Annotated in this window: 210 protein-coding genes, 5 tRNA genes and 3 rRNA genes (2 of these 218 running past the window's edge); 137 read left to right on the forward strand and 81 right to left on the reverse strand. The window is 62.7% G+C overall.

Going from position 1 to position 225,592, the window contains the following annotated elements; translation table 11 throughout:
- Positions 1–147: the beginning of an acetate kinase gene (locus OEG79_RS04270; RefSeq protein ID WP_264147587.1), read on the reverse strand. Its footprint begins 1,044 nt before the window's first position; 147 of the gene's 1,191 nt are visible here — the first part of the coding sequence; the start codon lies at positions 145–147; its stop codon lies off the left edge, out of view.
- Positions 148–432, reverse strand: coding sequence for a DUF3565 domain-containing protein (locus OEG79_RS04275; protein WP_264147588.1), 285 nt, complete (start codon positions 430–432; stop codon positions 148–150).
- A gap of 11 nt (positions 433–443) precedes the next feature.
- Between OEG79_RS04275 and OEG79_RS04280 the strand changes: the two genes are divergently transcribed.
- From OEG79_RS04280 to clpB, 4 genes are all read left to right on the forward strand, one after another.
- Positions 444–929 (forward strand): FKBP-type peptidyl-prolyl cis-trans isomerase, encoded by a 486-nt coding sequence (locus OEG79_RS04280; protein WP_264147589.1) that lies wholly within the window; start codon positions 444–446, stop codon positions 927–929.
- Positions 930–1,079: 150 nt separating this feature from the next.
- Entirely contained in the window at positions 1,080–1,565 is a 486-nt protein-coding gene (locus OEG79_RS04285) for a glutathione peroxidase (protein ID WP_004424465.1), read from the forward strand.
- A gap of 132 nt (positions 1,566–1,697) precedes the next feature.
- Entirely contained in the window at positions 1,698–2,435 is a 738-nt protein-coding gene (locus OEG79_RS04290) for a nitroreductase family protein (RefSeq protein WP_264147590.1), read from the forward strand.
- Positions 2,436–2,566: 131 nt separating this feature from the next.
- On the forward strand, positions 2,567–5,131 hold the full coding sequence (clpB, locus tag OEG79_RS04295; RefSeq protein ID WP_264147591.1) for an ATP-dependent chaperone ClpB: 2,565 nt from the start codon (positions 2,567–2,569) through the stop codon (positions 5,129–5,131).
- Between the two features lie 185 nt (positions 5,132–5,316).
- Here clpB and dld read toward each other — a convergent pair whose 3' ends face one another.
- From dld to OEG79_RS04310, 3 genes are all read right to left on the reverse strand, one after another.
- Positions 5,317–7,047, reverse strand: coding sequence for a D-lactate dehydrogenase (gene dld / locus OEG79_RS04300; RefSeq protein WP_264147592.1), 1,731 nt, complete (start codon positions 7,045–7,047; stop codon positions 5,317–5,319).
- A gap of 4 nt (positions 7,048–7,051) precedes the next feature.
- Positions 7,052–8,191 (reverse strand): FMN-dependent L-lactate dehydrogenase LldD, encoded by a 1,140-nt coding sequence (lldD, locus tag OEG79_RS04305; protein ID WP_264147593.1) that lies wholly within the window; start codon positions 8,189–8,191, stop codon positions 7,052–7,054.
- A gap of 86 nt (positions 8,192–8,277) precedes the next feature.
- Positions 8,278–9,969 carry an L-lactate permease gene (locus OEG79_RS04310; RefSeq protein WP_264147594.1) on the reverse strand — a complete coding sequence of 564 codons (1,692 nt, stop codon included), beginning with the start codon at positions 9,967–9,969 and terminating at the stop codon, positions 8,278–8,280.
- Positions 9,970–10,264: 295 nt separating this feature from the next.
- On the opposite strand from OEG79_RS04310, the gene OEG79_RS04315 reads away from it, so the two are divergent.
- Complete coding sequence (locus OEG79_RS04315) at positions 10,265–11,032, forward strand: FCD domain-containing protein (protein ID WP_264147595.1); 768 nt, start codon at positions 10,265–10,267, stop codon at positions 11,030–11,032.
- A 31-nt stretch (positions 11,033–11,063) separates the two neighbouring features.
- On the opposite strand, the gene smpB is transcribed toward OEG79_RS04315, so the two are convergent.
- Positions 11,064–11,546 (reverse strand): SsrA-binding protein SmpB, encoded by a 483-nt coding sequence (gene smpB / locus OEG79_RS04320; protein ID WP_264147596.1) that lies wholly within the window; start codon positions 11,544–11,546, stop codon positions 11,064–11,066.
- A gap of 127 nt (positions 11,547–11,673) precedes the next feature.
- On the opposite strand from smpB, the gene OEG79_RS04325 reads away from it, so the two are divergent.
- From OEG79_RS04325 to OEG79_RS04335, 3 genes are read left to right on the forward strand one after another with little or no spacing between them, the layout of a single operon-like run.
- Positions 11,674–13,077: a sodium-dependent transporter gene (locus tag OEG79_RS04325; protein ID WP_264147597.1), complete on the forward strand. Its 1,404-nt coding sequence runs from the start codon at positions 11,674–11,676 to the stop codon at positions 13,075–13,077.
- Positions 13,078–13,512 carry a type II toxin-antitoxin system RatA family toxin gene (locus OEG79_RS04330; protein ID WP_264147598.1) on the forward strand — a complete coding sequence of 145 codons (435 nt, stop codon included), beginning with the start codon at positions 13,078–13,080 and terminating at the stop codon, positions 13,510–13,512.
- Entirely contained in the window at positions 13,505–13,822 is a 318-nt protein-coding gene (locus tag OEG79_RS04335) for an RnfH family protein (protein ID WP_264147599.1), read from the forward strand. The genes OEG79_RS04330 and OEG79_RS04335 overlap by 8 nt, the downstream gene beginning before the upstream one ends.
- Positions 13,823–13,894: 72 nt before the next feature.
- On the opposite strand, the gene OEG79_RS04340 is transcribed toward OEG79_RS04335, so the two are convergent.
- Entirely contained in the window at positions 13,895–14,413 is a 519-nt protein-coding gene (locus tag OEG79_RS04340) for an outer membrane protein assembly factor BamE (protein WP_264147600.1), read from the reverse strand.
- A gap of 94 nt (positions 14,414–14,507) precedes the next feature.
- On the opposite strand from OEG79_RS04340, the gene fur reads away from it, so the two are divergent.
- Positions 14,508–14,912 (forward strand): ferric iron uptake transcriptional regulator, encoded by a 405-nt coding sequence (fur, locus tag OEG79_RS04345; protein WP_264147601.1) that lies wholly within the window; start codon positions 14,508–14,510, stop codon positions 14,910–14,912.
- Positions 14,913–15,012: 100 nt separating this feature from the next.
- On the opposite strand, the gene recN is transcribed toward fur, so the two are convergent.
- Positions 15,013–16,689, reverse strand: a complete 1,677-nt coding sequence (gene recN / locus OEG79_RS04350; RefSeq protein ID WP_264147602.1) for a DNA repair protein RecN — start codon at positions 16,687–16,689, stop codon at positions 15,013–15,015.
- A 158-nt stretch (positions 16,690–16,847) separates the two neighbouring features.
- Here recN and grpE point away from each other — a divergent pair, with 158 nt between their 5' ends.
- From grpE to OEG79_RS04390, 8 genes are all read left to right on the forward strand, one after another.
- Positions 16,848–17,417 (forward strand): nucleotide exchange factor GrpE, encoded by a 570-nt coding sequence (grpE, locus tag OEG79_RS04355; protein ID WP_264147603.1) that lies wholly within the window; start codon positions 16,848–16,850, stop codon positions 17,415–17,417.
- Between the two features lie 99 nt (positions 17,418–17,516).
- Positions 17,517–19,433 (forward strand): molecular chaperone DnaK, encoded by a 1,917-nt coding sequence (gene dnaK / locus OEG79_RS04360; RefSeq protein ID WP_264147604.1) that lies wholly within the window; start codon positions 17,517–17,519, stop codon positions 19,431–19,433.
- A 135-nt stretch (positions 19,434–19,568) separates the two neighbouring features.
- The gene (gene dnaJ / locus OEG79_RS04365) at positions 19,569–20,696 is read left to right on the forward strand and encodes a molecular chaperone DnaJ (RefSeq protein WP_264147605.1); all 1,128 of its coding nucleotides are present in this window, start codon (positions 19,569–19,571) and stop codon (positions 20,694–20,696) included.
- A gap of 46 nt (positions 20,697–20,742) precedes the next feature.
- Entirely contained in the window at positions 20,743–21,546 is an 804-nt protein-coding gene (dapB, locus tag OEG79_RS04370) for a 4-hydroxy-tetrahydrodipicolinate reductase (RefSeq protein WP_264147606.1), read from the forward strand.
- Between the two features lie 189 nt (positions 21,547–21,735).
- Positions 21,736–22,884: a glutamine-hydrolyzing carbamoyl-phosphate synthase small subunit gene (carA, locus tag OEG79_RS04375; RefSeq protein ID WP_264147607.1), complete on the forward strand. Its 1,149-nt coding sequence runs from the start codon at positions 21,736–21,738 to the stop codon at positions 22,882–22,884.
- 36 nt (positions 22,885–22,920) lie between these two features.
- A complete protein-coding gene (gene carB, locus OEG79_RS04380) occupies positions 22,921–26,142 on the forward strand; it encodes a carbamoyl-phosphate synthase large subunit (protein ID WP_264147608.1) in 3,222 nt (1,073 codons plus the stop codon).
- Positions 26,139–26,615, forward strand: a complete 477-nt coding sequence (greA, locus tag OEG79_RS04385; RefSeq protein WP_024309422.1) for a transcription elongation factor GreA — start codon at positions 26,139–26,141, stop codon at positions 26,613–26,615. Before carB ends, greA begins: the two co-directional genes overlap by 4 nt.
- Positions 26,593–27,033, forward strand: coding sequence for a DUF4149 domain-containing protein (locus tag OEG79_RS04390; RefSeq protein WP_264147609.1), 441 nt, complete (start codon positions 26,593–26,595; stop codon positions 27,031–27,033). The genes greA and OEG79_RS04390 overlap by 23 nt, the downstream gene beginning before the upstream one ends.
- A 30-nt stretch (positions 27,034–27,063) precedes the next feature.
- On the opposite strand, the gene yhbY is transcribed toward OEG79_RS04390, so the two are convergent.
- Positions 27,064–27,375 carry a ribosome assembly RNA-binding protein YhbY gene (gene yhbY / locus OEG79_RS04395; RefSeq protein ID WP_264147610.1) on the reverse strand — a complete coding sequence of 104 codons (312 nt, stop codon included), beginning with the start codon at positions 27,373–27,375 and terminating at the stop codon, positions 27,064–27,066.
- 90 nt (positions 27,376–27,465) lie between these two features.
- On the opposite strand from yhbY, the gene rlmE reads away from it, so the two are divergent.
- The 17 genes from rlmE to OEG79_RS04480 all read left to right on the forward strand — a co-directional run bounded on the left by rlmE (position 27,466) and on the right by OEG79_RS04480 (position 43,793).
- Complete coding sequence (gene rlmE, locus OEG79_RS04400; protein WP_264147611.1) at positions 27,466–28,089, forward strand: 23S rRNA (uridine(2552)-2'-O)-methyltransferase RlmE; 624 nt, start codon at positions 27,466–27,468, stop codon at positions 28,087–28,089.
- A 173-nt stretch (positions 28,090–28,262) separates the two neighbouring features.
- Positions 28,263–30,176, forward strand: coding sequence for an ATP-dependent zinc metalloprotease FtsH (gene ftsH / locus OEG79_RS04405; protein ID WP_264147612.1), 1,914 nt, complete (start codon positions 28,263–28,265; stop codon positions 30,174–30,176).
- 8 nt (positions 30,177–30,184) lie between these two features.
- Positions 30,185–31,036: a dihydropteroate synthase gene (folP, locus tag OEG79_RS04410; protein ID WP_264147613.1), complete on the forward strand. Its 852-nt coding sequence runs from the start codon at positions 30,185–30,187 to the stop codon at positions 31,034–31,036.
- Between the two features lie 13 nt (positions 31,037–31,049).
- Positions 31,050–32,387, forward strand: coding sequence for a phosphoglucosamine mutase (gene glmM, locus OEG79_RS04415; protein WP_264147614.1), 1,338 nt, complete (start codon positions 31,050–31,052; stop codon positions 32,385–32,387).
- A 65-nt stretch (positions 32,388–32,452) separates the two neighbouring features.
- Positions 32,453–33,208 (forward strand): triose-phosphate isomerase, encoded by a 756-nt coding sequence (gene tpiA, locus OEG79_RS04420; protein WP_264147615.1) that lies wholly within the window; start codon positions 32,453–32,455, stop codon positions 33,206–33,208.
- Positions 33,209–33,211: 3 nt separating this feature from the next.
- The gene (gene secG, locus OEG79_RS04425; RefSeq protein WP_264147616.1) at positions 33,212–33,589 is read left to right on the forward strand and encodes a preprotein translocase subunit SecG; all 378 of its coding nucleotides are present in this window, start codon (positions 33,212–33,214) and stop codon (positions 33,587–33,589) included.
- A gap of 7 nt (positions 33,590–33,596) precedes the next feature.
- Positions 33,597–33,682, forward strand: a tRNA-Leu gene (locus OEG79_RS04430).
- Between the two features lie 97 nt (positions 33,683–33,779).
- Positions 33,780–33,856, forward strand: a tRNA-Met gene (locus OEG79_RS04435).
- 129 nt (positions 33,857–33,985) lie between these two features.
- Positions 33,986–34,444, forward strand: coding sequence for a ribosome maturation factor RimP (gene rimP / locus OEG79_RS04440; RefSeq protein WP_264147617.1), 459 nt, complete (start codon positions 33,986–33,988; stop codon positions 34,442–34,444).
- Between the two features lie 160 nt (positions 34,445–34,604).
- Positions 34,605–36,086: a transcription termination factor NusA gene (gene nusA, locus OEG79_RS04445; protein ID WP_264147618.1), complete on the forward strand. Its 1,482-nt coding sequence runs from the start codon at positions 34,605–34,607 to the stop codon at positions 36,084–36,086.
- A 27-nt stretch (positions 36,087–36,113) separates the two neighbouring features.
- A complete protein-coding gene (gene infB / locus OEG79_RS04450; protein WP_264147619.1) occupies positions 36,114–38,600 on the forward strand; it encodes a translation initiation factor IF-2 in 2,487 nt (828 codons plus the stop codon).
- A 112-nt stretch (positions 38,601–38,712) separates the two neighbouring features.
- Positions 38,713–39,102 carry a 30S ribosome-binding factor RbfA gene (gene rbfA, locus OEG79_RS04455; protein WP_013716991.1) on the forward strand — a complete coding sequence of 130 codons (390 nt, stop codon included), beginning with the start codon at positions 38,713–38,715 and terminating at the stop codon, positions 39,100–39,102.
- A 2-nt stretch (positions 39,103–39,104) separates the two neighbouring features.
- Positions 39,105–40,025, forward strand: coding sequence for a tRNA pseudouridine(55) synthase TruB (gene truB, locus OEG79_RS04460; RefSeq protein ID WP_264147620.1), 921 nt, complete (start codon positions 39,105–39,107; stop codon positions 40,023–40,025).
- 220 nt (positions 40,026–40,245) lie between these two features.
- Positions 40,246–40,515, forward strand: a complete 270-nt coding sequence (gene rpsO, locus OEG79_RS04465) for a 30S ribosomal protein S15 (RefSeq protein ID WP_003240577.1) — start codon at positions 40,246–40,248, stop codon at positions 40,513–40,515.
- A 171-nt stretch (positions 40,516–40,686) separates the two neighbouring features.
- Positions 40,687–42,795: a polyribonucleotide nucleotidyltransferase gene (gene pnp, locus OEG79_RS04470; protein WP_264147621.1), complete on the forward strand. Its 2,109-nt coding sequence runs from the start codon at positions 40,687–40,689 to the stop codon at positions 42,793–42,795.
- Between the two features lie 390 nt (positions 42,796–43,185).
- Complete coding sequence (locus OEG79_RS04475; RefSeq protein WP_264147622.1) at positions 43,186–43,539, forward strand: BON domain-containing protein; 354 nt, start codon at positions 43,186–43,188, stop codon at positions 43,537–43,539.
- A gap of 56 nt (positions 43,540–43,595) precedes the next feature.
- Positions 43,596–43,793 carry a CsbD family protein gene (locus OEG79_RS04480; RefSeq protein ID WP_090433494.1) on the forward strand — a complete coding sequence of 66 codons (198 nt, stop codon included), beginning with the start codon at positions 43,596–43,598 and terminating at the stop codon, positions 43,791–43,793.
- Between the two features lie 180 nt (positions 43,794–43,973).
- On the opposite strand, the gene OEG79_RS04485 is transcribed toward OEG79_RS04480, so the two are convergent.
- The 17 genes from OEG79_RS04485 to dksA form a co-directional block, all read right to left on the reverse strand.
- Entirely contained in the window at positions 43,974–44,276 is a 303-nt protein-coding gene (locus OEG79_RS04485) for a DUF2845 domain-containing protein (protein WP_264147623.1), read from the reverse strand.
- A 13-nt stretch (positions 44,277–44,289) separates the two neighbouring features.
- A complete protein-coding gene (locus tag OEG79_RS04490) occupies positions 44,290–44,595 on the reverse strand; it encodes a DUF2845 domain-containing protein (protein WP_264147624.1) in 306 nt (101 codons plus the stop codon).
- Positions 44,592–47,474: a DUF748 domain-containing protein gene (locus OEG79_RS04495; protein ID WP_264147625.1), complete on the reverse strand. Its 2,883-nt coding sequence runs from the start codon at positions 47,472–47,474 to the stop codon at positions 44,592–44,594. Before OEG79_RS04495 ends, OEG79_RS04490 begins: the two co-directional genes overlap by 4 nt.
- A gap of 103 nt (positions 47,475–47,577) precedes the next feature.
- On the reverse strand, positions 47,578–48,594 hold the full coding sequence (locus OEG79_RS04500) for a class I SAM-dependent rRNA methyltransferase (RefSeq protein ID WP_264147626.1): 1,017 nt from the start codon (positions 48,592–48,594) through the stop codon (positions 47,578–47,580).
- Between the two features lie 212 nt (positions 48,595–48,806).
- The gene (locus OEG79_RS04505) at positions 48,807–49,985 is read right to left on the reverse strand and encodes an acetyl-CoA C-acetyltransferase (protein WP_264147627.1); all 1,179 of its coding nucleotides are present in this window, start codon (positions 49,983–49,985) and stop codon (positions 48,807–48,809) included.
- Between the two features lie 84 nt (positions 49,986–50,069).
- Entirely contained in the window at positions 50,070–50,936 is an 867-nt protein-coding gene (locus tag OEG79_RS04510; protein WP_264147628.1) for an oxygenase MpaB family protein, read from the reverse strand.
- Between the two features lie 69 nt (positions 50,937–51,005).
- The gene (gene acs / locus OEG79_RS04515; RefSeq protein ID WP_264147629.1) at positions 51,006–52,943 is read right to left on the reverse strand and encodes an acetate--CoA ligase; all 1,938 of its coding nucleotides are present in this window, start codon (positions 52,941–52,943) and stop codon (positions 51,006–51,008) included.
- A 257-nt stretch (positions 52,944–53,200) separates the two neighbouring features.
- Entirely contained in the window at positions 53,201–54,865 is a 1,665-nt protein-coding gene (gene pgi, locus OEG79_RS04520; protein ID WP_264147630.1) for a glucose-6-phosphate isomerase, read from the reverse strand.
- Between the two features lie 79 nt (positions 54,866–54,944).
- Positions 54,945–55,802, reverse strand: a complete 858-nt coding sequence (gene panC / locus OEG79_RS04525; protein WP_264147631.1) for a pantoate--beta-alanine ligase — start codon at positions 55,800–55,802, stop codon at positions 54,945–54,947.
- Complete coding sequence (gene panB / locus OEG79_RS04530) at positions 55,799–56,599, reverse strand: 3-methyl-2-oxobutanoate hydroxymethyltransferase (protein ID WP_264147632.1); 801 nt, start codon at positions 56,597–56,599, stop codon at positions 55,799–55,801. The genes panC and panB overlap by 4 nt, the downstream gene beginning before the upstream one ends.
- A 246-nt stretch (positions 56,600–56,845) precedes the next feature.
- On the reverse strand, positions 56,846–57,334 hold the full coding sequence (folK, locus tag OEG79_RS04535; protein ID WP_264147633.1) for a 2-amino-4-hydroxy-6-hydroxymethyldihydropteridine diphosphokinase: 489 nt from the start codon (positions 57,332–57,334) through the stop codon (positions 56,846–56,848).
- Positions 57,331–58,719: a polynucleotide adenylyltransferase PcnB gene (locus tag OEG79_RS04540; protein ID WP_264147634.1), complete on the reverse strand. Its 1,389-nt coding sequence runs from the start codon at positions 58,717–58,719 to the stop codon at positions 57,331–57,333. Before OEG79_RS04540 ends, folK begins: the two co-directional genes overlap by 4 nt.
- An 811-nt stretch (positions 58,720–59,530) precedes the next feature.
- Positions 59,531–60,964, reverse strand: a complete 1,434-nt coding sequence (locus tag OEG79_RS04545) for a sigma-54-dependent transcriptional regulator (RefSeq protein ID WP_264147635.1) — start codon at positions 60,962–60,964, stop codon at positions 59,531–59,533.
- Positions 60,965–61,017: 53 nt separating this feature from the next.
- The gene (locus tag OEG79_RS04550) at positions 61,018–63,972 is read right to left on the reverse strand and encodes a sensor histidine kinase (protein WP_264147636.1); all 2,955 of its coding nucleotides are present in this window, start codon (positions 63,970–63,972) and stop codon (positions 61,018–61,020) included.
- Entirely contained in the window at positions 63,956–64,132 is a 177-nt protein-coding gene (locus tag OEG79_RS04555; RefSeq protein ID WP_003244646.1) for a hypothetical protein, read from the reverse strand. The genes OEG79_RS04550 and OEG79_RS04555 overlap by 17 nt, the downstream gene beginning before the upstream one ends.
- 101 nt (positions 64,133–64,233) lie before the next feature.
- Positions 64,234–65,118, reverse strand: a complete 885-nt coding sequence (gene gluQRS / locus OEG79_RS04560; protein WP_264147637.1) for a tRNA glutamyl-Q(34) synthetase GluQRS — start codon at positions 65,116–65,118, stop codon at positions 64,234–64,236.
- 50 nt (positions 65,119–65,168) lie between these two features.
- The gene (dksA, locus tag OEG79_RS04565) at positions 65,169–65,615 is read right to left on the reverse strand and encodes an RNA polymerase-binding protein DksA (protein WP_264147638.1); all 447 of its coding nucleotides are present in this window, start codon (positions 65,613–65,615) and stop codon (positions 65,169–65,171) included.
- Positions 65,616–65,873: 258 nt separating this feature from the next.
- Between dksA and OEG79_RS04570 the strand changes: the two genes are divergently transcribed.
- Both OEG79_RS04570 and sfsA read left to right on the forward strand, forming a co-directional pair.
- Entirely contained in the window at positions 65,874–67,055 is a 1,182-nt protein-coding gene (locus tag OEG79_RS04570; RefSeq protein ID WP_264147639.1) for a pyridoxal phosphate-dependent aminotransferase, read from the forward strand.
- The gene (sfsA, locus tag OEG79_RS04575; protein WP_264147640.1) at positions 67,045–67,752 is read left to right on the forward strand and encodes a DNA/RNA nuclease SfsA; all 708 of its coding nucleotides are present in this window, start codon (positions 67,045–67,047) and stop codon (positions 67,750–67,752) included. The genes OEG79_RS04570 and sfsA overlap by 11 nt, the downstream gene beginning before the upstream one ends.
- 112 nt (positions 67,753–67,864) lie before the next feature.
- Here sfsA and OEG79_RS04580 read toward each other — a convergent pair whose 3' ends face one another.
- Both OEG79_RS04580 and OEG79_RS04585 read right to left on the reverse strand, forming a co-directional pair.
- Positions 67,865–68,194 (reverse strand): Rieske (2Fe-2S) protein, encoded by a 330-nt coding sequence (locus OEG79_RS04580; RefSeq protein ID WP_264147641.1) that lies wholly within the window; start codon positions 68,192–68,194, stop codon positions 67,865–67,867.
- 72 nt (positions 68,195–68,266) lie between these two features.
- Positions 68,267–70,474 carry a TonB-dependent hemoglobin/transferrin/lactoferrin family receptor gene (locus OEG79_RS04585; RefSeq protein WP_264147642.1) on the reverse strand — a complete coding sequence of 736 codons (2,208 nt, stop codon included), beginning with the start codon at positions 70,472–70,474 and terminating at the stop codon, positions 68,267–68,269.
- Positions 70,475–70,663: 189 nt separating this feature from the next.
- Here OEG79_RS04585 and OEG79_RS04590 point away from each other — a divergent pair, with 189 nt between their 5' ends.
- The 6 genes from OEG79_RS04590 to OEG79_RS04615 all read left to right on the forward strand — a co-directional run bounded on the left by OEG79_RS04590 (position 70,664) and on the right by OEG79_RS04615 (position 75,855).
- Positions 70,664–71,728 carry a hemin-degrading factor gene (locus OEG79_RS04590; protein WP_264147643.1) on the forward strand — a complete coding sequence of 355 codons (1,065 nt, stop codon included), beginning with the start codon at positions 70,664–70,666 and terminating at the stop codon, positions 71,726–71,728.
- Between the two features lie 54 nt (positions 71,729–71,782).
- Positions 71,783–72,682 (forward strand): heme/hemin ABC transporter substrate-binding protein, encoded by a 900-nt coding sequence (locus OEG79_RS04595; RefSeq protein ID WP_264147644.1) that lies wholly within the window; start codon positions 71,783–71,785, stop codon positions 72,680–72,682.
- 50 nt (positions 72,683–72,732) lie between these two features.
- On the forward strand, positions 72,733–73,719 hold the full coding sequence (locus OEG79_RS04600; RefSeq protein WP_264148670.1) for a FecCD family ABC transporter permease: 987 nt from the start codon (positions 72,733–72,735) through the stop codon (positions 73,717–73,719).
- A complete protein-coding gene (locus OEG79_RS04605) occupies positions 73,719–74,486 on the forward strand; it encodes a heme ABC transporter ATP-binding protein (protein ID WP_264147645.1) in 768 nt (255 codons plus the stop codon). The genes OEG79_RS04600 and OEG79_RS04605 overlap by 1 nt, the downstream gene beginning before the upstream one ends.
- A 15-nt stretch (positions 74,487–74,501) precedes the next feature.
- Positions 74,502–75,386, forward strand: a complete 885-nt coding sequence (locus OEG79_RS04610; protein WP_264147646.1) for a ChaN family lipoprotein — start codon at positions 74,502–74,504, stop codon at positions 75,384–75,386.
- 61 nt (positions 75,387–75,447) lie between these two features.
- Positions 75,448–75,855, forward strand: coding sequence for a nuclear transport factor 2 family protein (locus OEG79_RS04615; protein ID WP_264147647.1), 408 nt, complete (start codon positions 75,448–75,450; stop codon positions 75,853–75,855).
- A 280-nt stretch (positions 75,856–76,135) separates the two neighbouring features.
- Here the strand turns inward: OEG79_RS04615 and OEG79_RS04620 are convergent, their stop codons facing one another.
- From OEG79_RS04620 to OEG79_RS04635, 4 genes are all read right to left on the reverse strand, one after another.
- The gene (locus OEG79_RS04620; RefSeq protein ID WP_264147648.1) at positions 76,136–76,933 is read right to left on the reverse strand and encodes a cyclic nucleotide-binding domain-containing protein; all 798 of its coding nucleotides are present in this window, start codon (positions 76,931–76,933) and stop codon (positions 76,136–76,138) included.
- A gap of 105 nt (positions 76,934–77,038) precedes the next feature.
- Entirely contained in the window at positions 77,039–77,311 is a 273-nt protein-coding gene (locus OEG79_RS04625; protein WP_264147649.1) for a TfoX/Sxy family protein, read from the reverse strand.
- 96 nt (positions 77,312–77,407) lie between these two features.
- On the reverse strand, positions 77,408–77,752 hold the full coding sequence (locus tag OEG79_RS04630; protein ID WP_264147650.1) for a pentapeptide repeat-containing protein: 345 nt from the start codon (positions 77,750–77,752) through the stop codon (positions 77,408–77,410).
- 80 nt (positions 77,753–77,832) lie between these two features.
- On the reverse strand, positions 77,833–79,395 hold the full coding sequence (locus OEG79_RS04635) for a bifunctional aminoglycoside phosphotransferase/ATP-binding protein (protein ID WP_264147651.1): 1,563 nt from the start codon (positions 79,393–79,395) through the stop codon (positions 77,833–77,835).
- A gap of 115 nt (positions 79,396–79,510) precedes the next feature.
- On the opposite strand from OEG79_RS04635, the gene mrcB reads away from it, so the two are divergent.
- The 3 genes from mrcB to OEG79_RS04650 all read left to right on the forward strand — a co-directional run bounded on the left by mrcB (position 79,511) and on the right by OEG79_RS04650 (position 82,906).
- Complete coding sequence (gene mrcB, locus OEG79_RS04640; RefSeq protein ID WP_264147652.1) at positions 79,511–81,829, forward strand: penicillin-binding protein 1B; 2,319 nt, start codon at positions 79,511–79,513, stop codon at positions 81,827–81,829.
- Between the two features lie 67 nt (positions 81,830–81,896).
- Positions 81,897–82,577 (forward strand): bacterial transcriptional activator domain-containing protein, encoded by a 681-nt coding sequence (locus OEG79_RS04645; protein ID WP_318840868.1) that lies wholly within the window; start codon positions 81,897–81,899, stop codon positions 82,575–82,577.
- The gene (locus OEG79_RS04650) at positions 82,577–82,906 is read left to right on the forward strand and encodes a YqcC family protein (RefSeq protein WP_264147654.1); all 330 of its coding nucleotides are present in this window, start codon (positions 82,577–82,579) and stop codon (positions 82,904–82,906) included. Before OEG79_RS04645 ends, OEG79_RS04650 begins: the two co-directional genes overlap by 1 nt.
- Positions 82,907–82,924: 18 nt before the next feature.
- On the opposite strand, the gene OEG79_RS04655 is transcribed toward OEG79_RS04650, so the two are convergent.
- The gene (locus tag OEG79_RS04655) at positions 82,925–83,359 is read right to left on the reverse strand and encodes a DUF4124 domain-containing protein (protein WP_264147655.1); all 435 of its coding nucleotides are present in this window, start codon (positions 83,357–83,359) and stop codon (positions 82,925–82,927) included.
- 400 nt (positions 83,360–83,759) lie between these two features.
- Here OEG79_RS04655 and OEG79_RS04660 point away from each other — a divergent pair, with 400 nt between their 5' ends.
- Complete coding sequence (locus tag OEG79_RS04660; protein ID WP_264147656.1) at positions 83,760–85,484, forward strand: acetolactate synthase 3 large subunit; 1,725 nt, start codon at positions 83,760–83,762, stop codon at positions 85,482–85,484.
- Between the two features lies 1 nt (position 85,485).
- Positions 85,486–85,977 carry an acetolactate synthase small subunit gene (gene ilvN, locus OEG79_RS04665; protein ID WP_264147657.1) on the forward strand — a complete coding sequence of 164 codons (492 nt, stop codon included), beginning with the start codon at positions 85,486–85,488 and terminating at the stop codon, positions 85,975–85,977.
- Positions 85,978–86,031: 54 nt separating this feature from the next.
- Here ilvN and ilvY read toward each other — a convergent pair whose 3' ends face one another.
- A complete protein-coding gene (ilvY, locus tag OEG79_RS04670; protein WP_264147658.1) occupies positions 86,032–86,913 on the reverse strand; it encodes an HTH-type transcriptional activator IlvY in 882 nt (293 codons plus the stop codon).
- Positions 86,914–87,038: 125 nt separating this feature from the next.
- Here ilvY and ilvC point away from each other — a divergent pair, with 125 nt between their 5' ends.
- The 12 genes from ilvC to OEG79_RS04730 all read left to right on the forward strand — a co-directional run bounded on the left by ilvC (position 87,039) and on the right by OEG79_RS04730 (position 100,272).
- Positions 87,039–88,055 carry a ketol-acid reductoisomerase gene (ilvC, locus tag OEG79_RS04675; protein ID WP_090435310.1) on the forward strand — a complete coding sequence of 339 codons (1,017 nt, stop codon included), beginning with the start codon at positions 87,039–87,041 and terminating at the stop codon, positions 88,053–88,055.
- Between the two features lie 147 nt (positions 88,056–88,202).
- Complete coding sequence (gene pssA, locus OEG79_RS04680; protein WP_264147659.1) at positions 88,203–89,018, forward strand: CDP-diacylglycerol--serine O-phosphatidyltransferase; 816 nt, start codon at positions 88,203–88,205, stop codon at positions 89,016–89,018.
- A gap of 66 nt (positions 89,019–89,084) precedes the next feature.
- Complete coding sequence (gene msrP / locus OEG79_RS04685; protein WP_264147660.1) at positions 89,085–90,095, forward strand: protein-methionine-sulfoxide reductase catalytic subunit MsrP; 1,011 nt, start codon at positions 89,085–89,087, stop codon at positions 90,093–90,095.
- Positions 90,095–90,721: a protein-methionine-sulfoxide reductase heme-binding subunit MsrQ gene (gene msrQ, locus OEG79_RS04690; protein WP_264147661.1), complete on the forward strand. Its 627-nt coding sequence runs from the start codon at positions 90,095–90,097 to the stop codon at positions 90,719–90,721. Before msrP ends, msrQ begins: the two co-directional genes overlap by 1 nt.
- A gap of 547 nt (positions 90,722–91,268) precedes the next feature.
- Positions 91,269–92,804 (forward strand): 16S ribosomal RNA (locus OEG79_RS04695).
- Positions 92,805–92,892: 88 nt separating this feature from the next.
- Positions 92,893–92,969: transfer RNA gene (locus OEG79_RS04700), tRNA-Ile, on the forward strand.
- A 20-nt stretch (positions 92,970–92,989) separates the two neighbouring features.
- Positions 92,990–93,065 (forward strand) — tRNA-Ala (locus OEG79_RS04705).
- A 240-nt stretch (positions 93,066–93,305) separates the two neighbouring features.
- Positions 93,306–96,198 (forward strand): 23S ribosomal RNA (locus OEG79_RS04710).
- 137 nt (positions 96,199–96,335) lie between these two features.
- Positions 96,336–96,451, forward strand: a 5S ribosomal RNA gene (gene rrf / locus OEG79_RS04715).
- The 16S, 23S and 5S rRNA genes sit together here with 2 tRNA genes alongside, the layout of an rRNA operon.
- A gap of 261 nt (positions 96,452–96,712) precedes the next feature.
- Positions 96,713–97,372, forward strand: a complete 660-nt coding sequence (locus OEG79_RS04720) for a paraquat-inducible protein A (RefSeq protein WP_264147662.1) — start codon at positions 96,713–96,715, stop codon at positions 97,370–97,372.
- Positions 97,359–97,976, forward strand: a complete 618-nt coding sequence (locus OEG79_RS04725) for a paraquat-inducible protein A (RefSeq protein WP_264147663.1) — start codon at positions 97,359–97,361, stop codon at positions 97,974–97,976. Before OEG79_RS04720 ends, OEG79_RS04725 begins: the two co-directional genes overlap by 14 nt.
- Positions 97,969–100,272 (forward strand): PqiB family protein, encoded by a 2,304-nt coding sequence (locus OEG79_RS04730; RefSeq protein ID WP_264147664.1) that lies wholly within the window; start codon positions 97,969–97,971, stop codon positions 100,270–100,272. Before OEG79_RS04725 ends, OEG79_RS04730 begins: the two co-directional genes overlap by 8 nt.
- A 128-nt stretch (positions 100,273–100,400) precedes the next feature.
- On the opposite strand, the gene mksF is transcribed toward OEG79_RS04730, so the two are convergent.
- The 3 genes from mksF to mksB all read right to left on the reverse strand — a co-directional run bounded on the left by mksF (position 100,401) and on the right by mksB (position 105,311).
- Complete coding sequence (mksF, locus tag OEG79_RS04735) at positions 100,401–103,232, reverse strand: Mks condensin complex protein MksF (protein WP_264147665.1); 2,832 nt, start codon at positions 103,230–103,232, stop codon at positions 100,401–100,403.
- Positions 103,229–103,921, reverse strand: coding sequence for an Mks condensin complex protein MksE (mksE, locus tag OEG79_RS04740; protein ID WP_264147666.1), 693 nt, complete (start codon positions 103,919–103,921; stop codon positions 103,229–103,231). The genes mksF and mksE overlap by 4 nt, the downstream gene beginning before the upstream one ends.
- A gap of 154 nt (positions 103,922–104,075) precedes the next feature.
- Positions 104,076–105,311 (reverse strand): Mks condensin complex protein MksB, encoded by a 1,236-nt coding sequence (gene mksB, locus OEG79_RS04745; RefSeq protein ID WP_264147667.1) that lies wholly within the window; start codon positions 105,309–105,311, stop codon positions 104,076–104,078.
- Between the two features lie 337 nt (positions 105,312–105,648).
- Here mksB and OEG79_RS04750 point away from each other — a divergent pair, with 337 nt between their 5' ends.
- The 4 genes from OEG79_RS04750 (at position 105,649) to rimI (ending at position 109,543) form a co-directional block, all read left to right on the forward strand.
- A complete protein-coding gene (locus tag OEG79_RS04750; protein ID WP_264147668.1) occupies positions 105,649–106,746 on the forward strand; it encodes a carboxynorspermidine decarboxylase in 1,098 nt (365 codons plus the stop codon).
- A 96-nt stretch (positions 106,747–106,842) separates the two neighbouring features.
- Positions 106,843–108,087, forward strand: coding sequence for a saccharopine dehydrogenase family protein (locus OEG79_RS04755; protein WP_264147669.1), 1,245 nt, complete (start codon positions 106,843–106,845; stop codon positions 108,085–108,087).
- 172 nt (positions 108,088–108,259) lie between these two features.
- Positions 108,260–109,057, forward strand: coding sequence for an energy transducer TonB (locus OEG79_RS04760; RefSeq protein ID WP_264147670.1), 798 nt, complete (start codon positions 108,260–108,262; stop codon positions 109,055–109,057).
- Between the two features lie 33 nt (positions 109,058–109,090).
- Complete coding sequence (rimI, locus tag OEG79_RS04765; RefSeq protein WP_220805098.1) at positions 109,091–109,543, forward strand: ribosomal protein S18-alanine N-acetyltransferase; 453 nt, start codon at positions 109,091–109,093, stop codon at positions 109,541–109,543.
- A 100-nt stretch (positions 109,544–109,643) separates the two neighbouring features.
- Here rimI and OEG79_RS04770 read toward each other — a convergent pair whose 3' ends face one another.
- The 3 genes from OEG79_RS04770 to hmpA are packed head-to-tail and all read right to left on the reverse strand — an operon-like array spanning position 109,644 to position 112,257.
- The gene (locus OEG79_RS04770) at positions 109,644–110,819 is read right to left on the reverse strand and encodes an NnrS family protein (RefSeq protein ID WP_264147671.1); all 1,176 of its coding nucleotides are present in this window, start codon (positions 110,817–110,819) and stop codon (positions 109,644–109,646) included.
- Positions 110,806–111,057 (reverse strand): transmembrane sensor/regulator PpyR, encoded by a 252-nt coding sequence (locus OEG79_RS04775; RefSeq protein ID WP_220805100.1) that lies wholly within the window; start codon positions 111,055–111,057, stop codon positions 110,806–110,808. The genes OEG79_RS04770 and OEG79_RS04775 overlap by 14 nt, the downstream gene beginning before the upstream one ends.
- 18 nt (positions 111,058–111,075) lie before the next feature.
- On the reverse strand, positions 111,076–112,257 hold the full coding sequence (gene hmpA / locus OEG79_RS04780; protein WP_220805101.1) for an NO-inducible flavohemoprotein: 1,182 nt from the start codon (positions 112,255–112,257) through the stop codon (positions 111,076–111,078).
- A gap of 192 nt (positions 112,258–112,449) precedes the next feature.
- On the opposite strand from hmpA, the gene norR reads away from it, so the two are divergent.
- Positions 112,450–114,000: a nitric oxide reductase transcriptional regulator NorR gene (norR, locus tag OEG79_RS04785; protein WP_264147672.1), complete on the forward strand. Its 1,551-nt coding sequence runs from the start codon at positions 112,450–112,452 to the stop codon at positions 113,998–114,000.
- Between the two features lie 113 nt (positions 114,001–114,113).
- Here norR and OEG79_RS04790 read toward each other — a convergent pair whose 3' ends face one another.
- The 3 genes from OEG79_RS04790 to OEG79_RS04800 are packed head-to-tail and all read right to left on the reverse strand — an operon-like array spanning position 114,114 to position 115,810.
- The gene (locus tag OEG79_RS04790; RefSeq protein ID WP_220805103.1) at positions 114,114–115,049 is read right to left on the reverse strand and encodes a class I SAM-dependent methyltransferase; all 936 of its coding nucleotides are present in this window, start codon (positions 115,047–115,049) and stop codon (positions 114,114–114,116) included.
- Positions 115,042–115,380 carry an FKBP-type peptidyl-prolyl cis-trans isomerase gene (locus OEG79_RS04795; RefSeq protein WP_264147673.1) on the reverse strand — a complete coding sequence of 113 codons (339 nt, stop codon included), beginning with the start codon at positions 115,378–115,380 and terminating at the stop codon, positions 115,042–115,044. Before OEG79_RS04795 ends, OEG79_RS04790 begins: the two co-directional genes overlap by 8 nt.
- A 1-nt stretch (position 115,381) precedes the next feature.
- Positions 115,382–115,810, reverse strand: coding sequence for a group II truncated hemoglobin (locus OEG79_RS04800; protein ID WP_264147674.1), 429 nt, complete (start codon positions 115,808–115,810; stop codon positions 115,382–115,384).
- A gap of 211 nt (positions 115,811–116,021) precedes the next feature.
- Between OEG79_RS04800 and OEG79_RS04805 the strand changes: the two genes are divergently transcribed.
- Entirely contained in the window at positions 116,022–118,385 is a 2,364-nt protein-coding gene (locus tag OEG79_RS04805; RefSeq protein WP_264147675.1) for a DNA polymerase II, read from the forward strand.
- Positions 118,386–118,400: 15 nt separating this feature from the next.
- Here OEG79_RS04805 and OEG79_RS04810 read toward each other — a convergent pair whose 3' ends face one another.
- The 6 genes from OEG79_RS04810 to OEG79_RS04835 all read right to left on the reverse strand — a co-directional run bounded on the left by OEG79_RS04810 (position 118,401) and on the right by OEG79_RS04835 (position 125,497).
- On the reverse strand, positions 118,401–118,832 hold the full coding sequence (locus tag OEG79_RS04810; protein ID WP_264147676.1) for a hypothetical protein: 432 nt from the start codon (positions 118,830–118,832) through the stop codon (positions 118,401–118,403).
- 143 nt (positions 118,833–118,975) lie between these two features.
- Positions 118,976–120,424: an ATP-dependent RNA helicase RhlB gene (gene rhlB / locus OEG79_RS04815; protein WP_264147677.1), complete on the reverse strand. Its 1,449-nt coding sequence runs from the start codon at positions 120,422–120,424 to the stop codon at positions 118,976–118,978.
- 110 nt (positions 120,425–120,534) lie between these two features.
- Positions 120,535–121,698, reverse strand: coding sequence for a dipeptidase (locus tag OEG79_RS04820; RefSeq protein ID WP_264147678.1), 1,164 nt, complete (start codon positions 121,696–121,698; stop codon positions 120,535–120,537).
- A gap of 96 nt (positions 121,699–121,794) precedes the next feature.
- Positions 121,795–122,733 carry a GGDEF domain-containing protein gene (locus OEG79_RS04825; RefSeq protein WP_264147679.1) on the reverse strand — a complete coding sequence of 313 codons (939 nt, stop codon included), beginning with the start codon at positions 122,731–122,733 and terminating at the stop codon, positions 121,795–121,797.
- A gap of 179 nt (positions 122,734–122,912) precedes the next feature.
- Positions 122,913–124,814: an acyl-CoA synthetase gene (locus tag OEG79_RS04830; RefSeq protein ID WP_264147680.1), complete on the reverse strand. Its 1,902-nt coding sequence runs from the start codon at positions 124,812–124,814 to the stop codon at positions 122,913–122,915.
- Between the two features lie 23 nt (positions 124,815–124,837).
- Positions 124,838–125,497, reverse strand: coding sequence for an alpha/beta hydrolase (locus OEG79_RS04835; protein WP_264147681.1), 660 nt, complete (start codon positions 125,495–125,497; stop codon positions 124,838–124,840).
- 478 nt (positions 125,498–125,975) lie between these two features.
- On the opposite strand from OEG79_RS04835, the gene OEG79_RS04840 reads away from it, so the two are divergent.
- The 4 genes from OEG79_RS04840 to OEG79_RS04855 all read left to right on the forward strand — a co-directional run bounded on the left by OEG79_RS04840 (position 125,976) and on the right by OEG79_RS04855 (position 130,310).
- Positions 125,976–127,004, forward strand: coding sequence for an amino acid ABC transporter substrate-binding protein (locus OEG79_RS04840; RefSeq protein WP_264147682.1), 1,029 nt, complete (start codon positions 125,976–125,978; stop codon positions 127,002–127,004).
- A 97-nt stretch (positions 127,005–127,101) separates the two neighbouring features.
- Entirely contained in the window at positions 127,102–128,286 is a 1,185-nt protein-coding gene (locus OEG79_RS04845) for an amino acid ABC transporter permease (RefSeq protein ID WP_264147683.1), read from the forward strand.
- A gap of 9 nt (positions 128,287–128,295) precedes the next feature.
- Positions 128,296–129,393: an amino acid ABC transporter permease gene (locus tag OEG79_RS04850; protein ID WP_264147684.1), complete on the forward strand. Its 1,098-nt coding sequence runs from the start codon at positions 128,296–128,298 to the stop codon at positions 129,391–129,393.
- Between the two features lie 155 nt (positions 129,394–129,548).
- Positions 129,549–130,310, forward strand: a complete 762-nt coding sequence (locus OEG79_RS04855; RefSeq protein WP_264147685.1) for an amino acid ABC transporter ATP-binding protein — start codon at positions 129,549–129,551, stop codon at positions 130,308–130,310.
- Positions 130,311–130,356: 46 nt separating this feature from the next.
- Here the strand turns inward: OEG79_RS04855 and OEG79_RS04860 are convergent, their stop codons facing one another.
- The gene (locus OEG79_RS04860) at positions 130,357–131,316 is read right to left on the reverse strand and encodes a GlxA family transcriptional regulator (RefSeq protein ID WP_264147686.1); all 960 of its coding nucleotides are present in this window, start codon (positions 131,314–131,316) and stop codon (positions 130,357–130,359) included.
- A gap of 164 nt (positions 131,317–131,480) precedes the next feature.
- Between OEG79_RS04860 and OEG79_RS04865 the strand changes: the two genes are divergently transcribed.
- The 4 genes from OEG79_RS04865 to OEG79_RS04880 all read left to right on the forward strand — a co-directional run bounded on the left by OEG79_RS04865 (position 131,481) and on the right by OEG79_RS04880 (position 134,050).
- Positions 131,481–131,951, forward strand: a complete 471-nt coding sequence (locus OEG79_RS04865; protein ID WP_264147687.1) for a nuclear transport factor 2 family protein — start codon at positions 131,481–131,483, stop codon at positions 131,949–131,951.
- A gap of 101 nt (positions 131,952–132,052) precedes the next feature.
- Positions 132,053–132,772, forward strand: coding sequence for a phosphatidylcholine synthase (gene pcsA / locus OEG79_RS04870; protein ID WP_264147688.1), 720 nt, complete (start codon positions 132,053–132,055; stop codon positions 132,770–132,772).
- Entirely contained in the window at positions 132,769–133,050 is a 282-nt protein-coding gene (locus tag OEG79_RS04875; protein WP_264147689.1) for a GIY-YIG nuclease family protein, read from the forward strand. Before pcsA ends, OEG79_RS04875 begins: the two co-directional genes overlap by 4 nt.
- 64 nt (positions 133,051–133,114) lie before the next feature.
- Positions 133,115–134,050, forward strand: coding sequence for a glutathione S-transferase family protein (locus tag OEG79_RS04880; RefSeq protein WP_264147690.1), 936 nt, complete (start codon positions 133,115–133,117; stop codon positions 134,048–134,050).
- Positions 134,051–134,069: 19 nt separating this feature from the next.
- Here OEG79_RS04880 and OEG79_RS04885 read toward each other — a convergent pair whose 3' ends face one another.
- The 4 genes from OEG79_RS04885 to yjeH all read right to left on the reverse strand — a co-directional run bounded on the left by OEG79_RS04885 (position 134,070) and on the right by yjeH (position 138,361).
- On the reverse strand, positions 134,070–134,390 hold the full coding sequence (locus tag OEG79_RS04885; RefSeq protein ID WP_264147691.1) for a glutaredoxin family protein: 321 nt from the start codon (positions 134,388–134,390) through the stop codon (positions 134,070–134,072).
- A gap of 75 nt (positions 134,391–134,465) precedes the next feature.
- Positions 134,466–135,473, reverse strand: a complete 1,008-nt coding sequence (gene yejK, locus OEG79_RS04890) for a nucleoid-associated protein YejK (protein ID WP_264147692.1) — start codon at positions 135,471–135,473, stop codon at positions 134,466–134,468.
- Between the two features lie 163 nt (positions 135,474–135,636).
- A complete protein-coding gene (locus OEG79_RS04895) occupies positions 135,637–136,959 on the reverse strand; it encodes a TAXI family TRAP transporter solute-binding subunit (protein ID WP_264147693.1) in 1,323 nt (440 codons plus the stop codon).
- 148 nt (positions 136,960–137,107) lie between these two features.
- Positions 137,108–138,361 (reverse strand): L-methionine/branched-chain amino acid transporter, encoded by a 1,254-nt coding sequence (gene yjeH, locus OEG79_RS04900; protein ID WP_264147694.1) that lies wholly within the window; start codon positions 138,359–138,361, stop codon positions 137,108–137,110.
- A 117-nt stretch (positions 138,362–138,478) separates the two neighbouring features.
- Here yjeH and OEG79_RS04905 point away from each other — a divergent pair, with 117 nt between their 5' ends.
- The 7 genes from OEG79_RS04905 to OEG79_RS04935 all read left to right on the forward strand — a co-directional run bounded on the left by OEG79_RS04905 (position 138,479) and on the right by OEG79_RS04935 (position 146,925).
- The gene (locus OEG79_RS04905) at positions 138,479–138,898 is read left to right on the forward strand and encodes an Lrp/AsnC family transcriptional regulator (RefSeq protein WP_264147695.1); all 420 of its coding nucleotides are present in this window, start codon (positions 138,479–138,481) and stop codon (positions 138,896–138,898) included.
- Positions 138,899–138,976: 78 nt separating this feature from the next.
- Positions 138,977–140,197 carry an exonuclease subunit SbcD gene (gene sbcD, locus OEG79_RS04910; protein WP_264147696.1) on the forward strand — a complete coding sequence of 407 codons (1,221 nt, stop codon included), beginning with the start codon at positions 138,977–138,979 and terminating at the stop codon, positions 140,195–140,197.
- 63 nt (positions 140,198–140,260) lie between these two features.
- Positions 140,261–140,623 carry a hypothetical protein gene (locus tag OEG79_RS04915; protein WP_264147697.1) on the forward strand — a complete coding sequence of 121 codons (363 nt, stop codon included), beginning with the start codon at positions 140,261–140,263 and terminating at the stop codon, positions 140,621–140,623.
- 58 nt (positions 140,624–140,681) lie between these two features.
- Entirely contained in the window at positions 140,682–144,116 is a 3,435-nt protein-coding gene (locus OEG79_RS04920; RefSeq protein WP_264147698.1) for an AAA family ATPase, read from the forward strand.
- Positions 144,117–144,118: 2 nt separating this feature from the next.
- Positions 144,119–144,661 carry a hydrolase gene (locus OEG79_RS04925; RefSeq protein WP_264147699.1) on the forward strand — a complete coding sequence of 181 codons (543 nt, stop codon included), beginning with the start codon at positions 144,119–144,121 and terminating at the stop codon, positions 144,659–144,661.
- 151 nt (positions 144,662–144,812) lie between these two features.
- Complete coding sequence (locus tag OEG79_RS04930) at positions 144,813–145,592, forward strand: substrate-binding periplasmic protein (protein ID WP_413247525.1); 780 nt, start codon at positions 144,813–144,815, stop codon at positions 145,590–145,592.
- A gap of 88 nt (positions 145,593–145,680) precedes the next feature.
- Positions 145,681–146,925 carry an SLC13 family permease gene (locus tag OEG79_RS04935; RefSeq protein WP_264147700.1) on the forward strand — a complete coding sequence of 415 codons (1,245 nt, stop codon included), beginning with the start codon at positions 145,681–145,683 and terminating at the stop codon, positions 146,923–146,925.
- A 15-nt stretch (positions 146,926–146,940) separates the two neighbouring features.
- Here the strand turns inward: OEG79_RS04935 and rlmF are convergent, their stop codons facing one another.
- The 11 genes from rlmF to OEG79_RS04990 all read right to left on the reverse strand — a co-directional run bounded on the left by rlmF (position 146,941) and on the right by OEG79_RS04990 (position 159,076).
- Positions 146,941–147,942, reverse strand: a complete 1,002-nt coding sequence (rlmF, locus tag OEG79_RS04940) for a 23S rRNA (adenine(1618)-N(6))-methyltransferase RlmF (protein ID WP_264147701.1) — start codon at positions 147,940–147,942, stop codon at positions 146,941–146,943.
- A gap of 99 nt (positions 147,943–148,041) precedes the next feature.
- On the reverse strand, positions 148,042–149,871 hold the full coding sequence (locus OEG79_RS04945; protein ID WP_264147702.1) for an SLC13 family permease: 1,830 nt from the start codon (positions 149,869–149,871) through the stop codon (positions 148,042–148,044).
- A 30-nt stretch (positions 149,872–149,901) separates the two neighbouring features.
- Positions 149,902–150,198: a winged helix-turn-helix domain-containing protein gene (locus OEG79_RS04950; protein ID WP_264147703.1), complete on the reverse strand. Its 297-nt coding sequence runs from the start codon at positions 150,196–150,198 to the stop codon at positions 149,902–149,904.
- A gap of 16 nt (positions 150,199–150,214) precedes the next feature.
- Positions 150,215–150,676 (reverse strand): hypothetical protein, encoded by a 462-nt coding sequence (locus tag OEG79_RS04955; protein WP_264147704.1) that lies wholly within the window; start codon positions 150,674–150,676, stop codon positions 150,215–150,217.
- A gap of 101 nt (positions 150,677–150,777) precedes the next feature.
- Entirely contained in the window at positions 150,778–151,572 is a 795-nt protein-coding gene (locus OEG79_RS04960) for an ABC transporter ATP-binding protein (RefSeq protein ID WP_264147705.1), read from the reverse strand.
- Positions 151,572–152,462: an ABC transporter permease gene (locus tag OEG79_RS04965; protein WP_264147706.1), complete on the reverse strand. Its 891-nt coding sequence runs from the start codon at positions 152,460–152,462 to the stop codon at positions 151,572–151,574. Before OEG79_RS04965 ends, OEG79_RS04960 begins: the two co-directional genes overlap by 1 nt.
- 87 nt (positions 152,463–152,549) lie before the next feature.
- Complete coding sequence (locus tag OEG79_RS04970) at positions 152,550–153,527, reverse strand: ABC transporter substrate-binding protein (RefSeq protein ID WP_264147707.1); 978 nt, start codon at positions 153,525–153,527, stop codon at positions 152,550–152,552.
- A gap of 85 nt (positions 153,528–153,612) precedes the next feature.
- Positions 153,613–156,444, reverse strand: coding sequence for a valine--tRNA ligase (locus tag OEG79_RS04975; protein WP_264147708.1), 2,832 nt, complete (start codon positions 156,442–156,444; stop codon positions 153,613–153,615).
- Positions 156,445–156,558: 114 nt separating this feature from the next.
- The gene (locus tag OEG79_RS04980; protein WP_264147709.1) at positions 156,559–156,993 is read right to left on the reverse strand and encodes a DNA polymerase III subunit chi; all 435 of its coding nucleotides are present in this window, start codon (positions 156,991–156,993) and stop codon (positions 156,559–156,561) included.
- A 58-nt stretch (positions 156,994–157,051) separates the two neighbouring features.
- A complete protein-coding gene (locus OEG79_RS04985; protein WP_264147710.1) occupies positions 157,052–157,471 on the reverse strand; it encodes a DNA polymerase III subunit chi in 420 nt (139 codons plus the stop codon).
- Between the two features lie 117 nt (positions 157,472–157,588).
- Positions 157,589–159,076 carry a leucyl aminopeptidase gene (locus tag OEG79_RS04990; RefSeq protein WP_264147711.1) on the reverse strand — a complete coding sequence of 496 codons (1,488 nt, stop codon included), beginning with the start codon at positions 159,074–159,076 and terminating at the stop codon, positions 157,589–157,591.
- Positions 159,077–159,219: 143 nt separating this feature from the next.
- On the opposite strand from OEG79_RS04990, the gene lptF reads away from it, so the two are divergent.
- Both lptF and lptG read left to right on the forward strand, forming a co-directional pair.
- Positions 159,220–160,338, forward strand: a complete 1,119-nt coding sequence (gene lptF / locus OEG79_RS04995; RefSeq protein WP_264147712.1) for an LPS export ABC transporter permease LptF — start codon at positions 159,220–159,222, stop codon at positions 160,336–160,338.
- The gene (gene lptG / locus OEG79_RS05000; protein WP_264147713.1) at positions 160,331–161,395 is read left to right on the forward strand and encodes an LPS export ABC transporter permease LptG; all 1,065 of its coding nucleotides are present in this window, start codon (positions 160,331–160,333) and stop codon (positions 161,393–161,395) included. The genes lptF and lptG overlap by 8 nt, the downstream gene beginning before the upstream one ends.
- Positions 161,396–161,455: 60 nt before the next feature.
- Here the strand turns inward: lptG and OEG79_RS05005 are convergent, their stop codons facing one another.
- The 3 genes from OEG79_RS05005 to OEG79_RS05015 all read right to left on the reverse strand — a co-directional run bounded on the left by OEG79_RS05005 (position 161,456) and on the right by OEG79_RS05015 (position 162,691).
- Positions 161,456–161,953 (reverse strand): RDD family protein, encoded by a 498-nt coding sequence (locus OEG79_RS05005; protein WP_264147714.1) that lies wholly within the window; start codon positions 161,951–161,953, stop codon positions 161,456–161,458.
- Between the two features lie 104 nt (positions 161,954–162,057).
- On the reverse strand, positions 162,058–162,270 hold the full coding sequence (locus OEG79_RS05010) for a cold-shock protein (protein ID WP_003246255.1): 213 nt from the start codon (positions 162,268–162,270) through the stop codon (positions 162,058–162,060).
- 336 nt (positions 162,271–162,606) lie between these two features.
- A tRNA-Leu gene (locus OEG79_RS05015) sits at positions 162,607–162,691 on the reverse strand.
- A 191-nt stretch (positions 162,692–162,882) separates the two neighbouring features.
- On the opposite strand from OEG79_RS05015, the gene queA reads away from it, so the two are divergent.
- From queA to OEG79_RS05045, 6 genes are all read left to right on the forward strand, one after another.
- Entirely contained in the window at positions 162,883–163,926 is a 1,044-nt protein-coding gene (gene queA, locus OEG79_RS05020) for a tRNA preQ1(34) S-adenosylmethionine ribosyltransferase-isomerase QueA (RefSeq protein ID WP_264147715.1), read from the forward strand.
- Positions 163,927–163,946: 20 nt separating this feature from the next.
- Positions 163,947–165,062: a tRNA guanosine(34) transglycosylase Tgt gene (gene tgt / locus OEG79_RS05025; RefSeq protein WP_264148672.1), complete on the forward strand. Its 1,116-nt coding sequence runs from the start codon at positions 163,947–163,949 to the stop codon at positions 165,060–165,062.
- Between the two features lie 40 nt (positions 165,063–165,102).
- Positions 165,103–165,432, forward strand: coding sequence for a preprotein translocase subunit YajC (yajC, locus tag OEG79_RS05030; RefSeq protein ID WP_024309267.1), 330 nt, complete (start codon positions 165,103–165,105; stop codon positions 165,430–165,432).
- 67 nt (positions 165,433–165,499) lie between these two features.
- Positions 165,500–167,368 carry a protein translocase subunit SecD gene (secD, locus tag OEG79_RS05035; RefSeq protein WP_264147716.1) on the forward strand — a complete coding sequence of 623 codons (1,869 nt, stop codon included), beginning with the start codon at positions 165,500–165,502 and terminating at the stop codon, positions 167,366–167,368.
- Between the two features lie 12 nt (positions 167,369–167,380).
- On the forward strand, positions 167,381–168,295 hold the full coding sequence (gene secF, locus OEG79_RS05040) for a protein translocase subunit SecF (protein WP_264148673.1): 915 nt from the start codon (positions 167,381–167,383) through the stop codon (positions 168,293–168,295).
- A 118-nt stretch (positions 168,296–168,413) separates the two neighbouring features.
- Positions 168,414–168,956: a glycine zipper 2TM domain-containing protein gene (locus OEG79_RS05045; RefSeq protein WP_264147717.1), complete on the forward strand. Its 543-nt coding sequence runs from the start codon at positions 168,414–168,416 to the stop codon at positions 168,954–168,956.
- A 57-nt stretch (positions 168,957–169,013) separates the two neighbouring features.
- Here OEG79_RS05045 and suhB read toward each other — a convergent pair whose 3' ends face one another.
- On the reverse strand, positions 169,014–169,829 hold the full coding sequence (gene suhB, locus OEG79_RS05050) for an inositol-phosphate phosphatase (RefSeq protein WP_264147718.1): 816 nt from the start codon (positions 169,827–169,829) through the stop codon (positions 169,014–169,016).
- 145 nt (positions 169,830–169,974) lie between these two features.
- On the opposite strand from suhB, the gene trmJ reads away from it, so the two are divergent.
- The 22 genes from trmJ (at position 169,975) to OEG79_RS05160 (ending at position 189,032) form a co-directional block, all read left to right on the forward strand.
- A complete protein-coding gene (trmJ, locus tag OEG79_RS05055) occupies positions 169,975–170,754 on the forward strand; it encodes a tRNA (cytosine(32)/uridine(32)-2'-O)-methyltransferase TrmJ (protein ID WP_264148674.1) in 780 nt (259 codons plus the stop codon).
- Positions 170,747–171,532: a serine O-acetyltransferase gene (cysE, locus tag OEG79_RS05060; protein WP_264147719.1), complete on the forward strand. Its 786-nt coding sequence runs from the start codon at positions 170,747–170,749 to the stop codon at positions 171,530–171,532. The genes trmJ and cysE overlap by 8 nt, the downstream gene beginning before the upstream one ends.
- Positions 171,533–171,668: 136 nt before the next feature.
- A complete protein-coding gene (iscR, locus tag OEG79_RS05065; protein ID WP_264147720.1) occupies positions 171,669–172,166 on the forward strand; it encodes a Fe-S cluster assembly transcriptional regulator IscR in 498 nt (165 codons plus the stop codon).
- 30 nt (positions 172,167–172,196) lie between these two features.
- Positions 172,197–173,411 (forward strand): IscS subfamily cysteine desulfurase, encoded by a 1,215-nt coding sequence (locus OEG79_RS05070; protein WP_264147721.1) that lies wholly within the window; start codon positions 172,197–172,199, stop codon positions 173,409–173,411.
- 43 nt (positions 173,412–173,454) lie between these two features.
- On the forward strand, positions 173,455–173,841 hold the full coding sequence (gene iscU / locus OEG79_RS05075; protein ID WP_003246233.1) for a Fe-S cluster assembly scaffold IscU: 387 nt from the start codon (positions 173,455–173,457) through the stop codon (positions 173,839–173,841).
- Between the two features lie 13 nt (positions 173,842–173,854).
- Positions 173,855–174,178 (forward strand): iron-sulfur cluster assembly protein IscA, encoded by a 324-nt coding sequence (iscA, locus tag OEG79_RS05080; RefSeq protein WP_003246232.1) that lies wholly within the window; start codon positions 173,855–173,857, stop codon positions 174,176–174,178.
- An 8-nt stretch (positions 174,179–174,186) separates the two neighbouring features.
- A complete protein-coding gene (hscB, locus tag OEG79_RS05085) occupies positions 174,187–174,708 on the forward strand; it encodes a co-chaperone HscB (RefSeq protein WP_264147722.1) in 522 nt (173 codons plus the stop codon).
- Between the two features lie 45 nt (positions 174,709–174,753).
- The gene (gene hscA, locus OEG79_RS05090) at positions 174,754–176,619 is read left to right on the forward strand and encodes a Fe-S protein assembly chaperone HscA (RefSeq protein ID WP_264147723.1); all 1,866 of its coding nucleotides are present in this window, start codon (positions 174,754–174,756) and stop codon (positions 176,617–176,619) included.
- Positions 176,620–176,622: 3 nt separating this feature from the next.
- On the forward strand, positions 176,623–176,964 hold the full coding sequence (gene fdx / locus OEG79_RS05095) for an ISC system 2Fe-2S type ferredoxin (protein ID WP_264147724.1): 342 nt from the start codon (positions 176,623–176,625) through the stop codon (positions 176,962–176,964).
- A gap of 16 nt (positions 176,965–176,980) precedes the next feature.
- Positions 176,981–177,181, forward strand: coding sequence for a Fe-S cluster assembly protein IscX (gene iscX / locus OEG79_RS05100; protein WP_024309256.1), 201 nt, complete (start codon positions 176,981–176,983; stop codon positions 177,179–177,181).
- 101 nt (positions 177,182–177,282) lie between these two features.
- Positions 177,283–177,714, forward strand: coding sequence for a nucleoside-diphosphate kinase (ndk, locus tag OEG79_RS05105; RefSeq protein ID WP_074860801.1), 432 nt, complete (start codon positions 177,283–177,285; stop codon positions 177,712–177,714).
- Positions 177,715–177,740: 26 nt separating this feature from the next.
- Positions 177,741–178,889 carry a 23S rRNA (adenine(2503)-C(2))-methyltransferase RlmN gene (gene rlmN / locus OEG79_RS05110; protein ID WP_264147725.1) on the forward strand — a complete coding sequence of 383 codons (1,149 nt, stop codon included), beginning with the start codon at positions 177,741–177,743 and terminating at the stop codon, positions 178,887–178,889.
- Positions 178,890–178,902: 13 nt separating this feature from the next.
- Positions 178,903–179,664, forward strand: a complete 762-nt coding sequence (gene pilW, locus OEG79_RS05115; protein ID WP_264147726.1) for a type IV pilus biogenesis/stability protein PilW — start codon at positions 178,903–178,905, stop codon at positions 179,662–179,664.
- Positions 179,661–180,647 (forward strand): helix-turn-helix domain-containing protein, encoded by a 987-nt coding sequence (locus OEG79_RS05120; RefSeq protein ID WP_264147727.1) that lies wholly within the window; start codon positions 179,661–179,663, stop codon positions 180,645–180,647. Before pilW ends, OEG79_RS05120 begins: the two co-directional genes overlap by 4 nt.
- Positions 180,648–180,650: 3 nt before the next feature.
- Positions 180,651–181,763: a flavodoxin-dependent (E)-4-hydroxy-3-methylbut-2-enyl-diphosphate synthase gene (ispG, locus tag OEG79_RS05125; protein WP_264147728.1), complete on the forward strand. Its 1,113-nt coding sequence runs from the start codon at positions 180,651–180,653 to the stop codon at positions 181,761–181,763.
- 23 nt (positions 181,764–181,786) lie between these two features.
- On the forward strand, positions 181,787–183,073 hold the full coding sequence (hisS, locus tag OEG79_RS05130) for a histidine--tRNA ligase (protein ID WP_264147729.1): 1,287 nt from the start codon (positions 181,787–181,789) through the stop codon (positions 183,071–183,073).
- A gap of 32 nt (positions 183,074–183,105) precedes the next feature.
- Complete coding sequence (locus OEG79_RS05135) at positions 183,106–183,744, forward strand: tetratricopeptide repeat protein (RefSeq protein WP_264147730.1); 639 nt, start codon at positions 183,106–183,108, stop codon at positions 183,742–183,744.
- Positions 183,737–184,888, forward strand: coding sequence for an outer membrane protein assembly factor BamB (gene bamB / locus OEG79_RS05140; protein WP_264147731.1), 1,152 nt, complete (start codon positions 183,737–183,739; stop codon positions 184,886–184,888). Before OEG79_RS05135 ends, bamB begins: the two co-directional genes overlap by 8 nt.
- Before the next feature lie 96 nt (positions 184,889–184,984).
- Entirely contained in the window at positions 184,985–186,460 is a 1,476-nt protein-coding gene (gene der, locus OEG79_RS05145; RefSeq protein WP_264147732.1) for a ribosome biogenesis GTPase Der, read from the forward strand.
- A 141-nt stretch (positions 186,461–186,601) separates the two neighbouring features.
- Entirely contained in the window at positions 186,602–187,750 is a 1,149-nt protein-coding gene (locus OEG79_RS05150) for a pyridoxal phosphate-dependent aminotransferase (RefSeq protein ID WP_264147733.1), read from the forward strand.
- 27 nt (positions 187,751–187,777) lie between these two features.
- Positions 187,778–188,560, forward strand: a complete 783-nt coding sequence (locus tag OEG79_RS05155; RefSeq protein WP_264147734.1) for an amidohydrolase — start codon at positions 187,778–187,780, stop codon at positions 188,558–188,560.
- Positions 188,561–188,576: 16 nt separating this feature from the next.
- The gene (locus OEG79_RS05160; protein ID WP_264147735.1) at positions 188,577–189,032 is read left to right on the forward strand and encodes a hypothetical protein; all 456 of its coding nucleotides are present in this window, start codon (positions 188,577–188,579) and stop codon (positions 189,030–189,032) included.
- An 86-nt stretch (positions 189,033–189,118) separates the two neighbouring features.
- Here the strand turns inward: OEG79_RS05160 and leuA are convergent, their stop codons facing one another.
- From leuA to OEG79_RS05185, 5 genes are all read right to left on the reverse strand, one after another.
- Positions 189,119–190,789, reverse strand: a complete 1,671-nt coding sequence (gene leuA, locus OEG79_RS05165; RefSeq protein WP_264147736.1) for a 2-isopropylmalate synthase — start codon at positions 190,787–190,789, stop codon at positions 189,119–189,121.
- Positions 190,790–191,133: 344 nt separating this feature from the next.
- Complete coding sequence (locus tag OEG79_RS05170) at positions 191,134–192,378, reverse strand: mechanosensitive ion channel family protein (RefSeq protein WP_264147737.1); 1,245 nt, start codon at positions 192,376–192,378, stop codon at positions 191,134–191,136.
- A 119-nt stretch (positions 192,379–192,497) separates the two neighbouring features.
- Positions 192,498–193,340 (reverse strand): peptidoglycan DD-metalloendopeptidase family protein, encoded by an 843-nt coding sequence (locus OEG79_RS05175; RefSeq protein WP_264147738.1) that lies wholly within the window; start codon positions 193,338–193,340, stop codon positions 192,498–192,500.
- 5 nt (positions 193,341–193,345) lie between these two features.
- A complete protein-coding gene (gene xseA, locus OEG79_RS05180; RefSeq protein WP_264147739.1) occupies positions 193,346–194,725 on the reverse strand; it encodes an exodeoxyribonuclease VII large subunit in 1,380 nt (459 codons plus the stop codon).
- Entirely contained in the window at positions 194,722–195,639 is a 918-nt protein-coding gene (locus OEG79_RS05185) for a LysR family transcriptional regulator (protein WP_413247526.1), read from the reverse strand. The genes xseA and OEG79_RS05185 overlap by 4 nt, the downstream gene beginning before the upstream one ends.
- An 89-nt stretch (positions 195,640–195,728) precedes the next feature.
- On the opposite strand from OEG79_RS05185, the gene OEG79_RS05190 reads away from it, so the two are divergent.
- The 4 genes from OEG79_RS05190 to guaA all read left to right on the forward strand — a co-directional run bounded on the left by OEG79_RS05190 (position 195,729) and on the right by guaA (position 200,022).
- The gene (locus OEG79_RS05190) at positions 195,729–196,196 is read left to right on the forward strand and encodes a multidrug/biocide efflux PACE transporter (RefSeq protein WP_264147740.1); all 468 of its coding nucleotides are present in this window, start codon (positions 195,729–195,731) and stop codon (positions 196,194–196,196) included.
- Positions 196,197–196,253: 57 nt separating this feature from the next.
- Positions 196,254–196,808, forward strand: coding sequence for a sugar ABC transporter ATPase (locus tag OEG79_RS05195; RefSeq protein WP_264147741.1), 555 nt, complete (start codon positions 196,254–196,256; stop codon positions 196,806–196,808).
- A 92-nt stretch (positions 196,809–196,900) separates the two neighbouring features.
- Positions 196,901–198,370: an IMP dehydrogenase gene (guaB, locus tag OEG79_RS05200; protein ID WP_264147742.1), complete on the forward strand. Its 1,470-nt coding sequence runs from the start codon at positions 196,901–196,903 to the stop codon at positions 198,368–198,370.
- A gap of 74 nt (positions 198,371–198,444) precedes the next feature.
- Positions 198,445–200,022, forward strand: coding sequence for a glutamine-hydrolyzing GMP synthase (gene guaA, locus OEG79_RS05205; RefSeq protein WP_264147743.1), 1,578 nt, complete (start codon positions 198,445–198,447; stop codon positions 200,020–200,022).
- On the opposite strand, the gene OEG79_RS05210 is transcribed toward guaA, so the two are convergent.
- A complete protein-coding gene (locus OEG79_RS05210) occupies positions 199,977–200,597 on the reverse strand; it encodes a hypothetical protein (protein ID WP_264147744.1) in 621 nt (206 codons plus the stop codon). The genes guaA and OEG79_RS05210 overlap by 46 nt on opposite strands.
- Positions 200,597–201,193, reverse strand: a complete 597-nt coding sequence (locus OEG79_RS05215; RefSeq protein WP_264147745.1) for a hypothetical protein — start codon at positions 201,191–201,193, stop codon at positions 200,597–200,599. Before OEG79_RS05215 ends, OEG79_RS05210 begins: the two co-directional genes overlap by 1 nt.
- Before the next feature lie 48 nt (positions 201,194–201,241).
- On the opposite strand from OEG79_RS05215, the gene OEG79_RS05220 reads away from it, so the two are divergent.
- From OEG79_RS05220 to OEG79_RS05240, 5 genes are all read left to right on the forward strand, one after another.
- Positions 201,242–202,612 (forward strand): multicopper oxidase family protein, encoded by a 1,371-nt coding sequence (locus tag OEG79_RS05220; protein ID WP_264147746.1) that lies wholly within the window; start codon positions 201,242–201,244, stop codon positions 202,610–202,612.
- A gap of 118 nt (positions 202,613–202,730) precedes the next feature.
- Positions 202,731–202,976: a hypothetical protein gene (locus OEG79_RS05225; protein ID WP_264147747.1), complete on the forward strand. Its 246-nt coding sequence runs from the start codon at positions 202,731–202,733 to the stop codon at positions 202,974–202,976.
- Positions 202,977–203,015: 39 nt separating this feature from the next.
- Entirely contained in the window at positions 203,016–203,483 is a 468-nt protein-coding gene (locus OEG79_RS05230) for an outer membrane protein (protein WP_264147748.1), read from the forward strand.
- Positions 203,484–203,674: 191 nt separating this feature from the next.
- Positions 203,675–204,151: a tRNA adenosine(34) deaminase TadA gene (gene tadA / locus OEG79_RS05235; RefSeq protein WP_264147749.1), complete on the forward strand. Its 477-nt coding sequence runs from the start codon at positions 203,675–203,677 to the stop codon at positions 204,149–204,151.
- A gap of 34 nt (positions 204,152–204,185) precedes the next feature.
- Complete coding sequence (locus OEG79_RS05240) at positions 204,186–204,641, forward strand: hypothetical protein (protein WP_413247536.1); 456 nt, start codon at positions 204,186–204,188, stop codon at positions 204,639–204,641.
- Between the two features lie 4 nt (positions 204,642–204,645).
- Here the strand turns inward: OEG79_RS05240 and mltF are convergent, their stop codons facing one another.
- Entirely contained in the window at positions 204,646–206,112 is a 1,467-nt protein-coding gene (gene mltF / locus OEG79_RS05245; RefSeq protein ID WP_264147751.1) for a membrane-bound lytic murein transglycosylase MltF, read from the reverse strand.
- Positions 206,113–206,277: 165 nt separating this feature from the next.
- Here mltF and purL point away from each other — a divergent pair, with 165 nt between their 5' ends.
- The 3 genes from purL to OEG79_RS05260 all read left to right on the forward strand — a co-directional run bounded on the left by purL (position 206,278) and on the right by OEG79_RS05260 (position 211,076).
- On the forward strand, positions 206,278–210,174 hold the full coding sequence (gene purL / locus OEG79_RS05250; protein WP_264147752.1) for a phosphoribosylformylglycinamidine synthase: 3,897 nt from the start codon (positions 206,278–206,280) through the stop codon (positions 210,172–210,174).
- A 252-nt stretch (positions 210,175–210,426) separates the two neighbouring features.
- A complete protein-coding gene (locus OEG79_RS05255; protein ID WP_264148676.1) occupies positions 210,427–210,603 on the forward strand; it encodes a CDGSH iron-sulfur domain-containing protein in 177 nt (58 codons plus the stop codon).
- A gap of 155 nt (positions 210,604–210,758) precedes the next feature.
- A complete protein-coding gene (locus OEG79_RS05260; RefSeq protein WP_264147753.1) occupies positions 210,759–211,076 on the forward strand; it encodes a YqfO family protein in 318 nt (105 codons plus the stop codon).
- A gap of 45 nt (positions 211,077–211,121) precedes the next feature.
- Here the strand turns inward: OEG79_RS05260 and OEG79_RS05265 are convergent, their stop codons facing one another.
- Together OEG79_RS05265 and OEG79_RS05270 are read right to left on the reverse strand one after the other, a co-directional pair.
- Positions 211,122–211,625 (reverse strand): L,D-transpeptidase family protein, encoded by a 504-nt coding sequence (locus OEG79_RS05265; RefSeq protein WP_264147754.1) that lies wholly within the window; start codon positions 211,623–211,625, stop codon positions 211,122–211,124.
- An 18-nt stretch (positions 211,626–211,643) separates the two neighbouring features.
- Positions 211,644–212,198 carry an NUDIX hydrolase gene (locus tag OEG79_RS05270; RefSeq protein WP_264147755.1) on the reverse strand — a complete coding sequence of 185 codons (555 nt, stop codon included), beginning with the start codon at positions 212,196–212,198 and terminating at the stop codon, positions 211,644–211,646.
- A gap of 149 nt (positions 212,199–212,347) precedes the next feature.
- Here OEG79_RS05270 and OEG79_RS05275 point away from each other — a divergent pair, with 149 nt between their 5' ends.
- Genes OEG79_RS05275 through OEG79_RS05295 form a run of 5 tightly spaced genes read left to right on the forward strand, consistent with a single transcriptional unit; the run spans position 212,348 to position 215,626 of the window.
- The gene (locus OEG79_RS05275; RefSeq protein ID WP_264148677.1) at positions 212,348–212,953 is read left to right on the forward strand and encodes a CoA pyrophosphatase; all 606 of its coding nucleotides are present in this window, start codon (positions 212,348–212,350) and stop codon (positions 212,951–212,953) included.
- 21 nt (positions 212,954–212,974) lie between these two features.
- The gene (locus OEG79_RS05280; RefSeq protein WP_264147756.1) at positions 212,975–213,499 is read left to right on the forward strand and encodes a gamma carbonic anhydrase family protein; all 525 of its coding nucleotides are present in this window, start codon (positions 212,975–212,977) and stop codon (positions 213,497–213,499) included.
- Positions 213,492–213,692: a DUF1289 domain-containing protein gene (locus OEG79_RS05285; RefSeq protein ID WP_264147757.1), complete on the forward strand. Its 201-nt coding sequence runs from the start codon at positions 213,492–213,494 to the stop codon at positions 213,690–213,692. The genes OEG79_RS05280 and OEG79_RS05285 overlap by 8 nt, the downstream gene beginning before the upstream one ends.
- A gap of 21 nt (positions 213,693–213,713) precedes the next feature.
- Positions 213,714–214,895: a formate-dependent phosphoribosylglycinamide formyltransferase gene (purT, locus tag OEG79_RS05290; RefSeq protein WP_264147758.1), complete on the forward strand. Its 1,182-nt coding sequence runs from the start codon at positions 213,714–213,716 to the stop codon at positions 214,893–214,895.
- Positions 214,892–215,626, forward strand: coding sequence for an SGNH/GDSL hydrolase family protein (locus OEG79_RS05295; RefSeq protein WP_264147759.1), 735 nt, complete (start codon positions 214,892–214,894; stop codon positions 215,624–215,626). The genes purT and OEG79_RS05295 overlap by 4 nt, the downstream gene beginning before the upstream one ends.
- Here the strand turns inward: OEG79_RS05295 and OEG79_RS05300 are convergent.
- Positions 215,598–216,884 (reverse strand): HlyC/CorC family transporter, encoded by a 1,287-nt coding sequence (locus OEG79_RS05300; protein ID WP_264147760.1) that lies wholly within the window; start codon positions 216,882–216,884, stop codon positions 215,598–215,600. The genes OEG79_RS05295 and OEG79_RS05300 overlap by 29 nt on opposite strands.
- 10 nt (positions 216,885–216,894) lie before the next feature.
- On the reverse strand, positions 216,895–217,695 hold the full coding sequence (locus OEG79_RS05305) for an inner membrane protein YpjD (protein WP_264147761.1): 801 nt from the start codon (positions 217,693–217,695) through the stop codon (positions 216,895–216,897).
- Between the two features lie 157 nt (positions 217,696–217,852).
- On the opposite strand from OEG79_RS05305, the gene ffh reads away from it, so the two are divergent.
- From ffh to thrC, 10 genes are all read left to right on the forward strand, one after another.
- On the forward strand, positions 217,853–219,229 hold the full coding sequence (gene ffh / locus OEG79_RS05310; protein WP_264147762.1) for a signal recognition particle protein: 1,377 nt from the start codon (positions 217,853–217,855) through the stop codon (positions 219,227–219,229).
- A gap of 141 nt (positions 219,230–219,370) precedes the next feature.
- Complete coding sequence (gene rpsP / locus OEG79_RS05315) at positions 219,371–219,622, forward strand: 30S ribosomal protein S16 (protein ID WP_003246162.1); 252 nt, start codon at positions 219,371–219,373, stop codon at positions 219,620–219,622.
- Between the two features lie 9 nt (positions 219,623–219,631).
- Positions 219,632–220,168, forward strand: a complete 537-nt coding sequence (gene rimM / locus OEG79_RS05320; RefSeq protein ID WP_264147763.1) for a ribosome maturation factor RimM — start codon at positions 219,632–219,634, stop codon at positions 220,166–220,168.
- Positions 220,169–220,173: 5 nt separating this feature from the next.
- Positions 220,174–220,917: a tRNA (guanosine(37)-N1)-methyltransferase TrmD gene (trmD, locus tag OEG79_RS05325; protein WP_143499718.1), complete on the forward strand. Its 744-nt coding sequence runs from the start codon at positions 220,174–220,176 to the stop codon at positions 220,915–220,917.
- 42 nt (positions 220,918–220,959) lie between these two features.
- Complete coding sequence (gene rplS, locus OEG79_RS05330) at positions 220,960–221,310, forward strand: 50S ribosomal protein L19 (RefSeq protein WP_003246155.1); 351 nt, start codon at positions 220,960–220,962, stop codon at positions 221,308–221,310.
- Between the two features lie 114 nt (positions 221,311–221,424).
- Positions 221,425–221,838, forward strand: coding sequence for an acyl-CoA thioesterase (locus tag OEG79_RS05335; RefSeq protein WP_264147764.1), 414 nt, complete (start codon positions 221,425–221,427; stop codon positions 221,836–221,838).
- Positions 221,839–221,948: 110 nt separating this feature from the next.
- Complete coding sequence (gene xerD / locus OEG79_RS05340) at positions 221,949–222,845, forward strand: site-specific tyrosine recombinase XerD (RefSeq protein WP_264147765.1); 897 nt, start codon at positions 221,949–221,951, stop codon at positions 222,843–222,845.
- Between the two features lie 92 nt (positions 222,846–222,937).
- Positions 222,938–223,666: a bifunctional protein-disulfide isomerase/oxidoreductase DsbC gene (dsbC, locus tag OEG79_RS05345; RefSeq protein ID WP_264147766.1), complete on the forward strand. Its 729-nt coding sequence runs from the start codon at positions 222,938–222,940 to the stop codon at positions 223,664–223,666.
- 102 nt (positions 223,667–223,768) lie between these two features.
- Entirely contained in the window at positions 223,769–225,073 is a 1,305-nt protein-coding gene (locus OEG79_RS05350) for a homoserine dehydrogenase (protein ID WP_264147767.1), read from the forward strand.
- 57 nt (positions 225,074–225,130) lie between these two features.
- Positions 225,131–225,592, forward strand: partial view of a threonine synthase gene (thrC, locus tag OEG79_RS05355; protein WP_264147768.1) — the start only. The gene runs 948 nt beyond the window's last position; 462 of the gene's 1,410 nt are visible here — the first part of the coding sequence; it begins with the start codon at positions 225,131–225,133; the stop codon falls past the right edge of the window.

The raw sequence follows: 225,592 nt of genomic DNA on the forward strand, positions 1-225,592 counted from the left end.
GCCCAGTTGCCAGTGCAATACCGCTTCGGGGCTGCCCAGGCGTTCGGCCAGGCCGCTGAGAATGAAGGTCTCCTGCGCTTCGTTGACCAGGGCGAACTTGATCGACGAACTGCCGCAGTTGATCACCAGAATGTTGCGTGCAGACATTTAAGCTTCCTTGAAGTCATCGTTCGACCGATCCATGGCGCACCAGCCGCAGGGGAAGAAACTGCCCTGTCTGGCCTGGCGCTGCTGGGGATCGAGTACCCAGGGGCGATTCTGCCAGGGCGGTCGGTGGCGCACATGCTGAGTATGGCCACAGGACAAGACTGCCACCCAGTCGCCGTGCTCGTCCTGACGAAAATCAAGGATACGCACAGCCCGTTTGTCCGGGCTCGGGTCGCAATCCAGCCCGGCCTTGGTTAAACTTGACCGTTCATTACTCTTTTGCAAAAGGTCTCCCCATGCTGATCGCCGCCAACAAGGCCGTCTCCATCGACTATACCCTGACCAACGATGCCGGTGAGGTGATCGACAGCTCTGCTGGCGGCGCGCCGCTGGTTTATCTGCATGGTGCCGGCAACATCATCGTCGGCCTGGAAAAGGCCCTGGTCGGCAAGAAGGCCGGTGACGACGTGGAAGTCTCCGTCGAGCCGGAAGAAGCCTACGGCGAATACAGTGCCGAGCTGGTCGCGACCCTGAGCCGCGCCATGTTCGAAGGCGTCGACACCCTGGAAGTGGGCATGCAGTTCCACGCTTCCGGCCCGGACGGCAGCATGCAGATCGTCACCATCCGCGATATCGACGGCGACGACGTGACCGTCGACGGCAACCACCCGCTGGCCGGCCAGCGCCTGAACTTCAAGGTCAAGGTGGTCAACGTGCGCGATGCCAGCGAAGAGGAAGTGGCGCACGGCCATATCCACGGTGAAGGTGGTCATCACCACTGATTGATCCAGGCGACTTGCGGTCGTTCTTTTCGGGCGAACCGCTGCTAAGCTCAATCATGCGATCAAGGCGCCTCAGGGCGCCTTTTTCATGCGTCGCAACCGGCGGGGCGGCTTGGCCCTGCTGCACTGGATTCGCTGAGGAAGTTCGTCATGAGTGCCTTTCACGATCTCAATCTGCGTGCGCTGGATGGCCAGGAACTGCCATTGGCGCCCTACAAGGGCCAGGTGGTGCTGGTGGTCAACGTCGCCTCGAAATGCGGCCTTACGCCTCAGTACGCCGGGTTGGAAAAGCTCTATCAGCAATACAAGGGCAATGGCTTTACCGTACTCGGTGTGCCCTGTAATCAGTTCGCCGGCCAGGAGCCGGGCAGTGAGGACGAGATCCGCTCGTTCTGCAGCCTCAACTATGGTGTGACCTTCCCGTTGGGAAGCAAGCTGGAGGTCAACGGCCCCGGTCGTCATCCGCTGTATCGCCTGCTGGCAGGCGAGGGTGCGGAGTTTCCCGGCGACATCACCTGGAACTTCGAGAAGTTTCTGGTCGGTCAGGACGGCCGTGTGCTGGCGCGCTTCTCGCCGCGCACCACGCCGGACGATCCGGCCCTGATCCAGGCCATCGAAAAGGCGCTCGGTCTCTAGGCCTTGGCTCCTGCGCGCTCGATCCGGGGCGCAGGGGGAGGCTAAACGGCCAAATCCACGGTCATTTCCTTCCGTACTCTTGTTCGCAGGGCCGCCCGGTTGCTTAATCGGGCGATTGCCCAGGAGTACGTCATGACCAGCTTTCCCAACGAGCAAACACCTGCCATGGCCTCGCCGGCCGAGTTGCGTGCCCTGATCGAGAGCCGCCGCGCGGTGCGTCGTTTCACCACCGAGCCGGTGCCGGACGCGGTGATTCGCGATTGTCTGGAGCTGGCCGTGCTGGCGCCGAGCTCCTGCAACCTGCAGCCCTGGAGTTTCCAGGTGATTCGCGATGCCGCTCTGCTGGCGCAGTTGCACCCTGTATGCATGAGCCAGAACGCCGCCCGCGCGCCCCTGATCATTGCCGTGCTGGCGCGTCCGGACACCTGGCGTCAGGCCTGTCGCAACGTCATCGAACACTGGCCTGAGGCCGAGGTGCCGGCAAGGATCCGCAGCTTCTACAGCAAGACCGCACCCTTTCAGTACAACCAGGGGCCATTGGGCCTGCTGGGGTTGTTCAAGCGGCAGCTGGTGCGCCTGCTGGGGCTGCGCAAGCCGCTGATGCGCAAGCCCAACAGCAAGGCCGACATGCGCCTGTGGGCAGTGAAGTCCACCGCGCTGGCGGCGCAGAATCTGATGCTGGCGTTTCAGAGTCATGGCTATGCCACCTGTCCGATGGAAGGCTTCGATGAGGTGCGCCTGCGCCGCGTGCTGGACATTCCGCGCCAGGCCATCCCCATCATGCTGCTGGCCGTCGGGCGGCAGGGCGAGAAGGGCGTGTACAACCCGCGCCTGCGTTTTCCGCTGGAGCAGCAGGTCACCTGGCTGTAAGCAGGTTTGACCTGGATCAAATGGCCTCGTCTTGAATACGGCGTAATCGTCCTTATCTAGTCTTCATCTCGGCGGGTGTCGTTATTCGGGGTTCTTTTTTCCCGGCCCGCTCTTCTGGAGGAAGGACATTTATGCGTATCGATCGTTTGACCAGCAAGCTGCAACTTGCACTCTCCGACGCCCAGTCGCTGGCAGTGGGTATGGATCACTCGGCCATCGAGCCTCTGCACCTGATGCAGGCGCTGCTCGAACAACAGGGCGGCTCGATCAAGCCGTTGCTGATGCAGGTCGGCTTCGACATCAACAGCCTGCGCCAGGGCCTGACCCGTGAGCTGGATCAACTCGGCAAGCTGCAGAACCCTACCGGCGACATCAACCTGTCGCAGGATCTGGCGCGCCTACTCAACCAGGCCGACCGCCTGGCGCAGCAGAAGGGCGACCAGTTCATTTCCAGCGAGCTGGTGCTGCTCGCAGCCATGGACGAGAGCACCAAGCTGGGCAAGCTGCTGCTCGGCCAGGGTGTGTCGAAGAAGGCCCTGGAAAACGCCATCGCCAACCTGCGCGGCGGCCAGGCGGTCAACGACCCCAACGTCGAGGAGTCGCGTCAGGCGCTGGACAAGTACACCGTTGACCTGACCAAGCGTGCCGAGGAAGGCAAGCTCGACCCGGTGATCGGTCGTGACGACGAGATTCGCCGCACCATCCAGGTGCTGCAGCGCCGCACCAAGAATAACCCGGTGCTGATCGGCGAACCCGGCGTGGGCAAGACCGCCATCGCCGAGGGCCTGGCCCAGCGCATCGTCAATGGCGAAGTGCCCGATGGCCTCAAGGACAAGCGCCTGCTGTCGCTGGACATGGGCTCGCTGATCGCCGGCGCCAAGTTCCGCGGCGAGTTCGAGGAGCGCCTGAAGGCCGTGCTCAACGAGCTGGGCAAGCAGGAAGGGCGCATCATCCTCTTCATCGACGAGCTGCACACCATGGTCGGGGCCGGCAAGGCCGAGGGCGCCATGGATGCCGGCAACATGCTCAAGCCGGCTCTGGCCCGTGGCGAGCTGCACTGCGTCGGCGCGACCACGCTGGACGAGTACCGTCAGTTCATCGAGAAGGACGCCGCTCTGGAGCGACGCTTCCAGAAGGTGCTGGTGGACGAGCCGAGCGAGGAAGACACCATCGCCATTCTGCGTGGCCTCAAGGAGCGCTACGAGGTGCACCACGGCGTGAGCATCACCGACGGCGCGATCATCGCCGCGGCCAAGCTCAGCCATCGCTACATCACCGACCGCCAGCTGCCGGACAAGGCCATCGACTTGATCGACGAGGCCGCCAGCCGCATCCGCATGGAGATCGACTCCAAGCCGGAGGAGCTGGATCGTCTCGATCGCCGCCTGATCCAGCTGAAGATCGAGCGCGAGGCGCTGAAGAAGGAAGACGACGAAGCGACCAGAAAGCGCCTGGAGAAACTCGAGGACGACATCGCCAAGTTGGAGAAGGAATACGCCGACCTGGAGGAAATCTGGAAGTCGGAGAAGGCCGAGGTACAAGGCTCGGCGCAGATCCAGCAGAAGATCGAGCAGGCCAAGACCGAACTGGAAGCCGCGCGCCGCAAGGGCGATCTCAATCGCATGGCCGAGCTGCAGTACGGGGTGATTCCGGATCTGGAGCGCAGCCTGCAGATGGTCGATCAGCACGGCAAGAGCGAGAACCAGTTGCTGCGTAACAAGGTCACCGACGAGGAGATCGCCGAAGTCGTGTCCAAGTGGACCGGCATCCCGGTGAGCAAGATGCTCGAAGGCGAACGCGAGAAACTGCTGAAGATGGAAGGCCTGCTGCACCAGCGGGTGATCGGTCAGGACGAGGCGGTGGTCGCCGTGGCCAACGCCGTGCGCCGTTCCCGTGCCGGGCTGGCCGACCCAAACCGGCCGAGTGGCTCGTTCCTCTTCCTCGGCCCGACCGGCGTCGGCAAGACCGAGCTGTGCAAGGCGCTGGCCGAGTTCCTCTTCGACACCGAGGAGGCGCTGGTGCGCATCGACATGTCCGAGTTCATGGAGAAGCACAGCGTCGCCCGTCTGATCGGTGCGCCGCCTGGCTACGTGGGTTACGAGGAAGGCGGCTACCTGACCGAGGCCGTGCGCCGCAAACCCTACTCGGTGGTGCTGATGGACGAGGTGGAGAAGGCTCACCCCGACGTGTTCAACGTGCTGTTGCAGGTGCTGGAAGACGGCCGCCTGACCGACAGCCATGGCCGCACCGTGGACTTCAAGAACACGGTCATCGTGATGACTTCCAACCTCGGCTCTGCGCAGATTCAGGAGCTTGTGGGTGACAAGGAAGCGCAGCGCGCCGCGGTGATGGATGCGGTGGGCAGCCACTTCCGTCCGGAATTCGTCAACCGTATCGACGAGGTGGTGGTGTTCGAGCCTCTGGGCCGCGAGCAGATCGCCGGCATTGCCGAGATTCAGCTGCAGCGCCTGCGTGGTCGCCTGGCCGAGCGCGAGCTGAGCCTGGGGCTTACCCCGGAGGCTCTCGACAAGCTGATCGCCGTCGGTTACGACCCGGTGTATGGCGCCCGCCCGCTAAAGCGTGCAATCCAGCGCTGGATCGAGAACCCGCTGGCGCAGCGCATCCTGGCTGGCGACTTCGCGCCGGGGGCGACAGTGCAGGCGAAGGTGGAGGGTGAGGAGATCGTCTTCGCCTGATCGGATGCTGCGTAAACACCAAGGCCCGCCAAATTGGCGGGCCTTTGCTTTTGTAGCCCGGATGAAATCCGGGAAATCGGTGTCAGGCGCCGGGCTACGGGCTTGTGGGAGGGACTTCAGCCGCGACCGTCGCCGCTAAAGCGCCTCCCACAGTGGAGGCTGTTCGCCCGTGATTACCCCAGTAATCAATGCTCCTGCCCGCAACAGCCACCCCAATGCTTCTTCTTCGAGGTATGGCCGATGCCCGGGTTGAAGGTGTTGGTCGGATCCAGCTCGCGGTAGAAACCGGCCAGTGCAGGTTTGGCCACGTACAGATGGCCCACGTTGTGTTCGGCCGGGTACTCGGCGCGGCGCTCGTCCAGCAGCTTCCACATCTGGTGCTCCATCGCGATCGGGTCATTGCCCTTCTTGACGATGTAGTCCTGATGGAACACATGGCAGAAGAAATGCCCGTAGTAGAGCTTGTGGATTATCTGCTCTTCCATCTCCTGCGGCAGCGTCTCGACCCAGTCGCGATCATTGCGGCGCAGGGCGATGTCCAGCGCGAGGATATCCTCGACGCTGCTGCGGTGCGCCTCGCGGTAGCGGATCGCTGCGCCGGCAACGGCGAAGCGATGGAGGAACGCCTTGCGCCCTTCCTCTGCGTCGCACTCGAAGTAGCTGCCGCTGGCGCTGTTGCCAAAGTAATCGCTGAGGAAGGCGCGGGTCTGCTCCAGGGTATCGTTGGACACCCGCACCAGCAGGTGATGCTCGAAGCGGTCACGGTACTCGCGCATGCGCGCCGGCAGGTGGCTGGGTAGCAGGTTCATCAGCGCCTGGATCACCTTGTCGGTGATGCCACGCAGGCCGAAGCGCTCGAAGAATCCGTCGACCCGGCTCTTCATGGCGAAGGCGGCCGGCACCCTGGCCGTGCCGAACCTGTCGATCACCAGGAAGGTGTCCTTGCCGTATTTTTCACCGATATCGAAGGCGGTGCGATGGATGTACTCGCCGGCGATCGGCAGGCGCGGCAGCTTGGCCAGCAGATGACGGCGCACTTCGGTCAGGTCGTGCGGATCGTTGCTGCCGATGTAGAACACCGTGCTGGGCTCCTTGGGGAAGGTGTCCAGACGTACGGCGAACAGGCACAGCTTGCCGGCCGAACCGGAGGCTTCGAACAGGCGCGAAGGGTCGGCGTTGAAGCGGGCCGGAGTGTCGGCGTCGACATCGCGGACGTGCTCGCCGTAGCGGGCGTCGGAGGCCTTGGCCGTTTCTTCGTTGCGCACCTGTTGCGGCGTGTAATCACCGTTCTGCAGGCGGGTGAGAATTTCTTCCGGGGTGTTGCCCAGATCGATTCCCAGGTGATTGACCAGCTCCAGCGAGCCGTCATCCTTCACTTGCGCGTACAGCGCCAGCTCGGTGTAGGCCGGGCCGCGGCGCACCAGAGCGCCACCGGAGTTGTTGCAGATGCCGCCGAGTACCGAGGCGCCGATGCAGGACGAGCCGATCACCGAATGCGGTTCGCGATTCAGTGGCGCCAATGCCTGTTCCAGGCGGTCGAGGGTGGCGCCGGGCAGGCATACCACCTGCTGGCCGTCGTTGATCAGCTGTACGCCGGTGATGCGCAGGGTGCTGATCAGTACGATCTCGCGGTCGTAGTCGTCGCCATCGGGGGTCGAGCCACCGGTCAGGCCGGTGTTGGCTGCCTGCATGATGACGATGCGGTCGGCCGCGACCGCCGCCTGCAGGACGCGCCACTGTTCCAGCAGCGAGCCCGGGCGCACCACCGCCAGCACGTTGCCTTCACCGGTGCGATGGCCCTTGCGAAAGCGCCGTGTCGATTGCTCATCGGTCAGCACGTGGCTGGCACCGACGATCTGGCGCATTTGCCCCAGCAGAGTGTCACGGGTGACAGAGGTGGGGACGGCGGCGGTCATTGGATCAACGCTCCTTTACCAGCAGGTCCGAGGTGATCTCGGCGATGGACTTGGCACCGGTCAGGACCATGGCCACCCGCATTTCCTTCTCGATCAGGTCGAGCAGGTTGCTCACGCCGGCACCGCCGGCAGCGGCCAGGGCATAGAGGAAGGCGCGGCCAAGCAGCACGGTGTCGGCGCCGAGGGCGAGCATGCGTACCACGTCCAGACCGGTACGGATGCCGGAGTCGGCGAGGATCTTCAGATCACCCTTGACCGCGTCGGCGATGGCCGGCAGGGCGCGGGCGCTGGACAGCACGCCATCGAGCTGACGACCACCATGGTTGGAGACGATGATGCCGTCCGCGCCGAAGGTCACGGCGTCGCGCGCGTCTTCGGGGTCGAGGATGCCCTTGATCACCATCGGGCCATCCCAGAAGTCGCGGATCCATTCCAGGTCCTTCCAGGAAATCGACGGGTCGAAGTTGGCGCCGAGCCAGCCGATGTAGTCGGCCAGGCCGGTCGGATTGCCGCGGTAGGCGGAGATGTTGCCCAGGTCGTGCGGTTTGCCCAGCAGGCCGACATCCCAGGCCCACTGCGGGTGAGTCATGGCCTGCAGCATGCGTCGGAACGGCGCGTTCGGGCCGCTCATGCCGGAATGGGCGTCGCGATAGCGCGCGCCGGGTACGGGCATGTCCACGGTGAACACCAGGGTCGAGCAGCCGGCGGCCTTGGCGCGCTCCAGGGCATTCTTCATGAAGCCGCGGTCTTTCAGCACATAGAGCTGGAACCACATCGGCCGGTTGATGGCCGGCGCCACTTCTTCGATAGGGCACACCGAAACGGTCGACAAGGTGAAGGGGATTCCCTTGGCATCGGCGGCCTTGGCAGCCTGAACTTCACCGCGGCGGGCGTACATGCCGGTCAGACCGACTGGCGCCAGGGCCACCGGCATCGACAGCTTCTCGCCGAACAGCTCGGTCTCCAGGCTCAGGTCGGACATGTTTTTCAGCACACGCTGGCGGAGGGCGATATCCGACAGGTCGGCCACGTTGCGGCGCAGGGTGTGTTCGGCATAGGCACCGCCATCGGCGTAGTGGAACAGGAAGGGAGGCAGCTTGCGTTGAGCGGCGGCGCGGTAGTCGGTAGAGGCAGAAATGATCATGGGCTCATCCTGTTGCTGAAAAGGGGAAAGCGTAGCCTGACGGCAAGAGCCCCGGCGTGGCCGGGGCGCTTTTCGTGTGGCGAGGGTCAGTGCACCAGCGGGTCGCTGACTCCCAGCACATAGATCGCGATCATTGCGATGATTCCGGTGAACAGCACGTAGTACAGCGTCGGCCAGATGGTCTTGCGCAGGGTACTGCCTTCGCGGCCGAGCAGGCCAACGGTAGCCGAAGCGGCGACCACATTGTGGATCGCCACCATGTTGCCGGCTGCAGCGCCCACGGCCTGAACCGCGACGACCAGCGCGCTGGAGATACCCAGGCTGCTGGCGACGCCGAACTGGAACTGGCTGAACATCATGTTGCTGACGGTGTTGGAACCGGCGATGAAGGCTCCCAGCGCACCGATGCTCGGCGCCAGCAGCGGGTAGATCCCGCCGACACTGTCGGCCACCCAGTGGGCCATGAGGATCGGCATGCTGGCCAGCTCGGCACCGTTGACGCCGGAGTTGATCAGGATGCGCACCATCGGCACGGTGAATAGAAGTACGAAGCCGGCACTGAGCAGTACGCTGGAGGATTCCTTGACCGCCTTGCCCAGATCACGAGCCTTCATGCCATGCAGGAAGAACGTGGCCAGGACCACGGCGATGAGAATACCGCCGGGCAGATAGAGCGGCTGGAAGTTGGCGCTGACGCCGGCTTCGCCGAGCAGGTCGGGGAAGTTCACCACTACCGCTTTCAGGGCGTTGCCGACCTCCGGGAAGACGCGGCTGACAACCAGCAGGGCGCCGACCAGTACGTAGGGCAGCCAGGCGCGCAGTGCGCTCATCGGCTTGGCGGTCAGCTCGTCCAGTTTCATCTCGACGGTGCCCAGCCACTCGCTCGGCCACTTGTCGGCTGGTGCGAAGTCCCAGGTCTTCTTCGGCACCAGGAAGCCGAAGCGTGCGGCGCTGGTGACGATCGCCAGGCCGATCAGCCCGCCCAGCAGCGACGGGAATTCCGGACCGAGGAATAGGCCGGTGAAAACGTACGGCACGACGAAGGCCAGGCCGGCGAAGATGGCGAACGGCAGCACTTCCAGGCCGGCTTTCCAGCTTTTCTCCTGACCGAAGAAGCGGGTCAGCATCATCGCCATGATGGTTGGCATGACCACGCCCACGATGGCGTGGATGATCGCCACTTCACTGGTGATCAGTTGCATGAACTGCGCCCAGGACGAGCCCTGTTCCACCAGTTGTGCACCGATGGTGGCGGTGTCCAGGCCGGTGTTGATACCGACGATGATTGGCGTGCCGACGGCGCCGAAGGATACTGGCGTGCTCTGTACCAGCATGCCCATCAGCACGGCGGCCATGGCCGGGAAGCCGATGGCAACCAGCAGCGGCGCGGCGATGGCCGCCGGAGTACCGAAGCCCGAGGCGCCCTCGATGAAGCAGCCGAACAGCCAGCCGATGATGATGGCCTGGATGCGGCGATCAGGGGTGATGGTGGTGAAGCCGGCGCGAATCGCGGTGATGCCGCCGGAGTGCTTGAGGGTATTCAGCAGCAGGATCGCACCGAAGATGATCCACAGCAGACCCAGGGTGATCAGCAGACCCTGCAGGGTGGAGGCGAGAACCCGGTTCAGGGTCATGTCCCAGGCGAACAGGCCGACTGCGGCAGTAAGCAGGTAGACAAGCGGCATGGCGTGCTTGGCCGGCCAGCGCAGACCGATCAGCAGGATGGCAGCCAGCAGGATTGGCGAGAACGCCAGCAGGGCGAGAATTCCGTTGGACATCGGGACTTACTCCACACGAGCGCGCGCTTGGCGCGGCAGGGATGAGGCGTTATCGAAAAGACTTGCAGCGCATAGGGCTGTCATGGCTAGACCTCGATGGTTTGTTGTTTTTATTGGCTTAATTGGTAATACCAATTTACAAAACAGCGGGCTCAGGTTAAAAGTTGCTCAGTAGGCTGTCAAATCGAGATGCTAAGACTTTGGTCGTATAGTGCCGGCTTGTTCAGTCAGAGAGGGCGCTATAGGCTTGCGCGATGAATCTTTGGGCCTGGTCAAACCAATGGAGAGGCGGCTGATGGAAGTAGGTCTGGTGCGGCAGCGTCGTCTCTCGGATGACATCGTCGCGCAACTGGAAACCATGATTCTCGAGGGCACCTTGCGTGCCGGTGAGAGGCTACCCGCCGAGCGGGCGCTGGCGGAGCAGTTCGGTGTTTCCCGTCCGTCCCTTCGTGAAGCCATCCAGAAACTGGTGGCCAAGGGGCTGCTGATCAGCCGCCAGGGTGGCGGCAACTATGTGGCCGAAACACTTGGCTCGACCTTCAGTGACCCGTTGCTGCAGTTGCTGGAGAACAAGGAGGATGCGCAGCGCGATCTGCTGGAGTTTCGCCATACGCTGGAAGGCTCCTGCGCCTACTACGCGGCCCGGCGCGCGACCGAAATCGACCGGCAGCGCCTGACCGAAGCGTTCGAGGCCCTGCAGGATTGCTATGCGCGGGCCGGCAAGGTGACGCGCGCGGAGGAGGGCGCAGCCGATGCACGCTTCCATCTGGCGATCGCAGAGGCCAGCCACAATGCCGTGCTGCTGCACACCATTCGCGGCCTCTTCGACCTGCTCAAGCGCAACGTGGTGACCAACATCGGCGGCATGTATGCCCAGCGTGAAGAGACGCGCGACATGCTGATCCGTCAGCACCGCGCGCTCTACGAGGCGATCATCGAGGGGCGTGCCGAGGACGCCCGCGAGTTGTCCCAGCAGCACATCGACTACGTGCAGGAAGTGCTCTCGGAAGTACAGCTGGAAGCGCAGCGGCTGGCCCGGGCTCAACGCCGGCAGAGTCTTTGAGCGGAGCCGGGCGTCTGCCGCCGGTGTGGCGTCAGTCGTCCTTGCCCTTGCTGCGCATGGCGCGCTGCACTTCGCGGTTGGCGTCGCGCTCTTTTTCGACGTGACGCTTGTCGAAGTCCTTCTTGCCCTTGGCCAGGGCGATCTCGCACTTGACCAGGTGCTGCTTCCAGTACAGCGACAACGCCACGCAGGTATACCCCTTCTGCTGCACGGCGCCGAACAGCTTGTCCAGCTCTCGCCGGTTCAGCAGCAGCTTGCGTGTACGGGTCGGGTCGGCGATGACGTGGGTGCTGGCGGTCTTCAACGGGGTGATATGCGCCCCCATCAGCCAGGCCTCGCCGTCCTTGAGCAGCACGTAGCTGTCGACCAGTTGGGCCTTGCCGGCGCGCAGGCTCTTAACTTCCCAGCCGGCCAGGGCGACGCCCGCCTCGAACTTCTGTTCGACGAAGTAATCGTGCAGCGCTTTTTTGTTCAGCGCGATGGTGCCTTGAGGATGTTTCTTTTGCTTAGCCATAGGGCGCGCATTATAGGGAGTCGCCCGCGTCGGCGCCATGGGGCGTTGCCGAGCCGAACTTGAGCCCATGCCGTTAATCTCCGACAATGCGCGATCTTTTTTCCCGCAGTTCGGGGTCTTGGCCGCAATGGCGAGCGACAAAGTTTCAATTCACGGTGCCTGGGCCAGTCGCTGGGTGTTCATTCTGGCAGCCACCGGTTCTGCAGTAGGGCTCGGCAACATCTGGAAGTTCCCGTACATGACGGGGGTCTACGGCGGCGGTGCATTCGTCGTGATGTACCTGTTCTGTATTGCCCTGGTGGGGCTGCCGATCATGCTGGCGGAGACCCTGATCGGGCGTCGCGGCCGGCAGAGCCCGGTCAACGCGATGAGGAGTCTGGCGATCGAAGCCGGCGCCTCCAGGCACTGGTCGCTGGCTGCACTGGTGGGGATGGTTGCTGCTCTGCTGATCCTGTCCTTTTACAGTGTGGTGGCCGGCTGGTCGCTTGAGTACATCCTTGGCATGGGGCGTGGCGATTTTGCCGGTGTCAGTGCCGATGGAGCCGGCGCGGCGTTTGGCGGGCTGACCTCCGACCCGTGGCGCCTGACCCTGTGGCACAGCCTGTTCATGCTGGGCACCGCATTCGTCATTGCCAAGGGTGTGGTGGCCGGGCTGGAGCGCAGTCTGCGCATCATGATGCCGCTGTTGTTCGCGCTGCTGCTGGTATTGCTGGGCTACAGCTTTACCACCGGGCATTTCCGAGAAGGTTTCGACTTCCTCTTCCATTTCGATCCGAGCAAGGTGCAGGACGGCATTCTCGCGGCGATGGGGCATGCCTTCTTTACCCTGAGTGTCGGGGTCGGCGCGATCATGGTCTACGGGGCTTATATGCCGAAGAAGGCTTCGATTGGTGCCACGGTCCTGACGGTCGGGCTGCTGGACACGCTGGTAGCGCTGACTGCCGGTCTGGCGCTGTTCCCCATCGTGTTTGCGGCTGGTCTGGAGCCCGGGGGCGGCCCGGGGTTGATGTTCGTCACGCTGCCGATCGCCTTCGGCAATATCGCCTTCGGTCAGGTGATGGGGCTGATCTTCTTCGTGCTGGTCGCCATCGCTGCCTGGAGTTCGTCGATCTCCATGCTCGAACCCGCCGTCGCCTACTTCGTCGAGAAGACCGGGCGCAGTCGTACCCAGGTAACCGCCGTGCTGACACTGTTCTGCTGGCTGGTCGGTATGGGGACGGTGCTGTCGTTCAATCTCTGGGCGCAGGCCAAGTTCTTCGTTCTCGCCGATGACGGCTTCCACCTGCTGCAGTGGGGCGCCGAGGGTGGCAAGACCTTCTTCGACAGCATCGATTACCTCACCAGCCGCATTATGCTGCCGTTGGGCGGGTTGTCCTTCGCCCTGTTCGCCGGCTGGGTGCTGAGTCGCGAGGTCGTGCGCGAAGAGTTGGCCTTCAGGAGCCCGCTGCTGTTCAATCTGTCTCTCTGGCTGATTCGCGTCGTGGCGCCAATCGGCGTGCTGATCGTGTTTATCGCGGAGCTGAGCAAGTAAATGACTACTCGAATCCAGCGCTCGGCGTTGCTGCCTTATCCGGCGCAGGCGCTGTATGACCTCGTTAACGATGTGGCCAGCTACCCGCAGTTTCTGCCCTGGTGCAGTGCCAGTGAAGTGCTGGAAGTCAGCGAGACGCACATGCTGGCCAGTCTCGAAGTGGCCAAGGGTGGCATCGGCCAGCGCTTCGTCACGCGCAACGCGTTGCTGCCCACGCAGCGAATCGAAATGAATCTGCAGGAGGGGCCGTTCACCAGCCTCAACGGTGTCTGGGAGTTCAAGGCGCTGGGCGAAAAGGCCTGCAAGATCAGCCTGGATTTGACCTTCGACTATGCCGGGCCGCTGGTACGCGCCACGCTGGGGCCCTTGTTCAACCAGGCGGCCAACACCATGGTCGATGCCTTCTGTCAGCGAGCCAAGCAACTGTATGGATAAGCCGAGCATCGCCATCGAAGTGGTCTATGCCCTCGCCGAGCGGCAGAAGCTCCTGCGTCTGTCGGTGCCGGTCGGCACCACGGTGCGCGAGGCGGCATTGCGCTCGGGTATGCAGCAGTTCTTTCCGGAGCTCGATCTGAATCACGCGCCGCTGGGCATTTTCGGCAAGGCGGTGAGCAAGCCGGAAGAGCGTGTGCTGGAGGAGGGCGAACGGGTCGAGATCTATCGCCCGCTGATTGCCGACCCGAAAGAAGTACGCAAGCAGCGCGCTGCCAAGGCCAAGGCACGAGAGGGCGAAGAGTCGGGCTGATTGCTGCAGGCTCTCGACAGAGCGCAGATATGAAAAAGCCCGGAGTGATCCGGGCTTTTTAGTGTCCGCTTGTTACTGCGGATCGATGTCCAGTGGCTCGGGGGTCGGAACCGGAACGGTCTCGACCTGATCCACTTCGCGCTGAATCTGCTCCAGCAGCGAACCGGGAGCCGGCGGAGTCTCGGTCTGCGGTTTGGCTTGCGGTTGTGCGCTGGTGGTGTCGCTGCCTTCACCCATGATCGCCTGATCGCGGCTGACGCCGGGCATGAAGTCGCCGGCCAGACCGACCAGTTGGTCGCTGCCGTTGAACACCAGGCTCACACGCTCCTGCAGACGCTGACCGCCGCCTGGCTGGATGCTGTACAGGTAGTCCCAGCGATCGGCGTGGAAGGTGTCGGTGATCAGCGGGTTGCCCATGATAAACCGCACCTGGCGCCGGGTCATTCCGGGGCGCAGCTGGTCTATCATGTCCTGTGTCACGACATTGCCCTGTTGAATGTCGATCTTGTAAACCCCGGGGAATGAACAACCGGCGAGTGCGAAGAGCCCGGTCAGAGACAGGCTGGTCAGCAAGAGCTTGGTTTTTTGCATCGGAGGGTGACTTCCACTATCTTGGGCAACTTGAACCCCTGATCATACCCGTATTGAAGGGTGCTGCGAAGCAGCATCCATGAGAAAGCAGACCATGGTTGAAAATAACGAACTGCGCAAAGCTGGATTGAAGGTGACTCTGCCGCGAGTCAAGATCCTGCAGATGCTGGATAACGCCGAGCACCGCCACATGAGCGCGGAAGATGTGTACAAGGCGCTGATGGAAGCGGGTGAAGACGTTGGCCTGGCTACCGTATATCGCGTGCTGACCCAGTTCGAGGCTGCCGGTCTGGTGGTGCGCCACAATTTCGATGGTGGTCATGCCGTATTCGAGTTGGCCGACAGCGGCCATCACGACCATATGGTCTGTGTCGATACCGGTGAGGTGATCGAGTTCTTCGACTCCGAAATCGAGAAGCGCCAGAAGGAAATCGTCCAGGAACACGGCTTCGAGTTGGTCGATCACAATCTGGTTCTGTATGTGCGCAAGAAGAGCTGATTCTTCTGCGCAATAAAAAAGGCGACCCTGAGGTCGCCTTTTTTATTTGGTCATGGCCGGCGAGCCTGACTCTATCCGGGGGCAGCCTGGCTGCGTGGCTTCAGGCGGCCTGCGCACTGGTAACCATCTTGCGCGCATGGGCCAGCGATTCTTCGGTCAGATCGACGCCACCAAGCATGCGCGCGATCTCCTCGACACGGCCTTTTTCGTCCAGTTTGCTCACGGCTGTGGAGGTTGCATCCTCGCCGCGCCGCTTGTGCACGAACAGATGCTGATGCCCCTGCGCGGCCACCTGCGGCAGATGGGTCACGCACAGCACCTGGCCGCGTTCGCCAAGGCGGCGCAGCAGCTGGCCGACCACTTCCGCCGTCGGACCGCCGATGCCGACATCCACTTCGTCGAATACCAGGGTCGGCACGCGCGAGGTCTGCGCAGTGATCACCTGGATCGCCAAGCTGATGCGCGACAGCTCACCGCCCGAGGCCACCTTGGCCAGCCCGCGCAGCGGCTGACCGGGGTTGGCGCTGACCAGAAACTCTACCGACTCCAGGCCGTTGGCATGCGGTTCTGCACTGCTTATGGCCTGCAACTGGATGCTGAAACGCCCGCCGGGCATGCCCAGTGCCTGCATTTCCTGCTCCACGGCCGCGGCCAAACGTTCGGCGGCATTGGCGCGCAGTGCGCTGAGTTCGGCAGCCTTTTCCTGATAGTGGCGCTCGTAGGCGGCCAGTTCCTCGGCCAGACGTTCGCTGGCCTGGTCGTCGGCATTCAGGCCTTCGAGTTCTTCGAACAGTTGCTGTTGCAGGGCAGCCAGTTCGGAGGGCTGGATGCGGTGCTTGCGTGCCAGGGTATAGATGGTGTCCAGGCGTTCTTCAAGAAACTGCTGACGCTCCGGATCGGCGTCGAAGTGATCGACGAAGCGGTTCAGTTCGCCAACGGCTTCCTCGACCTGAATCTGTGCGCTGGCCAGCAGATTGCTCGCTTCGCCGAGGGCGCCGCCCTGGCCGCCGAAGGCGCCCAGGCGGTTGAGGCTGGCGGTCAGCGCCGACAATACGTTGCCGGCATCGCTCTCGCTGCACAGATCGAGCACCTGGCGGCAGGCGCCGAGCAGTGCTTCGGCATTGCTCAGAGCCTTGTGTTCCTGCTCCAGCTGTTCCAGCTCGTTGTCGCCGAGGGCGAGATTTTCCAGTTCTTCCAGCTGATAGCTGAGTAACTGGTGACGGGCGCGCTGCTCGTCGCCCTGGCTGGAAATGCGCTCCAGCTCGGCGCGTGTCTGTTTCCAGCGCTGCGCGGCGAGCTGCACCTGACGCGCCAGTTCCTGGCTGCCGGCGTACTCGTCGAGCAGGCGGCGATGGGTGTCGGTCTTGAGCAGTGACTGGTGTTCATGCTGGCTGTGAATATCGATGATCAGCTCGCCAATGGCCTTGAGGTCGGCCTGCGGGCAGGGGCTGCCATTGATATAGCCACGGGAGCGGCCCTCGGCGGTGATCACCCGGCGCAGGATGCATGGGCCGTCGTTGTCCAGATCGCGCTCGGCAAGCCAGGCGCGGGCTTCGGGAATGTCCGCCAGGTCGAAGCTGGCGAGGATATCCGCCTTGTCGGCGCCGGGGCGCACCACGCCGCTGTCGGCACGATCACCCAGGCACAGGCCAAGGGCGTCGAGCATGATCGACTTGCCGGCGCCGGTTTCGCCGCTGATGGCGCTCATGCCGGCATCCAGCTCGAGGTCCAGGTGGTCGACGATGGCGTAGTTGTGAATGGACAGGTGCACCAGCATGGCGAACGCTCCCGAGTTGATGTCTGGTTATTTATACAGTGTTTTTTCTTTTCCTGGCAATCCTCGTCTATCGCCCCTTGAAACCTGTGGAATTGACTCCATATAGGCGGCAGGTGCGCGGGCTGGAGCCGCGCTGATTGATTCGAGAGGAGATAGGCATGGCTGACGAACAGAACCTGGACACGCAGAACCCCGAACCTCAGGCGGCCGAGAACGCCGCGCCGAGCGATGACCTGGCGGCTCGCGTACAGGCCCTGGAAGAGCAGCTGGCTGCGGCGCAGGATCAGTCGCTGCGCGTTGCTGCCGAACTGCAGAATGTGCGCCGTCGCGCCGAGCAGGACGTGGAGAAGGCGCACAAGTTCGCGCTGGAAAAATTCGCCAATGACCTGCTGCCCGTCGTCGACAGCCTGGAGCGTGGTCTGGAGCTGTCCAGCCCGGACGACGAAGCCATCAAGGCTGTGCGTGAGGGCATGCAGCTGACCCTCAAGCTGTTCCTCGACACCCTGGCGCGTCACCAGCTGGAAGCGATCGACCCGCATGGTGCTCCGTTCAACCCGGAACATCACCAGGCCATGGCGATGGAAGAGAGCACCAACGTCGAACCGAACTCGGTGCTCAAGGTATTCCAGAAGGGTTATCTGCTTAACGGTCGCCTGCTGCGCCCGGCCATGGTCGTGGTCAGCAAGGCACCGACCACACCGCCGCCTTCGATCGACGAGCAGGCTTGAAATTTCCGGGGGCGACCCCATTTTTGAGTCAAGCGTTTTAGTGCTGCCGGAGCCCGTGAAACGAGGCGACGGATAAATCAAAGTTTCGGGAGAATTTTCATGGGTAAAATCATCGGTATCGACCTGGGGACCACCAACTCCTGCGTCTCCATTCTGGAAAACGGCAACGTCAAGGTGCTGGAGAACGCTGAAGGCGCTCGCACCACGCCGTCCATCATCGCTTACGCCAACGACGGCGAAATCCTGGTTGGCCAGTCGGCCAAGCGCCAGGCAGTGACCAACCCGCACAACACCCTGTACGCGGTTAAGCGTCTGATCGGTCGTCGTTTCGACGAAGACGTGGTGCAGAAGGACATCGGCCTGGTGCCGTACAAGATCGCCAAGGCCGACAACGGCGACGCCTGGGTCGAAGTCAACGGCCAGAAGATGGCACCGCCGCAGATCAGCGCCGAAGTGCTGAAGAAGATGAAGAAGACCGCCGAGGACTACCTGGGCGAGCCTGTGACCGAAGCGGTGATCACCGTTCCGGCCTACTTCAACGACAGCCAGCGCCAGGCCACCAAGGACGCTGGCCGTATCGCCGGTCTGGACGTCAAGCGCATCATCAACGAGCCGACCGCGGCTGCGCTGGCTTATGGTATGGACAAGGCCAAGGGCGACCACACCGTGATCGTCTATGACCTGGGCGGCGGTACCTTCGACGTGTCGGTGATCGAAATCGCCGAAGTCGACGGCGAGCACCAGTTCGAAGTACTGGCCACCAACGGTGACACCTTCCTCGGTGGTGAGGATTTCGACATTCGCCTGATCGACTACCTCGTCGACGAATTCAAGAAAGAAACCGGCATGAACCTCAAGGGCGACCCGCTGGCCATGCAGCGCCTGAAGGAAGCTGCCGAGAAGGCCAAGATCGAGCTGTCCTCGAGCCAGCAGACCGACGTCAACCTGCCGTACATCACCGCAGATGCCAGCGGTCCGAAGCACCTGAACGTTAAGATCTCCCGTTCCAAGCTGGAATCGCTGGTCGAGGATCTGGTGCAGCGCACCATCGAGCCCTGCAAGACTGCTCTGAAGGACGCCGGTATCGACGTCAGCAAGATCGACGACGTGATCCTGGTTGGTGGTCAGACCCGTATGCCGCTGGTGCAGAAGACCGTTGCCGAGTTCTTCGGCAAGGAGCCGCGCAAGGACGTCAACCCGGACGAAGCCGTGGCCATGGGCGCTGCCATTCAGGGTGCGGTACTGGCCGGTGACGTCAAGGACGTGCTGCTGCTGGACGTTTCCCCGCTGACCCTGGGTATCGAGACCATGGGCGGCGTGATGACTCCGCTGATCGAGAAGAACACCACCATCCCGACCAAGAAGTCGCAGGTGTTCTCGACTGCTGACGACAACCAGAGCGCCGTGACCATTCACGTGCTGCAGGGTGAGCGCAAGCAGGCCTCGCAGAACAAGTCGCTGGGCAAGTTCGATCTGGCCGAGATTCCACCGGCTCCGCGTGGCGTGCCGCAGATCGAAGTGACCTTCGATATCGACGCCAACGGTATCCTGCACGTGTCCGCCAAGGACAAGGCCACCGGCAAGCAGCAGTCCATCGTGATCAAGGCCAACTCCGGTCTGTCCGAGGAAGAGATCGAGCAAATGGTGCGTGACGCCGAGGCCAACGCCGAGGAGGACCGCAAGTTCGAAGAGCTGGCCACTGCCCGCAACCAGGGCGATCAGCTGGTGCATGCCACCCGCAAGATGCTCACCGAGGCGGGCGACAAGGCCACTGCCGACGAGAAGGCGGCCATCGAGAAGGCCATTGGCGAGCTGGAAGTTGCCGTGAAGGGCGACGACAAGGCGGCCATCGAGGCCAAGATGAACGCCCTGTCCGAGGCCACCACGCCGCTGGCGCAGAAAATGTACGCCGAACAGCCGCAAGGTGGTGCTGCCCAGGCTGATGCCGGTGACACCAAGGATGCCGGTGACGACGTGGTCGACGCTGAGTTCGAAGAGGTCAAGGAGAACAAGTAAGGGATGCGGCCTGCTCAGCGGGCCGCTTCTTCTTTACGCTCCACCGTCGCTCGCGACGGGCAGGATTCGCCGCGCGGGAGCCTTCTCCCGCGTCGGCGTATCTGGAGCTCACGAATCTGAGAGTGCAGCACAACTATGGCAAAACGTGACTATTACGAGATCCTGGGGGTCGAGCGCGGCGCGAGCGAGGCCGAGCTGAAGAAGGCCTATCGGCGCCTGGCGATGAAATATCACCCGGACCGCAACCCGGACGACAAAGACGCCGAAGAGAAATTCAAGGAGGCCAACGAGGCCTACGAAGTACTCTCCGACGCCAGCAAGCGTTCGGCCTATGACCAGTACGGCCATGCCGGGGTCGATCCGCAGATGGGCGGCGGCGGTGGTGCCGGGTTCGGTGGCGCCAACTTCTCCGACATCTTCGGTGATGTGTTCAGCGACTTCTTCGGCGGTGGTCGTGGCGGTTCGCGTGGTGGTGCACAGCGTGGCAGTGACCTGCGCTACACCCTCGAGCTGGACCTGGAAGAAGCGGTGCGTGGTACCACCGTGACCATTCGCGTACCGACCCTGGTCGGTTGCAAGACCTGTGATGGCAGCGGTGCCAAGAAAGGCACCAGTCCGGTGACCTGTACCACTTGCGGTGGTATTGGCCAGGTGCGCATGCAGCAGGGCTTCTTCTCCGTGCAGCAGACCTGCCCGCGCTGCCATGGCAGCGGCAAGATGATCACCGACCCCTGTGGCAGCTGTCACGGCCAGGGGCGCGTGGAAGAGAGCAAGACGCTGTCGGTCAAGGTGCCGCCTGGTGTCGACACCGGTGATCGCATTCGCCTGTCCGGCGAGGGCGAGGCCGGCACGCACGGCGGCCCGGCCGGTGACCTCTATGTGGTGGTCAACGTCCGTGAACATGCGATCTTCCAGCGTGATGGCAAGCATCTGTACTGCGAAGTGCCGATCAGCTTCGCCGATGCTGCGCTGGGGGGCGAACTGGAAGTGCCGACCCTCGATGGTCGGGTCAAGCTGAAGATTCCGGAAGGCACCCAGACCGGCAAGCTGTTCCGTCTGCGTGGCAAGGGCGTGGCCCCGGTGCGCGGTGGTGCGGCTGGCGACCTGATGTGCCGGGTGGCGGTGGAAACGCCGGTCAACCTGAACAAGCGTCAGCGCGAACTGCTCGACGAGTTCCGCAAGTCGCTGCAGGGTGACGACTCGCACTCGCCCAAGGCCAGCGGCTGGTTCGAAGGTGTGAAGCGCTTCTTCGGCGACGTTTAACCCAAAGCGCCCCGGTAGTGCCGGGGCGACAGCTTGGAGCTGATGTATGCAACGTATTGCAGTGATGGGCGCCGCCGGGCGTATGGGCAAGACCCTGATCGAGGCCGTGAGCCAGGCCGAGGGTGCGACGCTCAGTGCCGCCATCGACCGTGCCGACAGTAGCCTGATCGGCGCCGATGCCGGTGAGCTGGTCGGTCTGGGTCGGATCGGCGTGACCCTGGTGGGGGATCTGGCGGCGGTCGTCGATGATTTCGACGTTCTGATCGACTTCACCCATCCCTCGGTGACGCTGAAGAATCTGGAAGTTTGCCGTCAGGCGGGCAAGGCCATGGTCATCGGTACCACCGGTTTCACTCCCGAGGAAAAGCAGCAGCTGAGCGAAGCGGCCAGGCAGATCCCCATCGTCTTTGCCGCCAATTTCAGCGTAGGTGTCAATCTGTGCCTGAAATTGCTGGATACCGCTGCCCGCGTGCTGGGTGACGACGTGGATATCGAGATCATCGAGGCGCACCACCGGCACAAGGTCGATGCGCCGTCCGGCACTGCGCTGCGCATGGGTGAAGTGGTGGCCGAGGCGCTGGGGCGTGACCTGCAGAAGGTCGCCGTGTATGGTCGTGAAGGTCAGACCGGTGCGCGTGAGCGCGAGACCATCGGTTTTGCCACCGTGCGTGCCGGCGACGTGGTGGGTGATCACACCGTGCTGTTCGCCGCCGATGGCGAGCGCGTGGAGATCACTCACAAGGCCTCGAGCCGCATGACCTTTGCCAAGGGGGCGGTGCGCTCTGCGCTGTGGTTGCAGCAGCGTTCGCCTGCGCTGTACGACATGCAGGACGTGCTGGGTCTGCGTTGACGCGAATGTGCGACTGAGGCGTCTAATCGGGTGGACCGAAAAAGGGTTTTCCTGTAACCTTCCTGTTTTAGTGTGTCCACTAAAAGTTACGCAGAATGGCTCAAATAAAAAAGCGGGATGACCTTCACACGTCATCCCGCTTTTTTACAACCTGCGTTTGCTTCAAGCCTGATCGAGACGGAGGTCTTCTTGACTAAGCCAGCCCCCAAACCTGCCATTTTAGCCCTTGCTGACGGCAGCATCTTTCGCGGCGATTCCATTGGGGCCGATGGCCAGACCATCGGTGAGGTGGTGTTCAACACCGCCATGACCGGCTATCAGGAAATCCTCACCGATCCTTCCTATGCCCAGCAGATCGTTACCCTGACCTATCCGCACATCGGCAACACCGGTACCACGCCGGAAGATGCCGAGTCCAACCGCGTATGGGCTGCTGGTCTGATCATCCGCGACCTGCCGCTGATCTCCAGCAACTGGCGTGACAAGCAGCCGCTGGACGAGTATCTGAAGGAGAACGGCACCGTCGCCATCGCCGGCATCGATACCCGTCGCCTGACCCGCATCCTGCGTGAGAAGGGCTCGCAGAACGGCTGCATTCTGGTCGGCGATGACGCCACCGAAGAAAAGGCGCTGGAACTGGCGCGCAGCTTCCCCGGCTTGAAAGGCATGGACCTGGCCAAGGAAGTCACCTGCGACAAGCCTTACGAGTGGCGCTCCAGCGTGTGGAATCTGGAAAGCGACAGTCACCCGGAAATCGCCGCTGCCGATCTGCCGTATCACGTCGTCGCCTACGACTACGGCGTGAAGCTGAACATCCTGCGCATGCTGGTGGCCCGCGGTTGCCGCCTGACCGTGGTGCCGGCGCAGACTCCGGCCAGTGAAGTGCTGGCGTTGAATCCCGATGGCGTATTCCTCTCCAACGGCCCTGGTGACCCCGAGCCGTGCGACTATGCGATCAAGGCGATCAAGGAAATCCTGGAAACCGACATCCCGGTATTCGGCATCTGCCTCGGTCACCAGTTGCTGGCCCTGGCCTCCGGCGCCAAGACCCTGAAGATGGGTCACGGTCACCACGGTGCCAACCACCCGGTACAGGATCTCGATACCGGCGTGGTGATGATCACCAGCCAGAACCACGGTTTCGCCGTGGACGAGAACAGCCTGCCGAGCAACCTGCGTCCGATCCACAAGTCGCTGTTCGACGGCACCCTGCAGGGCATCGAACGTACCGACAAGGATGCCTTCAGCTTCCAGGGGCATCCCGAGGCGAGCCCGGGGCCGCACGATGTGGCCCCGCTGTTCGACCGCTTCATCGAAGCCATGGCCAAGCGCCGCTAAGCCTCGCCGACTGACCCAAGGATTCGAGTAAAGAACATGCCAAAACGTACAGACATCAAAAGCATCCTGATCCTCGGCGCCGGCCCCATCGTCATCGGCCAGGCCTGCGAGTTCGACTACTCCGGCGCCCAGGCCTGCAAGGCGCTGAAGGAAGAAGGTTTCCGCGTCATCCTGGTGAACTCCAACCCGGCCACCATCATGACCGACCCGGCCATGGCCGACGCCACCTACATCGAGCCGATCAAGTGGGCCACCGTGGCCAAGATCATCGAGAAGGAGCGTCCGGACGCGCTGTTGCCGACCATGGGCGGCCAGACCGCGCTGAACTGCGCGCTGGACCTCGAGCGCCACGGCGTACTGGAGAAGTTCGGCGTCGAGATGATCGGTGCCAATGCCGACACCATCGACAAGGCCGAAGACCGCTCGCGCTTCGACAAGGCGATGAAGGCCATCGGTCTGGAATGCCCGCGTTCGGGCATCGCCCACAGCATGGAAGAAGCCTATGGCGTGCTGGAAATGGTGGGCTTCCCCTGCATCATCCGTCCGAGCTTCACCATGGGCGGCACCGGCGGTGGTATCGCCTACAACCGTGAAGAGTTCGAGGAAATCTGCGCCCGTGGTCTGGACCTGTCGCCGACCAATGAGCTGCTGATCGACGAATCGCTGATCGGCTGGAAGGAATACGAGATGGAGGTGGTCCGCGACAAGAAGGACAACTGCATCATCGTCTGCTCGATCGAAAACTTCGATCCGATGGGCGTGCACACCGGTGACTCGATCACTGTCGCCCCGGCACAGACCCTGACCGACAAGGAATACCAGATCTTGCGCAACGCCTCGCTGGCGGTGCTGCGTGAAATCGGTGTGGAAACCGGCGGTTCCAACGTGCAGTTCGGTATCTGCCCGAACACCGGCCGCATGGTCGTGATCGAGATGAACCCGCGCGTTTCCCGTTCCTCGGCGCTGGCCTCCAAGGCCACCGGCTTCCCGATCGCCAAGATCGCTGCCAAGCTGGCGGTCGGCTACACCCTGGATGAGCTGCAGAACGACATCACCGGCGGTCGTACCCCGGCGTCCTTCGAACCGTCCATCGACTACGTGGTGACCAAGGTCCCGCGTTTCGCCTTCGAGAAATTCCCGAAAGCCGATGCCCGTCTGACCACCCAGATGAAGTCCGTGGGTGAGGTCATGGCCATCGGTCGCACCTTCCAGGAATCGGTGCAGAAAGCCCTGCGCGGTCTGGAAGTCGGTGTTGCCGGTTTCGATCCGAAGCTCGATCTCAACGATCCGGAAGCCGAGAGCACCCTGCGCCGCGAACTGACCGTGCCCAGCGCCGAGCGCATCTGGTACGTGGCCGATGCCTTCCGTGCCGGCAAGAGCGTCGCCGAAGTCTTCGACCTGACCCGTATCGATGAGTGGTTCCTGGTGCAGATCGAAGATCTGATCAGGGACGAAGCCACCGTGCAGACGCTGAGCCTGTCCGCCATCGATTACGACCTGATGTTCAAGCTCAAGCGCAAGGGCTTCTCCGACGCCCGTCTGGCCAAGCTGCTCGGCGTTTCCGAGAAGAGCCTGCGCGCTCACCGCCACAAGCTGAAAGTGCTGCCGGTGTACAAGCGTGTGGACACCTGCGCCGCCGAGTTCGCCACCGACACCGCCTACATGTACTCGACCTACGAGGAAGAGTGCGAGGCCAATCCGTCGACCCGCGACAAGATCATGATCCTCGGTGGCGGTCCGAACCGTATCGGTCAGGGCATCGAGTTCGACTACTGCTGCGTGCACGCGGCGCTGGCGATGCGTGAAGACGGCTTCGAGACCATCATGGTCAACTGCAACCCGGAAACCGTTTCCACCGACTACGACACCTCCGATCGTCTGTACTTCGAACCGGTGACCCTGGAAGACGTGCTGGAAATCGTCCGTGTCGAGCAGCCCAAGGGCGTTATCGTGCAGTACGGCGGCCAGACCCCGCTGAAGATCTGCCGCGCTCTGGAAGAGGCCGGCGTGCCGATCATCGGCACCAGCCCCGAGGCCATCGACCGTGCCGAAGACCGCGAACGCTTCCAGCAGATGGTGCAGCGCCTGAACCTGCGTCAGCCGGCCAACGCCACTGCGCGCAGCGAAGACGAAGCCCTGGCGCTGTCCAAGTCCATCGGTTATCCGATGGTGGTGCGCCCGTCCTACGTACTGGGCGGTCGTGCGATGGAAATCGTCTACCAGGAAGAAGAGCTCAAGCGCTACATGCGCGAAGCTGTGAAGGTGTCCAACGACAGCCCGGTGCTGCTCGATCGCTTCCTCAACTGCGCCATCGAAGTGGACGTGGACGCGGTCAGCGACGGCGAAACCGTGGTGATCGGCGCGATCATGCAGCACATCGAACAGGCCGGCGTGCACTCCGGTGACTCGGCCTGCTCGCTGCCGCCGTACTCGCTGCCCAAGCACATCCAGGACGAGATCCGCGAGCAGGTCAAGAAAATGGCTCTGGAGCTCGGCGTGATCGGTCTGATGAACGTGCAGATGGCCGTGCAGGGCGAAGACATCTATGTCATCGAGGTGAACCCGCGCGCCTCGCGTACCGTGCCCTTCGTCTCCAAGTGCGTCGGCGAATCGCTGGCCAAGGTGGCTGCACGCGTCATGGCCGGCAAGAGCCTGGCCGAAGTCGGCTACACCAAGGAAATCATTCCGCCGTTCTTCAGCGTCAAGGAAGCGGTGTTCCCCTTCGCCAAGTTCCCGGGTGTCGACCCTATCCTCGGCCCGGAAATGAAATCCACCGGTGAGGTGATGGGCGTCGGCGACAGCTTCGGCGAAGCCTTCGCCAAGGCACAGGTCGGTGCCAGCGAAATCCTGCCGAACTCCGGCTGCGCCTTCATCAGCGTGCGCGAGGATGACAAGGAACAGGCCGTTGAGGTCGCGCGTGATCTCGTTGCGCTGGGCTTCGAGGTGGTCGCTACCGCCGGCACCGCCAAGGTGCTTGAAGCAGCCGGCCTGCCGGTGCGCCGGGTGAACAAGGTGACCGAAGGTCGTCCGCATGTGGTTGACATGATCAAGAACGACGAAGTTACCCTGATCATCAATACCACCGAGGGGCGTCAGTCCATCGCTGACTCCTACTCGATCCGTCGTAACGCCCTGCAGCACAAGATCTACTGCACCACCACCATTGCGGCTGGTCAGGCGGTCTGTGAGGCGCTCAAGTTCGGTCCCGAGAAGACCGTGCGCCGGCTGCAGGATCTGCATGCAGGAATAAAGGCATGAACAAGTACCCCATGACCGTCCAGGGCGCCCGCGCCCTGGAAGAAGAGCTGGCGCATCTGACCAAGGTGCGTCGTCCCGCACTCAGCCAGGCGATTGCCGAGGCTCGTGAACTGGGCGATCTCAAGGAAAACGCCGAGTACCATGCCGCGCGTGAAGAGCAGGGCATGGTCGAGGCGCGCGTGCGTGATATCGAAGGTCGTCTGCAGAATGCAGTGATCATCGACGTTACCACCATCGAGCACACCGGCAAGGTGATCTTCGGTACCACCGTGGAGATCGCCAACGTCGAAACCGATGAAAGCGTGACCTACCAGATCGTTGGCGAAGATGAAGCCGACATCAAGCAGGGCAAGATTTCCGTCGGTTCGCCCATCGCCCGTGCCCTGGTAGGCAAGAGCGAGGGTGACGTGGTTGGCGTCCAGACGCCCAGTGGCCTGGTCGAGTACGAGATTGTCGAAGTCCGTCACATCTAAGCCGAATCAACCGTCGAGGGCAGCTGCCGTCAGCTGGCAGCTGGCCCAGACCCTCTGGGTCGGCGGTTTGTGGTTGTTGCAGTTCGTCATTCTGCCGGCCATCGATCAGACCGGTCTGGCCCCTCTGCTGGTGCAGGAGATAGCCGAACGCCTGGTGCCACTGCTGGTTGGTCTGACGGCCGTGTGCGTAGCACTGCAGGCCTTTGCCCTGTTGCGCAGTGAGGGGGTGACAAGCCTGTTGCGGGATATGCGCGGGCAGCTTCTGTTGACCGTTGCGGTCATGGCCCTGAGCTACTTCGTGGCATTGCAGTACTGGCCCGAGGCCGAATACTGGTTACGCTTCAGCTATCTGGTGATGGCATTCTGCGGGCTGTTGCTGGTGTTACAGCCGGTGCCGGGTAAATCGAGCGGCGCCTGACGTCCAGCGTGCAGGCGCTGCACGCAGCCGTCAGCCCTGGTGGCGAATCACGTTGGACAGGTTGCGATTCGGCTTGGGGTTCTTGCGATAGAGCAGAGCGACCTTGCCGATCGACTGCACCAGCTCGGCACGGCCGGCTTCGCACAGGGCGGCAATGGCAGCCTGGCGATCTTCGCGCTCGGCGAGACGCAGCTGCACCTTGATCAGTTCGTGATCGTTCAGGGCGCGGTCCAGTTCGGCCAGCACGCCCTCGGTCAAACCATTGTCAGCCACGATCAATACGGGTTTCAGGTGGTGGCCGATAGATTTGAATTGTTTCTTCTGCTCCTGAGTGAGCGGCATAATCGTTAGTACCTAATTCGGTCTGGAAAACGGCGCCTATCTTACCCGAGCCCGCGCAGTTATTCATGACCCGTTGAGTTCGAGGTTTCAGTGGCACGTTCCAAGACCAGCCAGCGTTGGCTGAAAGAACATTTCGACGATCCCTACGTGAAGATGGCGCAGAAGGACGGTTATCGTTCGCGCGCCAGCTACAAGCTGCTGGAAATTCAGGAGAAGGATCGCATCCTGCGCCCCGGCATGACCGTGGTCGACCTCGGCGCCGCGCCAGGTGGCTGGTCGCAGGTCACCAGCCGGGTTATCGGCGACAAGGGGCGCCTGATCGCCTCGGACATTCTGGAAATGGACGCCATTCCGGACGTCACCTTCATTCAGGGCGACTTTACCGACGACGCGGTATTCGAACGGCTTCTCGAAGCCATCGGGGATAATCCGGTCGACCTTGTTATTTCCGACATGGCCCCCAATATGAGTGGGGTAAGAACCGCCGATCAGGCGCGCGCGATGTATCTGTGCGAGCTGGCGCTGGATCTGGCAGGACGGGTTTTGCGCCCTGGCGGTGATTTTCTGATCAAGATCTTCCAGGGTGAAGGTTTCGATGCGTACCACAAGCAGGTGCGCGAGACCTTCGACAAGGTGCAGATGCGCAAGCCGCTGTCGTCGCGCGACCGCTCGCGTGAGCAGTACCTGCTGGCACGAGGTTTCCGCGGGGTGTGAATTGAAACGGCTGGCCGCTGCGCCGGTCTCAATGGCAGAAACCTCATAAAGGGTTACAGACGGTGCCTGCGGGACGCGGGCGTTTGGTGTAAGTTAGGTCGGTATATCATTGGTCGTCATGGGAAGCCCGCTTCGCCACGAGGCCTGCTTCAGAGGGTAGCTAATTGAACGACATGGCAAAGAATCTGATCCTGTGGCTGATCATCGCGGCCGTACTGGTCACCGTGATGAACAACTTCTCCAGCCCGAGCGAGCCACAGACGCTGAGCTACTCGCAATTCATCGAGCAGGTGAAGGAAGGCCGCGTCGAGCGCGTCACCGTCGATGGTTACGTGATCACCGGCAAGCGCACCGATGGCGAAGGCTTCAAGACCATTCGTCCGGCGATCCAGGATGGCGGCCTGATCGGCGACCTGATCGACAACAACGTGGTCATCGAAGGCAAGCAGCCCGAGCAGCAGAGCATCTGGACCCAACTGCTGGTGGCCAGCTTCCCGATTCTGGTGATCATCGCCGTGTTCATGTTCTTCATGCGCCAGATGCAGGGCGGTGCCGGCGGCAAGGGCGGCCCGATGAGCTTCGGCAAGTCCAAGGCGCGTCTGCTCTCCGAAGACCAGGTCAAGACCACCTTCGCCGACGTCGCCGGTTGCGACGAGGCCAAGGAAGAAGTCAGCGAACTGGTCGAGTTCCTGCGTGATCCGGGCAAGTTCCAGCGCCTCGGCGGCCGCATTCCGCGCGGCGTTCTTATGGTCGGCTCGCCGGGTACCGGCAAGACGCTGCTGGCCAAGGCTGTTGCCGGTGAGGCGAAAGTACCCTTCTTCACCATTTCCGGTTCCGACTTCGTCGAGATGTTCGTCGGCGTGGGTGCTTCCCGCGTGCGTGACATGTTCGACCAGGCCAAGAAACATGCCCCGTGCATCATCTTCATCGACGAGATCGACGCCGTCGGTCGCCATCGTGGCGCCGGCATGGGTGGCGGTCACGACGAGCGTGAGCAGACCCTCAACCAGTTGCTGGTGGAGATGGACGGCTTCGAAATGAACGACGGCATCATCGTCATCGCCGCCACCAACCGCCCGGATGTTCTCGACCCGGCTCTGCTGCGCCCGGGCCGCTTCGACCGTCAGGTGGTGGTTGGCCTGCCGGATATCCGCGGTCGCGAGCAGATCCTGAAAGTGCACATGCGCAAGGTGCCGATGGGTGACGACGTCAATCCGGCGGTCATTGCGCGCGGTACTCCGGGTTTCTCTGGTGCCGATCTGGCCAACCTGGTCAACGAAGCCTCGCTGTTTGCCGCTCGTGCCGGCAAGCGCCTGGTGGAAATGAAGGAATTCGAGCTGGCCAAGGACAAGATCATGATGGGCGCCGAGCGCAAGACCATGGTCATGTCCGACAAGGAGAAGCTCAACACCGCCTATCACGAGGCTGGTCACGCCATCGTTGGCCGTCTGGTGCCCGAGCATGACCCGGTCTACAAGGTGTCCATCATTCCGCGCGGTCGTGCCCTGGGCGTGACCATGTTCCTGCCGGAAGAAGACCGTTACAGCCTGTCCAAGCGCGCGCTGATCAGCCAGATCTGCTCGCTGTTCGGCGGCCGTATCGCCGAGGAAATGACGCTGGGCTTCGATGGCGTCACCACTGGTGCCTCGAACGACATCATGCGTGCCACCCAGTTGGCCAAGAACATGGTCACCAAGTGGGGCCTGTCCGAGAAGCTCGGCCCGCTGATGTATGCGGAAGAAGAGGGTGAGGTATTCCTCGGTCGCAGCATGGGCAGCCAGAACAGCAATGTATCCGGCGAGACCGCCAAGCAGATCGACGAGGAAGTGCGCCGCATCATCGACGAGTGTTACGCCACGGCCAAGAAGCTGCTGGTGGAGAACCGCGACAAGCTTGACGCCATGGCGGAAGCCTTGATGAAGTACGAGACCATCGACTCCGATCAGATCGATGACATCATGGCGGGCCGCGAGCCTCGTGAGCCGCGCGGCTGGGATGGTGGTGGCGACTCCGGCGCTCCGCAGGCCAAGGTCGACGAGCCTAGTCGTCCCGAGAAGCCCATCGGTGGGCCAGCCGCCGAACACTAAGGTTTCATATGTCCCGACAGCAACACCCGAGCCGGCTGCCCTGTGGCAGCCGGCTTCTTGATTTGTCCCGTCCGCAAGTGATGGGCATCCTCAACGTCACTCCCGATTCCTTTTCCGATGGTGGGCGTTTCACTGCGCGTGATGCTGCGTTGCGTCATGCCGAGCAGATGGTCGCCGCTGGTGCCACACTGATCGATATCGGTGGAGAGTCCACGCGTCCGGGAGCGCGAAGTGTTTCGCCGACCGAAGAGCTTGAGCGCGTTGCTCCTATGGTCGAGGCCATAGCCCGTGAGTTGGACGTGATCATTTCCGTGGATACCTCGACACCTGCGGTCATGCGCGAAAGCGCAAGGCTGGGAGCGGGGCTGATTAACGATGTCCGTTCCCTGCAGCGTGATGGCGCTCTCGATGCTGCGGCCGATACCGGCCTGCCGGTGTGCCTGATGCACATGCGTGGCGAGCCGGGCAACATGCAGGACAATCCGCAATATCCGGATATCGTCAGCGAAGTGCGGGACTTTCTCGTCGAGCGCGTGGCTGCATGCGCGACGGCCGGTATTCCCGCCGAGCGGATCGTGCTCGATCCGGGCTTTGGCTTTGCCAAGACCCTGGAGCACAATTTGCTCCTGTTCAAACGCATGAATGAGCTCTCTGACCTGGGGCGCCCATTGCTGGTCGGCGTTTCGCGCAAGAGCATGATCGGCAAGGTGCTGGGGCACGAGGTTGGCGGACGTCTGTACGGCAGCCTGGCGCTGGCGGCCCTGGCGCTTACCAAGGGCGCGCATATTTTGCGTGTGCACGATGTCGCCGAAACGGTGGATGTGGTGCGCATGATCGCTGCGGTTGAAGCGGCGCAATAACAAGGAAAGCGTTATGGCTAGAAAGTACTTCGGCACCGACGGCATTCGGGGGCGCGTCGGGCAGTTCCCCATTACCCCCGATTTCATGCTCAAGCTCGGTTGGGCGGCTGGAATGGCGTTTCGCAAGCAGGGCAAATGCCGCATTCTGATCGGCAAGGACACGCGTATCTCCGGCTATATGTTCGAGTCCGCCCTGGAGGCTGGCCTGGCCGCAGCCGGTGCCGATGTGCAGCTGCTGGGGCCGATGCCAACGCCGGCCATTGCCTATCTCACGCGTACCTTTCAGGGCGATGCCGGCATCGTCATCAGTGCCTCGCACAATCCGCACGATGACAACGGCATCAAGTTCTTTTCCAGCGAAGGCACCAAGCTGCCGGATGAGGTGGAACTGATGATCGAGGAACTCCTCGATCAGCCAATGACAGTGGTCGAGTCCGCCGGGATTGGTAAGGCCTCGCGAATCAACGACGCCTCTGGTCGCTACATCGAGTTCTGCAAGGGTAGCGTGCCCAGTGGTACCAGCTTCAAGGGGCTGAAGATCGTTATCGACTGTGCCCATGGTGCTGCCTACAAGGTGGCGCCGAGCGTGTTCCGGGAACTGGGCGCGGAAGTGCGGGTCATCGCGGCGCAGCCCGATGGCCTCAATATCAATGATGGTTGCGGTTCCACGCACATTGCCGCGCTGCAGGCCGAAGTGGTCGCACAGCAGGCTGATCTGGGGATTGCCTTCGACGGTGATGCCGATCGTGTACTGATGGTCGATCAGTATGGCGCTGTCGTCGATGGTGATGAGCTGCTGTTCATCATTGCCCGTGATCTGCAGGAGCGGGGCCAGCTGCGCGGTGGTGTGGTCGGTACGCTGATGAGCAACCTGGGGCTGGAGCTGGCTCTGGCCAACCTGAATATCCCGTTCATTCGCGCCAAGGTCGGTGACCGCTACGTGATCGCCGAGCTGCTGGCGCGCAACTGGCAACTGGGTGGCGAAAACTCGGGGCACCTAGTGTGTTTCCAGCACACCACTACCGGCGATGCGATCATCGCTGCTCTTCAGGTGCTGATGGCGCTCAAGCGTCGTGGCCAGAGCCTGGTCGAAGCGCGCAGCGACCTGAAGAAATGCCCGCAGGTTTTGATCAATGTACGTTTTTCCGGTGCGGTCGATCCGCTTGAACATCCTTCTGTGAAAGAAGCCTGTGCGCGGGTGACCGAACGCATGGCTGGCCGCGGTCGCGTACTGCTGCGCAAGTCCGGCACCGAGCCGCTTGTCCGGGTGATGGTCGAGGGCGACGAGGAAAGCTCGGTTCGCGGCTATGCCGATGAATTGGCTAAGATTGTTGCCGAAGTCTGTGCGTGATTGCGCTTGCTACCGAGGGTGCTCTTGGGTAACATCTGCGCCCTCTTTGATCGACGAGGTAAAACATGCGTCGCCCCTTGGTCGCAGGTAACTGGAAAATGCACGGTACCCGCGCCAGCGTCGCAGAGCTGATCGAAGAGCTGCGTCAGCAGGAATTGCCTGCTGGTGTCGATGTCGCGGTGTTTCCCTCCAGTCTGCATATCGCTCAGGTCGTCGAAGATCTGAATGGTAGTGCGGTGAAAGTTGGAGCGCAGGATTGCGCGGCGCAAGTGGAGCAGGGGGCCTTGACCGGTGAGCTGGCAGTCAGTCAGTTGGTCGATGGCGGCTGTGAGCTGGTGCTGGTTGGTCACTCCGAGCGTCGCCTGATTCTGGGTGAGTGCGACGATGTGGTCGTTCGCAAGTTTGCGGCGGTGCAGGCGGCGGGATTGACTCCTGTGCTCTGTGTCGGCGAGACCCGTGAGCAGCGTGAGGCGAATGCAACGCTGGGTGTGGTGGGTGGCCAGTTGGCCGCGATGATCGATACTCTGGGTGTCGATGCGCTGAAGAACGCCGTAGTTGCCTATGAGCCTGTCTGGGCCATCGGCACCGGGTTGACCGCTACGCCTGAGCAGGCTCAGGAAGTGCATGCGGCTATTCGTGCGCAGGTTGCGCAGTTGGATGCCGAAGTTGCCGGTGGGCTGAGAATTCTTTATGGCGGAAGCGTGAAAGCCGCCAGTGCAGCCGAGTTGTTCGGTATGCGGGATATCGATGGGGGGCTCGTAGGTGGGGCCTCTCTGAATGCGGATGAATTCGGTGCGATCTGTCGCGCTGCAGGAAACTGAAGAATGCTGGAAACAGTCATTGTTGTTCTGCACCTGCTAGGTGCGATCGGTATTGTAGTGCTGGTTTTGCTGCAGCAAGGCAAGGGTGCTGATGCGGGTGCGTCGTTCGGTTCGGGTGCTTCGGCAACTGTATTCGGAAGCCAAGGTTCCTCTACCTTTCTGAGTAAGTTTACTGGTATACTCGCCGCAGGTTTTTTCATTACCAGCTTGGGTTTAGCGTTCTTTGCTAAAGAAAAAGCTGATGCACTGACTCAGGTTGGTCTGCCAGATCCAGCGGTTCTGGAAGTTCAACAAAAACCGGCGGTCGAAGACGTGCCGGTGCTCGAAGAGCAAGCTCCAGCGTCCGATGCTTCGGATGTGCCGGAGGCTCCAGGGCAATAACAGTTTTGCCGAGGTGGTGGAATTGGTAGACACGCTACCTTGAGGTGGTAGTGGCCATAGGCTGTAGGGGTTCGAGTCCCCTCCTCGGTACCATACTCAAGAAAGCCCGCAGTTCGCGGGCTTTCTTGTTGCTGGAGTGTTTGGTTGACCCTTGCCAGGGGGTAGCCGTATAATTCCGGCCCAGCTTTGACGCGGGGTGGAGCAGTCTGGTAGCTCGTCGGGCTCATAACCCGAAGGTCGTAGGTTCAAATCCTGCCCCCGCAACCAGTTTCAGCAGGCCCCTTTTCAGGGGCTTTTTGTTAGCTGAAAGACAGTGTCCACTGACTTTTTCGGTGGATTGAAGGGATGGGCGTTTCGCCCATTTTTTATTTGCACAGCATGCACGAGGGCCGTTAAGTGTCGAGCAAGCTAGAACAGTTGCAGGCCTTGTTGGCCCCGGTAATCGAGGCGCTCGGTTATCAATGTTGGGGCATCGAGTTCCTGTCGCAGGGGCGTCATTCGCTGCTGCGTGTCTATATCGATAAGGCTGAGGGTATCCTGATCGACGATTGTGAAATCGTCAGCCGTCAGCTCAGTGGTGTGCTCGATGTCGAGGACCCGATTTCCTCGGAGTACACGCTGGAAGTTTCTTCCCCCGGCATGGATCGTCCGTTGTTCACCCTTGAGCAATTTGCGGCGCATGTCGGTGAACAGGTGAAGATCAAGCTGCGTTCGCCTTTTGACGGGCGTCGCAACTTCCAGGGCCTCCTTCGCGGTGTGGAGGAGCAGGACGTGGTAGTACAGGTGGATGACCACGAGTATCTGTTGCCGATCGATCTGATCGACAAGGCCAATATCATCCCCCGATTTGATTGAGATGCGGATTCTGCGTCGCTGCCGGGCTACCGACTGTTGGTACCGTTCAGACGACACAGATGGCGCGAAGGTAGCGCGGCAGTGCACGTTTCAAGCGCCAATGGCGTGAACGTGACGCAGATTGCGCATAACCAATGGATTGCGAGAGGCGAGGCGTACGATGAGCAAAGAAGTACTGCTGGTTGTTGAGTCGGTATCCAATGAAAAGGGTGTACCGGCCGGCGTGATTTTCGAGGCGCTGGAGCTTGCTCTGGCGACCGCGACCAAGAAACGTTTCGAGGACGAGGTTGATCTGCGTGTATCGATCAATCGTCAGAACGGTAGCTACGAAACCTTCCGTCGCTGGACCGTGGTCGACGAGTCCGAGTTCGAAGATCCTGCCTATCAGCTGACTGAAGACATGCCGCAGGCACTCGAAGCCAACGCCAAGATCGGTGACGTGCTCGAAGAGAAGATCGAGTCCATCGAGTTCGGTCGTATCGCCGCGCAAACCGCCAAGCAGGTCATCGTGCAGAAAGTGCGTGAGGCCGAACGTGCTCAGGTGGTCGACGCCTACCGCGAGCGCCTGGGTGAGATCATCTCCGGCACCGTGAAGAAGGTCACCCGCGACAACGTCATCGTGGACTTGGGCAACAACGCCGAGGCCCTGCTGGCCCGCGAAGACATCATCCCGCGCGAGACTTTCCGTGTTGGCGTGCGTCTGCGAGCCCTGCTCAAGGAAATCCGTACCGAGAACCGCGGCCCGCAGCTGATCCTGTCGCGCACCGCTCCGGAAATGCTGATCGAGCTGTTCCGCATCGAAGTGCCGGAAATCGCCGAAGGGCTGATCGACGTCAAGGCTGCCTCCCGTGATCCGGGTTCGCGCGCCAAGATCGCCGTGCGCTCCAAGGACAAGCGTATCGACCCGCAGGGCGCCTGCATCGGCATGCGCGGTTCGCGCGTCCAGGCCGTTTCCGGCGAACTGGGTGGCGAGCGTGTGGATATCGTGCTGTGGGACGACAACCCCGCGCAGTTTGTGATCAATGCCATGTCGCCGGCTGAAGTGGCTGCGATCATCGTCGACGAAGATGCCCATGCCATGGACATCGCCGTCGCCGAAGACAACCTGGCGCAGGCCATCGGCCGTGGCGGTCAGAACGTGCGCCTGGCCAGTCAGCTGACTGGCTGGACGCTAAACGTGATGACCGAAGCGGATATCCAGGCCAAGCAACAGGCAGAAACCGGCGACATCATGCAGTCCTTCATCGACGAGCTGGAAGTCGACGAAGAACTGGCTCAAGTCCTGGTCGAAGAGGGTTTCACCAGTCTCGAAGAGATTGCCTACGTACCCATGGAAGAAATGCTCAGCATCGATGGCTTCGACGAGGAGATCGTCAACGAGCTGCGTGCACGGGCCAAGGATCGTCTGCTGACCAAGGCGATCGCCAACGAGGAGAAGTTGGCCGATGCCAAGCCGGCAGATGATCTGCTGGAACTGGACGGCATGGACAAGGCGCTGGCTATGGAGCTTGCGCTGCGCGGCGTGATTACCCGTGAAGACCTGGCCGAGCAGTCGATTGACGACCTGCTCGACATCGACGGCATCGACGAAGAACGTGCCGGCAAGCTGATCATGGCCGCTCGAGCCCACTGGTTCGAATAAGCGGTTGCGGCCTGAGGAGAAAGATGCATGACGCAAGTCACGGTGAAAGAACTGGCCAAAGTGGTCGACACCCCGGTTGAACGCCTGCTGCAGCAGATGCGTGAAGCCGGCCTGTCCCACAGCAGTGCCGAACAAGTGGTGACCGATAGTGAGAAACAGGCCCTGTTGGCCCATCTCAAGAGCAGTCACGGAGACAAGGTCGAAGAGCCGCGCAAGATTACCTTGCAGCGCAAGACCACCAGCACCCTGAAGGTTGCTGGCAGCAAGACCATCAGCGTTGAAGTGCGCAAGAAGAAGACCTTCGTCAAGCGCAGCCCGGAAGAGCTCGAAGCCGAGAAGCAGCGCGAGCTGGAAGCTCAGCAGGCAGCTGCCGAGGCCGAGCGTCTGAAGGCCGAGGAAGAAGCCAAGCGTCAGGCTGAAGAAGAGGCCAAGCGCCAGGCTGCTGCTGCGGCTAGCGAAGCCCCGGCAGCTGCCGTTGCGCCAACTCCCGCCGGCGAGCCGGTGGTTGCCGCTCCGGTTGTCGAGGTCGAGCGCAAGAAGGAAGATGTGCGTCGCCCCGAGAAGGCACGCAGCGACGAAGACGAGCGTCGTGAACGCAAGAATGCGCAGCACCGCCCGACCCTCAAGGAAAAGGCACCGGCTCCGCGCGTCGCGCCGCGCAGCGTCGACGAAGAGAGCGACGGCTTCCGTCGTGGCGGTCGTGGCAAGGCCAAGATGAAGAAGCGCAACCAGCACGGCTTCCAGGCTCCGGCCGGTCCGGTGGTGCGTGAAGTGTCGATTGGTGAAACCATCACCGTGGGCGAACTGGCTCAGCAGATGTCGGTGAAAGCCGCTGAAGTCATCAAGTTCATGTTCAAGATGGGCTCGCCTGCCACCATCAACCAGGTGCTGGATCAGGAAACTGCTCAGCTGGTTGCCGAAGAACTGGGCCACAAGGTCAAGCTGGTCAGCGACAACGCGCTGGAAGACTCCCTGGCCGAGTCCCTGAAGTTCGAAGGCGAGGCAGTATCCCGTGCTCCGGTCGTGACCGTGATGGGTCACGTCGACCATGGCAAGACCTCGCTGCTCGACTACATCCGTCGTGCCAAGGTGGCTTCCGGTGAGGCGGGTGGCATCACCCAGCACATCGGTGCCTACCACGTGCAGACCGACCGCGGCATGATCACCTTCCTCGATACCCCCGGTCACGCCGCGTTCACCCAGATGCGTGCCCGTGGTGCCAAGGCCACCGACATCGTCATTCTCGTCGTCGCAGCTGACGACGGTGTGATGCCGCAGACCCAGGAAGCCGTGCAGCACGCGAAAGCGGCTGGCGTGCCGATCGTGGTCGCGGTGAACAAGATGGACAAGCCGGAAGCCAATCCGGACAACATCAAGAACGGCCTGGCCGCGCTGGACGTGATTCCGGAAGAGTGGGGCGGCGACGCTCCCTTCATCCCGGTTTCGGCCAAGGCCGGTACCGGCATCGACGAACTGCTCGAAGCCGTTCTGCTGCAGGCCGAGGTTCTCGAACTGAAGGCCACCCCGACCGCCCCGGGTCGTGGTGTCGTGGTCGAGTCCCGTCTGGACAAGGGCCGTGGTCCGGTGGCTACCGTGCTGGTTCAGGACGGTACCCTGCGTCAGGGCGACATGGTTCTGGTCGGCGTCAACTACGGCCGCGTGCGTGCCATGCTCGACGAGAACGGCAAGACCATCAAGGAAGCCGGTCCGTCGATTCCGGTCGAAATCCTCGGCCTGGACGGCACGCCGGATGCCGGTGACGAGATGATGGTGGTGGCCGACGAGAAGAAGGCCCGCGAAGTTGCACTGTTCCGTCAGGGCAAGTTCCGCGAGGTCAAGCTCGCCCGTGCCCACGCCGGCAAGCTGGAAAACATCTTCGAAAACATGGGCCAGGAAGAGAAGAAGACCCTCAACATCGTCCTCAAGGCCGACGTGCGTGGTTCTCTGGAGGCCCTGCAGGGTTCGCTCAGCACCCTGGGCAACGACGAAGTGCAGGTGCGTGTGGTCGGTGGCGGCGTCGGTGGTATCACCGAGTCCGATGCCAACCTGGCGCTGGCTTCGAATGCCGTGCTGTTCGGCTTCAACGTCCGTGCTGACGCCGGTGCGCGCAAGATCGTCGAGTCCGAAGGCCTCGACATGCGCTACTACAACGTCATCTACGACATCATCGAAGACGTCAAGAAGGCGCTCACCGGTATGCTCGGCAGCGATGTTCGCGAGAACATCCTGGGCACCGCGGAAGTGCGTGATGTGTTCCGTTCGCCGAAGTTCGGCGCTGTCGCTGGCTGCATGGTCATCGAGGGCACCGTCTACCGCAACCGTCCGATCCGCGTACTGCGCGAGGACGTGGTGATCTTCGAAGGCGAGCTGGAATCGCTGCGTCGCTTCAAGGACGACGTCGCCGAAGTGCGTAACGGCATGGAGTGCGGTATCGGCGTGAAGAGCTACAACGACGTCAAGGTCGGCGACAAGATCGAAGTGTTCGAGAAGGTCCAGGTGGCGCGCAGCCTGTAAGCGCACCATGCCGATCACGCAACGCCCGGCCCCGCTCATGCGCGGCCGGGCGTTTGCCGCTTTTACGTCCGCTGCCGCCGAGGCTGACGGGCGAAGGAAAGGTAAGTAAGAAATGGCCAAAGATTACAGCCGTACCCAGCGTATCGGTGATCAGATGCAGCGCGAGCTGGCAGTGCTGATCCAGCGCGAGATCAAGGACCCGCGCCTGGGTCTGGTAACCATCACTGCCGTCGACGTGAGTCGTGATCTGTCCCACGCCAAGGTGTTCATCACCGTGATGGGCAAGGACGACGATGCCGAGCAGATCAAGCTCAACCTGGAGATCCTCGGCGAGGCAGCCGGCTATCTGCGCATGCTGCTGGGCAAGTCGATGAAAGTACGCACCATCCCGCAATTGCACTTCCAGTATGACGCCAGTATCCGTCGCGGTGCCGAGCTGTCGGCGCTGATCGAGCGTGCGGTGGCGGAAGACCGCAAGCACCAGGACGGCAGCGAGGGTTAAGCGTGGCGCAGGTCAAACGTATTCGCCGCAAGGTCGACGGCATCATCCTGCTCGACAAGCCGCGCGGCTTCACCTCCAACGCGGCCCTGCAGAAGGTGCGCTGGTTGCTCAATGCCGAGAAGGCCGGACATACCGGCAGTCTCGATCCGCTGGCGACCGGTGTGCTGCCGCTGTGCTTCGGCGAGGCGACCAAGTTCTCCCAGTATCTGCTCGATGCCGACAAGGGTTATGAAACCGTGGCCCGGCTGGGCGTCACCACCACCACCGGCGACGCCGAAGGTGAGGTGCTCGAGCGCCGCCCGGTGACCGTTGGTCGCACTGAAATCGAGGCCCTGTTGCCGCGTTTTCGTGGAGAAATCAAACAGATACCTCCGATGTACTCGGCTTTGAAGAAGGATGGTCAGCCGCTGTACAAGCTGGCCCGTGCAGGCGAGGTAGTGGAGCGCGAGGCGCGTTCTGTTACTATTGCGCGCCTGGAATTGCTGGCCCTTGAGGGCGAGCAGGCACGGCTGTCGGTTGACTGCAGCAAAGGCACCTACATTCGTACCCTGGTCGAGGACCTTGGCCAGCTGCTCGGGTGCGGCGCACACGTTGCCGAACTGCGTCGGACCAAGGCCGGCCCGTTCGACCTTGCGCGCACCGTGACGCTGGAAGAGCTGGAAGCGGTGCATGCCGAAGGTGGCAGTGAGGCGCTCGATCGTTTCCTACAGCCGGTCGACAGCGGACTGCTGGACTGGCCGCTGCTACAGTTCTCCGAGCACAGCGCGTTCTACTGGCTGCAGGGCCAGCCGGTACGAGCACCGGATGCACCGAAGTTCGGCATGGTGCGGGTGCAGGATCACAATGGTCGCTTCATCGGTATCGGTGAGGTGAGCGACGACGGGCGAGTCGCTCCGCGTCGATTGATTTACACCGGTGCCTAGCACGGGTGGAGACACGGGCCTCAGGGCCCGGATGGTCTTACCGGTGCGTAGCATCGGACGGTTCGGCCGAAATGGCTGAAAGCCTGATGGTGATGATGTCGTCATCAGGCATGCGAGGGTGGCTGTTAGTAGGCACGGTCATGCCTCTTTTTAAAACACGGGAAGCGATTCCCGGCCTATTGAGACTGCTTCGGCAGTTTCCAGATGAGAGGAAGCCAACATGGCACTCAGCGTTGAAGAAAAAGCCCAGATCGTAAACGAGTACAAGCAAGCTGAAGGCGACACCGGTAGCCCGGAAGTGCAGGTAGCCCTGCTGACCGCCAACATCAACAAGCTGCAAGGCCACTTCAAGGCCAACGGTAAAGATCACCACAGCCGTCGTGGTCTGATCCGTATGGTTAACCAGCGTCGTAAGCTGCTGGACTACCTGAAGGGCAAGGACACCACTCGTTACAGCGCCCTGATCGGTCGCCTGGGCCTGCGTCGTTAATAGACGCGAGCTGCACAAGTTGGAAGCTGGGAGTTCGGCGTCGCGGGTGGGGAGTGATCCTCGCCTCGTGGCGCTGGGCTTCCAGCTTTTGGCTTTTCGAGGGATGCATCGGGTCCGACTCCCGCACGTCTCTCCAATTTCCCCCAAGGCAACAAAGAGAAGGAAAACACCGTGAACCCGGTAATCAAGCAATTCAAGTTCGGTCAGTCGACCGTAACCCTCGAGACTGGCCGTATCGCCCGTCAAGCCAGCGGCGCCGTGCTGGTGACCGTCGACAACGACGTCACCGTACTGGTCACCGTTGTCGGTGCCAAGAGCGCCGATCCGAGCAAGGGCTTCTTCCCGCTGTCCGTGCACTACCAGGAAAAGACCTACGCTGCGGGCAAGATTCCTGGCGGCTTCTTCAAGCGTGAAGGCCGTCCGAGCGAGAAGGAAACCCTGACCTCGCGCCTGATCGACCGTCCGATCCGTCCGCTGTTCCCCGAAGGCTTCATGAACGAAGTGCAGGTTGTCTGCACCGTTGTTTCCACCAGCAAGAAGACCGATCCGGACATCGCTGCGATGATCGGTACCTCCGCTGCCCTGGCCGTTTCCGGCATTCCGTTCAACGGCCCGATCGGTGCTGCCCGCGTGGCCTTCCATCCGGACACCGGCTACCTGCTGAACCCGAACTACGAGCAGCTCAAGGCCTCCAGCCTGGACATGGTCGTGGCCGGTACCGAGACCGCCGTGCTGATGGTGGAGTCCGAAGCGGACGAGCTGACCGAAGACCAGATGCTCGGCGCCGTACTGTTCGCCCATCAGGAATTCCAGTCGGTGATCCAGGCCGTCAAGGAATTCGCTGCCGAAGCTGGCAAGCCGGCCTGGAACTGGCAGGCTCCGGCCGCCAACACTCCGCTGCTGGACGCCATCCGCAGCCAGTTCGGCGAGGCCATCAGCCAGGCCTACACCATCACCATCAAGCAGGACCGCTACAGCCGTCTGGACGAGCTGCGTGACCAGGTCGTCGCAGCCCTGGCCGGTGAAGGCGAAGGCAAATTCTCCGCCGATGAGGTCAAGGCCGCCTTCGGTGAGATCGAATACCGCACCGTTCGCCAGAACATCGTTGATGGCAAGCCGCGTATCGACGGTCGTGACACCCGCACCGTACGTCCGCTGAAGATCGAAGTCGGCGTACTGGACAAGACCCATGGCTCGGCCCTGTTCACCCGTGGTGAAACCCAGGCGCTGGTCGTTGCCACCCTCGGTACCGCGCGCGATGCACAGCTGCTCGATACCCTGGAAGGCGAGAAGAAGGACCCCTTCATGCTGCACTACAACTTCCCGCCGTTCTCGGTCGGTGAGTGTGGCCGCATGGGCGGTGCTGGTCGCCGCGAAATCGGCCACGGCCGCCTGGCCCGCCGTGGCGTTGCCGCCATGCTGCCGAAGGAAGACGAGTTCCCGTACACCATCCGCGTGGTATCGGAAATCACCGAGTCCAACGGTTCTTCCTCCATGGCCTCGGTCTGCGGTGCTTCCCTGGCGCTGATGGACGCCGGTGTGCCGATGAAGGCGCCGGTTGCCGGTATCGCCATGGGTCTGGTGCTGGAGGGTGACAAGTTCGCCGTTCTGACCGACATCCTGGGTGACGAAGACCACCTGGGCGACATGGACTTCAAGGTAGCCGGTACCGCCAAGGGTGTGACCGCGCTGCAGATGGACATCAAGATCCAGGGCATCACCGAAGAGATCATGGAGCAGGCGCTGGAGCAGGCGCTGGAAGCCCGTCTGAACATCCTCGGCCAGATGAACCAGGTCATCGCCCAGTCGCGCACCGAGCTGTCGGCCAACGCCCCGACCATGCTGGCCATGAAGATCGACCAGGACAAGATCCGCGACGTCATCGGCAAGGGTGGTGCCACCATCCGTGGTATCTGCGAAGAGACCAAAGCGTCGATCGATATCGAAGACGACGGCTCGATCAAGATCTTCGGCGAAACCAAGGAAGCGGCCGAGGCTGCCAAGCAGCGCGTGCTGGCCATCACTGCTGAGGCCGAGATCGGCAAGATCTACGTCGGCAAGGTCGAGCGCATCGTCGACTTCGGCGCCTTCGTCAACATCCTGCCGGGCAAGGACGGTCTGGTGCACATCTCCATGCTGAGCGATCAGCGCGTTGAGAAGGTCACCGACGTACTGAAGGAAGGCCAGGAAGTGAAGGTGCTGGTACTGGACGTGGACAACCGCGGCCGTATCAAACTGTCGATCAAGGACGTAGCTGCTGCCGAGGCCTCTGGAGTCTAAGCAACGGTTCTTCTGATCGAACGAGAAGGGGCTCCTGCGGGAGCCCTTTTTGTGCCTGATCGCCAGCCAGGCCCGGCTGATCTCCTGGCCGGAGCAGCAGCCCGGCCCCTGACATTGACCTGCCATCCAGGCTGCCACATCAGCCCGTCCGTAATGTTCGTCTCCGTGCGCAACCTGTACGCACGTACCCGGAAAACCATGCAAATTGCCCGAGAGATTTTTTCCGAGTCGGCGAAATGCAATCAAAAGCCTGTCCGGGTTAAATCATAAGTCATTGTTTTTTAACGGTTTGTTTGTTTTTAAAAAACTGGCACAGCGCTTGCGATAGTACTGGTGAACCTGCAGCCAGGAGTTGGCTGCAGATTGTCTGGAATGTACAGGAGTAGAACCATGAAACAGCCAATCAACCGTTTTGCCGCTACCACCCTGACCGCTGCCGTGCTGAGCATGTCTCTGGCCTCGGCCGCTTTCGCCGCCGAGCCGACCATGCTTGCGGCCAATGACACTGTGGATAAGGCCGAGCAAGCGGTATCCGATACCTGGATCACCAGCAAAGTGAAGTCCACCTTCGTTGCTGACTCGAACCTCAGCGCGCTGGATATCAAGGTCGAGACCAACCAGGGCGTGGTTTCCCTGTCCGGCACCGTAGCTACCGATGCCGAGCGTGATCTGGCTATCGCCAAGACCAAGGAAATCGAAGGCGTGCGTGACGTCTCCGCTGATGGCCTGAAAACCGCTGACTGATAGCCGAGCCGGCCGGGTTAGCGCCCGGCCCCACTTTCTGTCACGGGAGAATGACCATGAATAGCGACATCATCAAAGGCAAATGGAAGCAGCTCAATGGTCGCATCAAGGAGCGTTGGGGCAACCTGACCGATGACGACCTGGACGTCGCCGAGGGCCACAGCGATTACCTGGCTGGCAAGCTGCAAGAACGTTATGGCTGGACCAAGGAAAAGGCCCAGCAGGAGCTACGCGATTTCAGCGACAAGCTTTAAGCATGGATAGCCTGGCACGGATGCATCCCGAGTAAGGATCGCTTCGGATACGGATATCGTATGGATGATTGCAGGCATGGATGTCATGTCAGCACGGATAGCGACAGGCACGGATGCTCTGAGGCCCCGCCGGTGTGACCGGCGGGGCCTTGATTTATTTGCGGCGGCGACGGTGCCGTATCAGCTGCCGCGTTTGCTGCGTATCTCGGTCAGGCGACCGCCCTCGAAGCGCAGGAAGTGGTACATGCCGTTTTTCGGGCCGTAGATCCATTCCTCGACATTCACCTCGTTACGAAAGCCGTAGCTGTCGACCACTTCCCGGTAACCGAGAAAGTCACGGCTGACAGGCTCGCCGCATTTGCTCAGCACCTCTGCGCTGGGCGCCGACTTGCTGACCAGCGCGCTGCCGCAACGGTAAGTGGAGGACGCCTCGGCGAGCATAGGCAGGCAGAGCAGCGGCAACATAAGGCTGAATCTACGCATGGCAGCCTCCTGTTCAGCGTTCGCGACGACGTTCGATGGCAACCAGACGATTACCCTCGAAGCGCAGGATGCTGAGCATGCCGTTGCTTGGGCCGTAGACCCATTCCTCGATCATGTACTCGCGGCGGTCATAGGAACCCAGGGTATAGCCGATCGGATCGCGGTGTACTGGCGCGCCACATTTGCGCTCGACCTCGAACGGACGGTCACCCAGGCTGACCAGGTTGCTACCGCAACGCAGCGTGTCGGCCTGTGCGGACACGCTGAGCAGGCCGGCAGTCAGGGCAAGGGTGATGATGGATAAACGGTTCATGATCATTGGCTGTCCAGGTGCAGGGTGGTGAGCACGCGGCCGTCGGCTTCGGGCTCGCCCAGGTTTGCATCGATCAGATAGACCCGTTCATCGTACAGCCCGCCCTGTTCCACCAGATAATCCTTGATCGTTGCAGCGCGTTGCTGAGCCAGCTGGCGCAGCAGCAACTTGCTCTGCGCCCAGGAGTCCAGCACGGCCTGGCGCATGTTCTGATGGCGCTGCTCGCGCTTCAGCTCGGCCCACTCGGCCGGCGGCTGCTGCTTGAGGCGGGTACGGTAGATGCCTTCGAGCAGCGCGGCCTGTTCGTCCTCGTCGACCGTCAGCTCATCCGGGCTGGCCGGTACCTTGTCGCCACGCCGTTGCAGCACCTTGTACCAGCCTTCGCGGAATTCGCGTTGCAGGCGTCGTTCGGCCAGCAGTGGGCCGTCGGCACTTTGCGCGGCCTGGCCTTCCACTTCAAGACGCAGATTGGGCCGTTCCTCGAGTGCCTTGGCCAGGGTGTCCAGTACTTGTCGGGCGTCGTCGTCCAGCTGCGCGGAGCCGGCGCTGAAGGGTACGGTGCTGAGGTCGACATTGCTGCCGCCGACCAGCCCGGCGATGAACTTGAATGGCGCCTGGGCCGCCCGCAGCACCAGATTACGCAGCGTTTGCCAGACGATGGGCATGACGCTGAACTCGGGGTTGTTCAGGTCGCCCTGCACCGGCAGCTCGATGGCGATACGGCCCTGGGTGTCCTTGAGCAGCGCCACCGCCAGGCGAATCGGCAGGTCGACCGCGTCCGGGCTGTCGACCCGTTCGCCCAGCTGCAGATTCTCCACCAGCACCTTGTTCTCGGCGTTGAGCTGGCCTTTCTCGATGCGGTAGTGCAGGTCGAGGTTGAGGCGCCCCTTGCGAATGCGGTAGCCGGCGAACTTGCCGGAGTAGGGGGTGATGGTGGTCAGCTCGACATTCTTGAAGCTGGTGGCGATATCCAGGCTGTTGAGCGGGTCGAAAGGCGTCAGCTTGCCCTTGATGCTCATCGGCGCATAACGATCGACCTTGCCCTGGATATCCACGCTGGCCGCTTGTGGCTTCTGGTTGTCGAGCACGCCGATGCGGCCTTTCATCTGCTGAATGGCAGTGGCGAAGCTGGGCGTCAGGCTGAAGTCGGCGAAGTTGGCCGAGCCATCCTTGATGGCTACTCCACCGATGTGAATCGCCAGTGGTTTGCCGGTTTCCGCCTTGGTATCGTTCGCCGTTGCCGGCTGCGGCACGATCAGTTCGCTGACGTTGGTGGTCAGGTTCTCGTTGATGACGAAGCGTGCGTAAGGTTGATCCAGCTCGACGCGTTCGATGTTCAGGCTTTCGCCGTGACGATAATCGAGGCCGCCCACTCGGACCTGCTTCCAGCGTACGAAATCACGTTCACGCAGGGTGTCCAGGGTGTGCAGCTGGTCGACCCAGGCGTTGCCGGTGATGCCTAGTGCCAGCGGCTCGGTGCTCTTGAGCTGTACATCGAGGTCACTGCCGAGCAGGCCACTGCGCAGTTCCAGGCGAACGAAGGGGCTGAGGTAGGCCTGCGCCAGGCGCAGGTCGATGTCCTGGGTGGCGACCTTGAGCTGGGCAGTGGTCGGGCTCAGCTGCACCTGCCCGGCTGCCTGCAGTTTGCCCTGCTTGCCCAGACCGCTGTCGAGCCTGAGGTCGAAAGGCTTATCGCCAAGGCTGTCGAAATTCTTCAGATCGAGGTTCAGCGGGCCGACCTCCACGGCTACTTCCTGTTGCGGGACACGGTCGGCCAGGTGGGCCTTGTACTCACGCAGTTGCACGTCCTGCAGCAGTACCTGCCAGGGTTTGCTCTCGCCGGCCGGCTCCGTGTCTGCTGTGGCTTCGTTCTTGGCCGTGCCGGGTTTGGCGAAGAGTTTCTGCCAGTCCAGCTGGCCGTCGGCTTCGCGCGCTGCCCAGGCCTCCAGACCCTGGCTGCGTACCTGACCGACCACCACCTGTTGCCTGGCCAGGTCGAGGCTGGTGTCGTCGATATCCAGGCGTTGCAGGCGCACCAGTGGTTTGCCTTGCGGGTCGTCGATGGCGAAAGGAGCCAGCTGTGCCTTGATCTTGCTCAGCTGCAACTCGGTGCCGCTGGAAAGGTCGAGCCGGTAGTCGCTGCTGAGGTCGACCTGGCCTTCCTTGAGCACCAGAGGCAAGGCATCACGCACATAGGGCCAGAAGGTGCTCAGGCGACCATCGCTGATGTTCAGGCTGCCGCTGGAAGTGATGGGTGTAAGGCTGACCTGACCGCGCCAGTCGATCCGTGCACCGTGCGGGCCGCTGGCGGTCAGGGTCATTTCGGCGTTGTCGCCGGCCAGAGTACTGAGGTTGTGCAGCTCCAGATCGAGTGCGTCATAGGCGAACTCCACCGGCTCGCTCGGGCGCAGGTCCTGGAAACGCAGCGACTTTTCGCGCAGACGAATTGCGTCGATACGTAGCGGGAAGGGCTCACTGTTCTCGGCACTGGGTTCGGCCTGGCTCTCTGGCAGGCGGAACAGCTGGGTGAGATTGAGCGTACCGTCCTGGGCGAACAGGATTTCGCTGCGCGCGCCGTCGAGTTCGATATCGCTCAGGTGCAGGGCACCGCTCCACAGGCTGTCGCTCTGCAGGTTGGCGTACAGGCGTTGGAAGCCCAACTGCTCCTGGTCGCTCTCGCCGATATGCAGCCCCCAGAGACTGAGTTCGAGGGTAAAGGGGTTGAGTTGCACGCGTTGCAGCGAGGCGGGCACCGTCGCGTACTGCGTCAGCTGCTGGTTGGCGATGCGCAGGGCGATGCCCGGCAGAATCAGAAAGCCGATCAGGCTATAGAGGAAAACGGCGATCAACAGTGCGCTCAGGGCGCGCTTCAGTCCTTTGGGCATGGCTTGACGTCATCTTTCCAGGCGAGGGAGACGACTTGAAGTATGGCACGACGGTCCGGTTGCGGTCGCCATTGCGACTGACAGATTGCGCGTGAGTCCCGGTTCAGAGGTGCAGGATCAGGGTTTTCAGTGGTGGCTGGCCGTCCATGGACGGGAAGTCCGACGCGGGGGCGATGACCTGGCAATCCCGCACGGGACGCCCCAGTTTTTCCGCGCAGCGCAGTACCTGCGCGCGCCAGTCGTCCATCGCCACCTTTGCCAGATTGTTGCAGCACACCAGGGTGCCACCTTCGGCAGTGGCCAGCAGCGCCGGTTTGAGCAGGCTCTGGTAATCGCGCAACAGGTCGACCGTGCCGAAGGCGCTCTTGGCCCAGGCCGGCGGGTCGAGGAAAACCAGGTCGAACCGGCGCGCTTGCAAGCGCGGGTAGCTCGGCAGCTTCTGCCCGCGGCGGCTGGTGATCGGCAGATCGGCCAGTTGGCGAATGGCCGGGAAGTAGTCGGACTGAATGAACTGCATGGCCGGCAGCTCCGGATTCAGTGCACCGTTCTCGCGGCCTACTGCCAGGTTGCCCTGGGCGAAGTCCAGATTGACCACCTCGTGCGCGCCGCCAGCCGCAGCGCACAGGCCGACGCCGCAGGTGTAGGCAAACAGATTGAGCACGGACTTGCCGGCACTGTTGGCCTTGATCCAGCCGCGGGCGTTGCGCAGGTCGAGAAACAGCAGTGGATCCTGTCCGGCATGGCGACCGCGCACGCGGTAGTTCAGGCCCCATTCGCGGCCGATCATGTCCTCCAGCGCGGCTTCGCTGGCCTGGAACAGGGTCGGGTCGCGGTCGATGCGCGAGTTGCCTCTGGAACGGTCGTTGTAGACCAGCAGCAAGGGCAGGCCGAGATGTGCTTCGACCTTGGCTGCAATGGTCTGCAGGTCGTCGGCTTGCAGCGGCTGGTGAAAGCTTTGCACCAGCAGTTGCGGGCCATAACGGTCGACGGTCAGGCCAGGCGCACCTTCCTGGCTGCCGTGGAACAGGCGGTAGCAGTCTGTGCCTTGTGCGTGCAGCTCTGCGAGCAGGTTGTCGCGAGCGGCGAGGGCGGCGCGCAGCGCCTGGTCAAGAGAAGGCATGCGCGGCGTCTCGGAGAAAGGAAAGCCGGCAGTTTATCAAGAAAACCGGTCGCCTCCGAGCACGTGCCATGAGGTAGCCCGGATGCAATCCGGGTAGCCCATGACGCCATCCCCCGGATTGCATCCGGGGGCTAAAGCCCAGGCAATGGGGTGGATGTCGCTCTTTACATCCGTCAGATGGTGGATCGATAAAGCGCGATCCACCCTGCGGCTCAGCGCTCGATGGCCAGCGCCACACCCTGGCCGCCACCGATGCACAGCGTGGCCAGGCCCTTGTTCACGTCGCGGCGGATCATCTCGTGCAGCAGGGTGACCAGCACACGGCAGCCCGAGGCACCGATGGGGTGGCCCAGGGCGATGGCGCCGCCGTTGACGTTGACCTTGTCGGTATCCCAGCCCAGCTCCTGACCGACCGACAGCGCCTGGGCGGCGAAGGCCTCGTTGGCTTCGATCAGGTCCAGGTCGGCCAGGCTCCAGCCGGCCTTGTCCAGGCAGCGGCGGGTGGCCGAGACCGGGCCGATGCCCATGATCGCCGGGTCGACGCCAGCATTGACGTAGCCGGCGATCCTGGCCAGCACCGGCAGGCCCAGCGCTTGAGCCTTGGCCGCACTCATCAGCAGCACGGCAGCCGCGCCGTCGTTGAGGCTGGAGGCGTTGCCGGCGGTGACGCTGCCGTCCTTCCTGAAGGCTGGTCTGAGCTTGGCCAGAGATTCGGCGCTGGTGCCGGCACGCGGCTGCTCGTCACGGGCGAAGGCAATGGGGTCGCCCTTGCGCTGCGGGATCAGCACCGGGGTGATCTCTGCATCGAAACGACCAGACTCGATGGCGGCCACGGCCTTGCGCTGCGATTCGGCGGCAAAGGCGTCCTGGGCTTCGCGGCTGATGCCGTACTTCTCCACCAGATTCTCGGCGGTGATGCCCATGTGATAGTCGTTGAAGGCGTCCCACAGGCCGTCGACGATCATGCTGTCGAGCATCTGCGCATGACCCATGCGCAGGCCGGTGCGGGCCTTGGGCAGCACGTAAGGGGACTGGCTCATGTTCTCCATGCCGCCGGCGATGATCACCTCGGCGTCGCCGCAGCGGATGGCCTGGGTGGCCAGGTGCAGGGCTTTCAGCCCCGAGCCGCAGACCTTGTTCAGGGTCATGGCCGGCACGGCATGCGGCAGGCCGGCGCGGATGGCGGCCTGGCGCGCCGGGTTCTGGCCGGAGCCTGCGGTAAGCACCTGGCCGAGGATGACTTCATCGACCTGCGCAGCATCGAGGCCGGTCTGCTCCGCCAGGCGCCTGATGACGATGGCGCCGAGCTCGGGGGCGGGAATATCGGCCAGGCTGCCCTGGAAGCTGCCGATGGCGGTGCGGGTGGCGGCAACGATGACGACGTCTTGCATGTGCAGGTCCTCGGTTCGATTCAGACAATGACCGGAAAGACGTCGATGGTCGCATGGCTGATCGTGACCGGCCAGCCACGTCTTCTAGTGTTCCAGACGTCGGCGAGCGCGCTGAGCGGCGCTGTTGCGCACGGCCCAACGCAGCAGGTTGGCGGTGCGCTGCACGCTGGCGCGGATCAACGGTCGGCTCCAGGCCGCTTGGTGTTCGCCGAGCAGGTCGCTGGCCCAGCCCGGCAGCAGATCGACGCCGGCCTGCATCATCAGGTTGCCGAAGGGTTTGGCGAGGAGGCTGGGCATCGGTGCGTCATGCAGCAGCCGCACCACTTCGCGGGTGCGCTCGTCACACATCAGTTGTGGGCGCATGCGCTGCAGATAGTCGGCGACAGCCTGAGCCGACTTGGGTACATCCTGCGCACCGAGGCGTTCGGCGATCAGCGCCACCTCGCGGTAGTAGCGATCCTGCTCGGCTATTGGCAGCTGCGGGTTGACGTAGCGCAGGTAACCGGCGAGGAACTGGCTGACCTCGGAAACATGCACCCAGGTCAGCAGCTCGGGATCGCTGGCGCTATAAGGGCGGCCGTCCGGCGCATGGCCGACCACCTGCAGGTGGATGCGGCGCACCTTGTCGATCAGCTGTTCGGCATCGTGCAGGCCGCCGTAGGTGGTGCCGGCGATGAACAGGCTGGTGCGGCGCAGGCGGCCGATCATGTCCTGACGGAAGGTGGAGTGATCCCAGACGCCGGCCAGGGCCAGCGGATGAAGCATCTGCAGGAGCAGGGCGGAGATGCCGCCAACCATCATCGCGGTGAAGTCGGCATGAACCTTCCAGACCATCGATTCGGGGCCGAACAGGCCGGCATCAAAACGTGGCTGGTCGAGGTCGAGCACACCCAGTGAGGCGCCGGTGAGGCTGTGGACCTGCTTTTCGATCTGACGGCGTAGGCTTTCCATGGCGCGCAGTTTCGGCGCTTGGCAGGCCCAAGACAAGATGTGCCGGCCCTTTCGGGCCGGGCATGAGACTCAGCGGTTGAGGCGCTGTTCGATCAGGCTGTCGACCACGCTGGGGTCGGCCAGCGTCGAGGTGTCGCCCATGTTCTCCAGCTCGTTGCAGGCGATCTTGCGCAGGATGCGGCGCATGATCTTGCCCGAGCGGGTCTTCGGCAGCCCCGGCGCCCACTGGATCAGCTCGGGCTTGGCGAAGCTGCCGATCTCCTTGCCGACCAGGGTCAGCAGGTCCTTCTTCAGCTCGTCGGAGGGCTCCTGGCCGTTCATCAGGGTGACGTAGGCGTAGATGCCTTGGCCCTTCACATCATGCGGGTAGCCGACTACGGCGGCTTCGGCCACGGCATCGTGCAACACCAGGGCGCTTTCCACCTCGGCGGTGCCGATGCGGTGCCCGGAGACGTTGATCACGTCGTCGACACGCCCGGTGATCCAGTAGTAGCCGTCTTCGTCGCGGCGTGCTCCGTCGCCGGTGAAGTAGTAGCCGGGGTAGGGTTTGAAGTAGGTGTCGATCATGCGCTGGTGATCGCCGTAGACGCTGCGGATCTGGCTCGGCCAGCTGGCCTTGATTGCCAGCACGCCGCTGCCGGGGCCGTTGATTTCCTTGCCCTGCTCGTCGAGCAGTACCGGTTGTACGCCGAAGAAGGGGCGGGTGGCGGAACCGGGTTTCAGGTCGGTAGCGCCGGGCAGCGGGGTGATCAGGATGGAGCCGGTTTCGGTCTGCCACCAGGTATCGACGATCGGGCAGCGCGCGTCACCCACCACATGGAAGTACCACTCCCAGGCTTCGGGGTTGATCGGCTCGCCCACGGTGCCGAGCAGGCGCAGGCTGCTGCGCGAGGTGGTCCTGACCGGCGCCTCGCCTTCACGCATCAGTGCGCGCAGGGCGGTCGGCGCGGTGTAGAAGGTGTTGACCTGGTGCTTGTCGATCACCTGCCAGAAACGTGAGGCATCCGGGTAGTTGGGCACACCCTCGAAGATCAGGGTGGTGGCGGCGTTGGCCAGCGGGCCGTAGACGATGTAGCTGTGTCCGGTGACCCAGCCGACATCGGCGGTGCACCAGTAGATGTCGCCTTCGTGGTAGTCGAACACGTACTTGTGGGTCATCGCCGCGCCGAGCAGGTAACCACCGGTGGTATGCAGCACACCCTTGGGTTTGCCGGTACTGCCCGAGGTGTAGAGAATGAACAGCGGGTCTTCGGCGTCCATCGGCTCGGCCGGGCAGTCGGCATCGACTTCCTTGAGCGCCTGGTGATACCAGAGGTCGCGGCCCTCCACCCAGGCCACATCGCCCTGGGTGCGTTCGACCACCACCACGGTAGACACGTTCGGGCAGCTCTGCAGGGCCTTGTCGACATTGTTCTTCAGCGGGATGTACTTGCCGCCGCGCACGCCTTCGTCGGCGGTGATCACGGTGCGGCAGTCGGCATCGAGGATGCGGTCGCGCAGGGCGTCGGGGGAGAAACCGCCGAACACCACCGAATGCACAGCGCCGATGCGCGCGCAGGCGAGCATGGCGTAGGCCGCCTCGGGGATCATCGGCATGTAGATGCACACCCGGTCGCCCTTCTTCACGCCGCGGCTCTTCAGCACGTTGGCCAGGCGGCTGACGTTATGGTGCAGCTTGTTGTAGGTGATGTGCGCCGACTCGGCAGGGTTGTCGCCCTCCCAGATGATGGCGATCTGTTCGCCGCGTTTTTCCAGGTGGCGATCAATGCAGTTGTAGGCGACGTTGAGCTGGCCGCCCTTGAACCATTCGGCGCGGCCTTGCGTGAGGTCGCTGGTGTGCACCTGGTCCCAGGGTTTGAACCAGTCGAGGAAAGCCTTGGCCTGCCCGGCCCAGAATGTCTCGGGCTGCTCGACGGACTGTTGGTACAGGCGCAGGTAGGCGTCGTTATCCAGGTGCGCCCGCTGGCGCACGGCATCTTGCACGGGATGGCGAGTGATCTCGAACATGGCGGGGTCCTTGTAATTGTTTGTCCGCAACATTCACAAGGGTGCACCCAGGCAGGCGCCTGGTTCAAGGCTTAACCATTTCCATATGCTGCACACTGCCTCGTGAGCGCCCATGCCAGTTGCGGGAGGCAGGGCAGGCTTCCCGCTAGAACGTATTGCAGAGCAGTGGCTTAGGCAATGTCCCAGGCGTTGGGCGCCTGGGAATATCTTCAGCCTATCTATCCTGAGGTGTGTCGATGGGAGCAGCTCTCAGGCGATCAGCCTCGATGCTGGGAGCGGAAGTGCTCGATCAGCCCCTGGGTTGAAGCATCGCCGGCTGGCGCTTCGCTGGCGCCGGTCAGGCGCTGATAGACCTCCTTGCCCATTTCCTTGCCCAGTTCCACGCCCCACTGGTCGAAGGCGTTGATGCCCCAGATGGCGCTCTGCACGAACACCTTGTGCTCGTACAGCGCTACCAGCGCGCCGAGGTTGAACGGCGCGATGCGGTTCATCACCAGGATGTTGCTCGGTCGGTTGCCGGGGATCACCTTGTGCGGCGCCAGGCGCTGCACCTCGTCTTCGCTCAGCCCCTTTGCACGCAGTTCGGCTTCCGCCTCTTCGCGCGTCTTGCCCTGCATCAGCGCCTGGGCCTGCGACAGGCAGTTGGCGAACAGCCACTGGTGATGGTCGGCGAGCGGGTTGTAGCTGTTGACCGGGACGATGAAGTCCGCCGGCACCAGCAGGCGGCCCTGGTGCAGCAGCTGGTGGTAGGCGTGCTGACCGTTGCAGCCGACGCCGCCCCAGATGATCGGGCCGGTAGGGATGTCCAGCGGCGTGCCGTCCTGGCGCACACTCTTGCCGTTGGACTCCATGTCCAACTGCTGCAGGTGCTTGGTGAAGTTACGCAGGTAATGGTCGTAGGGCAGGATGGCGTGGCTCTGCGCGCCCCAGAAGTTGCTGTACCAGATGCCCAGTAGGGCCATCAGTACCGGCATGTTCTCGGCCAGTGGCGCCTGGGTGAAGTGCTGGTCCATGGCATAGGCGCCGGCCAGCAGCTCCTTGAAGTTGGACACGCCAATGGCCAGGGCGATGGGTAGGCCTATGGCCGACCACAGCGAATAGCGGCCGCCGACCCAGTCCCATAGGGGGAATATGTTCTCTTCGCCGATACCGAACTCGATGGCGGCCTTGCGGTTGCTGGTCACGGCGATGAAGTGGCGGTGCAGCTGTGCTTCCGGGCCGCCCATGGCCAGGTACCAGTCACGCGCAGCCAGGGTGTTCTTCAGGGTTTCCAGGGTACCGAAGGATTTGCTGGATACGATGAACAGCGTGGTTTCCGGATTCAGGCGCGCGGTCAGCTCGCGGAACTCGCTGCCGTCGATATTGGCCAGGTAGTGGCAGCGCACACCGCGCTGAGTGAACGGGCGCAGCGCCTCGGAAACCAGCTGAGGACCGAGAAAGGAGCCGCCGATACCGATGTTCACCACCTCGGTGATCGGCTTCTCGCTGTAGCCCCGCCACAGGCCACTGTGAATGCGACTGACCAGTTCGGTGATCTGGTTCAGGACGCGATGCACGTCGGGGATGATGTCATGACCATCGACCAGCAGACGGCGGCCAATAGGGCTGCGCAGAGCGGTGTGCAGGGCGGCGCGGCCTTCCGAAGCATTGACCCGTTCGCCGTTGTACAGGGCGGCGATGGACTGGTGCAGACCGGCCTGCTCGGCCAGTTGGGTCAGCAGTTCCAAGCTGCGTTCGTCGATCAGGTTCTTCGAGTAATCCAGCAGCAGCCCGCAGCTATCGAGGGAAAAGCGCTGGAAGCGCCGTGGGTCCGCGGCGAAGGCCTCGCGCATGCTGAAATCGGCCATTTCGGCGCGGTGCTGCTGCAGGGCCTGCCAGGCGGGCAGGGTGGTAACGTCTTGAGGCTGCTGGTAGTAGGCCATCGGAGCTCCTGATCCGCAAAAGCAAAGGCCCGGAACGACCCGGGCCTCTATGAGTGTAACCGTCTGCCTTTGGAGCGAGCTACTGACTCGGCAGTTCAACCACAAGATTGTCGATCAGGCGGGTGCCGCCCAATTGCGCAGCGGCGAGAATCACCAGATGGCGATCATCGACCTGAGCCGGACGCAGCGTCAGGGCGTTGCGGATCTCCAGGTAGTCGGGGACGAAGCCTGCTACACGTTGCTGCTCCTGCGCATCGTCGATCAGCCGGGCGTAATCACGGGCACCGCGGCGCAGTTCTTCGGCGATGGCCTGCAGGCCGCGATACAGCGCCGGCGCAGTGCTGCGTTGCTCGGCGCTGAGGTAACCGTTGCGCGAGGACAGGGCAAGGCCGTCCTCGGCGCGTTGGGTCGGCGCGCCGATGATCTGGATAGGCATGTTCAGGTCCTGTACCAGCGCGCGGATCACCGCCAGTTGCTGGTAGTCCTTCTCGCCGAACACGGCCAGATCGGGCTGGACCATATTGAACAGCTTGGTCACCACGGTCGCGACGCCCTCGAAATGCCCCGGACGACTGGCGCTACAGAGCCCTTCGGAGACACCCGGAACACTGACGCGAGTCTGATCGCCCATACCGTGCGGATAGATTTCCGCAACATCGGGGTGAAACAGCAGATGGCAGCCGGCGGCCAGCAGTTTTTCCTGGTCCTCGGCGAGCGTGCGCGGGTATTTGTCCAGATCCTCGCCGGCGCCGAACTGCAGTGGGTTGACGAAGATGCTGGCGACCACGAAATCGGCGCGCTGGGCGGCGATCTCCACCAGTGAAACGTGACCTGCATGCAGGTTGCCCATGGTCGGCACGAAGCCGATCTGCTTGCCCTCGGCGCGTGCCTGGGCCACGGCGGCGCGCAGTTCACGCAGGGTCTTGACCGTGTTCATGCGGAGAAACCGTGTTCGGCTGCGGGGAAGCTGCCGTCCTTGACGGCCTTGACGTAGGCGCTCAGGGCGCCCTGGATGCTGTTCTGGCCTTCCATGAAGTTGCGCACGAACTTCGGCGAGCGGCCCGAGAGCGACAGGCCGAGCATGTCGTGCAGCACCAGTACCTGGCCGTCGGTGCCTGGGCCGGCGCCAATACCGATTACCGGAATCTTCACTGCCTGAGCGATCTCGGCTGCCAGTTCGCTGGGCACGCATTCGAGCAGCAGCATGGCTGCACCGGCCTGTTCCAGCGCCATGGCGTCGGCACGCATCTGTCGCGCCTGGGCTTCCTGGCGACCCTGGACCTTGTAGCCACCGAGGATGTTCACAGCTTGTGGTGTGAGTCCCAGATGGGCACAGACCGGTACGCCGCGTTCGGCCAGCAGGCGGATCGGCTCGGCCAGCCAGCCAGCACCTTCGAGCTTGACCATGTGCGCGCCGGCCTGCATCAGCCTGGCACTGTTGCTCAGCGCCTGCTCGGTAGTGGCGTAGGCCATGAAGGGCAGGTCAGTGACGATCAGTGCGCCCTGATTGCCGCGTTTGACGCTGGCAGTGTGATAGGCCATTTCCTCGACGCTGACCGGCAGGGTGCTGTCGTGGCCCTGCAGGACCATGCCCAGGGAGTCGCCGACCAGCATCACGTCGACGCCCGCCTGGCAGGCCGCTTGGGCGAAGGTGGCGTCATAGCAGGTCAGCATGGCGATCTTTTCACCGTTCTGCTTGAGACTCTGCAGGGTGGTCAGGGTAACGTCAGGCATTTCAAGGGTCCTCGCTCAGGCTCGGTATACCGCTTCTATCTGGCTGCAATCCGGCCTGGATTGGCATCAAAGGTGCGCCCGTCGCTGGGCAACGGGACGCCTATAGTCCTGATGGGGGGGCGTTAAGTCAATTGCAGGTGTTACCGCTCTGTTACTGGCGTTACCGCCAATGCCGGGAACAGAGGGCTGCGCTGGAGCTGGCGCGGCCTTGCGGCGTGCAGCAGGCGGGCTGACGAAGGATGCAGCCTATTGCTGCAGGCGCTCCAGGCCGCTGAAGGGACAGTCTTTCAGCAGCGAGCTCAGGCTGCGGCCGTCCGGTAACTGCAGCTCGGGGACAAGCTCGGCCAGCGGATAGAGCACGAATGGACGGGCATGCATGTGGTAGTGCGGCACGGTCAGGCGCTCGTCATCGAGCAGGCGTTCACCGAACAGCAGGATGTCCAGATCCAGAGTGCGCGGGCCCCAGCGCTCGGCCTTGCGTACGCGGCCCTGCTCCTGCTCGATGCGTTGCAGTGCATCGAGCAATTGCCAGGGCTCCAGTGCGGTATCCAGTGCTGCCACTGCATTGACGTAGCGCGGCTGATCGGCCGGGCCGAGTGGGTCGCTGATGTAGAAGGACGACTGCGCCTGCAGGCTGCTTTGCGGTATCCGGGCGATGGCGCTCAGGGCCGCGCGCAGCTGCTGCAGGGGTTCGGCCAGATTACTGCCGAGGCCGATGTAGACCCGCTCCATCATTCGCCGTCGCTTTCGCTGCGTTTGCGACGATTGCTGTTGCGGCGACGTTTGCGCGGGGCGTTACCGGTGCTTTCGCCTTTGCCGGCCAGGTCACGAATCATCTGCCGGCGCTCGCTGTCGTTGGCATCCTGATAATCGGTCCACCATTGGCCCAGGCCGCCGGTATCCTCGCCGGCCAGTTCTCGCAGCAGGAGGAAGTCATAGCCGGCGCGGAAGCGCGGGTTCTCCAGCAGCAGGTCGGCACGTTTGCCGCTGCGCCGCGGCAGACGCTCCTGCATGTCCCAGATTTCCCGAATCGGGATGGTGAAGCGCTTGGGTACGGCGATGCGTTGACACTGCTCGACGATCAGCTCATGGGCGGCTTCCTGCATCGCCGGAATCGGCGGCATGCCCGTGTTCTGCAGATGCAGCACGCGTGCCGGCAGCGCAGGCCAGAGCAGCGCCGCGAAGAGGAACGCCGGAGTGACCGACCTGCCGTCGTGGATGCGGTCGTCGGTGTTGATCAGAGCCTGGCGGATCAGCTTCTCGGTGTACTCGGGGTTGCGCTTGAGCGCCTCGCCGCTGGCCGGGAACAGCTGGGCGAACAGATCATGCTCGAGCAGCAGGTCGAAGGTGTACTCGGCGTAACCGGCGAGGAACAGCTTGAGCACTTCATCGAACAGACGCGCCGAGGGAATGTCGCGCAGCATCGGCGCCAGGCGGCGGATCGGTGCGGCGCTGTGTTTCTCGATCTCGAAGTCCAGCTTGGCGGCGAAGCGTACCGCGCGCAGCATGCGTACCGGATCTTCCAGGTAACGCTGTTCCGGGTCGCCAATCAGGCGTACCAGATGGTTGCGCACGTCGTGCATGCCCCGGGCGTAGTCGAGGATGTGTTCCTGGGTCGGGTCGTAGTAGAGCGCGTTGATGGTGAAGTCGCGGCGCTGGGCATCGTCTTCCAGCGTGCCGTAGACGTTGTCGCGAAGGATGCGGCCGCTTTCGTTGCGGGCCGCCAGGTTGCTGTTTTCCTCTTGCTCACCTTGCGGGTGGTTGGCACGGAAGGTTGCCACCTCGATGATCTCGCGACCGAAGTGCACGTGGACCAGCTTGAAGCGGCGACCGATCACCCGCGCATTGCGGAACTCGGCACGTACCTGCTCGGGCGTGGCGCTGGTGGCCACGTCGAAATCCTTGGGGTCGATATCCAGCAGCAGGTCGCGTACGCAGCCGCCGACCAGATAGGCCTGGTAACCGGCCCTCTGCAGGCGTTCGACCACGCTGATGGCGTGACGACTGATCTCGTTGCGATTGAGAGGGTGTTGGAGACTGCCCAGCACTTCGGGAGTGCTGCGTGGCCGTGGAGCACGGCGCAGAGGGGAGCGGAAAGACTTGAACAGCTTTTTCAGCATGGGATGCACTGTTTGGAGTAGTGGCCGGTCTGCGCCATATGCTGTCGAGGTACTGCCTGGATGGTAGCGCGGCGCTCAGGGCTGCAAGCCCGGATTCGCCCACGAATCATGAACGCCGTTCGGGCATCTGCTTCGTCACTGGTTTCGACGGCATACGGAATGATGACCGCATGATTGCTGCGGATTCTAGCATCGTGTCGGGAGAAGGTGTGTAGAAGGGCGGCAGGCGGGGGATTCTGGGGACCGGAAGCTACTGGGGGAGCCGAAGCTCCCCCCCAAGTTGGTGCGTGCTCTGTTTTTATTGTTATTGAGGGCCTGTTGTTTTTGTTGTTCGGCCCTTCCCGGCTCGCCGTGGCCTACCGGGTGCTCCCTAGAAAGGGGAGCCAATAGCAAACGGATTTCTTTGGACGCTGATGCTGCCTTAATCAACCAGTTCCGGCGCTGCCTCAGGGCAGTTTTATTGTTCTCAGCCTGGTCGCTGGGGCGAACCCCTTGCGGCAACTCCTCTCCAAAAGAATCAGTTAGCTGCGCCTCCGTACCTTGTTGTTCTTGTTGTTCTGGAGTCGTTACGTCTTGTTCTTATTGTGTAGGGCATTGCTTGTTATTGTTGTTGTGCCAGAGATAAAGCAGATGCCGTGCCAGTTTTTGAGATTCCTTGTGAATCAAGGGCTTGAGGCAATGCTGGGTATTCGGTGGGGTATGAAAAAGCCGGGCTTTCGTTACCGTTAGACCCGGCTTTTGTTACGAGATATTGAAGCGGTAACAACCTGTGGAACCTGTGTGCGCGCAGGTTGTCACCGAAGCGGTGAAGTCAAGGGCCGCTGGTCACACCGGATTTGCGACGCGGGATGCCCAGACGCTGACGACGTTCCCACAGGCATTTGCGGCTGATACCCAGTTTGCGGGCCAGCTCGGTTTCGGTCATGTGGTCCTGGTGTTCGAGAACGAAGTGCTGGAAGTAGTCCTCCAGTGACAGGTCCTCGGTGGGTTCGTGGCTGTTGCCGGTACTCTGCCCGTTGCTGGCTGGCAGGCCGAAATTCTCGTCATCCAGATCGTCCAGCTCGATGTCGATGCCCAGCAGATCGGCGGAAATCTCCGGTCCCTCGCAGAGAATCACCGCGCGCTCGATGGCATTTTCCAGTTCGCGTACGTTACCCGGCCAGGAATAGTGGCGGATAGCCTGCTCGGCGTCGTGGGCGAAACGCAGCGGTTCACGGCCCATGCGGGTGTACTGGCGGACCAGGAAGGCCTGGGCGATCTCGATCACGTCGTTACCGCGCTCGCGCAGCGCTGGCAGCTTCAGCGCGATGACGTGCAGACGGTAATAAAGGTCTTCGCGGAACTGTCCGGTCTTGGCCAGCGTTTTCAGGTCGCGGTGGGTCGCGGCGATCAGGCGCACGTCCACCTTCTGCGACTGCACCGAGCCGACCCGGCGAATCTCGCCTTCCTGCAGCACGCGCAGCAGCCGTGCCTGGGCTTCCAGAGGCAGTTCGCCGATCTCGTCGAGGAACAGCGTACCGCCATCGGCTGCTTCCACCAGGCCGGCACGCCCGGCGCTTGCGCCGGTGAAGGCGCCTTTCTCGTGGCCGAACAGCTCGGACTCGATCAGGGTCTCCGGAATGGCCGCGCAGTTCACCGAGATCAGCGGCGCCTTAGCGCGCTTGGACAGGTTGTGCAGGGCGCGCGCGACCAGTTCCTTGCCGGTGCCGGACTCACCCTGCACCAGAACATTGGAATCGGTGGGGGCGACCTTGCGAATCTTGCTGTAGAGCTCCTGCATGGCCGCGCAGGAACCGATGATGCCGATCTCGCCGTTGGCGTTGTCCGCGGCTTTCTCGGCAGTGGTACCACGCGCGCTGCTGGTGGCAGCTGGCGCCGGTGCGCTCCTGGCTTCCTGACGGTCACGCAGAATGCGCGCGACAGCCTGCAGCATCTCGTCGTGGTCGAAGGGCTTGGCGATGTAATCGACCGCGCCCATCTTCATCGAATCCACCGCCGAACGCAGGCTGGCATAGCTGGTCATGATCAGCACCGGAGTACCTTCGGCCAGCTTGATCAGTTCGGTGCCCGGTGCGCCGGGCAGGCGCAGGTCGCTTACGATCAGGTCGAAGGTCGGAATGCTGTAACGCTCCTGGGCTTCCTGTACCGAGCCGGCTTCACTGACCTGGTACTGATTGCGTTCGAGCAGGCGGCGCAAGGCAGAGCGGATAATGGTTTCGTCTTCGACGATAAGAATATGTGGCATCAATACGGTCTCTCGACGGTCACGGAGGTGCCATCGGCACCCACTCTCGCTGTTTACATCGCTACGGACGTCGCTTCGACATGTCTCGGCAGGGTGACCCGAATTCGAGTGCCAAGTTGGCGCTCGGGGTCGGCCGGGCTGTCGATTGTTATCTGTCCATAATGCTCTTCCACGATCGAATAGACCAGCGCGAGGCCCAGGCCGGTCCCCTCGCCGGGGTCCTTGGTGGTGAAGAAGGGTTCGAACAGGCGGTCGACGATCGCCTTGGGAATGCCGCTGCCTTCATCCTCGACGATCAGGTCGACGGTATGTTCGCTGGCCTCGCTGCGCACGCGGATGGCTCCGCCGGGGGGCGAGGCATCACGGGCGTTGGACAGCAGGTTGATCAGGACCTGGGCCAGGCGCTGCGGGTCGCCGCAGGCCCAGTGCTGCGGATCGCACAGGTTGTAGAACTGGATATCGAAGTTGCGCTTGTTCAGCGACAGCAGGCCGATGGCGTCCTGCGCGACGTCGGCCAGGCACACCGGTTCGTCGGCACGCTGGTGGCTGCCGGAGTGGGCGAAGCTCATCAATGACTGCACGATGCGCGAGACACGTTTGGTCTGCTCGAGGATCTGCCCGCTGATCTCGGTCAGCTCGCTGTCGTTCTCGCGCTCTTCGCGCAGGTTCTGCGCCAGGCAGGCGATGCCGGTGATCGGGTTGCCGATCTCGTGGGCAACACCTGCGGCGAGGCGGCCGATGCTGGCCAGGCGCTCGGAGTGCACCAGCTTGTCTTCGAGCAACTGGGTTTCGGTCTGGTCCTCGACCAGCAGTACCAGGCCACTGTTGCCGGGCGCCAGGGGTTCGTTGATCGCCGCCTTGTGCAGGTTCAGCCAGCGGATCTGGCCGTCGAGCGCCAGGTGCTGCTTGTGCAGGTGCTGGTCCGGACGTTCGATGAAGTCCTGCAACAGGCTCTGCCAGGGCTCGCTCAGCGTACTCAGGCGCGAGCCGACGATGCGCTGTGCGGGAATTTCGGTGAGTTCCTCCATGGCCCGGTTCCACATCAGGATCTCCTGATCCTTGGCCAGCGAGCACACGCCCATCGGCAGTTCCTGCAGGGTCTGGCGGTGGTAACGGCGCAGGGCATCGAGTTCGGCGGCCAGGCCGGTCAGGCGCGACTGGTAGTCTTCCAGGCGGCTCTCGATGAAGTGGATGTCCTCGGTGACATAGCCCTCGCTGCCGGATTTGTAGGGCAGGAAGGTCTCCACGATGTCTTGCGCCACGCTCGGCCCCATCAGGCCGGACAGGTTGGCTTCGATGCGGTCACGCAGACGACGCAGGGCATAGGGGCGGCTCTCGTCGAAGGGCAGGTGCAGGTCGCGCAGCGCCTGTTCCACTTCCCGTTGTGCGGTCTTGGCGCCGAGCGGCTTGGCCAGCTGTGCGGCAAAGTCCTGCGGCGACACGGCGACCAGTTCGCGTCGCTGCGGGCGGCGCACGTTGTCCACCGCGCAGGCCTCGGCGGCGCTCTTTTCCTCGGGGCTGGCCTCGGTGAACAGCGAGACCAGGGTGAACACCATTACGTTGGCCGCCAGCGAGGCGATTGCTGCCAGGTGCCAGCTGGCATCGTCGAGCACATAGACGACGTTGAGCAGCGGCACGTAGAAGCCTTCCAGGTTGCCCAGCAGCGGCAGCAGCATGGTCAGTGCCCAGACGCTGATGCCGGCCAGCAAGCCGGCGAGGAAACCGCGGCGATTGGCCGTTTGCCAGTACAGTACCGACAGCACGCCGGGCAGGAATTGCAGGGTGGCGACGAAGGCGACGATGCCCAGGTTGGCCAGATCCTGCTGGGCGCCGAGCAGCAGGTAGAAGCCGTAGCCGGCCATGATGATGAAGGCGATCAGTGCGCGGCGCGTCCATTTCAGCCAGCGGTAGATGTTGCCTTCGGCTGGCGGCTGGTACAGCGGCAGCACCAGGTGGTTCAGGGCCATGCCCGACAGGGCCAGGGTCGAGACGATGATCAGACCGCTGGACGCCGAAAGTCCGCCGACATAGGCGAGCAGGGCCAGGGTTTCGCTGTTGACCGCGATGCCCAGACCCAGGGTGAAGTATTCGGGATTGGTGGTTGCCCCGAGCTTGAGCCCGGCCCAGAGGATCAGCGGTACGGCCAGGCTCATCAGCAGCAGGAACAGCGGCAGGCCCCAGCTGGCGCTGACCATGGCGCGCGGATTGAGATTCTCGGTAAAGGTCATGTGGTACATGTGCGGCATGACGATGGCCGAGGCGAAGAACACCAGCAACAGGGTGCGCCACGGGCCTTCCTGCAATGGGGTGTGCAGCGTGGTCAGCGCCGCCTGGTTCTGCACCAGCCACAGTTCCAGCTCACGCGGGCCACCGAACACGCCATACAGTGCGTACAGGCCGATGGCGCCGAGAGCGGTCAGTTTGACCAGCGATTCGAAGGCGATGGCGAACACCAGACCTTCATGCTTCTCACGCGTAGCGATGTGGCGTGCGCCGAACAGGATGGTGAAGAGGATGATCAGGCCGCAGTAGCTCAGTGCCACCTTTTCCTGCAGCGGCTCGCGGCTGAGGATGCCGATGGAATCGGCTACCGCCTGGATCTGCAGGGCCAGCAATGGCAGCACGCCGATCAGCATGAACAGGGTGGTCAGCGCGCCGGCCCAGGTGCTGCGAAAACGGAAGGCGAACAGGTCGGCCAGCGATGACAACTGATAGGTGCGGGTGATGCGCAGGATCGGATAGAGCAGTACCGGTGCCAGCAGGAAGGCCCCGGAAACCCCGAGGTAGCTGGCAAGAAAGCCATAGCCGTACTGGTAGGCAAGGCCCACCGTGCCGTAGAAGGCCCAGGCGCTGGCGTAGACGCCCAGCGACAGGGTGTAGGTCAGCGGGTGGCGGATGATCCAGCGGGGAACAAGGCCCTTTTCACTGACCCAGGCGACGCCGAACAGCATCAGCAGATAGCCGGCGCTGATCAGGATCAGTTCGCTCAGGCTAAAGCTCGTCAGCATCGCGTTGGCTCTGAAGAATGAAGGTGACGACGATCAGGATCAGCCACAGCAGATAGGGCCGGTACCAGGCACCATTGGGGTCGATCCACCAGTCCATGATGGCCGGTGAAAACAGGTAGATTCCCACTACCAGGATCAGAACCAGTCGATAGATATACATGTGGCATCTCGTCGAACGATGCCGCGATGGTAAAGGATGCCGCGCTCTTCAAGCCACAAACTTGAAGCCGGAGAATCCAGGGGAGCCGTATGGCGCTGCTTTCAGCGCAGCTGCGCCTCTGCCAGGGTACGGCTGCGCGGAATGCGCGTGGCGTCCCAGTTCGCGACGCCCCAGGCCAGCAGCTCGGCAGGTGCGGCGCCTTGCAGTTCGGCAGGGGGCTGCTGACCCAGCGCACGCAGGGCGCGCAGCAGCAGTGGTCCGGCCTGGTCGGCAGGCAGGGGAGGTGAGCGGTAGCTCTTGCCCAGTTTGTGGCCATCCGGCTGGATGATCAGCGGCAGGTGCAGGTAACGCGGTTGCGGCAGCCCGAGCAGCTCCTGCAGATAGAGCTGGCGCGGTGTCGAGTCCAGCAGGTCGGCGCCTCGTACCACGTCGGTTACGCCCTGCCAGGCATCATCGAGTACCACCGCGAGCTGGTAGGCGAACAGGCCGTCGCGCCGGCGAATCACGAAGTCGCCCACTTCCCGGCCCAGATGCTGATGAAATTCGCCCTGTACGCGATCAACGAAGTGATAGTCCAGCTCCGGCACGCGCAGGCGGATGGCTGCGTCGTGATCAGGGTGGCTGGCGTTACGGCAGAATCCCGGATAGATGCCGGCGTAGCCTTCCAGCTGCTTGCGAGAACAGATGCAGGCGTAGGCCAGTCCCTGGCGGAACAGGCGGGCGATCACCGCGGCGTATTCGGCGTGGCGCTCGCTCTGGCGGACCAGTTCGCCATCCCACTCGAACCCGTAGCACTCCAGAGTGCGCAGGATCGCATCCTGGGCACCGGGCACTTCCCGTGGCGGGTCAAGGTCCTCCATGCGCAGCAGCCAGCGGCCGCCCACGGCGCGGGCATCGAGATAGGAGGCGAGCGCGGCGATCAGCGAACCAAAATGCAGGTAACCGCTGGGGGTGGGGGCGAAGCGCCCGATGTAGGTTGTGTGCATGAAGCGAAGGCCAGAAACAGAGCGGGGCGCCTAAGCGCCCCGTCGTCAGATCAGGAACCGATCTGCTTTTCCTTGATTTCCGCCAGCGTCTTGCAGTCGATGCAAAGGGTCGCGGTCGGACGGGCTTCGAGACGGCGAATGCCGATTTCGACGCCGCAGGAATCGCACCAGCCGTACTCGTTGTCTTCGATCAGCTGCAGGGTTTCGTCGATCTTCTTGATCAGCTTGCGCTCGCGATCACGGGCGCGCAGTTCCAGGCTGAATTCTTCTTCCTGGCTGGCGCGGTCGGCCGGGTCAGGGAAGTTGGCCGCTTCGTCCTGCATGTGGTGCACGGTGCGGTCGACTTCCTGCATCAGCTCCAGCTTCCACTTGTTGAGGATGCTGGTGAAGTGAGCGCGCATCGGCTCGCTCATGTATTCCTCGCCTTTCTTCTCAGGATAAGGCTCGAAACCACGAATCAGCTGGCTGGTGCTTTTTGCTTTTTCTTTTGTGGGCATGGATAGCGCCTCTCACTCTTTCGAATCCATCGCGCAGGTTATTCCATTGCCAGACATTTGTCCGGCCCTGCGACTGCAAGCCGGCGAACTTACCAGATCGAATCGGGGCGCGCTACTCCCGGTTGTCTCCGTCTCGGCCGGGATGTGAACGAAATATGCATGTCGCAGGCCGGCAAGCGCAGCGGCGCCTCGGCGCCCTTGCCGCGGCCTTGAGCTGCCCTGCTAGAATCCGCGCCTCGCAACCCTGAAGACAGACCCATGGCTCAGCTCTACAGCGGGCGCAGTCGCGCCATCGAACCCTTTCATGTAATGGCCTTGCTGGCGCGTGCCAACGAGTTGCAGGCTGCTGGTCACGATGTCATCCATCTGGAGATCGGCGAGCCGGACTTCACCACTGCCGAACCGATCATTCGCGCCGGCCAGGCTGCCCTGGCCGCCGGGCACACCCGCTACACCGCAGCCCGCGGCCTGCCGCAACTGCGCGAGGCGATCGCCGGCTTCTATGCCGAGCGTTACCGCCTGAGCGTCGACCCGCAGCGCATTCTGGTCACACCAGGCGGCTCCGGCGCGCTGTTGCTGGCTGCCAGCCTGCTGGTCGATCCGGGCAAGCACTGGCTGCTGGCCGACCCCGGCTACCCGTGCAACCGTCACTTTCTGCGCCTGGTCGAAGGCGCCGCGCAGCTGGTACCGGTCGGCCCCGATGTGCGTTATCAACTGACCCCGCAACTGGTGGAGCGCCATTGGGATGCGGACAGCGTCGGCGCGCTGCTGGCGTCGCCGGCCAACCCGACCGGCACCTTACTGCACAAGGATGAACTGGCGGCGTTGTCGGCCTGCCTCAAGCAGCGTGGCGGCCATCTGGTGGTGGACGAGATCTACCATGGCCTGACCTACGGTTGTGACGCGCCGAGCGTGCTGGAAGTGGATGACGAAGCCTTCGTGCTCAATAGTTTCTCCAAATATTTCGGCATGACCGGCTGGCGCCTGGGCTGGCTCGTGGCGCCCGAGGCGGCCGTGCCGGAGCTGGAGAAGCTGGCGCAGAACCTCTACATCAGCGCACCGAGCATGGCCCAGCATGCCGCCCTGGCCTGCTTCGAGCCGGCCACGCTGGAAATCCTCGAGGAGCGCCGCCACGAGTTCCAGCGTCGTCGCGACTATTTATTGCCGGCCCTGCGCGAGCTGGGCTTCGGTATCGCGGTGGAGCCGGAAGGCGCTTTCTATCTATATGCAGACATCAGCGCCTTCGGTGGCGACGCCTTCGCCTTCTGCCGCCATTTCATCGAAACCGAGCACGTGGCGTTCACCCCGGGTCTGGATTTCGGCCGCCATCAGGCCGGGCACCATGTGCGTTTTGCCTATACGCAGAATGTCGAGCGCCTGCAGCAGGCAGTCGAGCGTATCGCCCGCGGCCTGAAGAGCTGGACGCCTGATGCGCTTTGATCCGCCACTGGAAGAAGGTCGCCTGCTGCGCCGCTACAAGCGTTTTCTCGCCGATATCGAGACGATCAGCGGTGAGCTGCTGACCATCCACTGTGCCAACACCGGTTCGATGCTCAACTGCATGAGCGAAGGTTGCCGGGTGTGGTTCAGCCGCAGCAAGGATCCCAGGCGCAAGCTGCCGGGCAGCTGGGAGATCAGCGAAACGCCGCAGGGGCGTCTGGCCTGCATCAATACCGCACGGGCCAATGCGCTGGTGGAAGAAGCGCTGCGTGCCGGGCTGATCCCCGAGCTGGCCGGCTTTACCGGGCTCAGACGCGAGGTGGCTTACGGTGTGGAGAACAGTCGCGCCGACTTTCGTCTGGATTACCCGCAAGGGCCGGTCTTTGTCGAGGTCAAGAGCGTGACGCTGGGCTTCGACGGCACTGATGTGGCGGCCTTTCCCGATGCGGTGACGCAGCGCGGCGCCAGGCACCTGCGCGAGCTGGCCGCGTTGTCACGCGTCGGTGTACGTACCGTGCAGCTGTACTGCGTGAACCTCTCCGGTATTCGCGCCGTGCGGGCGGCGGAGGAGATCGACCCGGCATACGCGGCGGGATTGCGTGATGCCAAGGCTGCCGGGGTCGAGGTGCTGGCCTACGGCGCCGAGCTGAGTCCCGAGGGCATCGCCCTGGTTCGCCGGCTGGAGGTATTGACGTAGCGCGTGCTGCGCGCACCAGCTTCTGTTTCGGTAGCACGGTGGGCGCGATGTTGGCGTAGCCCGGATGCAATCCGGGAATCCGGTTTTCGCCCATCCCCGGATTGCATCCGGGCTACCTGGCTGCAGCGCCTTCGATCCAGATCCCGTACGCGTCTTCCCTGCATTCCAGTGCCTGCAGCGCCTGCCCTTCGCAGGGGCCGGCCACGCATTCGCCGCTCTCGATGAGAAACAGCGCGCCGTGCGTCGAGCAGCGGATCAGGCTGCCGCTGTCGTCGAGAAAGCGGTCCTTCTGCCACTCCAGGGCGATGCCGCGGTGCGGGCAGCGGTTGAGGTAGGCGTATACCTGGCCGCCTCTGCGCACGGCGAACAGGCTCATCTGGTCGATCAGAAAGCCCCGGCTCTGACCTTCGGTCAGCTCGTTCGGGGCGCATAGGCGGATCATCGCGGTCTCCGTTTCAGATGGCGCGATTATCCCGCAGGAAGCAGGAGGGCGCATCCTTGCGCCAAGTGGAACTCAGAACTGCCAGGAGGCGGACACGCGGAAGCTGCGCCCGGGCTCGCTGTAGTAGTCGACTGGTTGCGGGGTGGTGCGGCCGCCAGCGCTGGGCACGTTGAGGGCATTCCAGTACTTCTTGTCGAGCAGGTTGAACAGGCCGGCCTGCAGCCTCACACCGTCCAGTACTGCCGGCTGCCAGTAGCCGGTGAGGTCGACCACGCCGTAGCCGGGCGCCTGGAAGTCGCCGTCGTTCTCGACCTTGTCGCGGCGGCGCGCGGCGGTCAGCATCAGGTCCGCGCCGTAGTGTTGCTGGGTGTAGCTGAGGCCGAGGGTGCCGGTCAGCGGCGCGACCGAGTTCAGGTGTTGCTTGGTTTCGCGGTCCTTGCCCACGGCCCAGGCGACCGAGCTCCAGACCTTCCAGGAGGGCGCCAACTGCCAGTGCGCGGTGCCTTCGGCGCCATAGATGCGCACCTTGTCGCGGTTTTCCATCACCTCGAAGAAGGTCGGGAATTCGCCGGGCTGGAAGCCGTAGTCCGCTTCATTGGCGGTGATGCTGTCGATGAAGTTCCTGTAACGGTTGTCGAACAGGCTGACGGAGCCGCCCAGATGGCTGTCGCCGAGGCGCGCGCCGACCTCGTAGCCGGTGCTTTCCTCGGGCTTGAGGTTGGGGTTGCCGACTCGCGCGTAGCCCATGCCGGAGTTGGTGAAGGTGCTGTACAGCTCGTTGACGTCCGGTGCCCTGAAGCCCTGTGCCCACTGCGCATAAAGAGTGGCCAGCTCGTGCGCCTGCCAGGTCAGCAGCAGGCTGCCGGCCCAGTTGGAGTCCTTGTTCTCGGTGAGCATCACGCTGTCGCCGGCTAGTACATAGCCGTTGGTGCTGCTTTTGGGCTTGTACTCGTAGCGGTCATAGCGCACGCCCGGCGTCAGGGTCAGGGTATCGCTGAGGGCGATGTCGTCTTTCAGATAAACGCCATACAGGTTGCCCGGCGTTTTCGGCATCTCGGCCTGGTTGGTGTGCAGGTTGACGCAGGCAAAGTAGATGCCGGTTGGCGTGCTGTCCGGGCGTGGCGGGAAGGGCGGTACCAGCACGCTGGGGCAGGCATCGTAGCCGCTGCTGTACTGCTCGGCCTCGATGCGGCTCCACTCCGCGCCCAGGGTCAGATTATGCTGGCCCAGCTGTTTGCCCAGGCTACTGGTGACACCGTACTGGGTCTTCTCGATCTCGTTGCTGCGGCCGAAGGGGCCGGCCAGCGTCCCGGCGCGGGTCGCATCCACCTCGTCCTCACGGTGCAGCTTCTGCCAGTAAACGATGGTGTCGGCCCAGTCGAGCAGGCTGTCCGCGTTATCGGCGCGGTACTGGTGATCGAAGGACAGGCGCTTGCGCTCGTTGTTCTCGCGTGTGTCGTAGTGCCGAGGGTAGTTGGCGGTGCCCTGGTTGATGCGGCTGTCCATGTCCTCGGTGCGTTGGAACAGTTCGGCGGTCATCCCGATGCGATGCTCGTTGTCGAGCTTTTGCTGAACCTTGAGCAGCAGGCTGTGCTGATCGGTGTCGCTGGGGTTGGCTTCGCTGCGCAGCGTGCCGAGTACATTGTGATTGCCCTGGTTGTCGAGTTCGTGGCCCTTGCGTCCGCCGACCTGCACCAGCCAGGAGGTGTCGTTGGCGCGGCCGGCCAGGGCGGCATTGAGCCCCCTGCTGTGGTCGGCGCTGTCGTAGTCGCTCCTGATCAGGCCAGCGAACTCCTCCTGATCGCCCAGCAGGTCATCCGGGTTCAGCGTACGCAGTTGCATGGTTCCGCCGAGAGCGCCTGAGCCGAGCTGACTGGAGTTGGCGCCGCGTACCACATCGATGGCGGACAGGCCTTGGAAGTCGATGCTGTCCAGGCCGCCGCTCACTCCGCGCACGGCGTCGTTCAGCCACGGCATGCGAATACCGTCGACAGTGGTCAGAACACGGTCGCGATCCAGGCCGCGGATGTTGATGCTGTTGTTGCTGCGGTTGTAGTTCAACCCGGGTTCGGCACGTCGCGACAGGTCATCGAAGTTGCGAATCTGGCGGCGCTCCAGCGTTCGAGCATCGGTCTGGGTCGTGGTCGGCAGTGACTGTTTGACGGTAGCGGTGATTTCAATGTCCGGCAGTGTGGCAGGCGCATCGGCCAGGGCCAGTGACGGGCACAGCAGCATCAACGCGAGCCAGGATTGGTGGGGGTAGGGGGGGCGAACGGGCATGGTGACACTCCATTGCACTTGGCAGCTCTACGACTGCCTGGTTGGCGACGGCGCAAGACGTTAACCAGATTATTTATCAGATGCAAATAATTATCATGTAGATTAAAGTCCTCTCGAATTTCGCTGCCGTGTCGCTACGCCCGTGTCGGCGACGCGGCTGATAACCGCCCGTAAGAGAGGACTATCCCGATGAGTACCCCGACCATCGCCGTCGCACCGGCTGCCAACACCTATCAAGCCTGGCAGGCGCTGCGGCATGAGCAACCACGCCTGCGCGCCCGTGAAGCAGCGGCGCAGCTGGGTATCAGCGAAGCCGAGCTGACCGCCAGTCGCTTGGGTGTCGATACGCGGCGCCTGCGCCCGGACTGGGCCGGACTGTTGCCGGCACTCGCCGCGCTCGGCCGTGTGATGGTGCTGACCCGCAACGAGCACTGCGTCCATGAGCGCAAGGGGGTGTATCGCGAGGTGAGTGTTTCGGCATCCGGGCAGATGGGCCTGGTGGTGTCTGCCGATATCGATCTGCGCCTGTTTCTCGGTGGCTGGGCCAGCGTGTTCGCCGTCGCCGAGGAAAGCGCCAAAGGTGTCCAGCGCAGCATCCAGGTGTTCGACCAGCAGGGCGTTGCGGTGCACAAGGTCTACCTGACCGAACATAGCGAGCTGGATGCCTGGCAGCCGCTGATCGAACGCTTTTCCGGTGAGCAGAGCGCCGCGCTGCAATTGCTGCCACCTCCCGCTGCGCCCGCGCGCAGGGACGACGCCGAGATTGACTGTCAGGCGCTGCGTGACGGGTGGGCGAGGCTGCAGGACACCCACCATTTCTTCGCTCTGCTGAAGAAGCACCAGGTCGCCCGCACCCAGGCGTTGCGCCTGGCGGGGGAGCCGTGGGCGCAGCCACTGGCGACCTGCGAGCTGACGGTAATGATGGAGCAGGCAGCCGCCCGCGAAGTGCCGGTCATGGTGTTCGTTGGCAACCGCCACTGCATCCAGATTCACACCGGCCCGGTGAACAACCTGCGCTGGATGGATAGCTGGTTCAATGTGCTCGACCCCGATTTCAACCTGCATCTGCAGACCCGCGGCGTGGTCGAGCTGTGGCGTGTGCGCAAGCCCAGTGTCGACGGTGTGATCACCAGTCTGGAGGCCTTCGACGCCGATGGCGAGCTGGTGATCCAGCTGTTCGGCGCGCGCAAGCCCGGCATGGCCGAGCGCGACGACTGGCGCGAACTGGCCGAGTCGCTGCCGGTACTGGCCTGATCCGTGCCGGCTCCACCAGGGGCCGGTCGATGTCACTTTCGAGGAGTCGAAACCATGCGTCTTGCAAATATTCTGGGCGGTCTGGCGGCCGTCCTTCTGTTTCCCAATCTGATATGGGCCGGCGAGCCGCTGCCGCAGCGATGGGTCAGTGCCGGCGGGGCGCTGAGTGAGTGGGTGATATTGCTGGGGGGCGAGAGCAGGCTGGTGGGGGTCGACACCACCAGTCGTCATCCGGCCTCGCTGACCAGGCTGCCCAGCGTGGGCTATCAGCGGCAACTGGCGGCCGAGGGGCTACTCGCCCTGCGCCCGGATCTGCTGCTCGGTAGCGAAGAGATGGGCCCACCGCCAGTGCTCGAGCAACTGGCGGTGGCCGGCGTGCGCATCGAGCGTCTGAGCGCACGGGCCGAACTGGATAGCCTGCAGGCCAATCTGCAGCGTCTGGGGCAGTTGCTCGGTGATGAGGCAGCGGCGGAGCGCGCTTTCACCGATTATCAGGCGCGTCTGCAGACTCAGCAGCAGTGGGTCGAGCAGGCTCAGCGCCGTCAGCAAGCGCCCGGCGTGGTGCTGCTGCTCGGACATGCCGGAGGGAGTCCGCTGGCAGGAGGCAGTGGCACGGCGGCCGACTGGATGATCAGGCGCGCAGGAGGACGCAACCTGGTCAGCCACGGCGGTTACAAGGCGCTTTCCAGTGAAGCGCTGCTGGCGCTCGATCCACAGGTTGTGGTGGTCGCCGACCGCGCCCTGGACGGTGATGCCGCGAAGCAGGCACTGTTGCGGCAGAACCCCGCCCTGGCCTCTACCCCGGCCGCCCGTGAAGGACGTTTGCTGGCGCTGGATCCGACCCTGCTGGTCGGCGGGCTCGGACCGCGAGTGCCGGATGGGCTGGCGATGCTCGCCGCAGGCTTTTATCCTGCCAGCCAACCCCTGACAGCCGAAGCCAAGCGCAAGCCATGACCCCATCATTTCCGACGCGCCCATTGTTCATCGCACTGGGTCTGTTGCTTGTGCTCGCATTGTGGCTGTCGCTGGCGCTCGGGCCGGTCAGCCTGCCCCTGGCCGATACTCTGCGTGCGGCGTTGCGTCTGCTCGGCCTTCCGCTGGCAGCGGATGCTGCGGTGCAGCAGGCCGAACTGATCCTGGCGCAGATTCGCCTGCCGCGCACCGTGCTCGGGTTGACTGTGGGCATGGTGCTGGCGCTGTGCGGTGTGGCGATGCAGGGCCTGTTTCGCAACCCGCTGGCCGATCCAGGCCTGGTCGGGGTGTCCAGCGGCGCCGCGCTGGGGGCGGCGGTGGCCATCGTTGGTGGCGCCGCTCTAGGCGGCTTGCCCGAAACCTTCGCGCCCTATCTGTTGTCGGTGTGCGCCTTCGTTGGCGGCTTGCTGGTCACGGGGCTGGTCTACCGTCTGGGCCGGCGTGACGGACAGACCAATGTGGCTACCATGCTGCTGGCCGGTATCGCGCTGACCGCACTGGCCGGTGCGGCCATCGGCCTGTTCACCTATCTGGCCGACGACGCCACCCTGCGCACCCTGACCTTCTGGAACCTCGGCAGTCTCAACGGTGCCAGCTATGCTCGGCTCTGGCCGCTGTTGCTGGCCACCCTGGCCGTGGCGCTGTGGCTACCGCGGCGGGCCCGGGCGCTCAATGCCCTGCTGCTGGGCGAGTCGGAGGCTCGCCACCTGGGTTTCGATGTCGAGCGACTCAAGCGCGAGCTGGTGTTCTGCACGGCGCTGGGTGTCGGCGCAGCGGTGGCGGCTGCCGGCCTGATCGGTTTTATCGGCCTGGTGGTACCGCACCTGATGCGTCTGCTGCTAGGTCCTGATCATCGCCTGCTGCTACCGGCATCGGCATTGGCTGGCGCAAGCCTGTTGCTGCTGGCCGATCTGGTCGCACGTCTGGCGCTGGCCCCTGCCGAGTTGCCGATCGGCATCGTCACGGCGCTGATCGGCGCGCCGTTCTTTCTCTATCTGCTGGTACGGGGGCGAAGCTGATGTTGCGGGTCGACCAGCTGGAAATCCGCCGCGGGCAGCAGGTTGTGCTCAGTGGCATCGACCTGCAGCTGCTATCCGGTGAGGTGCTCGGCGTGCTGGGGCCGAACGGTGCGGGCAAGAGCACCTTGCTGGCGGCGATGACCGGCGAGCTGCCGGCCAGTGCCGGGCAGGTGACGCTGGATCAGCGTGCGCTCGATGACTGGCCGGGGCCGGAGCGCGCCAGACGCCTGGCCGTGTTGCCGCAGAGCTCGAGTCTGAATTTCGCCTTCCGCGTTGAGGAGGTCGTCGCCATGGGCCGGCTGCCCCATGGCAGCGGTCGCGTGCGTGATGCACAGATCGTCGGGGAGGCGCTGCATGCGGCCGATGCCGCGCATCTGGCGGGGCGCAGCTATCTGGCATTGTCCGGAGGCGAACGTCAGCGCGTGCACCTGGCACGTGTGCTGGCGCAGTTATGGCCAGGCGGTGAGGGGCGGATTCTGCTGCTCGACGAGCCGACCTCGATGCTCGATCCGCTGCATCAGCACACCTGCCTGCAGGCGGTGCGTCGCCTGGCTGAAACCGGCGTTGCGGTGCTGGTGATTCTCCACGATCTCAACCTGGCTGCGCGTTACTGTGATCGCCTGTTGCTGCTGGAGCGGGGCAGGGCGCATGCACTGGGCGCGCCTGTCGACGTATTGCGTGCCGAGCCTCTGCAGGCCGTGTTCGGTCTGGAAGTGTTGGTGCAGGCCCATCCCGAGCGCGGCCATCCATTGATCGTCGCGCGCTGAATGCCGGAGCCCTTGATGCGAATCCTGTTGCTGAGTTGTCTGGTGCTGCTGAGCGCCTGCCAGGGGCGAGCGGTGATGCCGCCACCAGCGCCACTCTCCCCGTTGGGGCATGAACATGCCGATCTGGGGCGTATCGTCGATCTGGCCAGCGGGCAGACGATCAGCCCCGGGCAGTTGCTCGAACGTCTGGCGCGGGTCGAGCGGGTGCTGGTCGGCGAGCAGCACGACAACCCCGACCATCATGCCCTGCAGCTCTGGCTGTTGCGCGAGCTGAACAGGCAGCGGCCGCAGGGTAGTGTGTTGATGGAGATGCTCAATCCGGAGCAACAGGGCAAGGTCGATCAGGCCCGGGTGACGGCACGTGGGGGGCGCTCCCTCGGCGATCCGTTCGATGCTCTGGCCTGGCAATCGGGCTGGGACTGGTCGTTCTATGGGCCGCTGGTACTTCATCAGCTTCGCCAGCCCTATCCCCTGCTTGCGGCCAACCTGGACCGCGCCGAGATCATGCAGATCTATCGCCAGCGTCCGACGCTGGAAGGCGAGCGCTCCGGCGCCACGAAGGTACAGGCACGTCTGCTGGATGACATCCGCGAGTCGCACTGCGGCCTGCTGCCGGAAAACCAGTTGCCGGCGTTGCTCGCCGTGCAACAGCAGCGTGACCGGCGCATGGCCGAGGCTTTGCTGGCGGCGCCGCAGCCCGGCCTGCTGTTGGCCGGTGCCTTTCACGTCCGCAAGGACCTCGGTGTACCGCTGCACCTCGCTGATCTTGGCGTGCAGGCGGACACCCAGGTGCTGATCCTGGCCGAGGTCGGGCGTGTGGTGGATGCGTCCATGGCCGATTACGTCTGGTTTACCGCCGCGCAGCCGGAGCAGGATCACTGCGCCAAACTGCGACCCTAGCCGCCTTTCATCCGCGGGCCGCAAGGTATCCTCGGCGTTTTGCCGATCCGGAGCCTGCGCCATGCCTGTCGACGTTCGCGACCTGCTGCAACGTTACTTTCAAGCCCTCAATGATCGGGACATTCGCGCCTGCCTGGCTCTGGTCAGCGATGAGCTGACCCTGGAGCCCAACCAGGGGTTCGCCGAGCACGGCCGAGACGCGTTTGCCGGGTATATCGAGCGGCAACTGCATTGTTATCGCGAGACCATCGAATCGCTGGTGATCATGGCCGAACCGCAAGGGCGTCATGCGGCCTGCGAGTACCATGTCAGCGGCGAATATCTGGCCACCGACGACGGTCTGCCGGAGGCTTGCGGGCAGCGCTACGAGATGCGCGTGGGCGCCTTCTTCGATATTCGCGATGGCCTGATCTCGCGCATCAGCCTGCATTTCAACCTGCCGAACTGGCTGGCTCAGGTGGATGACTGATCGCTGAGTGTCGGTGCCGCTGCCCAGGTAAAACTGCGGGCAAAAAAAGACCCGGCAAGAGCCGGGTCAATAACCGTGATTAGCCTGATGAGGAGATAATCTGAAGAGTCCGACTGAAATGGTCTCTTTAGCTTATCGGCTGATCTCGCGACCAGTTGAGTGAATAATAACAATTCTCATTTATGAGTCAACGCCTTTTTGAGAATTTTTCTCAGGAAGATTATGGCGCCTCAGAAATGCAAAACCCCGGCGTTTGCCGGGGTTCGCTCATGTCTAGGTCTCAGCATCCTACTGGCAGGCGCAACTGAGTGACTTCCTTGTTAAGCAGATCGATGCGTCGGGCCATGCTCTCGATCAGGCTGTGCGCGATGCGCGGGTTGCTTTGCATCAGGCTGAGGAATTGCTCCTTGGGAATCACCATGACCGTACAGGGTTCGCTGGCGATTACCGTGGCACTGCGCTTCTCCCGGGTGAAAACGGCCATGGCGCCGAAGATCTCGTCCTTCTGCACGTCGCCGACCTTCTGGCCGTCGACATAGGCCTCGGCGTGTCCCTCGATGATGATGAACACGTGGTCGGCCTCATCCCCCTGGTGAATCAGTTCCTCGCCGGCAGCGAAATGCTGGAAACCGGTCGCTGGCCGGATCTCCGGCTGCTTCAGGCGTGCCAGTGCATCGGAAAGCAGGGCGGTGTGGCCGATCAGGTACTGGATGAACTGTTCCTGACGCTGCTCGCTGGCGTAGATGTGCTTGAACACTTCGCTGCGCGAGTAGGGAACCAGGCTGATGGGCTCTTCGCTGCTGTAGCGGCAGGAGGGCAGGTCGATGCCCTGGCGCAGGCCGACCAGATCACCTTCCTGCAGATAGAAAAGCGGACGCTCGTCGACCAGTGCATGCAGCAGACCATTCTCGATGATGTACAGCTGGTTGCCAGGCAGTACCTTGGCCAGATCATCGACACGTTCCAGGCGCAATGGCTCACCCGTGGGTTGTAGCCCTTCCAGCAACTGAGTGGGGATGCTCTGCAGGCGATTGATCAACTGATCGGCGTAAGCCGGTTGCTCCCCGAGTAAATACATAACCGAAATTCCTTGAACTGGCTGGACTGGCTGACCACACGAAGGTCCCTGGAACAATAGGCTTGACGCTTCTCCGAGTAAATCACCTTGCGCTGGTGTTGTGAGCTAGCTCTTGTTGTTGCCTTGAGCGGCGTCCAGTTGACCGTTCAATTCAGCCTTGTGAGCGGCTGGCAACTCGCTCCAGTGCACATTGAGCAGAGCGCCCTCGATGGCATAGAGCAGTACCTTGGATGCGCGAAAACCGCGCGCCTTGACTGCCCGGTAGGCGCCGACGGCACCGTAGCGACGCAGGTCGTTGGCGCTGTGTATGCCAACGGCATGCAGCCATTGCGCAGAGGTTTTGCCGAGGTTCTTCAGGTGTTGCAGTTCGTCGTGCATCGGGCCTCCAAGCGTGGCTGTGAAGGTTCGCGGTGGTGTGCCTGATAGAAAGTGTAGCGGCCAATTGCCTTTATGCTTCGGTCTTGTTCGCGCGGGTTACCTGGTGCGATAGCGCAGGCGGGTGCCGAAATTCACCGACATGAGAATCTCGTCAGCGGTCAGTTCGACAGGGAAATAAGCGCCGGAAATCTGCGCATGGGCCAGGCTGGCGCCTTCGATCCTGGCATTGCGCAGGTCCAGGCCGCGGAGGTCGGCTCCGCGAAAATACGCGTCGGTGAAATTGACGGCCTCAGTGTCCATGTTGCGCAGGTCGAGCCCGCGGAAGTCGCCGCCGGATAGATCGACCTCGACACCCTTCGGCTTCTGCGCATTGAAGCCATTCACATCGTCGTTGTACAGGAGGTGGTAGAGCGGATGATCAAGCTGACGGGGCTGGCTCATGGCAGATACCGCTGATGGCTTGACCAGCAGTATAGAAGCCCTGCCAGGGTTTGCCTGGCAGGGGCGTCAGCCGCTTGGGCTCAGAGTCCCGGCAGGCGCTGGCGAATGCGCTCCACCAGGCTGTCCAGGCTGGCGCCTTCATGCGTATCGACGCGTTTGCTGTGAGCCAGTTCATCGGCATCGAGTGGTTCGCGGTTGGCTTGCTGGCTCCGGATCACCTCCAGCGTCGCATCCGAGGGGTCCTTGCCTTCATTCTGGCGTTGCTCCAGCCAACCGGCGATCACCGCATCCGGGGCGTGGCAGTCGATAATCAGGAAAGGTGTGCCGGTGTCTTCCGCGACCTCGCTCGCCGCCTGACGCTGTACGGTCTTGAGATAGGTCGCGTCGATCACTACCGGGAATCCGGCGTGCAGGACTTCGCGTGCCAGTTGGTGCAGGCGCTGATAGGTCGCCTGGCTGGCATCGGTACTGTAGATACCCGCGGCCAGCTGGTTTCTGGTCGCGCTGCTCTGTTCGCCGAACAGGCGCTTGCGTTCGATATCGGAGCGCAGGCGGATGGCGCCCAGCGCTTCTACCAGGCGCATGGCAACGTGGCTCTTGCCGACAGCCGAGACGCCATGGGTGATGGCCAGGAAGGGGGTCGGAATGGCGCTGTAGCTCTCGGCCAGTGCGGCATAACCGCGATACTGGCGAAGAATCACCGCGCGCTGCACGGGGTCCTGCTCCTGGCCCAGGCGGAACAGTGCGACCTTGCCGCGGACCATGGCGCGGTAGGCCTTGTAGAAATTGAGAAGCTGCAGGGCTGCGTAATCGCCGGTGCGCTCCAGCCAGCCACTGATGAAGCGACGTGCCAGGCACTTGAGGCCGCGGTCCTCGAGGTCCATGGCCAAAAAGGCGATATCCGCAGTGACGTCGGTCAGGCGGAAGGGTTCGTTGAATTCGATGCAGTCGAACAGCACCACATTGCCGTCGATCTGCGCGGCGTTACCCAGATGAATGTCACCGTGGCATTCACGGATAAAGCCTTGTGCCTTGCGCTCGGTCAGTAGCGGCTGCAGGCGCTCGTAGCTGGACTGCGCCCAGGCTTCGAGGGCGTCGAGTTGTTGCAGGTCCGCCTGCTCGCTGAGCATCGGACGAATCTGGTCGAAATTCTGCTGCACCGGCGCCATCACCGCTTGCGCGCTACCCAGCGCATGTTCCTGTGGCACCTTGGGCGCGTTCAGGTGGAAGGTGGCGATCTGCTCGGCCAGTGCGTCGATGTGAGTATTGTTCAGCTCACCGCGAACCTGGATGGCGCTGAGCAACTGCTCCTGCGGGAACTGACGCATCTTCAGTGCATATTCGATGGCCGGTGTGCTGCCATCGAGGCTGGGGGCGTCTTCACTGCCGCTGATCGGCAGCACTTCCAGATACAGATCGCGGGCCAGGCGCTGGTTGAGGCGCAGCTCCTCTTCGCAGAAGTGACGGCGCGCTTCGAGGCTGGTGAAGTCGAGGAAGCCAAAGTTGACCGGCTTTTTGATCTTGTAGGCATAGGGGCCAGTGAGCAAAACCCAGGAAATGTGGGTCTCAATCACCTGAAACCCTTCCACAGGATGCGGATACAGGGCCGGGTTCTGCAGTGCGGCAATCAGGGCTTGGCTCACGTTCGATCCTTGTTCTAGACGCTGTTCGAGCTGGGCATTATGGCCGCTGTGAGCTGCTCTGCAAACCATCCGGGCGGCGCTGCTGGCCCCTATGTAAAGTGCGTATAATCCCGCCATGACACGAAAACGCTCCCCCCGCTCAAACAAAAAATCCCGCTCGTCCGGCATGCGTCCCTGGCTCGCCTGGGGGCTCAAGCTCGGTCTTGTCGGCCTGGTGATCCTTGCCGGTTTCGCCGTTTACCTCGATGCCGTGGTGCAGGAAAAATTTTCCGGCAAGCGCTGGACGGTACCCGCGAAGGTCTATGCCAGACCCCTTGAGCTGTTCGTCGGGCAGAAGCTGGCGAAGGATGATTTTCTGCGTGAGCTGGATGCCCTGGGTTATCGCCGCGAGAGCGTGGTCAATGGGCCGGGCGCAGTGTCGGTGGCCGGCAACAACATCGAGTTGCACAGCCGTGGCTTCCAGTTCTACGAGGGCGCCGAGCCGTCGCAGAGGGTGCGTGTGCGCTTTTCCGGTGATTATGTCGCCGGCCTGTCCCAGGCCAATGGCGGCAATCTTGCCGTGGCGCGGCTCGAACCGCTGCTGATCGGCGGGCTTTATCCGGCGCATCAGGAAGACCGCATCCTGATCAAGCTGGATCAGGTGCCAGCCTATCTGATCGATGCGCTGGTAGCCGTCGAGGACCGCGACTATTTCGACCATTTCGGTGTATCGCCCAAGGGCATCGCTCGCGCGCTGTGGATCAACGCGTCTTCCGGTCGTCTGGTCCAGGGCGGCAGTACCCTGACCCAGCAGTTGGTGAAGAACTTCTACCTGACCAATGAGCGCACTCTGTTGCGCAAGGTCACCGAAGCCATGATGGCGGTGCTGCTGGAGCTGCATTACGACAAGCGCGAGATTCTCGAGGCCTACATGAACGAGGTGTTCCTCGGTCAGGACGGTCAGCGTGCGGTGCATGGCTTTGGTCTGGCGAGCCAGTACTTCTTCAGTCAGCCGGTATCCGAGCTGAAGCTCGAGCAGGTCGCACTGCTGGTGGGCATGGTCAAGGGGCCGACCTATTTCAACCCGCGGCGCAATCCCGAACGGGCGATGACGCGCCGTAATCTGGTCATCGATCTGCTTGCCGAGCAGGGTTCCATCACGCCTGAAGAAGCCGCTGCTGCCAAGAAGAAACCGCTTGGCGTGACCTCGCGTGGCAGCATGGCTGACAGCTCATTCCCGGCGTTCCTCGATCTGGTCAAGCGTCAGCTGCGTGAGGATTACCGTGAGCAGGATCTGACCGAAGAGGGCTTGCGCATCTTCACCAGCTTCGATCCGATCCTGCAGCTCAAGGCCGAAGAGGCGCTGGCCGAGACGCTCAAGCGCCTGGCCGGACGCAAGGGCGTGGACGAGGTGCAGGCCGGCATGGTCGTGACCAATCCGGAGACGGGTGAGGTCCAGGCATTGATCGGCAGCCGTCAGCCGCGGTTTGCCGGTTTCAACCGGGCCCTGGACGCCGTGCGGCCGATTGGTTCGCTGATCAAGCCGGCGATCTACCTGTCGGCCTTGGAACGCCCGAGTCAGTACACCCTGACCAGTTGGCTGGAGGACGAACCCTTCTCCATCAAGGGGCAGGACGGTCAGGTCTGGACACCGCAGAACTACGACCGCAAGGCTCATGGCACGATTTACCTGTATCAGGGGCTGGCGCAGTCCTACAACCTGTCCACGGCCAAGCTCGGCCTGGAAATCGGTGTGCCCAACGTGCTCAAGACGCTCGAGCGACTGGGGGTAGAGCGCAAGTGGCCGGCCTATCCGTCGATGCTGCTGGGGGCCGGTGCGCTGACGCCTATGGAAGTGGCCGGCATGTATCAGACGCTGGCCAATGGCGGCTTCAACACGCCGCTGCGAGGCATTCGCAGCGTGCTGACCGCCGACGGCCAGCCGCTCGGACGCTATCCGTTCCAGATCCAGCAACGTTTCGACCCAGGCGCCATCTACCTGGTACAGAACGCCATGCAGCGCACCATGCGTGAAGGTACCGGTCGGTCGGTATACAGCCAGCTGCCCGGCTCGCTGAATCTGGCGGGCAAGACCGGCACCAGTAACGACTCGCGTGATAGCTGGTTCGCCGGCTTCAGTCAGGATCTGCTGGCGGTGGTGTGGCTGGGGCGCGACGATAACGGCCCGACACCGTTGACCGGTGCAAGCGGTGCTCTGCAGGTATGGACCGGCTTCATGCGCAAGGCTGATCCGTTGCCGCTGGACATGCCGATGCCGGACAACGTCACCCAGGCCTGGGTTGATCGTCAGACCGGACTGGGTTCGGCTTCGGGCTGCCCGAATGCGGTACAGATGCCTTATATTCGCGGCAGTGAACCTGCCCCGGGCTCGGCTTGCGGTATCCAGGCGCCGGTCGAGTCGGTGATGGATTGGGTGCGGGGCTGGCTGGAATGACGGCCGAGCCGAGTGGCTCGGTGTTACCTGAAGAGGATTGGATGTGAACAAAAAGTGGCTTGCCACGATGCTGGCGACGGCGGTTCTGAGTGGTTGCAGTACGGTACCGCAGGGTTCGATTCCGGTGATCGATGCCGGTACCCCGTTGTCGTCGGGGGGCTATGGTGCTTCGAACAACCCGGGCCCCGCCGCCGCACCGCAGCGTATCGAAGAGGATTCCGGGGTGGTGGTGATGGTACCGCAGGGCGCCGTCTCGGCACCGTTGCAGACCGACTCGCAGCCGATCACCTCCAGTGGCGGCCTGACGTTCGATCCGCCCGTGAGCAATCAGCCGTCTACACCGGTCGAGGGGAGCTTCGGTTCCTCGATTCCGAGCATGCCCAGCGGCATTCCCAGCGGTGGTGGCCTGGCGGCCGATGAGCAGCTGGATGGCCCTGTTCTCGCTCTGCTGACCACCGCCCAACAGCAACAGGGTGGTGGCGATCTCAATGGTGCAGCTTCCAGCCTGGAGCGTGCTCAGCGCATCGCGCCACGTGAGCCGCAGGTACTTTATCGTCTTGCCGAAGTCCGCCTGGCTCAGGGAGACGCCGCGCAGGCCGAGCAGCTCGCCCGCCGTGGTCTGACCTATGCAGGCGGGCGCCCGGCGCTGCAGGCCAGCTTGTGGGATCTGATCGCTCAGGCGCGCGAGCGTCAGGGTGACCCCGCCGGTGCAGCCCAGGCCCGTGAACGCGCCCGGGTCAATCTTTGATGGAGGCGCGCGTGAGTGCCCTGGCCGAGCATCTGCTGCTGATCGAGCGTGAGCTGCGGGTGCTGGGCTGGTGGCAGGAAGAAGCCCCGAGTGTCGAGGCGTTGGCCAGCCCGGAGCCTTTCTGTGTCGATACGCTGACCTTCGAGCAATGGCTGCAGTGGATTTTCCTGCCGCGCATGAAGGTGCTTCTGGAAACAGGTGCGACCTTGCCTTCGGTCTCAGGCATTCAGGCGATGGCCGAGATGGTCTATCAGCAGCAGCCGAGCGTTGCGCGTCGGCTGGTCGAACTGCTGGGCGAGTTCGATCGCCTGCTTACGCGCACGTCCTGAGAGCGTGCGCGTAACGCCTTACTTGCAGTTTTCCGTGATGGCTTTCTTCAGCTCGGTGATGCGTTCCTGGCGCTCATTCTCGTCAATGCGGCGCACTTCTCCACCATCCTCAATCCTGACGCGTGGATTGTTTTCCAGCTGAGCCAGGTTGCTGCGGGCGTTCTGGCAGTACTGCTTGCGCTCGGCCTCCTGCTTTGCCACATCTTCCTTGACCTTCTTGTCGATGGCCGCCTGCTCCGGGTCGAGCTGATTATCAGCGCTGGGCGCAGGCGTGCTTGGCGTCGAGCGGGGCGGTGGTGTCGCGGTATTGATGGTGGTGGCCTGCTGGCCCTGTGGCGGTTGCGCGCCGAAATGGGTCACGCCTTTGTCGTCTACCCACTTGTAAACCTGGCTGGCCATGGCGGTTGTGCTCAAGGCGAGCATCAAGGTGCCAGTGAGAATCATGTGGCGCATGCTGTTTCCTTATCGAGAGCTGCAGTGCTGCTGGTTACTATAACCAAAAGCCGACCATCTTCATTCTGCGCTGCGTCACAGCGCCAAGTCGAATAATAGGTTACGCGCCGCTTGACTTGCTTTCGCCGAACCCGAACAATCCAGCCTTCCCCCGCAGTGGAGTCCGCCGCAAGCGTCCTTCAGCTCGGGGAAAAGAGGCGCTACCCGCGCCGAACCGTGACACCCGCTACGCGTTACCTCGCGCTGGGAGGACCAGCCCCGCAAGACCATGGGCTGCTCCGTTACTCGTCAAGCTGATGTTTCGAATCCACGATCACCGTCGTGCGTGTCTGCTGACAGTAAGAACCTACTTAGGGCTACCCGTTGCGGGTGGCATACTGGCGTTCAAGAGGTGAACAACGTGGAGCTTTTATCCGGCGCTGAAATGGTCGTCCGCTTCCTGCGTGACGAAGGCGTTAAGCACATCTACGGGTACCCTGGTGGTGCTCTCCTGCATATCTACGATGCCCTGTTCAAAGAACCGGAAGTGACTCACATTCTGGTGCGTCATGAACAGGCAGCGACCCATATGGCTGACGGTTATGCCCGCGCCACCGGCAAGGCCGGTGTGGTGCTGGTAACCTCCGGCCCAGGCGCGACCAATGCCATCACCGGCATTGCCACTGCCTACATGGATTCCATTCCGATGGTGGTAATCTCCGGCCAGGTGCCGAGCGCCATGGTCGGCACCGATGCCTTCCAGGAAACCGACATGGTCGGTATTTCCCGTCCGATCGTGAAGCACAGCTTCATCATCAAGCACCCGTCGGAAATCCCCGAAGTGCTGAAGAAGGCCTTCTATCTCGCCGAGTCCGGCCGTCCGGGCCCTGTCGTGGTCGACATTCCGAAGGATATGGGCGACCCGACCCAGAAGTTCGAATACGTCTATCCGAAGAAGGTCAAGCTGCGCTCCTACAGTCCGGCGGTACGTGGCCACTCCGGCCAGATCCGCAAGGCTGCCGAGATGCTGCTGGCTGCCAAGCGTCCGGTCATGTACTCCGGCGGTGGCGTGATCATGGGCGGCGCTTCCGCGCCGCTGACCGAGCTGGCGCAGATGCTCAATCTGCCGGTGACCAATACCCTGATGGGCCTCGGCGGCTACCCGGGTACCGACCGCCAGTTCATCGGCATGCTCGGTATGCACGGTAGCTACACCGCCAACCTGGCCATGCACCATGCCGACGTTATCCTGGCTGTCGGTGCACGCTTCGATGACCGTGTGATCAACGGCGCGGCCAAGTTCTGCCCGAACGCCAAGATCATTCATATCGACATCGACCCGGCCTCGATCTCCAAGACCATCAAGGCCGACATCCCGATCGTTGGCCCGGTGGACAGCGTGTTGACCGAGATGGTCGCCATCCTCAAGGAAATCGGTGAAACCCCGAACAAGGACACCGTCGCCAGCTGGTGGAAACAGATCGACGAGTGGCGTGGCAATGGTCGTCTGTTCCCGTACAACGAGGGCGACGGTTCGATCATCAAGCCGCAGACCGTAATCGAAACCCTGTGCGAAGTAACCAAGGGCGACGCCTACATCACCTCCGATGTGGGTCAGCACCAGATGTTCGCCGCGCAGTATTACCGCTTCAACAAGCCCAACCGCTGGATCAACTCCGGTGGCCTGGGCACCATGGGCTTCGGTTTCCCGGCTGCGATGGGCATCAAGCTGAACTTCCCGGATGCCGACGTGGCGTGCGTCACCGGCGAGGGCAGCATCCAGATGAACATCCAGGAACTGTCGACCTGCCTGCAGTACGACCTGCCGGTGAAGATCGTCAACCTGAACAACGGTGCGCTCGGCATGGTTCGCCAGTGGCAGGACATGCAGTACAACAGCCGTTATTCGCACTCCTACATGGAGTCGCTGCCGGACTTCGTCAAACTGGCCGAGGCCTATGGCCATGTCGGTATGCGCATCACCTCGCTGAAGGACCTCAAGCCCAAGCTGGAGGAAGCCTTCGCCATGAAGAACCGTCTGGTGTTCCTCGACATCGCGGTGGATTCCAGCGAGCACGTCTATCCGATGCAGATCAGAGACGGTGCGATGCGTGACATGTGGCTGAGCAAGACGGAGCGGACCTAAGATGCGACATATCATTTCCCTGCTGCTGGAAAACGAGCCGGGCGCACTGTCCCGCGTGGTCGGTCTGTTCTCTCAGCGCAACTACAACATCGAAAGCCTCACCGTTGCGCCAACCGAAGATCCGACGCTCTCGCGCCTGACTCTCACCACCGTTGGCCAGGATGAGGTGATCGAGCAGATCACGAAGAACCTCAACAAGCTGGTCGAGGTGGTCAAGCTGGTCAACCTGTCGGAAAGCGCCCACATCGAGCGCGAACTGATGTTGGTCAAGATCAAGGCCACCGGTGCCCAGCGTGCCGAGGTCAAGCGTACTACCGACATCTTCCGCGGCCAGATCGTGGACGTGACCAGCAGTGTCTACACCGTGCAGCTGACTGGTACCAGCGACAAGCTCGACAGCTTCATCCAGGCTATCGGTACTGTGTCGATTCTGGAAACCGTGCGCAGTGGTGTCACCGGTATCGCCCGCGGCGACAAGGTGCTGAGTATCTGATCGCTGTTGTAACGCAGAGCCCCGCCTGGTGCGGGGCTTTTTATTGCCAGCAATTCAGCGCTGGCGGTTCCAGAACGCGGCGATCAGCGGATCCTTGAGGCGTTTTTCCAGGGCGAACAGGCCGATGTCGTAGGGGGTGAGCGGTGGCTGGATGTCATAGATGCGAATGCGCGCCGTCAGCGGGCTGTTGTCCAGCACGATCTGCGGTACCACGCCGATACCGAAACCCAGGCTGACCATGCTGACAATGGCCTCGTTGCCGGCGACCTGAGCGTAGATGCGCGGCTTGATGTTGTGACTTTTCAGCCAGCGATCGGTGCGCGTCCGTGCCAGGCCTTCCTCGGATAGGATCATCGGCACGTCCTTCCAGCTCTCGGCTGTCGGTTGCCTCAGTTGTTCCTCATTCAGCAGTTGTGGCGCCTGTGGACCTATAAATCGCAGTTCCGAGCGGGTGATCGGCTGAAACTCCACGCCTGCCGGCAGGCTGTCCGGTCGGGCGCCGATAGCCAGGTCCTCCAGACCCTGCTGCACACGTTCGACCGCTTTCGCCGGATCGCCTGTGTGCAGCTTCATTTCGATGCGCGGGTAATCCTGGCGAAAGCTGCTGAGAATGTCATAGAGGAAGCTGTAGCTCGCCGTGACCGAACAGTACAACGACAGTTCGCCGTGCAGATTCAGCTGGTCCTGCATGAAGGTCTGGCGAATCGCCTGCCAGCCATTCATGACTTCGCTGGCGTACTCGCGAAACTGCTGGCCTTCGCGGGTCAGACGCACCGAGCGGTTGTCGCGCACGAACAGGGCAGCACCCACTTCATCTTCCAGCTGCTTGATGCTGCGACTGAGGGCGGAGGGGCTGACGTGCTGTTCGCGGCTGGTTCGGCCGAAGTGCAGGTTGTCGGCCAGGGAGAGAAAAAGCCTGAGGGAATGGCTGTCCATTGAGTGTTTCGTTTATCGGCATGTCGTGTTGCAAATATATCATTTTACGCAATGTCTGGGATCACTTAAGGTGTCTTCGTCGCGGTGCTTCGCACCCTCCCTTTCGATTCAAAAGAGCCAAGAACATGAAAGTTTATTACGACAAAGATTGCGACCTCTCCATTATCCAGAGCAAGAAAGTCGCCATCATCGGTTACGGCTCCCAGGGCCACGCCCAGGCCTGCAACCTGAAAGATTCCGGTGTTGACGTCACCATCGGTCTGCGTAAGGGCTCCGCTACCGTCGCCAAGGCCGAAGCCCATGGCCTGAAAGTCACCGACGTCGCCAGCGCCGTTGCTGCTGCCGATCTGGTCATGATCCTGACCCCGGACGAATTCCAGGGCCAGCTGTACAAGAACGAGATCGAGCCGAACATCAAGAAGGGCGCTACTCTGGCCTTCTCCCACGGTTTCTCCATTCACTACAACCAGGTTGTTCCGCGCGCCGACCTCGACGTGATCATGATCGCGCCGAAGGCCCCGGGCCACACCGTACGTACCGAGTTCGTCAAAGGCGGCGGCATCCCTGACCTGATCGCCGTTTATCAGGACGCTTCCGGCAATGCCAAGAACGTTGCTCTGTCCTACGCTTCGGGCGTTGGCGGTGGCCGTACCGGCATCATCGAAACCACCTTCAAGGACGAGACCGAAACCGACCTGTTCGGCGAGCAGGCCGTTCTCTGTGGTGGTACCGTCGAGCTGGTCAAGGCCGGTTTCGAAACGCTGGTTGAAGCTGGCTACGCGCCGGAAATGGCCTACTTCGAGTGCCTGCACGAGCTGAAGCTGATCGTTGACCTCATGTACGAAGGCGGTATTGCCAACATGAACTACTCGATCTCCAACAACGCCGAGTACGGCGAGTATGTGACTGGTCCGGAAGTGATCAACGCCGAATCCCGTCAGGCCATGCGCAACGCCCTCAAGCGTATCCAGGACGGCGAATACGCCAAGATGTTCATCAGCGAAGGTGCTACCGGCTACCCGTCGATGACTGCCAAGCGTCGTAACAACGCCGCTCACGGTATCGAAGTGATCGGTGAGCAGCTGCGTGCGATGATGCCGTGGATCGCTGCCAACAAGATCGTCGACAAGACCAAGAACTAAGGTCTGCGATGTGCGAAAGAACGCGGCTTTATGCCGCGTTTTTTCGTTCTGCGGCGAGGCTTCTGGTATAAAGCCAGCTCACTGCGAGGCGAACTGAGTTCAGTTGCCCCGGTCGAAATTCGTCAAACCCGTTGCAAGGTGCTGTTCATGAGTGAAGGTCCCGAGGATCAAAAGCCGGCTGGCGACAATCTGGAAAGCCTGCTGCCGATCGACGAGCACGTAGAGGAAGTGCAGGACGCGGAAGGGCGTAAAGTGCGTCACCGTGGTATCTACCTGCTGCCCAATCTGTTCACCACGGCCAACCTGTTCGCCGGCTTCTATTCCATCATCAATGCGATGAACGGCAACTTCTATGTGGCTGCTGCTGCCGTGTTCGTGGCCATGGTGCTTGACGGTCTGGATGGCCGCGTCGCGCGTCTGACCAATACGCAAAGCGCGTTCGGCGCCGAGTACGACTCCCTTTCCGATATGGTTGCCTTCGGCGTGGCGCCGGCTCTGCTCGCATTCGAGTGGGCGCTGGGCAGCATGGGCAAGGTGGGTTGGATGGTTGCCTTCATCTACGTTGCCGGTGCGGCATTGCGCCTGGCCCGGTTCAATACGCAGATTGGTAGCGTCGACAAGCGCTATTTCATCGGTTTGGCCAGTCCGGCCGCGGCGGGTGTGGTCGCCGGTACGGTCTGGGCATTCAGCGATTTCGGTATCAAGGGCTCGAACATGTCTTTCGCCGTGGCGCTGCTGGTAGCTGCCGCGGGTTGCCTGATGGTCAGCAACATTAAGTACTACAGCTTCAAGGATCTGGACCTGAAGGGGCGTGTACCTTTCGTGGCCATTCTGGTCGTGGTGCTGCTCTTCGCGGTGGTGTTCAGCGATCCGCCCCGCATCCTCCTGCTGATTTTCCTGGCTTATGCGGTGTCCGGTCCGATTCAGTACCTGCTGCAATTGCGTCGTCGTAAATCTGCCTGACGTTGTAATTTCTCCTGCGCTCCGTGGTCTACAGTTCGTTTCTCGAACTGTAGTCGCGGAGTCACCATGCTCATCCGAGTTCCCCCCTCTTCTAGGGCCCTAGAGTCCGAAGTCACCCCAGAATCGGTCTATCTCTCCCGTCGCAAGCTGATGAAGGGCTCGCTGGCGTTGGCCACCATGGCTGCGCTGCCCGGTTGGGTCAGCGCCGAGGCGCAAGGTGCCTACAGCGATGTCGAGCCGGCCAAGGCGCCTGGCTGGTTCCAGAAGAAGCTCGCGACCGTTCGCTGGCAGGCGATCACGGCTGAAGGTGAGGCCATCACGCCGTTCAAGGACGCGACGCACTACAACAACTTCTATGAGTTCGGGACGGGCAAGGGAGACCCGGCAGCCAACGCCGGCAAGCTGCAGGTCGAACCCTGGACCGTGATGATTGATGGCGAGGTGAGCAAGCCGGGGCGCTACGCCATCGAGGATCTGGTCAAGCCGCATGCCTTCGAAGAGCGCATCTACCGATTGCGCTGTGTAGAGGCCTGGTCCATGGTCATTCCCTGGCTGGGTTTTCCTTTGGCCGAGCTGCTCAAGCAGGTCGAACCCACCGCGTCGGCGCGCTATGTGCGCTTCGAGACGCTGGTCGACAAAGAGCACATGCCGGGGCAGCGCTCGGGGTTCTCTCTGATCGATTGGCCCTATGTCGAGGGTTTGCGTCTGGATGAGGCCATGCATCCTCTGGCTTTCATGGCCGTCGGCATATATGGGCGCGTTCTGCCCAATCAGAACGGCGCGCCATTGCGCCTGGTGGTGCCCTGGAAATATGGCTTCAAGAGCATCAAGTCCATCGTTCGAATCAGCCTGGTAGCCGAGGCGCCCAGAACAACCTGGGAGCGTATTGCGCCTAACGAATATGGCTTCTATGCCAACGTCAATCCGCAGGTGGACCATCCGCGCTGGTCGCAGGCCACCGAGCGGCGCCTGCCCAGCGGCTTGTTCAGTCCGAATGTGATCGATACCCGGATGTTCAATGGTTATGAGGAGGTTGCCGATCTCTACGCCGGCATGGATCTGGCGAGGTACTACTGATGCGTTACAGGCTCTGGCGCCTCGGCGTGTTTCTGGCGGCATCGGTTCCACCGTTTTACTGGCTGTACCGTGCCGTCTTCAGTCTGCTGGGGCCTGATCCGGGCAAGGTGCTGGTGGACAACCTGGGGCTCGGTGCCCTGATCCTTCTGCTGATCACCTTGGCGATGACGCCGCTGCAGCAACTGACCCGCTGGGGAGGCTGGATCGCCGTTCGGCGTCAGCTGGGGTTGTGGTGCTTCGCCTATGCCGCTCTGCATCTGTCCTGCTATGTGTTGTTCATCGCCGGGCTGCGGCTGGACCTGGTGTTGCGCGATCTTTCCGAACGCCCCTACATCATTGTGGGGGCGCTGGCTTTTGTCGGGCTCCTGGCGCTGGCCGTCACCTCGAACCGCTTCAGCATCAGAAAGCTGGGCCGTAAGTGGAAGGCACTGCATCGCCTGGTTTACGCGATCCTGCTGCTGGCTTTGTTGCATATGCTCTGGGTGGTGCGGGCTGATCTGGGGGAGTGGCTCGCTTATGCGTTGATCGGTGGCGCGCTGCTGCTGATGCGTCTCTCCGCTGTCGCGGGCGCATTACAGAGGGTGGGCGTCCTTTTTCGAGAGAATCCAAAGAAAATTGAAATATAAGCTTGACGCGCATTCTGCTGGATGTAGAATGCGCGCCACTTCAGTGATGAAGCGCTTCAAAAACTTCTTGTTAATCAATAAGTTAAGTTAAATGAAGGGTTTGCAAAGCTGGATCTGGCGTGTAGAATGCGCGCCGGCCGACAGGGTGGTGGTTTGATCCTGTTGGTGGTTCGGTCGAATGGATCGAAAGCGGTAGAAAAGAGGTGGTTGACAGCGGTTTTGAACGCTGTAGAATGCGCATCCCGCTGGAGAGAAGAAGTTCTGATCGAAAGCGCAAGTGGTTGAGTAGAAAGAAGTTTCCTCGGAAACAAGATCGAAAAACAGCTTGACAGATTGAAAGGCTGCTGTAGAATGCGCGGCCTTGGTTGAGACGAAAGACTTGACCGACTGCTCTTTAACAACTGAATCAAGCAATTCGTGTGGGTGCTTGTGAGGTAAGACTGATAGTCGACTGATTATCAGCATCACAAGTAACACTCGTGAATTCGAGAGTTTATTTGCGATTGCTGAGCCAAGTTTAGGGTTTTCTCAAAACCCAAGCAGTATTGAACTGAAGAGTTTGATCATGGCTCAGATTGAACGCTGGCGGCAGGCCTAACACATGCAAGTCGAGCGGATGAAGGGAGCTTGCTCCTGGATTTAGCGGCGGACGGGTGAGTAATGCCTAGGAATCTGCCTGGTAGTGGGGGATAACGTTCCGAAAGGAACGCTAATACCGCGTACGTCCTACGGGAGAAAGCAGGGGACCTTCGGGCCTTGCGCTATCAGATGAGCCTAGGTCGGATTAGCTAGTTGGTGAGGTAATGGCTCACCAAGGCGACGATCCGTAACTGGTCTGAGAGGATGATCAGTCACACTGGAACTGAGACACGGTCCAGACTCCTACGGGAGGCAGCAGTGGGGAATATTGGACAATGGGCGAAAGCCTGATCCAGCCATGCCGCGTGTGTGAAGAAGGTCTTCGGATTGTAAAGCACTTTAAGTTGGGAGGAAGGGTTGTACGTTAATACCGTGCAATTTTGACGTTACCGACAGAATAAGCACCGGCTAACTTCGTGCCAGCAGCCGCGGTAATACGAAGGGTGCAAGCGTTAATCGGAATTACTGGGCGTAAAGCGCGCGTAGGTGGTTCAGTAAGTTGGAAGTGAAATCCCCGGGCTCAACCTGGGAACTGCTTTCAAAACTGCTGAGCTAGAGTACGGTAGAGGGTAGTGGAATTTCCTGTGTAGCGGTGAAATGCGTAGATATAGGAAGGAACACCAGTGGCGAAGGCGACTACCTGGACTGATACTGACACTGAGGTGCGAAAGCGTGGGGAGCAAACAGGATTAGATACCCTGGTAGTCCACGCCGTAAACGATGTCAACTAGCCGTTGGGATCCTTGAGATCTTAGTGGCGCAGCTAACGCATTAAGTTGACCGCCTGGGGAGTACGGCCGCAAGGTTAAAACTCAAATGAATTGACGGGGGCCCGCACAAGCGGTGGAGCATGTGGTTTAATTCGAAGCAACGCGAAGAACCTTACCTGGCCTTGACATGCTGAGAACTTTCCAGAGATGGATTGGTGCCTTCGGGAACTCAGACACAGGTGCTGCATGGCTGTCGTCAGCTCGTGTCGTGAGATGTTGGGTTAAGTCCCGTAACGAGCGCAACCCTTGTCCTTAGTTACCAGCACCTCGGGTGGGCACTCTAAGGAGACTGCCGGTGACAAACCGGAGGAAGGTGGGGATGACGTCAAGTCATCATGGCCCTTACGGCCAGGGCTACACACGTGCTACAATGGTCGGTACAAAGGGTTGCCAAGCCGCGAGGTGGAGCTAATCCCATAAAACCGATCGTAGTCCGGATCGCAGTCTGCAACTCGACTGCGTGAAGTCGGAATCGCTAGTAATCGTGAATCAGAATGTCACGGTGAATACGTTCCCGGGCCTTGTACACACCGCCCGTCACACCATGGGAGTGGGTTGCTCCAGAAGTAGCTAGTCTAACCTTCGGGGGGACGGTTACCACGGAGTGATTCATGACTGGGGTGAAGTCGTAACAAGGTAGCCGTAGGGGAACCTGCGGCTGGATCACCTCCTTAATCGAAGACATCAGCTTCTTCATAAGTTCCCACACGAATTGCTTGATTCACTGTAGAAGACGATGCTGTAACGCGGCGACCCTGTTATAGGTCTGTAGCTCAGTTGGTTAGAGCGCACCCCTGATAAGGGTGAGGTCGGCAGTTCAAATCTGCCCAGACCTACCAATTCAGGTGCAGATGCTTACGGGGCCATAGCTCAGCTGGGAGAGCGCCTGCTTTGCACGCAGGAGGTCAGCGGTTCGATCCCGCTTGGCTCCACCATTACAGCATGATCGTAGAGAGTTCAGAAATGAGCGCTTCAGGGTTGCCTGTTGAGTGCTGATTTCTGGTCTTTTGACCGGTACTCGTTCTTTAAAAATTTGGATATGTGATAGAAGTGACTAACGACGTGTTTCACTGCACGTTGTTAATCAAGGCAAAATTTGTAGTTCTCAAGACGCAAATTTTCGGCGAATGTCGTCTTCACGATTGAGACAGTAACCAGATTGCTTGGGGTTATATGGTCAAGTGAAGAAGCGCATACGGTGGATGCCTTGGCAGTCAGAGGCGATGAAAGACGTGGTAGCCTGCGAAAAGCTTTGGGGAGTCGGCAAACAGACTGTGATCCAGAGATCTCTGAATGGGGGAACCCACCTAGGATAACCTAGGTATCTTGTACTGAATCCATAGGTGCAAGAGGCGAACCAGGGGAACTGAAACATCTAAGTACCCTGAGGAAAAGAAATCAACCGAGATTCCCTAAGTAGTGGCGAGCGAACGGGGACTAGCCCTTAAGTTGATTTGAGTGTAGTGGAAGGCTCTGGAAAGTGCCGCCGTAGTGGGTGATAGCCCCGTACACGAAACGCTCTTATCAATGAAATCGAGTAGGACGGGGCACGAGAAACCTTGTCTGAACATGGGGGGACCATCCTCCAAGGCTAAATACTACTGACTGACCGATAGTGAACCAGTACCGTGAGGGAAAGGCGAAAAGAACCCCGGAGAGGGGAGTGAAATAGAACCTGAAACCGTATGCGTACAAGCAGTGGGAGCCCACTTTGTTGGGTGACTGCGTACCTTTTGTATAATGGGTCAGCGACTTATATTCAGTGGCGAGCTTAACCGAATAGGGGAGGCGTAGCGAAAGCGAGTCTTAATAGGGCGCTTTAGTCGCTGGGTATAGACCCGAAACCGGGCGATCTATCCATGGGCAGGTTGAAGGTTAGGTAACACTGACTGGAGGACCGAACCGACTACCGTTGAAAAGTTAGCGGATGACCTGTGGATCGGAGTGAAAGGCTAATCAAGCTCGGAGATAGCTGGTTCTCCTCGAAAGCTATTTAGGTAGCGCCTCGTGTATCACTGCTGGGGGTAGAGCACTGTTTCGGCTAGGGGGTCATCCCGACTTACCAAACCGATGCAAACTCCGAATACCAGCAAGTGTCAGCACGGGAGACACACGGCGGGTGCTAACGTCCGTCGTGAAAAGGGAAACAACCCAGACCGTCAGCTAAGGTCCCAAAGTTATGGTTAAGTGGGAAACGATGTGGGAAGGCTTAGACAGCTAGGAGGTTGGCTTAGAAGCAGCCATCCTTTAAAGAAAGCGTAATAGCTCACTAGTCGAGTCGGCCTGCGCGGAAGATGTAACGGGGCTCAAACCATACACCGAAGCTACGGGTTCACACTTTGTGTGAGCGGTAGAGGAGCGTTCTGTAAGCCTGTGAAGGTGAGTTGAGAAGCTTGCTGGAGGTATCAGAAGTGCGAATGCTGACATGAGTAACGACAATGCGAGTGAAAAACTCGCACGCCGAAAGACCAAGGTTTCCTGCGCAACGTTAATCGACGCAGGGTTAGTCGGCCCCTAAGGCGAGGCAGAAATGCGTAGTCGATGGGAAACGGGTTAATATTCCCGTACTTCTAGTTACTGCGATGGAGGGACGGAGAAGGCTAGGCCAGCACGGCGTTGGTTGTCCGTGTTTAAGGTTGTAGGCTGGTTTCTTAGGTAAATCCGGGAGATCAAGGCCGAGAGCTGATGACGAGCGTTCTTTTAGAATGCGAAGTGGTTGATGCCATGCTTCCAGGAAAAGCTTCTAAGCTTCAGGTAACTAGGAACCGTACCCCAAACCGACACAGGTGGTTAGGTAGAGAATACCAAGGCGCTTGAGAGAACTCGGGTGAAGGAACTAGGCAAAATGGCACCGTAACTTCGGGAGAAGGTGCGCCGGTGAGGGTGAAGTATTTACTACGTAAGCCCATGCCGGTCGAAGATACCAGGCCGCTGCGACTGTTTATTAAAAACACAGCACTCTGCAAACACGAAAGTGGACGTATAGGGTGTGACGCCTGCCCGGTGCCGGAAGGTTAATTGATGGGGTTAGCGCAAGCGAAGCTCTTGATCGAAGCCCCGGTAAACGGCGGCCGTAACTATAACGGTCCTAAGGTAGCGAAATTCCTTGTCGGGTAAGTTCCGACCTGCACGAATGGCGTAACGATGGCGGCGCTGTCTCCACCCGAGACTCAGTGAAATTGAAATCGCTGTGAAGATGCAGTGTATCCGCGGCTAGACGGAAAGACCCCGTGAACCTTTACTATAGCTTTGCACTGGACTTTGAGCTTGCTTGTGTAGGATAGGTGGGAGGCTTTGAAGTGGGGACGCCAGTTCTCATGGAGCCATCCTTGAAATACCACCCTGGCAACCTTGAGGTTCTAACTCTGGTCCGTCATCCGGATCGAGGACAGTGTATGGTGGGTAGTTTGACTGGGGCGGTCTCCTCCCAAAGAGTAACGGAGGAGTACGAAGGTGCGCTCAGACCGGTCGGAAATCGGTCGTAGAGTATAAAGGCAAAAGCGCGCTTGACTGCGAGACAGACACGTCGAGCAGGTACGAAAGTAGGTCTTAGTGATCCGGTGGTTCTGTATGGAAGGGCCATCGCTCAACGGATAAAAGGTACTCCGGGGATAACAGGCTGATACCGCCCAAGAGTTCATATCGACGGCGGTGTTTGGCACCTCGATGTCGGCTCATCACATCCTGGGGCTGAAGCCGGTCCCAAGGGTATGGCTGTTCGCCATTTAAAGTGGTACGCGAGCTGGGTTTAGAACGTCGTGAGACAGTTCGGTCCCTATCTGCCGTGGACGTTTGAGATTTGAGAGGGGCTGACCTTAGTACGAGAGGACCGGGTTGGACGAACCTCTGGTGTTCCGGTTGTCACGCCAGTGGCATTGCCGGGTAGCTATGTTCGGAAGAGATAACCGCTGAAAGCATCTAAGCGGGAAACTTGCCTCAAGATGAGATCTCACTGGAGCCTTGAGCTCCCTAAAGGGCCGTCGAAGACTACGACGTTGATAGGTTGGGTGTGTAAGCGCTGTGAGGCGTTGAGCTAACCAATACTAATTGCCCGTGAGGCTTGACCATATAACACCCAAACAATCTGCCCTCAAAGCAGAGGGTGTCGATGGTGAAGTCGACAGAAAGCCGAAAATTTGCGAGAGCTACAAGCCTCTATCACGTATCCAAGGGATAGCGTCCATGACGACATCCCAACCGAATTGCTTGACGACCATAGAGCGTTGGAACCACCTGATCCCATCCCGAACTCAGAAGTGAAACGACGCATCGCCGATGGTAGTGTGGTGCTTCACCATGTGAGAGTAGGTCATCGTCAAGCTCCTATACGAACGCCCAGTTTGCTAACGCAGACTGGGCGTTCTTCTATCTGCGCAAAAAATGGCGCGTGACGGTGAGATCCCGGAGTGCCGGCCAAATCCTCGTCAAACTCCTATACGAAACCCCAGATCTCCAAAGCGGTCTGGGGTTTCTTCTTTGTGGTGCGGGAAACTGTCTCGACCGGGGTGTGGCATATATCGGTGCGATATGTCGGCGTTTGGTGGTACTCGGGTAGAATGCGCGAATTCTGCAGGGGACTTTCATGTCAGACTCGCCGCACGAACCCTCCTTGTCATCCTTGCCGCTCGAGCAGTTGATTGCCTGCCATGAATGCGATCTGCTGATGCGCAAGCCGTTGCTGCAGGATGGGGAAAGTGCCGAATGCCCCCGCTGCGGCTATGAATTGTTCAGTCATCGGCACCATGTCGTGCGACGCAGCATGGCGTTGGTGCTGACAGCATTGCTTCTTTACGTGCCGGCCAATTTTCTGCCGATCATGCAACTGAACCTGCTGGGCCAGACCTCACAGGATACGGTCTGGAGTGGCGTGCTCGGCCTGTACGAGAGCGGCATGCAGGGCGTTGCTGTGGTGGTGTTTCTATGCAGCATGGCGGTGCCGCTGCTCAAGCTGCTCTGTCAGTTGCTCGTCTTGCTGACTATTCGCTTCGACTTCGGCCGTAGCTACGGGCTGCTGCTCTATCGGATCTATCACCATATGCGCGAGTGGGGGATGCTCGAGGTCTATCTGATGGGCATTCTGGTGGCGATGGTGAAGTTGATGGACCTGGCCGATTTGAGTCTGGGGCTGGGTTTGTTCTGCTTTGTCGCATTGCTGCTGGTGCAGGTATGGCTGGAGGTGACCATGTCACCACATCAGATCTGGGAGGCGCTGTCCGGGGAGGATACCCATGCGCGCGATTGATGCCGGACTGCTGGTCTGTCATGAGTGTCACCAGCTCAATCCGCTCGAAGAGGATGCCGCGCACCAGTACTGCTCTCGCTGCGGTGGTCAGATACATGCACGTCGCCCCGATAGCCTGGCGCGCACCTGGGCCTTGCTGCTGACCTCGGCGATTCTCTACATCCCCGCCAACCTGCTGCCGATCATGACGGTCAACAGTCTGGGCAAGGGGGCGCCGGCGACCATCATGGGTGGGGTGGTGGAGCTCCTTCACCTGGGCATGCTGCCGATCGCTGCTGTGGTGTTCATTGCCAGTATTCTGGTGCCCACGTTCAAACTGGTAGGTATCGCTCTGTTGCTGTATTCGGTACAGCGGCATCAGCCAATGTCCGCCCGCCAGCGTATCCTCATGTATCGCTTCATCGAGTGGATCGGTCGCTGGTCGATGCTCGACATCTTCGTTATCGCGATTCTGGTGGCCCTGGTGAATTTTGGCAGCCTGGCCAGTATCGAAGCTGGAGCGGGTGCTGCAGCCTTTGCCAGTGTGGTGATCCTGACCATGCTGGCTGCACTGACTTTCGATCCTCGGCTCATTTGGGACAACACGGAAACCGACCATGACTGACCTTCCTCTGGCCAAGACGCGTCCTGCTTCGAACTGGTCGGCCATCTGGGTGCTGCCTTTGATTGCACTGCTGATCGGTGGCTGGCTGGCCTGGCGCGCCTACACGGAAGCCGGCATGCAGGTGGAGCTGGTGTTCGCCAGTGGCGAGGGCATCCAGGCCGGCAAGACCGAGCTGATGTACAAGGGCATGGCGGTAGGCAAGGTTACGGCCATCCGTCTCGATGACAGCACGAAGAACCGGGGAGTGGTGGCCAAGCTGGAGGTGAATCAGGATCTTGAGCCGTATATGCGTAGCGGCACGCGTTTCTGGCTGGTCAAGCCGAGCGTCAGCCTGGCCGGTATCAGCGGCCTGGAAACGCTGGTCTCGGGTAACTACATCACCTTCAGCCCGGGTGACGGTGAGCCGACCCAGAGTTTTACCGCTCTGGATCATGAGCCGCCGATGGGCGACGACGTGCCCGGATTGCACCTGACGCTGAAGGCCGACCGCCTCGGTTCGCTCAATCGCGACAGCCCGGTGTTCTACCGGCAGATTCAGGTTGGCCGGGTAAAGAGTTACACGCTGGGTGAGGATCAGAGCACCGTCGAGGTGAAGGTGTTCATCGAGCCTGATTACTCCAACCTGGTACGCAAACATACGCGTTTCTGGAACGCCAGCGGCATCAGCATCGATGCCGACCTGTCCGGCTTCAAGCTGCGCAGCGAGTCGTTGACGAGCATCGTCGCCGGTGGCATCGCCTTCGCCACACCGGAGCACCGCAAGGACAGTCCGCCCACTGATCCGGCGTTGCCGTTCCGTCTTTACGAGAACTATGACGAGGCTCAGACCGGAATCAAGGTGGTGGTGACACTGACCGAGTTCGAGGGACTGCAGGAAGGCCGCACGCCGGTGATGTACAAGGGCATTGAGGTCGGTTCGCTGAAAAGCATGAAGATCGATCGCGATCTCAACAGCGCCACCGCCGAGCTGACCATCAACCCCCTGGCTGAAGAGTATCTGGTCGAGGGTTCGGAGTTCTGGGTGGTCAAGCCGTCCATTTCTCTGGCGGGGATCACGGGTCTCGAGGCGCTGGTGAAGGGCAACTACATCGCCGTGAAGCCAGGTGAGAAGGGCAAGCCGCCAGCGCGCAGCTTCGTCGCACGCAGCAAGGCGCCACCTCTGGACCTGGGCGCACCTGGCCTGCATCTGGTGCTGCTTTCCGATCAGCTTGGCTCCATCGAGATTGGTAGTCCGGTGCTGTACAAGCAGATCAAGGTAGGCTCGGTGCAGAGTTACCAGCTTGGCCGTGACAACAGTCAGGTCGTTCTGGGGGTGCATATCGAGCCGGATTACGTGCATCTGGTGAATACGTCCACACGGTTCTGGAATGCCAGCGGCATCACCCTCAAGGGCGGGCTGTCCGGCGTCGAGATCAAGAGCGAGTCGTTGCAGACCCTGCTGGCCGGCGGCATTGCCTTCGAGACACCGGACCTGAAAGCGACCCGCCCGGACCGGCAGATTCTGCGCTTCGCCCTGCATGCTGACCGCGAGAGTGCCATGCAGGTGGGCCAGATGATCAGCATCCGTGTGGAGGATGGTGATGGTCTGCAGCCCGGGACACTGGTGCGCTACAGAGGGCTGGAAGTCGGCAAGGTGGAAAACCTCAGGCTCACCGACGACCTGCAGGCTGTGATTCTGAACGCGCGCATTACCCAGGCGGCCGAGCAGATCGCCCGTGAGGGCACGCAGTTCTGGGTGGTGAAGCCGGAGTTGAGCCTGACTCGTGCCGCGAATCTCGGCACCCTGGTCAGCGGTCAGTACCTGGAGGTACAGCCTTCCGGGCAGAAGGGACCGCGTCGTACCGAATTCACCGCGCTGGCCAGCGCACCCAATCAGGCGGTGCGCGAGGAAGGTCTGCGTCTGGTGCTGAGTGCGCCGCGGCGTGGTTCGATCAAGCCGGGTGTAATCGTCAGCTACCGCGAGGTGCCGGTGGGCAAGGTGGTGGATTTCGAACTGGGGCCGACCTCGGATCGCGTGCTGATCCATGTGCTGATCGAACCACGTTACGCACCGCTGGTGCGCTCGGGCAGCCGCTTCTGGAACGCCAGCGGTATTGGTGTGGATGCCGGGTTGTTCAAGGGCGTGAAGGTACGCACCGAGTCACTGGAGGCCTTGCTCGAAGGTGGCGTTGCCTTCGCTACGCCAAACAATCCGGAGATGGGCGGGCCGGCGCAGCCGGGGCAGACATTTGCCTTGTTCGATGAGCCGCAGGAAGCCTGGATGCAGTGGGCGCCGAAGATCGTGCTGGAGCAGTGAGTGCGCCATGGAAATGAAAGGGGCCGCATCGAGCGGCCCTTTTCATTTTGGCGACTATAAAGGCTCGCGGCTAAAGCCCCTCCTACAGTTGCATCCGGTACCGTGGGAGGGGCTTTAGCCGCGACGAGTCAGGCGGGCTCGGTGGCTTCTTCCTGCTGAGCCGCCTGAGCCTTGGCACTTTCGCGTGGCTTGATGAACTTCCAGTCCGCCTCGTCGATATAGATGCCGTTGGGGCCGCTGCCGCCTTCCAGGTCAATGGCTACGTGGGCCGAGACCTGCGGCTTGACCGATGCCAGGATCGGCACGAAGCCAAGCTGCAGGCTGGTCTCGATCAGCGCCTGCTGGTTGCGCTCGTCGATGTCCGCCGCCTCGTCGAGGTAGTAGGGCAGACGGATGCGCCCGGCCTGCTCGCGATCCATCAGGTGCAGCAGCAGGTACATGTTGGTCAGCGCCTTGATGGTCATGGTGGTGCCGTTGGAGGCGGCACCATCGATGTCCGTATGGATCACCGGCTGGCCGTGCACCTTGGTGATCTCGAAGGCCAGTTCGAACAGGTCCTTCAGGCCCAGCTGGTTGCCGTTGGCGGCGACCAGGCGCGACAGGTAGTCCTTGGCCTCTTCGTTCTTCGCATCCTGATCGGCTGATTGCGACAGGTCGAACACCGAGAGGGTCTCGCCTTCCTCGTACTGGCCGGCGCTGTGGATGATCTGGTCGATATGACGCAGCGCTTCCTTGTTCGGCGCCAGGACAATGCGGAAGCTTTGCAGGTTGGAAACCTGGCGCTTGTTGATCTCGCGGTTGAACAGCGCCAGTTGGTGTTCCAGATTGTCGTAGTCGCTGCGGATATTGCGCAGGGTACGGGCGATGTCGGTGACCGCCGCGCGACGCGCCTTGGCCAGGGTCAGGGCTTCGTCCTGGCGGTGGGCGTAGGCGTTGACCAGCAGTTGCAGGCGGCGTTCGACATCGTCTTCGCTGTCGAACTTGGCCACGCCCTTGAGGCGTACCTGGGCGTAGAGCGCTTCGATCTGGCCGTCGATGCGTTGCAGCGCTTGCCAGGTGTCCTGGTAGTCGTTGAGCAGCGGCAGCAGGTTGTCCAGCGAGTCGTCCACCGGCTCCATGAACGGCGTGCCGAACGGCAGATCGGCCGGCAGCAGCTGGCGGCGACGCAGCGCGTCTTCCAGGGTGCGTTCCTTGGCTTCCAGGTCGGCCAGCTGGCGGCCGATCAGTTGCAGCTTGGCGGAGAGTTGCTGCACGCGCTCGGCGAACGCATCGCTGGCACGCTTGAGTTCGTCCTGGGCGCCTTCCAGCTCGGCCAGGCGCTCCAGCTTCTGCGGCTCCTCGGCGGCCAGGGTCTGGCTCTTGCGGAAGTCTTCCAGCGCCTTCTGCGCGTCCAGCACCGCCTGGTACAGCGTCTCGGCCTGGGCCTTGCTGGCGGCGCGGTCGGCGGCGACCGACTGCTGGGTCCTGAGCTGCTTGAGCTCGCGCTCCAGGCGATCCTTCTGGTCGCGCAGGGCGGCGCGGTCGGCAAGCGCCTGCAGCGCCGGTGGCTCGATATGGCTGAGGTCGATGGACAGGCCCGGCACGGCGAAGGTGTCGCCCTTGAATCGATCCAGCACCGCCTCGACCGCCTTGACCCAGTCATCACCGTCGGCCTGGATGCCTTTCTCACCCAGCGGCAGGCTGAACAGCTGGCCGTTGAACAGGCGCATCAGGCGGTCGACGTCCTGCTGGCTGAATTCCTCGCGCAGACGCGAGTAGCTGTTGTTGTCGGCGTGGTCGAGTTGCTGCCTGACCGACTTGAGGCGTTTTTCCAGATCACGCAGGCGCTCGTCCAGGTCTTCGCTGGAGAACTGGCGCGACTGTGCCAGGGCACCGGCCAGTTCGTCGTGGGCGTCCTTGGCGGCGAGCAGCTGCTCTTCCAGCACCTTGGCGTCGTCGACCAGGGCGAAGCGGTTCTTCAGTACCGCCAGCTCGCCCAGCCAGCGCTGGATCTCGCTGATCTCGCGCTCCAGGCGCATCAGCTCGGCGGTACCTCCGCGCTGTTCGTTCTGCAGACCGTCCTGCTCGTTGCGATAGTGCTCGGCCTGGATCACCAGCTCTTCCTTGCGCGCGTCGGCATAGTCGTGCCAGGTGCCCAGCAGGTTGTCGAGCAGCGGCGAGAGGCGATGCAGCTTGCCGCGCAGCACTTCGCGCTGGGCGACGCCGGAGGCCAGAGCCTCGATCAGCGGGCCGGCGGTCACTAACGCCTGATAGTCCTGCTCCATGCGGCGCACGTCACGGAAGGCCTCTTCGGTGGCGGCGATATAGTCGACGCTGCCGGAGCGCAGGCTGTGCTCGAAGGCGTCGAGGAACAACTGCTTGAGCTTGGCCGCGGTGATCTCGCGCATATGCAGAAGGTTGATGAACAGCGCGCGGAAAGTCTTCAGGCTCTGCTCGCTGGTCGAGCGCAGCGGAATCAGGGTCAGGTCCAGCGGGATGCTGGTATGGCCGCCGACCAGCAGGCGACGCAGTTCGTCGGGCTTCAGCTCATAGGCCGTGATGCCGGCTTGGCCGAGATTCTTGAACAGTTCGCGCTGGCGCAGGCAGGTGCCGTTCTGCTGATAGTGCTCCAGATCCAGCTCGCCGGCATAGGCGAAGAATTGGTGACCGAAACCGCCACCCGGGCCGCGACCGGCCACGCCGATCACGTGCGGGCCGTGGGGCAGGGCGACTTCGACGAGGATATAGCTGGTGTCGCTGGCGAAGTAGAACTTGCGCGAGGCTTCCAGGCTGTACTTGCCGAAGCTCATGTCCGACATGCGCGCCAGAATGGGGAACTGCAGGGCGTTGATCGAGGCGGATTTACCCAGGTTGTTGGCGCCGTAGACCGACAGCGGGTTTTCCAGCGGGAACAGGCCGAGGCCGTAGCCTGCGGTGTTCAGCAGGGCAAAGCGGCGGATGCCGTAGCGTTCCTGGCTCATGCGTCCATCTCCTGTGCGGCGCGTTCTTCGGCCATGGCGCGGGCCAGGGCGTCTTCCTCGGATTCTTCAACCTCCACGGCTTCGGCCGCATCAGTGTCGCCATCATCGTCCAGCAGCACCGGCGCCGGCAGCGGCAGATCGCTGCTGTGCAGGCTGGCGGCCAGGTCGCGGTCGTGCTGTACCGAGAGGCAGACGTCGAGGAAGCGGTGCATCGGCGGCAGGAAACGGTACACGCCGTTGCTGTCCTCGGCGAAACCGAGCTGCACCAGGCGGCGGATGATCTTGTCTTCCAGCTCTTCGAAGGTCGTCACTTCGGCCTGCAGGAACAGGTCGCGGTACTTCTCCAGCAGCGCCGGCAGCTCGTCACGGCCGATGCTGCCGCCATCGAGCACGGAAAGCGGGTCGCGACCCTGGTCGGCCAGGTGCTCGACCAGAATGAAGGTAAACAGCGCCAGACGCTGGGCAGTCTTGTTCACCTGCGGCGCTACCTGCTCGGGCACGAAGTAATAGAAGCCGCGCGGGTCGCACACCAGTTCGAAGCCGAGGGCGCGGAACAGAGCGCGGTACTGGTCCTGCATGCTGGACAATTGGGCGTAGCACTCCGGCTCGCTGCGCGAGATGTGGTAGCCCTTGAACAGGTCGCGGAAGGCTGCCGCGAGCTGGGTCATTTCTTTGAGATCGATATTCATGCGTGTACTCGGTTTCGGTCCGCGGACTCCCCTCGCCCATTTACGAGAGAGGGGCTGGGGGAGAGAGAAACAGGCAGCGCGTAGGTGAGGTTGGCCTCTCCCCAGCCCTCTCCCGCATGCGGGAGAGGGCGCAGTTCGGTGTGGCGCTCAAGCTTCATGGGCGGCCCACCAGAGCATAGGAACTGAGGCTGATCTCATGCTCGCGGGTCAGGTAGGTCTGGCGCTCCAGGCGGTCACGTTGGAAACGCGACTCACGCGACAGGCGCGAGAACCAGTAGAGCAGTTCGTCGGTGGCGCCTTCCGGCTCCTGCTCCAGCAGCCAGGCCATCAGGTCCGGTAGCGGCAGTGCCTGTTCGCAGCGTTCGATCATTTCCCGCGCGGTCTTCGGTGCCTTGGGCGCGCCGCCCTTGCGGCTTCCGCTGGCCTTGGGGAAGTGCGCCGGCTTGGCTTCGAAGCGCGCCAGAGCGTAAACGTAGGCCTCGACCTGACTGGCCGAACCGAGGAAGTTGCTCTGCGGTCGGGTGAACAGCGGCATGGCTGCCTGCGGCACGGCATCGATGCCCTTCTTGCGGATCACCGACAGCGCCAGCGCGGCGCCGCGGGTCACGGCGTTGTGCCGGCGTGCTTCCTCGCGCAGTGGCAACAGCAGCTCGCGGGCCTTGCGCAGGGTCAGCTGGGCGGTGGTCTGCATTTCCAGGATGCGCGCGTGAGTGCGCAGCAGCAGGTCGTCGTCGACCAGTTGGCCAAGACGCTGCTGGTCGCCGAGCAGGCGCAGCAGCACCTGTTCGACGCGACGCACGCCCTGTTCGAAGGCACCATCGGCGGCGACCAGCTGGATCATCGGTTCGACGTATTCGTCCCAGGTGGCCAGCACCTCGGCGTAGCGCTGGCGCAGCGGGATCTGCCGGTCGCTGGTCTTGGCGCGGTCGGCCACGCCGACCAGCGCCTGTTCGTCGTTGGCCAGCTTCTTCAGCACATCGCGCACGCGCATATCGAGCAGGCGCAGCTGGCGGGCCAGGTCATTGGCGTCGCGTACCTCGAAGGCGTCTTGGATATAGCCGGCCAGACGCTCGAGGTGGCGCAGGTAGGCTTCGATCTCCAGGCACAGGCCGAGGCGGTGCTCGCGGCGCAGGTAGGCGAGGAAGTCGTGAATCTGCGCGTTGAGCTCGAAACGATTGGGGCTCTTGGCCACCGGCACGAGGATGTCCAGGCGAATCCAGGTGTCGAGCAGGGCAGTAATGTCGCTGGGCGTGGCGTCGGGCAACTGCGTGGCGAGCTGGCTGCGCAGCTCGACCAGGCTCAGGGTGCCGGCGTCGAAACGCTCGCAGAGCGGTTCGAGCAACGTCCAGTGTTCGGCGAGGGCGCGCAAAACGCGCTTGGGATCGATCATCGAGGCGCCGGGTTCCAGGCAAGTTAAAGGGAGCGATTGTACTGCAAGGAAGGGGCCTGTTTTGAGTTCCAGTCGATCAGAGGCAGTCGAGGCGTTGCTCCGGGCCAGGAAACCCCTGTTCCTGGCGGATCGGTGCCAGTTCGTTCCTGGCCCCGTGATCCTGTAACCGGCCTGGCCCAAGGCTCTCCTGCGAGCGGGGACTGGCCCCGGTTACCTGCAGTTGTACAAAAAATCTCCAATGCCCTTTCGATATGCGTCGGTTATCGGCACAATTCGCGTCCACTTTTTTCCGGGGGGGTGAAGCCCCTCCACTGGCCGACCTTGCTGGGGCGACGAGATGATCCAGACGCCGTACTACCTCATCGACAAACAGAAGCTTCTGGTCAACCTGGAGAAGATCGCCTACGTGCGCGAGAACTCCGGTGCCAAGGCCTTGCTGGCGCTGAAATGCTTCGCCACCTGGTCGGTGTTCGACCTGATGCAGCAGTACATGGACGGCACGACCTCGTCGTCCCTCTATGAATTGAAGCTGGGCCGGCAGAAGTTCGCCGGCGAAACCCATGCCTACAGCGTGGCCTGGGCCGACGACGAGATCGAAGAGATGGTCGCCAACTGCGACAAGATCATCTTCAACTCCATCGGCCAGCTCGAGCGCTTCGCCGAGCGTACCCAGGGCACCATCCGCGGCCTGCGCGTCAACCCGCAGGTGAGCAGCTCCGACTACCTGCTGGCCGACCCGGCGCGTCCGTTCAGCCGCCTGGGCGAGTGGGACCCGTTGAAGATCGAGCAGGTCATGGGGCAGATTTCCGGCTTCATGTTCCACAACAACTGTGAGAACGGCAGTTTCGAACTGTTCGACAAGATGCTCACCACCATCGAGGAGCGCTTCGGTCACCTGATCGCTCAGGTCGACTGGGTCAGCCTCGGCGGCGGCATCCATTTCACCGGCGAGGGCTATCCGATCGATGCCTTCTGCGCGCGCCTGAAAGCCTTCTCCGAGAAGTACGGCGTGCAGGTCTACCTGGAGCCGGGTGAAGCGGCAATTACCCTGAGCGCCTCACTGGAAGTGACCGTGCTCGACACCCTCTACAACGGCAAGCACCTGGCGGTGGTCGACAGCTCCATCGAGGCACACATGCTCGATCTGCTGATCTATCGCCTCAACGCCAAGATGGCGCCGAACGATGGCGAACACACCTACATGGTGTGCGGCAAGAGTTGTCTGGCCGGCGACATCTTCGGCGAGTACCAGTTCGACAAACCGCTGCAGATCGGTGATCGCCTGTCGTTCATCGATGCAGCCGGTTACACCATGGTCAAGAAGAACTGGTTCAACGGTCTGAAAATGCCGTCCATCGTGGTCAAACAGCTCGACGGCAGCGTCGAGGTGGTGCGCCAGTTCGGATTCGACGACTACCTGTCCAGTCTGTCGTGACCCCTGAGGGTGGGCCGGGCGGTGATCCGTTTCGGTTCACCGCTCAGCGATGCAGCGAAACGCTTTCAACAACGCGGTACCCAGGAGGTGAAACAATTGAAGAAGAACGTTCTGATCATTGGAGCAGGAGGTGTTGCCAAGGTGGTGGCCCATAAGTGCGCGCAACACAATGACGAGTTAGGTCGCATTGCAATTGCGTCGCGCAACATCTCCAAATGCCAGGCCATCATCGACAGCGTGCAGGCAAAGGGCGGCCTCAAGCAGCCCGGCGAGATCAAGGCCTATGCGCTGAACGCCCTGGACGTGGAAGCGACCAAGGCACTGATCCGCGAAACCGAATCGCAGATCGTCATCAACGTCGGTTCGGCGTTCCTCAACATGTCCGTGCTGCGCGCCTGCATCGATACCGGCGTCGCCTACCTGGACACCGCCATCCACGAAGATCCGAGCAAGATCTGTGAGACCCCGCCGTGGTACGGCAACTACGAGTGGAAGCACCTGGCCGAGTGCCAGGACAAGGGCGTGACCGCCATCCTCGGCGTCGGCTTCGACCCGGGCGTGGTCAATTCCTATGCCGCTCTGGCGCAACAACAGTACTTCGACAAGATCGAGTCGATCGACATCCTCGACGTCAACGCCGGTTCGCACGGCAAGTACTTCGCCACCAATTTCGACCCGGAAATCAATTTCCGCGAATTCACCGGCACGGTCTACAGCTGGCAGAACAGCCAGTGGGTAAGCAACCGCATGTTCGAAGTCAAACGCACCGACGATCTGCCGGTGGTGGGCGAGCAGAACCTGTATCTGACCGGCCATGATGAGGTGCACTCGCTGTCCAAGCACCTTGACGTGCCGAACGTCCGTTTCTGGATGAGCTTCGGCGACCACTACATCAACGTGTTCACCGTGCTGAAGAACCTCGGCCTGCTCTCCGAGCAGCCGGTGAAAACTGCCGAGGGCCTGGAAGTGGTACCGCTAAAAGTGGTCAAGGCCGTGCTGCCGGACCCCGCCTCGCTGGCGCCGGGTTACACCGGCAAGACCTGCATCGGCGATCTGGTCAAGGGCACCAAGGATGGCCAGCCGCGTGAGCTGTTCATCTACAACGTCGCCGACCATGAAGAAGCCTTTGCCGAAACCGACAGCCAGGGCATCTCCTACACCGCTGGCGTACCGCCGGTTGCCGCAGCGCTGCTGGTCGCGCGTGGCGAGTGGGATGCCAGGCGCATGGTCAACGTCGAAGAGCTGCCGGCCGAGCCGTTCCTCAAGCTCCTCGATGTGATGGGCCTGCCCACCCGCATCAAGGACGAGCACGGTGATCGCCCCTGGGATCAGCCGATCTGATTGCAGCAAGGCCCGCCATTCGGCGGGCCTTTTTCGTTGCGGTGCCGTTTGTGCCAAGCCGCAGGTTCAGCGTGCTGGCGCCGGCGATCCGCGAAAACCGTCGCGGCGCTTCCCGCACCGGTCATTTCACGCGACAATCCGCGCCTTGTTCATCTCGCTTGCTGGAGCGCCTGTGATTCCCGAACAGCGCCGTCGCGCCTACCTCGATGCCATGCAGGTCGCCACTTGGCTGCCGCGCACCGAGCTGCCCTTTGCCGCCCCTTCGCGGCCGGAGCTGCTTGCGCCGCTGCAGGTGGAGGAGGCGGGCGAGGTGCAGGCCGAGCCGCTGGCTGCGCCTGTTGCGCCTGTTGCGCCGGTACGCGAGACGCCGGTCGAGCGGCCGAAGATCGAGATTCCGCGCCCGGGCGCCCAGCCACGCCAGGCGGTTGTCGAGCCGGTGGCGGAACCTGAGGCGGTCGAGGAAAAGCCGGCCCGGGTCAGTGCACCTCCACCACGTTTCGCCCTGCAGTTGCTGCGTGCCGGCGATTGCGCCCTGCTGGTGGAACTGCCTACCGGTCAGCCCTTCCAGAGTCGCGACCCGGCCTACATTCTGCTCAAGGATCTGCTGCGCGCCGCCGGCCTGCCGGACAGCCCGCAGCTGCTCGGCGAGCCGGTACGCTGGCCGCTGCTGGTGCGCGGCAATCTGGATCAGGGCCCGCAGGCAGCATTGGAGTTCGTCCAGAGTTTCGTTGCCGCGCGTCTGGAAGAGCAGCCCAGCACCTGCCTGTGGCTGGTCGGCCTGCCGGCCATTCGCTTCGCCGGCGAGGGTGACGAACACAGCTACAACCGCGAATTGCAGATCGAAGGCCTTGGCACCTGCTGGGCGCTGCCGGGGCTGGAGCTGCTGATGGAAGAGCCAGCGCGCAAGCGTGAGCTGTGGCAGGCCATGCGGCGTGTTCGCCAACGCTGGTTAGCCCCGGCTCAATCCTGAGAGCACCTGTCTTTTGTTCCCGAGTTACGCCCAATGAGCGATGCAATATCCTTCCGCCCGATGACCGAGGCGGATCTCGATGCCGTGCTGAAGATCGAATATGCCGCCTTCAGCCATCCCTGGACGCGGGGCATCTTCCTCGACAGCCTCAAGTCCTATAACTGCTGGCTGATGTTCGAAGGCAGCCAGCAGGTCGGCCACGGCGTGATCAACCTGATCCTCGACGAAGCGCATCTGCTCAATATCACCATCAAGCCGGAAAGCCAGGGCCGTGGCCTTGGCTTGCGCCTGCTCGAGCATCTGATGAAAGAAGCCTACGAGCTGGGCGGGCGCGAATGCTTCCTCGAGGTGCGCGCCAGCAACCAGAGCGCCTACCGCCTTTACGAGCGTTTCGGCTTCAACGAAGTGGGGCGCCGCCGCGATTACTATCCGGCGGTCGGTGGTCGCGAAGACGCGTTGGTGATGGCCTGCACGCTGGTCGATTGATGTCGTTACTTTAAAAGCGTAGCCCGGATGCAATCCGGGGAAATCGTTGCCCCGGATTGCATCCGGGCTACGGTCTGGCCGTTTGATCGCACCAGACATTTCACCCCGGATGCCCATCCACCCGCGCCTGGCACAGCATCGGCGCGTAATACCAGGCGAACAGGGCGAAGGCCAGGCTCCAGCAGAGTGCTGCCAGCCATAGCCAGTCGCTCCCCGCCGAGACCCGAATCAGCGCGCCGAGATTGAGCAGGCCGAATGCCCAGGCCATCGCCCTGGGTGGTTGCAGCGCGCGGCCGGTATGGCCGAGGCTGACCCGCGCCATCATCGCCAGGATCAGCCCGCCCATCGCGCCCACCGCCAGGGCGTGGCTGGCCAGACTGGGTTGCGCCAGCCAGCCCAGGTGCCAGGCGGCCATGCCCAGTGTGGCCAGCAGAAGCCAGGCGTAGGCCAGGTGCAGCGACCACAGCAGCGGCACACGCCAGATGCCGAGCAGGTGCCAGCGCCACAGACGCAGGCCGTGCAGCACGCTCAGCACGATGAACGGGATGGTCAGCCAGGCGCGGGCCTGCAGGTTATGCCCGCTGGCGAACAGCGCGGCGACCAGCACACCCAAGACCAGCAGCAAACGATCCTGCCAGGGGGGGGCGGCGAAGGCCTCGACCCGGCCCAGGCCGCGCTGGGTAAAGAAGGGGATCACGCGACCGCCGATCAGGCTCAGCATGACCGCAATCAGCCACAATGCGGCCAGTGCGCCACGGCGTTGCAGGCCATCGTCGGCCAGCACCAGACCGGCGAGAGTGAGGGCCTGGCACAGCGCAAGCAGGCTCAGCACCAGCAGGATCGGGTAGTTGTTACGCTGCCGCGCCGCGATCAGCTGGCGCGCCATCTGCGCGATGAACAGGCCGATAAAGCTCAGTTGCAGCACGATCAGCGCAGTCAGCGGTGCGGGAACGAACCAGACCAGGCGCGCCGCCAGCCACAGCCCGAACAGTGCGATCAGGGGGCGGCCACTGAGGCCCGGGCTCCCGGTCCAGGTCTGCACGGCCGTGAGCAGGAAGCCGGCGATGATCGCCAGGCCGAAACCGAAGGGCATTTCGTGGCGATGCCAGGCGAGCAGGCCACCGGGCACCGCGGGGCTTGTCAGCCCGTACAGCGCTGCCGCCCAGAGGGCGACAGCGAGCAGGGCGAACAGGGCGCCGGCGACAAAGAACGGGCGAAAGCCCAGACGCCACAAGGGCGCTATGGCCAGTGCCCGCTTGCGATCAAGCAATTGCATGTACGCATGCCTCATCTTTCAGGCGTTGCTGCGCGACCAGGCGCAGCACATAAGCGATCTTCAGTATGGCAGGGCCGATCAGCGTCAGGCTGTGCGCCAGCACCAGCGTTGGCACGTTCAACTGCCTTTCCAGGCCATAGGCCGTCACCAGCCCCACCAGCAGCAGGATCAGGCCGGCCCAGAGCAACTGGCTGGACAGGTGCAGAATCTGCAGCGGCGGAAGATTCAGTGGGTACATGGTTCACCTCCTCATCGTTCAGTGATCCAGAGCCGAGGCCGGGCCGAAGAACTCGTAGCGGCTCTGTTCGGCCGGTACGCCCAGTGCCTGCAGGTGGCGCTTGACCTGGGCCATGAAAGGTTTCGGGCCGAGGAAGTAGGCGTCCAGGTCACGCTCGGCCGGGAGCCACTGCTCCAGCAGCTCGTGGCTGAGAAATCCCTCGGCATCGCCCTGGTCCCCCACGCGCGGTTCGCTGTAGCAGACGTAATGGCGGATCTGCGGATGCCTGGCAGCGTGGGCTTCGACCCAGTCGCGGAAGGCATGCACTTCGGCATTGCGCGCACAGTGGATGAAATGGATCGGTCGGCCGCTGTGCCGCGCAGCATCGAGCATGGCCAGCGCCGGAGTGATGCCGACGCCGGCGCTGATCAGGGCCAGCGGCTTGTCCGATTCGTTCAGGGTGAACTCGCCAGCAGGCGGGAACAGGTCCAGCACATCGCCAACCTGAACCTTGTCATGCAGGTGGTTGGACACGCGGCCGCCAGGCTCGCGCTTGACGCTGATGCGATACTCGATGCCGTTGGCCATGGCTGACAGCGAGTAGTTGCGGCGCACTTCTTCGCCGTCCAGCTGCAGGCGCAGGCCGATGTACTGGCCGGGCTGGTAGTCGAGCAGATCGCCGCCATCGACCGGAACCAGGTGGAAGGAGGTGATCTCGGCGCTTTCGACGACCTTGCGTACCACGCGGAAGGCCCGCGCGCCGCGCCAGCCGCCCGGTGCGTCGGCGTTCTCGGCATACTGGCTTTCTTCCGCTTCGATAAGGATGTCGGCCAACTGCTGATAGGCTGCGGCCCAGGCATCGATCACCGCGTCGGTGGCGATCTCGGTGCCGAGTACCTCGCGGATCGCGCGCAGCAGGCAACTGCCGACGATGGGGTAGTGCTCCGGCAGAATCTGCAGCGAAACGTGTTTGTTGACGATCTGCGCCACCAGCGGGCCGAGCGCCTCCAGGCGGTCGATGTGGCGGGCGTACATCAGCACGCCATTGGCCAGGGCACGCGGCTGGTCGCCGCTGGCCTGGTGGGCCTGGTTGAACAGCGGGCGAACCTCGGGATACTCGCTGAGCATCATCCGGTAGAAATGGGTAGTCAGCGCCTCGCCGCCGCTTTCCAGCAGGGGCACGGTGGCTTTGATCAGGGCGAGTTGAGCGGTGGTCAGCATAAGTGTATCTCCGCAAGGCAAGTAAGGACGCCGGTTTGGCTCGTCTGGCCGGTTGTGGCGTGCTAGCGTTAGCGCTGGATACCTTTCAGAAAGCATGCCATTTAAAAAGTATTTAAATATCAATGACTTAATGATTTTATGGTCTTAATGACTCGCAGTTGATTCGTGTCATTAAGACAATGAGTAGTCTTTATGACCGCAAATCCTCTGCTGGAAACCCTCATTCCTCTGGTCGCCGATCTGTCCCGAGATCTGGGTGATGGCGAGCGTTACCGTCGCCTGCTCGCCGCCTTGCGCCAGCTCTTTCCTTGCGATGCCGTGGCGCTGCTGCGACTCGACGGCGAGGTGCTGGTGCCGCTCGCGGTCGAGGGGCTGAGCCCCGACACCCTGGGCCGACGCTTCCGGGTCAGCGAGCATCCGCGCCTGGCCGCGCTGCTGGAACATGCCGGGCCGACCCGTTTCGCCGCAGACTGTGGCTTGCCCGACCCCTACGACGGACTGGTCGAGGGGCTGCATGGCCATCTTGAAGTGCACGATTGCCTCGGTTGCCCGCTCTATCTGGACGAGCAGCTCTGGGGGCTGCTGACCCTGGACTCGCTCGATCCGGCCAGTTTCGGCCTGCTCGATCTGGACAGCCTCGATGCATTCGCCAGCCTGGCGGCGGCGACGGTCAAGGTCAGCGAGCGCATCAGCGGCCTGGCACAGCGGGTTGAGGCCGAGCGCCAGCTCACCGAGCTGTACAAGCAGGCCCGTCAGCAGCCGCGCGAGTTGGTGGGACAGAGCACGGCGCTGCGCAAGCTGCAGGACGAGATTCGCCTGGTCGGCGATAGCCCGCTGACCGTGCTGATCACCGGTGAAACCGGCGTCGGCAAGGAGCTGGTGGCCGAAGCCATCCACGCCGCTTCGCCGCGTGCGCAGCGGCCACTGGTCAGCATCAACTGTGCGGCGTTACCCGATGCGCTGGTGGAGAGCGAGCTGTTCGGCCATGTGCGCGGTGCCTTCTCCGGGGCGATGAACGAACGCAGCGGCAAGTTCGAGCTGGCCGATGGCGGCAGCCTGTTCCTCGACGAAGTGGGCGAGTTGCCGCTGGCGATTCAGGCCAAGCTGCTGCGCGTGCTGCAGAGCGGCCAGTTGCAGCGCGTCGGCTCTGATCGTGAACACCGCGTCGACGTACGGGTGATTGCCGCCACCAACCGTGACCTGGCGGCCGAAGTGCGTGCCGGACGCTTTCGCGCCGACCTCTATCACCGTCTGAGCGTCTATCCGTTGCCGGTGCCGCCGCTGCGCGCGCGCGGTCGCGACGTGCTGCTGTTGGCCGGCTACTTTCTCGAAGAGAACCGCGCCCGGCTCGGCTTGCGCAGCCTGCGCCTGAGTACGGAGGCGCAGAAGGCGCTGCTGGGCCACGACTGGCCGGGCAACGTGCGTGAGCTGGAGCATCTGATCGGCCGTGCGGCGATCAAGGCGCTGGCCCGCCATGGCGAGCGCCCGCGCATTCTCAGCCTGGACGTGCAGGACCTGGATCTGCCGATGGCCGAGGCGTCGCCCCTGATCGACGAAGCACTGGCGCCCGGTGAGGTGATGCCGGCGGGCGTGGAGCTGCGTGCGGCGGTGGACGCCTTCCAGCGCAGGTTGATCGAGCAGTGCCTGGAACGTCACCAGGGCAAGTGGGCCGACGCGGCGCGCGAGTTGGGGGTGGATCGCGCCAACCTCAGCCGCCTGGCCAGGCGCCTGGGCATTCGGTAGCGGATTGTAGGAGGGGCTTTAGCCGCGATTTGACGTCGCGGCTGAAGCCCCTCCCAGGTGATCGGCATCTGTCCGTAGCCCGGATGCAATCCGGGGCCGGCAATTCCCGGAGTTCATCCGGGCTGCAGTTGGAATACCAGCGCCTTCAGGCCGCTCTCCGGCGAGATGTCGGGAAACTCCGGCGGGTTGTCCAGGCGCTCGATGAAACGCAGTTGCGGCGCTTCGGCGGCCATGCCGTCGATGAGGAAATCCGGACCGATATCCGGGGCGTTGACGCAGGCCAGCACCGTACCCTGCTCGCTGAGCAGTTCCGGCAGGCGCCGGAGAATCTTGCAGTAGTCCTGGGTGAGGGCGAAGCTGCCTTTCTGAAAACTCGGCGGGTCGATGATCACCAGATCGTACGGCCCGCTCTTGCGTACCTTGCCCCAGGACTTGAACAACTCGTGGCCGAGAAATTCCACCCGCCCCAGGTCGTGCCCGTTCAGGCGATGGTTGTCGCGCCCGCGTGATAGCGCCGCACGGGCCATATCCAGATTGACCACGCGCTCGGCACCGCCGGCGATGGCGGACACCGAAAAGCCGCAGGTATAGGCGAACAGGTTGAGCACGCGTTTGCCGGCGGCCTGCCCGCGCACCCACTGGCGGCCCAGGCGCATATCGAGGAACAGGCCGCTGTTCTGCTTGCTGCCCAGATCGAGCAGGTAGTGCAGGCCGTCCTCGACAATGGGCCACTGCGCCTGCGGCTCGCCGGCCAGCCATTCGCTCTCGCTGCCCTGTACGTAGCGGTGCTGCAGCAGCAGCCCGCGCGCTCCGCTGGCCTGCCATTGCGCTGTTGCCAGCAACTCCAGCAGCAGCGGGCGCAGCGCGGGCGATGGCTCGCGGAACAGCATCACCAGAACGATGCCGGACAGCCAGTCGACGGTGATCTGCTCCAGACCCGGCCAGCAGCGCCCGCGGCCGTGAAACAGGCGGCGGGTTTCGCTGCCGGGGTGGTTGTCCAGCGCCTGCAGCAGATGCTCGCGCAGGGTGACGAGGGCGGCGTCAGTCATCGCGGGTCAGCACTTCCAGCAGCTCGATCTCGAAGGTCAGGTCGGAGTTGGGCGGAATCGCCCCCATGCTGCGCTCGCCGTAGCCCAGGTGCGCCGGGACGAACAGCTTGCGCTTGCCGCCCACCTGCATGCCCATCAGGCCCTGATCCCAACCCTTGATCACCCGGCCGGTGCCGATCACGCACTGGAACGGCTTGCCGCGCGAGAAGGACGAGTCGAACTCGCTGCCGTCGGCCAGCCAGCCGCGATACTGGGTAGTGATCAGGGCGCCCTTTACCACGGCCTTGCCGTCGCCGGGTTGCAGGTCTTCGATGATCAGTTCGTCAGTCATGTCAGGGTTCCTTGCGATGACGGTTTTGGCTGGCCTGCACGGAGCGTTCGGCGGGAACGCGCAGCTGGGTCAGCAGGTAGTCGGCGAAAGCCGGCTCATAATTCTGCAGGGCTATGGCACCGGCCATGCAGCTCAGCCAGCTTTCCGCCAGCGCCTGGTCGATTGGCCACTGCGCATGAAAGGCCGGAATGCTGATGCTGCCGTATTTTTCGGCGAACAGGCGCGGCCCGCCCAACCAGCCACTCAGGAAACACGCCAGCTTGTCGCGTGAGGCGCTCAGGTCCGCCGGATGCAACGCGCGCAGTGCAGCGGCTTCGGGGCGCTCGTCCATCAGTCGGTAGAAGTCGTCGACCAGTCGGCGCAGGCCGTCGATGCCGCCGGCGGCCTGGTAGGAGGCATCGCCGGTGCCGTAGGGAGGTGTGCTGCTCATTGAGCTGTTCCGCGGTAAAAGCGCCATTGTAACCGCTGGCGTAGAATGGCCGGCCAGTTTGGTTTGAGGTGATGGGCACCTGCAGAGGCTGTTTTCTCCCCTCTCCCATTCATGGGAGAGGGGCCGGGGGAAAGGGGAAAAGCTCACACCCTCTCCCCAGCCCTCTCCCGCAAGCGGGAGAGGGGGCAGATCGTGCTTGCCTGAAAAGATGATGACGCAACCCCAGCAAGGCTTCGTGCTCAGCCGCCATTGGCGCGACACGCCGAACGGCACCGAGGTGGCCTTCTGGCTGGCGACCGATGCCGGCCCGCGCCAAGTACGCCTGCCGTGCCAGGAGACTGTCGCCTTCATCCCCGCCGAGCAGCGTGCCTGGGCCGAGCCATTGTTGCGCAATGAAAAGGGCGTGGAGCTGCGTCCGCTTTCCTTGCGCGACTTCAGGCGTCGCCCGGTGCTGGGCCTGTATTGCCGCCAGTACCGCCAGTTGCTGCAGCTGGAGAAGAAGCTGCGTCAGGTCGGCGTCGATGTGTACGAGGCCGATATCCGTCCGCCGGATCGCTACCTGATGGAGCGTTTCATCACCGCCTCCGTCAGCTTCGAGGGCGTCGAGCAGGCGGACGGCAGCCTGCTGTGCCGGTCGCTCAAACCCGCCGCCGATTACCGCCCGGCGCTGCGCCTGGTATCGCTGGATATCGAGACCAGTGCCCATGGCGAGCTGTATTCCATCGCCCTGGAAGGCTGTGGCCAGCGTCAGGTGTACATGCTCGGTCCGGCCAATGGCGACGCCGGCATCGTCGATTTCGACCTGGAGTACTGCGACAGCCGCCAGTTGTTGCTCGAACGCCTGAATGACTGGCTGCAGCGGCATGATCCGGACGCCATCATCGGCTGGAACCTGGTGCAGTTCGACCTGCGCGTACTGCGCGATCATGCCGAGCAACTCAAGGTGCCGCTGCTGCTGGGGCGTGGCGGTGACGTGATGGGCTGGCGCCAGCACAACAGCGGCCAGCACTACTTCGCCGAGGCGGCCGGGCGGCTGATCATCGACGGCATCGAGGCGCTGCGCTCGGCGACCTGGAGCTTTTCCTCGTTCAGCCTCGAATCGGTGGCGCAGACCCTGCTCGGCGAGGGCAAGGCGATCGACACGCCCTATGCACGGATGGACGAGATCCAGCGCATGTTCGACGAGGACAAGCCGGCGCTGGCGCGCTACAACCTCAAGGACTGCGAGCTGGTCACGCGCATCTTCGCCCATACCGATCTGCTCGCGTTCCTGCTCGAACGCTCCAGCGTTACCGGCCTGGCGGCCGACCGCAGCGGTGGTTCGGTGGCGGCCTTCACCCACCTGTATTTGCCGCCCATGCACCGTCTGGGCTACGTCGCGCCGAACCTTGGCGACATTCGCGGCGAGAACAGCCCCGGCGGTTTCGTCATGGATTCGCGCCCCGGCTTGTACGACTCGGTGCTGGTGCTGGACTACAAGAGCCTGTACCCGTCGATCATCCGCAGCTTTCTGATCGACCCGCTGGGCCTGGTCGAGGGGCTGCACCAGCCGGATGACGAACACTCGGTGGAAGGCTTTCGCGGTGCGCGCTTCTCGCGCACCCGGCATTGCCTGCCGGCCATCGTCGAGCGCGTCTGGCAGGGCCGTGAGACGGCCAAGCGCGACGGCAACGCGGCGCTGTCGCAGGCGCTGAAGATCATCATGAACGCCTTCTACGGTGTGCTCGGCTCCAGTGGTTGCCGCTTCTTCGACCCACGTCTGGCATCCTCCATCACCCTGCGCGGGCACCAGATCATGAAGCGTACCCGCGAGCTGATCGAGGCCGAGGGGTATGCGGTGATCTACGGCGACACCGACTCCACCTTCGTCTGGCTCGGCCGTGCTCATGACGAGGATGAGGCGGCGCGCATCGGCCGCGCGCTGGTGGCCCGGGTGAACGCCTGGTGGCGTGGGCACCTGCAGCAGGAGTACGGCCTGACCAGCGCCCTGGAGCTGCAGTTCGAAACCCACTACCGGCGCTTTCTCATGCCCACCATTCGTGGCACCGAGGAGGGCAGCAAGAAGCGCTACGCCGGTCTGGTGCGTGAGGTCGATGGCAGCGAGCGCATGGTGTTCAAGGGCCTGGAAACGGTACGTACCGACTGGTCGCCGCTGGCCCAGCGCTTTCAGCAGGAACTCTATCGCCTGGTGTTCGCCGGCCAGCCCTATGAAGAGTACGTGCGAGATTACGTCAAACGCACCCTGGCCGGTGAGCTGGATGAGCTGCTGGTCTATCGCAAGCGCCTGCGCCGGCGTCTCGACGACTATCAGCGCAATGTGCCGCCGCACGTGCGCGCCGCGCGTCTGGCCGACGAGCACAACCAGCGTCTGGGCCGGCCGTTGCAGTACCAGCGCGGCGGCTGGATCAGCTACCTGATCACCACCGGTGGGCCGCAACCGCTGGAGCGCCTGCTGTCACCGGTGGATTACGAGCATTACATCAGCCGTCAGCTGAAACCGGTGGCCGACGCCATCCTGCCGTTCGTTGGCGGCGAGTTCGAGCGGCTGGTGGATGGGCAGTTGGGGCTGTTCTGAGCGTCTCGGGCGTGATCACTGGCACAGGCGGTTGTGGTGCTCCAGCAGCCCCATCAGCAGCAGGGCCGGCAGCGCGGCCAGGCCCAGCAGCGTCAGTTGTCCGAGATACAGCTCGCGGAAGATCTCACCCGCGGTCCAGGTGTTGCCGTAGGCGCTGGCGAGCAGATTGACCGCGCAGTAGGCCGCGACGGCGACGCACAGGCAAAACAACGGCAGGATGGCGCCTTTGCGCAACACCCCCGCGGACGTGCCGAACAGGAACAGTACGAATGCCGGCAGGCAGGCCAGCGCCAGTTCGGTGGCGACATGAGCGTCCGGCTCGGTCGGTAGCGGCCACGCCAGGCCGAGGCCTCCCTGCTGCAGGCGGTAGGTCAGCAAGCCGATGAATAGTGCGCTGGTGGGCAGCAGGAGCAAGCCCTGCAACAGCCGGATCACTGCGCCTGACATGGCGAGAGGTACGTCGGATTGGGTATCGCTGCCCCGGGCTGGGAGAGAGGGCAAGTGCGTTGCTGCATGGCGTATCGGACCCAGGTTTATCAATGAAAAAGGCGAAGCCGGATGGCCTCGCCTTTTCTGTTCTGCCGAGCCGGTCAGTGCCTGCGCGGCACCGGCTTGAGCAGTTCGTCCGGCGGCATCTCGCACTGGATCTTGCGGCCGATCAGCGCTTCGATCGGCGGCAGGGCGAAGGCGTCGTCCTCGCCGGCGAAGCTGATCGAGGTGCCGCTGGTGCCGGCACGGCCGGTACGGCCGATGCGGTGCACGTAATCGTCCGGGTCTTCCGGCAGGGTGAAGTTGATCACGTGGCTGATGCCGTCGACGTGGATGCCACGGCCTGCAACGTCAGTAGCCACCAGTACGCGGATATGCCCGGCGCGGAAGCCTTCGAGCACCTTGATGCGCTTGTGCTGCGGCACGTCACCGGACATCTGCGCGGCGCTGACGCCGTCGCGGGTCAGGCGCTCTTCGATGCGGCGCACTTCGTCCTTGCGGTTGGCGAAGACCATCACCCGGTCCCAGGCGTTCTGCGTGATCAGGTTGTACAGCAGTTTGTACTTGTCTGCTGAGGCGACCGCATAGACGTGCTGTTCGACGGTATCGCTGGCAACGTTTTCCGGCTCGATCTCGACGATGGCGGGGTTGACCGTCCACTGCTTGGCCAGGTTCATCACGTCGTCGGTGAAGGTGGCGGAGAACAGCAGGGTCTGGCGGTCGCCCTTCATCGGCGTCTGGCGAATGATCTGGCGTACCTGCGGGATGAAGCCCATGTCGAGCATGCGGTCGGCTTCGTCGAGCACCATCACCTCGACCATGTCCAGGTGCACTTCGCCGCGCTGGTTGAAGTCCAGCAGACGGCCCGGGGTGGCCACGAGGATGTCGCAGAAACGCGATTCCAGCTGCTTGAGCTGTTTGTCAAAGTCCATGCCGCCGACGAAGCTCATGACGTTGAGCTTGGTGTACTTGGTCAGTTCCTTGGCATCCTTGGCGATCTGCACCACCAGCTCGCGGGTTGGCGCGATGATCAGCGCGCGCGGCTCGCCCATGTAGCGCTCTTTCGGCGGCGGGGTCTGCAGCAGCTGGGTGATGATTGAGATGAGGAAGGCGGCGGTCTTGCCGGTGCCGGTCTGGGCACGGCCGATGGCGTCCTGCCCCTTGAGGGTGTAGCCCAGCACGCCGGCCTGGATCGGCGTGCAGTAGGGGAAGCCCAGATCGTGGATGGCATGCATCAGCTCGGGGGCGAGCTTGAAGTCATGGAAGCGGGTCTTGCCTTCGGCCGGCTCGACCACGAAGTCTTCCAGCTTCCAGGTATCCACCGGTTTGGCCGGGCGCTCACGGCGCGGCTTGTCGGCTTTCGGCGGGCGCGGCTGCTGCGGCGTCGAACTGTCGCCTGCGGTCTCGCTGGCGCTGCGGGCGGGTTTGTTCTTGCGGGGACGCTTGTCGTCGGCGCCGCGCTTCTGGGCGGGCGCTGCTGCGGGTGACGGCGCTGGTTGTGGCTGCTCGTCTTCGGCTTTGCCGAACATTTTCTTGAGTGCTTTGAGCACGGGCTTCTCATCGACTGGTTAAGGAGTGAACGCCCGCCAGTGTAATGCAAGACGCGGGCGTGGCGAAGTGCTTCGCTCGCGTCTGTCAAGCGTGCAGCGTGGTCAGTGCGTCATTTTTCCGGGAGGCTGGCCAGCAACAGGCGCTGAACGTTGCCACCCATGATCGCGGCGATGGCGTCGTCATCGAAACCGGCGCCTTGCAGGCCTTCGGTTATCTGCGCCAGGCCGGTGACATCGAAAGGCGTGTGTACGGTGCCGTTGAAGTCCGAGCCCAGAGCGACATGCTCGACCCCGACCTTGTCGGCAGCGTAGCGGATGGCCCTGACGATGGCGGCGACCGAGGTGTCGCACACGGCCGTGCTCCAGTAGCCGATGCCGATCACTCCGCCGCTGGCGGCTATGCCCTGCAGATGCTTGTCGCTGAGGTTGCGTGTGCCGGGGCAGGTCCCTTCGACTCCGGTGTGCGAGACCAGCACCGGGCGTTTGGCCATGGCCAGTACATCATCGATCAACGGGCGTGAAGCGTGTGCCAGGTCCACCAGCATGGACTTTTCTTCCAGCCGGGTGATCACCTGGCGGCCCAGTGGCGTCAGCCCGCCTTTCTCCAGGCCGTGGGCCGAGCCGCCGACTTCGTTGTCGAAGAAGTGGGTCAGGCCGGCGATACGGAAGCCTGCGTCATACAAGACATCGATGTTCTCCAGCTTGCCCTCGATGGGTTGCAGACCCTCGGTGGCGAGCAGGGCTGCGACGCGTCGTGGGTCCGTGTTCCAGACGTCGATGAAGCTCGCCAGGTCGGCGCGGGTGCGGATCAGTATCAGGCGGCCGTCGCTGTCGGCAGCAGCGTCCTGAAGTTTCCGCGCCTGGTACAGCGCGCGTTGCAGCAGGCTTTTCCAGGTTTCCCGCGGCCAGCGCTGGGCCATGGCCAGCAGGGTGATGTTGTCGCTGTCGGCGCCATTGCTCTCGACGTTCAGGCCGCGCGGCGTCTTGGTCACGGTGGAGAACACCTGCAGGCCGAGGCGGCCTTCGAGCATGCGCGGCAGGTCGGAATGGCCATAGTCGTAGCGCTTGAGCAGATCGCGCTCCCAGAGCAGCGCGTCGTCGTGCAGGTCGGCGACGAACAGGCCCTGGTGCAACTTTTGCGCGCTGGCGCTGGCCGGATAGGGCGGCGGGCTGGCGACACTGTTCATCTGGGCGTCGATCACCCGAGGCAGACCGAGCACGGCGAGTGCGGAGAGGGGAACCAGCAGAAGCAGGGCGATCAGCAGTTTGCGCATGAGTAGCCATCCGGGCATGTTGTTATGCTGGGCACTCTAGCAGGGAAAGAGGCCCATGGTCGTCCTGCGCTCAGGGAGGCGGGCGCTGCAAGGCGCTCAGCCGCAGAGACGATTGCGCCCTTTCTGCTTGGCCTGGTACAGCGCCGCATCGGCTCGCGCGATCAGGCCCTGCAGGCTGTCCTGACGCTGCATCTGCGCCAGGCCGATGGAGATGGTGATGCCGGGCAGTACTCCAACGGGCGAATAGAAGGAGTCGACCTGTTCCAGGCTGACGCGCAGACGCTCGCCGATGCTGCGTGCGGCCTCGGCGGCGATCTCCGGAAGAAGGATGACGAACTCCTCGCCACCGAGACGTACCAGACTGTCCTTGGGCCGGAGCTGGCTGTTCAGGGTGTGCGCCACCAGGCACAGGGCGTAATCGCCGGCCAGGTGGCCGTGCTGATCGTTGTAGGCCTTGAAGTGGTCGACGTCGAGCATCAGCAGTGACATGGGTTCATCGTTGAAGGTGCAGCGGCTGCTCTCGCGTTCGAATACGTGCTCCAGCCAGCGTCTGTTGAAGCAGCCGGTGAGCGTATCGACGTTGGCGTTCTGTTCGCTGTCGAGAATCTGCCGGTTGCCCTTGCGCACGCGGTCGCAGAGCAGCTCCAGCAGGTTCTGCATCAGCTGCGGGGATTGCTGGAACAGCGCCACCAGGGACTCGCGGTGCAGGCGCAGGACGATTGAGGGGCGCTCGGCTACCACGTACGCGGAAGGGTGTTCGTTGTCGATGAAGCTGATTTCACCGGCGCAGTCGCCGACTTCGAGGGTGCTCACGGCCTGGTTGTCCAGCGACCCCAGGTAGACGCGCAACTGGCCCTCGATCAGCAGATAGAGGTGCTGGTTACGGTTGAAGGGGGAGAGCAAGACTTCACCTGCTTCCAGCTGGCAGGCGCGAAACTCCCGCAGCAGTTGATCGAGACTGCTGGTGGCGACATTCTGAAAGAGTCGCAACTGTCGAACTTGCTGCAGGTCTGCCTGCCAGTGCGCCGGTTTCATTGCAATCTCGTCGGGCCTGGCCGGGGGAATAGGCCTGAGGGCGCCACCAACGCTCCATGTCGAGTCTACGGATAGGCCGACATTATTCCCGCGCCCAGGGCGTGGCAATGCTCCGGCCGACCAGTGGTTGGGCGAAATTACCAAGCTGTTAACTGGCGCGCGTCCCTGCCCGCTCGGGGTCACGCCGCGAAGTGAATGCGATGACCCACCGCATAGCCGGCCAGGCGCTCGGCGATGGCCTCAGCCAATGCCTGATCCTGATTCGGCAAGTGGATGTGAGCCAGTTGCCCGGCCTTGTCATCGCTCAGCACCTCGACACGTGCCGCCGGTTCCAGCTCGCTGACGGCAGCCTCATAGACACGGGCAATGGCATCGAAGCGCAGGGCCGGCTTGAAGGTCTTGCCTACCGCAGTGAGCGGAATGGCGTCGATGATCCATGCATTCTTGGGAATTGCGGCCCGCTCGGGAATATGGGCGGCGGCATGCTCCAGCAGTTCCGCCTCGCTGGCCTGACTGCCCGGCTTCAACTGCACGTAGACCACCGGCAGTTCGCCGGCCTTTTCATCCGGTTTGCCCACGGCCGCCGCCAGGGCCACGGCGGGATGCTTGTGCAGGGCTTCCTCGATCATCTGCGGGTCGATGTTGTGGCCGCCGCGGATGATCAGATCCTTGCTGCGGCCAGTCAGCCAGATATAGCCATCGGCATCGACGCGGCCGAGGTCGCCGGTGTTGAACCAGTCACCATCGACCCAGATGCCTGCATTCTTGCCGGCCTGCAGATAACCCATGAACACCGTGGCGCCGCGGATGCACAGGTTGCCGATCTCATTCGGCGCGGCATCCCGAACGTAACGGCCCTGCTCGTCGAGCACCTTTATGCGAACCTCGCAGTAGGGCATCGGCAGGCCGATGGAGCCGGGGCGACGCTCTCCGTCCGGTGGGTTGGCGCAGCTGCCACAGGTGCCTTCGGTCAGACCGTAGCCTTCGATCAGGGTTAGCCCGGTCTTGGCCTCGAACTGACGGATCAGCTCCACGGGCATCGGGGCGGCGCCGCACAGTGCGTACTTCAGCGAGGACAGATCATGCCCCTCGCTGGGCACCTGCAGCAGGCCGGCATAGATGGTGGGGACGCCACTGAAGAAACTGACCTTGTGGCGTTCGATGACCTTCCAAAAATTGCTGATCAGCGTGCCGTTGCGATAGCCCTGCGGCGTGGCCAGCAAGACCTCGGCGCCGCCGATGAAGGCCGTCAGCCCGGTGACGATCACCCCGTTGACGTGAAACAGCGGCAGACCGCAGAGCGTCACGTCGCCGGGGCCGAAGCGGGTCACCAGGTTCATGCTGTAGGCCATGGCCACTTCGTTGCCGTGGCTGTGCGGCGCCAGCTTCGGTGTACCGGTGGTACCGCCGGTGTGGAAGTAGCTGGCGATGTCGTCGGCTGCGATCACGCGCCCGCTTTCCAGCTGGTCGGCGGGGCAGGCTGCGATGGTTTCATCGAAGTCCAGCACGCCATCTGGCAGCGGGCCGCGTTGAGCCCTGACTGCATTGCGTTGCGGTTCCGGCAACAGGTTGGCCATGTCCACGCAGAGAATCGCCCTGAGTTCCGGCAACTGATCTCGCAGGGCTTCGACCTTGCTCCACAGATCGGTGCCGGGGAAGGGCGCCAGGGTCACCAGCAGCTCGGAACTGGAGGCATGGATCAGTTCGGCGATGTGCTCGGGATCGAGCAGCGGGTTGATCGCATTGACGATGCCCGCCGCTTCGCCGCCCCAGATGGTGTAGTGCGTCTGAGGCAGATTGGGCAGCAGGAAGGAGACCGCCTTGCCCGGACGCAGGCCCAGGCGGTGAAAGGCGTTGGCGGTCTGGGTGATCTTGCCGAGCAGCTCGGCATAGTTCAGACGCAGCGCGGTTTCTTCTGCCGTGCCCTGCAGGATGAACGACAGCGCCGGTGCATCCGGAGTGGCCAGCGCCGTGCGGCGGATCAGCTCGAATGTACTGGCGGGTAGGCCGCGCTCGCTCAACGGCGTGCTCTCGATCTGCTGGATATCCTGCAGGGTGCGAATCAGAGGTGCTGTGTTCATTTATCGTGCATCCCTTCGGTTCGTCAGTCGGCTAGCAATTGGCCCAACCATTCGGCGATATCGCGAATCTCCTCCGGCAGAACCTCGTGGCTCATCGGATAGTCGCGCCATTGCACCTGCACGCTACTGGCGCGCAGGCGGTCGTACGCGGCGCGCCCCATGTCGGGTGTCACCACGTCGTCGAATCTGCCATGCAAACAAAGCACCGGCAGTTGTATTTTTGTATCCGCCAGCTGCATGTCGTCACTGAAAGTCGGCGCGTAGGTCGACAGCGCCAGTACCCCGCCAAGGGGCTGCGGATAACGCAGGAAGGCGGTGTGCAGTACCACCGCGCCGCCCTGGGAAAAACCCGCCAGGACGATGCGTTCAGCAGCGATGGCGCTTTCGCGCTCGGCTTCGATCAGGGCGATCACCTGGTCGGCGGACTCTTCCAGCTGGGTCTGGTTGATGGCGCGTGCCGGGCTCATGGCGAGGATGTCGTACCAGCTAGGCATGCTCCAGCCGCCATTGATGGTGACCGGGCGGGTCGGTGCCTGCGGCAGGACGAAACGCGTGCTGGGCAGACGTTCCTGCAGCATCTCGGCGACCGGCAGGAAGTCGTAGCGGTCAGCTCCCAGCCCGTGTAGCCAGATCACGCTGGCATCGGCAGTTTGTGGGGGCTGCAGGATCATGGGTGCGGTCATTGGTAGCTCCAGTGTGGTGCGGGTGCATCGATTTGGGGCGAGCCCCCGCTCAAGGCGTGGCTAATCTGTGAACAAGTTGTCGCACGGGTGAATCTTTTGCTCTTGACCCCTGTGCCTGCGGCAATTCGCCATGTACTGGTACGGGGCTTGCTACGACTCAGCCGGACTGACGACGCGGTGCGCTAACGGTAACACTGTGCCAGTGCGCACTGCTCACCAGGCAGGAATCTGCTGTGTGGGGTTCCTAACTAGACCGTCGGGGTGATGAAACGCCCAGGCGGATGACGATCCGTCTCAGGCCCATTCAACCAATGGGCTGGGCAGGAGCAGTTGGCCAGCAGAGGGAAATGCCGACTAGACTCCAGCCTGACGTTCGAACTTCTTGTCGATGCCGTTGCTGCCAGCGGGTCGCGTGCCTCAAAAGGGTGGGGAAGGCGGACGGAGACTCCAACACAACAAGAGCAACTGGAGGTTTTTGATGAAGATGGTGAAATCCACCCTGGCTGTACTGACCACCGCAGCTGTGCTCGGTGTCAGTGGCTTTGCTCAGGCAGGCGCCACCCTGGATGCAGTGCAGAAGAAAGGCTTCGTGCAGTGCGGTATCAGCGACGGTCTTCCTGGCTTCTCCTACGCCGATGAAAAAGGTAACTACCTGGGGCTGGACGTCGACGTCTGCCGCGCTGTTGCAGCCGCGGTCTTCGGTGACGCCAGCAAGGTCAAGTACAGCCCTCTGACCGCCAAGGAGCGCTTCACCGCGCTGCAGTCCGGCGAAGTCGACATCCTTTCGCGCAACACCACCTGGACCAGCTCGCGCGATGCGGCTCTGGGCCTGAACTTCACCGGCGTGACCTACTACGATGGCCAGGGCTTTCTGGTGAACAAGAAGCTGGGCGTTTCCAGCGCCAAGGAACTGGACGGCGCCACCGTGTGCATCCAGGCCGGTACCACCACTGAGCTGAACCTCTCCGACTACTTCCGTGCCAACGGCATGAAGTACACCCCCATCACTTACGATACCTCCGACGAGAGCGCCAAATCGGTCGAAGCCGGCCGTTGCGACGTTCTGACCTCCGACCAGTCGCAGCTGTACGCACAGCGCATCAAGCTGGCCAACCCGGACGACTACGTCGTACTGCCGGAAGTCATCTCCAAGGAGCCGCTCGGCCCGTCCGTCCGTCAGGGCGACGAGGAGTGGTTCGACATCGTGCGCTGGTCGCTGTTCGCCATGATCAACGCCGAGGAGCTGGGTGTGACTTCGGCCAATGTCGAAGACACCGCGAAGAACACCAAGAACCCCGACGTTGCACGTCTGCTGGGTACCGAAGGTGAGTTCGGCAAGGATCTGAAACTGCCGAAAGACTGGGCTGTTCAGATCGTCAAGCAAGTGGGTAACTACGGTGAAGCCTTCGATCGCAACGTCGGTGCCGGCAGCGAACTGAAGATTGAGCGTGGTCTCAACGCCCTGTGGAACAAGGGTGGTCTGCAATACGCGCCGCCAGTGCGCTGACCATCCACAACGGCAGGCCCTGGGCCTGCCGTTGTCGTTTCCGACTACATGAATCCCCGGTTCGCTGCAGCGAACCGGAGGTTCAACGAGGGCTGTTATGCACACGACCGCTAATGCCCCGCGCCCACGTGGATCGCTTTTGACCGATCCGCAGGTGCGTGCGTGGCTGTTCCAGATCATTGCCGTGGTTGCCGTTGTGGCACTCGGCTGGTTCCTATTCCAGAACACCCAGGCCAACCTTGAGAAGCGCGGAATCATTTCCGGCTTCAGCTTCCTCAACAACAGTGCCGGCTTCGGCATCGCTCAGCACCTGATCGATTATTCCGAGAGCAACTCCTACGGGCGTGTGTTCATCATCGGCCTGCTCAACACCTTGCTGGTGTCGGTCATCGGTATCGTGCTGGCATCCATCCTGGGCTTTCTGCTCGGTATCGCGCGGCTGTCGCCCAACTGGCTGATCAGCAAGCTGGCGACGGTCTACATCGAGATCTTCCGCAACATTCCGCCGTTGCTGCAGATTCTCTTCTGGTATTTCGCGGTGTTCCTGACCCTGCCCGGACCGCGCCAGAGCCTGGACCTCGGGGAAGTCTTCTTCCTCAACAGCCGCGGCCTGTACATGCCGGCGCCGTCGCCATCGGAGAGCTTCGGTCTGTTCGCCGTGGTGCTACTGGCGACCATCGTTGCCATCGTCGTACTCGGGCGTTGGGCCAAGGCGCGGCGTGAGTCCACCGGCAAGATCTTCCCGCTGCTGTGGACGTCGCTGGCGATGATCGTCGGCATCCCTGCGCTGGCGATTCTGATTGACGGCAACCCGCTGGTGTGGAGCGTGCCGGAACTCACCGGCTTCAACTTCCGCGGCGGCTGGGTGCTGATCCCTGAGCTGATGGCGCTGACCCTGGCGCTGACCATCTACACCGCAGCCTTCATCGCCGAGAACGTGCGCTCCGGAATCATGGCGGTGAGCCATGGGCAGACCGAGGCGGCACGCTCGCTCGGCCTGCGCCCCGGCATCACCCTGCGCCTGGTGATCATCCCGCAGTCACTGCGCGTGATCATTCCTCCACTGACCAGCCAGTACCTGAACCTGACCAAGAACTCGTCCCTGGCGGCGGGTATCGGCTATCCGGACATGGTTTCGCTGTTCGCCGGTACGGTGCTCAACCAGACCGGGCAGGCCATCGAGGTGATCGCCATCACCATGAGCGTGTACCTCGCCATCAGCATCAGCATCTCTCTGCTGATGAACTGGTACAACAAGCGCATCGCGCTGACTGAGCGGTAAGGAGCAGCCATGCAGACTCATACGTTTAAACCGGATCTGCCGCCGCCGCGCATGAGCGTCGGCGTGCTGGGTTGGCTCCGTGCCAACCTGTTCTCCAACTGGTTCAACAGCCTGTTGACCATCTTCGCCATCTATCTGCTCTGGCTGGTGATCCCGCCGCTGCTGCAGTGGGCGATCATCGATGCCAACTGGGTTGGTACCACGCGTGCCGACTGCACCAAGGAAGGCGCCTGCTGGGTGTTCATTCAGCAGCGTTTCGGCCAGTTCATGTACGGCTTCTACCCCAGCGAACTGCGCTGGCGCGTGGACGCCACGCTATGGCTGGCGATCATCGGCGCTGCGCCGCTGTTCGTGCCGCAGATGCCGCGCAAGGCGCTTTACGGTCTGGTGTTCCTGGTGGTCTACCCGGTCATCGCCTGGTGCCTGCTGCACGGTGGCGTATTCGGCCTGAGCGTGGTTTCCACCAGCCAGTGGGGCGGCCTGATGCTGACCCTGGTGATCGCCTCCGTGGGCATTACCGGTGCCTTGCCGCTGGGTATCCTGCTGGCGCTGGGGCGACGTTCCAACCTGCCGGCGATCAAGGTCATCTGCGTCACCTTCATCGAGTTCTGGCGCGGTGTGCCGCTGATTACCGTGCTGTTCATGTCCTCGGTGATGCTGCCGTTGTTCCTGCCCGAGGGCATGCACTTCGACAAGCTGATGCGCGCCCTGATCGGGGTGATCCTGTTCCAGTCTGCCTACATCGCCGAAGTGGTGCGTGGCGGCCTGCAGGCCATCCCCAAAGGCCAGTACGAAGCGGCTGCGGCAATGGGGCTGGGCTACTGGCGGATGATGGGGCTGGTGATCCTGCCGCAAGCGCTCAAGCTGGTGATTCCCGGCATCGTCAACGTGTTCATCGCCCTGTTCAAGGACACCAGCCTGGTGATCATCATCGGTCTGTTCGACCTGCTCAACAGCATCAAGCAGGCGACCACCGATCCTTCCTGGCTGGGTATGGCCACCGAGGGCTACGTGTTCGCCGCACTGATCTTCTGGATTTTCTGTTTTGGTATGTCCCGCTACTCCATGCATCTGGAGAGAAAGCTGGATACCGGCCACAAGCGTTAGGAGCTGTTCAGTATCTGCTGCGCGTCGGCCAGGCGGCGTTGAAAACACTCCCGGGATGTTCATGTACAACCGTACATTCCGCTCCCCCGAATGTTTTCGCCTTGCCTGGCTCCAGCTCGCCAGATCCTGAACCAGCTCCTCGAGAGGAGTGAATTATGAGTGAAGTCAACAAGCAACCCAGCGCCGAGCCGATGATCCTGCTGCAGGGCGTGAACAAGTGGTACGGCCAGTTCCACGTGCTCAAGGACATCAACCTCAGCGTGCAACCGGGCGAGCGTATCGTCTTGTGCGGGCCGTCCGGCTCGGGCAAGTCCACCACCATCCGCTGCATCAACCGTCTGGAGGAACACCAGCAGGGGCGCATCGTGGTCGATGGCACCGAGCTGACCAACGATCTCAAGCACATCGAGGCGATTCGTCGCGAAGTGGGCATGGTGTTCCAGCACTTCAACCTGTTCCCCCACCTGACGGTGCTGCAGAACTGCACGCTGGCGCCGATGTGGGTGCGCAAGATGCCCAAGCGTCAGGCCGAGGAAATCGCCATGCATTTCCTTGAGCGGGTGCGTATTCCCGAGCAGGCCAACAAGTATCCGGGGCAGCTTTCCGGTGGTCAGCAGCAGCGGGTGGCGATTGCCCGTGCGCTGTGCATGAAGCCGAAGATCATGCTGTTCGACGAGCCGACTTCGGCACTCGATCCGGAGATGGTCAAAGAGGTGCTGGATACCATGATCGGCCTGGCCGAAGACGGCATGACCATGCTCTGCGTGACCCACGAAATGGGCTTTGCCCGCACCGTGGCCAACCGGGTGATCTTCATGGACAGGGGCGAGATCGTCGAGCAGGCCGAGCCCAACACCTTCTTTACCAATCCGCAGAACGAGCGCACCAAGCTGTTCCTCAGCCAGATCATTCACTGAGTCGCTGCTGCGAGATCGGAAAGGGAGCCTTCGGGCTCCCTTTTCCTTACTGGCTCTGGTGCTGGATGCTGCGCTGCATGCGTTTGCGAAAGGCGCCGGGCGTTTCCCCGCACAGCTGCTTGAAACGCTTGGCGAAGGTGGCGCGGTCGGCGAAGCCGATCTGGCTGGCGACCTGTTCCTGCGATTGCCTGCTTCCGGCCAGTGCCTGTTGCGCCAGGCTGATGCGCAGGCGTTGCAGGTAGTCGCCGGGTGTCAGGCCGGTGGCCTGCCGGAAGCGCCGCAGCAGCGTGCGCGGTGAGCAGTGCGCCTGCTGGGCGAGGCGATTCAGATCGATCGCCTCGGCGTGATGCTCGTGCAGCCAGGCCAGCAGTGGCTGCAATGTGCTGTCATCGGTGGTGGGCAACAGCGGCGCGAAACGCATCTGCGTGCCGCGCTGACGTTCGATCACCATGGTGCTGGCCACCTGCTGGGCCAGCCATTCGCCCGCGTGCAGGGCGATCAGATGCAGGCACAGATCGAGTCCGGCCTGGGCGCCACCCGAGCAGAACAGCGGGCCGTCTTCGGTCAGCAGCAGGTCGCTGCGCAGCCGCACCTGGGGGAAGCGCCGCGCGAAGGCCTCGGCCAGTGCCCAATGCGTGGTTGCCAGGCGGTCGTTGAGCAGGCCGGCGGCGGCCAGCAGGAAGGCGCTGCTGCACAGGCTTGCTAGTTGCTGGTCGGTGCGTCGAGCCAGCCAGGGCAGGAGACTGGCGTTGCTCTCGAGGGTCTTGCTGATGACGCTGCCGGTGGCGGGCACGATCAGCAGGTCGGCCTGTTCGGCCAACTGCAGGCCACCATCGACCTGGATCAGGGCAAAGTCCAGTTGTACCGGCTCACCATCAAGGCTGAAGCGCTGCAGCAGGAAACGAGGAGTACCAGCCAGGTGATTGGCCAGGGAGAAGGCGTCCTGCGCCATGCTCAGGCTGGAGCAGACAGTCTGTGGGCAGACGTACAGGGCCACGCGGAGCATGGGATGGTCTCGAGAAAGGATTGGCGATTATTGACACAAAGTTTTCGATATAGCCAATCGCCCTTTGGGGTTTCGCTGGACAGACTAGGCTCCATCCATACATGTGCGTCAGGTGGCCGCGATTGAGCGGCTGGCCTCTGGCGTCACCGTGGCAGGAGCGCCCCATGAGTCACCCCAATGCCGAACTGATCCAGCATTTCTACAGCGCTTTCCAGAAACTCGATGCCGAAACCATGGCGGCCTGCTACGCCGAGGACGTGCGTTTCTCCGACCCGGTCTTCACCGACCTGCGTGGCACCGAGGTGGGCGATATGTGGCGCATGCTCTGCAGCCGCGCCGAAGACTTTTCGCTGACCTTCGACTCGGTGCAGGCCGATGATCATGCCGGCAGCGCGCGCTGGGTCGCCACCTACCGTTTCAGCGCCACGGGCCGTTTGGTGGTCAACCATATCCGGGCGCGTTTCGTTTTCCGTGACGGGCTGATCGCCGAGCACCGCGATCACTTCGATCTTTGGCGCTGGGCACGTCAGGCGCTGGGGGGCAAAGGGCTGCTGCTGGGCTGGGCTCCGCCGGTCCAGGCTGCCATTCGTCGGCAAGCGGCACGCGGACTGTCCCAATTCCGCGCTTCACGCTGAGGCGGGCGAAGGAACGCAGTGGTAGGCTAGCCGGTCTTAGCCTTCAATAATGAGAGTGCGCACATCGGGTGCCGCATTTCCACTGTCAATCGAGACCTGCCGTGACCGAACTGATCGTAGCCGTAAAACAGGCCAAGGCCTGGGGGGTGCATGCCGTCACTGCCAGTGGTGTGATTCTCGCCCTGCTGGCGCTGCTGGCTGTCCTCGACGGCCAGCCCAAACAATGCCTGATGTGGCTGGGGCTGGCACTGCTGGTCGATGGGCTGGATGGTTCCCTGGCGCGGCGTTACGACGTCAAGGGCGTGCTGCCGCATTTCGATGGTTCCACGCTGGATCTGGTGATCGATTACCTCACCTACGTATTCATCCCCGCGATCTTCCTCTATCGCTTCATCCCGCTCCCCGAATACACCGCGCTTTTCGCCGTCGGCCTGATTCTGGTGTCGTCGCTGTTCTGCTTCTGCAACCTGAACATGAAGAGCAAAGACAACTACTTCGTCGGCTTCCCTGCCGCCTGGAATGTGGTGGTGCTGTATTTCTACATACTCGACATCCATCCCTGGGCGTCGCTGGGCATCATCGTGCTGCTGGCGGGGCTGACCCTGACCAAGATGAAGTTCCTGCACCCGTTCCGTGTGCGTCAGTTCATGCCGCTGAATATCCTGGTGACCTTCGTCTGGATGCTCTCCAGCGCATTGCTGATTGTGCAGCACCCTGCCAACCAGCCCTGGCTGCTGACCCTGTGGTGGCTGGCGTCGGCCTACTTCGTCGGCATGTGCCTGTGGCGTTCGGCGCGTGAGTGGTTCCCGGCACGCGGATGACGGCAGCAATCGACAAAACCTGGTTCGCCTATCTGGTGCGCGCCGCCAATGGCGCCCTGTATTGCGGCATCAGCGATGATCCTCAGCGGCGTTTCGCCCAGCACCAGAGTGGCAAGGGCGCGCGCTTCTTCCACACCAGCCCGGCGCTGGCGCTGGTCTATGTCGAGGCCTGTGCCGGCAAGGGTGATGCCTTGCGGCGCGAGCGGGCGATAAAACGCCTGAGCAAGAGCGCCAAGGAGGCGCTCATTCTGGCTGTTGATGGCCCTCCATCAGCCTGAGACAGTGTGCCTGCCTCGGGCTGGCGGGTAAGCTGGGTGCTTTCGAACCGACGCGGAGCGCACCATGCACGAGTTGATCCTGCACCATTACCCGACCTCGCCATTCGCCGAGAAGGCCCGTCTGATGCTGGGCTTCAAGCAACTGTCATGGCGCTCGGTGATGATCCCTCCGGTGATGCCCAAGCCGGACCTGACCGCGTTGACCGGCGGCTACCGCAAGACGCCGGTGCTGCAGATCGGCGCCGACATCTATTGCGATACCGCGCTGATCGCTCGTCGCCTGGAGGCCGAGAAGACCACGCCTGCGCTGTTTCCCGAAGGGCAGGAATTCAATGTCAGCCTGCTCTCGCAGTGGGCCGACTCCGTACTGTTCCAGCATGCCGTGGCGCTGGTGTTCCAGCCCGAGTCCATGGCGCTGCGCTTCGCCAAGGTGCCGCCCGAGTTCGCCAAGGCCTTTGCCGCCGACCGCAGTGCGCTGTTTGCCAGTGGCAGCGTGAGCCGCCTTTCGCTGGAGCAGGCCAGGCATCAGTGGCCGGCGCTGATGGGGGCATTGCAATGCCAGTTGCAGCGCGAGCAGGGTGATTTCCTTTTCGCTGAACCATCGCACGCCGACTTCTCCGTGGCTCATTGCCTGTGGTTCCTGCGCGGCACGCCGGTCACCTCGCAGCTGGTCGACGACTACCCCGAGATTGCCGCCTGGCTCGCCCGGGTGATGAGCTTCGGTCATGGCTCGTTGAGCGAGATGAGCAGCGAGCAGGCGATTGCCGTGGCGCGTGAGGCAACGCCGGCGGCGCTGCCGGACGAAGCATTCATCGACCCCAATGGTTTCGAGGCTGGGCAGTCTGTGAGCATTGCCGCGGTGGACTATGGTGTCGACCCGGTGCATGGCGAGCTGCTGCATGCCGGGCGCGATGAGCTGATCCTGCGTCGTGAGGATGAGCGCGCCGGCGTGGTGCATGTGCACTTCCCGCGCCTGGGCTTCCGCATCGAGGCGCGTTGATGCACGGCTGCGCCGCCTGTCAGTAGGCGGCGCGGATGGCGCGTACGTCATAGCCGTGAATGACCTGGCCACGCAGGTCGATCACCGGTACGCCGCGGCCGCCAAGCGCCTGGTATTGAGCGCGGCCGACGCTGTCTTTCTCGATATCCACTTCGCGATAGGCGATGCCATCCTGGGCGAACAGCTCGCGGGTCTTGGCACAGTAGCCACACCACTGAGTGGCATAGAGCACGACTTCACCGCTGGCGCTGCGGGCCTGGGGTGGGTCGATCCACCGCTCGATCTTGTCCCAGTGTTGCCACAGGGCCAGAGCGGCGAGCAGCAGCACGATCGTCTTCATGGTCTCGCATCCTTGAGTGATGGCACGGTTGCTTCAGCGTAAACCGTGCCTGGGCATCCAGCCAGTCGGGTGCGATCAGTCCTGACGGCGCTTGAGCTGGTCCTTGAGCTGGGTCGGTAGTTGGCGAATGATCAGCATGTCGCGGCCTTCGTCGTACTCGATCTTCGAGCCCAGTAGGTGCGCCTCGAAGCTGATCGAAAGGCCCTCGGCGCGGCCGGTGAAACGCTGGAACTGGTTCAAGGTGCGCTTGTCCGCCGGAAATTCCGGCGCCATGCCGTAGTCCTTGTTGCGGATGTGCTCGTAGAACGCGCGCGGACGGTCTTCGTCGATCAGCCCGGAGAGTTCGTCGAGGGTGATCGGTTCGCCCAGTTTGGCCTGGCTGGTGGCGTAGCCGACCAGGGCCTTGGTCTTCTCGCGGGCCTGCTCTTCGGGCAGGTCCTCGCTCTCGACGAAATCGCTGAACGCCTTGAGCAGGGTACGCGTCTCGCCCGGGCCGTCGACGCCTTCCTGGCAGCCGATGAAGTCGCGGAAGTAGTCCGAGACCTTCTTGCCGTTCTTGCCTTTGATGAAGGAGATGTACTGCTTGGACTGCTTGTTGTTCTGCCACTCGCTGATGTTGATGCGTGCGGCCAGGTGCAGCTGACCGAGGTCTAGGTGCTTGGCCGGAGTCACGTCCAGCGCGTCGGTCACTGCCACGCCTTCGCTGTGGTGCAGCAGGGCGATGGCCAGGTAGTCGGTCATGCCCTGCTGGTAGTGGGCGAACAGCACGTGGCCGCCGGTGGACAGGTTGGATTCTTCCATCAGCTTCTGCAGATGCTCCACGGCCTGGCGGCTGAAGGCGGTGAAATCCTGTTCGCCATCGAGATAGGCCTTCAGCCAGCCACTGAACGGGTAGGCGCCGGATTCCTCGTGGAACAGGCCCCAGGCCTTGCCCTGCTTGGCGTTGTAGCTCTCGTTGAGGTCGGCCAGCAGGTTCTCCATGGCTTGCGACGTGGCCAGTTCGCTGTCGCGGGCGTGCAGCACGGCGGGGCTGCCGTCGGGCTTCTTGTCGATCAGGTGGACGATGCAGTGGCGGATCGGCATGGCGGTCTCGTGGGCAAATGAAACAGGAGGCGAAGTTTACCCGAAGCGCGGGACGGATTCCGGTGCGGATGTGCCGGTGAGGGAGGATGAAGGTCAAACGGCGGGGCGCTGCCAGAGCCCCGGCCACAGGTATCGGAAATTCCCGTGGGCGGGGCTTTGGGCGTCAGTGCTGACGTTGTTGCAGAGCTTTCAGTCGCTCGATCACGTAGCGCACATGCATGTGCAGTTCGTAGAGCTCGTGGGAGTAGGACAGCGGTACTTCGACTGCGGCGAGCTCGTTTTCCAGATGCTCCAGCCGCTGGATTTCACTGTCCAGTTCGGCAGGCAGGGAGCCGGCATGTAGCTTGCGGTCGATCTCGCGCAGGTACTTGTACCAGCGGTAGATGCGCGCGCGGATGCGCCACTGGTAGATCGGACCGACAGCCTTGAGCAGCGGGATCATCACCACGATCAACGGGATCAGCAGGATGATGTAGCGGTCGGCCAGAGAGGCGATGCGAAATGGCAGGTAGCGCTGCAGGATCGGCAGGCCCTTGTCGTAGTAGTGCACGGCATCCTTGTGCAGGTCGAAGGTGCGCGGCTCGGCGCTGGGGAAAGTACCGGCGGCGTCGAGCAGGGTGCCGTCTCGCATCACTTCGCGGCTGGCCTCGAGAAACAGCGGCACCAGGCCCGGATTGAAGTCCTCATTGACCACCAGCGTGGCGACCGGGGCCAGGGTGATGATGTCGCGGTCCGGTGCGTTGCTGGCCAGGTCGAGCAGGCCTTCGCCGACCCTGACCTGATTGAAGAACGGCAGGCGCGCCTCATAGGCAGCGGCGCGGCGGAAATGCGCCAGGGTAATTTCGGGGCTGGCCGCCAGCTGCTGCACCAGGGCGTTCTCGGCCGGGCCGACGAAGAATGCGGCATCCAGCTCTCCGGCGATCAGCGCGCGGGCAGCCTTGCCGCCACCGAGGCTCTGCCAGGTTTCCGGATACTGTTCCGGTGCGATGGCATTGGCCCCGAGGATTGCGTCGCTGGCGGCGCGAGTGCCGCTGCCGTCGCCACCCAGACCAAGGCGCAGCGGCAGCAGGTCGGCGATGCGGTCCAGCTCAACGTCACGGCGATGGAACAGCCACAGTGGCTCCTGATAGATCGCCCCGAGGCTTTCCAGTCGGACCCGCTCTTCGGGTGCCAGCTGGCGTTCCAGGCCGCTCTGTACCAGGGCGATCTCCACTTGCGGATTGTCCGCCAGCAGGCGCTCGAGGTTATCGCGCGAGCCCGAGGTCGGCACCAGATTCAGTTCGAAGCCTTCCTTGGCCAGTTCTTCCTTCAGGCGTTCGGCGAATTGCTGGTAGGCGCCGCCCTGGGCACCGGTGGCCATGGTGGCGCTCATCGGCGGTGGCGGGGCGACGAACTGGAACAGGGCCCAGATCAGGCCGGTCACCACGGGGACGATCCACAGGTTGGCCATGATCATGATTTTCAGGTCGTGGAATACGCGGCGCATTGGGCATCCTTTCTGCTGTGTCGATTCAAGGATAGAACCCCTGAGCGGCGATGGTCACGCCTCGGTTGTGATGCTGCTCAGGTTTACGCCGTTTTCGACTGTCCGCTGGCGATAAGGTGCAGCTTGCCGAAGGCGCCGCCTGTGTCGCTCAGCTCAGGGCCTTGCGCATCAGGTGCAGGCAATCGAGCAACAGCAGGGTTCCGAGCAGCGCCAGGGCATACAGTGCGTCGCCGCCGAGCATCAGCAGTACGCCGGCGCAGAGCACTGCACTGAGTCCCGCGAGCAGACGCCAGATGCCACGCAGCAATACCCAGCCGGCCGCCATGCTCAGCAGATAGATCAGCACGAAGTTGCCGTTGGCATAGCGGATCAGGTCATCCACGGACAGGTTCAGCGAGGCCGAGAGCGCGGTGCACAGTGCGCAACTGAGTACCACCAGCAACAGCGCTTTGCCGGGTACGCCATGGCGGTTGCGCACGGCCAGCCCGGCTGGCAGGCGGCCCTCGTCGGCCAGGCTCCAGATCAGCCTGGCGAAACCCTGGATATACACGTTCATCGAGGCGAAGCAGGCCAGGTAGCCGAGCACTGTAACCAGCACGCGCGCCTGCTCACCGAGCAGCAGCGAGAACAGCCGGGGCAGGGCCGTGGTATCGCTGTGTACGTCGCCATAGGTGGCGAAGCTCAGCACCGCCACCGAACAGGCCCAGTACACCAGGCCGGCCAGCAGCACGCCGAGCAGCAGCGCCAGAGGGAAATCGCGCTCGGGGTTTTTGAACTCCTCGCCCAGATGAGTGAATGCCTCGATACCGACGAAGCACCAGAACATCACCGCCAGCGCCGTTGGCAGCAGGTGCCATTGTCCGTCCATCGCCGGCAGCAGCGGTTGGCTGGCGTGCGGCAGATCACCGACCCACCAGATCAGCGCCACGCTGGCGACGATGGCCGCAGCAATCACCCCCTGTAGCATGCCCGAGGCTTTCGCCGGGCGTTGGCCGAGCAGAAGAATTGCACCCAGCGTGGCCAGTTCGATGAGCAGCAGGCCGCCGCGATCGAGGTCGAACAGGGCCAGCCAGAAACCGCTGGCGATGTGCAGGGCCGCCGGCAGCCCGACCGGTAGCACGGCAAGAAACAGCAGGGCGCTGACGCCCTCCATGCGCAGGCCGAAGGCGCGGCCGATCAGGTGTGGTGCACCGCCTGCGTGGGGAAAACGCTTGCCCAACAGGGCGAAGGTGAAGGCCACCGGCAATACCAGACCGATCAGTAGCAACCAGGCCCACAGGGAGGCCGCGCCGGCTGCGGTAGCGGCCAGTGCCGGCACGACGAAGATGCCGGTGCCGAGTAATGAAGTGCTGAGCAGGGCGACGCCCTGCAGCAGGCCCAGTTCCTTGTTCAGGCGACTCATGGGGTATCCTCTTTGCGATACCGCCATGGTAGGGCGCGCGCCGCTTGCAGGCTGTCGCCTTTTGCCGACGAAATGGCGGTTTTCTCCGTCAAACCGATTGCCGCCCGAGACGTTTCCGTGGACAAGTTCGATCGCCAGATCCTCGCTCTGCTGCGCAGCGATGCGCGCACCTCCGTCAGCCAGATCGCCCGTGAGGTCAACCTGTCACGTTCGGCGGTCAGCGAGCGGATTCGCTATCTGGAAAGCAGCGGGGTGATCCGCGGTTACCACGCACATGTGGCCGAACCGGGGGAGGCGGGGGTGAAGGCCTTTCTCGAACTCTTCTATCAGGGCCGACGCTGCGAGGAGTACGTCGAGCGCCTGCGCGCGCTGCCCGAAGTCCGTCATTGCAGCGGTATCAGTGGGGAAACCGACATGCTGGTATTCATCGAAGCGCCGAGCATGCTGCGTCTGAGCGAGGTGCGAGGAGCCATCGAGGCGTTTCCCGGCATGCAGAAGGTCAAGACCCATGTGGTGGTCAAGGACTGGGCCATGTAGCACCGCACGCTCGCGCGGCATTGCCAGCCAGTGTCGGCGCAGGCACTGTAGGCGGGTTTTTCGCTTTGGTCGTTTCGCATGCGCATCCTGCACACCTCCGACTGGCACCTGGGCCAGCATTTCATGGGCAAGACCCGTCAGGCCGAGCACCAGGCCTTCTGCGCCTGGCTGCTGGAGCAGGTTCGTGCACATAAAGTGGACGTGGTGCTGATCGCCGGCGACCTGTTCGACACCGGTGCCCCACCCAGTTATGCCCGCGAGCAGTACTACCGCCTGGTCGTTGATCTGCGCGACGCCGGCTGCGCGCTGGTGGTGCTCGGCGGCAATCACGATTCACCGGCCATGCTGGGCGAGAGCCGCAGCCTGCTGGCGCAGCTGGGTACCCGGGTGGTGCCGGGTGTGGGGCTCGATCCTGCGGACCAGGTGCTGGTGCTGCGTGACCGCACCGGTCAGCCGGGCGCAGTTCTGTGCGCCATTCCCTTTATCCGTCCGCGCGAGGTCATGGCCAGCCAGGCCGGGCAGAGCGCACAGGACAAGCAGCAGTCGCTGCAGCAGGCCATCGCCGAGCACTATCAGGCACTGTATGAGCTGGCGCTGCGCGAGCGCGAGACGTTGGGGCTGGCGCTGCCGGTCATCGCCACCGGCCACCTGACCACGGTGGGCGCCAGCGCCAGCGAGTCGGTGCGCGAGATCTACGTCGGCAGCCTCGAGGCTTTTCCCACCAGCGCCTTCCCGCCGGCGGACTACATCGCCCTCGGCCATATCCACCGCCCGCAGAAGGTCGGTGGGCTGGAGCATATCCGCTACAGTGGCTCGCCCATTACCCTCTCGTTCGACGAGGCGCGCCAGCAGAAGGAAGTGCTGTTGCTGGAGTTCGGCGAGTCCGCGCTGCAATTGATCACACCACTGCCGGTGCCGGTATTCCAGCCCATGCTCAGCCTGCGCGGTTCGCTCAAGGAGCTGGCCGATGCTATCGCCGAGCAGGCCAGCCTGGGTACGCCCGAGCGCCCGGTGTGGCTGGAAGTACAGGTCAGCACCGACGATTACCTCAGCGATCTGCAAAGCCGCATCAATGCGCTGTGCGAAGGTCTGCCGGTGGAGGTGCTGCGCATCCGCCGCGAACGCGGCAACAGCGCCGCCAGCCTTGCCAGCGAAGCGCGGGAGACACTGGATGAACTGTCCGTCGAAGACGTGTTCGTCCGCCGCCTGCAGCAGGAATCGCTGGATGAAGACGACGCCCTACGTCTGCAGGGGTTGTATCGGCAGGTGGTGGAAACGCTGCAGGCCGGGCGGGATTGAACTCGGTGGCTGGCTTGCAGCCAGTCCCGTGAAGCTGCATTGGCGAACATCGAGGAGACGGTCATGCAACGACCCATGCGCAATCTCGCCGTGGCGCTGATCACGGCGGCCATACTGGCTGGCTGCAGCAGCGCTCCAGAGCCGGACCCGGCGCAGACCGAACAGTGGCTCGGCCGCTGGAATGGGCCTGAAGGCACCTATCTGGAGATCACCGGCACGCCGGCCGATTACCGCCTGACCATCGCCGATCTCGACGGTCCGCGGCGTTTTGTCGGCCGCGTGCAGGGGGCGAAGATCGTCTTCGTCCGTGACGGCGTGGTGGAGACGCTGAGCGCCAGCGACGGCGAGGCCACCGGCATGAAATGGCTGGCCGACAAGCACGACTGCCTGACCGTGCGCCGTGGCGAGGGCTATTGCCGCGACTGAGCCGTTACGCGGCGCGGATATGCCAGAATGACCGCCTTCAACGGCTTACGACCTGTGCATGAAAATCCTCAGCCTGCGCCTCAAGAACCTCAACTCGCTCAAGGGCGAATGGAAGATCGATTTTGCCGCCGAGCCCTTCGCTGGCAGTGGCCTGTTCGCCATCACCGGGCCCACCGGTGCGGGCAAGACCACCCTGCTCGACGCCATCTGCCTGGCCCTGTATCACCGCACGCCGCGCATGAGCACGCTGTCGGCCAGTGGCAACGAGCTGATGACCCGGCACACGGCCGACTGCCTGGCCGAGGTCGAATTCGAGGTGAAGGGGCAGGGCTACCGCGCCTTCTGGAGCCAGCGCCGCGCGCGGGACAAGGTCGAAGGTGCGTTGCAGGCGCCCAAGGTCGAGCTGGCGCGCATCGCCGATGGTGAAATCCTCACCGACAAGATTCGTGAAAAGGAACAGCTCACCGCCGAGCTGACCGGTCTCGACTTCGAGCGTTTCACCAAGTCCATGCTGCTGGCCCAGGGCGGCTTCGCGGCCTTTCTCGAAGCCAACGCCAACCAGCGCGCCGAACTGCTGGAGGAACTGACCGGCACCGAGGTGTATGGGCAGATTTCGCAGCAGGTCTATGAACGCACCAAGGCCGCCGAGCAGGCGCTGAACCTGTTGAAAAGCCGCGCTCAGGGCATGGAGTTGCTGGACGAGGCGCAGCGCACCGAACTGCAGGCCGAGCATCAGCGCCTGAGCCAGGAAGAGGCGCCGCTGTTGGAGCGGCAGCAGGCGCTGCAAGGCCAGCGCCGCTGGCGAGAGGCGCTGCAACAGGCCGAGCAGCAACGCGGGCGGGCAGGCCTGGCGCTGGAGCAGGCGCAGCAGGCGCGCAACGAGGCGGCAGACGATCTGCAGCGCCTGGCTGCCAGTGAACCGGCTGCGCGCCTGCTGCCGCTGTATCAGAGCTGGCAGCAGGTGCTGGCGGATCAAAAGCAGGCGCAGCAAGCGCTGGACGATTTGCAGGCGCAACAACGCCACAGCGGCGAGCATGAACGCCAGCAACTCTGGTTGGCCAGCCGCTATGCCTGGCAGTGCCTGAGCCTGCGTCAACGCGAACAGCAGCGGCTGGCCGAACAGCGCGAAGCACTGCAGGCGCGTCTGAGCGCTACCCCGCAACGGGCGCGGTTGGGCGAGATGCTGGGTGGCTGGCGTGCGCAGTTCGATCAGCGTGGGCAACTGCTCAGGGACAGGCAGGCACTGCAGTCGCGCATTGCGCAGGAACACGGGCAGCTCGCTGTCATGCAACAGCAGCGCGATCAACTCGGCACGCAACAGACGGACGCGGCGACGCGCCTGGAGCAGACGCGAACCCTCGAAGCCAGGCAGCAGGAAGAACTACAGGCGCTACTCGGCGACGCTGACGAGGCCGCGCTGCGTCAGCACTGGCAGCAGCTGCAGGTGCAGGGAAGGGCGCTGGACCGTCTGGAACAGTTGGCGCAGAGCCGCGAGCAGACGGCCGATCAGATCGCTGAGCTTACTCCGCGCCTGGCACAGCTGCAGGCGCAGCACGCCGGCAGGAACGATGAAATCACCGCCCTGCGCGAACGCTACAGGCTGCTCAGGCAGCAGGTCGCCGACAAGGAAAGGCTGCTGGAGCAGGAGCAGCGTATCCAGGATCTGGAAGCCTACCGCGCCCAGTTGCAGCCGGGAGAGGCCTGCCCGCTGTGCGGCTCGCCCGAGCATCCGGCGGTCCGCCAGTACCAGGCGCTCGACGTCTCCGCCACGCGCCAGGCGCTGCAGCAGTGTCGCAGCGAGCTGGCGCAGCTGGAGAGCCAGGGCGCTGCGCTGAGCAACGAGCTTACCCGTCTGGCCACACAGATCGAGCAACTCCAGCAGCAGCTGCAGCAGGCACGGCAACAGGCGGCTCAGCTGGACGCGCGCTGGCAGCAGCAAACGGCCGAGCAGGCCTTGCAGGTCGCTGACGCTGCCACGCTGCGGCAGTTGCAGCGGGACCACGAGCAGAATCTTGCGCAGCTGCAGCAGCGTCTCGCCCAGGTCGACACCAGCCAGGCCGAGCTGGCGCAGGCGCGCAGTGCGCGCGAGGCGGCCGAGCGCGCCTTGGCCGATATGCAGCAGCGCCAGGCTTTGCTGGCGCGTGATGAGGCAAACCTGCAGACCCGCCTGCGCGAACAGGGTGAGCAGCTGCAGCGCCTGGAGCAGGAGCTGCAGCGTCACGAGCAGGCCTTGCTGGCCAGCCTCGAAGGTTTTGCCGCAGCGCTTCCGGAGGACGCCGACAGCTGGCTGAGTGAGCAGGCAGGCGTGTGGCGTGACTGGCAGGAGGCTCAGGCGCAGGATCAGCAACTGCAGGAGCAGCAGCGCGAGACGCAGCGCCTGCTCGCCGAAGCCGAGACCCAGGCCGGGCAATGGCAGCAGCGCTGGCAGAACGAGGGTGCCCAGGCGCTGGCCGAGCCCGAGCCGGCGGTACAGCCCGAGCAGGCCCTGCAAGGCGCCATCGACAGCCTGACCAGCGCGCAGCGCGAAGGCGATGCCCTGCATGGCCGCTTGCAGAGCCAGCAGAGCCTGTTGCACCAACTTAAGCAGCGCCTGCGCGAAACCGAGCAGCGCTGGCAGCAGGCGCTGGCGTCCAGCCCCTTCAGCGATCTGCCGGCGTTTCTCGCTGCAGTGCTCGACGAGGACGAGCGCGAGCGGCTGAAGAATTTGCAGGCACGCCTGCAGCAGGCTGTCACCGAGGCCACGACGCTGCTGGCCGCCGCTGACGCGCAGGTGCAGCAACTCAACGCCGCGCCGCAGACCGAACTGACGCTGAGCCAGCTGGACGAGCAGTTGCAGGCGTTGCAAGTGCAACTGCGCGAGCTGAGCCAGCGCCAGGGCGAGCTGCGCGCACAACTGCAGGCCGATGATGCACGGCGCAGCAGCCAGCAGGCGCTGTTCGCCGAGATCGCCACGCAGGAGGGCGAGCATGCGCTGTGGCAGCAGCTCAACGGTCTGATCGGTTCGGCCGACGGGGCCAAGTTCCGCAAGTTCGCCCAGGGCCTGACCCTCGATCACCTGATTCACCTGGCCAACCGCCAACTGGCACGCCTGCATGGCCGCTACCAGCTGGCGCGCAAGAGCAGTGGCGAACTGGAGCTGGAGGTTTGTGATACCTGGCAGGCCGACGTGTCGCGTGATTGCCGCACGCTGTCCGGCGGCGAGAGTTTTCTGGTCAGCCTGGCGCTGGCCCTGGCGTTGTCGGATCTGGTCAGCCACAAGACCAGCATCGACTCGCTGTTCCTCGATGAAGGCTTCGGCACGCTCGATGGCGAGACGCTGGAAGTGGCGCTCGATGCGCTGGACAACCTCAACGCCAGCGGCAAGACCATCGGTGTGATCAGCCACGTCGAGGCGATGAAGGAACGCATTCCCGTGCAGTTGCGGGTGCACAAGGGCGTCGGCCTCGGCTACAGCCGGCTCGACGCGCGTTTTGCAGTGAAGGAAGGAGCGTAGCGATGCTGATGCGAGCGAAGGATTCCACCCTGCTGGTGATCGACCTGCAGGAACGCCTGCTGCCGGCCATCGACGGCGGTGCGGCGGTGGTCGAGCAGGCCGCCTGGCTGGTCCAGGTGGCGCAGCGCCTGCAGGTGCCGGTGATCACCACCGAGCAGTACCCCAGGGGGCTGGGGACGACCGAGCCGGGCCTGCGCGCACTGCTGCCGGACGCGGGCATGCGTGAGAAGATCCACTTCTCCGCCACCGCTGGCGCCGGATTGTTCGATCTGTCGGGCGGCGAGCGCCGGCAATTCATCGTCTGCGGTACGGAAACCCACGTCTGCGTGCTGCAGACGGTACTGGGCCTGCTGGCGGCCGGGCGTGAAGTGTTCGTGGTGGACGAGGCGGTCGGCTCGCGGCGGCCACGGGACAAGGAGCTGGGCCTGGCACGGATGGAGCGCGCCGGGGCGGTGATCGTCTCGCGCGAGATGGTCGCCTTCGAGTGGCTCGAGCAGGCGGGTACCGAGCTGTTTCGCGAGGTCAGCCGCGCTTTCATTCGCTGACCCGGCATCGCTGCGTGCGTAGTCGGGCCTGTACTCGATTGCGGCAGACGACTTCGGCTGAATGTGCCTATGCTTGAGGCAGACAAGAAGTCGGTGACGAGCCGCGTATCGAATGCCGCTGCCCCGGGCATTCCAGTGATGGAGTTACGTTTTGCACAAAGTGCTGCATTGCTGCCTGCTCTGGCTGTTGGCCGGCGCCTGTTATGGCGCGCAGCCGACGCTGACCTTCTGTCACGAGGATCAGAACTCCTTCCCCTGGGTGATGACCGACGGTACAGGCCTGAACCTGGAGCTGCTCGGCCTGGTGCAGCAGGCCCTGGAGCTGCAGGTCGTATACGTCGCAGTACCCTGGAGACGCTGCCTATCGGGTCTTGAGCAGGGCATCTACGACGGCGCCTTCGCCGCCAGTTTCAAACCCGGGCGCATCGCGCTGGGACGTTATCCCGTCGATGCCGAGGGACGTCCGGATCCTCTCAGGCGCCTGCATACCTCTCGCTACGCTCTGTACCGCCGCGCCGGCAGCGCGGTGTCCTGGGATGGCCAGCAGTTCGCCCATCTGAGTGGCAGAGTCGGCTCGCTCAGCGGGTTTTCCATTCGGGACCTGTTGCTGATTCACGGCCTCGAAGTGGACGAGTCCAGCCGCGATCCGCTGGCGCTGTTGCAGATGTTGGTGCACGGCCGGGTCGAGGCGGTCGCTCTGCAGACCATGCGGGGGGATTTCGTCCTGCAGGCCAATCCGCATCTCAGCCGCCACGTGGAGAAACTGCCGCAGTTGCTCGAGGAAAAGCCCTACTACCTGATGCTGTCCAATGCGTTGCTGTCGCGCGACCCCGCGTTGGCCGAGCGGATCTGGAACGAGGTGCAGCGTCAGCGTGAATCAAAGTCCTATCTGGCCCGTGTGAGGGACTATCTGGCGAGGCCCGGCCACTGAGAGAAAGTTCATCCGGGCTATTCCCGCACGGCTCCGGCATCGCTAGAGTCCGCTCCTTCTCACATGCATCGGTTCGGGTGAATCGCCCATGACTTTCGCTGCCTGGCTGACCATCGGCCTGTTCGTTCTCACCTACCTGGGCATGGCCGCGGGCGGCATCCGCGGCCTGCGCATAGACCGCAGCTGGATCGCCTGTTGCGCTGCGGTGCTGCTGCTGTTCAGCGGCGCACTGAGCATGGACGAGGCGGCGCATCATCTCGATCCCGGCGCCTTGTTGCTCCTGCTGGCGCTGATGCTGATCTCCGCGCAGTTCGACTTCTCCGGGGTATACGCCTGGCTCAACCGCTACCTGACCGAGCATGCCGAGCGTCCGGCGGTACTGTTGCTCGGTGTGGTGCTGCTGGGCGGCGTGCTCTCGGCGGTGCTGGTCAACGATATCGTCGCCTTTGCTCTGACCCCGCTGCTGTGCCGCAGCCTGCAACTGCGCGGTCTCGATCCTCGGCCGTTCCTGCTCGCGCTGGCGTTGTCATGCAATGCCGGCTCGGCGGCGAGCCTGATCGGCAATCCGCAGAACATTCTCATCGGCCAGGCCGGTGGCCTGGATTTCTGGGGGTATGTGGCCGTGGCCGGGCCGCCCGCAGTGGCGGCGATGGCCATCGTCTATGCGGTGATCTGGCTGCAGTGGCGGCGGCGCTGGGGCGAGGCCAGGGCTCTGGTCGCCGACGATACGGCGGTGGAGCTTATTCACGGCGCGCGCAGCTACATCAAGCCGCTGCTGGCCAGTCTGGCGCTGCTGGCGCTGTTCGCCACTTCGTTGCCACGCGAGCTGTCGGCGCTGCTGGTGGCGGTGCTGGTGATGATCTCGCGGCGAGTCGACAGCCGCGACTACGTGCACAAGGTGGACTGGAACCTGCTGCTGCTGTTCGCCGGGCTATTCCTGGTCAGCGGCGCGGCGTTGCAGCTGCCGCAGCTGGCTCAGGGCGCCGCATGGATGGCCGAGCACGGCCTGTTGCCGCAGGGCGTCTGGTCGCTGACCACGGCCTCGCTGCTGGCGAGCAATCTGATCGGCAACGTGCCCTTCGTGGTGCTGCTGCTGGGATTGATGCCGGAGCTGTCGCCTTCGGTGCTGATCGGCCTGGCACTGATGTCCACCCTGGCCGGAAACCTGCTGCTGATCGGTAGCGTGGTCAACCTGATCGTCGCAGAAGGGGCCAGACGCCAGGGCGTGCGCGTGAGCTTCGTCGACTATGCGCGCAGCGGCGTGCCGGTGACGCTGCTGAGCATGACTGTGGCCGGGCTGTGGCTGGGCCTCGGCGGCTGGTTGCCCTGGTAGGTCTTTGACGGCGGGCTAGCAACTGCGGGCCCGGCTCCAGGCCTGGCGCTGCCCGACGTCCTTGAAGGTCCAGGCCACCAGGCGGCTCTGCTTCTGCCCCTGGGACATGCCGAGGATGCGCACCTCGGTTGCGCCGGCCCTGGTCAGCCAGCCTTGCAGCAGTTCCACATTGCTGCCCTTGGATACCAGGCTGGTGAACCACAGCACCTGTTCGGCGACCGCCGCGCTCTCGCTGGCCATGCGCTTGAGAAACGCCGCTTCGCCACCCGGGCACCACAGCTCGGCCGCCTGGCCGCCGAAATTCAGCACCGGCAGCTTGCGTTTGGGATCGAGCTTGCCGAGATTGCGCCACTTGCGCGTACTGCCACTGCTGGCCTCGGCAGCGGAGGTGTGAAAGGGCGGATTGCACAGGGTCAGGTCGAAGCGCTCGTCCGCCTGCAGCAGGCCGATAAAAATGTGCTCGGCATCCGGCTGCTGGCGCAGTTCGACGGCGCCGCGCAGCTGCGCGTTGTGCTGCACGATGGCGCGCGCCGAGGCCAGCGCCTCGGCGGCGATGTCCGCACCGACAAAGTGCCAGCCGTACTCGCAGTGGCCGATCAGCGGGTAGATGCAGTTGGCGCCGACACCGATATCCAGCGCGCGGACCGACTCGCCACGGGGAATCTGTCCGTCATGGTCGCTGGCCAGCAGATCGGCGAGGTTGTGCAGGTAGTCGGCACGCCCCGGAATTGGCGGACACAGGTAGCCCTCGGGGATGTCCCAGTGGTTGATGCCGTAGTACCGACGCAGCAGCGCGCGGTTGAACACCTTGACCGCTGCCGGGTCGGCGAAGTCGATGCTCGGCTTGCCATAGGGATTGGTGATGACGAAACGGCCCAGCTCCGGGCTCTGCCCGATCAGCTCGGGAAAGTCGTAGCGCCCCTTGTGCCGGTTGCGCGGATGCAGCTGGCCCTTGACCGGCGTGGTCTTGACGGCAGGAGGGGCAGGTTTGCGCGGGCGTCTGGGTGGTTTTTGCATGGCGGGCATCTGGCTGAGCGGGCGCGCGATTTTCCCATGCTTTGCCGGGCTTTGCAGGTGCTTGTGCCTCGCCCTGGTTGCAGGGCGAGGCGGCACGCGCTAGAGCGGGAAGATCAGCGGCACTAGCAGCACGCTGACGATCATCACCAGCAGGGTGAACGGCACGCCGACGCGCACGAAATCAGCGAAGCGGTACTGGCCGGGGCCGAGCACCAGGGTGTTCACCGGCGAGGAGATCGGTGTCATGAACGCCGCCGATGCGGCCAGCGCCACGATCATGGCGAAGGGGTAGGGCGAGACGCCCAGGGTCTGCGCCGTGGCGATGGCTACCGGGCCCATCAGCACCGCCGTCGCGGTGTTGGATATGAACAGGCCGATCAGCGCGGTGGCGGCGAACAGGCTGGCGAGAATGGCGTAGGGCCCGGCGTCGCCGAGCAGTGCCACCAGGCCGTGCACCGCCAGGTCGATGCCACCGGTCTGCTGCAGTGCCTGGGCAAAGGGCAGCATGCCGACGATAAGGATCAGGGTCGGCCAGTGGATCGAGCGGTAGGCGCTGTCCAGATCGATGCAGCGAAACGCGCCCATCAGCAGGCAGGCGATCAGTGCGGCGAGCACGTTGGGCACCAGGCCGCTGACCATCAGCACGATCATCACAGCCAGACTGAGCAGGGCGTAGGGCGCCTTGCGCGCGGCTGGCGCCACTTCGTCCACCTCGGCGGGCAGGCTCAGCACCAGGAAATCGCGGCTCAGTCCCTGCAGGCGGTGGATGGCTTTCCAGTCACCGGCGACCAGCAGGGTGTCCGAGGCCTTCAGGCGTTCATCCACCAGCACGCCCTCCAGCGCCTGGCCGTGCCGGCGCAGACCGACGACGTTGAGCTTGTGCCGGCTGCGGAAGCCGACCTCCTGAATGGTCTTGCCCAGCAGCTTCGACTCCGGCGGCAGCGCCACCTCCACCAGCCCCAACTGGTGGGCATGCACGCTGTAGTAGGAATTGGGCAGCGGCATCGGCTCCAGGCCGAGACTCCGGTAGATGCCGAGCAGGGCAATGGACGGGCTGACCAGATCGACCAGCAGCACATCGCCGGGCTGCAGCAGGGTGTTGCCCGTGGCCATCAGCAACAGGTTGCGGAACTTGCTCTGGCGCTCGACGGCAATCACGTTGATGCCGTACTGCTGGCGCAGCTCCAGTTCGTTGAGCGGCTGGCTGGCCAGGGGCGAGTTGGGCATTACCCGCAGCCGTCGCTCGCGTTCCACCAGGCGGTAGGCCTGGGCCAGATCGGCCAGGGTCAGACGCGGAGCGCCGGCATCGCCCTGCGCATCGCCGCGCTGCAGCCAGTTGCGGGTCAGCAGCATGTAGACGATGCCGAGCAGGAGGATCGCCAGGCCGATCGGCGTCATGCTGAAAAAGCCGAAACCCTCCAGCCCGGCGCGGCGCAGTTCGGCATGTACCACCAGGTTGGGCGCAGTGGCGACCAGGGTGAGCATGCCGCTGATCAGTCCGGCGAAGGCCAGCGGCATCATCAGCCGCGCCGGAGAAATGCGCAGGCGGGCGGCCACGCCCAGCGCCACCGGGATGAAGATGGCCACCACACCGGTGGAGCTCATCACCGAGCCGAGCCCGGCTGCGGCCAGCATCAGCAGGATCAGCAGGCGCGTCTCGCTGCTGCCGGCGGTTTTCACCAGCCAGTCGCCGAGGCGGTAGGCGATGCCGGTGCGTACCAGCCCGGCGCCGATGACGAACAGCGCGGCGATCAGAATCACGTTGGGATCGCTGAAGCCCGACAGGGTCTGATGCACGTCAAGGACGCCAGTCAGTGGCAGGGCAACCAGTACCAGCAGGGCCACCACGTCCATGCGCGGCTTGCCGACGACGAAAAGAATAACGGCACCGGCGAGCAGGGCCAGGGTGCAGAGCAGATCAGGGGTCATGGAGAATCCTCGGGAAACGCCCGGATTATCTCAGGGGTAATCGAGGGTTGCCTTGATCTGCTGCAGGTTGGCGGCGATCCACTTCGGATTGATCGGCCCCCAGTCGCGAATCAGGTAATGGCCGCTGTTGTTGCGTTCGCCATCGCCCTGCTGGAACTGGCAATCGATGTCCAGCTCGGACAGGGCGGCGAGGGTGTCCTGGGCGGTGCGTCGCGGCATGCCGGTGGCGGCCATCAGCGCCGGGACGCTGGCGGCGGTGCCGCTGTCGATCAGCCAGGCGACATACAGGCGACGGTAGAAGCTGGTGCGGGTCTTGCTGATTTCCATATCGAAGTCCTCGGCCCTACAGGCCCTGGTGGGCGGCGCGGCGACGCAGGGTGCGGTGGCGGCTGTTGAAAAAGAATTGCAGCAGCGGACGCACCAGCACCGCGGGCAGCAGCGGGTCGATGGTCAGCTCGTCGGTCAGGCGGGTGCCCTCTTCGCGTAGTTCGATGCGCCGCGCATGGCGCCAGCGACGCATGAAGGTGGTCGGCGACTGCTCCACCAGGCTGGCGCCCGGGTTGAGCGATTGCAGGGTCAACTGGCTGGTGCCGATAGGGATTACGCCGAACAGCCGCAGCCAGCTGGTGAACAGCGGTTGTCCCGGTTCGAACGACAGGTCTTCGAGATTGCACAGACCTTTGGGCAGGCTCATCCACAGCCAGGGATGCATCTCGGCGCGCAGGCTGCGCACATCGGTGATCCAGCGCCAGACGCATTCCGGGTCGGCGGGCAGGGTGGAGGTGAAGCTCAGGTGCAGGGTCATGGGCGCATCGAGCGCTGTTGGCTCCGGTTATACCGCTGGCGGGCGGCTGACAGGAGGTCATCCTGCCAGCCTCTGCGCCCGAGGTGAAGAGGGGCGTTCAATCAGCCCAGCAGCAGGGCGTCGTCGGCCAGTTTCTCGCCGCGTACCTTCTCGAACATCTGCAGCAGATCCGGCACGTCCAGCCCCTTGCGCTGCTCGCCGGCTACATCCAGTACCACCTGGCCCTGGTGCAGCATCACCGTGCGGTCGCCGACGTCCAGCGCCTGGCGCATGCTGTGGGTGACCATCATGGTGGTGAGCTGCTTCTCGGCGACGATGCGCGCGGTCAGCTGCAGGACGAAATCGGCGGTGCGCGGATCAAGCGCCGCGGTGTGTTCGTCGAGCAGCAGGATGCGTGACGGCTGCAGCGCCGCCATCAGCAGGCTGACGGCCTGGCGCTGGCCGCCGGAAAGCAGGCCGATGCGGTCGGCCAGGCGATTTTCCAGGCCCAGGCCCAGGGTCGCCAGGCTTTCGCGGAAGCCCTCGCGCATTGATGCCCGTACCGCGCGGGACAGGCCGCGGCGCTGGCCGCGCTGCTGCGCCAGGGCCATGTTTTCCTCGATGGTGAGGTCTTCGCAGGTGCCCGCCATGGGGTCCTGGAAAACCCGGGCCACGCGCTGGGCGCGGCTCCATACCGGCAGGCGGGTGACATCCTCGTCGTCGATCATGATCTTGCCACTGTCCACCGGCAGATCGCCGGACACGGCGTTGAGGAAGGTGGACTTGCCGGCACCGTTGGTGCCGATCACGGTGACGAACTGGCCGCTCGGGATATCCAGCGACAGGCCCTGCAGCGCGCGGGTTTCAATCGGCGTGCCGGCGTTGAAGGTGATCTTGAGGTTCTGTGCGCTGAGCATCAGATGTGCCTCCTGCGGGCCAGGCGTTTCTTCAGCAGCGGGATTACCAGAGCGATGACCACCAGCACGGCGGTGACCAGGTTCAGATCCTGCGCCTGCAGGCCAATGAAGTCGCTGTTCAGCGCCAGGGCGATGAAGAAGCGGTAGACGATGGCGCCGAGGATCACCGCCAGGGTGAGGTAGAACAGGCGGCGCGCCGGCAGGATGCTTTCACCGACGATCACTGCGGCCAGGCCGATGACGATGGTGCCGATGCCCATGGAGATGTCGGCGCCGCCCTGGGTCTGCGCGAACAGCGAACCGGCCAGTGCCACCAGCGCGTTGGAGATGGCCATGCCGAGGATGACCATGGCGCCGGTGTTGACGCCTTGCGAACGCGCCATGCGCGGGTTGGAACCGGTGGCGCGGATGGCCAGTCCCTGCTGGGTGGCGAAGTAGCCGTCCAGCGCCAGCTTGGCACCGATCACCACCACCAGCAGGATCAGCGGGCGGGCTACGTAGTCGATCAGCCATTCGGGCTGCAGGATGGTGAAGATGGTCGGCTCCATGATCAGCGGCACGTTGGGCCGGCCCATGATGCGCAGGTTGATCGAATACAGCGCGATCATCATCAGGATGCTGGCCAGCAGGTCCATGATCTTCAGGTGCACATTGAGCACCGCGGTGACCACACCGGCCAGCGCACCGGCGGCGGTGGCGATCAGGGTGGCGAGAAAGGGATCGGTACCGTTGGCGATGAGCACGGCGCACACCGCACCACCCAGCGGGAAGCTGCCGTCCACGGTCAGGTCGGGGAAACGCAGCAGACGGAAGGAGATGAATACGCCAAGCGCCACCAGGCTGAAGATCAGGCCGATCTCGAAAGCGCCGAACAGGGAAAACAGGGACATAGGGGTGACCTAGTGGGTGAAAGGAGCAACGCGTCGTGGCGCAGGAGGATAGCTCGCTCTTGCGTCACGGCGCGTTGCGCCGGTCCGTCATTCGATGATTTCGGCCGCCGAATCGAGCAGTTCCTGGCTCAGGGTGACGCCCTGGCGCTGGGCGGCAGCGGCGTTGAGATACAGGCTGAGGTTCTCGCTGGTTTCCGGCTTGATATCACCGGGTTTTTCGCCATTGAGCACTCGCAGGACCATGCGCCCGGTCTGCTTGCCATGTTCGAAGTAGTCCAGGCCCAGCGCTGCGATGGCGCCGCGCTTGACGCTGTCGGTGTCGGAGGCGATCAGCGGAGTGCGGGTATCGTTGCCGACCTTGACCAGCGACTCGTAGGCCGAGACCACGTTGTTGTCGGTGTTGGTGTAGATCACGTCGACCTTGCCGACCAGGCTGCGGGCAGCCGAACCAACGTCCACCGAACGCGGCGCAGCGGCTTCTACCAGGGTCATGCCCATGCTCGGCAGCAGTTCCTTGAGGCGCTTGACCACCACAGCCGAGTTGGCCTCGCCCGGGTTGTAGACCATACCGACGCGCTTGGCATCAGGCACGACGCGCTTGATCAGCTCCATCTGCTTGTCCAGTTCGAGCAGATCGGACACGCCGCTGACGTTGCTACCGGAAGCCTCCCAGTTACGCACCAGCTGCGCTTCGACCGGATCGGTCACGGCGCTGAACAGGATCGGCGTGCTGCGGGTGGCGGCGACCAGTGCCTGGGCCGATGGAGTGGCGATGCCGACCACAACGTCCGGGCGGTCGCCGATGAATTTGCGGGCGATCTGCGCGGCGGTGCCGGTATTGCCCTGGGCGCTCTGATATTGCCACTTGAGGTTGTCGCCCTCGCGGTAGCCGCCTTCTTCCAGAGCTGCCTTGATGCCATCGCGTACCGAGTCCAGCGCCGGATGTTCGACGATGGCGGTGACTGCCACGGATTTCTGCTCGGCGGCGATGCCGGCTCCTGAGGCGCCCAGAGCCAGAGCCAGAGCGGCCATGGGCAGCCAGCGATGTTTGGCGATCTGCAGCATTGCTATCTCCTGCCGGGAGGAATGCCCGGGGTATGTTGCGGATGTCGGTAGGCGTGCCCTCGTGGGGCACGCGTAAACGGTTGGCTTACAGCGTCGCGATCTTCTCGCGCTGCTCGACCAGCTTGGCCAGCGCCTGTTCGGCTTCGGCCAGCTTGGCGCGTTCCTTCTCAAGCACCTCGGCCGGCGCCTTGGCGACGAAGCCTTGGTTGGCCAGCTTGCCGCCGACGCGCTGCACTTCGCCCTGCAGACGGACGATCTCCTTGTCCAGGCGCGCCAGTTCGGCGTCCTTGTCGATCAGCCCGGCCATTGGCACCAGCACCTGCATCTCGCCGACCAGGGCGGTGGCGGACATCGGCGCTTCTTCACCGGAGGCCAGCACGCGGACCGATTCGAGCTTGGCCAGCTTGTTCAGCAGTGGCTCGAAGTCGGCCAGGCGGCGCTGATCCTCGGCACTGGCGTTGGCGACGATGATGTCGATGCGCTTGGCCATGGAGATCTTCATCTCGCCACGGATCTGGCGTACGCCGAGCATCAGCTGCTTGACCCATTCGATGTCGCCTTCAGCGGCGGCGTCGATGCGGCTCTCATTGGCCACCGGCCAGGGTTGCAGCATCAGGGTATCGCCCTGTACACCGGCCTGGGCCTTGATGCGCTGCCAGATTTCCTCGGTGATGAACGGCATGAACGGATGAGCCAGACGCAGGATCACTTCCAGCACGCGCACCAGGGTGCGGCGGGTGCCGCGCTGGCGCTCGATGGGCGCGTTCTCGTCCCACAGCACCGGCTTGACCAGTTCCAGGTACCAGGCGCAGTACTGGTCCCAGACGAACTCATAGAGCGCCTGGGTGGCCAGGTCGAAGCGGAAGGCCTCGAGCTGGCGGGTGACTTCGGCTTCGGTGCGCTGCAGCTGGCTGATGATCCAGCGGTCCACAGAGGACAGCTCGACCTCTTCACCACCCACGCCGGTGTCCAGGCCATCGGTGTTCTCGATGACGAAGTTGGCGGCGTTCCACAGCTTGTTGCAGAAGTTGCGATAGCCCTCGACGCGGCCCATGTCGAACTTCACGTCACGGCCGGTAGTGGCCAGCGAGCAGAAGGTGAAGCGCAGGGCATCGGTGCCATAGCTGGCGATGCCTTCGGGGAATTCGGCCCTGGTCTGCTTGGCGATCTTTTCGGCCAGCTTGGGCTGCATCATGCCGCTGGTACGTTTTTCCAGCAGCTCGTCCAGGGTGATGCCGTCGACGATATCCAGCGGGTCGAGCACGTTGCCCTTGGACTTGGACATCTTCTGCCCCTGGCCGTCGCGCACCAGACCGTGCACATAAACGGTCTTGAACGGGATCTGCCCGGTCAGGTGGGTCGACAGCATGATCATCCGGGCAACCCAGAAGAAGATGATGTCGAAGCCGGTGACCAGCACGTCGGTAGGGTGGAAGGTCTTGAGGAAGTCGGTCTGCTCGGGCCAGCCGAGGGTGGAGAAGGTCCACAGGCCGGAGCTGAACCAGGTATCGAGCACGTCTTCGTCCTGGCGCAGGACGGCATCGCCGAGGTTGTGCTTGGCGCGCACTTCCGCTTCGTCGCGGCCGACGTAGACGTTGCCGGCTTCGTCGTACCAGGCCGGGATGCGGTGGCCCCACCACAGCTGACGGCTGATGCACCAGTCCTGGATGTCACGCATCCAGCTGAAGTACATGTTCTCGTACTGCTTGGGCACGAACTGGATTTCACCGTTCTCGACCACGGCGATGGCCTTCTCGGCCAGCGGCTTGGTGGAGACGTACCACTGGTCGGTCAGCCACGGCTCGATGACGGTGCCGGAACGGTCGCCCTTCGGCACTTTCAGTGCGTGATCCTCGATTATCTCCAGCAGGCCGGCGGCCTCGAAGTCTGCGACGATCTGCTTGCGGGCCTCGAAGCGATCCATGCCTGCGTACTTGGCCGGCAGGCTGCCGTCGATGTCGCTGTTGACGCTGCCATCGATGTTGAACACCTGGGCCTTGGCCAGCACGGCGGCGTTCTTGTCGAAGATGTTGAGCAGCGGCAGGTTGTGGCGCTTGCCGACCTCGTAGTCGTTGAAGTCGTGAGCCGGGGTGATCTTCACGCAGCCGGTACCGAACTCGGGGTCGCAGTAGTCGTCGGCGATGATCGGGATACGCCGGCCCACCAGCGGCAGCTCAACGTACTTGCCGATCAGCGCCTTGTAGCGCTCGTCTTCCGGGTGTACGGCCACGGCGGCGTCGCCGAGCATGGTTTCCGGGCGGGTGGTGGCGACGATCAGGTAGTCCTTGCCGTCGGCGGTTCTGTTGCCGTCGGCCAGCGGGTAGCGCAGGTTCCACAGCGAGCCCTTCTCGTCGTGGTTTTCCACTTCGAGGTCGGAGATGGCGGTGTGGAACTTGGTGTCCCAGTTGACCAGGCGCTTGCCGCGGTAGATCAGACCGTCGTTGTGCAGGCGTACGAAGGCTTCTTTAACGGCTTCAGACAGGCCGTCATCCATGGTGAAGCGCTCGCGCGACCAGTCCACCGAACTGCCCAGGCGACGGATCTGCCGGGTGATGGTGCCGCCGGACTGTTCCTTCCATTCCCAGACCTTTTCCAGGAATTTTTCGCGGCCCAGGTCGTGGCGGCCGATGCCCTGTGCAGCCAGCTGGCGTTCCACCACCATCTGCGTGGCGATGCCGGCGTGGTCGGTGCCCGGCTGCCACAGGGTCTTGCGGCCCTGCATGCGGCGGAAGCGGATCAGCGCATCCATGATCGCGTTGTTGAAGCCGTGGCCCATGTGCAGGGTGCCGGTGACGTTCGGCGGCGGGATCATGATGGTGTACGGCTCACCGCTACCTTGCGGGGCGAAGTAGTTGTTCTTCTCCCAAGTCTGGTACCAGTTGGATTCGATGGCGTGCGGCTGGTAGGTCTTGTCCATGCGCGGCGGGACCCTTGTGACGGCTGATCGGAAAAGCCGGCAAGTATACCGGGGATGGAGCTTGCGGCGTAAGGGTTGCGCGTCAGAGGGCGGTGGCGCGCGGATTGACGCCTGTCAGGGTTTGCGCGGCGGCAGCAGGCGCGGCAGGCGTGCTTCCAGGCGACGTTTGAGTTCGGCCTCGATCTGCGGCACGAAGTCGTCGATCACGTCCTGCAGAATCAGTTGCGCAGCTGCCCGTAGTTCAGCACTGAGGTGCTGCAGCTCTCGCGTGCTGTCGTGCAGACGCGGCTCGATCTGCTCACGCAGCTGGCTGGCGGTCTGAGTGGCGGCGGCTGCGGCGGCGCTCGGCCTGGCGACTGGCGTGGTGTGAAAGGGCGGTGGCGGGCCGGGCGGCGCACTGACGATGTCGGACAGCACCGGAATGCTGTCCGGGTCGAGCGAGTCGATCAGCAGTGGTGGCTCGCTGCTGTTGTCGCCCAGCAGCTCGCGAATCGACTCCAGGTCGTGCAGCAGCTGGGCAGGTTTTTGTGGTGGCTTGGGAGTGTCCATGGCGGTCGTGCAGCGGGCAAGGGGCAGAAGTAGCCTGAATTGTGAGCGCCGTGGGCCACTAAAGTTCGACGCGCTGCGGATCATACCCGCGCTGGCGGTAGGTACGGAAATTCTCGCGACAGGCGTTGAGCAATTCGGGTTGCTGGTTGACGATCTCGATGATGCGGGAAAAACGCTCTACATGCGGCGACAGGCTGCTGCCGAGGTTGATCAGCACGCCCTGCTCGGCGCTTGGCGCGTCGTCGACGCCCACCACCACGGGCGACAGCGGTGCCTCCTGATGCAGGTCGTGAGGCACGAAGCGTTCGGCCTTGAAGGTCCACAGCAGCTCGTCGAGTTCACTGCACTGCGCAGCATCGCTACCCCGGACAAACACCGGCATGCCGGCACTCCAGGCCTTGAACGCGAGCTGGCAGGCGGCGCGCAGGCGACCCGTGGTGTCGCTGGAGGAGAGAACGTAGAACTCGATTCTGGGCATTCGGGGTTTCAATAGGTCAGGGAGTGATGGCTGGGTGCTGTAGGAGCGGATTCATCCGCGATAACTCGCGAATTATCGCGGCTGAAGCCGCTCCTACATACGCATGACCCGGCGGCGTCAGACCTTGGCACGGTCCAGCAGGTACTGGGTAAGCAGCGGTACCGGACGACCGGTGCCGCCCTTTTCCTTGCCGCCGCTGATCCAGGCGGTGCCGGCAATGTCCAGGTGCGCCCAGTGGTAGTTCTTGGCGAAGCGTGACAGGAAGCAGCCTGCGGTGATGGTACCGGCCTTCGGCCCGCCGATATTGGCGATGTCGGCAAATGGACTATCAAGCTGTTCCTGGTACTCGTCATGCAGCGGCAACTGCCAGGCGCGGTCATTGGCGGTTTCGCCGGCCTTGAGAATCTGCTTGATCAGTGCGTCGTTGTTGCCCATCAGACCGGAGACATTGCTGCCCAGGGCGACGATGCAGGCGCCGGTGAGGGTGGCGATGTCGATCACCGCCTGCGGCTTGAAGCGCTCGGCGTAGGTCAGGGTATCGCACAGTACCAGACGGCCTTCGGCGTCGGTGTTGAGGATCTCGACGGTCTGCCCGCTCATGGTCGTGACGATGTCACCCGGGCGCGTGGCGCGGCCACTGGGCATGTTTTCGGCGCAGGCCAGCAGGCACACCAGGTTGATCGGCAATTGCAGCTCGAGCACGGCCTTGAGAGTGCCGAACACACTGGCCGCGCCGCACATGTCGTACTTCATCTCATCCATGCCGGCAGCCGGCTTGATGCTGATGCCACCGGTATCGAAGGTGATGCCTTTGCCGACCAGGGCGAAGGGTTTGTCTTCCTTCTTGCCGCCCTGGTAGTGCATGACGATCATCCGTGGCGGCTGCTCGCTGCCCTGGGCCACGGCGAGGAAGGCGCCGGCACCGAGCTCCTTGAGCTTCTTCTCGTCGAGGATCTCGACCTTGAGGTTCTTGTGTGCCTTGCCCAGTGCCTTGGCCTCCTCGGCCAGGTAGCTGGGGTGGCAGAGATTCGGCGGCAGGTTGCCCAGATCCTTGGTGAAAGCGACGCCAGTGGCGATGGCGCGGGCATGCTGCAGGGCACGCTCGGCATCGGCCAGCTCGGCCTTGTCGACGATCAGGGTAATCTTCTTCAATGCGCGCGGGTCGGCCTTCTGGCTCTTGAACTGCTCGAACAGATAGCTGCCATCGGCCAGGGTTTCGGCGATCAGGCGGGTCTTGCCGTAGGTGTCGCGACCCTTGACCTTGAGTTCATTCAGGGCCAGCAACGCGTCGCTGCCGCCCAGCCCCTTGAGCACGCCGTATACGCTTGCTACCAGCTTGCGCAACTGGCGGTCGGACAGGTCGCCCTTGCCGCAGCCTACCAGCAGCACGCGGTCGGCCTTGAGTCCCGGCAGGCTGTGCAGGAGCAGGGTCTGCCCCGCTTTGCCAGCGATGTCGCCGCGCTTGAGTATGGCGCTCAGCGCGCCGCTGCTGGCCTGGTCCACGGCCTTGGCCGCGATGCCGAGCTTGCGGCCCTCGCCAATGGCAACGACCAGGGTCGCGGTTTTCAGGGTTTCCGGGCGGGTGCTTTTGACGAGGAATTCCATGGTGAGCTGTCCCCAAGACAAAGAGTCGGGTTTGACGGATAATGGCCGCCATTTTTCGAGGGTCCACCCTGCGGTGGGCCGGCAAGTAGGTGCGGCTAGTTTGAGCGCTCGCGCCTGAGCCTGACAACCCTGGAGCGTCCGGTTTGATCGTCTTCCGTTATCTGTCCCGCGAAGTGCTGGTGACCCTCAGTGCGGTGAGCGCCGTACTACTGGTGATCATCATGAGCGGTCGTTTCATCAAGTATCTGGCTCAAGCCGCGCAGGGGGTGCTTGATCCCGGTGTGCTGTTTTTGATCATGGGCTACCGGATTCCCGGCTTCCTGCAACTGATCCTGCCGCTGGGGCTGTTCCTTGGTTTTCTGCTGGCATACGGGCGTCTGTATCTGGAAAGCGAAATGACCGTACTGTCGGCCACCGGTGTCAGTCAGCAGCGTCTGACCGCCTACAGCATGGCACCGGCGCTGATCGTCGCGCTGCTGGTCGGCTGGCTGAGCCTAGGCCTGGCGCCGCAAGGTGTGGCCAGCGTGGCGCGCATTCTCAATGAGCAGGATGCCCTGACCGAGCTCGATACCCTGGTGCCGGGGCGCTTTCAGTCGCTGCGCGATGGGTCGCGGGTGACCTATTCGCAGGAACTGTCGGCTGACCGCCACGAGTTGCGTGGCGTGTTCATGTCGGAGAAGCGTTTCTCCAGGGATGGCGGCTCCGAGCGCGGCATCACCGTGCTGGTGGCCGAGAGTGGTCGTCAGGAAATTCAGGAAGACGGCAGCCGCTATCTGATTCTGGAGAACGGCTATCGCTACGACGGCGAGCCGGGCGAGGCGGACTACCGCGCCATCCGGTACGACACCTACGGCGTGCTGCTGCCCAAGCCGGAAGTGGCCATCGAGGCCAGTGAGCGCGAGGCCACGCCGACCCTTGAGCTGTTCGGTAGCAACGATCCGGCCATGCAGGCCGAGCTGCAGTGGCGCCTGTCACTGCCCCTGCTGGTCTTTATCGTCACCTTGCTGGCGGTGCCGCTGTCGAAGGTCAACCCGCGTCAGGGACGTTTCCTCAAGCTGCTGCCGGCAATCTTCCTTTATATGGCCTACCTGGGCCTGCTGATCGCCGCCCGTGGCGCGCTGGACAAGGGGCGTCTGCCCGCTGCGCTGGGGCTGTGGTGGGTGCACGGTGTCTTCCTGGGCGTCGGCCTGTTGCTGTTGTACTGGGAGCGTCTGAGTCTGTGGTGGGCCAGCCGTCGTGTGTCGGAGGTGGCCCATGGCTAAGCTGGATCGCTATATCGGTACCCAGGTGTTCTTCGCCATCCTGGCGGTGCTGGGCATCATCCTCAGTCTGGCGTTGCTGTTCGCCTTCATCGATGAACTGGGTGATCTGAACAAGGGCGACTATGGGCTTGCCCAGGCGCTGTGGTATGTGCTGCTGACTGCGCCGCGCCGTGCCTACGATATGTTGCCGATGGCGGCGCTGATCGGTTGCCTGATTGGCCTAGGCACGCTGGCCAGCAACAGCGAGCTGACCATCATGCGTGCCGCCGGCGTGTCCATCGGGCGCATCGTCTGGGCCGTGATGAAGCCCATGCTGGTGCTGATGCTGGCCGGCATTCTGATCGGCGAATACGTCGCGCCGCTAACCGAGAATCAGGCTCAGGCCGACCGTGCGCTGGCGCAAGGTGGTGGGGCGGCGCAGAGTTCCAAGCGCGGCCTGTGGCATCGTCAGGGGCAGGAGTACGTGCACGTCAACGCCGTGCAGCCGGGTGGTGTTCTGCTTGGGGTCACACGCTATCGTTTCGACGACGAGCGTCGCCTGCTCTCAGCCAGCTTCGCGCGCCGTGCCGAGTACCGTGACAACCACTGGATGCTGAACGACGTGCAGACCACCCTGCTGCATGGCGACCGTTCCGAGGTGGTCAATCAGGATGAGGAACGCTGGGACATCGAGCTCAATCCGGAGCTGCTCGGCACCGTGGTGATGGAGCCCGAGGCGCTTTCAGTGACCGGCCTGTGGCAGTACATCCATTACTTGGGCGAGCAGGGGCTGAACAATGCCCGTTACTGGCTGGCGTTCTGGACCAAAGTGCTGCAGCCGCTGGTCACCGCAGCGCTGGTGCTGATGGCGATTTCCTTCATCTTCGGCCCGCTGCGCTCGGTGACGCTCGGGCAGCGCGTGTTTACCGGCGTACTGGTCGGCTTCATCTTCCGTATCGCCCAGGACCTGCTGGGGCCTTCGAGCATGGTCTTCGGTTTCTCGCCGCTGCTGGCGGTGCTGGTGCCGGCCGGCATTTGCGCGTTGGCGGGTGTCTGGCTGCTACGCCGGGCCGGCTGAGCAGGTTGCTGAAAATGAAAAAGCCGGTTCAATGAACCGGCTTTTTGCATCTGCTCAGCGCTACTTCTTGTGAATGTTCTTGGGTAGCTGCACCACGCGGCTGTCTGAGTAGATGTCGTGCCAGGTACGACCCTGCTTGTCCCACAGCAACCAGAGAAAACCCAGGCCGGCAAACAGCCAGGAGCCGATGGCGACCACGAAGCGCAGCAGAGCCTGCCACAGGTCGATGGCGCTGCCGTCGGCGTTCTGCACGCGCAAGCCCCAGGCCTGCATGCCCAGCGTCTGGCCGTTGTGTGTCCAGAACTTGGCGAAGAAGGCGAACAGCGACAGCAGTGCCAGGCTGGCAAGAACCGGGTCATTATCCAGGGCGCCGGCTTCGGCCATGGCCATCAGTGTCTCGCCACCATGAATCAGGCGCAGAACACCCTGCTGGTAGATCAGGGTGACCACCATGACCAATGCCACACAGAGCAGAAAATCGTAAAAGAGGGCAGCCAGGCGGCGAATCAAGCCGGCAGTGGGGAAGTCTCCCTGCGGGCGTAACAGGTGTTTCGGCATGATGGGCTCGCTGTAACGAAAGTGCGCGCCATTCTAACCGCGACTTTTCCCCAGGCATAAAAAAACCCCTGATCGGGATCAGGGGTTTTTCAAAGCAGCGGCAATCAGCCCAGGATCTGAACCTGGTCGGCCTGCATGCCTTTTTGACCTTGCACAGCGATGAAGCTGACTTTCTGGCCTTCTTTCAGGCTCTTGAAGCCATTACCTTCGATCGCGCGGAAGTGCACGAACAGATCCGGACCGCTTTCGGGAGTGATAAAACCAAAACCTTTCTCGTCGTTAAACCACTTGACGGTACCGTTCTGACGATTCGACATGTCTTTTTCCTTGAAACTAGAGTTGATGACAGCCTCCAAATATAGAGGGCTGAGACTGGTTGCAAGGAGTAATAGAAGTCGAGCGGGATGTAGCGGATCTAGATGATCTGCTGCACCAGAGTCACGATTCACAGCGACCCATGCAAACAGTTCGATCACTCTACGCTAAGTTTTGCGCAATTGCCAACCCCCGCCGGCAAGGTCGCCGGCCAGGTTTTACGGGGCTTGCCGAGGGGCTGGAAAAGTTTCCCGGCCACCTGCTTGCAACAATTGCCCGCATTGTTCCGGTAGAAACGAAAAAGCCCGCAAGACCAATGTCTTGCGGGCTTCGATTCGTGGTGCCCCGGGGGAGACTCGAACTCCCACTCCTTTCGAAAACGGATTTTGAATCCGCCGCGTCTACCGATTCCGCCACCGGGGCACGATGGCGGCGCAGTATAGGGACGCGTCTGGCGCCGGTCAATCGGCGTCAGTGTCGTGAGTGGCTGTCGGTGCGCGCTGGCCTGTCGGAGCGCATCACCACCGGGGAGCCAGCGCAGGCTTGCGTGGTCGGACAAGTGGAAATCCGGTAAGCTTTGCGGCCCTGCAGAAATACCCCCTCCGAATCGAATCATGCGTGTTGCCGATTTCCATTTCGATCTTCCCGAGTCGCTGATCGCCCGTCATCCCCTGGCCGAACGCCGCGCCAGTCGCCTGTTGCAGCTGGACGGCCCGAGTGGCGAGCTGCGCCATGGCCAGTTCACCGATGTTCTGGAGCAACTGCGTCCTGGTGATCTGATGGTGTTCAACAACACCCGGGTGATACCGGCGCGTCTGTTCGGTCAGAAAGCCTCCGGCGGCAAGCTGGAAATACTGGTGGAGCGCGTGCTCGACCAATATCGCGTGCTGGCCCATGTGCGCTCGAGCAAGTCCCCCAAACCGGGTTCGCAGATTCTCATAGAAGGTGGTGGCGAGGCCGAAATGGTCGCGCGTCACGACGCTCTGTTCGAGCTGCAGTTTGCCGAGCCGGTGCTGGGCCTGCTGGAGCGGGTCGGCCATATGCCGTTGCCGCCTTATATAGACAGGCCGGATGACGAGGCCGACCGCGAGCGTTACCAGACCGTCTACGCCGAGAAGGCGGGCGCAGTGGCCGCGCCGACCGCCGGGCTGCATTTCGATGACGAGCTGCTGGAGGCGATCCGCGCCAAAGGCGTGGAAATGGCGTTCGTTACCCTGCACGTTGGTGCCGGTACCTTCCAGCCGGTGCGCGTGGAGCGCATCGAAGACCACCACATGCACAGCGAGTGGCTGGAGGTCGGTCAGGAGGTCGTCGATGCCGTGGCGGCCTGCCGCGCGCGCGGCGGTCGTGTGATCGCCGTCGGTACCACCAGTGTGCGCTCGCTGGAGACGGCGGCGCGCGATGGCGAGTTGAAGCCCTTCAGTGGCGATACCGACATCTTCATCTACCCGGGGCGTCCGTTTCATGTGGTCGACGCCTTGGTCACCAATTTTCACCTGCCCGAGTCGACACTGTTGATGCTGGTGTCGGCCTTTGCCGGTTATCCCGAAACCATGGCGGCCTATCGCGAGGCCGTGGCGCAGGGTTATCGCTTCTTCAGTTACGGTGATGCCATGTTCATCACCCGCAATCCCGCCGCGCGCGGGCCCGAGGTTTGAGTATGTCGCGCACCTGTCGCATGTCCTTCGAGTTGCTGGCCACCGACGGCAAGGCCCGTCGTGGCCGTCTGACCTTCCCGCGTGGTGTGGTCGAGACCCCTGCCTTCATGCCGGTGGGTACCTACGGCACGGTCAAGGGCATGCTGCCCCGCGATGTCGAAGGCATCGGCGCGCAGATCATCCTCGGCAATACCTTCCACCTGTGGTTGCGCCCGGGCATGGAAGTGATCAAGAAGCACGGCGATCTGCACGACTTCATGCAGTGGCAGGGGCCGATCCTCACCGATTCCGGCGGCTTCCAGGTGTTCAGCCTGGGCGCGATGCGCAAGATCAAGGAAGAGGGCGTGTACTTCGCCTCTCCGGTCGACGGCGCCAAGGTGTTCATGGGGCCGGAAGAGTCGATGCAGGTTCAGCGTGACCTGGGCTCGGACATCGTGATGATCTTCGACGAGTGCACGCCCTATCCGGCCGAGTTCGACGTGGCCAAGCGATCCATGGAGCTGTCGCTGCGCTGGGCCAAACGTTCCAAGGCCGCTCACGGTGAAAGTACCGCGGCGCTGTTCGGCATCGTCCAGGGCGGCATGCACGAAGAGCTGCGCATGCGCTCGCTGGAAGGACTGTGCGAGATCGGCTTCGACGGCCTGGCCATCGGCGGTCTTTCGGTAGGTGAGCCGAAGGAGGAGATGATCCGCGTGCTGGACTTCCTGCCGCCGCAGATGCCGGCCGACAAGCCGCGCTACCTGATGGGCGTCGGCAAGCCGGAAGACCTGGTCGAGGGCGTGCGCCGCGGTGTGGACATGTTCGACTGCGTGATGCCGACGCGTAACGCGCGCAACGGCCACCTGTTCGTCGATACCGGGGTAGTGAAGATCCGCAACGCCGTGCACAAGCTCGACGATTCGCCGCTGGATCCGACCTGCGACTGTTACACCTGCAAACATTTCTCGCGCGCTTATCTGCATCATCTGGACAAGTGCGGCGAAATGCTCGGTAGCATGCTCAATACCATCCATAACTTGCGGCATTATCAGCAGGTTATGGCTGGTTTGCGCGAGGCTATCGGACAGGGTACATTGGCCGCCTTTGTCGAAACCTTCTATGCCAAACGCGGCCTGCCTGTGCCGCCTCTGGACTGATTTCCCGAACGTTCAAGATCCTTTCCATTAGGAGTGTTACATGAGCTTTTTCATTCCCGCCGCCTACGCTGACACCGCGGCTGCCGGCCCTGCCGGCAGCGGTTTCGAGTGGGTTTTCCTGATTGGCTTTTTGGTCATCTTCTATCTGATGATCTGGCGTCCGCAGGCCAAGCGTGCCAAGGAGCACAAGAACCTGCTCGGCAGCCTGCAGAAGGGCGACGAAGTGGTCACCAGCGGTGGTATCGCTGGCAAGGTGTCCAAGGTTACTGACGATTTCGTGGTGATCGAGGTGTCTGACACCGTCGAGCTGAAATTCCAGAAACAGGCCATCGCCGCCACGCTGCCCAAGGGCACGCTGAAAGCCATCTGATTCGGTTCTTAGTTTCCATTCGACGGGGCGCTTTTAGCGCCCCGCGTCATAAGCGGGCGGCTCGTTCATGCTCAATAAATATCCTCTGTGGAAGTACCTGCTGATTCTGTCCGTACTGGCGATCGGTCTGGTCTATTCCATTCCCAACCTCTATCCAGATGACCCTGCCGTGCAAATCAGTGGTGCCAGTTCGGCGCTGAGCATCGAGCAGGCGGATGTAGACCGTGCCGGCAAGGCGCTGACCGATGCCGGGATTCAGGTCAAGGCTGTCAGCATCGACGAGCGTGGTCGTGGTGCCCTGATTCGTCTGACCAGGCAGGATGACCAGTTGCCGGCCAAGGACATCGTCCGCCGGGCGCTGGGCGACGACTACGTTGTGGCGCTGAACCTGGCGCAAACCACTCCCGACTGGCTGCGCAGTCTGGGTGCCAGCCCGATGAAGCTTGGTCTGGACCTGTCCGGCGGGGTGCACTTCCTGCTGGAAGTCGACATGGACAAGGCGCTGGATGTACGCCGCAAGGTCTATGAAGGTGAAATCAAGAGCCTGCTGCGCAAGGAGCGCGTGCGCTACCGCAGCATGCCGGAAAGCAACGGTCGCATTCAGCTCGGCTTTGCCGACAGCGAAACGCTGGACAAGGCTCAGCGCCTGATCCGCAAGGATTACAGTGATTTCGAGCTGACCACCGTCGAGCGTAATGGTCAGCAGGTGCTGCAACTTGGGCTGACCCAGGCGAAGATCGCCGAGATCCGCGAATACTCCATCCGCCAGAACCTCACCACCGTACGTAACCGCGTCAACGAACTCGGCGTGGCCGAGCCGCTGGTGCAACGTCAGGGCGCCAATCGTATCGTGGTCGAGCTGCCGGGGGTGCAGGACACCGCTGAAGCCAAGCGTATCCTGGGCAAGACCGCCAACCTCGAATTTCGTCTGCAGGCTGATTTCGATGCGCCGCGCGGTGCCACCGAGGCCTTTGGTTTTCGCGAGGAAGGCCGCCCGCCAGTACAGCTCGAGCGTGAACTGATCATCACTGGTGACCAGGTCACCGATGCCCAGGCGAGCTTCGACGAGAACGGGCGTCCGCAGGTGAACATCCGCCTCGACGGTCATGGCGGCGATCTGATGAATCGCGCCACGCGCAACAATGTCGGTCGCAGCATGGCGGTGATCTTCATCGAGCAGAAACCTGTCACCCGCTACGTGCGCCAGACTGTCGACGGTGTCGAGCAGGATGTGGCTGTGTCTTCGTTCGTCGAAGAGAAGAAGATCATCAGCCTGGCAACCATTCAATCGGCGCTGGGCAGCCAGTTCCGCATCACCGGCCTGAACGGCCAGGGCGAGTCTTCCGAGTTGGCGCTGCTGCTGCGCGCCGGTGGTCTGGCCGCGCCCATGTACTTCGCCGAGGAACGCACCATCGGTCCGAGCCTGGGGGCGGAGAACATCGCCAAGGGTATCGAGTCGACCGAATGGGCGATGGTGTTCGTGGCCATCTTCATGGTCATCATCTATCGCTTCTTCGGCGTGCTGGCTACCGTGGCGCTGGCGTTCAATCTGGTGCTGCTGGTGGGACTGATGTCGGCCATCGGCGCCACGCTGACCCTGCCGGGTATCGCCGGTATCGTGCTGACGCTGGGCATGGCGGTCGACGCCAACGTACTGATCTTCTCGCGGATACGCGAGGAGCTGGCCAATGGGTTGCCGGTGCAGCGGGCGATACACGAAGGTTTCGATCGTGCCTATACGGCGATTCTCGACAGTAACCTGACCACCTTGCTGGTTGGCGGCATTCTGTTCGCCATGGGCACCGGCCCGGTCAAGGGCTTCGCGGTGACGCTGTCGTTGGGGATCGTAACTTCGATGTTCACAGCCATCATGTTCACCCGAGGTCTGGTCAACCTGATCTTCGGTGGTCGCAACGTCAAGAAGCTGTGGATCTGAGGTGCAGCCATGATCAAGTCAACCATTCGTTTCATGGCGATCCGCAACATCGCCTTTTCTATCACGGTCGTGCTGACGCTGATCGGCCTGGGTGCCTTGTTTACCAAGGGACTGAACTTCGGCCTGGACTTCACTGGCGGTACCCTGATCGAGCTGCAGTACGAGCAGCCGGCCAATCTCGATCTGATCAAGACCGAGCTGGGTCAGGCAGGTTATGCCGATGCCGTGGTGCAGAGCTTCGGTGCCAGTACCGACGTGCTGGTGCGCCTGGCTGGCGATGACCCGGACTTGGGCAAGCAGGTCGCGGCTGCGCTGCGCAAGGTCGATGAAGCGACGCGCTTCGAGGTCAAGCGCGTCGAGTTCGTCGGGCCGCAAGTAGGTGAGGAACTGCGTGACCAGGGCGGTATTGCCATGCTCCTGGCGCTTGGCGGCATCCTGTTGTACCTGGCGTTCCGCTTCCAATGGAAGTTCGGTGTCGGTGCCATCGCGTCGCTGGTGCACGACGTGGTGATCACGCTGGGCGTGCTGGCATTCTTCCGGGTTCCGTTCGACCTGACGGTGCTGGCGGCGGTGCTGGCGATGATCGGTTACTCGCTCAACGACACCATCATCATCTATGACCGTATCCGCGAGAACTTCCGCGTGCTGCGCAAGACTTCGCTGATCGAGAATATCGACATCTCGATCACTCAAACCTTGCTGCGGACAATTGCCACATCGCTCTCCACCGCTCTGGCGCTGCTGGCGCTGCTGTTCTTCGGTGGCGACGTACTGGCCGCCTTCGCCCTGACCCTGCTGGTCGGTGTGGTGGTGGGTACCTACTCGTCGGTGTACATCGGTGCCACGATGCTGGTGTGGCTGAAACTCAGCGTGGAGGATCTGATTCCTCCGGTGGCTGATGAACAGGCAGACGACGGTCGCCCCTGATGTTGTGACCTGCTTCATGAAAGTCAGCGAAAGCCGCGGCAAGTCGAACTTGTCGCGGCTTTTTGCTGTCCCAGGCAGGGAGAAGGGCGCGAGTCGCCGAGCCTAGGAGACACAGAAAATGAACAAGTCGATGTTGGTAGGTGCCGTACTGGGTGCTGTAGGTGTGACCGCTGGTGGTGCCGTGGCTACTTACAGCCTGGTTGATCGCGGCCCGGACTATGCCGAGGTGCTGGCGGTAACGCCGGTCAACGAAACCGTGAAAACGCCGCGGGAAGAGTGCAAGGACGTGACCGTCACCCGTCAGCGTCCGGTTCAGGACCAGCACCAGATTGCCGGTACTGCCATCGGCGCCATTGCCGGAGGTCTGCTGGGCAATCAGGTCGGTGGCGGCACCGGCAAGAAGATCGCGACGGTTGCAGGTGCGGTCGGCGGCGGTTATGCCGGCAACAAGATTCAGGAAGGCATGCAGCAGCGTGATACCTACACCACCACCGAAACCCGCTGCAATACCGTGACTGATACCAGCGAGAAGCTGGTGGGCTACGACGTGAAGTATCAGTTAGGTGAGAAGGTCGGCACCGTGCGCATGGACCGCGACCCGGGCGACCGTATTCCGGTCAACAAGCAGGGCGAATTGGTGCTGGTGCAGCAGGCCCAGTAACTATCGCGAGCAATAAAAAACGCCCCTCGGGGCGTTTTTTATTGCATCGATGGACGCTCAGCGCTTCATCGACGGCGCCAGGTGTGGCTGGATGGCAGTCAGCACGGCTTTGAAGCACTTGGTGTTGCCGGCAACGATCTGGCCTTTCTCGAGGAATTCATGGCCGCCGCTGAAGTCGCTGACCAGGCCGCCTGCTTCCTGAATCAGCAGGGCGCCTGCAGCCATGTCCCACTCGGACAGGCCGAACTCCCAGAAGGCGTCGAAACGGCCGGCGGCAACGTACGCCAGGTCCAGGCTCGCAGCGCCTGCACGGCGAATGCCTGCGGTCTGGCCGGTCAGGCTGCGGAACATGTTCAGGTAGTTGTCCAGGTGCTCGATCTGGCCATCACGGAACGGGAAACCGGTGCCGAGCAGGGCGCCTTCGAGGCTCTTGCGATTGCTGACGCGCAGGCGGCGGCCGTTCAGGGCGGCGCCACGACCGCGGCTGGCAGTGAATTCTTCCTGGCGAACCGGGTCGAGGACGATGGCGTGCTCGAGGCGGCCGCGGTATTTGCAGGCGATGCTGATGGCGAAATGCGGTACGCCGCGAATGAAGTTGGTGGTGCCGTCCAGCGGGTCGATGATCCACTGATAGTCAGCGCCTTCGCCGCTGCCTTCCAGCACGCCGCCTTCCTCGCCCAGAAAGCTGTGGTTCGGGTAGGCCTTGCGAATGGCCTGGACGATCATCAGCTCGGCGGCCTTGTCGACCTCGGTGACGTAATCCTTGGCATCCTTCTCGTCGACCGAGATGACATCCAGGCGCTCGATGGAGCGAAAGATCATTTCACCGGCGCTGCGAGCGGCGCGCAGGGCGATATTCAGCATGGGCTGCATGGGAGGTTCACCTGGGGCGTTAAAGAAAGCCGGCCATGTTAGCAGAAAACCGTTATTGATGAAGTGCCGTCTGTACCCTGCATGGCAATCATGCAAGGGCTTGGGTAAGATCGTTGCCCCCTAATCGTTTCTGAGAGTGTCTGCGTTGCTGGACAATATTCGCGTCGTTCTGGTGGGTACCAGTCATCCGGGCAATATCGGTGGCGCTGCGCGGGCGATGAAAAACATGGGGTTGTCACGTCTGGTGCTGGTGGCTCCCGAGGACTTCCCCAGCGGGGATGCCGTTGCACGTGCCTCCGGCGCCACTGATGTGCTGGACGCCGCGCGGGTGGTCGACACGCTGGAAGAGGCGCTGGTTGGCTGCACGCTGGTCATTGGTACCAGTGCGCGGGATCGGCGCATTCCCTGGCCGCTGCTTGATCCTCGAGAGTGCGGTGTGACCAGTTGTGAGCAGGCTGCTGCTGGCGGCGAGGTGGCGTTGGTATTCGGCCGTGAATATGCCGGCCTGACCAACGAGGAACTGCAGCGATGTCAGTATCATGTGCATATCCCGTCCAATCCGGAGTTCAGCTCACTGAACCTGGCTGCGGCGGTGCAGGTGCTGGCCTACGAGGTGCGCATGGCCTGGCTGACAGCGCAGAATCTGCCGAGCAAGGTGGAGAAGCTGGAAACCACGGCGATGCACAGCTCCCAGGCGGCGACGGCGGATGAGCTCGAGTCTTTCTACGGCCATTTGCGTCGCGTGTTGGTGATGATCGGTTTTCTCGATCCGCAGAAGCCTCGTCACCTGATGACCCGCTTGCGTCGCCTTTACGGGCGCAGTGCGGTGAGCAAGCTGGAAATGAATATCCTGCGCGGCATCCTTACCGAGACGGAGAAGGCCGTGCGTGGAGAGCCTCACAAGCAGGGGAAATCTGATGTTTGAGCGCATGCGAGAAGATATCCAGAGCGTTTTTCACCGTGATCCGGCGGCGCGCAATGCCTTCGAAGTGGTGACCTGCTACCCGGGGCTGCATGCGGTCTGGCTGCATCGTGTGGCGCACGCTCTGTGGAGCTCCGGATGGAAGTGGCTGGCGCGCGTGGTGTCCAATTTCGGGCGCTGGCTGACGGGGATCGAGATCCACCCCGGGGCCAAGATCGGGCGACGTTTTTTCATCGATCACGGCATGGGCATTGTCATCGGTGAGACCGCCGAGATCGGCAATGACGTGACGCTGTATCAGGGCGTGACTCTTGGCGGCACAAGCTGGAACAAGGGCAAGCGTCACCCGACGCTGGAGGACGGCGTCGTGGTTGGTGCCGGTGCCAAGGTGCTGGGGCCGTTCACTGTCGGCGCCGGCGCCAAGATCGGCTCCAATGCGGTGGTGACCAAGGCGGTGCCGGCTGGTGCGACCGCGGTCGGTATTCCCGGCAAGATCATCGTCAAGTCCGATGACGAGCAGGAGGCCAAGCGTCAGGCCATGGCCGAGAAGATCGGTTTCGATGCCTATGGCGTCGGTCAGGACATGCCGGACCCGGTCGCGCGTGCCATTGGTCAGTTGCTTGATCATCTGCACGCGGTCGACGGTCGCCTGGAGGGCATGTGCAAGGCTCTGACCGCATTGGGCAGCGACTATTGCGCGAAGGATCTGCCGACCCTGCGCGACGAGGATTTCGCTGACGTGTGCAAGGATCAGCAGCCGGGCGACAAGCCTGCTGCCTGATGCGCGCGGAGGCGGCGTTTGCTATCATGCCGCCTCGTTTCGCGGTCAATCCCGAGTAAATCAATAGGTCTTATAGTTGACTTAAATACTCGGGAATCGCATACTTCGCCGCAATTCAGTGATTCGTGGTAGAGCCATGCGACTGACCACCAAAGGCCGTTACGCCGTTACCGCCATGCTCGATCTGGCGCTGCACGCGCAGCATGGCCCCGTTTCCCTGGCCGATATTTCCGAGCGGCAGGGCATCTCCCTGTCCTATCTCGAGCAGCTGTTCGCCAAGCTGCGCCGCGGCAATCTGGTTTCCAGTGTGCGCGGACCGGGCGGCGGCTATCAGCTGTCGCGTGACATGCGCGGCATTCAGGTGGCTCAGGTGATCGACGCGGTCAATGAATCCGTGGATGCCACCCGTTGCCAGGGGCAGGGCGACTGCCACTCCGGTGACACCTGTCTGACCCATCATCTGTGGTGCGATCTCAGTCAGCAAATTCATGAGTTCCTCAGTGGCATCAGTCTGGCCGATCTGGTCGTGCGCCGTGAGGTTCAAGAGGTCGCGTTGCGCCAGGATCAGCGTCGCTGCTCCGGCAGGGGCGCTGCGCCGCATTTGGATAAGATTGAAGCGTCTGCCATCGAGTGAGCAGGGCGTTTGCCTGATAGGAGAAACCCAATGAAATTGCCCATTTACCTCGACTACTCCGCCACAACGCCGGTTGATCCGCGTGTCGCGCAGAAGATGAGCGAATGCCTGCTGGTCGACGGTAACTTCGGCAACCCGGCTTCGCGCTCGCACGTATTTGGCTGGAAAGCCGAAGAAGCAGTGGAGAATGCTCGTCGTCAGGTCGCCGAGCTGGTCAATGCCGACCCCCGCGAGATCGTCTGGACCAGTGGTGCCACCGAGTCCGACAACCTCGCAATCAAGGGCACGGCGCATTTCTATGCCAGCAAGGGCAAGCACATCATCACCTCGAAGATCGAGCACAAGGCGGTACTGGATACCACTCGCCAGCTCGAGCGCGAAGGTTTCGAAGTGACCTATCTGGAGCCGGGCGAAGATGGCCTCATCACGCCGGCCATGGTCGAAGCCGCACTGCGTGAGGACACCATTCTGGTGTCGGTCATGCACGTCAACAACGAAATCGGCACCATCAACGACATCGCTGCCATCGGCGAGCTGACCCGTTCCCGCGGCGTGTTGCTGCATGTCGACGCGGCACAGGCCACCGGCAAGGTCGAGATCGATCTGGAGAAGATGAAGGTCGATCTGATGTCTTTCTCCGCGCACAAGACTTACGGCCCCAAAGGTGTTGGTGCCCTTTACGTGCGTCGCAAGCCGCGTGTGCGTCTGGAAGCGCAAACCCACGGTGGTGGTCACGAGCGCGGCATGCGTTCGGGCACCCTGGCCACTCACCAGTGCGTCGGCATGGGCGAGGCCTTCCGCATCGCCAAGGAAGAAATGGCCGCCGAGAACCAGCGTATCGCTGCTCTGCGTGACCGTTTCTACCGCCAGTTGGAGAGCATGGAAGAGCTGTACGTCAACGGCAGCCTGACTGCCCGCGTGCCGCACAACCTCAACCTGAGTTTCAACTACGTCGAGGGCGAGTCGCTGATCATGGCGCTCAAGGACCTCGCCGTGTCGTCCGGTTCGGCCTGCACCTCGGCTTCCCTGGAGCCGTCCTACGTGCTGCGCGCCCTTGGGCGCAACGATGAACTGGCTCATAGCTCGATTCGCTTCACCTTCGGTCGCTTCACCACCGAAGAAGAGGTCGACTACGCCGCTGCCAAGGTCCGCGAAGCCGTGGACAAGCTGCGCGAACTGTCGCCCCTGTGGGATATGTTCAAAGAGGGTGTCGACCTTTCCTCCGTGGAATGGGCAGCACACTGATAGCTGCCTGAAGAGCGGCACCTGATGAGAGAGGAAGTACAGAATGGCTTACAGTGACAAGGTCATCGACCACTACGAAAACCCGCGTAACGTCGGCAAGCTGAATGCCGAAGATCCCGATGTCGGTACCGGCATGGTCGGTGCTCCGGCCTGCGGCGACGTGATGCGTCTGCAGATCAAGGTCAACGAAAGCGGCGTGATCGAAGACGCCAAGTTCAAGACCTATGGCTGCGGTTCTGCAATCGCCTCCAGCTCCCTCGCTACCGAGTGGATGAAGGGCAAGACCCTGGATGAAGCCGAAAGCATCAAGAACACCCAGCTCGCCGAAGAACTGGCACTGCCGCCAGTGAAAATTCACTGCTCGGTACTCGCCGAGGACGCCATCAAGGCTGCCGTGCGCGACTACAAGCAGAAGAAAGGCTTGCTCTGATACGAGGTTTGCAATGGCCATCACCATGTCTGAAGCAGCTGCCCGCCATGTGCAACGCTCTCTCGAAGGGCGCGGCAAGGGCGAGGGCATTCGCCTCGGTGTGCGTACTACCGGTTGTTCCGGCCTGGCCTACGTACTCGAGTTCGTTGACGAACTGGCGGCGGAGGATCAGGTGTTCGAGAGCCATGGTGTCAAGGTGATCATCGATCCCAAGAGCCTGGTCTACCTCGACGGCACCGAGCTGGACTTCGTCAAGGAAGGCCTCAACGAGGGCTTCAAGTTCAACAACCCCAACGTGCGCGGCGAATGCGGTTGCGGCGAAAGCTTCAATGTCTGAGGCCCTGAATGGGTAATCCCTGCCATTTCGCCCTGTTCGACCTGCAGCCGAGCTTTCGTATCGACCTGGAACAGCTGGCGGCACGTTACCGTGAGCTGGCCCGCCAGGTTCATCCGGATCGATTCGCCGATGCCGGTGAGCGTGAGCAGCGCCTGGCGCTGGAGCGCTCGGCCTGCCTCAACGAGGCTTATCAGGTTCTGAAAACGCCTTCGCAGCGCGCTCGCTATCTGCTGGCCATGCGCGGTCCCGAGCTTCCGCTGGAAGTGACGGTGCAGGATCCGGATTTTCTGCTGCAGCAGATGCAGTTGCGCGAAGAGCTGGAGGAGCTGCAGGGCGATGCAGACCTTGCTGGTGTCGCCGCCTTCAAGCGCCGTCTGAAGGCTGCGCAGGAACAGCTCAATGAGGGCTTCGCAGCATGCTGGGACGACGACGCTCGCCGTGAAGAGGCCGAGCGTCTGATGCGTCGTATGCAGTTTCTCGACAAGCTCTCCCATGAAGTGCGCCAGTTAGAAGAGCGCCTCGACGATTAACCTGCAGGTTGCCTCGGCAGCCTGCCTGATGATTTCAAGAAGACCATGGCCTTATTGCAGATCGCCGAGCCAGGACAGAGTCCGCAACCGCACCAGCGTCGGCTGGCAGTGGGTATCGACCTGGGCACCACCAATTCTCTGGTCGCTGCAGTGCGCAGCGGTCTGGCTGAGCCTCTGGCTGACGCCGATGGCAAGGTCATCCTGCCTTCCGCCGTGCGTTATCACGCTGGCAGCGTCGAGGTCGGGGAGTCGGCCAGGCGGTCGGCTGCCAGTGATCCGTTCAATACCGTGTTGTCGGTCAAGCGTCTGATGGGGCGCGGTATCGCCGATGTGCATCAGCTCGGCGAGCAACTGCCGTACCGCTTCGTCGCGGGCGAGTCGCACATGCCCTTCATCGAGACGGTGCAGGGGGCGAAAAGTCCGGTCGAGGTATCGGCGGAAATCCTCAAGGCTCTGCGCTTGCGCGCCGAGCAGACTCTGGGTGGTGAGCTGGTAGGGGCGGTGATTACCGTGCCGGCCTATTTCGATGATGCTCAGCGTCAGGCCACCAAGGATGCCGCGCGTCTAGCCGGTCTTACCGTTCTGCGACTGCTCAACGAGCCGACCGCTGCGGCTGTTGCCTATGGCCTGGATCAGAAGGCTGAAGGCGTGGTCGCCATCTACGATCTGGGTGGTGGCACCTTCGATATTTCCATTCTGCGTCTGACCGGCGGTGTTTTCGAGGTGCTGGCCACCGGTGGCGACAGCGCGCTGGGTGGCGATGACTTCGATCATGCCGTGGCCGACTGGGTCATCCAGCAAGCCGGCATGTCCAGTGATCTCGATCCGGCGACCCAGCGCAGCCTGCTGCAGGCGGCCTGCGCGGCGAAGGAAGGTCTGACGAATGCCGACAGCGTCGAGCTGAGTCACGGCGACTGGCAGGGTGTGTTGTCGCGTGAGCAGTTCGAGGCGCTGATCGAACCCATGGTGGCGCGCAGCCTCAAAGCCTGCCGTCGCGCAGTGCGAGATTCGGGCGTCGAGCTCGAAGACGTCAGCGCAGTGGTCATGGTCGGCGGTTCCACGCGTGTGCCGCGTGTACGAGAGGCCGTGGGTGAACTGTTCGGCCGTGCGCCGCTGACCAATATCGACCCTGACCAGGTGGTGGCCATTGGCGCCGCGATCCAGGCCGATGCTCTGGCCGGCAATCAGCGTGGTGATGGCGAGGAGCTGTTGCTGCTGGACGTGATTCCCCTGTCGCTCGGCCTGGAAACCATGGGCGGGCTGATGGAGAAGGTGATCCCGCGCAACACCACCATTCCGGTGGCGCGTGCGCAGGAGTTCACTACCTACAAGGATGGCCAGACGGCCATGATGATTCACGTGCTGCAGGGCGAGCGTGAACTGATCGCCGACTGCCGCTCGCTGGCACGTTTCGAGCTGCGCGGCATTCCGCCGATGGTGGCGGGGGCAGCGAAGATTCGTGTGACCTTTCAGGTCGATGCCGATGGTCTGCTCAGCGTTGCGGCGCGCGAGCTGAGTTCCGGTGTCGAGGCAAGCATTCAGGTCAAGCCGTCCTACGGGCTGACCGATGGCGAGATTGCTCGCATGCTGCAGGACTCCTTCCAGAACGCCGGGGACGACAAGGCTGCGCGTGTACTGCGCGAGCAGCAGGTCGATGCGCAGCGTCTGATTGAGGCGGTCGAGGGGGCCCTGGAGGCCGATGGCGATCGCCTGCTGGATGCCGAGGAGCGTCAGGTCATCGAGTTGCAGGTGCAGGAGCTTCGCGATCTGCTCGCCGGCAACGACGGTCTGGCGATCGAGCGGCAGACCAAGCGTCTGTCGCAGGTCACTGATGCATTCGCTGCCAGGCGCCTGGATTCGACGGTCAAGGCCGCGCTGGCCGGGCGCAATCTGAACGAAATCGAGGAATAATTGATGCCGCAGGTAATTTTTCTGCCTCACGAGCGGTTTTGCCCGGATGGCCTGGTAGTAGAGGCCGAGCCCGGCATTTCCATCCTCGAACTGGCTCATCAGCACCATATCGAGATGGAAAGCGCCTGCGGCGGGGTGTGTGCCTGCACCACCTGTCACTGCATCGTGCGTGAGGGCTTCGACTCGCTGAACGAAGCTGACGAGCTGGAAGAGGATTATCTGGACAAGGCCTGGGGGCTTGAAGCTCAGTCACGTCTGGCCTGTCAGGCTATCGTCGGTGAGGAGGACCTCACCATCGAGATTCCCAAGTATTCGCTTAATCACGCGGCTGAAGCGCCGCACTGATCCAGGAAGCATGAGCATGAGTCTTAAGTGGGCCGATGTGCTGGACATCGCCATTGAACTGAGCGAGCAGAAGCCGGATGTCGATCCGCGCTACGTGAACTTCGTCGATCTGCATCGCTGGGTTGTGGCGCTGCCGCAGTTTTCCGACGACCCTCAGCGTGGGGGTGAGAAGGTGCTGGAGGCGATACAGGCGGCCTGGATCGAAGAACTCGACTGAAACAGGCGCTTATGGCGCCCGCCCTACGCTTTTGACCGGAACCCGCGTATAATTCGCGGGTTTAATTTTTCGCTTTAACCCTAAAGTTTCTGGAGCTTCACATGGCTGTTCAACGTACTTTCTCCATCATCAAGCCTGACGCCGTTGCCAAGAACGTCATCGGTGAGATCACCACCCGTTTCGAAAAGGCCGGCCTGCGCGTTGTCGCTTCGAAGATGGTGCAACTGTCCGAGCGCGAAGCTGCCGGTTTCTATGCTGAGCACAGCGAGCGCGGTTTCTTCAAGGACCTGGTTGCCTTCATGACCTCCGGTCCGGTCATCGTTCAAGTTCTGGAAGGCGAGAACGCCGTTGCCAAGAACCGTGAGCTGATGGGCGCCACCAACCCGAAAGAAGCTGCTCCGGGCACCATCCGTGCCGATTTCGCCGTTTCCATCGACGAAAACGCCGTTCACGGTTCGGATTCCGAAGCATCCGCTGCCCGCGAGATCGCTTACTTCTTCTCCGCTACCGAGCTGTGCGCGCGCATTCGCTGATTGGCGAATGATGCGAGGGTGAAGCCATGACCAATACCACCGGCAAGATCAACCTGCTGGGCCTGACCCAGCCGGAAATGGAACGGTTCTTCGAGTCCATCGGCGAGAAGCGCTTCCGTGCCGGCCAGGTAATGAAGTGGATTCACCATTTTGGCGTCGATGATTTCGCCGCCATGACCAATGTCGGCAAGGCCTTGCGCGAGAAGCTCGAGGCCTCTGCCGAGATTCGCGGCCCTGAAGTGGTCAGCGAAAATATTTCCGCCGATGGCACGCGCAAGTGGGTGGTGCGTGTGGCGTCGGGTAGCTGCGTGGAAACCGTGTACATCCCGCAGAATGGCCGCGGTACGCTGTGCGTCTCGTCGCAGGCCGGTTGTGCCCTGGACTGCAGCTTCTGCTCCACCGGCAAGCAGGGCTTCAACAGCGACCTGACCAGTGCCGAGATCATCGGCCAGGTGTGGATCGCCAACAAATCCTTCGGTACCGTGCCGGCGAAGATCGATCGTGCCATCACCAACGTGGTGATGATGGGCATGGGCGAGCCGTTGCTGAACTTCGACAACGTCGTTTCCGCCATGCAGATCATGATGGACGACCTCGGCTACGGCATCTCCAAGCGCAAGGTGACCCTGTCCACCTCCGGCGTGGTACCGATGATCGACAAGCTGGGTGAAGTGATCGACGTGTCTCTGGCGCTGTCGCTGCACGCACCCAACGACGAGCTGCGCAACCAGTTGGTGCCGATCAACAAGAAGTACCCGCTGGACATGCTCCTGGCCGCGTGCAAGCGCTACGTTTCCAGACTGGGCGAGAAGCGTGTGCTGACCATCGAGTACACCCTGCTCAAGGGCGTGAACGATCAGCCCGAGCATGCTGAGCAGATGATCGCACTTCTGGCCGATGTACCTTGCAAGATCAACCTGATTCCGTTTAATCCATTCCCCTTCTCGGGGTACGAGCGGCCGAGCAATAACGCCATTCGCCGCTTCCAGGACCTGCTCCACAAGGCCGGGCACAACGTCACGGTACGCACCACCCGTGGTGACGATATCGACGCTGCCTGTGGCCAGTTGGTCGGTCAGGTCATGGATCGTACTCGGCGCAGCGAGCGTTATATCGCCGTGCGCCAGCTGGGCAGCGAGGCGCCAGAGCCTATCGCCGCCGCCAATCGAAATTGAAGAGAGGATGTCTATGACCTTGCGCCCTGCGCTGTTGTTGCTCGTTGCCAGTCTGCTCGGTGGCTGTGTGACCACTGGCGATGTCGACCCTATGCGTACATCCAAAGGGCGTGACGAGGCACGGGACGCCTATGTCCAGCTGGGCATAGCCTATATCCAGCAGGGCGATACCCAGCTTGCCAAGGTGCCCCTGAAGAATGCCCTCGAGCTTGACCCCTCCAATGCCGATGCACATGCCGCTCTGGCCATGGCGTTCCAGTTGGAAATGGAGCCGAAACTGGCGGACGAGCATTTCCGCAAGGCCTTGTCCCAGCGCCCGAATGATGCTCGTCTGCTGAACAACTATGGCGGTTTCCTGTTCGAGCAGAAGCGCTATCAGGACGCCATGAGTACCTACCTCAAGGCGACCGAAGACAATCTCTATCCCGAGCGTTCCCGGGTTTTCGAGAACCTCGGCATGACAGCGCTGCAACTCGGCCAGCGAGAACAGGCCAAGGAATACTTTCAGCGCGCCCTGCGTCTGAGCAGCCGTCAGCCCCGGGCATTGCTGGAAATGGCCATGCTGTCCTACGAGGACAAGGAGTATGTGCCGTCCCGCAGTTACTACGACAGCTACAGCGCAATAGCGCCGCAGAGTGCCCGCAGCTTGTTGCTTGGGGCGCGTCTGGCCGAAGTTTTCGAGGACCGTGACCGGGCCGCCAGTCTGGGGCTGCAGTTACGACGTCTGTATCCGGCTTCCAAGGAATATCAGCAATTTCTTTCGGGGCAGAAATGAACGCGGCAAATAGCGAAGCGACTCAGCCAATGCCGAAAAATCCGGGCGAAAGCCTGCGCCAGGCCCGTGAGCTCAAGGGCTGGAGCATTTCCGAGGTGGCTGCCCAGCTCAACCTGACGCAGCAACGCCTGACCCAGCTCGAAGCCGGCGCTTTTGACAAGCTGCCGGGAACCACCTTTGCCCGTGGCTATATTCGTGCCTATGCCAAGCTGCTCGACATGGACCAGAACCGTCTGGTGCTGGAGTTCGACCAGTTCACCGGTACCGACGCCAGCGGCAGCAGCGTGCATGCTCTGGGGCGTATCGAGGAGCCCGTACGTTATTCGCAGAGCATCCTGCGTCTGATCAGTTTTCTGTTGTTGCTGGCATTGATCGGCGGCGGCTTCATCTGGTGGCAGGATCAGGGCCGGCCGGTGACCAGTCTGGCTGATCTTGGGCTTGAGCATGTCGAAGTGGAAGGCGCCGATGGTACTACCCAGGTGCATTCGCTTGCGGAGCCGGAAGATCAGGCCGTGGTTGCGGCGCAGGGCAACGAGCAGAGCAGCCCGCTGTTGCTGCCTATCGAGCCGGACGAGGCGACGGAAGAAACCGACACAGCCGAACAGCCTGCTACCGTGCCCGCCACTGAACACACTTCTGAAGCCGCATCGGAGATTCCGCATGCTCCCGCGGCGGAACAGCCTGCCGCAGCCGCTACTGTCCCAGCTGAACCCGCCGCACCCGTTGCAGCGGTTCCGGCCGGACAAGGCTCGCTCAATGTGCAGTTCACCGCCGACTGCTGGACGCAGGTGACCGATGCCGACGGCAAGGTGCTGCTCAGTGGGCTCAAGCGTAGCGGAGAGCGCATCGAACTGACTGGCAAGGCGCCCATGGAGTTGCGTCTGGGATTTGCACGTGGCGCTCAGGTGACCTACAACGGCGAAAGTGTGGACATTGCGCCGCACATGACTGGCGAGACCGCGCGCCTGAAACTGGGGTTGTAAAGCATGCATTGCGAATCGCCGATCAAGCGTCGACTGTCGCGCAAGATCTGGGTGGGCTCGGTACCGGTGGGCGGCGATGCGCCGATTGCCGTACAGAGCATGACCAATACCGACACCAACGATGTTGCCGCTACCGTGGCGCAGATTCGTCGCCTGGAAGATGCCGGTGCCGATATCGTGCGCGTTTCCGTGCCGGACATGGATGCTGCCGAGGCCTTTGGCCTGATCAAGCAGCAGGTGCGCGTGCCGCTGGTGGCCGACATTCACTTCGACTACCAGATCGCCCTGCGCGTGGCTGAGCTGGGTGTCGACTGCCTGCGTATCAATCCGGGCAATATCGGTCGCGAGGACCGTGTCAGGGCAGTGGTCGACGCCGCGCGCGACAAGGGCATCCCGATCCGCATCGGCGTCAACGCCGGCTCTCTGGAAAAGGATCTGCAGAAGAAATACGGCGAACCGACACCCGAGGCTCTGGTTGAGTCTGCACTGCGCCATGTCGAGCATCTCGATCGTCTGAACTTTCCGGACTTCAAGGTCAGCGTGAAGGCCTCCGACGTGTTCATGGCGGTGGAGGCGTATCGCCTGCTGGCCAAACAGATCGAGCAGCCGCTGCACCTGGGCATCACCGAAGCCGGTGGCCTGCGCTCCGGCACCGTCAAGTCGGCAGTTGGCCTGGGTATGCTGCTGGCTGAAGGGATTGGCGATACCATCCGCATCTCCCTGGCCGCTGATCCGGTGGAGGAGATCAAGGTCGGCTTCGACATCCTCAAGTCATTGCGTCTGCGCTCGCGGGGCATCAACTTCATCGCCTGCCCGAGCTGCTCGCGGCAGAACTTCGATGTGGTCAAGACCATGAACGAGCTGGAACAGCGTGTCGAGGATCTGCTGGTACCGCTGGACGTGGCCGTGATTGGTTGTGTGGTCAACGGTCCCGGTGAAGCCAAGGAGGCGCATATCGGCCTCACTGGCGGCAGCCCGAACAACCTGGTCTATATCGACGGCAAGCCCGCCTCGAAACTGACCAACGAAAACCTGGTGGACGAGCTGGAGAAGCTCATCCGCGACAAGGCGGCCGAGAAGGCTGCCGCCGATGCAGCCGTGATCGTCCGTAGCTGATTGCTGCGTTTTAAGGATTCTCTGTGAGCAAGTCCCTGCAAGCCATTCGTGGCATGAACGATATCCTGCCGGAGCAGACGCCTGCCTGGCGCTACCTGGAAAATACGCTGGTCAGCCTGCTCGATGGCTACGGCTACAAGGAAATCCGTCTGCCCATCGTCGAGTACACCGAGCTGTTCGCTCGCGGTATTGGCGAGGGTACCGACGTGGTCGACAAGGAAATGTATACCTTCCTCGACCGTAACGAAGAATCCCTGACCTTGCGCCCCGAAGGCACTGCCGGTTGCGTGCGCGCCGTGCTCGAGCATGGTCTGACCGGTGGTGGCCAGGTGCAGAAACTGTGGTATGCCGGCCCGATGTTCCGCTACGAGAAGCCGCAGAAAGGACGTTATCGCCAGTTCCATCAGATCGGCGTGGAAGCCTTCAACCTGCCGGGGCCGGACGTCGATGCCGAGCTGATTGTGCTCACCTGGCGCCTGTGGAAGAAACTTGGCCTGGCCGATGCGGTGACCCTGCAGCTCAACAGCCTGGGCTCCAGTGAGGCGCGTGCGGCCTATCGCGATGCACTGGTGGCCTACCTCCAAGAGCGTTTCGATCAGCTCGATGAAGACAGCCAGCGTCGTCTGACCACTAACCCTCTGCGCATCCTCGACAGCAAGAACGAGGCGACTCAGGCGCTGCTGGTCGGTGCGCCGACCCTGGGCGACTACCTCGATGAGGAGTCGCGTCAGCACTTCGAGGGTGTCAAGGCGCGTCTGGACGCCGCCGGGATTGGTTATCAGATCAACCACAAGCTGGTGCGCGGTCTGGATTACTACAACCGCACCGTGTTCGAGTGGGTCACCGACAAGCTCGGCGCCCAGGGCACGGTATGCGCCGGTGGTCGTTACGACGGCCTGGTGGCGCAACTGGGTGGCAAGGCTACTCCGGGTGTCGGCTTCGCCATGGGCGTCGAGCGTCTGGTGCTGCTGCTGGAAACCCTGAGCCTGCTGCCGGCCGACCTCAATCGCGCCGCGGATGTCTACGTTTGCGCCTTTGGCGAGGCGGCCGAACTGGCGGCACTGACGCTGGCGGAGCGTCTGCGCGACGAACTGCCGGGGCTGCGCCTGTTGCTCAACTCCGGTGGTGGCAGTTTCAAGAGCCAGTTCAAGAAGGCCGACAAGAGCGGTGCACGCTATGCACTGATTCTGGGGGACGACGAATTGGCCGGCCGCGTGGTAGGTTGCAAGCCGCTGCGCGACGACAGTGAACAACAAAATGTTGCCTGGGATGCTCTGGCTGAGCATCTGGCCGCCTGCCAGCAGGCCTGAGCAGGCTCTCGATTAGGAGTACGGGGTTAGACATGCAGACCGAAGACGAACAGATCGCGCAAATCAAGGAATGGTGGGATCGCAACGGCAAGCCCTTGCTGGCCGGTGGCGTATTGGCGCTGGTGGCTGTATTCGGCTGGCAGGGCTGGCAGAAGTACCAGATCAATCAGGCGCAAGGCGCCTCGGTGCTTTATCAGCAGTTGCTGGAAACGGCACTGGATCCGGCTGGCAAGCCGGATGCTGCGAAAGTCGCCGAATTGGCCGGCAAGCTCGACAGCGAGTTTGGCGGCAGCCACTACGCCCAGTATGGCAACCTGTTCGTTGCCAAGGTCGCTGTCGAAGCCGATCGTTTCGATGATGCCGCTGCCGCGTTGCAGCGTGTACTCGACAAGCCGGCCGATGCCACGCTAGGCGAACTGGCGCGTCAGCGCCTGGCTCGCGTGCTGGCGGCGCAGGACAAGACCGACGATGCACTGAAACTGCTCGACGCCAAGGTCGAGGACGCCTTCCTCGCCAGTCGCGAGGAACTCAAGGGCGACCTGCTGGTGCAGCTGGGTCGCAATGACGACGCGCACGCCGCCTATCAGAAGGCCAAGGATGCGCTGGCCGAAGATGCCGCCGTTGGCGGTCTGCAGATGAAGCTGGACGACCTGGCAAAAGGGGATGCGTGACGTGATGCGTTGGAAAAATGCAGCACTGCTGGCTCTGGCCGTTCTGGCCGTGGGTTGCAGCAGCAACAGCAAGAAGGAACTGCCACCCGCCGAGCTGACCAAGTTCGACACTGAAGTCGAGCTGCGCACCGAGTGGAGCCGCTCCGTTGGTGATGGCCAGGGCGAAACCTTCAACATGCTGGTTCCGGCCATCGACGGCGAGGTTATCTACGCTGCCGATGTAGAGGGCCTGGTAATGGCCATGGACCGCACCAGCGGCAAGGTCATCTGGCGCAAGAAGCTCGATATTCCGGTGTCCGGTGCCATCGGTGCCGGCTATGGCCAGGTTTTGCTGGGAACGCTCAAGGGCGAAGTGATCGCTCTGGATTCCAGTGACGGCGAAGAACAGTGGCGTTCGCGTGTGACCAGCGAAGTGCTGGCGGCGCCTGCGACTAACGGCGACATCGTCGTGGTGCAGACCCAGGATGATCGCCTGATCGCCTTCGACGCCAGCACCGGCAACCAGCGCTGGATTGTCGAGAACACTCCGGCCGTTCTGACTCTGCGTGGCACGGGGGCGCCGCTGGCGACCAACCGTCTGGTGGTCGCCGGTCTGTCCAGTGGCAAGGTGATCGCAGTCGACGCTCAGCGTGGCCTGCCGGTCTGGGAGCAGCGCGTTGCCATTCCGCAGGGCCGTTCCGAGCTGGAGCGCGTGGTGGATATCGACGGTCGCCTGCTGCTGTCCGGCGGCACAGTATACGCGGTCAGCTACCAGGGCCGGGTCGCGGCCATGGATCTGGAGTCCGGTCGCGTGCTGTGGCAGCGTGAGGCGTCCAGTTCGGTAGGGGTCGCTCAGGGTTTCGGCAACGTCTACGTCAGCCATGCCAGCGGTACCGTCGAAGGTATCGACGAGCGCAGCGCTTCGGCGCTGTGGACCAATGATTCGATGGCTCGTCGCCAGCTCTCTGGTCCGGCAGTGTTCTCCAGTTATGTCGCCGTGGGCGACTTCGAGGGCTATCTGCACCTGCTGAGCCAGGTCGATGGTCGCTTCGTCGGTCGCACCCGCATCGACAGTGCAGGCCTGCGTGCCCAGCCGCTGGTGGTGGGTGACTGGCTGTATGTCTACGGCAACAGCGGCAAGCTGGTGGCACTGTCCATCAAGTAAGCCGACTATGCTGCCTCAACCGGCAGCATGAAGTATCCCGGCCGCTGCCCGTGCAGCGGCCTTTGCATTTTCTGAATTAACCGAGTGGAGAGCCTGATGGTTCCCGTAATTGCCCTGGTGGGCCGGCCGAACGTCGGCAAGTCCACACTCTTCAACCGCCTGACCCGCAGTCGCGACGCCATCGTCGGCGACCTGTCCGGTCTGACCCGCGACCGCCAGTATGGCGAGGCGAAGTGGCAGGGGCGCACCTATATCGTGATCGACACCGGTGGTATTTCCGGTGACGAGGAAGGCATCGACGCGAAGATGGCCGAGCAGTCGCTGCAGGCCATTGAAGAGGCCGATGCCGTGCTGTTCCTGGTGGACGCGCGCGCCGGCATGACCGCTTCCGACCAGATGATCGGCGAGCACCTGCGGCGTCGTAACAAGCAGAGCTTCCTGGTGGTGAACAAGGTCGACAACCTCGACGTCGATCTGGCCCGCGCCGAGTTCAGCCCAATGGGCATGGGCGAGCCGCTGGCGATTGCCGGCGCCCACGGTCGTGGCATTACCCAGATGCTCGAAGTGGTTCTGGGTGCTTTTCCCAAGGATGCCGGCGAGCCGGAAGAGGGCGCCGAAGAGGAAGAGGTGCTCGAAGGCCAGGAGGCCAAGCGCATTCCCGGTCCGAGCGAGAAGGACGGCATCAAGCTGGCCATCATCGGTCGTCCCAACGTCGGCAAGTCCACGCTGGTCAACCGTATGCTCGGTGAAGAGCGGGTCATCGTCTATGACCAGGCCGGTACCACGCGCGACAGTATCTACATCCCGTTCGAGCGCGATGACGAGAAGTACACCCTGATCGACACCGCCGGCGTGCGCCGTCGCGGCAAGATTTTCGAGGCGGTGGAAAAGTTCTCGGTGGTCAAGACCCTGCAGGCCATCCAGGACTCCAACGTCGTGGTGTTCGTCATGGATGCCCGCGAGGGGGTGGTCGACCACGACCTCAACCTGCTCGGTTTCGTGCTGGAAAGCGGCCGTGCGCTGGTCATCGCCCTGAACAAGTGGGACGGCATGGACCAGGGCCAGAAGGACTACGTGAAGACCGAACTGGAGCGCCGGCTGTTCTTCGTCGACTTTGCCGATATCCACTTCATTTCCGCCCTGCATGGCACCGGCGTTGGGCATCTGTACAAGTCGGTGCAGGCCTCGTTCAAGTCGGCCATCACCCGCTGGCCCACCAGCCGCCTGACGCAGATTCTCGAAGATGCCGTCAGCGACCACGCGCCGCCTCTGGTCAACGGTCGCCGGATCAAGCTGCGCTATGCCCACCTGGGTGGTGCCAACCCGCCGCTGATCGTGATTCACGGCAACCAGGTCGACGCGGTGCCGCGTGCCTACACCCGTTACCTGGAAAACACCTTCCGCCGTGTGCTGAAGCTGGTGGGTACGCCGATCCGTATCGAGTACAAGGGCGGCGAGAACCCTTACGAGGGCAACAAGAACAAGCTCACAGACCGTCAGGTGAACAAGAAGCGCCGCCTGATGAGCCACCACAAGAAGGCCGAGAAGAAGCGCAAGGACAAGCGCAAGTAAAGGTTGCAGTTGCATGCACACCGGACGGCGTTCGGTGTGCACGGCATAAGCTTCCAACTCTTTTTCATAAGCGCTGCGGGTGCCGCCCGCGATGCCCTTCGGCTATCCTCGCGGCTTGCCTTGTTCTTCCAGGAAGTCGCGATGCTCGTCAGCAAACTGCCTAACGTCGGCACCACCATCTTCACGCGGATGTCCCAGCTTGCGCTGGATACCGGTGCGATCAATCTGTCCCAGGGTTTCCCTGATTTCGACGGGCCGCAGGCGCTGCGCGTGGCCGTCGCACGTCACGTCATGGAAGGGCGCAACCAGTATTCGCCGATGACCGGCCTGCCGAGTCTGCGCCAGCAGGTAGCGGCCAAGATTGCGCGTGTCTACGGCGTGCAGCGCGACGCCGACAGCGAGATCACCATCACCCCTGGGGCCACCGAAGCGATCTTCTGTGCCGTGCAGGCGCTGATCCGGGCGGGCGACGAGGCCATCGTGCTCGATCCCTGCTACGACAGCTACGAACCGTCGGTAGAACTGGCCGGTGGTCGCTGCGTGCATGTTCCACTGGCCCTGCCGGATTTCGCCGTGGACTGGCAGCGCCTGGCTGACGCCATTACCCCACGTACACGGCTGATCTTCCTCAACTCGCCGCATAACCCCAGCGGTGCGCTGCTGACCCGTGCCGACCTGGACCGCCTTGCCGAGCTGATCCGTGGCCGTGATATCCATGTGATCAGCGATGAGGTCTACGAGCACCTGATCTACGACGGCCAGCGCCACGCCAGTGTGCTGGTGCATGAAGAGCTGTACCAGCGCGCCTTCGTGGTCAGCTCTTTCGGCAAGACCTACCACGTTACTGGCTGGAAGACCGGCTATGTGGTGGCGCCGCCGGCGTTGACCGCCGAACTGCGCAAGATCCACCAGTACGTCAACTTCTGCGGGGTGACGCCGCTGCAGTTCGGTCTGGCCGAGTTCATGGCCGCGCATCCGGAACATGTCGAGGAGTTGCCGGCTTTCTATCAGGCCAAGCGCGATCTGTTCTGCGGTTTGCTGGCCGACTCGCGCTTCACCTTCATCCCTGCGCCGGGCACCTATTTCCAACTGGCCGACTATTCGGCCATCCGCCCGGATCTGGACGACGTGGCCATGGCCGAGTGGCTGACCCGCGAGCACGGCGTGGCGGCGATCCCGGTTTCGGTGTTCTACCAGTCGGCGCCCAGGGACCTGCGTCTGGTGCGCTTCTGCTTTGCCAAGCGCGAGGAAACCCTGCGCCAGGCCGCCGAGAAGCTTTGCGCCGTCTGAGCGCCTACCGATTCCCGATGCATCGAAATGAGCAACAGACCCGATCTCGAACTGGCGCTGATTCAGACCACCTTGGCCTGGCACGATCCGGCCGCCAACCGCGAGCATTTCCAGACGCTGCTGGAGCGGGCACGTGGCGCCGATCTGGTGATCCTGCCGGAGATGTTCAGCACAGGTTTTTCCATGGAGTCGGCCGAGCTGGCCGAGCCCGAGGACGGCCCGAGCAGTATCTGGTTGCTTGAGCAGGCGCAGGCTGTCGGCGCGGTGATCTGCGGCAGCCTGATCATCCGAACTGCCGACGGCAGTTATCGCAATCGCCTGCTGTGGGCGCGCCCGGATGGTTCATTGGCGCAGTACGACAAGCGTCATCTGTTTCGCATGGCTGGCGAGCACAAGCATTACAGTGCCGGGGATCAGCAGGTGGTGCTGGAGCTCAAGGGCTGGCGAGTGCGCCCGCTGATCTGCTACGACCTGCGTTTTCCGGTATGGAGCCGCGACGCGGCTGGTACCGATCTGCTGCTGTATACCGCCAACTGGCCGGGCGCCAGACGCCACCACTGGAATCGTCTGCTACCGGCCCGTGCCATCGAGAACCTGTGCTATGTCGCGGCTGTGAACCGTGTCGGCGAGGACGGCAAGGGCCACGGCTATACTGGCGACTCCCAGGTACTGGATTTCCAGGGCGAGACGCTAATGGCTGCAGGCGTCGCTGATGGTGTGTTCCGTGCCAGGCTGTCGAGTGAGGCTTTGACTGCCTACCGAGAGCGTTTTCCGGCACACCTGGATGCCGATACCTTCACCATGAATTGATCAGGAGCGACACGACATGGATGTACAACAGAGCAATCCTTTCCAGCCTCCTCAGGCCGATCTGCAGCAGGCCGCCGCTACTCAGTTACCGCTTTACAGCGTTGCCGGCGTTGGCCTGGCGACCTTCATCGGTACGCCGCTGGCCGGTGCCTGGCTGCTGGCGCATAACCTGCAACTGCTCGGCCAGGCGCATCGCGTGGCAATGGTCTGGGGCATTTCCGTCGCTCTCCTGCTGGCCACGCTGGTCCTGGCTTTCGTCCTGCCGGAAGAGGTGCCAGCCATGCCTTTCGCCATCGCACAACTGATGGCGATGATCATGCTGGCGAAGAACCTGATGGAAGCCGACCTCAAGCAGCATCTCGAGGCCGGTGGTGCGTTCCTTTCCAACTGGCGGGCGGCGGGTATCGGCCTGCTGTTCACCATCGGGCTGGTTGTACTGATGTTCGCGGTGTTGATGCTATTCGAGATCTGAGGTTTCCCGGGGTTCATCCCGGGGACGTCTACATACAAAAACGCCGGGCATTGCCCGGCGTTCTGCATTCAGTGCTGCTGGCTGGATCAGGCCGCTTGCGACTCGGCCTGGCTCAGGGCGCGATTCAGTGCACTGAACAGGGCACGGAAGCTGGCCGTGGTCAGGTTCTCGTCGATGCCGATGCCGTGCAGAGCGCGGCCGCCGTTGACGCGCAGCTCGATGTAGGCTGCAGCCTTGGCATTGGTACCGGCGCCGATGGCATGTTCGCTGTAATCCATGACCTCGATGGCAACCGGCAGGGCGGCGGCCAGCGCTTCCAGCGGGCCCTTGCCGATACCGCGCCAGTGATGGTTCTCACCGCCTTTGACGACTTCCACGTCTACTGCGCTGGTACCGTTCTCTTCCTGCAGACGATGGCCTTTCAGGCTGTACGGGCTGTTTGCTTGCAGGTACTCGGTTTCGAGCAGCTTGTAAATTTGAGCGGCAGTCATCTCCAGACCGAGGCGGTCGGTTTCGCGCTGGACCACCTGGCTGAACTCGATCTGCATGCGGCGTGGCAGGCTGATGCCGTATTCCTGCTCGAGCAGGAAGGTGATGCCGCCCTTGCCGGACTGGCTGTTGACGCGGATCACCGCCTCGTAGTCGCGGCCGATGTCGGCCGGGTCGATCGGCAGGTACGGCACTTCCCAGATCGCGTCCGGCTTCTGCTGGGCGAAGCCCTTGCGGATGGCATCCTGGTGCGAGCCGGAGAACGCGGTGTGCACCAGATCGCCAGCGTAGGGGTGGCGCGGGTGAACCGGAATCTGGTTGCAGTCTTCGACTACCTTGCGCACGGCATCGATGTCGGAGAAGTCCAGTTGTGGGTCGACGCCCTGGGTGTAGAGGTTCAACGCCAAGGTCACCAGGCAGACGTTGCCGGTGCGCTCGCCGTTGCCGAACAGGCAACCTTCGACGCGATCGGCGCCGGCCATGATGGCCAGTTCCGAAGCGGCGACGCCGGTGCCGCGGTCGTTATGGGTGTGCACGCTGATCAGCACGCTGTCGCGCTTGTTCACGTGGCGACCGAACCATTCCACCTGGTCGGCATAGTTGTTCGGCGTGGCGCACTCGATGGTAGCCGGCAGGTTGAGGATCAGCGGGTTCGCCGGGGTCGGCTGGAACACGTCGATCACTGCGTTGCACACCTCGACGGCGAAGTCGGTCTCGGTGCTGCTGAACACTTCGGGCGAGTACTCGAAGCCCCACTGGGTTTCCGGCGCGGCTTCGGCCAGGCGCTTGATGGTCCTGCCGGCGGCGACGGCAATGGCTTTGACGCCGGCCTTGTCCTGGTTGAAGACGATCTTGCGGAAGCTCGGCGCGCAGGCGTTGTAGTAGTGGACGATGGCACGCTTGGCGCCCTTGAGCGATTCGAAGGTGCGCTCGATGAGGTCGTCACGGGCCTGGGTCAGTACCTGGATGGTCACGTCATCCGGAATATGGCCGCCTTCGATCAATTCGCGGACGAAGTCGAAATCGGTTTGCGAAGCGGAGGGGAAGCCCACTTCGATTTCCTTCAGGCCTACGGCGACCAGGCACTTGAAGAAGCGCATCTTCTTCTCGGCATCCATCGGCTCGATCAGCGACTGGTTGCCGTCACGCAGGTCGGTGGACAGCCAGATCGGTGCCTTGTCGATGATCTTGTCCGGCCAGGTGCGATCCGGAATCTGAATCTGAGTGAAGGGGCGGTACTTCTTCGATGGGTCTTTGAGCATGGTCATGGTGAAAATCCTAGAGTTCAGACGCCCTGGTCTGGAAGAACGAATCGGCAGTCGACGATGGCCGGATGGCCTCAGGAACTCAGCCCCGCAGTCGCGGGCTGACCAGGCGTAGGCAGCGATGTTGCCGGAGCAGGATGAGGGTGTGTGCGATGTTCATGCTGCTAACCCTATTGATCTTGATAAAGGCTGGCAAGCATTGCGTAAAAATTGGTAGGAGCTATCGTTCACTGCATTTATGCGATGTTTAATAGCGGTTTTGGCTTTTTAATCGAATAAATATTGCGCGCGGGTTTTTGAAGGTCAGAAGGCCGGTATGCCGGCCTTCGCCTCAAGCTCACGCAGGATTATACGACCAGGCTGGGACGCAGTTCGCGCATGTCCGCACCGCTCGGGTGCTGGAACACACGCAGGCCGAACTCGGGGAGGATGGCCAGCAGGTGATCGAAGATGTCCGACTGAATGCCCTCGTAGTCATTCCAGGCCACGGTATTGGTGAAACAGTAGATCTCCAGTGGCAGGCCGTCGGCGGTCGGGCTGAGCTGGCGCACCAGCAACGTCATGTTCTGGTGGATATTCGGATTGTGGCGCAGGTAGTGCTCGACGTAGGCGCGGAAACTGCCGATGTTGGTGATGCGCCGGGTGTTGACCGGCTCCTTGCCATGTTCGGCCAGTCTGGCATTCCAGTCCTGCAGCTCCTGATCCTTGCGGTCGAGGTACTCGTCGAGCAGCATGAAGCGGCGCAGGCGGGCGATTTCCTCGTCGCTGAGGAAGTGCACGCTGGTCTGATCCAGATACAGCGCACGCTTGATCCGGCGGCCGCCTGACTCCTGCATGCCGCGCCAGTTCTTGAACGGGTCGCTGATGAAGCGCTTGGTCGGAATGGTGGTGATGGTCTTGTCCCAGTTCTGCACCTTGACCGTATGCAGGGCGATGTCGATCACGTCGCCGTCGGCGTTGAGCTGGGGCATCTCGATCCAGTCGCCGACACGGATGATGTCGCTGGAGGAAATCTGCACGCTGGCCACCAGCGACAGCAGGGTGTCCTGGAAGATCAGCATCAGTACCGCGGCCATGGCCCCCAGGCCGGACAGCAGGATCAGCGGCGAACGATCAATCAGCGCAGCCACCATCAGGATTGCCGCAATGGCGAAGATGGCGATCTTGATCACCTGCAGGTAGCCCTTTATCGGCTTCAGGTGAGCGCTGGGGCGGCGCTGATAGAGGGTGTTGAGGATGTCCAGCAGGGCGCCGATGGCCAGTGCGATGGTCAGTACGATGAAGGCGCCGCAGACGTTCCGGGTTACTGTCACCACAGCTTCAGGCATACCCGGTACCACGGCCACGCCGGAGGACAGCACCAGCGCCGGCACGATGTTGGACAGGCGCTTGATGATGCCGCTTTCCTTGATCTGGCCGTGACGCCCTAGAGCCGTTGCGCCGACGACGCGGTAGATGGCTCGTACCAGAATGCGCTTTACGATCCAGTTCGACAGCCAGGCAGCGATTATCAGCGCGAGCGTGGCGGTAAGCGTGAGCAGTTGTGGCTGTGTGTTCAGCCATTCCATCCAGTTGTTGAGCTCATTTGGCATTTCCGACTCCGGAACAGGCAGGGGAAGGGCCGACCCTACAGGGCCGGCCATTTGGGCGCCGATACGCTAGCAAAGATACGCGCCCAACCCAAACGGCAACTGTTGCAGCGCGCATCCGTTCAGGGTTTGAACGCGCCGATGAAGATGGCCGGGTCGACCCGTGCATCGTTGAGGCTGACGTTCCAGTGCAGATGCGGGCCGGTGGCACGACCGGTGGCGCCGACCTTGCCGACATGGCCGCCTCGGGCAATCTCGTCGCCGAGTTTCACGTCGATCTCCGAGAGGTGGCAGAACATGCTGATCAGCCCCTGGCCGTGATCGAGAAACACCGTCTTGCCGTTGAAGAAGTAGTCGCCGATCAGAATCACCTTGCCGGCCGCCGGCGCCTTGATCGATGTGCCGCGGTTGGCCGCGAAATCCAGCCCCGAGTGCGGGTTGCGTTCCTCACCGTTGAAGAACCGACGCAGGCCGAAGGGACTCGACAGTGGCCCGCTCACCGGTTTGTCGAACAGCAGATTGCTCGGCTGGCGCGCACTGAACTGCTGGTAGGCGCGGGTCTGTTCGGCCAGTTCGCGCTCGATGCGTTTCAGGTTGGCGGCGTTCGGCGTGACCTGCTGCTGATTCTTGATGGTGATGCGCTGCTCGGCGTAGTGCTTGGCGCCGACCTGGAAGGTCAGGCGGCCGTTGCCCTCGACCTCCACCTGCTGAGTACCGGGCTTGGCGCTGAGTGGAATGCCGATGATGGCGATCCAGCGCTGGCCGTCTTCATGCACGGTGAGCACCGGCTTGCCCTGGTAGCGCACCTTCGGTGCCTGCGCCGGGTTGCCCAGATCGACCACCGCCACGCCACCCGGTACCGGTTTGTTCAGCAGGCGGGTAATGAAACCTTCGGCGTGGGCGGGCAGGGCGAGAAGCAGGGCCAGCAGGCCGGTGAGCAGTTTCGTGCGGGTCAGGCTGTACATCGGTCTCAATCCAGCAGCGACAGCGTCGCGGGTTGCATGTGGTTGTCTTCGACACGCACGTCCAGTTCGCCTTCGCTCAGGCGTGCCTTGAGGCGCTGGCCTGGCTGGGTCTGTGCGGCGCTGCGCACGGCTTGGCCGCGCTCGTCGAGGAGGATGCTGTAGCCACGGCCGAGGGTGGCCAGAGGGCTGACGATCTGCAGTTGCGCGGCCAGTGCAGCCAGTTGCTGGCGCTGGCTTCGCAGTTGAGCCTGCATGGCGCGCGGCAGGCGGGCGGCCAGGCCGTCCAGGCGCTGACGCAACAGGGCCAGGCCCCGCCCCGGATGTTGGGCGGCCAGGCGGGCGTCGATGCGGGCCAGGCGTTCGCGCTGATTGGTGAGCTGCTGGTTGAAGGCGCGGCGCAGGCGCATGTCCAGGTCGTCCAGGCGCTGGGCCTGCTGGCGCAGGCGCTCGCCGGGGTGGCGCAGACGCCGGCTGGTGCCTTCCAGGCGCAGGCGTTCGCGGGCCAGGCGGCCTTGCATGTGCAAGACCAGGCGGCGTTTCAGGTTGTGCAGGCGCTGCACCAGTTCGCTGCTGTCCGGAGCCAGCAGTTCGGCGGCGGCCGAGGGCGTCGGTGCGCGCACATCGGCGACGAAGTCGGCGATGGACACGTCCGTCTCGTGGCCCACGGCGCTGACGATGGGCGTGACGCAGGCGGCGACGGCGCGGGCCACGGCCTCCTCGTTGAAGCACCACAGGTCCTCCAGCGAGCCGCCGCCACGGGCCAGTATCAGCGCGTCGAAACCCTGCTCATCGGCGTGTTGCAGGGCACGGACGATCTGCACAGTGGCTTCGCGGCCCTGCACGGCGGTGGGGATCAGGTTCAGCTCTACCTGCGGCGCGCGGCGGCGGAACACGCTGATGATGTCGCGGATCACCGCGCCGGTGGGGGAGGTGACGATGCCGATGCGTTTCGGATGGGCGGGCAGGGTGATCTTGCGTTCGGTAGAGAACAGACCCTCGGCGCCGAGTTTCTCCTTCAACGCCTCGAAGGCCAGGCGCAGGGCACCGTCACCGGCCGGTTCGACCGCGTCGAGAATCAACTGGTAGTCGCCGCGGCCTTCGAACAGCGAGACCTTGCCGCGTACCTTCACCGCCAGGCCATCGCGCAGCGCCTGGCGCACGCGCGCGGCGTTCTGCCGGAATAGCGCGCAGCGTACCTGGGCCTGGCTGTCTTTCAGAGTGAAATAGATGTGGCCCGAGGCTGGGCGGGCGAGGTTGGAGATCTCCCCCTCGACCCAGATGCCGGAAAACACGTCCTCCAGCAGCAGACGCGCGCGGTTGTTGAGCTGGCTGACGCTGAGCACTTCGCGGTCGAGGTTCAGGCGCTGGAATGGGTCTTTGATCATGGGGCCGAATGATAAGCGGACTCGACGGCAGGTGCGACCGCATCATCGAGCAGGCGCCCCAGCAGCCAGGCGGCGACCGGACGCAGCTGGCGCTGGCGCGACCAGACCGCATCGACCCGCAGCTGGCGCGGCCAGCCGGGCAGTTGCAACTCCTGCAGTTGCCCGCCGCCATGGTTGGCGACCAGCTCGCGCGGTAGTGCTGCCCAACCGAAACCGAGCGCGGCCATTTCCAGCAGCAACAGAAAGTCCGGCGCTGACCAGCATCGGCCGCCGCTGCCGGGCAGATCGTCGGACGGCATTTCACTGGTGGCCACGCTGGTCAGGCGCAGCACGCGCCAATTGGCCAGGTCATCGGTGCTGAGCGATTGCAGCTTCGCCAATGGATGCTGTCGCGCCACGAACAGGCCGAACTCGGCGTTGCCGGCAACGCTGGCGTGAGCGATATCGGGCGGGTAGGACGGCTGCGCAGCCAGCAGACCCAGGTGCGCACGGCCCTGACTGACCAGGTCCAGCACATCGGCGTGCTCGGCGATCAGGCACTCGAACTCCAGATCGGGAAAGCGCTGGTCCAGTTCCATCAGGCGCGCTTGGTATTGCTTGGGCTGATAGGCGTCCGACAGGGCCAGGGTCAACTTCGCTTCCTGGCCTCGAGCCAGACTGGCGGCATGGCGGGCGAGGCGGTCGCCGGCGGCCAGCACCTGCTCGGCGTGGGCCAGAAGGCTGCTGCCGGCTTCGGTCAGTTGCAGCCGGCGTGGGCCACGTTCGAACAGTTCCACACCAAGGTCGAGCTCCAGGCGTGCCACAGCTTCGCTGATGGTCGACTGGCTCTTGCCCAGGCGCCGCGCGGCAGCGCTGAGTGAGCCGCAACTGGCGGCCTGGGCGAACGCCTGGAGAGAATCGGTAGAGGGATTCATATCGGTTTTTCCGATGGCAGCTGGTTTGTTGGCAGCCGTAAAGCCGATGATCATAGCGTCCATCGCATTCCTTCACGAGGTTTCCTTCGATGACTCAGTCCTTGCAGCGTTCCCTGTGGGAGCGGGCCGGCCATGCGCTGGCCTTCGAGTGCATTGCGATCGGTATCTGTGCGCCGACCCTGGCCTGGCTGATGGACAAGCCGTTGGGCCAGATGGGTGTGCTGACGCTGATGTTCGCCACCGTCGCCATGCTCTGGAACATGCTGTTCAACTACCTGTTCGATCAGGCCCAGCGACGCATGGGCTTTCATCGCGGGCTCAAGGTCCGTCTGTACCACGCATTGCTGTTCGAGATCGGCCTGGTTCTGGTGCTGGTGCCACTGGCTGCATGGTGGCTGTCGATCAGCCTGTGGGCAGCGTTCTGGCTGGACATCGGCCTGATCCTGTTCTTCCTGCCTTATACGGTGGTATTCAATTGGGGTTATGACGTCCTGCGGGCGCGCTGGGTGGCGCGCTCGCAGGCCTCAGTGGCCGATCAGGCGTGTCGCGAGGCTTGATTTGCTGGCGACAGCGCCTAAGCTGCCGGCTCTTTTCATTGCTGCTGCCTGATCGCCATGACTGCTCAACTGATTCTCGTCCCGCAGATATCCAGCCTGCCCGCCCATGAGGAAAAGGCGCGGTCCATGCTGCGCTGGCTGGCCAAGCGGGAAATCGTCGAAGCGCTGCCAACCACCTGTGGTCAGGGCGGTAACGGCATGGCTTACGCCATCGGGCCGGGCGCGCGGCGCATCGCCCTGCGGCCCGAGTTGCTGCCTTATGGCCAGGTGCATAACGGTCTGGAAATCATCACCCACCGCTGCATCTATATGCCCACGCGGGGCTTTCTGGAGGAGGCCGGTTGCCCTGAGTGCCGCAAGGAGGTGGGCGTACCCCTGTTCGACAGCCTTGAGGAATGGTGGCCCGGGGAAACCGACAACTTCACCTGCCCGGAATGCGGGCATGAAGATGACATCAATGGTTTCCTGTTCCTGCAGCCCTGCGGATTTTCCAACCTGGGCTTCATCTTCAACGGGTGGGTGGAGGCCGGATTGCGTCCGGCGTTCGTCGAGGAGTTCGGCGAACGCCTGGGCTTTGCCCTGAGGCAGGTGCGGGTCGACGATCCGGCCTGAAAAGCCGCGTTTGACGAAAGCTTTGCATTGAGTGCGGCGAGGTCGCTGGGTATAATGCCGCGCTTCTTATTTTCCCGCTCGGGAGCCCGCCCATGCTGCGCATCAGCCAAGAAGCACTCACTTTCGACGACGTCCTGCTCATTCCCGGTTATTCCGAGGTATTGCCCAAGGATGTCAGCCTGAAGACCCGCCTGACCCGCGGCATCGAACTGAACATTCCGCTGCTGTCCGCTGCCATGGACACGGTCACCGAGGCGCGTCTGGCCATCGCCATGGCTCAGGAAGGCGGCATTGGCATCATCCACAAGAACATGACCATCGAGCAGCAGGCTGCCGAGGTGCGCAAGGTCAAGCGCTTCGAGTCCGGCGTGGTGAAGGATCCGATCACCATCGAGGCTGATGCCACTGTCGGTGACCTGTTCGACATCACCCGCCAGCACAACATTTCCGGCGTGCCGGTGCTGCACCATGGTGACCTGGTGGGCATCGTCACCTCCCGCGACGTGCGCTTCGAAAGCCGTATGGACGCCAAGGTGCGTGAAGTCATGACGCCGAAGGAGCGTCTGGTCACCGTCAAGGAAGGCGAAGACAAGGACGCCGTGCGCAAGCTGCTGCACAAGCACCGCATCGAGCGCGTACTGATCGTCGATGACCAGTACCGCCTCAAGGGCATGATGACCGTCAACGACATCGAGAAGGCCAAGGCCTACCCGCTGGCCAGCAAGGACGAGCATGGCCGTCTGCGCGTCGGCGCGGCCGTCGGCACCGGTGCCGATACCGGCGACCGCGTTGCCGCACTGGTCGCCGCCGGTGTTGACGTGATCATCGTCGATACCGCTCACGGTCACTCCAAGGGCGTGATCGACCGCGTGCGCTGGGTCAAGCAGAACTTTCCGGAAGTTCAGGTAATCGGCGGCAACATCGCCACCGGCGAGGCCGCCAAGGCTCTGGCCGAGGCTGGCGCTGATGGCGTCAAGGTCGGTATCGGCCCGGGCTCGATCTGCACCACCCGCATCGTTGCCGGCGTCGGCGTACCGCAGATCAGTGCCGTGGCCAATGTGGCTGCTGCCCTGGAAGGTACTGGCGTACCGCTGATCGCCGACGGCGGCATCCGCTTCTCCGGTGACCTGTCCAAGGCCATCGTCGCTGGCGCCTCCGCCGTGATGATCGGTTCGATGCTGGCTGGTACCGAAGAGGCTCCGGGCGAAGTCGAACTGTTCCAGGGCCGTTCCTACAAGGCCTACCGCGGCATGGGCTCGCTGGGCGCCATGGCTCAGGCTCAGGGTTCTTCCGACCGCTACTTCCAGGACTCCTCGGCCGGTGCCGAGAAGCTGGTGCCGGAAGGCATCGAAGGCCGCGTACCGTACAAGGGCGCGATGAGCGCCATCGTCCACCAGCTGATGGGCGGCCTGCGCGCCTCCATGGGTTACACCGGCTGCGCTACCATCGACGAGATGCGTACCAAGCCGCAGTTCGTCCGCATCACCGGTGCCGGCATGGCCGAGTCGCATGTCCATGACGTGCAGATCACCAAGGAAGCGCCGAATTACCGGGTTGGTTGATTCGCCGCAATATACGAATAACGGGGCTGTTCGATCAGCCCCGTGTCATTTGTGAATACCTACGAGAGACGGCCATGGCCCACGACATTCACGCCCACCGCATCCTCATTCTGGACTTCGGTTCCCAGTACACCCAACTGATCGCCCGCCGTGTGCGCGAGATCGGCGTCTATTGCGAACTGCACCCCTGGGACATGAGCGACGAGGACATCCGCGCCTTCGCTCCGCGCGGCATCATCCTTGCCGGCGGTCCGGAATCGGTGCACGAAGAGGGCAGCCCGCGTGCCCCGCAAGCCGTGTTCGACCTTGGCGTGCCGGTACTGGGGATCTGCTACGGCATGCAGACCATGGCCGAGCAGCTCGGCGGCAAGGTCGAAGGTTCCGATCTGCGTGAATTCGGCTATGCCCGTGTCGACGTGGTCGGCAAGAGCGAACTGCTGGCCGGCATCGAAGACCATGTCGATGCCGATGGCGTGTTCGGTCTCGATGTCTGGATGAGTCACGGCGACAAGGTCACCCGTCTGCCGGAAGGCTTCCACATCCTTGCCAGTACCCCGAGCTGCCCGATTGCCGCCATGTGCGACGACTCCCGCCACTACTACGGCGTGCAGTTCCACCCGGAAGTGACTCACACCAAGCAGGGTGGGCGCATCCTGTCGCGCTTCGTGCTGGAAATCAGCGGCTGCGAAGCCCTATGGACCCCGGCCAACATCGTCGAAGACGCCGTTGCCGCCGTGCGTGCCCAGGTCGGCGACGCCAACGTGCTGCTCGGCCTGTCCGGTGGCGTGGACTCCTCGGTGGTTGCGGCGCTGCTGCACAAGGCCATTGGCGATCAGCTGACCTGCGTGTTCGTCGACAACGGCCTGCTGCGTCTGCACGAAGGTGACCAGGTGATGGCCATGTTCGCCGAGAACATGGGCGTCAAGGTGATCCGCGCCAACGCCGAGGAGCAGTTCCTCTCCAACCTGGCTGGCGAAGCCGACCCGGAGAAGAAGCGCAAGATCATCGGCCGCACCTTCATCGACGTGTTCGATGCCGAAGCCAGCAAGCTGGACAACATCAAGTTCCTCGCTCAGGGCACCATCTACCCGGACGTGATCGAGTCCGCTGGCGCCAAGAGCGGCAAGGCCCACGTGATCAAGAGCCACCACAACGTCGGTGGCCTGCCGGAGGAAATGAACCTCAAGCTGGTCGAGCCGCTGCGTGAACTGTTCAAGGACGAAGTGCGCAAGATCGGCCTGGAGCTCGGTCTGCCCTACGACATGGTCTACCGCCACCCGTTCCCGGGTCCGGGTCTGGGCGTGCGCATCCTTGGTGAGGTGAAGAAGGAATACGCCGACCTGCTGCGTCGTGCCGACCACATCTTCATCGAGGAACTGCGCAAGGCCGACTGGTACCACAAGACCAGCCAGGCCTTCGTGGTGTTCCAGCCGGTGAAGTCGGTTGGCGTGGTTGGTGATGGTCGTCGCTACGCCTGGGTCGTCGCCCTGCGTGCCGTTGAAACCGTGGACTTCATGACCGCACGCTGGGCGCACCTGCCCTACGAGCTGCTGGAGACCGTCAGCGGCCGCATCATCAATGAGATCGAAGGCATCTCCCGCGTTACCTACGACGTGTCGAGCAAGCCGCCAGCGACCATCGAGTGGGAGTGATCCCGCAGCGCTGCATGAAAAAACCGGCCTAGGCCGGTTTTTTCATGCCTGCCTGCTTTCAGCCTTGCAGCAGAGACAGCGTGCCTGTGAGTGTGAACATGCTCAGGCTTAGAAAAGCGATCAGCAGCAGGCGTCTGTCCTGACGAATCTGGCTGGTGAGGATCGCCTTGCGCTGCTGCCAGTCTGGCAATGGTAATCCAGCGATCTTCCAGTAACTGGCGCCAATCCTCATCGCTCAGCCAGCAGGCGACATGATGCGCGGGCAGGTCCAGTGCGGGGAATAGCTCCTCGCATGTCAGCGGTCCCAGGGATATCTGAAAGCGCTGCCCATGGCGTTCGCAATCTAGCTCCAGGCGCACTTGTGGGCGGGTGTCCTTAACGTCGAGGTCCTCGGGGTCGGGTGTGAAAATTTCATAAGCGGTAATTTGCGCCGTACCAGGGCGTAGTAGCGCCCGGCGGATTTTTTCCCAAAGCAGCCGCACGAGTTTGTAGCTGCCCCAGGCGGAGAAGGCGAAAAGCAGCAGGCTGACCAGCCACAGCAGGGCGCAGAGCAGGATGATGAGTGCGATTGCCATCAGTACCCTGCCAGCACCATCGGCGCGGTTTCCCAGATCATGTAGCCCATGATCATCAGCATGATCGCGGCGAAGGGCGATGCGGCGTCCGGTGATTCAGGGGTGGCATCGGCCGGGTTCGCCTTGGGAACGTAGAGCAGAAAGGTTCCTGCCTGCTGGTTGAGCTCGACATGCTTCTGGTTGAGTACGAGATGTTCCACTTCGTAGGTGCGCTGTTCGTACTCGTAATGCAAGCGATAGATGGGCTTGAGGGTGACCATCGTGGTTTTGCCAATGCTGATGCGTGCGTTGACGAACTTCTGATCGATGATCGCCGCTTTTACGATGTCGTGCGGACGACTCAACCGGTAGCAATCATTCCAGATCATTTCCCCAAGCCCAGCCATGAGTCCGATCCACATGAGCAGGACCCAGGGGATTATCGCGACCATCATGATGACCAGGGGGGCTCGAAGAAGAAACTGTCCATGTTCGGGTGAGCATTCCTGTGAATTGCCCGGCGATTCTAAACCGGTCGGTGGCTCCCCATCTGAGCGATGTCTCGCACTGGTCGCCGCGGCAATTTGTCTTGCCTGGATGCTCGTCGGGCTGTCCATGAAAATGAGAAGATACCTCAATTGGGTTGCGAACTGCCGAGGATGAAGATGTCATTTACCCGCAGACAGGTGCTGGCCGGTCTGGCTGGCCTGGGTGTAGCCGGGCTGGGCGTTGGGGGTGTGCGTTACTGGCTGGGACGTCCGGAGAATATCGCCAGCCACGACTACGAGCTGATCGCCGCGCCGCTGGATCTGGAGCTGGTGCCCGGGCATATGACGGCGGCCTGGGCCTATGGCGGCCAGGCTCCGGGGTTGGAGTTGCGCTGCCGCCAGGGCGAGCGGCTACGGGTACGCTTTATCAATCGGCTCGAGGTCGATACCACCATCCACTGGCACGGCATCCGTCTGCCCCTGGAGATGGATGGTGTCCCCTATGTTTCGCAACTGCCGGTCAAACCGGGCGAGTACTTCGACTACGACTTCATCTGCCACGACGCCGGCAGCTTCTGGTACCACCCGCATACCGCCAGCGCCGAGCAACTGGGGCGCGGCCTGGTCGGGCCGCTGATCGTCGAGGAGCGCGAGCCGACCGGCTTCCGTCATGAGCGCACGCTGAGCCTGAAGACCTGGCACATCGACGAGCAGGGCGCCTTCACCGAGTTTCTGGTGCCGCGTCTGGCGGCGCGCGAAGGTACGCGCGGACGACTGACCACCATCAACGGCGAGCCCAACCCGACCTTGGAACTGCCGGCAGGGCAGGTGGTGCGACTGCGCCTGATCAATGTCGACAACACCATCACCTACCGCCTCAACCTGCCGGGCGGCAATGCGCGCATCTATGCGCTGGATGGCAATCCGGTGCAGCCGCGGCCGCTGGGCAAGGAGTACTGGCTGGGGCCGGGCATGCGCATCGACCTGGCGCTGAAGGTGCCTGCAGTCGGCAAGGAGCTGTCGCTACGCAATGGTCCGCTGCGCCTGGCGACCCTGAAGGGTGTTGCCAATGACGAAGTCGCAGGGGACTGGCCGCCACCGCTGCCGGCCAACCCGATTGCCGAACCGGATCCGGCGCGCGCCGAGACACTGCGTTTCAACTTCGAGTGGGCGGCAGTGCTGTCCGGCGATGTCGAGCGTGGCGGCAGCTACAAGTACTGGCAGATCAACGGACAGGCCTGGGACATCAACGACAGGACCTGTGCCGATCGCCCGATCGCGACGCTGAAGAAGGACGGCCACTACGTTTTCGTGCTGCGCAACATGGCGCAGTACCAGCACCCCATCCATCTGCACGGCATGACCTTCAAGGTGCTGGGTTCTGATCGGCGCAAGATCATCCCCTATTTCACCGATACCTATCTGCTGGGCAAGAACGAGACCGCGCGCATCGCCTTCGTCGCCGATAATCCCGGTGTGTGGATGTTCCATTGTCACGTGATCGACCATATGGAAACGGGGCTGATGGCGGCGATCGAAGTGGTGTAGTGCATTGTCCGTGGGCGAACTACCGATAGAAGCTTGATCCAATTGCTCGACAGCGGAAAAGCTTTTACTAGTCTGTTTCAGTAGGGCGTTTCGCCCATGCTTCCAGGAAGGGGGACTCATGAAGGATATGCACTTAATTTCCGCCGCGCTGCTGCTCGGTGTCGCGGGCCTGTCAACTGCAGAAGCGAGTTCAATGAACGAGCATTCGGCAGCCCACGACTGGTCGGGCGCGTATCTCGGCTTTCACCTCGGCTACGGCTGGGGAGGAGCTGATTTCAAAGACGGTACCTACAACGGAGGAGTGGCTCCCTTTCCCGTGGTTAATTGGGATGCAGACGCCAACGGCGCTCTGATGGGGCTTTAGGCAGGCTACAACTGGCAGCGCGGCAGCCTTGTCTGGGGCTTGGAAGGCGAAGTCGGCTACCTCGATATCGATGAACGCAAACTCCAGCCTGGACTCGATCCGTTTGGCGATCCGTACGATGCCAGTGGCACGGTCGACAGCGACTGGTATGCGGGCCTCGGCATTCGAGTCGGGTATGCATTGGAGCGCACACTTCTCTACGCAAAGCTGGGTGGGGTCTACTCCAGAGCAGAGGTCGGCTTCATCGACCAGTGCATCACGGGTTCCTGCGGCACTGGGCTCATCGACATTTCGCAGCGTGTCGGCTGGGGTTACCAGCTCGGGGCTGGTCTTGAGTATGCGCTGGCGGAGAGTTGGACGGTCAAGGCCGAGTACACCTACATGGATTTCGGCAGTACGACCATTCGCGGAACGGCGGAAGGTGTCGGTTATGCAGGCCGCTCGTTCAAGGTCGATGCCGATCTGGCGCTGCACTCACTCAAGGTGGGGATGAACTACCGGTTCTGACTGCCTTATCTGCATTTGCCGTTACTGACCCGGCAGGCCGGGTCGGTAACGCGCAGTCGCTGCCATTTCGGCGCAGGCGTGCATGACAGCACCGCTGTCGCCATCCAATTTGTGTAGCCGGGTAAGCTCGAAAAGTCCTGCGAGCGTTTGTAAACTCTGCGCGCTCCGAATGCCTGCCTGGATAGCGTGCAATGAAAACACCGCAGATCATCGACCGCTCGCGTGACGAGCATTTCATGCGTCTGGCGCTGACGCAGGCGCGCCTGGGCTCCGAGCAGGGTGAAGTGCCGGTCGGTGCCGTGCTGGTACAGGACGGCGAAGTAGTGGGCCAGGGCTTCAACTGCCCGATCCTGCGTCACGACCCCAGCGCTCATGCCGAAATGGTGGCGATACGCGCAGCGGCGCAAAGTGTGCAGAATTATCGACTGCCCGGCAGCACTCTGTATGTCACGCTGGAGCCCTGCAGCATGTGCGCCGGCCTGATCGTGCATGCCCGCATCGCCCGTGTGGTGTTCGCGGCTACTGAGCCGCGTGCAGGCATAGCGATCAGCCAGGGGCAGTTCTTCGATCAGCATTTTCTCAACCATCGCGTGCTGGTGGAGGGGGGATTGCTGGCCGAGGAGAGTGGGGCGCTGCTGAAAGAATTCTTCAAGGCTCGGCGCGGCTGAGCGTCTTTAACAGGGAACGATCATGAATAAAGGAATGCTGAGCCTGCTGGCACTGTTGTTTTCTCCGGTGGTCGCTGCGCAGCCCGAGGTGTATCTGGTTGCCAGCGTGCAATTGGGTGGCTCCAACCTCGCGCAGAGCATTTTTCTGCACGAGCCGCAGATCACCACGCTGGAGGAGTGCCAGGAGGCCGTGCGTGTGGGGCAGCGTGATCGCGACTGGCAGCGCTATCACCACATCTTCATGCGGGATCGTTTTCAGGGGTTCACCGGCCATCTGGATTACCGCTGCGTGTTCAGTGCTCAGCGTTTCAGTGGCTGGAATGATCGCGCGCGCTATAACCAGCCTTACCTGATCAGCATCGATGAGCAGGCCAACCTGCAGGTCGAACGGGTATCCAGTCAGGCGCAGTGCGCCACGCGTTTGAAAGCGCTGCCTGCGGCGCGCCAGGCCATCAGTCGCTGTGCGGCGGGTAATCAGCTCTTGCTGTAGGCAGTTACAGTGGTGGGGTTTGTTCGTCGGGCTTGCGCTTGTCGATACCGGGGAAGTGGATACCGCTCTCGGCCACTTGCGTACCTTCCAGCTGCGGCTGCGTCACCCAGGTGAGGATGTCGTAGTAGCGGCGGATGTTGCGCACGAAATGCACCGGCTCGCCGCCACGGGCATAGCCATATCGGGTTTTGCTGTACCACTGCTTCTGCGACAGGCGCGGCAGAATCTTCTGCACGTCGGACCATTTATTCGGGTCCAGGCCTTCGGCTTCGGTCAGCTTGCGCGCATCTTCCAGATGACCACCGCCGATGTTGTAGGCGGCCAGGGCGAACCAGGTGCGGTCCGGTTCGGCGATGCTTTCCGGCAGTTGCTGATGCACTTGGATGAAGTAGCGTGCGCCCCCTTCGATGCTCTGCTTGGGGTCGAGACGGTTGGAGACGCCGACCGACTGGGCGGTTCGCTGGGTCAGCATCATCAGGCCGCGCACGCCTGTCTTGGAGGTGGCATTAGGTTGCCACAGCGACTCCTGATAGCCCATGGCTGCCAGCAGACGCCAGTCGATCTGGTTGGCCTGGCCGGCCTGCCGGAACATCTTTTCGTAACGCGGCAGGCGCTGCTGCAGGTGCTGGGCGAAGGTGTAGGCGCCGACGTAGCCGAGCACGTCGACATGGCCGTAATAACGTTCCTTCAGCCGCTGCAAAGTGCCGTTGGCCTCGGCGCGCTTGAGGAAGGCGTCGATCTCCAGTAGCAGGCTGTCATCCTCGCCAGCGGCGACCGCCCAACGCATGGTGTTGGTGTCGCCCAGGTCGAAGGCAACCCGTACATTGGGGAAGTAAACCTGGTTCATCGCCAACTCGTTGGAGTCCACCAGAGTCAGATCGATCTGCCCTTCGTCGACCATGCGCAACAGGTCGACCACCTCGACGGCATCGGATACTTCGAATTGCAGGTCCGGTTGCTCCAGCTTGAGTGCTGCCAGCTGTTCGGCATGGCTGCTGCCGGCCAGTACCAGAATGCGTTTGCCGACCAGGTCCTGCGGCTTGGTCGGGCGGGGTTCGCCCTGGCGGTAAATGACCTGGGGCGTGACCTCCAGATAAGGAATCGAGAAGCGCGCCTGACGCTGGCGCTGTGCCGTGTCCACCAGGCCGGCGGCAGCCATTACCGGGCCGTTGAGGCGACCCAGGCTGGCAAACAGGTTGTCGAGGTTGTCCGCGGTTTCGATCTTCAGTTCCAGGCCGAGATCGTTGGCGAAGCGCTTGGCCAGTTCGTATTCGAAGCCGGTAGCCCCGTTGCGGTCCTGGAAGTAGGTGGAGGGGCTGTTGCGAGTGACCACGCGCAGCTCACCCTCCGCCTTTGCCTGCTCTAGTACGCTGGGCTTGGCCTCTTCGCCACAGCCAGCAAGCATCAGGAGGGTTCCAATCGCCAACAGCCCTTTGGCGCAACGCATGCGTATCGCAGGTCGTGCAAACATTGGCGCAGTATACGCAAAGCGCAGGCGGTGCCATATCTCGACAGCGCTTCGCTTCTCTGCTAACGCAATCGTCCTTTTAGAACCTGGCTACAGGTGCCGCAGGCCGCCACTTTAGGGTAGAATGCCCGGCCTCCAGCACACCCCTTCCCAGAGGCTGTTCCGACGATGTTGATCCTGCGCGGCGCTCCCGCCCTTTCCGCTTTCCGCCATGGCAAATTGCTTGAGCAACTGACCAGCAAGGTGCCGGCCGTGACCGGGCTGTACGCCGAGTTCGCGCATTTCGCCGACGTGACAGGCGTGCTCAGTGCCGATGAGGAACAAGTGCTGGCGCGATTGCTCAAGTACGGCCCGAGTGTGCCGGTGCAGGAGCCCAGCGGCAAACTGTTCCTGACCATTCCGCGTTTCGGCACCATTTCACCCTGGTCGAGCAAGGCCAGCGACATCGCCCGCAACTGCGGCCTGGCCAAGATCCAGCGTCTGGAACGTGGTATCGCCTATTACGTCAGCGGCGAATTGAGTGAGGCCGACAGTGCTGCCGTCGCCGCTCTGCTGCATGACCGCATGACCCAGCTGGTGCTGAGCAAGCTCGAAGATGCCTCCGCGCTGTTCAGCCATGCCCAGCCCAAACCGCTGACTGCCATCGACGTACTCGGTGGTGGCCGCGCCGCCCTGGAACAGGCCAACCAGGATCTGGGTCTGGCCCTCGCCGAGGACGAGATCGACTACCTCGTGAAGAGCTTCAATGACCTGGGGCGCAATCCGCACGACATCGAACTGATGATGTTCGCCCAGGCCAACTCCGAGCACTGCCGTCACAAGATCTTCAATGCCAGCTGGGATATCGACGGCGAGAGCCAGGACAAGTCGCTGTTCGGCATGATCAAGAACACCTACCAGATGCACAGTGAAGGCGTGCTGTCGGCATACAAGGACAACGCCTCGGTCATCGAGGGTTTCACCGCAGGACGTTTCTTCCCCAATCCTGAGACCCGCCAATACGGCGCGGTGCAGGAGCCGGTGCACATTCTGATGAAGGTGGAGACGCACAACCACCCGACGGCCATCGCCCCCTTCCCCGGCGCCTCCACCGGCTCCGGCGGCGAGATCCGCGATGAAGGTGCCACCGGACGCGGAGCCAAGCCGAAGGCCGGTCTGACCGGTTTCTCGGTCTCCAACCTGAACATCCCCGGTTTCCTCCAGCCCTGGGAAAAGCCCTACGGCAAGCCTGAGCGCATCGTCAGCGCGCTGGACATCATGATCGAAGGCCCCCTGGGCGGCGCCGCGTTCAACAACGAGTTCGGTCGTCCGGCGCTCAATGGCTACTTCCGTACCTTCGAGCAGGCGGTGAGCAGTCCGCGCGGTGAGGAAGTGCGCGGTTACCACAAGCCGATCATGCTTGCCGGCGGTCTCGGCAACATCCGCGAGAACCATGTGCAGAAGGGCGAGATTTCCGTCGGCGCCAAGCTGATCGTGCTCGGCGGCCCGGCCATGCTTATCGGTCTGGGCGGCGGCGCCGCATCGTCGATGGCCACCGGTGCCAGCTCTGCCGATCTGGACTTCGCCTCGGTGCAGCGCGAGAACCCGGAAATGGAACGCCGTTGTCAGGAGGTCATCGACCGCTGCTGGCAGTTGGGCGAGGCCAACCCGATCAAGTTCATTCACGACGTCGGCGCCGGCGGTATCTCCAACGCCCTGCCGGAACTGATCAATGATGGTGGTCGTGGTGGTCGTTTCGAGCTGCGCAACGTGCCCAATGACGAGCCGGGCATGGCCCCGCACGAAATCTGGTGCAACGAGTCGCAGGAGCGCTATGTGCTGTCGGTCGATGCGGCCGATTTCGAGCGTTTCCAGGCCATCTGCGAGCGCGAGCGCTGCCCCTTCGCCGTGGTCGGCGAGGCCACTGCCGAGCCGCATCTGACCGTCACCGACAGCCATTTCGACAACACTCCGGTGGACATGCCGCTGGAAGTGCTGCTGGGCAAGCCGCCGCGCATGCACCGCAGCGTCAGCCGCGAAGCGGAGCAGGGCGATGACTTCAACGCCGCCAGCGTCGATATCGAAGAAGCGCTGGGCCGTGTGCTGCGTCACCCGGCCGTGGCCAGCAAGAGCTTCCTGATCACCATCGGCGACCGCACCATCACCGGCCTTGTGGCTCGCGACCAGATGGTCGGCCCTTGGCAGGTTCCGGTGGCCGACTGCGCCGTGACTGCCACCAGCTTCGACGTCTACACCGGCGAAGCCATGGCCATGGGCGAGCGCACCCCGCTGGCGCTGCTCGACGCACCGGCATCCGGCCGTATGGCCGTTGCTGAAACCATTACCAACCTGGCTGCTGCGCGCATCGGCAAGCTCTCCGACATCAAGCTGTCGGCCAACTGGATGGCTGCCGCCGGCCATCCGGGCGAAGACGCCCGCCTGTATGACACCGTCAAGGCCGTGGGCATGGAGCTGTGCCCGCAGCTTGGCATCACCATCCCGGTGGGCAAGGACTCCATGTCCATGAAGACCCGCTGGCAGGACGAGGGCGTCGACAAGAGCGTGACCGCGCCGCTGTCGCTGGTGATCTCCGGCTTCGCCCCGGTGCAGGACATCCGCCAGACCCTGACTCCGCAGCTGCGCATGGACAAGGGCGAGACCGATCTGATCCTGATCGACCTCGGTCGCGGCCAGAATCGCATGGGCGCCTCGATCCTGGCGCAGGTCTACGCGCAGATCGGCCAGCAGGTGCCGGACCTCGACGATGCCGAAGACCTCAAGGCATTCTTCGCCGTGATCCAGGGCCTCAACGCCGATGGCCACCTGCTGGCCTACCATGATCGCTCCGACGGTGGTTTGCTGACTACCGTGCTGGAGATGGCCTTCGCCGGCCATTGCGGCCTGGCGCTGAACCTCGATGCGCTGGCTGACGATGTCTCCGAGCTGCCGGCCGTGCTGTTCAACGAGGAGCTGGGTGCGGTCATTCAGGTTCACCAGGACGTCACACCGGAAGTGCTGGCGCAGTTCAGCGCCGCCGGTCTGGATGACTGCGTGGCGGTGATCGGTCAGGCCGTGAACAGCGGCGACGTCAGCATCAGCTTCAACGGTGAGTCGGTGTTCGCTGGTGAGCGTCGTCTGTTGCAGCGCCAGTGGGCCGAGACCAGCTACCGCATTCAGCGCCTGCGCGACAACGCCCAGTGCGCCGACCAGGAATTCGACCTGCTGCTGGAAGAGGACAACCCCGGCCTGTCGGTCAAGCTGGGTTTCGACGTCAATCAGAACATCGCCGCGCCTTACATCAAGAAAGGCGTGCGTCCGCAGGTGGCGATCCTGCGTGAGCAGGGCGTCAACGGTCAGGTGGAAATGGCCGCAGCGTTCGATCGCGCCGGCTTCTCCGCCATCGACGTGCACATGAGTGACATCCTGGCCGGCCGCGTCAGCCTGGAAGAGTTCAAGGGCCTGGTGGCCTGCGGCGGCTTCTCCTACGGTGACGTGCTTGGCGCTGGCGAAGGCTGGGCCAAGTCGGTGCTGTTCAACGCTCGTGCGCGCGATGCCTTCCAAGGCTTCTTCGAGCGCAAGGACAGTTTCGCCCTCGGCGTGTGCAACGGCTGCCAGATGATGAGCAACCTGCATGAGCTGATTCCCGGCACCGAGTTCTGGCCGCACTTCGTGCGCAACCGCTCCGAGCAGTTCGAGGCGCGCGTGGCGATGGTGCAGGTGCAGGAATCGGCCTCGATCTTCCTGCAGGGCATGGCCGGTTCGCGTATGCCGATCGCCATTGCTCACGGTGAGGGGCATGCCGAGTTCGAAAGCGAGGAAGCACTGCTGGAGGCCGATCTGTTGGGCACCGTTGCGCTGCGCTTCGTCGACAACCATGGCAAGGTCACTGAAACCTATCCGGCCAACCCCAACGGCTCGCCGCGCGGTATCACCGGTCTGTGCAGTCGCGACGGCCGTGTGACCATCATGATGCCGCACCCGGAACGTGTGTTTCGTGCCGTGCAGAACTCCTGGCGCCCGGACGAATGGCAGGAAGACGGCGGCTGGATGCGCATGTTCCGCAACGCCCGCGTCTGGGTGGACTAAGAGTGGCTGCGTAGCGGCCTTCTGATGACCCTCTCCCATGCATGGGAGAGGGTGCCCGAAGGGCGGGAGAGGAGTGCAGGACGCGTAGCCCGGATCCAATCCGGGAAACCGTTGCCAGACCCTCTCCTCGGATTTCATCCGAACCACACAGGCCCAGCCATGGCCGATGATTGCCAGCAGATCCTCCCCGAAGTCCGTCTGGTCAAACCCGGCGAAACTCATCATCTATGCCGCTGCGGGCATTCGCCCGAGATGCCTGACTGCCCACCCGACTGCGTTCAATGCCTGATTCTGCGCCCTGCGCGCGAGCAGCGCTTGCTGCTGTGTCGCTGCGGTCGTTCCGCGAACCTGCCCTACTGCGACGGCAGTCATAATCCGCCCGCCTCAGGCCTGGCCGACAAATGGCGACGTTTTTTCCGCGGAAACTGAGAACATCGCATCGGCTGTCTGGGTCGAAAGCAGCGAATCGTTTGAATGCCACGTATGGATTTGTGCGGTCATCTCAAGACAACTCCATGTCAAAGTGACATCATATTGGCGTCATGGCTTGTCTGTTGTTCGGTTGCCCATTCGCGGAGAACTTGATGTACAAACTGTGTTTCTACGTACCGGAAGCCCATCTGGAGCCGGTAAAAAAGGCGGTATTCACAGCCGGCGGCGGGCGCATCGGTCTGTATGACAGTTGCTGCTGGCAGGTGCTGGGTCAGGGGCAGTTCCGCGCTCTGGAAGGTAGCCAGCCGTTCATCGGTCAGGTCGGCAGTGTCGAGCAGGTTGCCGAGTGGAGGGTGGAAATGGTCGTCGCCGACGAGTTGATTCACGATGCGGTCAAGGCCCTGAAGGCGAGCCATCCGTACGAAACACCAGCCTTCGATGTCTGGCGGTTGTCCGATCTGCAGTTCTGATTGATATGAAAAAGGCGCCACTGGCGCCTTTTTCAATGCGTTCGATCAGGGTCTGATTTCGATCAGCGTTCCATCCTTGACCAGGCTCCATACCTCGCGCATGTCGGCGTTTTTCATGGCGATGCAGCCCTCGGTCCAGTCCAGCGTATGGAAGAACCATTCCGGGTATTCCTCGTCCAGCGGAGTGCCGTGGATCATGATCATGCCGCCCGGCGGCACGCCGGCTTCCCGGGCCTTGGCCAGGTCGCGGGCGTTGGGGTAGGAGATGTGCAGCGACAGCTGGTACTTGTCGCTCGGCTTGCGCCAGTCGATCCAGTAGAAACCTTCCGGTGTGCGTAGATCGCCTTCGCGCTGCTTGGCGCCGGCGGGTTGCTTGCCCAGGGAGATACGGTAGGACTTGATGGTTTCGCCGCGTTGCTGCAGATGCAGTTTGCGTTCGGACTTCAGCACCAGCACCTTGTCAACGGTGCGGCTGCCGGGTGCTGGCGTGGTGCTGGCCAGGGTGTTGAAGCTGAGAATCAGGCAGAGCAGGGGCAACAACCAGCGCATCGGGATCGTCCGCAAGGGTCAACGGGGTGTGTAATGGGTACGTAGCGCTTCGAGTGGCTCATTGCGTACCGGGAAGGCGTTCTGCCGACGGTCGGCGAAGAAGCATTCTAAGGTACGGCCTATGGTCGGGAAAGCCAGCTCCGACCAGGGGATCTGCGATTCCTCGAACAGACGCACTTCCAGGCTCTCTTCGCCGACGCCAAAGTCCAGATCGACCAGTTCGGCGCGAAACATCATGTACACCTGGCTGATGTGCGGCAGATCGAAGAAGGTATAGAGGCTCAGGTCGCGCACCCGGGCGCAGGCCTCTTCGAGGGTTTCACGAGCTGCGGCCTGTTCGATGGTCTCGCCGTTTTCCATGAAGCCGGCAGGCAAGGTCCAGTAGCCCCGGCGCGGCTCTATGCCGCGACGGCACAGCAACACCTGATCTCGCCACACGGGCAGGCAGCCGGCGACGATACGCGGGTTCTCGTAATGTACGGTGGCGCAGTGACCACAGACATGGCGCATGCGGTTGTCGCCTGCCGGGATCATCAGCGTGACGGCGTTGCCGCACTGGCTGCAGAATTTCATGCCTTGTCCTCGGTTGCTGACGCTATCTTGGCGGCCCGCGTTCTGGCCGGCAAGCCTGCCATCCAGGCGCTTCAGCCTTGTCGTCGGGGTTGGGCGAGCAGCTGCTTTCATGCCATGATGCCTGGCAAAACAAGACTCCGAGTATGCCTATGCTGGACGAGTTGCTCCATCGCGTGCGCGGTTACAGCCCGCGTCCTCTGGAGACCGAGCGCAGCTTCCCCGAGGCGGCGGTGCTGGTCCCGATTACCCGCAGTGATGACCCTGAGCTGGTACTGACCCTGCGCGCCAGCGGTTTGTCGACTCACGGTGGCGAGGTTGCCTTCCCCGGCGGCCGGCGTGATCCGGAAGACCGCGATCTGGTGGATACCGCGTTGCGTGAGGCCGATGAAGAAATCGGCCTGCCGCCTGGCCTGGTTGAAGTGGTCGGGCCACTCAGCAGCCTGGTTTCTCGCCATGGCATTCAGGTCACGCCTTACGTCGGAGTGGTGCCGGATTTCGTCGAGTACAAGGCCAACGACGCGGAGATCGCCTCGGTGTTTTCGGTACCGCTGGAGTTCTTCCGCAATGACCCGCGCGAGATGACTCACCGCATCGATTACCTCGGGCGCAGCTGGTACGTGCCGTCCTACACCTATGGCGAGTACCGCATCTGGGGGCTCACCGCGATCATGGTGGTGGAGCTGGTCAACCTGGTCTTCGACGATGCGCGGATCGCCCTGCACCAGCCGCCCGAACACTTCATACACCTGCGCTGATAGCGACGAGGACTGACGAGCATGAAATACCGCCTGGGAAGCTCCCGTGTCGATGCCCATCCCGATAGCTGGGTTGCACCAAGCGCCGACCTGATCGGCAATATCCGCCTGGAGGCGGGGGCCAGTGTCTGGTTCGGTGCGGTGCTGCGTGGCGACAACGAGCTGATCCATATCGGAGAGAACAGCAACGTGCAGGACGGTAGCGTAATGCACACCGACATGGGCTTTCCGTTGACCCTGGGCAAGGGCGTCACCGTCGGTCACAACGTGATGATGCACGGCTGCACGGTGGACGATTACAGCCTCATCGGCATCAACGCGGTGATCCTCAACGGCGCCAAGATCGGCAAGTACTGCATCATCGGCGCCAACAGCCTGATTCCCGAAGGCAAGGTCATCCCTGATGGCAGCCTGGTGATGGGCAGCCCGGGCAAGGTGGTGCGCGAGTTGACCGAGCAGCAGAAGAAGATGCTCGAGGCCAGTGCTGCCCATTACGTCCATAATGCGCAGCGCTACGCTCGCGAGCTGGTACCTGACGATGAGTGATGTGGAAAAGCCGGTGCGTTCGCCCTGCGTGCAGGTCTGTGCACTGGACGAGCTGGATATCTGCATCGGCTGCCAGCGTACTGCCACCGAAATTACCCGTTGGGGCCGCATGGACAATGTCGAGCGCCGCGAGGTGTTGCAAATCTGCCTGGAGCGCGCCCGCGCCTCAGGTCTGCTATCGATGCCTTCCTGATTCACTGTTCGAGGAACCTTCATGCCCCGTATTGGAACCCCTCTGTCGCCTTCCGCGACCCGTGTACTGCTGTGTGGCTGCGGCGAGCTCGGCAAGGAAGTAGTGATCGAGCTGCAGCGCCTGGGCTGCGAAGTCATCGGTGTGGACCGCTATGCCAATGCTCCGGCCATGCAGGTGGCGCACCGCAGCCATGTCATCGACATGCTTGACGGCGCGGCACTGCGCGCGGTGATCGAGCAGGAGCAGCCGCACTACATCGTCCCGGAGATCGAGGCCATCGCCACCGCTACGCTGGTCGAGCTGGAGGCCGAAGGCTTCAACGTGGTGCCGACCGCACGTGCCGCTCAGCTGACCATGAACCGCGAAGGTATCCGTCGCCTGGCCGCTGAAGAGCTGGGCCTGCCGACTTCGCCTTACCACTTCTCCGATACCTTCGAGGAGTACGTGGTTGCGGTGAAATCCGTCGGCTACCCCTGCGTGGTCAAGCCGATCATGAGCTCATCCGGCAAGGGCCAGAGCGTGCTCAGGAGCGATGACGATCTGCAGCGCGCCTGGGATTACGCCCAGGAAGGCGGCCGTGCCGGCAAGGGGCGGGTGATCGTCGAGGGCTTCATCGACTTCGATTACGAAATCACCCTGCTCACCGTGCGCCACGCTGCTGGTACCAGCTTCTGCGCGCCGATCGGCCATCGTCAGGAGAACGGCGACTATCAGGAATCCTGGCAGCCGCAGCCGATGAGCGCCAAGGCCCTGGCCGAATCCGAACGCGTCGCCCTGGCGGTGACCGAGGCGCTGGGCGGGCGTGGCCTGTTCGGTGTCGAGCTGTTCATCAAGGGGAATCAGGTCTGGTTCAGCGAAGTCTCGCCGCGCCCGCATGACACCGGTCTGGTGACGCTGATTTCCCAGGAGCTGTCCGAGTTCGCCCTGCACGCCCGCGCCATCCTTGGCCTGCCGATTCCGGTGATCCGCCAGATGGGGGCGTCGGCCTCGGCGGTGATTCTGGTGGAGGGCCATTCGCAGCAGGCCAGTTTCGCCAATCTCGGCGCTGCACTGAGCGAGGAAGACACGGCGTTGCGCCTGTTCGGCAAGCCTGAAGTCAGGGGGCTGCGCCGGATGGGTGTGGCGCTGGCGCGTGACGAGTCCATCGAAGCGGCCCGTGCCAAGGCGCTGCGCAGCGCGCAAGCGGTCCGCGTCCAGTTGTGAGCCGGCATGCGTTGTGGTGGCTGGCGACCGCGCCGCTGCTGCCATTGGCGCTGCCTCTGGCCTTGTACACCCGGCGCACGGCGCTGCGTCTGCCAGTTGCCCAGGGTGAGCCGAGCGGTAGCGTCGCCGCGCATTTGCCAGGTGAGCCGTTTCGCCTGCTGCTGATCGGTGAGTCGACCGTGGCGGGCGTGGGCGTCACCCACTTCGATCAGTCTCTGGCGAGCTGTCTGGCGCTTGCCCTGGCCGAGCGTCTTGGGCGACCGGTGCGTTGGTGCGCCTGTGGCGAGAATGGCATCACCGCTGCTGAGGCTCGTGAGCGTCTGTTGCCGCTTGGGCTGGAGGAGCCGGCCGATCTGGCGCTATTGGTATTTGGCGTCAATGACACCACCCACCTTACTACGAGCAAGCTTTGGGTGGGCTCACTGAAGGCAATGGCCGATACGCTGGCCGCCCGGGGCTGCCTTGTGGCGTTCAGCGCAGTACCGCCATTGCAGCATTTCAGCGCCTTGCCCTGGTTGCTGCGGCAGTTGATGGGCTGGCGCGCCGCTTTGCTCGATCACGAATTGGAGGGCCTGGCGCAACGCGTCGGTGCCATGCATTGCGCGCTGGATCTGCCGTTCGAGGCGGAATATCTGGCCGAGGATGGCTATCATCCGTCGGCGCTGGGCTACAGGCGGTGGGCGCTGGGGCTTGCCGAGCGCCTCACTCCGTCGCTGCGGCCTCTGGCGTGAGCTTCTCAACCTGCCACACGCGTACGCTCTTCACCCGGTTTTCCGCGGCCTGAAGAATTTCCAGGCGATAGGGGCCGATCTTCAGGCAGACGCTGCTGTCGGGGATGGTTTCCAGTGCTTCGGTGATCAGGCCGTTGAGGGTCTTGGGGCCGTCGCTGGGCAGGTGCCAGCCAAGGGTCTTGTTCACTTCGCGAATGTAGGCGGCACCGTCGATGACCAGCGTGCCGTCTTCCTGTGGGTGGATGTCGGGGCTGCGCAGGCTGTCCTGGTTGCTGAAGTCGCCGACGATCTCTTCGAGGATGTCTTCCAGGGTGACGATGCCGATCACGTCGCCGTACTCGTCAACGACGATGCCGATGCGCCGCTTCTGTTTCTGGAAGTTGATCAGCTGGGTCGCCAGTGGCGTGTTCTCGGGAACGAAGTAGGGCTCGTTGCAGGCCGCCAGCAGCGCCTCCTTGGTCAGCTGGTTATGCGTCAGCAGGCGGGCGATCTGGCGCATGTGCACCACGCCTTCAATATGGTTGATATCGCCGCGGAACACCGGCAGGCGCGTATGCGGCGTGCTGCGCAGCTGGTCGACGATGACTTCCAGGTCGTCGTCCAGGTCGATGCCGGCCACCTCGTTACGCGGGATCATGATGTCATCGACCGTGACCCGCTCCAGATCGAGGATGCTCAGCAGCATGCTCTGGCGGTTCAGTGGCAAATCCGAGCCAGCTTCGCGTACCACGCTGCGCAGTTCTTCGGTTGACAGGCTGTCGCTGGAGCGCTGCGCCGGATCGACGCCCGCCAGGCGCAGCAGGCCGTTGCTGATCACGCTGGTCAGCCATACCACCGGGTAGAGCAGGAGCAGCAACAGGTTCAGCACACGACTGGCGGGGAAGGCCACCAGTTCCGGGCGCAGGGCTGCCAGGGTCTTGGGGGTGATCTCGCCGAAGATCAGCACGATGATGGTCGTCCCGGCGGTGGCGATGGCGATACCGGCTTCGCCCCACAGATCCACCGCCAGTACGGTGGCGATGGAGGCCGCGAGAATGTTGACCACGTTGTTGCCGACCAGAATGGTGCTGAGCAGGCGGTCCGGGCGGTCGAGCAGGCGGGTCACGCGTCTGGCGCCGCTGTGGCCTTCCTTGGTCAGGTGCTTGAGCCGATAGCGATTGAGGCTGAGCATCCCGGTCTCTGAGCTGGAGAAGAATGCCGAGCAGAGAATGAGGAAAACCAGCAGGCTGAGCAGGTAGCCCGATTGAATGTCGTCCACGACGTCAGCCTCAGATGTGCAGGATGAATTCGCGTACCAGCTTGCTGCCGAAATAGGCCAGCATCAGCAGGCAGAACCCGGCGAGGGTCCAGCGAATGGCCTTGTGACCCCGCCAGCCGAGCTGGTGGCGGCCCCACAGCAGCACTGCGAACACCACCCAGGCGAAGCAGGAAAGAATGGTCTTGTGCACCAGGTGCTGAGCGAACAGATCGTCGATGTACAGCGCGCCTGACAACAGTGACAGCGACAGCAGCGCCCAGCCGGCGAAGAGGAAGCCGAACAGCAGGCTTTCCATGGTCTGCAGCGGCGGGAAGTTGCGGATCAGGCCCGACGGATGCTTGTGCTTGAGCTGATGGTCCTGCAGCAGTAGCAGGACCGACTGGAACACGGCGATGGTGAGCATGCCGTAGGCCAGAATCGAAAGCAGGATGTGGGCGAGGATGCCGGGGTGCTCGTCGATTGGCTTGATCGTGCCGCTGGGCATGAACTCCGCGGCGAGCACGGTCAGCATGCCAAGCGGGAACAGTAGCAGCAGCAGGTTTTCCACCGGGATGCGCGCGCAGGCCAGGAGAGTCAGGCCGATGACCGCGCAGGCGATCAGGCTGGCGGCATTGAAGAAGTCCAGATTGAGGCCGTGCGCGCCGTACAGCTGGAAAAACAGGCTGACGGCGTGCAGGCACAAGGCAAGCACGCCAAGCGACGCCAGCAGACGTCTGTCGGGGATGCTGCGCTGCGTCAGGCGCAGACCTTGGTAAGCGGCAGCGCCGGCATAAAGGAAGGCGGCGGCGAGGCTGGGCAACAGAGGGTGCATAAATCCGTGTAAGGCGAGCCCGAAAGTTGGTGAGTGTGGCACAGAAGAGCGTCAGCACGAAAGACTGCCGGCGGTGTCGGCAGCTCGGCGACTCCGCTATAATCCGCCGCCTGTCGTACACCCGGCGCGCCGGGTCGCACCTATCAAAGGAACGCGCATGTTCGAAAATCTAACCGATCGCCTGTCCCAGACGCTGCGTAATGTCACGGGCAAGGCCAAGCTGACCGAAGACAACATCAAGGATACGTTGCGCGAAGTGCGCATGGCCCTGCTCGAGGCCGACGTGGCCCTGCCGGTGGTCAAGGACTTTGTCGGCAAGGTCAAGGAGCGTGCCGTCGGCACCGAGGTGTCCAAGAGCCTGACCCCGGGCCAGGCGTTCGTGAAGATCGTGCGCGCCGAGCTGGAAGAGCTGATGGGCGCGGCCAACGAGGATCTGGCGCTCAATGCGGCGCCGCCTGCCGTGGTTCTGATGGCGGGTCTGCAGGGCGCGGGCAAGACCACCACTGCCGGCAAGCTGGCCAAGTTCCTCAAGGAGCGCAAGAAGAAGTCGGTGATGGTGGCGTCCGCGGACGTCTATCGTCCGGCGGCGATCAAACAGCTGGAAACCCTGGCCGGCGACCTGGGGGTCACCTTCTTCCCCTCCGATGCCAGCCAGAAGCCGGTGGATATTGCCAATGCGGCGATCCGCGAAGCCAAGCTGAAGTTCATCGACGTGGTCATTCTCGATACCGCCGGTCGTTTGGCCGTGGATACCGAGATGATGGCCGAGATCCAGGCACTGCACGCTGCGGTCAATCCGGTGGAAACCCTGTTCGTGGTCGATGCCATGACCGGTCAGGATGCTGCCAACACGGCCAAGGCCTTCAGCGATGCGCTGCCGCTGACCGGCGTGGTGCTGACCAAGGTCGACGGCGATGCCCGTGGTGGTGCCGCGCTGTCGGTGCGCCACATCACCGGCAAGCCGATCAAATTCATCGGTATGGGCGAGAAGAGCGACGCGCTCGAGCCGTTCCACCCGGATCGCATCGCCTCGCGCATCCTCGGCATGGGCGACGTGCTCAGCCTGATCGAGCAGGCCGAGCAGACCCTCGATCGCGAGAAGGCCGAGAAACTCACCAAGAAGCTGAAGAAGGGCAAGGGCTTCGACCTCGAAGACTTCCGTGACCAGCTGCAACAGATGAAGAACATGGGCGGCCTCGGCGGCCTGATGGACAAGCTGCCGTCCATCGGTGGCGTCAATCTGTCGCAGATGGGCAACGCTCAGGGCGCGGCCGAGAAGCAGTTCAAGCAGATGGAGGCGATCATCAACTCGATGACGCCGGCCGAGCGCCGTGATCCGGACATCATCAGCGGCTCGCGCAAGCGCCGTATCGCCATGGGCTCCGGTACCCAGGTGCAGGACATCGGGCGTCTGATCAAGCAGCACAAGCAGATGCAGAAAATGATGAAGAAGTTCACCGCCAAGGGTGGCATGGCCAAGATGATGCGCGGGATGGGCGGCATGTTCCCGGGCGGCGGAATGCCGAAATTCTGAGCTCTGCGCCCCGGTCGATGGCCGGGCGGAAAAAGAGATTTGCAAACCGCCGCATAATCCTTAAAATATGCGGCCTTTCGGGCCTAGGCCCATTTTTAATGTGTGCCTCAAGTTAGCACCGACTATAGGAACGATGTTCACATGGTAACCATCCGTCTTGCTCGTGGCGGCTCCAAAAAGCGCCCCTTCTACCACCTGACCGTGACCAACAGCCGCAATGCGCGCGATGGTCGTTTCGTTGAGCGTATCGGTTTCTTCAATCCGATCGCTGCCGGTGGCGAAGTGCGTCTGTCCGTCGACCAGGAGCGTGCGACCTACTGGCTGGGCCAGGGCGCTCAGCCGTCTGAGCGTGTTGCTCAGCTGCTCAAGGAAGCTGCCAAGGCTGCTGCCTAAGCATCTTCTATGAGTACGACGCCGGCCGTTGCCGAGGATCTGATCGTTCTCGGCAAGATTGTTTCAGTGCACGGCGTCAGGGGTGAAGTAAAGGTGTACTCCTTTACCGATCCCATCGATAACGTGCTCGATTACCGCCACTGGACGCTCAAGCGTGACGGTGAGGTAAAGAAAGTGGAATTGGCCAGTGGCCGCCTGCAAGGCAGGGTGCTGGTAGCCAAGTTGAAGGGTCTGGATGATCGCGAAGTCGCGCGTACCTACGCCGGTTTCGAGATCTGCGTGCCGCGTAGCGAGCTGCCGGACCTGGAAGAAGGCGAGTTCTACTGGTACCAGTTGCAGGGCCTGAAGGTCATTGATCAGGCGGGGCAGTTGCTCGGCGTGGTCGACCATCTGTTCGAGACCGGTGCCAACGATGTGATGGTGGTCAAGGCTTGCGCAGGCAGCCTGGATGATCGCGAGCGTTTGCTGCCCTACACGGATCAGTGCGTGCTTTCGATCGATCTGGCAGCCGGCGAGATGCGGGTTGACTGGGATGCGGATTTCTAAGGCTCATGCGCGTAGAAGTCATCACCCTGTTCCCGGAGATGTTCGCCGCCATCGGCGAGTACGGCATCACCAGTCGTGCGGTCAGGCAGGAGTTGCTCAAGCTCAATTGCTGGAACCCGCGGGACTATACGACGGATCGCCACCATACGGTGGATGACCGTCCCTTCGGCGGTGGTCCGGGGATGGTGATGAAGATCAAGCCTCTCGAGGATGCCTTGGCCAGCGCCAGGCAGGCCGCGGGGGAGACGGCGAAGGTGATCTACCTGTCGCCGCAGGGGCGTAGTCTGAATCAGGCCGCGGTCCGCGAGCTGGCGCAGGAGGATGCACTGATCCTGATCGCCGGTCGTTATGAAGGCATCGACGAGCGTTTCATCGAGACGCATGTCGATGAGGAGTGGTCGATTGGCGACTACGTCCTGTCCGGCGGTGAGCTGCCGGCCATGGTGCTGATCGATGCGGTGACGCGCCTTTTGCCTGGTGCATTGGGTCATGCCGATTCGGCCGAGGAGGACTCCTTTACGGATGGCCTGCTCGACTGCCCGCATTACACCCGCCCGGAGGTGTATGCGGATAAACGTGTTCCCGAAGTGTTGCTTAGTGGCAACCACGAACACATCCGGCGCTGGCGTTTGCAGCAGTCCCTTGGTCGGACCTGGGAACGCCGCGCTGATCTTCTGGATAGCCGCTCGCTTTCTGGAGAAGAGAAGAAGCTGCTGGAGGAATACATCCGCCAGCGGGACGATAGTTAACGTATCGATGGCAGGCCGGGAGGCTTGTCTTAGGAGCGCAGCATGACCAACAAGATTATCCAGATGCTCGAAGCCGAGCAGATGAACAAAGAAATCCCGACTTTCGCACCGGGCGACACCGTTGTCGTGCAAGTGAAAGTGAAGGAAGGCGACCGTCAGCGTCTGCAGGCTTTCGAAGGCGTCGTGATCGCCAAGCGTAACCGCGGCCTGAACAGCGCCTTCACCGTGCGCAAGATCTCCAGCGGTGTTGGCGTCGAGCGTACCTTCCAGACCTACTCGCCGCTGGTCGACAGCCTGAGCGTCAAGCGTCGCGGTGACGTACGCAAAGCCAAGCTGTACTACCTGCGCGACCTGTCCGGCAAAGCCGCGCGCATCAAGGAAAAGCTGTCCTAAGTTCGGACGCTTCTCTGAAAAAAGCAGCCTACGGGCTGCTTTTTTCGTTTCTGGATCCATTGACCGGTGAGTTTCGCTGCTCGCCGGAATACATCAATTGCGAGTAGTAGTGGCATGAGTCCGAGAGAGCAAGAAATCCAGCGGCGTATCGCGCTGTCGGAAACCCGGGTAACCAAGGCGGTGTTCCCGCCCACCACCAATCACCACAACACCCTGTTCGGCGGCACCGCGCTGGCCTGGATGGACGAGGTGTCTTTCATCGCTGCGACGCGTTTCTGCCGCCTGCCACTGGTGACGGTGTCCAGCGACCGGATCGACTTCAAACATGCGATTCCGGCGGGCTCGATCGTCGAGTTGATCGGTCGGGTGATCAAGGTCGGCAATACCAGTCTCAAGGTAGAGGTCGAGGTATTCGTCGAGGGGTTGTATCAGGAAGGGCGTGAGCGGGCGATCAGCGGCAGTTTCAGCTTCGTTGCCGTCGACGATCAGCAAAGGCCCGTGCCGGTTCTGCCGGGCTTCGCTCAGTAGGCGCCCCGGGACTCAGGCTGGTTTCCTCCCTTCGTATGGAGGTCGGGCGCACTGGTGCGTCGGCCGCCAGCTGTGGAACACTTGCCGCTCGTTCTGTTGAAGGCCAGCCGATGTCTGCTCTGTCTCATCCCCTTATCGAGCGTTTTCTTGAGGCGCTGTGGCTGGAAAAGGGGTTGTCCGCCCACACGCAGGCTGCCTATCGCAGTGATCTGGAGCACTTCAATGCCTGGCTCGACGCGCGCGGTCTGGCTCTGCAGCACATCGGTCGTGATGCCATTCTCGATCATCTAGCCTGGCGTCTCGAGCAGGGGTATCAGGCGCGCTCCACGGCGCGCTTTCTCTCCGGCCTGCGCGGTTTCTACCGTTTCCTGCTGCGGGAAACGCTGATTGGTGAAGACCCGACGCTGCAGGTCGAGCTGCCGCAGATCGGTCGCCCTTTGCCCAAGTCGTTATCCGAGGCGGATGTCGAGGCGCTGCTGCAGGCGCCGGATCTGGATGACCCGATTGGCCTGCGTGATCGCGCCATGCTCGAGGTGCTCTACGCCTGCGGCTTGCGCGTCAGCGAGCTGGTCGGTCTGACGCTGGAGCAGGTCAATCTGCGCCAGGGAGTGTTGCGGGTGTTCGGCAAGGGCAGCAAGGAGCGCCTGGTGCCTTTGGGTGAGGAGGCTATCGCCTGGATCGAGCGCTACATGCGTGAGGCCCGCCCGTTGTTGCTGGGCGGCAAACCCAGCGACGTGCTGTTTCCCAGCCTGCGCGGTGAGCAGATGACCCGGCAGACCTTCTGGCACCGCATCAAGCACCAGGCGCAGGTTGCCGGTATCAGCAAGACGCTGTCACCACATACGTTGCGCCATGCCTTTGCCACTCATCTGCTCAATCACGGCGCCGACCTGCGTGTGGTGCAGATGCTGCTGGGGCACAGCGATTTGTCCACAACGCAGATCTACACCCATATCGCACGCGCCCGGCTGCAGGAGTTGCATGCCAGGCACCACCCGCGAGGCTGAGAGCGCCGCCCGGTCGCTGAAGCACTGTCTGTCAGGCCATCTGTGGTAGGCTGTGCGGATATTTGTGTGACCGTCCATCGACAGGAGTATTCATGTCCCTGAGTCGTATTTCCCTTGCGCTGGCACTCGTGCTGGGCAGTGGCGTTACCCTGGCCGACGACCCCGATCAGGCGATTCGCCAGACTCTGAAGTCGCTCGACGCCAGCCTGCCGATCGAGGCCATCGCCGAAAGTCCGATGAGCGGTATTTATCAGGTGCAACTGGAAGGCGGTCGTCAGCTCTATACCAGCGCCGATGGTCAGTTCCTGATTCAGGGCTATCTGTTTCAGGTCAAGGATGGCAAGGCCGTCAACCTGACCGAGATCGAAGAAAGCCGTGCCGTGGCCAAGCAGATCAACGCCATCCCGGCCAAGGAAATGGTGGTATTCGCGCCGAAGGCGCCGAAGACCCATATCACCGTGTTCACCGACACCGACTGTGGCTACTGCCAGAAGCTGCACAGCGAAGTGCCCGAGCTCAATCGTCTGGGCGTCGAAGTGCGTTATGTCGCCTTTCCGCGTCAGGGGCTGAACAGCCCGGCGGCCAAGGAGCTGGTCAGCGTCTGGTGCGCCAAGGATCAGCAGGAAGCGATGAACCGCGCCAAGACCCGCCAGAGCGTCGCCGAGGCAACCTGTGACAATCCGGTGGCCAAGCAGTACCAGCTTGGTCAGATGATCGGGGTCAACGGCACGCCGGCCATCGTTCTGGCCAACGGCAAGATGATTCCGGGTTACCAGCCAGCGCCGCAGCTGGCCAAGATTGCGCTGGAGTCTAACGACTGACGGTGGATTGACTAACAAACAGCCGCTTCGTAAGGTGCGGCTCTTTATCTGCGGCCGGGGCATGCTCCGGCCGTTTCGTGCAGTGCTGATGGGGAATTGAGTGTGAAGCCGGTCAAAGTGGGCATCTGTGGTTTGGGCACCGTCGGTGGCGGTACTTTGAATGTACTCAAACGCAATGCCGAGGAGATTACTCGGCGCGCCGGTCGCGGCATCGAGATTGCCCAGATTGCCATTCGTTCGCCCAAGCCTCAGTACGACACCACCGGCATTGCCATGACCAGCGATGTCTTCGAACTGGTCAACAACCCCGAGATCGACATCGTCATCGAGCTGATCGGCGGCTACACCCTGGCCAAGGAACTGGTACTCAAGGCCATCGACAACGGCAAGCACGTGGTTACCGCCAACAAGGCGCTGATCGCCGTGCATGGCAACGAGATCTTCGCCCGTGCCCGCGAGAAGGGCGTGATCGTCGCCTTCGAAGCGGCGGTTGCCGGCGGCATCCCGGTCATCAAGGCGATCCGCGAAGGTCTGGCGGCCAACCGCATCAACTGGCTGGCCGGCATCATCAACGGCACCGGCAACTTCATCCTCAGCGAGATGCGCGAGAAGGGCCGGGCCTTCGGGGACGTGCTCAAGGAAGCCCAGGCACTTGGCTACGCCGAAGCCGATCCGACCTTCGATGTCGAAGGTATCGACGCCGCCCACAAGCTGACCATCCTGGCATCCATCGCCTTCGGCATCCCGCTGCAGTTCGACAAGGCCTACACCGAAGGCATCACCCAGCTGACCACCGCCGATGTGAACTACGCCGAGGCGCTGGGTTATCGCATCAAGCACTTGGGCGTTGCCCGTCGTACCGAAGCCGGTATCGAGCTGCGCGTACACCCGACGCTGATTCCGTCCGACCGCCTGATCGCCAACGTCAATGGCGTGATGAACGCGGTAATGGTCAATGGCGACGCCGTTGGCAGCACCCTCTACTACGGCGCCGGTGCCGGCATGGAGCCGACCGCCTCGGCGGTGGTGGCCGACCTGGTGGACGTGGTGCGTGCACTGACCACCGACCCGACCAATCGCGTGCCGCACCTGGCCTTCCAGCCGGATTCGCTGTCCGATCACCCGATCCTGCCGATCGAGCAGTGCGAGAGCGCCTACTATCTGCGTATCCAGGCCAAGGATCACCCTGGCGTGCTGGCGCAGGTGGCGAGCATCCTCTCCGAGCGCGGCATCAACATCGAGTCGATCATGCAGAAGGAAGCCGAGGAGCAGGACGGTCTGGTGCCGATGATCCTGGTGACTCACCGCGTGGTCGAGGCGCGTATCATCGAGGCCATTGCCGCCATGGAAGCGCTGGATGGCGTCACCTCGCCGGTGATCCGCCTGCGTGTCGAGCAGCTCAACTAATCCCGTGTCCACCCGCAGGCTCCTGCCTGTGGGGGCAGCAGAACGAAGGTTTATCCCATGCGCTATATCAGTACCCGCGGCCAGGCGCCGGCCCTGAATTTCGAAGACGTACTGCTGGCTGGTCTGGCCAGTGATGGCGGCCTCTACGTGCCGGAGAATCTGCCGCGCTTTACCGTCGAGGAGATCGCCTCCTGGGCGGGGCTGCCCTATCACGAGCTGGCCTTCCGGGTGATGCGACCGTTCGTCGCCGGCAGCATTCCCGACGCCGACTTCAAGAAGATCCTAGAGGACACCTACGGGGTATTCGCCCACAACGCCGTGGCCCCGCTACGTCAGCTCAACGGCAACGAATGGGTGCTGGAGCTGTTCCACGGCCCGACCCTGGCATTCAAGGACTTCGCCCTGCAGCTGCTCGGCCGTCTGCTCGATCACGTGCTGGCCAAGCGCGGCGAGCGTGTGGTGATCATGGGGGCGACTTCCGGTGACACCGGCTCGGCGGCCATCGAAGGCTGCAAGGCC

This window comes from Pseudomonas sp. Z8(2022) (genome assembly GCF_025837155.1).
Classification (GTDB): domain Bacteria; phylum Pseudomonadota; class Gammaproteobacteria; order Pseudomonadales; family Pseudomonadaceae; genus Aquipseudomonas.

What these genes read in the sequence shown, in the direction of transcription:
- OEG79_RS05155 (WP_264147734.1), top strand. Translation starts at nt 187,778, where the DNA reads ATGAGCAACAGACCCGATCTCGAACTGGCGCTGATTCAGACCACCTTG.
- bamB (WP_264147731.1), top strand. Translation starts at nt 183,737, where the DNA reads ATGCGTGACGTGATGCGTTGGAAAAATGCAGCACTGCTGGCTCTGGCC.
- folK (WP_264147633.1), bottom strand. Translation starts at nt 57,334, where the DNA reads ATGATGGAGCGGGTCTACATCGGCCTCGGCAGTAATCTGGCCGAACCC.
- OEG79_RS04485 (WP_264147623.1), bottom strand. Translation starts at nt 44,276, where the DNA reads ATGCGTAGATTCAGCCTTATGTTGCCGCTGCTCTGCCTGCCTATGCTC.
- acs (WP_264147629.1), bottom strand. Translation starts at nt 52,943, where the DNA reads ATGTTCGAGATCACTCGCCATCCCGTGCAAGATGCCGTGCGCCAGCGG.
- rimM (WP_264147763.1), top strand. Translation starts at nt 219,632, where the DNA reads ATGAGTACGACGCCGGCCGTTGCCGAGGATCTGATCGTTCTCGGCAAG.
- mksB (WP_264147667.1), bottom strand. Translation starts at nt 105,311, where the DNA reads ATGATCGATCCCAAGCGCGTTTTGCGCGCCCTCGCCGAACACTGGACG.
- rpsP (WP_003246162.1), top strand. Translation starts at nt 219,371, where the DNA reads ATGGTAACCATCCGTCTTGCTCGTGGCGGCTCCAAAAAGCGCCCCTTC.
- fdx (WP_264147724.1), top strand. Translation starts at nt 176,623, where the DNA reads ATGCCGCAGGTAATTTTTCTGCCTCACGAGCGGTTTTGCCCGGATGGC.
- OEG79_RS04720 (WP_264147662.1), top strand. Translation starts at nt 96,713, where the DNA reads ATGTCAGACTCGCCGCACGAACCCTCCTTGTCATCCTTGCCGCTCGAG.
- iscX (WP_024309256.1), top strand. Translation starts at nt 176,981, where the DNA reads ATGAGTCTTAAGTGGGCCGATGTGCTGGACATCGCCATTGAACTGAGC.
- OEG79_RS04595 (WP_264147644.1), top strand. Translation starts at nt 71,783, where the DNA reads ATGCGTCTTGCAAATATTCTGGGCGGTCTGGCGGCCGTCCTTCTGTTT.
- OEG79_RS04605 (WP_264147645.1), top strand. Translation starts at nt 73,719, where the DNA reads ATGTTGCGGGTCGACCAGCTGGAAATCCGCCGCGGGCAGCAGGTTGTG.
- OEG79_RS05335 (WP_264147764.1), top strand. Translation starts at nt 221,425, where the DNA reads ATGAGTCCGAGAGAGCAAGAAATCCAGCGGCGTATCGCGCTGTCGGAA.
- OEG79_RS05185 (WP_413247526.1), bottom strand. Translation starts at nt 195,639, where the DNA reads ATGAATCCCTCTACCGATTCTCTCCAGGCGTTCGCCCAGGCCGCCAGT.
- mrcB (WP_264147652.1), top strand. Translation starts at nt 79,511, where the DNA reads ATGACACGAAAACGCTCCCCCCGCTCAAACAAAAAATCCCGCTCGTCC.
- OEG79_RS04965 (WP_264147706.1), bottom strand. Translation starts at nt 152,462, where the DNA reads ATGTCCCTGTTTTCCCTGTTCGGCGCTTTCGAGATCGGCCTGATCTTC.
- OEG79_RS05240 (WP_413247536.1), top strand. Translation starts at nt 204,186, where the DNA reads ATGCTGAGCCTGCTGGCACTGTTGTTTTCTCCGGTGGTCGCTGCGCAG.
- secG (WP_264147616.1), top strand. Translation starts at nt 33,212, where the DNA reads ATGCTGGAAACAGTCATTGTTGTTCTGCACCTGCTAGGTGCGATCGGT.
- purT (WP_264147758.1), top strand. Translation starts at nt 213,714, where the DNA reads ATGCCCCGTATTGGAACCCCTCTGTCGCCTTCCGCGACCCGTGTACTG.
- dsbC (WP_264147766.1), top strand. Translation starts at nt 222,938, where the DNA reads ATGTCCCTGAGTCGTATTTCCCTTGCGCTGGCACTCGTGCTGGGCAGT.
- iscU (WP_003246233.1), top strand. Translation starts at nt 173,455, where the DNA reads ATGGCTTACAGTGACAAGGTCATCGACCACTACGAAAACCCGCGTAAC.
- nusA (WP_264147618.1), top strand. Translation starts at nt 34,605, where the DNA reads ATGAGCAAAGAAGTACTGCTGGTTGTTGAGTCGGTATCCAATGAAAAG.
- lldD (WP_264147593.1), bottom strand. Translation starts at nt 8,191, where the DNA reads ATGATCATTTCTGCCTCTACCGACTACCGCGCCGCCGCTCAACGCAAG.
- dld (WP_264147592.1), bottom strand. Translation starts at nt 7,047, where the DNA reads ATGACCGCCGCCGTCCCCACCTCTGTCACCCGTGACACTCTGCTGGGG.
- OEG79_RS04590 (WP_264147643.1), top strand. Translation starts at nt 70,664, where the DNA reads ATGAGTACCCCGACCATCGCCGTCGCACCGGCTGCCAACACCTATCAA.
- OEG79_RS05160 (WP_264147735.1), top strand. Translation starts at nt 188,577, where the DNA reads ATGGATGTACAACAGAGCAATCCTTTCCAGCCTCCTCAGGCCGATCTG.
- OEG79_RS04820 (WP_264147678.1), bottom strand. Translation starts at nt 121,698, where the DNA reads ATGCGCAAACTGCTGATCGCCCTGCTTCTGCTGGTTCCCCTCTCCGCA.
- OEG79_RS05285 (WP_264147757.1), top strand. Translation starts at nt 213,492, where the DNA reads ATGAGTGATGTGGAAAAGCCGGTGCGTTCGCCCTGCGTGCAGGTCTGT.
- OEG79_RS04970 (WP_264147707.1), bottom strand. Translation starts at nt 153,527, where the DNA reads ATGCTGCAGATCGCCAAACATCGCTGGCTGCCCATGGCCGCTCTGGCT.
- OEG79_RS04830 (WP_264147680.1), bottom strand. Translation starts at nt 124,814, where the DNA reads ATGAACACAGCACCTCTGATTCGCACCCTGCAGGATATCCAGCAGATC.
- trmD (WP_143499718.1), top strand. Translation starts at nt 220,174, where the DNA reads ATGCGCGTAGAAGTCATCACCCTGTTCCCGGAGATGTTCGCCGCCATC.
- ilvY (WP_264147658.1), bottom strand. Translation starts at nt 86,913, where the DNA reads ATGGACAGCCATTCCCTCAGGCTTTTTCTCTCCCTGGCCGACAACCTG.
- OEG79_RS05215 (WP_264147745.1), bottom strand. Translation starts at nt 201,193, where the DNA reads ATGGACAGCCCGACGAGCATCCAGGCAAGACAAATTGCCGCGGCGACC.
- OEG79_RS05135 (WP_264147730.1), top strand. Translation starts at nt 183,106, where the DNA reads ATGCAGACCGAAGACGAACAGATCGCGCAAATCAAGGAATGGTGGGAT.
- OEG79_RS04980 (WP_264147709.1), bottom strand. Translation starts at nt 156,993, where the DNA reads ATGGACACTCCCAAGCCACCACAAAAACCTGCCCAGCTGCTGCACGAC.
- OEG79_RS04945 (WP_264147702.1), bottom strand. Translation starts at nt 149,871, where the DNA reads ATGACCCCTGATCTGCTCTGCACCCTGGCCCTGCTCGCCGGTGCCGTT.
- rbfA (WP_013716991.1), top strand. Translation starts at nt 38,713, where the DNA reads ATGGCCAAAGATTACAGCCGTACCCAGCGTATCGGTGATCAGATGCAG.
- fur (WP_264147601.1), top strand. Translation starts at nt 14,508, where the DNA reads ATGGTTGAAAATAACGAACTGCGCAAAGCTGGATTGAAGGTGACTCTG.
- OEG79_RS04610 (WP_264147646.1), top strand. Translation starts at nt 74,502, where the DNA reads ATGCGAATCCTGTTGCTGAGTTGTCTGGTGCTGCTGAGCGCCTGCCAG.
- OEG79_RS05275 (WP_264148677.1), top strand. Translation starts at nt 212,348, where the DNA reads ATGCTGGACGAGTTGCTCCATCGCGTGCGCGGTTACAGCCCGCGTCCT.
- OEG79_RS04795 (WP_264147673.1), bottom strand. Translation starts at nt 115,380, where the DNA reads ATGACTGACGAACTGATCATCGAAGACCTGCAACCCGGCGACGGCAAG.
- OEG79_RS04885 (WP_264147691.1), bottom strand. Translation starts at nt 134,390, where the DNA reads ATGAAGACGATCGTGCTGCTGCTCGCCGCTCTGGCCCTGTGGCAACAC.
- OEG79_RS04500 (WP_264147626.1), bottom strand. Translation starts at nt 48,594, where the DNA reads ATGCCTTCTCTTGACCAGGCGCTGCGCGCCGCCCTCGCCGCTCGCGAC.
- OEG79_RS04475 (WP_264147622.1), top strand. Translation starts at nt 43,186, where the DNA reads ATGAAACAGCCAATCAACCGTTTTGCCGCTACCACCCTGACCGCTGCC.
- OEG79_RS05005 (WP_264147714.1), bottom strand. Translation starts at nt 161,953, where the DNA reads ATGCCGAAACACCTGTTACGCCCGCAGGGAGACTTCCCCACTGCCGGC.
- OEG79_RS04770 (WP_264147671.1), bottom strand. Translation starts at nt 110,819, where the DNA reads ATGCAATTGCTTGATCGCAAGCGGGCACTGGCCATAGCGCCCTTGTGG.
- OEG79_RS05305 (WP_264147761.1), bottom strand. Translation starts at nt 217,695, where the DNA reads ATGCACCCTCTGTTGCCCAGCCTCGCCGCCGCCTTCCTTTATGCCGGC.
- hscB (WP_264147722.1), top strand. Translation starts at nt 174,187, where the DNA reads ATGGGTAATCCCTGCCATTTCGCCCTGTTCGACCTGCAGCCGAGCTTT.
- OEG79_RS04775 (WP_220805100.1), bottom strand. Translation starts at nt 111,057, where the DNA reads ATGTACCCACTGAATCTTCCGCCGCTGCAGATTCTGCACCTGTCCAGC.
- OEG79_RS04915 (WP_264147697.1), top strand. Translation starts at nt 140,261, where the DNA reads ATGCAACGACCCATGCGCAATCTCGCCGTGGCGCTGATCACGGCGGCC.
- iscA (WP_003246232.1), top strand. Translation starts at nt 173,855, where the DNA reads ATGGCCATCACCATGTCTGAAGCAGCTGCCCGCCATGTGCAACGCTCT.
- lptG (WP_264147713.1), top strand. Translation starts at nt 160,331, where the DNA reads ATGGCTAAGCTGGATCGCTATATCGGTACCCAGGTGTTCTTCGCCATC.
- OEG79_RS05010 (WP_003246255.1), bottom strand. Translation starts at nt 162,270, where the DNA reads ATGTCGAATCGTCAGAACGGTACCGTCAAGTGGTTTAACGACGAGAAA.
- tgt (WP_264148672.1), top strand. Translation starts at nt 163,947, where the DNA reads ATGTCCTTCGAGTTGCTGGCCACCGACGGCAAGGCCCGTCGTGGCCGT.
- ffh (WP_264147762.1), top strand. Translation starts at nt 217,853, where the DNA reads ATGTTCGAAAATCTAACCGATCGCCTGTCCCAGACGCTGCGTAATGTC.
- mksE (WP_264147666.1), bottom strand. Translation starts at nt 103,921, where the DNA reads ATGAATATCGATCTCAAAGAAATGACCCAGCTCGCGGCAGCCTTCCGC.
- OEG79_RS04505 (WP_264147627.1), bottom strand. Translation starts at nt 49,985, where the DNA reads ATGCAAGACGTCGTCATCGTTGCCGCCACCCGCACCGCCATCGGCAGC.
- OEG79_RS05190 (WP_264147740.1), top strand. Translation starts at nt 195,729, where the DNA reads ATGACTCAGTCCTTGCAGCGTTCCCTGTGGGAGCGGGCCGGCCATGCG.
- dnaJ (WP_264147605.1), top strand. Translation starts at nt 19,569, where the DNA reads ATGGCAAAACGTGACTATTACGAGATCCTGGGGGTCGAGCGCGGCGCG.
- OEG79_RS05270 (WP_264147755.1), bottom strand. Translation starts at nt 212,198, where the DNA reads ATGAAATTCTGCAGCCAGTGCGGCAACGCCGTCACGCTGATGATCCCG.
- norR (WP_264147672.1), top strand. Translation starts at nt 112,450, where the DNA reads ATGACCGCAAATCCTCTGCTGGAAACCCTCATTCCTCTGGTCGCCGAT.
- xseA (WP_264147739.1), bottom strand. Translation starts at nt 194,725, where the DNA reads ATGATCAAAGACCCATTCCAGCGCCTGAACCTCGACCGCGAAGTGCTC.
- ilvN (WP_264147657.1), top strand. Translation starts at nt 85,486, where the DNA reads ATGCGACATATCATTTCCCTGCTGCTGGAAAACGAGCCGGGCGCACTG.
- grpE (WP_264147603.1), top strand. Translation starts at nt 16,848, where the DNA reads ATGGCTGACGAACAGAACCTGGACACGCAGAACCCCGAACCTCAGGCG.
- OEG79_RS04805 (WP_264147675.1), top strand. Translation starts at nt 116,022, where the DNA reads ATGACGCAACCCCAGCAAGGCTTCGTGCTCAGCCGCCATTGGCGCGAC.
- OEG79_RS04335 (WP_264147599.1), top strand. Translation starts at nt 13,505, where the DNA reads ATGGATAAGCCGAGCATCGCCATCGAAGTGGTCTATGCCCTCGCCGAG.
- OEG79_RS04495 (WP_264147625.1), bottom strand. Translation starts at nt 47,474, where the DNA reads ATGCCCAAAGGACTGAAGCGCGCCCTGAGCGCACTGTTGATCGCCGTT.
- pgi (WP_264147630.1), bottom strand. Translation starts at nt 54,865, where the DNA reads ATGGCCTACTACCAGCAGCCTCAAGACGTTACCACCCTGCCCGCCTGG.
- OEG79_RS04790 (WP_220805103.1), bottom strand. Translation starts at nt 115,049, where the DNA reads ATGACTGACGCCGCCCTCGTCACCCTGCGCGAGCATCTGCTGCAGGCG.
- OEG79_RS04955 (WP_264147704.1), bottom strand. Translation starts at nt 150,676, where the DNA reads ATGACCCTGCACCTGAGCTTCACCTCCACCCTGCCCGCCGACCCGGAA.
- OEG79_RS04650 (WP_264147654.1), top strand. Translation starts at nt 82,577, where the DNA reads ATGGAGGCGCGCGTGAGTGCCCTGGCCGAGCATCTGCTGCTGATCGAG.
- OEG79_RS04615 (WP_264147647.1), top strand. Translation starts at nt 75,448, where the DNA reads ATGCCTGTCGACGTTCGCGACCTGCTGCAACGTTACTTTCAAGCCCTC.
- guaB (WP_264147742.1), top strand. Translation starts at nt 196,901, where the DNA reads ATGCTGCGCATCAGCCAAGAAGCACTCACTTTCGACGACGTCCTGCTC.
- msrP (WP_264147660.1), top strand. Translation starts at nt 89,085, where the DNA reads ATGCTCATCCGAGTTCCCCCCTCTTCTAGGGCCCTAGAGTCCGAAGTC.
- OEG79_RS04540 (WP_264147634.1), bottom strand. Translation starts at nt 58,719, where the DNA reads ATGCTGAAAAAGCTGTTCAAGTCTTTCCGCTCCCCTCTGCGCCGTGCT.
- yajC (WP_024309267.1), top strand. Translation starts at nt 165,103, where the DNA reads ATGAGCTTTTTCATTCCCGCCGCCTACGCTGACACCGCGGCTGCCGGC.
- OEG79_RS05175 (WP_264147738.1), bottom strand. Translation starts at nt 193,340, where the DNA reads ATGTACAGCCTGACCCGCACGAAACTGCTCACCGGCCTGCTGGCCCTG.
- OEG79_RS04280 (WP_264147589.1), top strand. Translation starts at nt 444, where the DNA reads ATGCTGATCGCCGCCAACAAGGCCGTCTCCATCGACTATACCCTGACC.
- recN (WP_264147602.1), bottom strand. Translation starts at nt 16,689, where the DNA reads ATGCTGGTGCACCTGTCCATTCACAACTACGCCATCGTCGACCACCTG.
- OEG79_RS05280 (WP_264147756.1), top strand. Translation starts at nt 212,975, where the DNA reads ATGAAATACCGCCTGGGAAGCTCCCGTGTCGATGCCCATCCCGATAGC.
- OEG79_RS04950 (WP_264147703.1), bottom strand. Translation starts at nt 150,198, where the DNA reads ATGGAAATCAGCAAGACCCGCACCAGCTTCTACCGTCGCCTGTATGTC.
- OEG79_RS04555 (WP_003244646.1), bottom strand. Translation starts at nt 64,132, where the DNA reads ATGTATATCTATCGACTGGTTCTGATCCTGGTAGTGGGAATCTACCTG.
- OEG79_RS04340 (WP_264147600.1), bottom strand. Translation starts at nt 14,413, where the DNA reads ATGCAAAAAACCAAGCTCTTGCTGACCAGCCTGTCTCTGACCGGGCTC.
- ilvC (WP_090435310.1), top strand. Translation starts at nt 87,039, where the DNA reads ATGAAAGTTTATTACGACAAAGATTGCGACCTCTCCATTATCCAGAGC.
- cysE (WP_264147719.1), top strand. Translation starts at nt 170,747, where the DNA reads ATGTTTGAGCGCATGCGAGAAGATATCCAGAGCGTTTTTCACCGTGAT.
- OEG79_RS04750 (WP_264147668.1), top strand. Translation starts at nt 105,649, where the DNA reads ATGATCCAGACGCCGTACTACCTCATCGACAAACAGAAGCTTCTGGTC.
- panB (WP_264147632.1), bottom strand. Translation starts at nt 56,599, where the DNA reads ATGCCTGACGTTACCCTGACCACCCTGCAGAGTCTCAAGCAGAACGGT.
- carB (WP_264147608.1), top strand. Translation starts at nt 22,921, where the DNA reads ATGCCAAAACGTACAGACATCAAAAGCATCCTGATCCTCGGCGCCGGC.
- ndk (WP_074860801.1), top strand. Translation starts at nt 177,283, where the DNA reads ATGGCTGTTCAACGTACTTTCTCCATCATCAAGCCTGACGCCGTTGCC.
- OEG79_RS04290 (WP_264147590.1), top strand. Translation starts at nt 1,698, where the DNA reads ATGACCAGCTTTCCCAACGAGCAAACACCTGCCATGGCCTCGCCGGCC.
- OEG79_RS04920 (WP_264147698.1), top strand. Translation starts at nt 140,682, where the DNA reads ATGAAAATCCTCAGCCTGCGCCTCAAGAACCTCAACTCGCTCAAGGGC.
- OEG79_RS05170 (WP_264147737.1), bottom strand. Translation starts at nt 192,378, where the DNA reads ATGCCAAATGAGCTCAACAACTGGATGGAATGGCTGAACACACAGCCA.
- ftsH (WP_264147612.1), top strand. Translation starts at nt 28,263, where the DNA reads ATGGCAAAGAATCTGATCCTGTGGCTGATCATCGCGGCCGTACTGGTC.
- OEG79_RS04860 (WP_264147686.1), bottom strand. Translation starts at nt 131,316, where the DNA reads ATGCTCCGCGTGGCCCTGTACGTCTGCCCACAGACTGTCTGCTCCAGC.
- OEG79_RS04550 (WP_264147636.1), bottom strand. Translation starts at nt 63,972, where the DNA reads ATGCTGACGAGCTTTAGCCTGAGCGAACTGATCCTGATCAGCGCCGGC.
- OEG79_RS04570 (WP_264147639.1), top strand. Translation starts at nt 65,874, where the DNA reads ATGGCTCAGCTCTACAGCGGGCGCAGTCGCGCCATCGAACCCTTTCAT.
- pssA (WP_264147659.1), top strand. Translation starts at nt 88,203, where the DNA reads ATGAGTGAAGGTCCCGAGGATCAAAAGCCGGCTGGCGACAATCTGGAA.
- OEG79_RS04655 (WP_264147655.1), bottom strand. Translation starts at nt 83,359, where the DNA reads ATGCGCCACATGATTCTCACTGGCACCTTGATGCTCGCCTTGAGCACA.
- OEG79_RS04975 (WP_264147708.1), bottom strand. Translation starts at nt 156,444, where the DNA reads ATGGACAAGACCTACCAGCCGCACGCCATCGAATCCAACTGGTACCAG.
- OEG79_RS04730 (WP_264147664.1), top strand. Translation starts at nt 97,969, where the DNA reads ATGACTGACCTTCCTCTGGCCAAGACGCGTCCTGCTTCGAACTGGTCG.
- OEG79_RS05220 (WP_264147746.1), top strand. Translation starts at nt 201,242, where the DNA reads ATGTCATTTACCCGCAGACAGGTGCTGGCCGGTCTGGCTGGCCTGGGT.
- OEG79_RS04835 (WP_264147681.1), bottom strand. Translation starts at nt 125,497, where the DNA reads ATGACCGCACCCATGATCCTGCAGCCCCCACAAACTGCCGATGCCAGC.
- OEG79_RS04960 (WP_264147705.1), bottom strand. Translation starts at nt 151,572, where the DNA reads ATGCTCAGCGCACAGAACCTCAAGATCACCTTCAACGCCGGCACGCCG.
- OEG79_RS04285 (WP_004424465.1), top strand. Translation starts at nt 1,080, where the DNA reads ATGAGTGCCTTTCACGATCTCAATCTGCGTGCGCTGGATGGCCAGGAA.
- clpB (WP_264147591.1), top strand. Translation starts at nt 2,567, where the DNA reads ATGCGTATCGATCGTTTGACCAGCAAGCTGCAACTTGCACTCTCCGAC.
- pilW (WP_264147726.1), top strand. Translation starts at nt 178,903, where the DNA reads ATGACCTTGCGCCCTGCGCTGTTGTTGCTCGTTGCCAGTCTGCTCGGT.
- rlmF (WP_264147701.1), bottom strand. Translation starts at nt 147,942, where the DNA reads ATGCAAAAACCACCCAGACGCCCGCGCAAACCTGCCCCTCCTGCCGTC.
- msrQ (WP_264147661.1), top strand. Translation starts at nt 90,095, where the DNA reads ATGCGTTACAGGCTCTGGCGCCTCGGCGTGTTTCTGGCGGCATCGGTT.
- OEG79_RS04850 (WP_264147684.1), top strand. Translation starts at nt 128,296, where the DNA reads ATGCAGACTCATACGTTTAAACCGGATCTGCCGCCGCCGCGCATGAGC.
- OEG79_RS05070 (WP_264147721.1), top strand. Translation starts at nt 172,197, where the DNA reads ATGAAATTGCCCATTTACCTCGACTACTCCGCCACAACGCCGGTTGAT.
- infB (WP_264147619.1), top strand. Translation starts at nt 36,114, where the DNA reads ATGACGCAAGTCACGGTGAAAGAACTGGCCAAAGTGGTCGACACCCCG.
- OEG79_RS04330 (WP_264147598.1), top strand. Translation starts at nt 13,078, where the DNA reads ATGACTACTCGAATCCAGCGCTCGGCGTTGCTGCCTTATCCGGCGCAG.
- OEG79_RS04325 (WP_264147597.1), top strand. Translation starts at nt 11,674, where the DNA reads ATGGCGAGCGACAAAGTTTCAATTCACGGTGCCTGGGCCAGTCGCTGG.
- OEG79_RS04810 (WP_264147676.1), bottom strand. Translation starts at nt 118,832, where the DNA reads ATGTCAGGCGCAGTGATCCGGCTGTTGCAGGGCTTGCTCCTGCTGCCC.
- OEG79_RS04855 (WP_264147685.1), top strand. Translation starts at nt 129,549, where the DNA reads ATGAGTGAAGTCAACAAGCAACCCAGCGCCGAGCCGATGATCCTGCTG.
- hmpA (WP_220805101.1), bottom strand. Translation starts at nt 112,257, where the DNA reads ATGCTGACCACCGCTCAACTCGCCCTGATCAAAGCCACCGTGCCCCTG.
- greA (WP_024309422.1), top strand. Translation starts at nt 26,139, where the DNA reads ATGAACAAGTACCCCATGACCGTCCAGGGCGCCCGCGCCCTGGAAGAA.
- smpB (WP_264147596.1), bottom strand. Translation starts at nt 11,546, where the DNA reads ATGGCTAAGCAAAAGAAACATCCTCAAGGCACCATCGCGCTGAACAAA.
- OEG79_RS04310 (WP_264147594.1), bottom strand. Translation starts at nt 9,969, where the DNA reads ATGTCCAACGGAATTCTCGCCCTGCTGGCGTTCTCGCCAATCCTGCTG.
- glmM (WP_264147614.1), top strand. Translation starts at nt 31,050, where the DNA reads ATGGCTAGAAAGTACTTCGGCACCGACGGCATTCGGGGGCGCGTCGGG.
- OEG79_RS04510 (WP_264147628.1), bottom strand. Translation starts at nt 50,936, where the DNA reads ATGGAAAGCCTACGCCGTCAGATCGAAAAGCAGGTCCACAGCCTCACC.
- dnaK (WP_264147604.1), top strand. Translation starts at nt 17,517, where the DNA reads ATGGGTAAAATCATCGGTATCGACCTGGGGACCACCAACTCCTGCGTC.
- panC (WP_264147631.1), bottom strand. Translation starts at nt 55,802, where the DNA reads ATGAACACGGTCAAGACCCTGCGTGAACTGCGCGCCGCCGTGGCCCAG.
- leuA (WP_264147736.1), bottom strand. Translation starts at nt 190,789, where the DNA reads ATGACCATGCTCAAAGACCCATCGAAGAAGTACCGCCCCTTCACTCAG.
- tpiA (WP_264147615.1), top strand. Translation starts at nt 32,453, where the DNA reads ATGCGTCGCCCCTTGGTCGCAGGTAACTGGAAAATGCACGGTACCCGC.
- OEG79_RS04800 (WP_264147674.1), bottom strand. Translation starts at nt 115,810, where the DNA reads ATGAGCAGCACACCTCCCTACGGCACCGGCGATGCCTCCTACCAGGCC.
- OEG79_RS04840 (WP_264147682.1), top strand. Translation starts at nt 125,976, where the DNA reads ATGAAGATGGTGAAATCCACCCTGGCTGTACTGACCACCGCAGCTGTG.
- OEG79_RS04865 (WP_264147687.1), top strand. Translation starts at nt 131,481, where the DNA reads ATGAGTCACCCCAATGCCGAACTGATCCAGCATTTCTACAGCGCTTTC.
- OEG79_RS04935 (WP_264147700.1), top strand. Translation starts at nt 145,681, where the DNA reads ATGACTTTCGCTGCCTGGCTGACCATCGGCCTGTTCGTTCTCACCTAC.
- tadA (WP_264147749.1), top strand. Translation starts at nt 203,675, where the DNA reads ATGAAAACACCGCAGATCATCGACCGCTCGCGTGACGAGCATTTCATG.
- rpsO (WP_003240577.1), top strand. Translation starts at nt 40,246, where the DNA reads ATGGCACTCAGCGTTGAAGAAAAAGCCCAGATCGTAAACGAGTACAAG.
- OEG79_RS04895 (WP_264147693.1), bottom strand. Translation starts at nt 136,959, where the DNA reads ATGCGCCGCGTATTCCACGACCTGAAAATCATGATCATGGCCAACCTG.
- mksF (WP_264147665.1), bottom strand. Translation starts at nt 103,232, where the DNA reads ATGAGCCAGGAACGCTACGGCATCCGCCGCTTTGCCCTGCTGAACACC.
- guaA (WP_264147743.1), top strand. Translation starts at nt 198,445, where the DNA reads ATGGCCCACGACATTCACGCCCACCGCATCCTCATTCTGGACTTCGGT.
- OEG79_RS04990 (WP_264147711.1), bottom strand. Translation starts at nt 159,076, where the DNA reads ATGGAATTCCTCGTCAAAAGCACCCGCCCGGAAACCCTGAAAACCGCG.
- OEG79_RS04585 (WP_264147642.1), bottom strand. Translation starts at nt 70,474, where the DNA reads ATGCCCGTTCGCCCCCCCTACCCCCACCAATCCTGGCTCGCGTTGATG.
- OEG79_RS05225 (WP_264147747.1), top strand. Translation starts at nt 202,731, where the DNA reads ATGAAGGATATGCACTTAATTTCCGCCGCGCTGCTGCTCGGTGTCGCG.
- rimI (WP_220805098.1), top strand. Translation starts at nt 109,091, where the DNA reads ATGAGCGATGCAATATCCTTCCGCCCGATGACCGAGGCGGATCTCGAT.
- OEG79_RS04880 (WP_264147690.1), top strand. Translation starts at nt 133,115, where the DNA reads ATGCACGAGTTGATCCTGCACCATTACCCGACCTCGCCATTCGCCGAG.
- sbcD (WP_264147696.1), top strand. Translation starts at nt 138,977, where the DNA reads ATGCGCATCCTGCACACCTCCGACTGGCACCTGGGCCAGCATTTCATG.
- OEG79_RS04580 (WP_264147641.1), bottom strand. Translation starts at nt 68,194, where the DNA reads ATGATCCGCCTATGCGCCCCGAACGAGCTGACCGAAGGTCAGAGCCGG.
- OEG79_RS04825 (WP_264147679.1), bottom strand. Translation starts at nt 122,733, where the DNA reads ATGAAACCGGCGCACTGGCAGGCAGACCTGCAGCAAGTTCGACAGTTG.
- OEG79_RS04985 (WP_264147710.1), bottom strand. Translation starts at nt 157,471, where the DNA reads ATGCCCAGAATCGAGTTCTACGTTCTCTCCTCCAGCGACACCACGGGT.
- OEG79_RS04315 (WP_264147595.1), top strand. Translation starts at nt 10,265, where the DNA reads ATGGAAGTAGGTCTGGTGCGGCAGCGTCGTCTCTCGGATGACATCGTC.
- OEG79_RS04545 (WP_264147635.1), bottom strand. Translation starts at nt 60,964, where the DNA reads ATGCCACATATTCTTATCGTCGAAGACGAAACCATTATCCGCTCTGCC.
- ispG (WP_264147728.1), top strand. Translation starts at nt 180,651, where the DNA reads ATGCATTGCGAATCGCCGATCAAGCGTCGACTGTCGCGCAAGATCTGG.
- yhbY (WP_264147610.1), bottom strand. Translation starts at nt 27,375, where the DNA reads ATGCCGCTCACTCAGGAGCAGAAGAAACAATTCAAATCTATCGGCCAC.
- OEG79_RS04480 (WP_090433494.1), top strand. Translation starts at nt 43,596, where the DNA reads ATGAATAGCGACATCATCAAAGGCAAATGGAAGCAGCTCAATGGTCGC.
- rlmN (WP_264147725.1), top strand. Translation starts at nt 177,741, where the DNA reads ATGACCAATACCACCGGCAAGATCAACCTGCTGGGCCTGACCCAGCCG.
- yejK (WP_264147692.1), bottom strand. Translation starts at nt 135,473, where the DNA reads ATGCCGATCCGCCACTGCATCGTCCACCTGATCGACAAGAAGCCCGAC.
- OEG79_RS05150 (WP_264147733.1), top strand. Translation starts at nt 186,602, where the DNA reads ATGCTCGTCAGCAAACTGCCTAACGTCGGCACCACCATCTTCACGCGG.
- OEG79_RS05255 (WP_264148676.1), top strand. Translation starts at nt 210,427, where the DNA reads ATGCCTGACTGCCCACCCGACTGCGTTCAATGCCTGATTCTGCGCCCT.
- gluQRS (WP_264147637.1), bottom strand. Translation starts at nt 65,118, where the DNA reads ATGCACACAACCTACATCGGGCGCTTCGCCCCCACCCCCAGCGGTTAC.
- folP (WP_264147613.1), top strand. Translation starts at nt 30,185, where the DNA reads ATGTCCCGACAGCAACACCCGAGCCGGCTGCCCTGTGGCAGCCGGCTT.
- OEG79_RS04875 (WP_264147689.1), top strand. Translation starts at nt 132,769, where the DNA reads ATGACGGCAGCAATCGACAAAACCTGGTTCGCCTATCTGGTGCGCGCC.
- OEG79_RS05120 (WP_264147727.1), top strand. Translation starts at nt 179,661, where the DNA reads ATGAACGCGGCAAATAGCGAAGCGACTCAGCCAATGCCGAAAAATCCG.
- dksA (WP_264147638.1), bottom strand. Translation starts at nt 65,615, where the DNA reads ATGCCCACAAAAGAAAAAGCAAAAAGCACCAGCCAGCTGATTCGTGGT.
- OEG79_RS04620 (WP_264147648.1), bottom strand. Translation starts at nt 76,933, where the DNA reads ATGTATTTACTCGGGGAGCAACCGGCTTACGCCGATCAGTTGATCAAT.
- OEG79_RS05260 (WP_264147753.1), top strand. Translation starts at nt 210,759, where the DNA reads ATGTACAAACTGTGTTTCTACGTACCGGAAGCCCATCTGGAGCCGGTA.
- OEG79_RS04725 (WP_264147663.1), top strand. Translation starts at nt 97,359, where the DNA reads ATGCGCGCGATTGATGCCGGACTGCTGGTCTGTCATGAGTGTCACCAG.
- queA (WP_264147715.1), top strand. Translation starts at nt 162,883, where the DNA reads ATGCGTGTTGCCGATTTCCATTTCGATCTTCCCGAGTCGCTGATCGCC.
- hscA (WP_264147723.1), top strand. Translation starts at nt 174,754, where the DNA reads ATGGCCTTATTGCAGATCGCCGAGCCAGGACAGAGTCCGCAACCGCAC.
- xerD (WP_264147765.1), top strand. Translation starts at nt 221,949, where the DNA reads ATGTCTGCTCTGTCTCATCCCCTTATCGAGCGTTTTCTTGAGGCGCTG.
- OEG79_RS04625 (WP_264147649.1), bottom strand. Translation starts at nt 77,311, where the DNA reads ATGCACGACGAACTGCAACACCTGAAGAACCTCGGCAAAACCTCTGCG.
- OEG79_RS04925 (WP_264147699.1), top strand. Translation starts at nt 144,119, where the DNA reads ATGCTGATGCGAGCGAAGGATTCCACCCTGCTGGTGATCGACCTGCAG.
- OEG79_RS04845 (WP_264147683.1), top strand. Translation starts at nt 127,102, where the DNA reads ATGCACACGACCGCTAATGCCCCGCGCCCACGTGGATCGCTTTTGACC.
- der (WP_264147732.1), top strand. Translation starts at nt 184,985, where the DNA reads ATGGTTCCCGTAATTGCCCTGGTGGGCCGGCCGAACGTCGGCAAGTCC.
- purL (WP_264147752.1), top strand. Translation starts at nt 206,278, where the DNA reads ATGTTGATCCTGCGCGGCGCTCCCGCCCTTTCCGCTTTCCGCCATGGC.
- mltF (WP_264147751.1), bottom strand. Translation starts at nt 206,112, where the DNA reads ATGTTTGCACGACCTGCGATACGCATGCGTTGCGCCAAAGGGCTGTTG.
- OEG79_RS04645 (WP_318840868.1), top strand. Translation starts at nt 81,897, where the DNA reads ATGCTGGCGACGGCGGTTCTGAGTGGTTGCAGTACGGTACCGCAGGGT.
- secD (WP_264147716.1), top strand. Translation starts at nt 165,500, where the DNA reads ATGCTCAATAAATATCCTCTGTGGAAGTACCTGCTGATTCTGTCCGTA.
- dapB (WP_264147606.1), top strand. Translation starts at nt 20,743, where the DNA reads ATGCAACGTATTGCAGTGATGGGCGCCGCCGGGCGTATGGGCAAGACC.
- yjeH (WP_264147694.1), bottom strand. Translation starts at nt 138,361, where the DNA reads ATGAGTCGCCTGAACAAGGAACTGGGCCTGCTGCAGGGCGTCGCCCTG.
- OEG79_RS04490 (WP_264147624.1), bottom strand. Translation starts at nt 44,595, where the DNA reads ATGATCATGAACCGTTTATCCATCATCACCCTTGCCCTGACTGCCGGC.
- OEG79_RS05210 (WP_264147744.1), bottom strand. Translation starts at nt 200,597, where the DNA reads ATGGCAATCGCACTCATCATCCTGCTCTGCGCCCTGCTGTGGCTGGTC.
- OEG79_RS05045 (WP_264147717.1), top strand. Translation starts at nt 168,414, where the DNA reads ATGAACAAGTCGATGTTGGTAGGTGCCGTACTGGGTGCTGTAGGTGTG.
- suhB (WP_264147718.1), bottom strand. Translation starts at nt 169,829, where the DNA reads ATGCAGCCCATGCTGAATATCGCCCTGCGCGCCGCTCGCAGCGCCGGT.
- rplS (WP_003246155.1), top strand. Translation starts at nt 220,960, where the DNA reads ATGACCAACAAGATTATCCAGATGCTCGAAGCCGAGCAGATGAACAAA.
- OEG79_RS05195 (WP_264147741.1), top strand. Translation starts at nt 196,254, where the DNA reads ATGACTGCTCAACTGATTCTCGTCCCGCAGATATCCAGCCTGCCCGCC.
- iscR (WP_264147720.1), top strand. Translation starts at nt 171,669, where the DNA reads ATGCGACTGACCACCAAAGGCCGTTACGCCGTTACCGCCATGCTCGAT.
- OEG79_RS04630 (WP_264147650.1), bottom strand. Translation starts at nt 77,752, where the DNA reads ATGAGCCAGCCCCGTCAGCTTGATCATCCGCTCTACCACCTCCTGTAC.
- sfsA (WP_264147640.1), top strand. Translation starts at nt 67,045, where the DNA reads ATGCGCTTTGATCCGCCACTGGAAGAAGGTCGCCTGCTGCGCCGCTAC.
- OEG79_RS05265 (WP_264147754.1), bottom strand. Translation starts at nt 211,625, where the DNA reads ATGCGCTGGTTGTTGCCCCTGCTCTGCCTGATTCTCAGCTTCAACACC.